209 protein-coding genes, 2 tRNA genes, 1 pseudogene and 1 riboswitch (2 of these 213 only partly in view) are annotated in these 230686 nt (G+C 61.3%); of the genes and pseudogenes, 90 read left to right on the top strand and 122 right to left on the bottom strand.

Features of this window, described 5'->3' with window-relative positions:
• A protein-coding gene (locus AB7951_RS26095) for an FAD-dependent oxidoreductase (RefSeq protein ID WP_120287898.1) crosses the window boundary here: on the bottom strand, window positions 1-663 show its 5' portion. It extends 951 nt beyond the left edge of the window; only the first 663 of its 1614 coding nucleotides appear in the window; it begins with the start codon at window positions 661-663; the stop codon falls past the left edge of the window.
• Between the two features lie 144 nt (window positions 664-807).
• Between AB7951_RS26095 and AB7951_RS26100 the strand changes: the two genes are divergently transcribed.
• Complete coding sequence (locus AB7951_RS26100) at window positions 808-1281, top strand: MarR family winged helix-turn-helix transcriptional regulator (RefSeq protein ID WP_089266730.1); 474 nt, start codon at window positions 808-810, stop codon at window positions 1279-1281.
• A gap of 4 nt (window positions 1282-1285) precedes the next feature.
• On the opposite strand, the gene AB7951_RS26105 is transcribed toward AB7951_RS26100, so the two are convergent.
• Window positions 1286-2098, bottom strand: coding sequence for an N-acyl homoserine lactonase family protein (locus tag AB7951_RS26105; RefSeq protein ID WP_089266728.1), 813 nt, complete (start codon window positions 2096-2098; stop codon window positions 1286-1288).
• A 267-nt stretch (window positions 2099-2365) separates the two neighbouring features.
• Between AB7951_RS26105 and AB7951_RS26110 the strand changes: the two genes are divergently transcribed.
• From AB7951_RS26110 to AB7951_RS26130, 5 genes are all read left to right on the top strand, one after another.
• Window positions 2366-3868, top strand: coding sequence for a caspase family protein (locus tag AB7951_RS26110; RefSeq protein ID WP_120287897.1), 1503 nt, complete (start codon window positions 2366-2368; stop codon window positions 3866-3868).
• Between the two features lie 239 nt (window positions 3869-4107).
• Window positions 4108-4764, top strand: a complete 657-nt coding sequence (locus tag AB7951_RS26115; protein WP_089266920.1) for an OmpA family protein — start codon at window positions 4108-4110, stop codon at window positions 4762-4764.
• Window positions 4765-4994: 230 nt separating this feature from the next.
• Window positions 4995-5858, top strand: a complete 864-nt coding sequence (locus tag AB7951_RS26120; RefSeq protein ID WP_120288117.1) for an efflux RND transporter periplasmic adaptor subunit — start codon at window positions 4995-4997, stop codon at window positions 5856-5858.
• Window positions 5858-8968 (top strand): efflux RND transporter permease subunit, encoded by a 3111-nt coding sequence (locus AB7951_RS26125; protein ID WP_068737659.1) that lies wholly within the window; start codon window positions 5858-5860, stop codon window positions 8966-8968. Before AB7951_RS26120 ends, AB7951_RS26125 begins: the two co-directional genes overlap by 1 nt.
• Before the next feature lie 9 nt (window positions 8969-8977).
• Window positions 8978-9883 carry an HlyD family efflux transporter periplasmic adaptor subunit gene (locus AB7951_RS26130; protein WP_120287896.1) on the top strand — a complete coding sequence of 302 codons (906 nt, stop codon included), beginning with the start codon at window positions 8978-8980 and terminating at the stop codon, window positions 9881-9883.
• Between the two features lie 15 nt (window positions 9884-9898).
• Here AB7951_RS26130 and AB7951_RS26135 read toward each other — a convergent pair whose 3' ends face one another.
• Window positions 9899-10765: a caspase family protein gene (locus AB7951_RS26135; RefSeq protein ID WP_120287895.1), complete on the bottom strand. Its 867-nt coding sequence runs from the start codon at window positions 10763-10765 to the stop codon at window positions 9899-9901.
• 351 nt (window positions 10766-11116) lie between these two features.
• On the opposite strand from AB7951_RS26135, the gene AB7951_RS26140 reads away from it, so the two are divergent.
• The 4 genes from AB7951_RS26140 (at window position 11117) to AB7951_RS26155 (ending at window position 15863) form a co-directional block, all read left to right on the top strand.
• The gene (locus tag AB7951_RS26140; RefSeq protein WP_120287894.1) at window positions 11117-12853 is read left to right on the top strand and encodes a hypothetical protein; all 1737 of its coding nucleotides are present in this window, start codon (window positions 11117-11119) and stop codon (window positions 12851-12853) included.
• A 114-nt stretch (window positions 12854-12967) separates the two neighbouring features.
• Window positions 12968-13693 (top strand): thermonuclease family protein, encoded by a 726-nt coding sequence (locus AB7951_RS26145; protein ID WP_120288116.1) that lies wholly within the window; start codon window positions 12968-12970, stop codon window positions 13691-13693.
• 53 nt (window positions 13694-13746) lie between these two features.
• Window positions 13747-14598: an LssY C-terminal domain-containing protein gene (locus tag AB7951_RS26150; protein WP_089266719.1), complete on the top strand. Its 852-nt coding sequence runs from the start codon at window positions 13747-13749 to the stop codon at window positions 14596-14598.
• Window positions 14599-14684: 86 nt separating this feature from the next.
• On the top strand, window positions 14685-15863 hold the full coding sequence (locus AB7951_RS26155) for a pyridoxal-phosphate-dependent aminotransferase family protein (protein ID WP_309940848.1): 1179 nt from the start codon (window positions 14685-14687) through the stop codon (window positions 15861-15863).
• On the opposite strand, the gene AB7951_RS26160 is transcribed toward AB7951_RS26155, so the two are convergent.
• From AB7951_RS26160 to AB7951_RS26175, 4 genes are all read right to left on the bottom strand, one after another.
• Window positions 15860-17125, bottom strand: a complete 1266-nt coding sequence (locus tag AB7951_RS26160; RefSeq protein ID WP_439062700.1) for an MFS transporter — start codon at window positions 17123-17125, stop codon at window positions 15860-15862. The genes AB7951_RS26155 and AB7951_RS26160 overlap by 4 nt on opposite strands.
• An 87-nt stretch (window positions 17126-17212) precedes the next feature.
• Window positions 17213-17794, bottom strand: coding sequence for a PRC-barrel domain-containing protein (locus tag AB7951_RS26165; RefSeq protein WP_120287892.1), 582 nt, complete (start codon window positions 17792-17794; stop codon window positions 17213-17215).
• 59 nt (window positions 17795-17853) lie between these two features.
• Window positions 17854-20055 carry an amylo-alpha-1,6-glucosidase gene (locus AB7951_RS26170; protein WP_120287891.1) on the bottom strand — a complete coding sequence of 734 codons (2202 nt, stop codon included), beginning with the start codon at window positions 20053-20055 and terminating at the stop codon, window positions 17854-17856.
• Window positions 20056-20130: 75 nt separating this feature from the next.
• Window positions 20131-21897 carry an ABC transporter ATP-binding protein gene (locus tag AB7951_RS26175; protein WP_120287890.1) on the bottom strand — a complete coding sequence of 589 codons (1767 nt, stop codon included), beginning with the start codon at window positions 21895-21897 and terminating at the stop codon, window positions 20131-20133.
• Window positions 21898-21914: 17 nt separating this feature from the next.
• Here AB7951_RS26175 and AB7951_RS26180 point away from each other — a divergent pair, with 17 nt between their 5' ends.
• The 5 genes from AB7951_RS26180 to AB7951_RS26200 all read left to right on the top strand — a co-directional run bounded on the left by AB7951_RS26180 (window position 21915) and on the right by AB7951_RS26200 (window position 26252).
• Window positions 21915-22199, top strand: coding sequence for a hypothetical protein (locus AB7951_RS26180; protein WP_147421592.1), 285 nt, complete (start codon window positions 21915-21917; stop codon window positions 22197-22199).
• A gap of 1 nt (window position 22200) precedes the next feature.
• Complete coding sequence (locus AB7951_RS26185; protein WP_120287888.1) at window positions 22201-23265, top strand: glycosyltransferase family 4 protein; 1065 nt, start codon at window positions 22201-22203, stop codon at window positions 23263-23265.
• A 188-nt stretch (window positions 23266-23453) separates the two neighbouring features.
• A complete protein-coding gene (locus AB7951_RS26190) occupies window positions 23454-25037 on the top strand; it encodes a Na+/H+ antiporter (protein WP_441256088.1) in 1584 nt (527 codons plus the stop codon).
• Between the two features lie 112 nt (window positions 25038-25149).
• Window positions 25150-25899 carry a glucose 1-dehydrogenase gene (locus tag AB7951_RS26195; protein WP_093758024.1) on the top strand — a complete coding sequence of 250 codons (750 nt, stop codon included), beginning with the start codon at window positions 25150-25152 and terminating at the stop codon, window positions 25897-25899.
• Window positions 25900-26072: 173 nt separating this feature from the next.
• Complete coding sequence (locus AB7951_RS26200) at window positions 26073-26252, top strand: hypothetical protein (RefSeq protein ID WP_089266704.1); 180 nt, start codon at window positions 26073-26075, stop codon at window positions 26250-26252.
• A 7-nt stretch (window positions 26253-26259) separates the two neighbouring features.
• Here the strand turns inward: AB7951_RS26200 and AB7951_RS26205 are convergent, their stop codons facing one another.
• The 11 genes from AB7951_RS26205 to AB7951_RS26255 form a co-directional block, all read right to left on the bottom strand.
• On the bottom strand, window positions 26260-27630 hold the full coding sequence (locus AB7951_RS26205) for an FAD-containing oxidoreductase (protein ID WP_120287886.1): 1371 nt from the start codon (window positions 27628-27630) through the stop codon (window positions 26260-26262).
• The gene (locus AB7951_RS26210) at window positions 27627-28085 is read right to left on the bottom strand and encodes a DUF4126 family protein (RefSeq protein WP_120287885.1); all 459 of its coding nucleotides are present in this window, start codon (window positions 28083-28085) and stop codon (window positions 27627-27629) included. The genes AB7951_RS26205 and AB7951_RS26210 overlap by 4 nt, the downstream gene beginning before the upstream one ends.
• A gap of 91 nt (window positions 28086-28176) precedes the next feature.
• Window positions 28177-29163 (bottom strand): branched-chain amino acid ABC transporter permease, encoded by a 987-nt coding sequence (locus tag AB7951_RS26215; RefSeq protein ID WP_120287884.1) that lies wholly within the window; start codon window positions 29161-29163, stop codon window positions 28177-28179.
• A complete protein-coding gene (locus AB7951_RS26220) occupies window positions 29160-30026 on the bottom strand; it encodes a branched-chain amino acid ABC transporter permease (RefSeq protein ID WP_068737690.1) in 867 nt (288 codons plus the stop codon). The genes AB7951_RS26215 and AB7951_RS26220 overlap by 4 nt, the downstream gene beginning before the upstream one ends.
• A 12-nt stretch (window positions 30027-30038) precedes the next feature.
• Window positions 30039-30743, bottom strand: coding sequence for an ABC transporter ATP-binding protein (locus AB7951_RS26225; protein ID WP_089266697.1), 705 nt, complete (start codon window positions 30741-30743; stop codon window positions 30039-30041).
• Entirely contained in the window at window positions 30736-31455 is a 720-nt protein-coding gene (locus AB7951_RS26230) for an ABC transporter ATP-binding protein (protein WP_120287883.1), read from the bottom strand. The genes AB7951_RS26225 and AB7951_RS26230 overlap by 8 nt, the downstream gene beginning before the upstream one ends.
• 45 nt (window positions 31456-31500) lie before the next feature.
• A complete protein-coding gene (locus tag AB7951_RS26235) occupies window positions 31501-32745 on the bottom strand; it encodes an ABC transporter substrate-binding protein (protein ID WP_089266694.1) in 1245 nt (414 codons plus the stop codon).
• A gap of 209 nt (window positions 32746-32954) precedes the next feature.
• On the bottom strand, window positions 32955-33902 hold the full coding sequence (locus AB7951_RS26240) for a glutathione S-transferase family protein (RefSeq protein ID WP_120287882.1): 948 nt from the start codon (window positions 33900-33902) through the stop codon (window positions 32955-32957).
• A 19-nt stretch (window positions 33903-33921) separates the two neighbouring features.
• Window positions 33922-34131 (bottom strand): hypothetical protein, encoded by a 210-nt coding sequence (locus AB7951_RS26245; protein WP_068737702.1) that lies wholly within the window; start codon window positions 34129-34131, stop codon window positions 33922-33924.
• Window positions 34132-34264: 133 nt separating this feature from the next.
• Window positions 34265-35545, bottom strand: a complete 1281-nt coding sequence (locus tag AB7951_RS26250; protein ID WP_120287881.1) for an MFS transporter — start codon at window positions 35543-35545, stop codon at window positions 34265-34267.
• An 84-nt stretch (window positions 35546-35629) separates the two neighbouring features.
• A complete protein-coding gene (locus AB7951_RS26255) occupies window positions 35630-37912 on the bottom strand; it encodes an FdhF/YdeP family oxidoreductase (protein WP_120288114.1) in 2283 nt (760 codons plus the stop codon).
• A 193-nt stretch (window positions 37913-38105) separates the two neighbouring features.
• Between AB7951_RS26255 and AB7951_RS26260 the strand changes: the two genes are divergently transcribed.
• From AB7951_RS26260 to AB7951_RS26270, 3 genes are all read left to right on the top strand, one after another.
• Window positions 38106-39218 carry an alkene reductase gene (locus AB7951_RS26260; RefSeq protein ID WP_120287880.1) on the top strand — a complete coding sequence of 371 codons (1113 nt, stop codon included), beginning with the start codon at window positions 38106-38108 and terminating at the stop codon, window positions 39216-39218.
• 80 nt (window positions 39219-39298) lie between these two features.
• Window positions 39299-39490, top strand: coding sequence for a hypothetical protein (locus AB7951_RS26265; protein ID WP_081422070.1), 192 nt, complete (start codon window positions 39299-39301; stop codon window positions 39488-39490).
• 96 nt (window positions 39491-39586) lie between these two features.
• Complete coding sequence (locus AB7951_RS26270; protein ID WP_120287879.1) at window positions 39587-41677, top strand: molybdopterin oxidoreductase family protein; 2091 nt, start codon at window positions 39587-39589, stop codon at window positions 41675-41677.
• 9 nt (window positions 41678-41686) lie between these two features.
• Here AB7951_RS26270 and AB7951_RS26275 read toward each other — a convergent pair whose 3' ends face one another.
• Entirely contained in the window at window positions 41687-43810 is a 2124-nt protein-coding gene (locus tag AB7951_RS26275; protein ID WP_120287878.1) for a molybdopterin-containing oxidoreductase family protein, read from the bottom strand.
• 184 nt (window positions 43811-43994) lie between these two features.
• Here AB7951_RS26275 and AB7951_RS26280 point away from each other — a divergent pair, with 184 nt between their 5' ends.
• A complete protein-coding gene (locus AB7951_RS26280) occupies window positions 43995-44912 on the top strand; it encodes a helix-turn-helix domain-containing protein (RefSeq protein WP_116659374.1) in 918 nt (305 codons plus the stop codon).
• 21 nt (window positions 44913-44933) lie between these two features.
• Here AB7951_RS26280 and AB7951_RS26285 read toward each other — a convergent pair whose 3' ends face one another.
• From AB7951_RS26285 to alr, 3 genes are all read right to left on the bottom strand, one after another.
• Window positions 44934-46571 carry a choline dehydrogenase gene (locus AB7951_RS26285; protein ID WP_120287877.1) on the bottom strand — a complete coding sequence of 546 codons (1638 nt, stop codon included), beginning with the start codon at window positions 46569-46571 and terminating at the stop codon, window positions 44934-44936.
• Between the two features lie 331 nt (window positions 46572-46902).
• Window positions 46903-48156, bottom strand: a complete 1254-nt coding sequence (locus tag AB7951_RS26290; RefSeq protein WP_120287876.1) for a D-amino acid dehydrogenase — start codon at window positions 48154-48156, stop codon at window positions 46903-46905.
• Window positions 48153-49316 carry an alanine racemase gene (alr, locus tag AB7951_RS26295; protein WP_120287875.1) on the bottom strand — a complete coding sequence of 388 codons (1164 nt, stop codon included), beginning with the start codon at window positions 49314-49316 and terminating at the stop codon, window positions 48153-48155. Before alr ends, AB7951_RS26290 begins: the two co-directional genes overlap by 4 nt.
• 153 nt (window positions 49317-49469) lie before the next feature.
• Between alr and AB7951_RS26300 the strand changes: the two genes are divergently transcribed.
• Window positions 49470-49946, top strand: a complete 477-nt coding sequence (locus AB7951_RS26300) for an Lrp/AsnC family transcriptional regulator (protein ID WP_068737711.1) — start codon at window positions 49470-49472, stop codon at window positions 49944-49946.
• Window positions 49947-50013: 67 nt separating this feature from the next.
• Here AB7951_RS26300 and AB7951_RS26305 read toward each other — a convergent pair whose 3' ends face one another.
• Both AB7951_RS26305 and AB7951_RS26310 read right to left on the bottom strand, forming a co-directional pair.
• Window positions 50014-51639 carry an ATP-binding cassette domain-containing protein gene (locus AB7951_RS26305; protein WP_441256089.1) on the bottom strand — a complete coding sequence of 542 codons (1626 nt, stop codon included), beginning with the start codon at window positions 51637-51639 and terminating at the stop codon, window positions 50014-50016.
• A gap of 88 nt (window positions 51640-51727) precedes the next feature.
• Complete coding sequence (locus AB7951_RS26310; protein ID WP_120287874.1) at window positions 51728-52636, bottom strand: LysR family transcriptional regulator; 909 nt, start codon at window positions 52634-52636, stop codon at window positions 51728-51730.
• A gap of 166 nt (window positions 52637-52802) precedes the next feature.
• Here AB7951_RS26310 and AB7951_RS26315 point away from each other — a divergent pair, with 166 nt between their 5' ends.
• The 8 genes from AB7951_RS26315 to AB7951_RS26350 all read left to right on the top strand — a co-directional run bounded on the left by AB7951_RS26315 (window position 52803) and on the right by AB7951_RS26350 (window position 61576).
• The gene (locus AB7951_RS26315; RefSeq protein ID WP_120287873.1) at window positions 52803-53855 is read left to right on the top strand and encodes an ABC transporter substrate-binding protein; all 1053 of its coding nucleotides are present in this window, start codon (window positions 52803-52805) and stop codon (window positions 53853-53855) included.
• Window positions 53855-55312, top strand: coding sequence for an amidohydrolase family protein (locus AB7951_RS26320; RefSeq protein ID WP_120287872.1), 1458 nt, complete (start codon window positions 53855-53857; stop codon window positions 55310-55312). Before AB7951_RS26315 ends, AB7951_RS26320 begins: the two co-directional genes overlap by 1 nt.
• A gap of 206 nt (window positions 55313-55518) precedes the next feature.
• On the top strand, window positions 55519-56568 hold the full coding sequence (locus tag AB7951_RS26325) for an ABC transporter substrate-binding protein (protein WP_120287871.1): 1050 nt from the start codon (window positions 55519-55521) through the stop codon (window positions 56566-56568).
• Window positions 56569-56757: 189 nt separating this feature from the next.
• Window positions 56758-57552, top strand: a complete 795-nt coding sequence (locus tag AB7951_RS26330; RefSeq protein ID WP_089266670.1) for an SDR family NAD(P)-dependent oxidoreductase — start codon at window positions 56758-56760, stop codon at window positions 57550-57552.
• Window positions 57553-57566: 14 nt separating this feature from the next.
• Window positions 57567-58994, top strand: a complete 1428-nt coding sequence (gene allB, locus AB7951_RS26335) for an allantoinase AllB (protein ID WP_120287870.1) — start codon at window positions 57567-57569, stop codon at window positions 58992-58994.
• Window positions 58995-58998: 4 nt separating this feature from the next.
• Window positions 58999-59841, top strand: a complete 843-nt coding sequence (locus tag AB7951_RS26340) for an ABC transporter ATP-binding protein (protein ID WP_120287869.1) — start codon at window positions 58999-59001, stop codon at window positions 59839-59841.
• Window positions 59838-60614, top strand: a complete 777-nt coding sequence (locus tag AB7951_RS26345) for an ABC transporter permease (RefSeq protein ID WP_068737726.1) — start codon at window positions 59838-59840, stop codon at window positions 60612-60614. The genes AB7951_RS26340 and AB7951_RS26345 overlap by 4 nt, the downstream gene beginning before the upstream one ends.
• A gap of 14 nt (window positions 60615-60628) precedes the next feature.
• Window positions 60629-61576 (top strand): acetamidase/formamidase family protein, encoded by a 948-nt coding sequence (locus tag AB7951_RS26350; RefSeq protein ID WP_120287868.1) that lies wholly within the window; start codon window positions 60629-60631, stop codon window positions 61574-61576.
• Here AB7951_RS26350 and AB7951_RS26355 read toward each other — a convergent pair.
• The 3 genes from AB7951_RS26355 to AB7951_RS26365 all read right to left on the bottom strand — a co-directional run bounded on the left by AB7951_RS26355 (window position 61573) and on the right by AB7951_RS26365 (window position 63781).
• Window positions 61573-62592 (bottom strand): carbon-nitrogen hydrolase family protein, encoded by a 1020-nt coding sequence (locus tag AB7951_RS26355; protein ID WP_120288113.1) that lies wholly within the window; start codon window positions 62590-62592, stop codon window positions 61573-61575. The two genes, AB7951_RS26350 and AB7951_RS26355, sit on opposite strands and share 4 nt — an antisense overlap.
• 184 nt (window positions 62593-62776) lie before the next feature.
• Window positions 62777-63091 carry a hypothetical protein gene (locus AB7951_RS26360; RefSeq protein ID WP_120287867.1) on the bottom strand — a complete coding sequence of 105 codons (315 nt, stop codon included), beginning with the start codon at window positions 63089-63091 and terminating at the stop codon, window positions 62777-62779.
• 132 nt (window positions 63092-63223) lie between these two features.
• On the bottom strand, window positions 63224-63781 hold the full coding sequence (locus AB7951_RS26365) for a helix-turn-helix domain-containing protein (protein ID WP_120287866.1): 558 nt from the start codon (window positions 63779-63781) through the stop codon (window positions 63224-63226).
• A gap of 266 nt (window positions 63782-64047) precedes the next feature.
• Here AB7951_RS26365 and AB7951_RS26370 point away from each other — a divergent pair, with 266 nt between their 5' ends.
• The 4 genes from AB7951_RS26370 to AB7951_RS26385 all read left to right on the top strand — a co-directional run bounded on the left by AB7951_RS26370 (window position 64048) and on the right by AB7951_RS26385 (window position 68093).
• Window positions 64048-65553, top strand: coding sequence for an ATP-binding protein (locus AB7951_RS26370; protein ID WP_441256090.1), 1506 nt, complete (start codon window positions 64048-64050; stop codon window positions 65551-65553).
• Window positions 65546-66187, top strand: coding sequence for a response regulator (locus AB7951_RS26375; RefSeq protein ID WP_120287864.1), 642 nt, complete (start codon window positions 65546-65548; stop codon window positions 66185-66187). The genes AB7951_RS26370 and AB7951_RS26375 overlap by 8 nt, the downstream gene beginning before the upstream one ends.
• A 99-nt stretch (window positions 66188-66286) precedes the next feature.
• Entirely contained in the window at window positions 66287-66652 is a 366-nt protein-coding gene (locus AB7951_RS26380; protein ID WP_158596738.1) for a response regulator, read from the top strand.
• A 136-nt stretch (window positions 66653-66788) separates the two neighbouring features.
• The gene (locus tag AB7951_RS26385) at window positions 66789-68093 is read left to right on the top strand and encodes a PQQ-dependent sugar dehydrogenase (protein ID WP_120287862.1); all 1305 of its coding nucleotides are present in this window, start codon (window positions 66789-66791) and stop codon (window positions 68091-68093) included.
• Between the two features lie 63 nt (window positions 68094-68156).
• Here AB7951_RS26385 and AB7951_RS26390 read toward each other — a convergent pair whose 3' ends face one another.
• Window positions 68157-69650, bottom strand: a complete 1494-nt coding sequence (locus AB7951_RS26390; protein ID WP_120287861.1) for a CoA-acylating methylmalonate-semialdehyde dehydrogenase — start codon at window positions 69648-69650, stop codon at window positions 68157-68159.
• A gap of 98 nt (window positions 69651-69748) precedes the next feature.
• Here AB7951_RS26390 and AB7951_RS26395 point away from each other — a divergent pair, with 98 nt between their 5' ends.
• Entirely contained in the window at window positions 69749-70636 is an 888-nt protein-coding gene (locus AB7951_RS26395; RefSeq protein ID WP_120287860.1) for a LysR family transcriptional regulator, read from the top strand.
• Between the two features lie 12 nt (window positions 70637-70648).
• Here AB7951_RS26395 and AB7951_RS26400 read toward each other — a convergent pair whose 3' ends face one another.
• The 9 genes from AB7951_RS26400 to AB7951_RS26440 are packed head-to-tail and all read right to left on the bottom strand — an operon-like array spanning window position 70649 to window position 79482.
• A complete protein-coding gene (locus AB7951_RS26400) occupies window positions 70649-71095 on the bottom strand; it encodes a CoxG family protein (RefSeq protein WP_089266649.1) in 447 nt (148 codons plus the stop codon).
• 27 nt (window positions 71096-71122) lie between these two features.
• A complete protein-coding gene (locus AB7951_RS26405; protein WP_092140474.1) occupies window positions 71123-71827 on the bottom strand; it encodes an ABC transporter ATP-binding protein in 705 nt (234 codons plus the stop codon).
• Complete coding sequence (locus tag AB7951_RS26410) at window positions 71820-72575, bottom strand: ABC transporter ATP-binding protein (RefSeq protein ID WP_120287859.1); 756 nt, start codon at window positions 72573-72575, stop codon at window positions 71820-71822. Before AB7951_RS26410 ends, AB7951_RS26405 begins: the two co-directional genes overlap by 8 nt.
• A complete protein-coding gene (locus AB7951_RS26415) occupies window positions 72572-73564 on the bottom strand; it encodes a branched-chain amino acid ABC transporter permease (protein ID WP_120287858.1) in 993 nt (330 codons plus the stop codon). Before AB7951_RS26415 ends, AB7951_RS26410 begins: the two co-directional genes overlap by 4 nt.
• A gap of 11 nt (window positions 73565-73575) precedes the next feature.
• Window positions 73576-74442 carry a branched-chain amino acid ABC transporter permease gene (locus tag AB7951_RS26420; protein WP_089266642.1) on the bottom strand — a complete coding sequence of 289 codons (867 nt, stop codon included), beginning with the start codon at window positions 74440-74442 and terminating at the stop codon, window positions 73576-73578.
• 18 nt (window positions 74443-74460) lie between these two features.
• Entirely contained in the window at window positions 74461-75711 is a 1251-nt protein-coding gene (locus AB7951_RS26425; RefSeq protein ID WP_120287857.1) for an ABC transporter substrate-binding protein, read from the bottom strand.
• A gap of 29 nt (window positions 75712-75740) precedes the next feature.
• Window positions 75741-78107: a xanthine dehydrogenase family protein molybdopterin-binding subunit gene (locus tag AB7951_RS26430; protein WP_120288112.1), complete on the bottom strand. Its 2367-nt coding sequence runs from the start codon at window positions 78105-78107 to the stop codon at window positions 75741-75743.
• Between the two features lie 2 nt (window positions 78108-78109).
• Window positions 78110-78622 (bottom strand): (2Fe-2S)-binding protein, encoded by a 513-nt coding sequence (locus AB7951_RS26435; RefSeq protein WP_120287856.1) that lies wholly within the window; start codon window positions 78620-78622, stop codon window positions 78110-78112.
• Entirely contained in the window at window positions 78619-79482 is an 864-nt protein-coding gene (locus tag AB7951_RS26440; protein ID WP_120287855.1) for an FAD binding domain-containing protein, read from the bottom strand. The genes AB7951_RS26435 and AB7951_RS26440 overlap by 4 nt, the downstream gene beginning before the upstream one ends.
• 150 nt (window positions 79483-79632) lie before the next feature.
• On the opposite strand from AB7951_RS26440, the gene AB7951_RS26445 reads away from it, so the two are divergent.
• Window positions 79633-80304, top strand: a complete 672-nt coding sequence (locus tag AB7951_RS26445) for a TetR/AcrR family transcriptional regulator (protein ID WP_320446305.1) — start codon at window positions 79633-79635, stop codon at window positions 80302-80304.
• Between the two features lie 115 nt (window positions 80305-80419).
• Here the strand turns inward: AB7951_RS26445 and AB7951_RS26450 are convergent, their stop codons facing one another.
• Window positions 80420-80716, bottom strand: a complete 297-nt coding sequence (locus tag AB7951_RS26450) for a hypothetical protein (protein ID WP_120287854.1) — start codon at window positions 80714-80716, stop codon at window positions 80420-80422.
• Between the two features lie 313 nt (window positions 80717-81029).
• Here AB7951_RS26450 and AB7951_RS26455 point away from each other — a divergent pair, with 313 nt between their 5' ends.
• From AB7951_RS26455 to AB7951_RS26465, 3 genes are all read left to right on the top strand, one after another.
• Window positions 81030-82646, top strand: coding sequence for a calcium-binding protein (locus AB7951_RS26455; protein ID WP_439062067.1), 1617 nt, complete (start codon window positions 81030-81032; stop codon window positions 82644-82646).
• A 241-nt stretch (window positions 82647-82887) separates the two neighbouring features.
• Window positions 82888-84687: a type I secretion system permease/ATPase gene (locus AB7951_RS26460; protein WP_439062066.1), complete on the top strand. Its 1800-nt coding sequence runs from the start codon at window positions 82888-82890 to the stop codon at window positions 84685-84687.
• Window positions 84687-86180 (top strand): HlyD family type I secretion periplasmic adaptor subunit, encoded by a 1494-nt coding sequence (locus AB7951_RS26465; RefSeq protein ID WP_246297934.1) that lies wholly within the window; start codon window positions 84687-84689, stop codon window positions 86178-86180. The genes AB7951_RS26460 and AB7951_RS26465 overlap by 1 nt, the downstream gene beginning before the upstream one ends.
• A 223-nt stretch (window positions 86181-86403) precedes the next feature.
• On the opposite strand, the gene AB7951_RS26470 is transcribed toward AB7951_RS26465, so the two are convergent.
• Genes AB7951_RS26470 through AB7951_RS26480 form a run of 3 tightly spaced genes read right to left on the bottom strand, consistent with a single transcriptional unit; the run spans window position 86404 to window position 89373 of the window.
• On the bottom strand, window positions 86404-87024 hold the full coding sequence (locus AB7951_RS26470; protein ID WP_120287852.1) for a type VI secretion system-associated protein TagO: 621 nt from the start codon (window positions 87022-87024) through the stop codon (window positions 86404-86406).
• Complete coding sequence (locus AB7951_RS26475) at window positions 87021-88043, bottom strand: TAXI family TRAP transporter solute-binding subunit (RefSeq protein ID WP_089266912.1); 1023 nt, start codon at window positions 88041-88043, stop codon at window positions 87021-87023. The genes AB7951_RS26470 and AB7951_RS26475 overlap by 4 nt, the downstream gene beginning before the upstream one ends.
• Before the next feature lie 55 nt (window positions 88044-88098).
• On the bottom strand, window positions 88099-89373 hold the full coding sequence (locus AB7951_RS26480; RefSeq protein WP_147421591.1) for a hypothetical protein: 1275 nt from the start codon (window positions 89371-89373) through the stop codon (window positions 88099-88101).
• A 626-nt stretch (window positions 89374-89999) separates the two neighbouring features.
• Here AB7951_RS26480 and AB7951_RS26485 point away from each other — a divergent pair.
• On the top strand, window positions 90000-90527 hold the full coding sequence (locus tag AB7951_RS26485) for a DsrE family protein (RefSeq protein ID WP_120287850.1): 528 nt from the start codon (window positions 90000-90002) through the stop codon (window positions 90525-90527).
• A gap of 63 nt (window positions 90528-90590) precedes the next feature.
• On the opposite strand, the gene AB7951_RS26490 is transcribed toward AB7951_RS26485, so the two are convergent.
• The 14 genes from AB7951_RS26490 to AB7951_RS26555 all read right to left on the bottom strand — a co-directional run bounded on the left by AB7951_RS26490 (window position 90591) and on the right by AB7951_RS26555 (window position 111063).
• The gene (locus tag AB7951_RS26490) at window positions 90591-93365 is read right to left on the bottom strand and encodes an AMP-binding protein (protein WP_441256091.1); all 2775 of its coding nucleotides are present in this window, start codon (window positions 93363-93365) and stop codon (window positions 90591-90593) included.
• A gap of 73 nt (window positions 93366-93438) precedes the next feature.
• The gene (locus AB7951_RS26495; RefSeq protein ID WP_120287849.1) at window positions 93439-95604 is read right to left on the bottom strand and encodes an oligosaccharide flippase family protein; all 2166 of its coding nucleotides are present in this window, start codon (window positions 95602-95604) and stop codon (window positions 93439-93441) included.
• A gap of 7 nt (window positions 95605-95611) precedes the next feature.
• Window positions 95612-97567: an AAA family ATPase gene (locus AB7951_RS26500; protein WP_441256092.1), complete on the bottom strand. Its 1956-nt coding sequence runs from the start codon at window positions 97565-97567 to the stop codon at window positions 95612-95614.
• A gap of 11 nt (window positions 97568-97578) precedes the next feature.
• A complete protein-coding gene (asnB, locus tag AB7951_RS26505) occupies window positions 97579-99564 on the bottom strand; it encodes an asparagine synthase (glutamine-hydrolyzing) (RefSeq protein WP_441256093.1) in 1986 nt (661 codons plus the stop codon).
• A gap of 3 nt (window positions 99565-99567) precedes the next feature.
• Window positions 99568-100821: an O-antigen ligase family protein gene (locus AB7951_RS26510; RefSeq protein ID WP_120287846.1), complete on the bottom strand. Its 1254-nt coding sequence runs from the start codon at window positions 100819-100821 to the stop codon at window positions 99568-99570.
• Window positions 100818-102038, bottom strand: coding sequence for a glycosyltransferase (locus AB7951_RS26515; protein WP_120287845.1), 1221 nt, complete (start codon window positions 102036-102038; stop codon window positions 100818-100820). Before AB7951_RS26515 ends, AB7951_RS26510 begins: the two co-directional genes overlap by 4 nt.
• Window positions 102039-102407: 369 nt before the next feature.
• The gene (locus AB7951_RS26520) at window positions 102408-103199 is read right to left on the bottom strand and encodes a helix-turn-helix transcriptional regulator (protein WP_147421590.1); all 792 of its coding nucleotides are present in this window, start codon (window positions 103197-103199) and stop codon (window positions 102408-102410) included.
• 191 nt (window positions 103200-103390) lie between these two features.
• Window positions 103391-104665, bottom strand: coding sequence for a polysaccharide biosynthesis/export family protein (locus tag AB7951_RS26525; protein ID WP_120287844.1), 1275 nt, complete (start codon window positions 104663-104665; stop codon window positions 103391-103393).
• On the bottom strand, window positions 104643-105812 hold the full coding sequence (locus AB7951_RS26530) for a hypothetical protein (protein WP_439062064.1): 1170 nt from the start codon (window positions 105810-105812) through the stop codon (window positions 104643-104645). Before AB7951_RS26530 ends, AB7951_RS26525 begins: the two co-directional genes overlap by 23 nt.
• Window positions 105813-105931: 119 nt before the next feature.
• The gene (locus AB7951_RS26535) at window positions 105932-106939 is read right to left on the bottom strand and encodes an SDR family NAD(P)-dependent oxidoreductase (RefSeq protein WP_120287843.1); all 1008 of its coding nucleotides are present in this window, start codon (window positions 106937-106939) and stop codon (window positions 105932-105934) included.
• A gap of 5 nt (window positions 106940-106944) precedes the next feature.
• A complete protein-coding gene (locus AB7951_RS26540) occupies window positions 106945-107601 on the bottom strand; it encodes a sugar transferase (RefSeq protein ID WP_439062699.1) in 657 nt (218 codons plus the stop codon).
• 50 nt (window positions 107602-107651) lie between these two features.
• Window positions 107652-108788: a DegT/DnrJ/EryC1/StrS aminotransferase family protein gene (locus AB7951_RS26545; RefSeq protein WP_120287841.1), complete on the bottom strand. Its 1137-nt coding sequence runs from the start codon at window positions 108786-108788 to the stop codon at window positions 107652-107654.
• A 76-nt stretch (window positions 108789-108864) separates the two neighbouring features.
• On the bottom strand, window positions 108865-109587 hold the full coding sequence (locus AB7951_RS26550; protein WP_089266608.1) for a sugar phosphate nucleotidyltransferase: 723 nt from the start codon (window positions 109585-109587) through the stop codon (window positions 108865-108867).
• A 558-nt stretch (window positions 109588-110145) separates the two neighbouring features.
• Window positions 110146-111063: a response regulator transcription factor gene (locus tag AB7951_RS26555; RefSeq protein WP_120288108.1), complete on the bottom strand. Its 918-nt coding sequence runs from the start codon at window positions 111061-111063 to the stop codon at window positions 110146-110148.
• Between the two features lie 527 nt (window positions 111064-111590).
• On the opposite strand from AB7951_RS26555, the gene AB7951_RS26560 reads away from it, so the two are divergent.
• The gene (locus tag AB7951_RS26560; RefSeq protein WP_120287840.1) at window positions 111591-112274 is read left to right on the top strand and encodes a LuxR C-terminal-related transcriptional regulator; all 684 of its coding nucleotides are present in this window, start codon (window positions 111591-111593) and stop codon (window positions 112272-112274) included.
• Window positions 112275-112436: 162 nt separating this feature from the next.
• On the opposite strand, the gene AB7951_RS26565 is transcribed toward AB7951_RS26560, so the two are convergent.
• The 12 genes from AB7951_RS26565 to AB7951_RS26620 form a co-directional block, all read right to left on the bottom strand.
• On the bottom strand, window positions 112437-112589 hold the full coding sequence (locus AB7951_RS26565; protein WP_120287839.1) for a helix-turn-helix domain-containing protein: 153 nt from the start codon (window positions 112587-112589) through the stop codon (window positions 112437-112439).
• Between the two features lie 78 nt (window positions 112590-112667).
• Entirely contained in the window at window positions 112668-113579 is a 912-nt protein-coding gene (locus AB7951_RS26570) for a flagellin (protein ID WP_120287838.1), read from the bottom strand.
• Window positions 113580-113593: 14 nt separating this feature from the next.
• A complete protein-coding gene (gene flgK / locus AB7951_RS26575; protein ID WP_439062063.1) occupies window positions 113594-115363 on the bottom strand; it encodes a flagellar hook-associated protein FlgK in 1770 nt (589 codons plus the stop codon).
• 27 nt (window positions 115364-115390) lie between these two features.
• Complete coding sequence (locus tag AB7951_RS26580; protein ID WP_120287836.1) at window positions 115391-115849, bottom strand: flagellar protein FlgN; 459 nt, start codon at window positions 115847-115849, stop codon at window positions 115391-115393.
• A gap of 4 nt (window positions 115850-115853) precedes the next feature.
• A complete protein-coding gene (locus AB7951_RS26585) occupies window positions 115854-116138 on the bottom strand; it encodes a hypothetical protein (RefSeq protein ID WP_089266599.1) in 285 nt (94 codons plus the stop codon).
• On the bottom strand, window positions 116135-117403 hold the full coding sequence (gene flgE, locus AB7951_RS26590; protein WP_120287835.1) for a flagellar hook protein FlgE: 1269 nt from the start codon (window positions 117401-117403) through the stop codon (window positions 116135-116137). The genes AB7951_RS26585 and flgE overlap by 4 nt, the downstream gene beginning before the upstream one ends.
• A gap of 21 nt (window positions 117404-117424) precedes the next feature.
• A complete protein-coding gene (locus tag AB7951_RS26595; RefSeq protein ID WP_093757242.1) occupies window positions 117425-118087 on the bottom strand; it encodes a flagellar hook assembly protein FlgD in 663 nt (220 codons plus the stop codon).
• Window positions 118088-118432: 345 nt separating this feature from the next.
• A complete protein-coding gene (locus AB7951_RS26600; protein WP_120287834.1) occupies window positions 118433-118699 on the bottom strand; it encodes a hypothetical protein in 267 nt (88 codons plus the stop codon).
• Between the two features lie 193 nt (window positions 118700-118892).
• On the bottom strand, window positions 118893-119288 hold the full coding sequence (locus tag AB7951_RS26605) for a flagellar export chaperone FliS (protein ID WP_120287833.1): 396 nt from the start codon (window positions 119286-119288) through the stop codon (window positions 118893-118895).
• A gap of 2 nt (window positions 119289-119290) precedes the next feature.
• The gene (gene fliD, locus AB7951_RS26610) at window positions 119291-120976 is read right to left on the bottom strand and encodes a flagellar filament capping protein FliD (RefSeq protein WP_120287832.1); all 1686 of its coding nucleotides are present in this window, start codon (window positions 120974-120976) and stop codon (window positions 119291-119293) included.
• A gap of 64 nt (window positions 120977-121040) precedes the next feature.
• Window positions 121041-121865 (bottom strand): flagellin, encoded by an 825-nt coding sequence (locus AB7951_RS26615; protein WP_089266590.1) that lies wholly within the window; start codon window positions 121863-121865, stop codon window positions 121041-121043.
• A gap of 136 nt (window positions 121866-122001) precedes the next feature.
• Window positions 122002-122664 (bottom strand): RNA polymerase sigma factor, encoded by a 663-nt coding sequence (locus AB7951_RS26620; RefSeq protein WP_120287831.1) that lies wholly within the window; start codon window positions 122662-122664, stop codon window positions 122002-122004.
• Between the two features lie 649 nt (window positions 122665-123313).
• Here AB7951_RS26620 and AB7951_RS26625 point away from each other — a divergent pair.
• The gene (locus tag AB7951_RS26625) at window positions 123314-124738 is read left to right on the top strand and encodes a hypothetical protein (RefSeq protein WP_120287830.1); all 1425 of its coding nucleotides are present in this window, start codon (window positions 123314-123316) and stop codon (window positions 124736-124738) included.
• 38 nt (window positions 124739-124776) lie between these two features.
• Here AB7951_RS26625 and AB7951_RS26630 read toward each other — a convergent pair whose 3' ends face one another.
• The 15 genes and pseudogenes from AB7951_RS26630 to AB7951_RS26700 all read right to left on the bottom strand — a co-directional run bounded on the left by AB7951_RS26630 (window position 124777) and on the right by AB7951_RS26700 (window position 140552).
• Window positions 124777-125304: a 4-vinyl reductase gene (locus AB7951_RS26630; protein ID WP_120287829.1), complete on the bottom strand. Its 528-nt coding sequence runs from the start codon at window positions 125302-125304 to the stop codon at window positions 124777-124779.
• A gap of 1 nt (window position 125305) precedes the next feature.
• The gene (locus AB7951_RS26635; protein WP_120287828.1) at window positions 125306-126283 is read right to left on the bottom strand and encodes a dipeptidase; all 978 of its coding nucleotides are present in this window, start codon (window positions 126281-126283) and stop codon (window positions 125306-125308) included.
• 78 nt (window positions 126284-126361) lie between these two features.
• Window positions 126362-127081, bottom strand: a complete 720-nt coding sequence (locus tag AB7951_RS26640; protein ID WP_089266582.1) for an ABC transporter ATP-binding protein — start codon at window positions 127079-127081, stop codon at window positions 126362-126364.
• Window positions 127078-127866: an ABC transporter ATP-binding protein gene (locus AB7951_RS26645; protein ID WP_120287827.1), complete on the bottom strand. Its 789-nt coding sequence runs from the start codon at window positions 127864-127866 to the stop codon at window positions 127078-127080. The genes AB7951_RS26640 and AB7951_RS26645 overlap by 4 nt, the downstream gene beginning before the upstream one ends.
• On the bottom strand, window positions 127863-129029 hold the full coding sequence (locus AB7951_RS26650) for a branched-chain amino acid ABC transporter permease (RefSeq protein ID WP_120287826.1): 1167 nt from the start codon (window positions 129027-129029) through the stop codon (window positions 127863-127865). Before AB7951_RS26650 ends, AB7951_RS26645 begins: the two co-directional genes overlap by 4 nt.
• A complete protein-coding gene (locus AB7951_RS26655; RefSeq protein WP_120287825.1) occupies window positions 129026-129937 on the bottom strand; it encodes a branched-chain amino acid ABC transporter permease in 912 nt (303 codons plus the stop codon). The genes AB7951_RS26650 and AB7951_RS26655 overlap by 4 nt, the downstream gene beginning before the upstream one ends.
• Before the next feature lie 22 nt (window positions 129938-129959).
• The gene (locus tag AB7951_RS26660) at window positions 129960-131144 is read right to left on the bottom strand and encodes a branched-chain amino acid ABC transporter substrate-binding protein (RefSeq protein WP_120287824.1); all 1185 of its coding nucleotides are present in this window, start codon (window positions 131142-131144) and stop codon (window positions 129960-129962) included.
• Window positions 131145-131409: 265 nt separating this feature from the next.
• The gene (gene purU, locus AB7951_RS26665) at window positions 131410-132261 is read right to left on the bottom strand and encodes a formyltetrahydrofolate deformylase (protein ID WP_439062062.1); all 852 of its coding nucleotides are present in this window, start codon (window positions 132259-132261) and stop codon (window positions 131410-131412) included.
• 129 nt (window positions 132262-132390) lie between these two features.
• A pseudogene (gene folB / locus AB7951_RS26670) lies at window positions 132391-132725 on the bottom strand (dihydroneopterin aldolase).
• A gap of 12 nt (window positions 132726-132737) precedes the next feature.
• Window positions 132738-134027, bottom strand: coding sequence for a serine hydroxymethyltransferase (glyA, locus tag AB7951_RS26675; protein WP_120287822.1), 1290 nt, complete (start codon window positions 134025-134027; stop codon window positions 132738-132740).
• A gap of 9 nt (window positions 134028-134036) precedes the next feature.
• On the bottom strand, window positions 134037-135410 hold the full coding sequence (locus tag AB7951_RS26680) for an L-serine ammonia-lyase (RefSeq protein ID WP_120287821.1): 1374 nt from the start codon (window positions 135408-135410) through the stop codon (window positions 134037-134039).
• 29 nt (window positions 135411-135439) lie between these two features.
• The gene (locus tag AB7951_RS26685) at window positions 135440-136009 is read right to left on the bottom strand and encodes a sarcosine oxidase subunit gamma family protein (RefSeq protein WP_120287820.1); all 570 of its coding nucleotides are present in this window, start codon (window positions 136007-136009) and stop codon (window positions 135440-135442) included.
• Window positions 136002-138992 (bottom strand): sarcosine oxidase subunit alpha, encoded by a 2991-nt coding sequence (locus AB7951_RS26690; protein ID WP_120287819.1) that lies wholly within the window; start codon window positions 138990-138992, stop codon window positions 136002-136004. Before AB7951_RS26690 ends, AB7951_RS26685 begins: the two co-directional genes overlap by 8 nt.
• Window positions 138989-139282 carry a sarcosine oxidase subunit delta gene (locus tag AB7951_RS26695; protein ID WP_068737808.1) on the bottom strand — a complete coding sequence of 98 codons (294 nt, stop codon included), beginning with the start codon at window positions 139280-139282 and terminating at the stop codon, window positions 138989-138991. The genes AB7951_RS26690 and AB7951_RS26695 overlap by 4 nt, the downstream gene beginning before the upstream one ends.
• Before the next feature lie 16 nt (window positions 139283-139298).
• On the bottom strand, window positions 139299-140552 hold the full coding sequence (locus AB7951_RS26700) for a sarcosine oxidase subunit beta family protein (protein ID WP_120287818.1): 1254 nt from the start codon (window positions 140550-140552) through the stop codon (window positions 139299-139301).
• A 276-nt stretch (window positions 140553-140828) separates the two neighbouring features.
• On the opposite strand from AB7951_RS26700, the gene AB7951_RS26705 reads away from it, so the two are divergent.
• The 3 genes from AB7951_RS26705 (at window position 140829) to AB7951_RS26715 (ending at window position 143142) form a co-directional block, all read left to right on the top strand.
• A complete protein-coding gene (locus tag AB7951_RS26705; RefSeq protein ID WP_093757963.1) occupies window positions 140829-141344 on the top strand; it encodes a prolyl-tRNA synthetase associated domain-containing protein in 516 nt (171 codons plus the stop codon).
• A 250-nt stretch (window positions 141345-141594) separates the two neighbouring features.
• On the top strand, window positions 141595-142617 hold the full coding sequence (locus tag AB7951_RS26710; RefSeq protein ID WP_439083820.1) for a GlxA family transcriptional regulator: 1023 nt from the start codon (window positions 141595-141597) through the stop codon (window positions 142615-142617).
• 33 nt (window positions 142618-142650) lie between these two features.
• Complete coding sequence (locus AB7951_RS26715) at window positions 142651-143142, top strand: GNAT family N-acetyltransferase (protein ID WP_120288106.1); 492 nt, start codon at window positions 142651-142653, stop codon at window positions 143140-143142.
• A gap of 60 nt (window positions 143143-143202) precedes the next feature.
• On the opposite strand, the gene AB7951_RS26720 is transcribed toward AB7951_RS26715, so the two are convergent.
• The 3 genes from AB7951_RS26720 to AB7951_RS26730 all read right to left on the bottom strand — a co-directional run bounded on the left by AB7951_RS26720 (window position 143203) and on the right by AB7951_RS26730 (window position 145074).
• Complete coding sequence (locus AB7951_RS26720; RefSeq protein WP_439066659.1) at window positions 143203-143487, bottom strand: DUF6538 domain-containing protein; 285 nt, start codon at window positions 143485-143487, stop codon at window positions 143203-143205.
• Between the two features lie 101 nt (window positions 143488-143588).
• Window positions 143589-143678 (bottom strand) — tRNA-Ser (locus tag AB7951_RS26725).
• Window positions 143679-143979: 301 nt separating this feature from the next.
• Window positions 143980-145074: an ROK family protein gene (locus AB7951_RS26730; RefSeq protein ID WP_120287815.1), complete on the bottom strand. Its 1095-nt coding sequence runs from the start codon at window positions 145072-145074 to the stop codon at window positions 143980-143982.
• Between the two features lie 245 nt (window positions 145075-145319).
• On the opposite strand from AB7951_RS26730, the gene AB7951_RS26735 reads away from it, so the two are divergent.
• A complete protein-coding gene (locus tag AB7951_RS26735) occupies window positions 145320-146645 on the top strand; it encodes a TadE/TadG family type IV pilus assembly protein (protein WP_120287814.1) in 1326 nt (441 codons plus the stop codon).
• A gap of 94 nt (window positions 146646-146739) precedes the next feature.
• On the opposite strand, the gene AB7951_RS26740 is transcribed toward AB7951_RS26735, so the two are convergent.
• Window positions 146740-147633 carry a LysR family transcriptional regulator gene (locus tag AB7951_RS26740; RefSeq protein WP_120287813.1) on the bottom strand — a complete coding sequence of 298 codons (894 nt, stop codon included), beginning with the start codon at window positions 147631-147633 and terminating at the stop codon, window positions 146740-146742.
• Window positions 147634-147763: 130 nt separating this feature from the next.
• Between AB7951_RS26740 and AB7951_RS26745 the strand changes: the two genes are divergently transcribed.
• From AB7951_RS26745 to AB7951_RS26760, 4 genes are all read left to right on the top strand, one after another.
• Complete coding sequence (locus AB7951_RS26745; RefSeq protein WP_120288105.1) at window positions 147764-148927, top strand: mandelate racemase/muconate lactonizing enzyme family protein; 1164 nt, start codon at window positions 147764-147766, stop codon at window positions 148925-148927.
• Between the two features lie 391 nt (window positions 148928-149318).
• Window positions 149319-149813: a 50S ribosomal protein L21 gene (gene rplU / locus AB7951_RS26750; protein ID WP_120287812.1), complete on the top strand. Its 495-nt coding sequence runs from the start codon at window positions 149319-149321 to the stop codon at window positions 149811-149813.
• Between the two features lie 80 nt (window positions 149814-149893).
• Entirely contained in the window at window positions 149894-150166 is a 273-nt protein-coding gene (gene rpmA, locus AB7951_RS26755; RefSeq protein ID WP_068737821.1) for a 50S ribosomal protein L27, read from the top strand.
• Window positions 150167-150299: 133 nt separating this feature from the next.
• Window positions 150300-150890 (top strand): GNAT family N-acetyltransferase, encoded by a 591-nt coding sequence (locus tag AB7951_RS26760; protein ID WP_089266554.1) that lies wholly within the window; start codon window positions 150300-150302, stop codon window positions 150888-150890.
• 173 nt (window positions 150891-151063) lie between these two features.
• Here the strand turns inward: AB7951_RS26760 and AB7951_RS26765 are convergent, their stop codons facing one another.
• Window positions 151064-151981: a DMT family transporter gene (locus AB7951_RS26765; RefSeq protein WP_093758225.1), complete on the bottom strand. Its 918-nt coding sequence runs from the start codon at window positions 151979-151981 to the stop codon at window positions 151064-151066.
• 164 nt (window positions 151982-152145) lie between these two features.
• On the opposite strand from AB7951_RS26765, the gene obgE reads away from it, so the two are divergent.
• From obgE to AB7951_RS26780, 3 genes are all read left to right on the top strand, one after another.
• Window positions 152146-153195: a GTPase ObgE gene (gene obgE / locus AB7951_RS26770; RefSeq protein WP_120287811.1), complete on the top strand. Its 1050-nt coding sequence runs from the start codon at window positions 152146-152148 to the stop codon at window positions 153193-153195.
• 51 nt (window positions 153196-153246) lie between these two features.
• A complete protein-coding gene (gene proB / locus AB7951_RS26775; protein WP_092140564.1) occupies window positions 153247-154377 on the top strand; it encodes a glutamate 5-kinase in 1131 nt (376 codons plus the stop codon).
• Window positions 154378-154514: 137 nt separating this feature from the next.
• A complete protein-coding gene (locus tag AB7951_RS26780) occupies window positions 154515-154736 on the top strand; it encodes a hypothetical protein (protein WP_120287810.1) in 222 nt (73 codons plus the stop codon).
• A gap of 68 nt (window positions 154737-154804) precedes the next feature.
• Here the strand turns inward: AB7951_RS26780 and AB7951_RS26785 are convergent, their stop codons facing one another.
• Window positions 154805-156490 carry an MFS transporter gene (locus tag AB7951_RS26785; RefSeq protein ID WP_089266903.1) on the bottom strand — a complete coding sequence of 562 codons (1686 nt, stop codon included), beginning with the start codon at window positions 156488-156490 and terminating at the stop codon, window positions 154805-154807.
• Between the two features lie 163 nt (window positions 156491-156653).
• Between AB7951_RS26785 and AB7951_RS26790 the strand changes: the two genes are divergently transcribed.
• Window positions 156654-158030, top strand: a complete 1377-nt coding sequence (locus AB7951_RS26790) for a hydrolase (protein ID WP_120287809.1) — start codon at window positions 156654-156656, stop codon at window positions 158028-158030.
• Window positions 158031-158265: 235 nt separating this feature from the next.
• Here the strand turns inward: AB7951_RS26790 and AB7951_RS26795 are convergent, their stop codons facing one another.
• Window positions 158266-159096, bottom strand: a complete 831-nt coding sequence (locus tag AB7951_RS26795) for a hypothetical protein (protein ID WP_120287808.1) — start codon at window positions 159094-159096, stop codon at window positions 158266-158268.
• Between the two features lie 210 nt (window positions 159097-159306).
• On the opposite strand from AB7951_RS26795, the gene AB7951_RS26800 reads away from it, so the two are divergent.
• From AB7951_RS26800 to AB7951_RS26815, 4 genes are all read left to right on the top strand, one after another.
• Window positions 159307-160692 carry a cytochrome P450 gene (locus AB7951_RS26800; RefSeq protein WP_120287807.1) on the top strand — a complete coding sequence of 462 codons (1386 nt, stop codon included), beginning with the start codon at window positions 159307-159309 and terminating at the stop codon, window positions 160690-160692.
• Window positions 160693-160829: 137 nt separating this feature from the next.
• Window positions 160830-162239, top strand: coding sequence for an adenylate/guanylate cyclase domain-containing protein (locus AB7951_RS26805; protein ID WP_120287806.1), 1410 nt, complete (start codon window positions 160830-160832; stop codon window positions 162237-162239).
• Window positions 162240-162396: 157 nt separating this feature from the next.
• A complete protein-coding gene (locus AB7951_RS26810; protein WP_093757953.1) occupies window positions 162397-162876 on the top strand; it encodes a TerB family tellurite resistance protein in 480 nt (159 codons plus the stop codon).
• Between the two features lie 212 nt (window positions 162877-163088).
• The gene (locus AB7951_RS26815) at window positions 163089-163868 is read left to right on the top strand and encodes an SDR family NAD(P)-dependent oxidoreductase (protein ID WP_089266539.1); all 780 of its coding nucleotides are present in this window, start codon (window positions 163089-163091) and stop codon (window positions 163866-163868) included.
• A 111-nt stretch (window positions 163869-163979) separates the two neighbouring features.
• Here AB7951_RS26815 and AB7951_RS26820 read toward each other — a convergent pair.
• A tRNA-Ala gene (locus AB7951_RS26820) sits at window positions 163980-164055 on the bottom strand.
• Between the two features lie 196 nt (window positions 164056-164251).
• Here AB7951_RS26820 and AB7951_RS26825 point away from each other — a divergent pair.
• Genes AB7951_RS26825 through folD form a run of 3 tightly spaced genes read left to right on the top strand, consistent with a single transcriptional unit; the run spans window position 164252 to window position 165786 of the window.
• Entirely contained in the window at window positions 164252-164542 is a 291-nt protein-coding gene (locus AB7951_RS26825) for a YggT family protein (RefSeq protein ID WP_068737841.1), read from the top strand.
• Window positions 164543-164557: 15 nt separating this feature from the next.
• Window positions 164558-164905, top strand: a complete 348-nt coding sequence (locus AB7951_RS26830; RefSeq protein WP_120287805.1) for a DUF167 domain-containing protein — start codon at window positions 164558-164560, stop codon at window positions 164903-164905.
• Window positions 164902-165786 carry a bifunctional methylenetetrahydrofolate dehydrogenase/methenyltetrahydrofolate cyclohydrolase FolD gene (folD, locus tag AB7951_RS26835; RefSeq protein ID WP_120287804.1) on the top strand — a complete coding sequence of 295 codons (885 nt, stop codon included), beginning with the start codon at window positions 164902-164904 and terminating at the stop codon, window positions 165784-165786. Before AB7951_RS26830 ends, folD begins: the two co-directional genes overlap by 4 nt.
• Before the next feature lie 122 nt (window positions 165787-165908).
• Here the strand turns inward: folD and AB7951_RS26840 are convergent, their stop codons facing one another.
• The 3 genes from AB7951_RS26840 to AB7951_RS26850 form a co-directional block, all read right to left on the bottom strand.
• Entirely contained in the window at window positions 165909-167453 is a 1545-nt protein-coding gene (locus AB7951_RS26840; protein WP_439066939.1) for a M20 family peptidase, read from the bottom strand.
• Entirely contained in the window at window positions 167422-167976 is a 555-nt protein-coding gene (gene ppa / locus AB7951_RS26845; RefSeq protein WP_089266533.1) for an inorganic diphosphatase, read from the bottom strand. The genes AB7951_RS26840 and ppa overlap by 32 nt, the downstream gene beginning before the upstream one ends.
• 103 nt (window positions 167977-168079) lie before the next feature.
• Window positions 168080-168589, bottom strand: a complete 510-nt coding sequence (locus AB7951_RS26850) for a GNAT family N-acetyltransferase (protein WP_068737851.1) — start codon at window positions 168587-168589, stop codon at window positions 168080-168082.
• A gap of 279 nt (window positions 168590-168868) precedes the next feature.
• Between AB7951_RS26850 and AB7951_RS26855 the strand changes: the two genes are divergently transcribed.
• Together AB7951_RS26855 and AB7951_RS26860 are read left to right on the top strand one after the other, a co-directional pair.
• A complete protein-coding gene (locus AB7951_RS26855) occupies window positions 168869-169753 on the top strand; it encodes an alpha/beta fold hydrolase (RefSeq protein ID WP_120287802.1) in 885 nt (294 codons plus the stop codon).
• 34 nt (window positions 169754-169787) lie between these two features.
• Window positions 169788-170198: a DCC1-like thiol-disulfide oxidoreductase family protein gene (locus AB7951_RS26860; RefSeq protein ID WP_120287801.1), complete on the top strand. Its 411-nt coding sequence runs from the start codon at window positions 169788-169790 to the stop codon at window positions 170196-170198.
• Between the two features lie 8 nt (window positions 170199-170206).
• On the opposite strand, the gene AB7951_RS26865 is transcribed toward AB7951_RS26860, so the two are convergent.
• Window positions 170207-171460: an NAD(P)/FAD-dependent oxidoreductase gene (locus AB7951_RS26865; RefSeq protein WP_120288104.1), complete on the bottom strand. Its 1254-nt coding sequence runs from the start codon at window positions 171458-171460 to the stop codon at window positions 170207-170209.
• A gap of 93 nt (window positions 171461-171553) precedes the next feature.
• On the opposite strand from AB7951_RS26865, the gene maiA reads away from it, so the two are divergent.
• The gene (gene maiA / locus AB7951_RS26870; RefSeq protein ID WP_120287800.1) at window positions 171554-172231 is read left to right on the top strand and encodes a maleylacetoacetate isomerase; all 678 of its coding nucleotides are present in this window, start codon (window positions 171554-171556) and stop codon (window positions 172229-172231) included.
• Between the two features lie 178 nt (window positions 172232-172409).
• Here the strand turns inward: maiA and typA are convergent, their stop codons facing one another.
• Complete coding sequence (typA, locus tag AB7951_RS26875; protein WP_089266528.1) at window positions 172410-174233, bottom strand: translational GTPase TypA; 1824 nt, start codon at window positions 174231-174233, stop codon at window positions 172410-172412.
• A gap of 232 nt (window positions 174234-174465) precedes the next feature.
• A complete protein-coding gene (locus AB7951_RS26880) occupies window positions 174466-176019 on the bottom strand; it encodes an alkaline phosphatase D family protein (protein ID WP_120287799.1) in 1554 nt (517 codons plus the stop codon).
• Between the two features lie 145 nt (window positions 176020-176164).
• Window positions 176165-176354, top strand: a riboswitch (cobalamin riboswitch).
• 101 nt (window positions 176355-176455) lie between these two features.
• On the opposite strand from AB7951_RS26880, the gene AB7951_RS26885 reads away from it, so the two are divergent.
• Window positions 176456-178744, top strand: a complete 2289-nt coding sequence (locus AB7951_RS26885) for a TonB-dependent receptor (protein ID WP_120287798.1) — start codon at window positions 176456-176458, stop codon at window positions 178742-178744.
• A gap of 2 nt (window positions 178745-178746) precedes the next feature.
• A complete protein-coding gene (locus AB7951_RS26890; RefSeq protein ID WP_120287797.1) occupies window positions 178747-180195 on the top strand; it encodes a PepSY-associated TM helix domain-containing protein in 1449 nt (482 codons plus the stop codon).
• Between the two features lie 60 nt (window positions 180196-180255).
• Here the strand turns inward: AB7951_RS26890 and AB7951_RS26895 are convergent, their stop codons facing one another.
• Complete coding sequence (locus tag AB7951_RS26895) at window positions 180256-181674, bottom strand: TAXI family TRAP transporter solute-binding subunit (protein ID WP_089266522.1); 1419 nt, start codon at window positions 181672-181674, stop codon at window positions 180256-180258.
• Between the two features lie 200 nt (window positions 181675-181874).
• Here AB7951_RS26895 and AB7951_RS26900 point away from each other — a divergent pair, with 200 nt between their 5' ends.
• Window positions 181875-182198: a 4a-hydroxytetrahydrobiopterin dehydratase gene (locus AB7951_RS26900; RefSeq protein ID WP_256461208.1), complete on the top strand. Its 324-nt coding sequence runs from the start codon at window positions 181875-181877 to the stop codon at window positions 182196-182198.
• Window positions 182199-182279: 81 nt separating this feature from the next.
• A complete protein-coding gene (locus AB7951_RS26905; RefSeq protein ID WP_120287796.1) occupies window positions 182280-182663 on the top strand; it encodes a YkvA family protein in 384 nt (127 codons plus the stop codon).
• A gap of 22 nt (window positions 182664-182685) precedes the next feature.
• On the opposite strand, the gene AB7951_RS26910 is transcribed toward AB7951_RS26905, so the two are convergent.
• Entirely contained in the window at window positions 182686-183660 is a 975-nt protein-coding gene (locus tag AB7951_RS26910) for an NADPH:quinone oxidoreductase family protein (RefSeq protein ID WP_089266519.1), read from the bottom strand.
• 119 nt (window positions 183661-183779) lie between these two features.
• On the opposite strand from AB7951_RS26910, the gene AB7951_RS26915 reads away from it, so the two are divergent.
• From AB7951_RS26915 to argG, 6 genes are all read left to right on the top strand, one after another.
• Window positions 183780-184619, top strand: a complete 840-nt coding sequence (locus AB7951_RS26915; protein WP_120287795.1) for an SDR family oxidoreductase — start codon at window positions 183780-183782, stop codon at window positions 184617-184619.
• A 202-nt stretch (window positions 184620-184821) separates the two neighbouring features.
• Window positions 184822-185442: an invasion associated locus B family protein gene (locus AB7951_RS26920; protein WP_120287794.1), complete on the top strand. Its 621-nt coding sequence runs from the start codon at window positions 184822-184824 to the stop codon at window positions 185440-185442.
• Between the two features lie 218 nt (window positions 185443-185660).
• A complete protein-coding gene (gene rlmN, locus AB7951_RS26925) occupies window positions 185661-186839 on the top strand; it encodes a 23S rRNA (adenine(2503)-C(2))-methyltransferase RlmN (RefSeq protein WP_120287793.1) in 1179 nt (392 codons plus the stop codon).
• Between the two features lie 2 nt (window positions 186840-186841).
• On the top strand, window positions 186842-187318 hold the full coding sequence (locus AB7951_RS26930) for a hypothetical protein (protein WP_120287792.1): 477 nt from the start codon (window positions 186842-186844) through the stop codon (window positions 187316-187318).
• A gap of 45 nt (window positions 187319-187363) precedes the next feature.
• Entirely contained in the window at window positions 187364-188167 is an 804-nt protein-coding gene (locus tag AB7951_RS26935) for a phosphatase PAP2 family protein (RefSeq protein ID WP_120287791.1), read from the top strand.
• Window positions 188164-189501, top strand: a complete 1338-nt coding sequence (argG, locus tag AB7951_RS26940; protein ID WP_120287790.1) for an argininosuccinate synthase — start codon at window positions 188164-188166, stop codon at window positions 189499-189501. Before AB7951_RS26935 ends, argG begins: the two co-directional genes overlap by 4 nt.
• A gap of 85 nt (window positions 189502-189586) precedes the next feature.
• On the opposite strand, the gene AB7951_RS26945 is transcribed toward argG, so the two are convergent.
• Window positions 189587-190249: an O-methyltransferase gene (locus AB7951_RS26945; RefSeq protein ID WP_120287789.1), complete on the bottom strand. Its 663-nt coding sequence runs from the start codon at window positions 190247-190249 to the stop codon at window positions 189587-189589.
• A gap of 90 nt (window positions 190250-190339) precedes the next feature.
• Between AB7951_RS26945 and AB7951_RS26950 the strand changes: the two genes are divergently transcribed.
• Together AB7951_RS26950 and AB7951_RS26955 are read left to right on the top strand one after the other, a co-directional pair.
• Window positions 190340-190978, top strand: coding sequence for a TetR family transcriptional regulator (locus AB7951_RS26950; RefSeq protein ID WP_120287788.1), 639 nt, complete (start codon window positions 190340-190342; stop codon window positions 190976-190978).
• Window positions 190979-191087: 109 nt separating this feature from the next.
• Window positions 191088-192842, top strand: coding sequence for an alkaline phosphatase (locus AB7951_RS26955; RefSeq protein ID WP_439062058.1), 1755 nt, complete (start codon window positions 191088-191090; stop codon window positions 192840-192842).
• Between the two features lie 262 nt (window positions 192843-193104).
• Here the strand turns inward: AB7951_RS26955 and AB7951_RS26960 are convergent, their stop codons facing one another.
• The 3 genes from AB7951_RS26960 to AB7951_RS26970 form a co-directional block, all read right to left on the bottom strand.
• Window positions 193105-195141, bottom strand: a complete 2037-nt coding sequence (locus tag AB7951_RS26960) for an OmpA family protein (protein WP_120287787.1) — start codon at window positions 195139-195141, stop codon at window positions 193105-193107.
• A 198-nt stretch (window positions 195142-195339) separates the two neighbouring features.
• Window positions 195340-195579 (bottom strand): hypothetical protein, encoded by a 240-nt coding sequence (locus tag AB7951_RS26965; RefSeq protein ID WP_089266509.1) that lies wholly within the window; start codon window positions 195577-195579, stop codon window positions 195340-195342.
• Window positions 195580-196065 carry a pyridoxamine 5'-phosphate oxidase family protein gene (locus tag AB7951_RS26970; RefSeq protein ID WP_439062057.1) on the bottom strand — a complete coding sequence of 162 codons (486 nt, stop codon included), beginning with the start codon at window positions 196063-196065 and terminating at the stop codon, window positions 195580-195582.
• Between the two features lie 148 nt (window positions 196066-196213).
• Here AB7951_RS26970 and AB7951_RS26975 point away from each other — a divergent pair, with 148 nt between their 5' ends.
• Complete coding sequence (locus AB7951_RS26975) at window positions 196214-196600, top strand: MAPEG family protein (RefSeq protein WP_089266507.1); 387 nt, start codon at window positions 196214-196216, stop codon at window positions 196598-196600.
• 37 nt (window positions 196601-196637) lie between these two features.
• Here the strand turns inward: AB7951_RS26975 and AB7951_RS26980 are convergent, their stop codons facing one another.
• The 7 genes from AB7951_RS26980 to AB7951_RS27010 form a co-directional block, all read right to left on the bottom strand.
• Complete coding sequence (locus AB7951_RS26980) at window positions 196638-198608, bottom strand: ABC transporter ATP-binding protein/permease (protein ID WP_120287786.1); 1971 nt, start codon at window positions 198606-198608, stop codon at window positions 196638-196640.
• A 50-nt stretch (window positions 198609-198658) separates the two neighbouring features.
• Window positions 198659-200788, bottom strand: coding sequence for a hybrid sensor histidine kinase/response regulator (locus AB7951_RS26985; RefSeq protein WP_120287785.1), 2130 nt, complete (start codon window positions 200786-200788; stop codon window positions 198659-198661).
• A 98-nt stretch (window positions 200789-200886) separates the two neighbouring features.
• Entirely contained in the window at window positions 200887-201660 is a 774-nt protein-coding gene (locus AB7951_RS26990; RefSeq protein WP_093757930.1) for an ABC transporter permease, read from the bottom strand.
• On the bottom strand, window positions 201657-202445 hold the full coding sequence (locus tag AB7951_RS26995; RefSeq protein WP_120287784.1) for an ABC transporter ATP-binding protein: 789 nt from the start codon (window positions 202443-202445) through the stop codon (window positions 201657-201659). The genes AB7951_RS26990 and AB7951_RS26995 overlap by 4 nt, the downstream gene beginning before the upstream one ends.
• Window positions 202446-202475: 30 nt before the next feature.
• On the bottom strand, window positions 202476-203492 hold the full coding sequence (locus tag AB7951_RS27000; RefSeq protein ID WP_244558484.1) for an ABC transporter substrate-binding protein: 1017 nt from the start codon (window positions 203490-203492) through the stop codon (window positions 202476-202478).
• Between the two features lie 628 nt (window positions 203493-204120).
• Window positions 204121-204348 (bottom strand): hypothetical protein, encoded by a 228-nt coding sequence (locus AB7951_RS27005; protein WP_439062054.1) that lies wholly within the window; start codon window positions 204346-204348, stop codon window positions 204121-204123.
• Window positions 204349-204741: 393 nt separating this feature from the next.
• Window positions 204742-205641 (bottom strand): AraC family transcriptional regulator, encoded by a 900-nt coding sequence (locus AB7951_RS27010; RefSeq protein WP_120288101.1) that lies wholly within the window; start codon window positions 205639-205641, stop codon window positions 204742-204744.
• 174 nt (window positions 205642-205815) lie between these two features.
• Between AB7951_RS27010 and AB7951_RS27015 the strand changes: the two genes are divergently transcribed.
• Genes AB7951_RS27015 through AB7951_RS27025 form a run of 3 tightly spaced genes read left to right on the top strand, consistent with a single transcriptional unit; the run spans window position 205816 to window position 207903 of the window.
• A complete protein-coding gene (locus AB7951_RS27015) occupies window positions 205816-206574 on the top strand; it encodes an SDR family oxidoreductase (RefSeq protein WP_120287781.1) in 759 nt (252 codons plus the stop codon).
• A gap of 29 nt (window positions 206575-206603) precedes the next feature.
• On the top strand, window positions 206604-207278 hold the full coding sequence (locus tag AB7951_RS27020; RefSeq protein WP_120287780.1) for a glutathione S-transferase family protein: 675 nt from the start codon (window positions 206604-206606) through the stop codon (window positions 207276-207278).
• A gap of 28 nt (window positions 207279-207306) precedes the next feature.
• A complete protein-coding gene (locus AB7951_RS27025) occupies window positions 207307-207903 on the top strand; it encodes a cysteine hydrolase family protein (protein WP_120287779.1) in 597 nt (198 codons plus the stop codon).
• Between the two features lie 447 nt (window positions 207904-208350).
• Here AB7951_RS27025 and AB7951_RS27030 read toward each other — a convergent pair whose 3' ends face one another.
• The 4 genes from AB7951_RS27030 to sdhC are packed head-to-tail and all read right to left on the bottom strand — an operon-like array spanning window position 208351 to window position 211796.
• Entirely contained in the window at window positions 208351-209133 is a 783-nt protein-coding gene (locus AB7951_RS27030; RefSeq protein WP_068737894.1) for a succinate dehydrogenase iron-sulfur subunit, read from the bottom strand.
• A 24-nt stretch (window positions 209134-209157) separates the two neighbouring features.
• Window positions 209158-210996: a succinate dehydrogenase flavoprotein subunit gene (sdhA, locus tag AB7951_RS27035; RefSeq protein WP_089266499.1), complete on the bottom strand. Its 1839-nt coding sequence runs from the start codon at window positions 210994-210996 to the stop codon at window positions 209158-209160.
• Between the two features lie 3 nt (window positions 210997-210999).
• Window positions 211000-211401 (bottom strand): succinate dehydrogenase, hydrophobic membrane anchor protein, encoded by a 402-nt coding sequence (gene sdhD, locus AB7951_RS27040; protein WP_068737898.1) that lies wholly within the window; start codon window positions 211399-211401, stop codon window positions 211000-211002.
• Window positions 211398-211796 (bottom strand): succinate dehydrogenase, cytochrome b556 subunit, encoded by a 399-nt coding sequence (sdhC, locus tag AB7951_RS27045; RefSeq protein WP_068737900.1) that lies wholly within the window; start codon window positions 211794-211796, stop codon window positions 211398-211400. The genes sdhD and sdhC overlap by 4 nt, the downstream gene beginning before the upstream one ends.
• 246 nt (window positions 211797-212042) lie before the next feature.
• Here sdhC and AB7951_RS27050 point away from each other — a divergent pair, with 246 nt between their 5' ends.
• Window positions 212043-212891, top strand: coding sequence for a sulfite exporter TauE/SafE family protein (locus tag AB7951_RS27050; protein ID WP_120287778.1), 849 nt, complete (start codon window positions 212043-212045; stop codon window positions 212889-212891).
• Between the two features lie 232 nt (window positions 212892-213123).
• Entirely contained in the window at window positions 213124-213984 is an 861-nt protein-coding gene (locus AB7951_RS27055) for a cation diffusion facilitator family transporter (RefSeq protein ID WP_439062052.1), read from the top strand.
• A gap of 132 nt (window positions 213985-214116) precedes the next feature.
• On the opposite strand, the gene AB7951_RS27060 is transcribed toward AB7951_RS27055, so the two are convergent.
• A complete protein-coding gene (locus tag AB7951_RS27060; RefSeq protein ID WP_120287776.1) occupies window positions 214117-215631 on the bottom strand; it encodes a malonate--CoA ligase in 1515 nt (504 codons plus the stop codon).
• Window positions 215632-216040: 409 nt separating this feature from the next.
• Between AB7951_RS27060 and AB7951_RS27065 the strand changes: the two genes are divergently transcribed.
• The 3 genes from AB7951_RS27065 to AB7951_RS27075 all read left to right on the top strand — a co-directional run bounded on the left by AB7951_RS27065 (window position 216041) and on the right by AB7951_RS27075 (window position 218313).
• Window positions 216041-216628: a fasciclin domain-containing protein gene (locus AB7951_RS27065; RefSeq protein ID WP_068737906.1), complete on the top strand. Its 588-nt coding sequence runs from the start codon at window positions 216041-216043 to the stop codon at window positions 216626-216628.
• A gap of 256 nt (window positions 216629-216884) precedes the next feature.
• Window positions 216885-217520 (top strand): cytochrome b/b6 domain-containing protein, encoded by a 636-nt coding sequence (locus AB7951_RS27070; protein WP_120287775.1) that lies wholly within the window; start codon window positions 216885-216887, stop codon window positions 217518-217520.
• Between the two features lie 10 nt (window positions 217521-217530).
• The gene (locus tag AB7951_RS27075) at window positions 217531-218313 is read left to right on the top strand and encodes a molybdopterin-dependent oxidoreductase (RefSeq protein WP_092140651.1); all 783 of its coding nucleotides are present in this window, start codon (window positions 217531-217533) and stop codon (window positions 218311-218313) included.
• A gap of 123 nt (window positions 218314-218436) precedes the next feature.
• Here AB7951_RS27075 and AB7951_RS27080 read toward each other — a convergent pair whose 3' ends face one another.
• Complete coding sequence (locus tag AB7951_RS27080) at window positions 218437-219621, bottom strand: YbfB/YjiJ family MFS transporter (protein WP_441256094.1); 1185 nt, start codon at window positions 219619-219621, stop codon at window positions 218437-218439.
• A 138-nt stretch (window positions 219622-219759) separates the two neighbouring features.
• Between AB7951_RS27080 and leuB the strand changes: the two genes are divergently transcribed.
• Window positions 219760-220872, top strand: coding sequence for a 3-isopropylmalate dehydrogenase (gene leuB / locus AB7951_RS27085; RefSeq protein ID WP_093757923.1), 1113 nt, complete (start codon window positions 219760-219762; stop codon window positions 220870-220872).
• 75 nt (window positions 220873-220947) lie between these two features.
• Here the strand turns inward: leuB and AB7951_RS27090 are convergent, their stop codons facing one another.
• Window positions 220948-221325 (bottom strand): hypothetical protein, encoded by a 378-nt coding sequence (locus AB7951_RS27090; protein WP_089266485.1) that lies wholly within the window; start codon window positions 221323-221325, stop codon window positions 220948-220950.
• Window positions 221326-221511: 186 nt separating this feature from the next.
• Window positions 221512-222315 carry a hypothetical protein gene (locus AB7951_RS27095; RefSeq protein ID WP_120287773.1) on the bottom strand — a complete coding sequence of 268 codons (804 nt, stop codon included), beginning with the start codon at window positions 222313-222315 and terminating at the stop codon, window positions 221512-221514.
• Between the two features lie 115 nt (window positions 222316-222430).
• Between AB7951_RS27095 and AB7951_RS27100 the strand changes: the two genes are divergently transcribed.
• Window positions 222431-223465 carry an aspartate-semialdehyde dehydrogenase gene (locus AB7951_RS27100; RefSeq protein WP_120287772.1) on the top strand — a complete coding sequence of 345 codons (1035 nt, stop codon included), beginning with the start codon at window positions 222431-222433 and terminating at the stop codon, window positions 223463-223465.
• A gap of 101 nt (window positions 223466-223566) precedes the next feature.
• Here the strand turns inward: AB7951_RS27100 and AB7951_RS27105 are convergent, their stop codons facing one another.
• Window positions 223567-224217 (bottom strand): carbonic anhydrase, encoded by a 651-nt coding sequence (locus tag AB7951_RS27105; RefSeq protein WP_093757921.1) that lies wholly within the window; start codon window positions 224215-224217, stop codon window positions 223567-223569.
• Between the two features lie 209 nt (window positions 224218-224426).
• On the opposite strand from AB7951_RS27105, the gene AB7951_RS27110 reads away from it, so the two are divergent.
• A complete protein-coding gene (locus tag AB7951_RS27110; RefSeq protein ID WP_120287771.1) occupies window positions 224427-225305 on the top strand; it encodes an HpcH/HpaI aldolase/citrate lyase family protein in 879 nt (292 codons plus the stop codon).
• 239 nt (window positions 225306-225544) lie between these two features.
• Here AB7951_RS27110 and AB7951_RS27115 read toward each other — a convergent pair whose 3' ends face one another.
• From AB7951_RS27115 to AB7951_RS27125, 3 genes are all read right to left on the bottom strand, one after another.
• Window positions 225545-226336 carry a hypothetical protein gene (locus AB7951_RS27115; RefSeq protein ID WP_120287770.1) on the bottom strand — a complete coding sequence of 264 codons (792 nt, stop codon included), beginning with the start codon at window positions 226334-226336 and terminating at the stop codon, window positions 225545-225547.
• Between the two features lie 21 nt (window positions 226337-226357).
• Entirely contained in the window at window positions 226358-226963 is a 606-nt protein-coding gene (leuD, locus tag AB7951_RS27120) for a 3-isopropylmalate dehydratase small subunit (RefSeq protein WP_089266479.1), read from the bottom strand.
• A gap of 71 nt (window positions 226964-227034) precedes the next feature.
• Window positions 227035-227436 (bottom strand): metallopeptidase family protein, encoded by a 402-nt coding sequence (locus AB7951_RS27125; protein WP_089266478.1) that lies wholly within the window; start codon window positions 227434-227436, stop codon window positions 227035-227037.
• Between the two features lie 205 nt (window positions 227437-227641).
• On the opposite strand from AB7951_RS27125, the gene AB7951_RS27130 reads away from it, so the two are divergent.
• The 4 genes from AB7951_RS27130 (at window position 227642) to AB7951_RS27145 (ending at window position 230045) form a co-directional block, all read left to right on the top strand.
• On the top strand, window positions 227642-227929 hold the full coding sequence (locus AB7951_RS27130) for a hypothetical protein (RefSeq protein ID WP_374725621.1): 288 nt from the start codon (window positions 227642-227644) through the stop codon (window positions 227927-227929).
• Between the two features lie 237 nt (window positions 227930-228166).
• Window positions 228167-228457: a hypothetical protein gene (locus AB7951_RS27135; protein ID WP_120287769.1), complete on the top strand. Its 291-nt coding sequence runs from the start codon at window positions 228167-228169 to the stop codon at window positions 228455-228457.
• A 163-nt stretch (window positions 228458-228620) separates the two neighbouring features.
• Complete coding sequence (locus AB7951_RS27140) at window positions 228621-229067, top strand: hypothetical protein (RefSeq protein ID WP_120287768.1); 447 nt, start codon at window positions 228621-228623, stop codon at window positions 229065-229067.
• Window positions 229068-229379: 312 nt separating this feature from the next.
• Window positions 229380-230045, top strand: a complete 666-nt coding sequence (locus AB7951_RS27145) for a hypothetical protein (protein WP_158596737.1) — start codon at window positions 229380-229382, stop codon at window positions 230043-230045.
• A gap of 85 nt (window positions 230046-230130) precedes the next feature.
• On the opposite strand, the gene AB7951_RS27150 is transcribed toward AB7951_RS27145, so the two are convergent.
• Window positions 230131-230686, bottom strand: partial view of a DNA glycosylase AlkZ-like family protein gene (locus AB7951_RS27150; RefSeq protein WP_441256095.1) — the end only. It continues 614 nt past the right edge of the window; 556 of the gene's 1170 nt are visible here — the last part of the coding sequence; the start codon falls outside the window, past its right edge; its stop codon occupies window positions 230131-230133.

Below are 230686 nucleotides of genomic sequence, written 5' to 3' on the forward strand. Positions count from 1 at the left end.
GCGTTCGGTCGGGAATTCCGCGGTCATCTTGACGTCGGCGATCAGGAACTGATCCTCGAACACCTCGCCGGAAAAATCCGCCCCGACCATGCCACGCAGGCCGGAGCGTGCGCCATCGCAGGCAACGACATAGTCGGCGCGCAGCGTGTATGGCCCATCGGGTGTCTCGATGGTGAGTTCGGCGTGATCGTTGTGCTGCGCCAGCGCGATGACCTTGTTGCGCCAGCGCAGATCGATCTCCGGCAATTGATGCACGCGATCGACCAGAAAGGATTCAGCGTAATATTGCTGCAGGTTGATGAAGGCCGGCATCTTGTGGCCGGTCTCGGGCAGCAGATCGAACTGGTAGAGCATGTCCGGTCCGAGAAAGATCTTGCCGACCTTCCACACCACGCCCTTGTCGATCATGCGATGGGCGACGCCCAGGCGATCCCAGTATTCGAGCGAGCGCTTGGAGAAACAGATGGCGCGCGAGCCGTCGCCGATGCGATCGGCGTCGTCGAGCAGCACCACGCGCTGTCCGCGCTGCGCCAGATCGATGGCCAGCGACAGGCCGACAGGGCCAGCACCAACGATCACCACGGGATGATGCGCCGCAGCGGCAGCTGACCGCGCCTGATCGGCATGGCGACAATAGGCAAACTGGCGGACATGCTGCGCCATGGCTCAACCCCTGCCCTGCAACCGGATGTATTTTTGGATCAACGCTGGTCTGGCCAACGGACCGCACTCCCTCTAAGATAGTCTCATTTGCAACCATCTAAACGCCGGACCCGTGGCGGCGTCAACAGCAGAATTGGTGGCTCCGTGGCGAAATTCGACCTGTTTCAGTTCGTTCCGTTCCGGCTCAACCGGCTGGCCGCGGAGGTCAGCGCCGCACTGTCCGACGAGTATCAGGTACGCTATGGGCTCGATATTCCGGAATGGCGCGTCATCGCCACGCTGGGCTTTCGCGACGATGCCTGCAGCGCGCAGTTCATTTCGCAATGCACACGCACCCACAAATCCACCATCAGCCGGGCGGTGACGGCCCTGCTGGACCGCGAACTCATCGAACGGGTCGAAAACGAAGACGACCGCCGCGCCTTCGAACTGCGTCTCTCCGCGAAAGGCACAGCGCTCTATGAAGAACTGATCCCGCGCCTGCTCAGCAAAGAGCGCGACATCCTGTCATGCCTGACGGCGCAGGAGCGCAAGGACTTCGCCGCTGCACTCGGCAAGATCGAGCGTAGCCTCGACCTCGTGCAGACCCGGCATGGGCAAAAGGCCGGCGCCTATTGAGAGATTAGTCTTTCACAAAGGAGCGCGATGGCATCTCGTGCAGCGCATAGGCATCGGCCTTGCTGCCCTCGACGCGCGGATAGAGCTCGCGCACCAGCGGATCATGGCCGGGAATGATGCGATCGGGGTGGCCGGCAAGGCGCTCGCAGGTGGTCCAGCCGTCGCACATGTCACCGATATTGTAGACAATCGGAAACGGGCTGCGGCGCTGCATATTGCCGTAATAATGCGAGGCATCCGATGCCAGCACAACGGGGCCCCGCGCGGTCTGCACGCGCACGATCTGCAAACCATCGGAATGGCCACCAACGCGGTGCAGCGTGACGCCCGGAGCAACCTCGCCATCGCCATTGTGGAACGTGACGCGCTCATTGAACACGTGTCGCACCATCAGCGTGACGTCTTCCGCCGAGAACGGATGCCGCAGCAGCCCGTTGCACATGCAGCGGCCCGTCGCGTAGCTCATCTCGCGGTCCTGCAGATGGAACCTGGCATTGGGGAGGCGATCGAGATTGCCGGCATGATCGTAATGCAGATGCGTGACAATGACGTCGCGGATGTCCGCCGCGCGAGCGCCGAAATCGGCCAGCGCGTCGATGGGATTGATCGTGAGCTTGCGGCTGCGCTCCTTCGAGGCGGCTTCGTTGAAGCCGGTATCGACAAGAATGTCGCGGCCACCGCCGCGGATCAGCCAGACGAAATAATCTAGATCGGCCGCTGCGGTCTCATGGGGATCGGGTGCGAGATAATTCATCTGCGGCGTCCGCGGCGTCATCGTGGCATAGCGGATCGCATAGATTTCGTAAGTCACGCTCATTCGTCCCGTCCCATTCCCGATCGTTGTTATGCGCAACAAGCCATTGCTGCCGGGAAAGGTCAAACCGTTCCAGCCACCGGAATGACCGGGAACCAGGACTGTACGACAACGCCAGACGCGTGGTGAATTGATGCGATAGCTGGCGCCCACACAGCACGTTGACAGCCGCGATCACGCCGGTTTGATAATGCGAATGGCGTGGATTAGTGTCGCTTGCGGCGCAAGCCGCAGCTTGGACAGCGCCCTCAAGTGTGGACCGGTTTCATTATGAAAATGCGCATTGCTCTGATCGCTCTCCTGACGTTTGCCGCCACGCCCATCTGGCAGACCTCCGCCGCGGAAGATCGGACCCACCGGATCGCACTGGTGATCGGCAATGCGAAATATCCGGACGCCGAAGCTCCGCTCAAGGAGCCTATCAACGACGCCCGCGACGTCGCTGCCGAATTGAAGCGCGACGGATTTGAGGTCGATACCGGGGAAAATCTCGGCGGCGACGGCATGCGCCGGGCGCTCGACAAATTCTACGGCAAGGTGAAGCCCGGCTCGGTCGCCCTGGTGTTCTTCAGCGGCTTCGGCATCCAGTCCGCGCGGCAGAGTTACATGATCCCGGTCGATGCCCAGATCTGGACCGAGCCCGACGTGCGCCGCGACGGCTTCAGCCTTGAGACCGTGCTGGGCGAGATCAACGGCCGCGGCGCCGGCGTCAAGATCGCGCTTTTGGACGCATCTCGTCGCAATCCGTTCGAACGCCGGTTCCGCAGCTTCTCCGCCGGACTCGCTCCGGTGATCGCACCGAGCGGCACGCTGGTGATGTATTCGGCGGCTCTGAGCTCGGTCGTCAGCGATGGCGGCGGCGATCATGGGTTGTTTGTCAGCGAATTGCTGAAGGAAATCCGGATTCCGGATCTCACCGCCGAGCAGACGCTGAACCGAACCCGCGTTAACGTCACCCGCGCGTCGCGCAGCGAGCAGGTGCCGTGGATTTCGTCGTCGCTGGCAGAAGACTTCTCTTTCATGGCGGGAACGCGCCCGGCATCGGCCGCTGTGGCAGAAGCCAAACCGGCTGATCCGGCGCCGGCTGCGACACCGCGCCCCTCTGCTGTGGCCAAGCCGGAAGTCGCCGCCGCACCTGTCGCCCCCGCGCCTGTTGCGCCCACGCCGGCCGCTCCGGCAGCAGCGCCTGCGCCGGCCGCGGCACCGACTCCTGCTCCTGCTCCCACCGTCGCCGCTGAAGCGCCCCGTGACGAAAACAAGATCCTGCTGGCGCTGGCGGAGGATCCGACCGTCAAATCGCTGAACGTCAAGCTGACCGACAATCCGGAAGACGCCGGCGCGCTGTATCGCCGTGGCCAAGTCTATGCCAGCAAGGGCGCCTATTCCGCGGCCATCAAGGATTTCGACGCCACGATCAAACTGAATCCCAAGGATGTCGAGGCCTACAACAATCGTTGCTGGGCGCGCACCGTGACCGGTGACCTCGCCGCCGCGCTCAAGGACTGCAACGAAGCCCTGCGCCTGCGCCCGAATTTCGTCGATGCGCTGGACAGCCGCGGCCTGGTCAACCTCAAGAACGGCCAGAGCAAGAACGCGATTGCGGATTTCGACGCTGCGCTGAAGATCAATCCGCAGCTGACCTCATCGCTCTATGGCCGCGGCCTCGCCAAACATCGCCTTGGCCAGACGGCTGAAGGCGATCTCGACATCACCAATGCCAAAGCCATGGACCCGGACATCGTCAAGGAATTTGCCAGCTACGGCGTTCGATAGAACGGCGTCCGATAGGACAGCGCGCGATAGCACGCCATCCGATGATCCCCAGAGGTCGCCAGGATTTCGCAGGAAGGTCGCAAGAAAATCGTAGGAAAGTCGCAAGCCCGGTTTGAACCTGCGGCGCGCGAGCGGACACTATTGATGGCAAGCCGGAAGCCATCCTGAAGCGATCCGGCACCAGAATTTGCTGGATTTGATTCAAGCGCGTTTCGCGCGACTAGATGAAGGATGCACCCATGTCGAACACATCCGCACGCCCTGGCTTCAAGGCACTTCGCACGATCGCCATGATCAGCGTCGCCCTGTCGCTGACCGCAGGCATCGCCGCAGCGGCTGAGGAAGTGACCTCCGACCAGATCCTGCGCGCGCTGGCGCCGAAGAAGCCGCTGACCCGCGGCCTGTCGATGACGCCGCCGGCCGAGCCGGCCGTCAATGCCGCCGAAGGCAAGTTCGTCGACTCCCTTCGCAATCGCAGCACGCGGTCGCTGTCGATCGGCGAGCGCGAGCAGATCGCCGCCGTCGCCCAGACCAAGCCGGCGATCGATCTGGAAATTACCTTCGACTACAATTCGGCGAATATCAGCAAGAAGTCGCTGTCCTCGGTGCAGGCCCTCGGCAAGGCGCTGAGCAGCGAAGACCTCAAGGGCGCGACCTTCGTGGTCGCCGGCCATACCGACGCGGTCGGCGGCGAAGAATATAACCAGGACCTGTCCGAGCGCCGCGCCGACGCCATCAAGCGCTATCTGACGGACAAATACGGCATCGCCGGCGCCGACCTCGTCACCGTCGGCTATGGCAAGGGCAAGCCGAAGGCCGGCGTTGCGCCGACCGATCCGTCGAACCGCCGCGTTCAGGTGGTGAATATGGCGAACAAGACCACCGCATCCCAATAGAGCTCGGTGGTACCTCTGAGCTTGCTGCGGATTGCCGCACCATAGCGTTCCGCGCCACGCGGGACGCTGTTTGCTGTGGTGATCGCGGATATCCTGTATAGATTGCCCCGACCTGCCGCCGCACCGATCGAATGCCCCTGGTGCTCCGTAATACCAAGTGGATCGATCTCGCAATGAAGGCTTTTGCCTGCTTCTCCCCCTCTCTCGCATGTCTGTCACTGGCGGCCACCATGGTCGCAACCACCTCTATCGGCTTCGCCGCTGAACCCGCACCCGCCGGCTCCGCCTCGCCGAATGGCGCCATGGTGATCGTCGCCAAAGCCACCAATGCCTGCTTCTCCGATCTCGTGCGGGTCACTGGATTCGTGGTTCCGCGCCGCGAGGCCGTTGTCGGCGTCGAGACCGAAGGTTCAAAGGTCTCCGAAGTGCTGGTCCGCGAAGGCGACAGCGTCACCGAGAACCAGGAACTGGCCCGGCTGATACCGCCGCCGACAGCAGGCAATGCACGCCCGAATCCTGTGACGCTGCGCGCCCCCGCGGCAGGTCTGATTACCTCCGTGAACACCATCGTCGGTGCACCGGCCTCGCCGCAGGCCGGGCCGATGTTCAGGATCGCCATCAACAACGAGCTCGAGCTCGATGCGGAAGTGCCGAGCATCCACATCCTCAAGCTCAACCCCGGCGTCACGGCGCGGATCAGCCGCGACGATCAGCCCGATATTTTCGGCAAGGTGCGGCTGGTGTCGCCACAGATCGACCGCGTGACACAGCTCGGCCATGTCCGGCTGTCACTGGCCAGCAATCCGTCGCTCAAGGTCGGTGTCTTCGCCCGCGCCAGCATCGACGCCAAGCGCAGCTGCGGCGTCGCGATCCCGCGCTCGGCGATCGAACACTTCATGGTGCAGCTCGTGAAAGGCAACACCATCGAGACCCGACGGGTAAAAGTCGGGCTGGTGTCCGATACGTCGACGGAAATTCTTGAAGGCGTCGAGGTGGGCGACATCGTCGTCGCCGATGCCGGCACATCACTCCATGACGGCGACAAGGTCCAGACCATGTTCGCCGATGACCTCGATCGATCGCGGGTGCGTTAATGGCAATGAATATCTCGGCATGGTCGATCCGCCATCCGCTTCCGTCCATCGTCTTCTCGATCATTCTTCTGGTACTCGGCTGGATCAGCTTCACCAAGCTGGCGATCACGCGGCTACCGAGCGCAGACATTCCGGTGATCTCGGTCGCCGTCTCGCAATTCGGCGCGGCGCCCGCGGAACTTGAAGCGCAGGTCACCAAGACCATCGAAGACGGCGTCTCCGGCGTCGAAGGCGTGCGCCACATCTCGTCGTCGATCACCGATGGCCTGTCGGTCACGACGGTGCAATTCGCGCTGGAAACCAACACCGACCGCGCGCTGAACGACGTCAAGGACGCCGTGACGCGCGTGCGCGCCAATCTCCCGCAGAATGTCAATGAACCGCTGATCCAGCGCGTCGACGTCATCGGCCTGCCAATCGTGACCTACGCCGCGATATCGCCGGGCAAGACGCCGGAGCAGCTGTCGTGGTTCGTCGACGACGTCGTCAAGCGCGCGTTGCAGGGCGTGCGCAACGTCGCGCAGGTCGAGCGCATCGGCGGCGTCGAGCGCGAAATCCTCGTCTCGCTCGATCCCGATCGCTTGCAGGCTGCAGGCCTTACCGCCGTTGACGTCTCCAGACGTCTGCGCGGCACCAATGTGGACCTCGCCGGCGGCCGCGCCGAAATCGGCAAGAACGATCAGGCCATTCGCACACTGGCCGGCGCCAAGACGCTGAATGAACTCGCCGGCACCATGATCAGCCTGCCCTCCGGCGGCGAAGTGCGGCTCGAAGATCTCGGGACGGTCACCGACACCATCGCCGACCGCCGCACCTTTGCGCGCTTCAACGGCGAACCGGTGGTGGCGCTGGGCATCAAGCGCTCCAAGGGCGCCAGCGATGTGGTGGTCGCCGCCGCCGTGCAGAAGCGCATCGATGCGCTGAAGGCATCCTATCCCGACGTCGATCTGAAACTGATCGATACGTCGGTCGACTTCACCAAGGGCAATTACGAAGCCGCGATCTCGACGCTGTTCGAGGGCGCGGCGCTTGCCGTCATCGTGGTGTTCTTCTTCCTGCGCGACCTGCGCGCCACGGTCATCGCCGCGATTTCGCTGCCGCTGTCGATCTTCCCGGCCTTCTGGGCGATGGACCTGCTCGGCTTCTCGCTCAACCTCGTGAGCTTCCTCGCCATCACGCTCTCGACGGGCATTCTCGTCGATGACGCCATCGTCGAGATCGAGAACATCGTGCGGCATATGCGGATGGGCAAGTCGCCCTATCGCGCCGCGCTGGAAGCAGCCGACGAAATCGGCCTCGCCGTGATCGCTATTAGCCTCACCATCATCGCGATCTTTGCCCCGGCCAGCTTCATGTCGGGCATCGCCGGACAATTCTTCAAGCAGTTCGGCATCACCGTTTCGGTGCAGGTGTTCTTTTCACTATTGGCAGCGCGCTTTGTCACGCCCGTGCTGGCCGCCTACTTCCTCAAGGATCACAAGCACGACGATCCACCGCCGGGGCGCCTGCTGCAAGCCTACAACAAGCTCGTGACCCTGTCGGTGAAGCGCTACTACGTGACGGTTCTGTTCGGTCTCGCCGTCTTCGCACTGTCGATCTGGAGCATCCAGCTGCTACCGCAGGGCTTCCTGCCGGCCCAGGACACGGCGCGTTCGCTGATGGCGATGGAATTGCCACCGGGATCGCAGCTCGCTTACACCGAGAAAGTTACAGAAGACATCGTCGCACGGCTTCGCAAGCGACCTGAAGTGAAGAGCGTATTCGTCGATGGCGGTCACGTTCCGCCCGGCACCTATGAAGTGCGGCGCGCAGCTCTGATCATCAACTACACCCCGAAGAGCGAACGCGACAGCGCACATACACAGCGCCTGCTCGAACTCGAGATCAGCAAGGAACTCGAAAGCGTTCCGGATATCCGTTACTGGTTCCTCGACGAAAACGGACTACGCGCGATCTCGCTGGTGGTGACCGGCACCGACAGCAACATCGTCGCCAATGTCGCCAGCGAACTGGCGACACAGATGAAGCGCATTCCGCTGATCTCCAACGTGATCTCGGAAACCTCGCTGGATCGTCCTGAGCTGCGGGTGCAGCCGCGCGCCGATCTCGCGGCACGGCTCGGCGTCTCCACCGAAAGCCTGTCGGAAACCATCCGCGTCGCCACCATCGGCGACGTCGGCCCGGCGCTGGCGAAATTCGATGCCGGCGACCGTCTGGTGCCGATCCGCGTGCAGCTCGAAGACACGGCACGCGCCGATTTCCAGATCCTCGAACAGTTGCGGGTGCCGCTTGGCGGCGGGCGCGGCGGCGTGCCGCTATCCGTGGTCGCCGACATCAAGCTCGACCAGGGACCGACCAGCATCAACCGCTACGACAGGGAACGTCAGGCCACCGTGGCCGCGGATCTCGTGGGCACCGCCGCACTCGGCGATGCCCTGAAGAAGATTTACGAACTGCCGGTCATGAAGAGCCTGCCGAAGAATGTGAGCGTCAAGCAGTCCGGCGACGCCGAAAGCCTGAACGAACTCGCTGATGGTTTCGCCACTGCGATCTCGGCGGGCCTGATGATGGTCTATGCCGTGCTGGTGCTACTGTTCGGCACTTTCCTGCAGCCGATCACCATCCTGTTCTCGCTGCCGCTCTCGATCGGCGGCGCAATCCTGGCGCTGCTCCTCACGGGCAAGCAACTGACGACGCCTGTCTGGATCGGCATCCTGATGCTGATGGGCATCGTCACCAAGAACGCCATCATGCTGGTGGAATTTGCGGTGGAAGCCATTCGCGAAGGCAAGCCGCGAGAGGTCGCGATCATCGATGCCGGCATGAAGCGTGCGCGGCCGATCGTGATGACCACCGTTGCCATGGTCGCTGGCATGATGCCGTCCGCGCTGGCCTTCGGCGCCGGAGGCGAGTTCCGCTCGCCGATGGCGCTTGCTATCATTGGTGGGCTGATCTTCTCGACGGCGCTGTCGCTGCTGTTCGTGCCGGCGATGTTCATGATGATGGACGATGTCGGACAATTGGCATGGCGCTTCGGGCGCAAGCTGCTGGTGTCGAGCGGCGAGGAAGACCCGCAAAACGGTCAACCACCCGCCGTCCCGCACAAATAGGCAAAAGCAATGACCCTGTCCGTCGCCTCTTCCAAGCGAACCACCACATGGGCCAGATTGCTGGTCGCGCTGTCGCTATGCGTGTTCGCGCAGCCGGCTCTGGCCGCCGACGATCCTGCTGATGCCCCGAAGGGTGCAGCAGTGACCGTACTGACCGCCGCGAAGTCCTGCTTCTCCGCCACGGTCGAAGTCTCCGGCATCCTAATCCCGCGCGAGGAAGTCTCGATCCGTCCCGACCGTCCGGGCCTCAAGGTCGCAGAGGTCATGGTCGATGCCGGCGAGAACGTCACCGCGGGCCAGATCCTCGCACGCCTGACGCCACCGGAAGGCGGATCGCTCCAGGTTCAAGCGACGGTCGCAGGATTGGTCAGCGCCTCGTCCGCCGTGGTCGGATCGCTTGCATCGGCCAAGGGCGAGGCTCTTTTCAGCATCATCGCGCGGAGCGAGTTCGAATTCATCGGTCAGGTACCGACGCGCGACCTGCCGAAGCTGAAAGTCGATCAGCCGGTCAAGGTCAAGGTGATCGGCGCTGGAGAGCTGGACGGTAAAGTGAAACGCGTCGCCTCTACCGTGGAGCCCAACAGCCAGCTCGGCCAGGTCGTGGTCTCGATCACCTCGGCCCGGCGGCTGATGAGCAATTCCTACGCGCGTGCCATCATCAAGACTGGCGAAAGCTGCGGCGTCGCAGTGCCATTGACCGCTGTTCTCTACAGTGCCGGCGGGACCGTCGTGCAAGTGGTCCGGCGGCAGCGTATCGAGACGCGGCGCGTCGAGATCGGGCTGATGTCAGGTGGACGCGTGGAGGTACGCGAAGGTTTGAGCGATGGCGATGTGATTGTCGCACGCGCGGGCGCCTTGCTGCGCGAAGGCGACCCGGTTCGGCCGGTGATGGCTAACGCAGACGCTGCAAAGTAATCGTAACAGGAAAGATCAGCTGCCGGCTTTAGCCGTTGCGCTGCCGCCGAGCAGGATGTCCTCAACCAGCGACGACGACACGGCAGGAACCTGCTCGCCGGCGGTCGCGCGGGTAACCGCAACGCGGGTGTTGGTGAAGACGGACTCGGCACTCGCCGGCTTGGCCTTCATGTTCTTCAGCAATTCGGTTGCGAGCAGACTGTTCTGACCATCCACATCGTCGGCAACCTTGCCCGGCGTCGCCGAGGTCAGGATCAGCGCATTCTCAGGAACATCGATCGGCGCGAGACCACGGGAGTAACCGCGGAAGCGACGCTCATAGGGATTGCGGCGGGACGCATCCAGCACGACCAGTTTGGCCTGGGCACCCTGCTCCTTCATGATATCGAGAACGGCCTCGACACTCATGCCATCGCGGCGGATGTCACGCTCTTTCCAGATCGCGGCATCGACCGGGATCATGTAGCTCTGGCGGCCAACCTGGACGCCATAGCCACCAAAATACAGCATCACGACGGTTTCAGGCTTGATCTTGGCCTTCAGGCGCTCGACAGCGCGTGTCATGTCATCGCGGGTCGCGTCTTCCACCACATCGACGTCGAAACCGTCGCGGCGGAGTGCGCTCGTCATGGCACGTGCATCGTTGATCGGCTGGCTCAGCGGCGCGCCGGCGTCGGGGTAATGACCGTTGCCGATCACCAGCGCGATGCGCGACGCCTTCGTCACGGGATTGATCGTCCCGGTCACCGTCTCCGCCTGTGCGGCTTCCAGCGAGCGCTTGTTCAGCGCGGCATTGGCGCCAAGCACCAGCGACACCAGGCCGACAAAAGCTGCGGCCACGGTGATCGAGCGACGGGATACGCGAAACTGCCGTACGTTCATAACGTCATTCCTGCTCATCGTTCAGGCGCAACCGTGGGTCGCGCGAACGTCGAAATAGGTTTGAAGGGATGCCAAACCAATGAGTATTAAATGCGCTCAATTTGCGGCATCGCAGCAAACTGGTTGTTAACCCGTCGAGCCCACCCGGGCAACCGGTAAAGGCGGGGATTTAAGACAGGGTTACTGACTGACCAGGCTAAGGTCTTGAACGGGCTTGCGCTTCACGCAATTGTAATTCAGACCGATTCGTGCAATTTTTCAAAGGCTTGCAGGTGTCGGGAAGCGATTGCGCCGCAGCAGCGGCGGGCGGTTTTCGAGGCGTGCGCAGGGGGCGGCACTGAAAGAAACCTCATGGGTGTGACTTATTTTGCCGGCGCCGCATACCGCGCGCTGACAGCGAGCAAGGTCGGCCCGTCGCTTTACGACCTCTGCGACCCCCTATTTCACAAGCACACCGGCGGCGACGCCCATATCGTCAAGTTCTACAAAACTGCGCTCGGCAATCCTGCGCTCCGTCCATTGCTCTGTCGCGCCGGCCTGCCCGAGTTGCGCGATCCCTCCCGGTTCAAAGCCATACAGCAGGCCCTGAGAGCGGCGCGCGACGACGCGAGCCCCGATTGGGAAGCCATCGGCCAGCCCATCGCCGAGCTGCTCGACACGGTCGCATTGAGCCATCCAGAGCCGAAGCCGGTGACGGCATCAGCGCAGGCACCGTCGCTGGGCGAGATCGACAATGTCATCAAGGCCTGCGGCGCGCATCTGCTGCGCTCGTTCGACCGCAACGGCTTCATTCCCACCTACGCGGCATTCAACCTGATCGGCGATCCCGACATGCATGGCCGCGATTTCCTGATGGCCCTGACGGGCCTCAATTCGCGCGGCTACAAGAACTCGACGCTGCTGTTTACCCTCGCACGTATCTTCATCGCCCGCTCGCCGGCCGGAAAACTCATCAATCCGCCCTGGACCGGAATTGCCGAACCCATGTGGGAGCCGGTGCAGATCCGGCATCGCTCTGCCTATTACGACGCGTTCTTCACCGAGGCGCTGCTCAGCTTCGGCGAAACCGGACTGCCGTCGCCGGACCAGACGACATCCTCGCGCCGCGCCATCGATGCGATGGTTGAATTCTGCCTGGTCACCAGCCGCGAGGAAGTCCGCTCGCATGACGGAACGAGTGTGAACGTCATCACGGCGCTGGCACCGCCGCCGCATCCGCGCTTCAGCCGGCTGTTCGCACAGATCAAGCAGGACCTCGGCTTCGGCATCTATGTGCCGGACTGTGACACCACCGCCTGCTCGTTCTCCGCCGCCACACAGGCCGGCTCGACCGATCCGATCCTCGATCAACCCCTGCTCGACTTCTATGCCGGTTATCAGGTCGGCAACGGCAGCAACGAACCGATGGTCACCGTGCCGCTCAACGACCATATCGACTATGACGGCGCCATCGTCACCTGGATCGACAATCTCGCGGGCGAGCGGCCCTACGGCAACGATCTCGATCCGACACTCAATCTCGACGTGCTCGAAGTCTCGTTCCGGAATCTCGTCCGCTGGAAGGTGATGGAAACACCGACACGTCTGGAAACGATGCAGCGGATCATCGGCTTCCAGCGCCGCCTTGTGGCATCCGGCGCCTTCGCCGATCCGAAATCGCACATCTACTATCTGCCGGAGCTCTACAGCGCCTATTTCGGCCGCTGCTATGCGGCCTTCCGTGAGCTGCCAGCCGCAACACAACAGGCCATAGACACCGACGGCACGTTCGACTTCATTCGCCTGCGTGTTCTCGCTTATGTGCAGGATGAGTTGATTGCGCGCGAGATGAATACTTTCGATGCGGCACTCGCACTGATCGCGCTCGGACATCTCGGCGGTGAGCTCGCGCATTTCGCACCTGCGCTGCGCTGCATCATCACGGCAACAGGCGAAGGTGGCCGCAAGGGTCCGTTCAAGGCCTATGAATGGAACAAGATGAAAACGCCGACACGGATTCTCGTCGGCGGTCCCGAAGTGACCTCAGCCTTCGTGCTGATGGGTCTCGCGCTGGCGCGGCGGAGAATGATGAATGGCCACGCGGCATAGGTCATCGCGCGAAGTTGAAGGTATGAAGGAGCGACCGCGCTGGCATGGGCGGCGAAATGCCCGCACTGTCTCCGGATTGTCGTCATGATTTTGCAATCAAACGGTTCGAAGCGCATGTTCCGCACCTTCTCACTTTTTATCGCGATGCTTTGCATTCCCGCACTGGCGCAGGCCGCCGACGTGACCGGGGTGCCGAAGATTCGCGATGGCGACCAGATGACCATTGGCGCGACCCGCATCCGGCTCGCCGGCATGGACTCGCCCGGCCTCGATCAGTTGTGCCTGAATGCCGCCGGCGAGCGCTGGACCTGCGGTGTCGCAGCGCATGAAGCGCTTGTTGAACATGTCGGCGACAAGAGCTGGACCTGCCACGTGCTACGGACCGATCGCTTCGGTCGCTCGGTCGCCAAATGCGAGGTGGACGGCGAGGACATCAGCCAATGGATGGTGAAGAGCGGCTGGGCGCTCTCCTATGTGCGCTTCTCGCATGCCTATGATGCCGACGAGAAAGCCGCACGTGACGCCAAGGCGGGACTGTGGGCGGGCGCGTTCTTTGCGCCCTGGGACTGGCGCGTACGCAACAAGAAAACCACCATTCTCGGCTCGATCAAGCCTCCGGAGGATGCCTTGCCTATCCTGCTGGCCTCGGCATCCGGCCACGTGGCGCCGTCTCCAACCTGCCGGATCAAGGGCAACGTCAACCGGGCCGGCGTCTGCATCTACCACACGCCTGAAAGCCGCTGGTATGCCAAGATCAGCATGCGGATTAGCAAGGGAACACGCTGGTTTTGCTCTAAAGAAGAGGCCGAAGCCGCCGGCTGCCGCGAGACCCGACGATGACATCGTGGCGCTGACGTGGCAGGTTCCCCGCTCAGATTCGATCGAGCGGAACCGTGGCTGACCTGCAGACGGATGTCATTGCGCAAAAACAACGCCGCAGCCGGACATTCCGGGCGGCGCGGCTGACGCTGCTCGCTTTGGTCATCTATGGCGGCATCGCCTATCTGTTGCTCCCCGAACTCTGGACCCATTACGAGCACCAGAAGAGCCTTGCTGGATTGCCGATGACGACGATGACCGCGCAGGGCATCCCGGGCGATCCCATCAATGTCGGCCTGATCGGCGACAAGAAGGACGTGCTGTGCGCGATGCATGCTGCCGGCTGGTATCCCGCGGATCCCGTAACCTTGCGCTCATCCCTCGAGATTGTCGGCAGCGTCTTGCTCGACCGACCCTATCGCGAAGCACCGGTGAGCCCGCTGGTTTATCTCGGCCGCCGCGAGGATCTCGCTTTCGAGAAGCCGGTCGGCAACAGCGCTGATCATCGCCACCACATCCGGCTCTGGAAGGTACTCGACAAGGGACAGGAAGATCGCCCGGTCTGGCTCGGCGACGCGACTTTCGATCGCAGCGTCGGGATCAGCAAATACACCGGCGCGATCACGCATCATATCGCTGCCGATATCGACGCGGAGCGCGCGGTGCTCGCGGGCGACCTCGAAAAGGCCGGCATGGTCGAGGCCAAATATCAGGTCACAGGAATCGGGCCAACCGTCGCCGGCCACAATGGCGGCGGTGACCTGTACTACACCGATGGCGAAGTCTGGATCCTGCGGCTGGTGGTGGCCTGCGCCAAACACGACGGCCCTCCCGAGACGATCCCGAGCCCGGCGGCGACCGAGATCAAGGACCAGATCTTCCAGGCCATCGCGAATGTGATCGGGCGTGATGCGCTGACTCACTAAGCGGTGAAATTCAAACCACCTCACACGCGCTTTGATTTCGCGCTGCGCCATGGCACCATGGCCAAAAATACCAACAAGGATTGAAAATGGTCGTTCGTGCAGGTCGTGAATTTCTCGCCATCCCCGGCCCCACCACGATGCCAGACGAAGTATTGCGGGCGATGCATCGTCCGCCGCTGGATATCTACTCCAAGGAAATGGTGCAGCTCACATTCGGGCTGCTGCGCGATATCGGCACGTTGTTCGCCACTAAAGGCAACACCTATATGTATATCGCCAACGGGCATGGTGCCTGGGAAGCGACGCTCACCAATGTGCTGTCGCGCGGCGACAAGATCCTGGTACTGGAAAGCGGGCGTTTCGCGGTCGGCTGGGGCCATGCGGCACGCGCCATGGGCGTCGACGTGCAGAGCCTGAAGGGCGACTGGAATCGCGCCATCCGCCCTGCCGAAGTTGAAGCGACGTTGCGACAAGACACCAAGCACGAGATCAAGGCTGTGCTTGCAGTGCAGATCGACACGGCATCGGGCGCGTTCAACGACATTGAAGCGATCGGCAAGGCGATCAAGGCCGCCGGTCATCCCGCGCTGTTCATGGTCGACACCGTCGCATCGCTCGGCTGCATGCCGTTCGAGATGGATGCATGGGGCATCGATGTCGCCATGTCAGGCTCACAGAAAGGCCTGATGACACCGCCCGGCCTCGGCTATGTCGCCGCGAATGACCGCGCGCGCGAAATCCACAAGACTGCCAATCTGCGCACACCCTATTGGGACTGGACCGAGCGCGACGGCGACGAGCACTACCGGAAACATTCGGGCACCGCGCCGGTGCACCTGATGTTCGCGCAGCGTCAGGCCATCGACATGCTGTTCGACGAAAAGCTCGTCAACGTGTTCCAGCGCCATCGATTGCTGGCGGAAGCCGTGCGCCGCGCCGTTGCCGTATGGGCCGATGGCGGCGTACTCAGCTTCAACATCGTCGAGCCGAAAGAACGCGGCAACACGGTCACGACGGTGCGGATGGACAACCCGACGCCGCTGCTCGATTACTGCCGCGATAAATGTGGCGTCATTCTCGGCGTCGGCATCGGCGACCTGCACGGAAAAGCATTCCGCATCGCCCATATGGGCCATGTCAACGCGCCCATGATTCTCGGAACGCTCGGCGTGATCGAGATGGGACTGCAGGCGCTCGGCATTCCGCACGGCAAGGGCGGTGTCACGGCGGCGGTCAACTTCCTGGGCGAGAGCGTCGCACCCTAAGGTCCGCTCTCAACCTCGCCGTGGTCGCGGCGGGTTTCCGGCATCACCAGCCAGATCAGCAACAGACCAAGCCCGGCCACGCAGGCCAGGCCGACAAAGGCAACCGGCGCACCGAGCTTGTCGGCGACGAAGCCGGCCGTCACCGTGCTGAGCGACGCGCCGATGCCGGTGGCTGTGCCGACAATGCCTTGCGCAAGGCTGAAGCGCCCGCTGCCAAAGGCGATGTCGGCGACGATCAGCGGGATCATCACGCTGAACACGGCAGCAGTGACGCCGTCGAAGACCTGCACGGCGACCAGTGCAAACGGATCGGTGACCACGGCGAATAGCAATCCGCGGATCACGAGCGCGGCGAAAGCGATCAGCAGCAGCGGCCGACGGCCCCATTGCTGCGCCTTTCGGCCGACCGTCGGTGAGGTCGCCGCGACGATGGCCTGCGGTACCACGATGCAGAAGGCGATCAGCGCCGGTGCCCAATCGGCCGAGCGCGTCGTGACCACGCCCGCCATCAAAGGCAGCATCGCGGCATTGGCGAGCTGCAGCAGCAGCACAGCGCAGGCGAAAATCAACAGTGGTTTCTGCCGCACCAGATCGCGAAAACGGATCGGCTTCTTGCTCTCGGCCTCTTTGGTGCTGGCACCATGGGCCTGAGCAGAGTTGATCTCCTGGGGGCGAATCCGCGACAGCGCATAAAGCACCGGCAGCGCCAGCAGGAAGGTGACGATGAACACCGACCGGCTGGACAGCAGATAGCCGCAAGTGCCCATGACGGCGGCGGCGACGCCGTTGCCGAGCGAGGCGAAGCGCGCATTGCGCCCCAGCCGTTCGCCGATCCGCATCGGCCCGACCAGCCCGAGGCTGATAGCGGCGATCGCAGGGCCGAGCACGCAGCTCGCCATCGCATGCAACGTCGCTGCCGCGACGATGACAGGAAACACTGGCAGCGCGGCATAGGCTAGCGCGCAGCCGCCGATCGTCGCGACCGCGGCACCGGCGACCAGCCGCGTCGAGCGCGCCGCATCGATGATCGCGCCACCCGGAATTTGGCCGAGCAGCGCGACGATGCCCCCGATCGACAGCACGAAGCCGATCTCGACCTGCGTCCATTTCTGCGTGGTGAGATAGACCGCAACGAACGGGCCGAATCCGGTTTGCACATCGGCGAGAAAGAAGATGAACCAGTCGAGCCCGCGCAGGCTCTGCTTCGACGGCTCAGGACTCCGCTGCGGCTCCTGCGGGCCTAGCTCGGACTCCGGCGCAATCCCCGGCGCGCAGGCGACCTCAGGCACCGCCGCGACATCATCGCGGCGGGAGAGATCAGCTGCACGTGTGGTCGCGTGAACCGCCAATTAGCGCTCCTGCATGGTGAGAGGCGGAAACCTCAGCGGCGTCAGCGTGCCGGACGCGCCAAGCACGACGATGGGCTGATCGTCCTTGTATTCCGGCGCGGCACGCACCTGTTCGCGCGTGAGATCCAGCGTGATGCTGGCGGTCTTGTCGGCCACGTTCCAGAAATGCAGCGCACCCCAATCGACCACGATCTTGCGCGAGCCGACCCCGAGGAATCCGCCGAAGTCGATGACCGCGCCGCGCACCTGCCCCGCGCGATCGACGATCACGTCGGCGATACGCCCCATGTTCTCGCTGGCCGGGCTTCGCACATCGCGGCCGAGAATGCCCTTGGCATCGAAAGCGTCGATCACCGTAACCGATGGCGGCTTGGCAACAGGCGCAGACGCGACCGGGGGTGGCGTTGCCGGCTGCACAGCAGCCGCATCAGGTGTGGGCGACAGCACGGATGGCTGCGCTTCAGGGGTGGATTTCGCTGACGACGCGGGCGGAGGCACAGGCACGTCCGCCGCCTGGCACACGGCCACGGCGTTCAACGCCAACGCTACAGCCAATCCGGCAACAATGCGAATTGCAGGCATGGAAACTCCCTCACTCACGCGTTTCGCTGATGGGCGCGACCCCAGTGCCAGGCGACGCGTCAATGCGTCAACACGATCGATACCTGGATCTGACCGCGGGTTCGCAGCACTTCCAGCGACACATCGTTCTCGTGTTTGCGCAGGCAGAGATCGACGCTGGATTCGCCGAGCCGGAGATCACGCAAAATGACGTATTGCAGGAAGGCGGGCAGCCGCGGATTGCGGAAACGAATCTCGCCGCGCGCGACATCGAATTCGATTCCTAGGGCTGCCTCGAGCAGACTATACGGCGTTGCGCTGGCCCAGGCCTGCGGCGCGCAGGCCACCGGATACAAGGTCGGGCCGCGGCGTTTTTCGCGCTGGAAGCCGCAGAACAATTCCGGCAATCGTCGCAGGTCCATATAGGCCGCGGTGTCGAACAGGCCCTTGAAGACGGCCTCGACCGAATTTTTCAGGCCATAGCGCGCCAGACCGAGTGTGATCAGCGCATTGTCGTGCGGCCAGATCGAGCCGTCATGATAGGACATGGGATTATAGCGCGCCTCGCCGCGCGCAATGGTGCGAATGCCCCAGCCGGTGAAGAAATGCGGACGCATCAGGTCGGCGGCGACCATGCGCGCACGGTCTTCACGGACGATGCCTGTGAACAGCAACTGGCCTGCATTGGAGGCACGAACCGCGCAAGGCATCTTCTTGCCGTCGAGCGCAAGCGCATAGGTGCCGAGTTCCTCGCACCAGAAAGCTTCCTCGAACCGCGCAGCAAGTTGCTCGGCTTCGGCCTCGAGCTGCCGGGCCTTGTCGGGCAGGCTCATGCGCAATGCGAGACGCGACGCCAGATGCTTGGCGGCGAAGACATAGCCTTGCACCTCCGCCAGCGCGATATTGCCCTCAGCGAGCTTTCCATCGGCATGGAAGATAGCGTCATACGAATCTTTCCAGCCCTGGTTCTGAAGCCCCTGTTCGGTAGCGCGCTGATATTCGACGAAGCCGTCCTTGTCGGGATCGCCCGGACCGTCGATCCATGCGAGGGCCGCCTCAACGGCCGGCCACAGCTCGCGCAAGGTTTCATCATCGCCGGTGCGCTCGACATACATCCCCGCGAGCATCACAAAGAGCGGCGTGGAGTCGACGCTGCCGTAATATTGCGCGAACGGGACTTCGCGGAGCGCAGCCATCTCGCCGCCGCGCATTTCGTGCAGGATTTTTCCGGGCTCGGCATCCGCCAGCGGATCGACCGATTTCGCCTGAAATGCCGCAAGCCGTTTGAGCACGCCCCGCGCCACGCGCGGATCGATCCACAACAGTTGCAGCGCCGTGATCAGCCCATCGCGACCGAATGTCGTGGAGTACCAGGGAATACCGGCATAGGGATATCGCCCCTGCGGCGTATTCGTCATCAGGATACTGAGATCGGCCATCGCCTGGCAGAGCACCTCGTTGAAAATATCATTCGAGGTCTCGACCGTCGCCGCACCCTTGCTGAAATTGCGCATCTCGCGGCGATGCGCGAGCAACCCACGAAAGAACGGCACAGGCTTGTGGCCGACCTCGGCGTTACAACTGGCGGCAACGAACAGCGACGTCGTTTGCTGCGGCTTCAGCTCGAAGTGATAAGTTGCGGTGTTGGCTGCCAGCCGCGTCGGGCGCGGATCGAAATGCACCATCGTGCTGAGCGGCCTGCCGTCGAGGCCGGTATATTCCAGCGCAACGTCACTGGGCCCGACCAGGCGACTGGTGGCGATGCCGCGATGCTTGCGTTTTTCGCCGCGCACCTCGAACAGATCGGCAAAGTCATTGTCGAATGTGAGCGTCAGATCGAAACTGGCGCGGTGTTCGCCGTGATTCTGCAGACCGATCCGCTGATAGGCCGCACCACGCCACAGGAAGAACGTGCGCACGATGTGCAGCATATCTTTCTGCAGCACGAGGCGGCCGTTGCGATAGATATCCGGATTGGTCAGATCGACGGTCAGCGACGAGTTGTCATCGCGCAGATTCGAGCCGAGCAGAAGCGGCTGAACATCGTTCAGCGCCAGCTCCAGTCGCGCGAGATAACGCGTATCGGCATTGAACAGGCCATCCGGGCCGCCCGCGGACGCGCCAATGTCACCATGACTGTCGAGCACCACAAACGTATCGTCGTGCTTGAGCGCACGTCGCGGGCGCGAAGCAGGCCCCGTCATCGGAATGTAGAACGGCGACTCGACCGCCTTTTGATCGGCGATAGCGTTCAACTTGGTCGCGGCGGCTTCGATGGGCATGGATGACCTCGGCCGGTTGTAAGGTGAAGACAGGCACGAAGATAAACGCAGCGCCTGGAGAGGATAACTGAGTCGTCAGGCTGCGTGCTGCGCGAGACGGCTCATTTCCTGTGTGACGAGTTCCCGATACGGCCCCTCGCCCTGCATCAGATGATCGGGTTTGCCGTCCTCAATGATCTTGCCGCTCTGCAGCATGACCACGCGATCGAAATTGCGCAGCGTCGCGAGGCGATGCGCGATCGCGATTACCGTGCGACCACGCATCAGACGCGCCAGCGCCTCACGGATCGCCTCCTCCGATTCACTATCGAGGGCCGCCGTTGCCTCATCCAGCAGCAGAATGGGCGCGTCCTTTAGGAAGGCGCGTGCAATAGCGATGCGTTGACGCTGCCCGCCAGACAGTTTGACGCCGCGGTCACCGACCATGGTGTGAAGACCTTCCGGCAGCGTCTCGACAAAGTCGCAACGCGCCGAAATGGCTGCACGCAATACCTCGTCATCCGTCGCCTCGGGACGTCCATACCGGATGTTCTCCATGATGGAGCGATGGAACAATGAGATGTCCTGCGGTACCACGGAGATTGCGTGACGCAGGCTGTGCTGGGTCACGCGTGAAATATCCTGGCCATCGATGGTGATGCTACCATCCTGCACGTCGTAGAAGCGCTGCAGCAATACAAACAGGCTCGACTTGCCGCCGCCGGACTGACCGACAAGGCCAACGCGCTGGCCGGCATTGAGCCGCAACGTGAACTTGTCGAACACCTGCAGACCGCCGGGATAACGGAACGAGATATTGTTGAAGGCGATCGCTGCACCTGACTTCACCAGCGGCTCGGCTTCGGGATGGTCGCTGAGCTCATGGGGCACCAGCAATGTGGACAGCGCCTCGGACAAGCGCGCAACATGTTGCGTGACATCCACGAGCGCCACCGCAAGATCTCGCGTCGCATGTAGAATCGAGAGACCGAGCGTACAGATCAGAACGACGTCGCCGGTGCTGGCGCCGCCTCGCTGCCAGAGCATGATCGCCCAGGCGAGCAGCCCGATCGTCAGCGCGACCGTGATGGCCGCATGCGTCAGGCGCAGACGCTCAAGATAGCGCAGGCTACGACCACGGGCGTTCAGCTCACGATCGACCGTTTCATCGAAGCGATCATGCTCGAAGCTCAATCCGCAGAATGCGCGGACCAGCGGCATATTGTTGATGACATCGACCATTTCGCCATCGACGGCTGCCGCCTTGCTGGCGAAGTCGTCATGCAGCTTCTTGCCGGCCGCGGCCATCTTGAACATCATCACGACGACCGCGCCCGCGACGACTGTCAGTCCCGCCGCCATCGGCAGGCTCACGGTTCCAATCAGCAGGATCGCCGCGAATGTCGCGACGCAGGGCGGCAACACGTTCCAGACAAACATGTTTTCGACCGTGAAGACCGCGTTGGATGTTGCCGTGATACGGCTGGTCAGCATGCCGGGCAGCCGATCCGAGAAGTAGCTCGGTGCGTGTCCGGTCAGATGGCGAAAGATATCGCGCCTGAGATCGCCGGTGACACCAACGAATGTATAGCTCGCGGTCCAGCTGGCCACGCGCCACAGGAACATGTCTGCCGTGATCAGCGAGATCAGAACGCCAAATGCGATCCAGACGGTATTACCGGCTCCCGAAGGTCCAGATGAGAGGCCATCGACTAAAAATTTAATTCCGTACTGCGTGCCCACCGAACAGGCGACGGCTGCAAGCACGGATATCAGGATGATCATATGCGATGCAGAACGCATCCTGATGTAGCGCATCACGAAAGCGAAAGGGCGATACGCATATCCGGAAAGACTGTCCATGTGATTGTCAAAACCCGTTGAATAAGAACAAGAATCTCGACGGACAGCGTCCCCGCCCGCTGATGGAGATGATGCCATCCCGAATTACCCACGCTCTCGCCATCTCGGCGCAACATTCGGGCAGCATTAACACTCCGGAAACCGTGGTTGAACGTGATGGCATCAGCAAGACCACAGTGTGGACGAACTACGCAGATCACATAGGAACCTCGCAGATGCGAGAACGTTCCAGCTTCAGGCATACCGGTACCGACACGTCGTCGCTGAAGTTGTTCATCACTTCCAACATGGGAGATATGTAAAATGCGCATCGCGCAAGTTGCTCCGCTGACAGAAGCCGTTCCGCCGAAGCTCTATGGAGGCACGGAACGCGTCGTCCACTGGTTAACCGAAGAGCTGGTGGCGCAGGGGCATGATGTTACGCTGTTCGCCAGCGGCGACTCTCAAACGTCAGGCAAGCTCGACGCCGGATGGCCGAAGGCGCTGCGGCTCGATGGCTCTGTCCGCGATCCCAACGCCCTCCATATGGAAATGCTCGAGCGCGTAAGACAGAAATGTGACGACGACGAATTCGACGTTCTGCATTTCCATCTCGATTACTATCCGTTCTCGCTATTCTCCCGCCAACCCACACCATTTCTCACGACGCTGCACGGCCGTCTGGATCTGCCGGAACATCAGCCGACCTTCACGACTTTCTCCAAGATTCCCGTTGTTTCGATTTCGAACGCGCAGCGGCGCCCGGTACCGCAGGCGAATTTCGTGCGCACGATCTATCACGGCCTTCCCGAGAAATTGCTGACGCCGCAACCGATCACGCCGAGCTACCTCGCCGTGCTCGGGCGTATTGCGCCCGAGAAGGGCGTCGACCGCGCGATCAAGATCGCCATCCGCGCCGGCATCCCGCTGAAAATCGCGGCCAAGATCGACCGCGCGGATGAGGACTATTACGAGCAGGTCGTTCGCCCACTGATGGATCATCCGCTGGTCGAATATATCGGCGAGATCAGCGACCGGGAGAAGCCGGAATTCCTCAGCGGCGCCTATGGTCTGTTGCTGCCGATCGACTGGCCCGAGCCGTTTGGCCTGGTGATGATCGAATCCATGGCCTGCGGCACGCCGGTCATTGCCTATAACCGCGGCTCGGTGCCGGAGATCATCGACGAGGCCCTTACCGGCTTCATCGTCGAGGACGAGACCAGTGCAGTTGCCGCGGTGGGTCGTCTCGCCGGCATGGACCGTACAGCGATCCGCAAGCAGTTCGAAAACCGCTTCACCGCCCGGCGCATGGCTCTCGATTATGTGGCCACCTATCGCAGCATGATGGAGCATAGGGTGTCGCTGCGACTGGTCAGCAGCGCAGAGTAGTCTGAAGCGCATAATTAAGGCATCGAAGGGCGGCCCGTCGGGTCGCCCTTTTTCGTGCTGGCCTGCTGCCAAATCACTGGCCCGCTGTACAGCCCGTGCGACATTTGCAAGATAGATGACAGACATCAGATCACGGCATTGGCCCGAATCGACGTCCGACCGTTTTTCTCGCATCTCGACAGGCCCTCATGACCGCCGTTTCCCGCTTCGAAATTTTCCTGCTGCTGATGGCTGTCATCGTTTTGCTCGACATGATCGCGCGGCGTTTTCAGCTCCCGCGCGCAGCTGCCCTGATCCTCGGCGGCATCGGCTTCGCACTGATCCCGGGCACCCCGGATGTCGAGATCGACCCCGAGCTGGTGCTCGTGTTGTTTCTGCCGCCGCTGCTGATGTCGAGCGCCTGGTTCACCTCCTGGCGGGATTTCCGCGCCGATCTTCGCATCATATTGCAGCTCGCCGTTGGCGCTGTCTTCTTCACCACCCTCGTGGTCGGCGTAGTCGCGCATCTGGTGATGCCGTCGCTGCCCTGGGCCGCCTGTTTTGCGCTCGGCGCCATTGTCTCGCCGCCGGATTCGGTGGCGGCAAAGGCCGTGCTCCAGAGCGTGCCGCTCCCGCCGCGCATTATCGTGCTGCTGGAGGGCGAGAGCCTCGTCAACGACGCATCGGGCCTGGTGCTGCTGCGCTTCGCCATCGCGGCAGCGCTGACCGGCTCGTTCAGCGCCACTGCGGCCACCGTGAGTTTCTTCTCGGTTGCGATCGGCGGCCTGCTTGTTGGCATCGCATTCGCCTTCGCCGCCATCCTGGTAATCAAGCGCATCAAGGACATCGACCTCGCCATTGCATGGACCTTCCTGGTCGCCTGGATCTCCTATATCGCAGCGGAAAAGCTGCACGTCTCCGGCGTGCTGTCCACAGTCGCCTGCGGCATGATCCTCGGCTGGAAGCAACACGAGTTCTTCGGCGCTGCGACGCGCACCCGCGCCACCGCAGCGTGGAGTGTCGTCGTGTTCGTGCTGGAATCCCTGGTGTTTATCCTGATCGGGCTGTCGCTGCGCGGCGTGCTGTATCGCCTCGGCGGCTATGACGCGCTGGTGGCGCTGTTGCCGGCAACAGGCGCAATCATCGCCGCGGTGATCCTGGCCCGCTTCGTCTGGATGTTTCCCGGCACCTATCTGCCGCGCATGCTGATGCCGAAGCTGCGCGCCCGCGACCCCGCTCCGCCATGGACGGTGCCGTTCATCATGAGCTGGGCCGGTTTGCGCGGCGTGGTGAGCCTCGCTGCCGCATTATCATTGCCGGAGGAATTTCCCGGCCGTGACGTCATCCTGGCAATCACCTTCGCAGTAATCCTGGTGACGGTCCTTGTCCAGGGTTCGACGCTGGCACCGATCGTGCGCCGTCTGATCAAAACCGACAATGTCCGCACACCGCATCACTCCAAACTCAGCGAGGCGCAGGCGCGCGCGCGGGTTGCAGCCGCGCAATTTTCTGCCATCGAAAAGGCGTCGCGCAATGATGACGGCACACATCGCCATCCGCGCCTGTTCGAGCAATACACCTATCGCAAAGGTGCAGCAGCGCGCTATGCCGAAGAGGCTGAGGCACTATCGCCCCACCGCATCGACCATTACACGACGGTGCTGGCCGCCATCGAAGCCGGCCGTGCAGAGCTTCTGAAGATGCACCGTGAGGGCGAAATCCACGACAGTGTGCTGCATGCGATCGAAGAAGGGCTCGATCTCGAAGAAGTCAACGCAAGACGCTTCCTGTAAAAGCCACGCTTCTCTAGCAGCCATTCGCCGTGGCGCCTTCACAGCCGCCACCATCGGCTCTAACCTTGATCGTCAAGCGCCGGTCAAGGCGCAAAATCCGGGAGAAAACAACATGAGACTTCAAGGCCTATCCACCATCGTCACCGGCGGCGCATCGGGTTTCGGCGCCGAGATCGCACGGTCTTACGCGCGCGAAGGCGCCAAGGTCGTCATCCTCGATCTGAATGCCGATGGCGCGAAGAAGGTTGCGGCCGAGATCGGCGACAGCGCAATCGCCCTCGGCGGCAGCGTCACCAGCAAGGCCGATGTTGATGCCTCGGTGAAGCTCGCGGTCGAAAAATTCGGCAAGCTCGACGTTGTCGTCAACAATGCCGGCTGGACCTTTCGCAACAAGCCCTTGCTCGAAGTGACCGAAGAAGAATTCGACAAGGCATTCGACATCAATGTGAAATCGATCTTTCTGATGACCAATGCCTGCGTGCCCGTGATGAAGAAGCAGAAGAGCGGACGCATCATCAATATCGGTTCGACAGCCGGCGTCCGGCCGCGCCCGGGCCTGACCTGGTACAACGCCACCAAAGGCGCGGTGAACCTGATGTCGAAATCGATGGCCGTGGAACTGGCGCCCGATGGCATCCGCGTCAATTGCATCGCGCCGGTGATCGGGGAAACCGCGCTACTGGAATCCTTCATGGGCGTGCCGGATACGCCAGAGAACCGCGCTAAATTCATCGGGACGATCCCGCTCGGCCGCATGTCGCGTCCCTCGGATATCGCCAATGCCTGCGTGTATCTGGCGGGTGAGGAATCCGAGTTCCTCACCGGCGTGATCTTGCCGGTCGATGGCGGGCGAACAATCTAGAACGAGGAAATTCATAAACCATCGAATCCGGTCAGATTCGATTCACCACGCGCGTTAAGCAGTTCACCGGCCATTCATGCGATGGTCGCGTCATGATCGAGGGACACACCTCGGCAGGGAAGGCGTCAGGGTCAGGCCGGTCAACGGTCTGACCCCTCTCTTTGGGGATCATCATGGCAGCAAAGAAGAAACCGGCTCCGCGCAAGAAAGCCAGTGCATCGGACGCTGTTCATCCGATTTCTGCAGTCGCGGCTGTTGCAGTCCGCAGCCTTATCAATATGGCGATTGTGTCCGCATCCTGCGCAACCACCTTGTTGACGCTGATGGCCGTGCTCAAGTTCCAGACCGCCTGAGCGGCGATCACTTCATCTCGTTGAGCAGCGTCGGGATCAGTTCCGACACCGTCGGATGGATCGGCACCGCCCATTGCAACTGGGTGTAATCGGCGCCGGCATTCATGATGTCGAGGATGCCATGGATCGCCTCGTCACCTCCGGTGCCGAGGATGGCGGCTCCCAAAATCTTCTTCGTTTCAGCATCGACCACAACCTGCATCATGCCCGCGGTCTCGCCCTTCTCGACGGCACGGCCCACATGGGTCATCGGCCGATTGCCGATCAGCAATTTCTTTCCTGTGGCCTTTGCCTGAGCCAGCGTCATGCCGACGCGGCCGAGCGGCGGGTCGATGAACAGCGCGTAGCCGGGAAGCCGATCGCTGACGCGGCGGCTGGCGCCATCGAGCAGGTTCGCGGCAATGATCTCGAAGTCGTTGTAAGCCGTGTGCGTGAAGGCCCCGCGGCCGTTGCAATCGCCCATCGCGAAAATGCCGGGTACATTGGTGGCGAGACCGTCATCGACCTTGATGTAGCCGCGGTCATCCACAGCGACGCCAGCCTTGTCGAGACCGAGATCGTCGGTATTCGGACGGCGTCCCACCGCGAGCAGAACATCACTGCCGATGATCTCCGGCGCGCCTTCGGTGCAGTCGACACCGACAGCCACGCCATCGGGATGTGGCTTGAAGGTGATGCATTCGGCATTGGTTCGGATATGGATGCCTTCGGCGAGCAGGATATCGCGGATCGCTTCAGAGATCTCAACATCCTCACGCGAGACCAGATGCGCGCCCTTCTCGACCACCGTCACTTCGGCGCCGAAGCGGCGATACATCTGCGCAAATTCGAGTCCGATATAGCTGCCACCGATCACCACCAGATGTTTCGGCACGCGATCCAGTTGCAGGATGCCCGTGTTGGTCAGATAGGTGACGTCGTTGATCCCAGGCATATCCGGCACGACAGCCCGCCCACCGACATTCAGGAAGATCGTTGGCGCCGTCAGCAACTCGTCGCCGACGCGGATCGTATCCGCGGATTCGAAGCGCGCATGGCCGTTGATGACCGTGCATTTGTCCATGCCGCGCAACCAGCTTTCAACGCCGTTGCGCGAGTCATGGATTACCTTGTCCGCCCGCGCCTTCACGCGCGCCATATCGATTCGCACGGGCGCGTCAATCATCACGCCATAGTCGCTGCCGCGGCGCGCAAGATGCGCGGCATAGGCGGAGGCGACCAGCGTCTTGGTCGGCTTGCAGCCGGTATTGACGCAGGTGCCACCAAACAGATGGCGCTCGATGATCGCAACCGACATGCCGGCGGACGTAAGCCGACCCGCGAGCGAAGGCCCCGCCTGGCCGGCACCGATGATGATCGCGTCAAACGACCGGGTCATTTCAGCGCCAGCACGAGCAGGGCCGCACCGATGATGGCGACGGCATCCTCAATCAGGGCAGCCGGCCGATCCCGGCCAAAACTGGCGGCAAGCTTGCCCCGCATGCTCGCGCCGCCGAGCGTGCCGATGACCGCACCGACGATGCCGACCAGCGCACCGAATATCCAGTTGGCTGGACCGGCGATAACGACGCCCGCGATGGCGCCGATCACGACGCGGGTACTGAACTGCACGGGAATCTTGCGGCTCGGCGTGGTCGGCAACTGATCGGTGATAAGCTCGCCAAGAGCGAGAACCGTGAAAATCGCGACGGCCCAGATCGAACCGAGAAACGACAGCCAGGTGCCGGATACTTTCAAAATGCCGAGATAGGCTGCCCAGCTCAGCGCTGCTGCTGGCGTCATCGCCCGCAAACCGGCCACGACACCCATCAACAATCCCAGTACGAAGATCATCGCGCTCGTCCCCCGTCAGGCGCGCCCGCGCCTTGCTGGTTCAAAGACTAGCTGCGGGAACCCGATCCGCCAACTGGATGATATCGAAATATCAGGGACCCGGCTGCGGCCGAGCACGCGCCCAGAGCCGCTCAAACAGCGGCAACAGCCCACGCGGCGTGACCAGGATCACCGAGATCACGACAATGCCGTAGATGAAATAATGCAGGCCGGGCAGCGTGCTGCCGAGCTTGCCGCGCAGGATTTCGCCGAGCGGCACCAGCAGCAATGCGCCGAGCGCGGGGCCATAGGCGCGACCCAGACCGCCGACCGTTGCGAACAGCACGATCTCGATGGTGATGACGGGCGAGATCAGCAGATAGGGATCGGCAAAAGTGAGATAGCGCACATAGGCGGTACCGACGACGGAGGCGAGCATCGCCGAGATCACCATGGCGGTGATCTTGTAGCGCAGGATGTTGACGCCAATCGCCTGCGCCGCCTTCTCATTGTCGCGGATGGTGCGCAGATAATAGCCAAGCGGCGAATTGAGGATCGCGACATTGACCAGCACGCAAATCGCGGCCAGCCCCAGCATCATCCAGAACGCGCCGTGGCCACCGCCAAACTGGAACGCCAGGAAATTACCTGTGTCCTTCGGCAGCAGCAGCCCGGATGCACCGCCGAGGAAATCCCAGCCCTCGACGACAATGCTGCCCATCTCCGCGAAAGCCAGCGTGATCAGCACGAAAGAAAGATGGCCGAGCTGAAAGCGGAAGTCGATCCAGGCGATGACGGCGCCGAGGATTCCGGAGATTACCGCCGAGATCACGAGACCCAGCCACATATTGATGCCGAGCTTGAGCAGGAGCGCGGCCGAGAACATCGATCCGATGCCGATAAACAGGCTGTGCGCCAGCGAGATCTGCCCGGCCATGCCGCCGACGATGTTCCACGACGAAGCCAGTGCCACATAGACCAGCGCCAGCGTGAGAATGTGGACGTAATAGCTCGACAGCACGAACGGCATGATGGCGGCGATGACCAGCGCGCCCCACCAGATCGGCGATGCGAGCGTCTTGTAGAATTCGTCTCTCATCGTGCCGAGCTCCAGGTCAGGCCCTTCGGGAGAAACAGCATGATCGCCACGAAGATGATGTATGGCAGCAGCAAGCCGATCGGGCCGTCGAGATAGATCGTGCCGAAGGCTTCGGCGATGCCAATAATCAGGCCGCCGAGCATGATGCCGACGAAATTGGTCATGCCGCCGAGCACCACGACCAGCAGCGTGATCACGGTGTAGCGCAGGCCCTGGGTCGGCTGGATCGGAGTGCCCGGCAGCAGCAGCGCGGCGGCCAGCGCGAGAATACCGATGCCGAGCGCGAAGGTCAGCACCTGGACGCGGCCGACATTGATGCCCATCAGCGCGGCGGCATGCGCATTCTGGTGCACGGCGCGGATCGAGCGGCCGAAGTCGGTCGAGCGCAGCATGATGTAGAGGCCGATGGCGAGCGCAAAGGAAACAACGAAGGCGACGATGTGCGGCACTCGCAGCACCACGTCACCGAGAATGATCAGCTTGGATTCGACGAAGGAGGGCGTCCGCGCCGGCTCGCCGCCGAACACCATCAGGATGCCGTTCTGCAGCACCAGGCTGAGACCCAGCGTAAGCTGCACCACCATCAGGAACTGATGCCCGACCATCGGCCGTATCAGGAAGATGTAGACCAGTGCGCCGATGGCGGTCATCAGCGGCACCGTGATGATGATCGACACATAGGGGTCCATAGCGAAGGCGGAGTACAGGGCGAGGCACATGAACATGCCGAGCGAGATGAAATCGCCATGCGAGAAGTTGACGACGCCCGAAACGCCGTAAACGAGCCCCATGCCCAACGCCAGCAAGCCATAAGTGGCGCCGATCAGAAGGCCTTGGGCGAGAGCTTGATAAAGTTCGGTCACATCACTCTCCGATCACAGACCAAGATAGGCGCTGCGGGTGCGCGGATCGTTTTTCACGGTCTCCGCATCGCCCTCGACCGCCACCTGCCCGCGCTCCAGCACGTAACAGCGCTTGGCGTGGCGCAACGTCAAATTCAGATTCTGCTCCACCAGCAGGATGGTCAGCCCATCGGCATGCAACTTGTCGATGATCTCAAAAATATACTGCACGAATAGCGGCGACAGACCGAGCGAGGGTTCATCGAGCATCAGCAGCTTGGCTTCCGCCATCAGCCCGCGACCGATGGCCAGCATCTGCTGCTCGCCGCCTGATAGTGAACCGGCACTCTGGGTCAGCCGCTCGCCAAGCCGCGGAAACAAACCGATGACTTTTTCCATCTGTTGCGGACGATGCTTGCGCGCATGCGCATTGATGCCGCCAAGCAGAAGATTTTCGCGGATGCTCATTTCCGGAAACACCAGACGGCCTTCCGGCACCTGCACGATGCCGAGCTCGACACGCGCCTGCGGCGTTAATTTGCTGATGTCTTCGCCGAGAAACAGAATGCGGCCGGATATCGGCTTGACCATTCCGGACAGCGCATTGATCAGCGTGGTCTTGCCGGCATTGTTGGCGCCGAGCAGGCCGACGATCTCGCCCGCAGCGATCTTGGCGTTGATGTCGCGCAGCACCGGCACGCCGCCATAGCCTGCGACCAGGTTGTCGATCTCAAGCATCGAGATGATCTCCGAAATAGGCATCGACGACGCGCTGATCCCGAAGGATCTCGTCGGGCGTGCCCTGCGCGATCTTCTCGCCGAAATTAATCACCACCATACGCTGCGCGAGCCGCATGATGACGGGCATCACATGCTCCACCATCACGATGGTAACGCCCTGCTTGTTGAGCTCCTCGATGATCGCGATCGGCGCGGCGGTCTCGGCCATGGTCAGGCCGGCCATCACTTCGTCGAGCAGGATGCAGCGCGGATCGGTAGCGATGCACTTCGCCAGCTCCAACAGCTTCTTGTCCTGCAACGACAGCGTCGCCGGCGTCTTGTGCTCCTTGCCGCCAAGGCCGACGCGCAGCAGTGCTTGCGCTGCGTAGTCGATCGCTTCGCGCATCGGCCGGCGCGTCAATGCTGCGGTCGTGACGACGTCGAGCGCCGTCATGTCGGCAAAGGACTGGACGATCTGGAAGGAGCGCATCAATCCGCGGCGCACCAGCCGATCCGGCGACACCCCGATAATGCTTTCACCGTCATAAACAACGTCGCCCGCACTCGGCGGAATGAAACCGGAGATCACACCAAACAGCGTAGTCTTGCCGGCGCCGTTCGGGCCGATGATGCCGAGAATCTCACCCTTCTCGACGTCGAAACTCACCGCGTTGAGCGCGATCAGACCGCCAAACCGCCTGGTGATGTTGGAGACTTCCAGAAATGCCACAGCCGTCCACTCTCTAGGTTGCGCTCAGTCTTACTACAGCGCCGATCAGGACTTCGGCCGTGGCGGCACCTGGGCAAATTCCTTCGGGAATACGACCTGCTGATCCTGCTCGGGAGTCCACTGGATGAACATTGCAGAACCGTCCTTGAGCAGACGGTCTTCCGCGAATTGCAGGCCCTTCGGCTTGGCAATGTAGAGGTTCGGATCGCCTGCCGGAATGTTGACGTTCTTCAACGCCTCGAGCAGTGCATCGCTCTGCAGCGACTTCGCGTTCTCGAGCACCTGTTGCAGCACGCGCGCCGCCTGGGCATATTGCACAGCGCCCTGGCCGATTTTGTCGAGCTTGGCGACATCGCGCAATTCCGTGACGATCTTCTGCATCGACTCGATCTTGGCGCCGGCGCTGAAACCGGTCATGCCGAACAGGTTCTTCGTCAGCACGGCCTTGCCGATCTCGGGGCCGAGATCCTTCCAGAGCGACAGATCCGAATAGCCGCCGGTACCGCCGCAGAAGATGCTGCCATGATAGTTCAGATTGTAACGCGCCTGATGCAGCAGGATGCCGTCGCGCGGCGTCACGAGGCCCACAACGACGTCCGGCTTGAGCGAGCGAATACGGACCATCGCCGCGGTCTGGTCCTGCGCACGAATATCGAGCGCGGCTTCGCCGATGATCTGGATGCCGCTCGCCTTCAGCTTCTCGACCAGGAATTTGTTCGACTGCTGGCCGGCCTCGTAATTCGAATAGGCCATGACGGCGGTCTTGATCGGAAACTTGAAATCGTCGCGCAATGAGATGACGAAATCATGCATGGTCTGCGCATAGCCGCGATCATACGGGTATCCCAGCGTGAACATATAGTTCGACTGCGACCCACCGGCCCAGACCGACAGCGTCGGAATCTTGGCTTCGTCGACCACCGGCGTCAGCGCCAGCATCTGTGCGCTGAGAATGGTGCCAGTCAGAAGCTGCACCTTTTCCTCGGTGATCAGGCGCCGCGCTTCGGCGGCGGTGCGCGCCGGCTGGCTGGTATCGTCCGCCAGCACCAGCTCGATCCTGGCGCCGCCCTTGCTCTTGATGCCGCCTTCGGCATTGATCTTCTTGATGATGTATTCGAACGCCGGCTGGCCTTCCTGGGCATAGGCCGCAAGACCGCCGCTCATCGAATTGACCATGCCGATGCGGATCGCCGGCTCGGCGGCGCCTGCGCTACGAATGAAAGGCGCGGCGATCGGCCCCGCCAGAACGGCAGAGGCACCAAGTCCAAACGTGCGGCGGGTCATGGTCATGTCATATCCTCCGATGCGCAACGTCGCTGAAGCGGCGCGCTTTCTTGTTCTGTTACTGGGCGCTGGAGTGTCGAACACCGCGTTGCAGATTGGGAGTCTGCATATCGCAGTCGGGCAGCGTTTTTCGGACTTAGCCGCGTTTGCGCAGCTGCGTCAAATTGCGGCGCATGGAAATCGCGAATGAGGGCCATGCATCCGTGACGGGGCTTTCACAGTCGAGCAATCGCAAAGCCTGCACGTGGGAAGTGTACAACCGTCGCGCCGACATCGGGATCCTCACGCCGCAAAGCGATGCTGTTATGACCCGCAGAAACAAACGCACCGATGACGGGATCGAAACCCCAATCGGTCGGCATGACCGATACCATCGTGCCTTCCTTAAACGGCAGACCTTGATCATCTGCAATATCGTTATGAGGAGAAGCAGATGTCGCCATAGGCTGACAGAGCCGCGCTATATCCAGCGCGTGTTCGGGCGACAGCTCCTCAACCATTCCGTGCCCCAGCGCAGCAACCCGGTCCATCCACGTGAGAACGCGCGGATGCTCGGCAAGACCTTCGCTCTCACCGAGATTGCGGCGCGCGTACCAGAGCGGATGGTAGACGGCGATGTCGGCAAGTGATGGCACGTTGCCGAGCAGGAATGCGTCGCCATGCGCAAGCCAATCGCTCAGCCAGGCAAGATGAATGCGAAACTGGTTGCGCAGCGCAGGAATCTGCTCACGCATCTTCACGCTGTCCCAGCCATCGAACTTGCCTGACGTGAAACTCGCGCGATCGGCATGCAGTTCTGGCGGAAAACGATCTCCGTTCAGGCCGAAGACCAGTCCAAGAGCATTGGCAAAGAGCGCGCGATCGGCCCAGGCCGCGATGATATCGGCCTGACCGCGCGTGCCCGTCGGATAAAGCGTCGTCTCGGGAAAACGCCGCTCAAGCTCCGCGAGAATGCGGCGCGTATCGCAATAAACGTCTGCGCCGATCTGCAGCACCGGAACGCGGCGATAGCCTCCGGTGAGCGCCACGAGCTCTGGCTTCGGCGCGATCCGCGGCTGGATCACCGACTGCCAATGCAGGCCCTTCAATCCGAAGGCGACGCGCACTTTCTCGGCAAACGGCGAACGCGGATAGTGATGCAGAACAAGATCGGTCGCCGTCACTGCATCCCTTGCCTGTCAGCTATGTCGCATGCACCGCCGTCGTCGCACCGGCGGAATACATCGCCTCGAATTCGGCAATCGGATGCGGAAGTCCATCCGGGCCGGTGATTTCAACATCCCAGCTGCCGTCATCGAGCAGCTCCCTGGCCTTCTTGACAGCTCCGGCCGCGTTGTCCCGGCGGAGTGAAACAGTCCCTGACGTATCGGTTCCCCTGACGAAAAACGGCAAGTCACGTCCTCCCTGTGTGAGGCGCCCCGCAATGCGAGACCGCGCGCGACGTCTTGATCGCGTCACTCTGCGCATCAGACCACAGGACTCACGGCAATTCCAGCAACTTGCCGTCGCAATCGTCATGGACCTGTTATGCAGCCCCGCGCTGCGCTGCGGGACGCGTCAACACGAAGAAGACGAGGGTGCATACGGTCAGGAATACCGCCATTGAGATTAAAACTGCGGGCAATCCCCAGGCGGCGGCAATCGGACTGGTAGCCGATTGCATCACGGCGGTGCCGAGGAAGAATGACAGGTTTGCCGCAGAGAGCGCTTTGCCAATATTCTCGGCAGCAACGACCTGGCGGATCATCGCATAGACGAGCGGCTGCATCGCGACGAGAAGGCCGATGACCACAAGCAGGCCGGTATCGACTGCCACGGGCATCACAGACAGGCCGAAAAGCGTGGCCAACGGATAGCCCGGTGCACCGAGCGCCATCACGAGCAGCAGCGCGGCGGCGCACAAATGGACCGCAAACAGCAGCATGCGGCGATGACCGAGCTTGCGATCGAGCAGGCCCGACAGCGCCGGCCCAATCACCAGCGCCACCGTAAACAACGCCAGCACATTGCCGGCCTCTATCCGCGACAGTCCCTTGATATTCATCAGCCAGGGACCTGCCCAAAGCCCACGCAACACAAGCTGAACCGCAAGTGACACGAAAGCGAGGATCACGATACCGCGCACTGCGCGGGAGACACCGAGTTGCAGAACCGAAACCATCTCACCCAGAAGCGCGCGCGGCTGGCCTTCGGGACGCGACGACGGAACGATAACCGCGATCAGCATGGCCACGACAATAGCCGCGGCCGCCGCAATCCAGAAACCGGCGCGCCAGCCCCAGTGCTCGACGACGTAAGCAAGCGGACTGGCCGACAATAGCAGCCCCGCATTGCCGAATGACAGAATGATGCCGGACCACAGACCGAACTGCGCTGGTGTCAGCCGCTTGGCCGCGAGCGTCATCGGGCACATCAGCATGCCCGACGTCGCCATGCCGATCGTTGCCTGCGACGCGAAGAACGAGAGCGGCCCGGTCGACAGCGCCGCAATCGCCGCGCCGCAGACCGTACCGGCGAACAGCACGAGCGACACCGTACGGATGCTGTAGCGATCCAGCGCAACGCCGACCGGAATCTGCAGGAGCGCGAAGAAAAAATGATAGGCGGAAGTCAGCGCGGCCAGCGTCTGCGGCGTGACGCCGAGATCGGTCGACATCACATCGATCGCGACCGCAGGCGTGGTGCGCAGCATGTTGGACAGTACATGCCCGCAGGTCAGAATGAGCATCGCGGCCACGAGGGCCACGCTCACGGGCGGATCGATGGCAACGGGCTTGAAGGCAGAAGAGTCGGCAGCACTGGTCATGGCGCTCGCCTACGCGGAAACACGGCGCGCATCAACCGCCACGAAAGCCGTGGCGGTCATGCTCTCTCAATGCTGCGGTGCAGCTTAGGCGACCGATGCCTCGATCCGGATCGGGATCGATTTGTAAGCCGGCGTTCCCGACTTCGCATCATGCTGGTCGAGTGACACGAGCACATTGGCCTCAGGATAATAGGCCGCCACCGATCCTTGTGGGATGTTGTAAGCCACCGCCGTCACCCGACGCAGCGCGCGCGGCGCGCTGTCCGGACGATCCAGCACGATGTCGATCAGATCACCGTGGCTCAGCCCGCGGCGGGCGAGGTCCTGCTCGTTCACGAACACCACATCGCGCCGCCCTGTGATGCCGCGATAGCGATCGTTCATGCCGTAAATCGTGGTGTTGTACTGATCGTGGCTGCGCAGCGTGGTCAGCGTCAACGCGGTCTCGGCGGGGCCGTCCTCATAGAGGCCGGAGAAAACCAGAAATTGCGCCTTCTTGCTCGGCGTCAGCCATTCCCGTTCCGAGGCGGCGTTGCGCAGCCGGAAGCCACCCGGCTTCTTGATCCGTGCATTGTAATCCTCGAAGGCCGGAAAGACCGACTCGATGGCGTCGCGGATCTTGCTGTAGTCGGCGACGTAGTCGAGCCACTTCACCTTTGTATTCGGCAAAGTCGCAATGGCCATATCGACAACGATCGCAGTCTCGGACTTCAGATGCTCAGACGCCGGCTTCAAGCCGCCGCGCGAGGCGTGCACCATCGACATCGAATCTTCCACCGTCACCAGTTGCGGACCCGTCGCCTGCACGTCGATCTCGGTGCGGCCAAGGCATGGCAGGATGATCGACTCTTTCGCGATCAGAAGATGCGAGCGATTGAGCTTGGTGGCGATATGCACCACGAGATCGAGGCTACGCATCGCCGGATAGGTCGCCTCAGGATCTGACATCGCGACAGCGAGATTGCCGCCAAGACAGATCAACGCCTTCGAACGGCCATCGCGGATCGCCTTCACCGACGCGACGGCATCGTGACCATGCGCGCTCGGCGGCTTGAAGTTGAACGTGCGTTCGATACCGGCGAGCAGTGCGGCGTTGGGTACTTCGGTGATCCCCACGGTGCGGTCGCCCTGCACGTTGGAGTGCCCGCGTAACGGCGAGATGCCGGCGCCGGGACGGCCGATGTTTCCGCGCAGCATCAGGAGATTGGCGATCTGCTGCACGTTACCGGTGCCGTGGCGATGCTGGGTAATACCCATGCCGTAATTGATGATCACGCTCTTGGCCCCGGCGTAGATGTTGCCGAGGTTTTCGATATCGGCGCGCGGCAGGCCCGACGATTTCTCGATCGCCTCCCATGAGGTCGCGTCGAGATCGGCGAGCAGTGCATCAATGCCGTTGGTTTGTTCGGCGATGAAGGCGCGGTCGAGCACGCCGGGACCGCCCTGGGCCAGGCTCGCGGCATCGAGCGCCACGACGGTCTTCATCATGCCCTTCAGCACGGCAATGTCGCCACCGACCTTGACCTGGTAATAGGTCGACGAAATCTGCGTAGAGCTCAACGTCAGCATTTCCGCTGGATGCTGCGGGGATGTGAATCGTTCCAGCCCGCGCTCGCGCAGCGGATTGATTGAAACGATGGCAGCACCGCGCTTGGAGCATTCGCGCAGGGTCGTCAGCATGCGCGGATGATTGGTGCCGGGATTGTGCCCGATGCAGAACACGGCATCCGCATGATCGAAATCCTCCAGCGTCACCGTGCCCTTGCCGACGCCGATGGATTCCGGAAGGCCGACGCTCGTGGCCTCGTGGCACATGTTGGAGCAATCGGGGAAATTGTTGGTGCCGAATTCGCGCACGAACAACTGGTACATGAAGGCTGCTTCGTTAGAGCAGCGGCCCGACGTGTAGAACTCGGCCATGTTCGGATCGGGCAAAGCGCGCAAGCCGGCACCGATCCGCGCCATCGCATCTTCCCACGAGATCGGAAGATACTTGTCGCTGGCCTGATCATAAGCCATCGGATGGGTGAGACGTCCCTCGTTTTCTAGGTCGTGATCATGCCAGTCCCAGAGTTCACTCACCGTATGGGCCGCAAAGAATTCCGGCGTCGTGCGCTTGGCCGTTGCTTCCCACGACACCGCCTTGGCGCCGTTCTCGCAGAACTCGAATGATGACGTATGCTTTGGATCGGGCCAGGCGCAGCCCGGGCAATCAAAGCCATGCGGCTGGTTCATCGTCAGAAGGCCATGGGTCTCATTGACGACCGCCATCTGTCCGCGCACCGCGTCGGCCACTGCTTTCAACGCGCCCCAACCTGCGGCGGCACCTTTATAGTCTTCGACGCCCTGAACCTGCTTCTTCGCCATCGCGATCCGTCCTTCGTCGTCAGGGCCCATATGGCCCAACCTAATTCCGCCTCGTAGCATTAAAGGCTGTAATGCAGCGAATAGATGCCATCAACTTTGATTGACCAGGACCTGCGCTGTATTGAACGATACGAATGCCGCGACACCTGTTCACCAAGGCTATCGCCCGATTGATATTTTGAATGGAGCGCCAATGACGTCCTCTTCCCTGTTCCAGCCGCTGCAAGTCGGCCCGTATCGATTGAGCCACCGCGTCGCGATGGCGCCGCTGACGCGCATGCGCGCCGAGAAGACATCTCTCGCTGCATGGACGCTCAATGCCGAATATTACGCGCAGCGCGCGACCGAAGGCGGACTGATCATCGCCGAGGCCTCGCAGGTGATGCAGGAAGGCCAGGGCAACCCGAACACACCGGGCATCTATACGAAGGAGCAGATCGCCGGCTGGCGTCAGGTCACTGACGCCGTGCATGCCAAAGGCGGCATCATCTTCCTGCAGCTCTGGCATGTGGGCCGTGCCTCACATTCCTCATTCCAGCCCGGCGGCGGGCTTCCGGTGGCACCGTCAGCCATTGCGATCAACGCTACCACGCGGACGGCTTCAGGCGAGACGGTATCTTACGAGACACCCCGCGCCCTGGAGACCAGCGAGCTTCCCGGCATCATCGACGCCTACCGGCAGGCCACGCGCAACGCCAGGGAAGCCGGCTTCGACGGCGTCGAGGTGCACGGCGCCAACGGCTATCTGCTCGAACAATTTCTGCAGACCCGCAGCAATCGGCGCACCGACCAATATGGTGGCTCAATCGAGAACCGCGCCCGCCTGCTGCTCGAAGTGACCAATGCCGTCATCGACGCCTGGAGCGCGGATCGTGTCGCCGTCCGCCTGTCGCCTTATGGTGTCTCGAATGACTCCGGCGAAGCCGATCCGATGCCGCTCTACAGCTATGTGGTCCGTGAGCTCGACAAGCTCGGCCTCGCCTACCTCCATTTCGTCGAGCCGCGCACCAGCGGCGTCGGCCGCGCGGAAGTGTTTCATAACAATGTGCCTAAAGCCTATGAGCTGTTCCGGCCGATGTGGAGCGGCGTGCTGGTCACGGCCGGCGGCTTCGACGGCACCTCCGCCGAGGAGGCCGTCGCTTCCGGCAATGTCGACATCATCGCGTTCGGCCGCCCATTCATCGCCAATCCGGACCTGCCGGAGCGTATCAAGCGCAAGGCGCCCTTTACGCCTTACAACCGGGCGACGTTTTACGGCGGCGATGTGGCTGGCTACACCGACTACCCCGTGTTTGGCGCAGGCTAATCTGCGGATTATTCAATAGAAAGCACTTCTGGCGCGCTATAGTCTGCGTACGGCCCGTAGCGGGTCAGGAGTATCGCCCCATGGATTCCACCCTCTCAGCCGCCGAGCTCGACGATCGCATCGCCATCCTTCGCGACAATATCCGGCAGTTGATCGAGCAGGCCACCGCGGCTTCCGGCGAGAGCAACGAGGAGCGCACCGCGGATCGGCTGGCTCAGCAGAATGAGGAGCTGGACCGGCTGATCGCCCAACGCGACGCCCTGGGCAAATAGCCGAGAGGACTACGGACTGGAGGCCTGCCCGGTTGTCGGGCGGGATGCGTAAAACCACGGCTTTTCCTCCAGTAAACTTTTGGCTAGCTTGGCTGCATGAACGTTCAAGCCAAGATCGACATCAAGCACTCCACCTGCCCACATGATTGCCCCTCTGCCTGCGCCCTCGATATCGAGGTGATTGGCGGGAACACCATCGGCCGGGTCCGCGGCTCCAAGGAGCAAAGCTATACCGCCGGCGTGGTCTGCGCGAAGGTCGCGCGCTATGCCGAGCGCATCCATCATCCCGAACGGCTGATGTATCCGATGCGCCGCACCGGCCCGAAGGGCTCCGGCCATTTCACCCGCATCACCTGGGACGAGGCGCTCGACGAGATCGCGGCGAAGTTCGACGAGGCCGAGCGCGATTTTGGCGCGGAGTCGGTGTTTCCCTATTACTATGCCGGCACCATGGGTCTGGTGATGCGCGATGGCATCAACCGCCTCGCCAATGTGAAGAAATATTCGCGCTTCTACTCGACGATCTGCGCAACCATTGCCTGGGCCGGCTTTGCCGCCGGCACCGGCAAGGTCGCCGGCGTCGATCCGCGCGAGATGGCGAAGTCGGACCTGATCGTGATCTGGGGTACCAACCCCGTCTCGACGCAGGTCAATGTGATGACCCACGTCTCGCGCGCGCGGAAAGAACGCGGCACCAAGCTGGCGGTTGTCGACATCTACGACAACGACACCATGAAGCAGGCCGATATCAAGATCCTGCTGCGGCCAGGTACAGACGGCGCCTTCGCCGCCGGCGTCATGCATGTGCTGTTCCGCGACGGCCTAGCTGATCGCGACTATCTCGCCAAATACACCGATGCCTCGCCGGAGTTCGAGGCGCATCTTGCTTCGCGAACGCCGGAATGGGCGTCGGACATTTGCGGCGTGCCCGCTGCGGAAATCGAAGCCTTTGCGCGCCTGGTCGGCGAGACCAAGCGCAGCTATTTCCGCCTCGGCTATGGCTTCACCCGCAGCCGCAACGGAGCCGCACAGATGCATGCAGCGCTGTGCGTGCCCACCGTTACCGGCGCCTGGCAATATGAAGGTGGCGGCGCTTTCTTCAACAATGCCGCAATCTGGAAATTCGACAAGACACTGATCGAGGGCCTCGACGTGCTCGACGAGAGCGTTCGGCGTCTTGATCAATCGAAGATCGGCCGCATCCTGACCGGCGATGCGGAGGCCTTGCACAACGGCCCGCCAGTGAAGGCGATGCTGATCCAGAACACCAATCCGATGACGGTGGCGCCCGAGCAGGCCTTGGTGCGGCAGGGCTTTGCCCGCGAAGACTTGTTCGTCGCGGTGCATGAGCAGTTCATGACCGAAACGGCCATGATGGCCGATATCGTGCTGCCGGCGACCATGTTCATGGAGCACGACGATCTCTATTACGCCGGCGGCAACCAGCACATCTCGGTCGGTGCCAAGCTGATCGACGCGCCGGAAGAGTGCCGCTCGAACCACGACGTTCTGCAAGGCATCGCCACCCGCCTCGGCGCGAAACACCGCGCGTTCGATATGCATCCGCGCGACATCATCGACGAGACGCTGCAAGTCAGCGGCCGCGGTGGCATCGAAGGGCTGGAGGCCGACAAATGGCGCGATATCCAGCCGGATTTCCGCACCTCGCATTATCTCGACGGTTTCGCCCATGCCGACGGCAAATTCCACTTCAAGGCCGACTGGTCGAAAGTGCCGATGCCCAATGCCGGCCTGATGGGGGCGTGGGACGAGATGCCGTCATTCCCCGACCACTGGGCGGCGATCGAACAGGTCGATGAGGCGCATCCGTTTCGTCTGGCCACCAGCCCGTCGCGCTCATTCCTCAACACCTCGTTCAACGAGACGCCATCATCGCAGGCCCGCGAGGGTGCACCCAGTGTGATGATGCACCCCGTCGACGCGGCGAGGCTCGGCATTGCCGATGGCGATGCCGTGACACTCGGCAACATGCGCGGCGAGACGACACTGACCGCGCGTATCTTCGAGGGCCTGCGGCGCGGTGTGTTGATTGCGGAATCGGTGCACCCCAACAAGGCGCATATCGGCGGCCATGGCATCAATATGCTGACCGGCGGCGAAGCCGTGGCGCCTTACGGTGGGGCTGCGTTTCACGATAACAAAGTGTGGGTGAAGAAGGCGGGGTAGCCCGCCTTCTTACGCCGTCGATACCTGCACCAGGATGTCGGAGAAGGTCGGCGCACGTCCGAGATCGGCCATCGCCGGCGAAGTCAGCGCATGCACCGTTGCACTCTTGCGGGTCGAGCGTTGCCAATAGCCGCTCGGTGCCACCACCACGCCGGGCTTCACATCCGCCGAGATGGTGACGAGCGCCTCGAACGAGCCGCGATCGTTATAGACACGGATCGGCGCGCCCGCTTCGATGCCACGTACTGCAGCATCGTCGGGATGCAGCAGTACGGCCTGCTCGCCGGCATGATGGAGCTGCTTCGGCATATTGCCGAAATTGGAATTCAAGAATGCGTGGCTCTTCGGCGAGATCAGGCTGAGCGGATATCTCTTCGCCAGCTCGGGATTGGTCTGCGGCGATTCTCGTGGTGGAATATAGGACGGCAACGGATCGACCGGCTCGCCGGACTGTTGGCCACCATAGCCCTGCCTGAACAGCGGCACGACGAAATTTCCGCCGGCGGCAATCGAGGACTTGAATTCGCATTTGCCTGACGGCGTGAAAAAATTGCCTTCGCGATGTGGCGCGTATGTATCGGATCCCTCGACTTTCAAGCGCGCATAGCCGGTTTGCTTCAGTTGCTCGATGGTGATGTTTTCCAGCACGGGACTGGTCCAGTCCATCGAATCCGCAATCATCTCGTCATCGCTGCGGAAGAACGACGGATCGTCGATGCCCATGGCGGCGGCGAGCCTGCGAAACAGCTCGGTGTTCGATACGGCTTCACCGAGGGGTTCGATCGCCTGGTTGTTGTAGGACAGATAAAGATGCCCCCAGGAGAACATCAGATCCTTCTGTTCGAGCTGCGTCGTCGCCGGCAACACGATATCGGCAAAGCGCGCGGTGTCGGTCATGAAGTGTTCGCTGACGACGGTAAACAGATCCTCACGCGCCAGGCCAGCCTCGATCTTGCCCTGCTCTGTGACCATGGCCATCGGATTGGCATTGTAGACGCACAGCGACTTGATCGGTGGATCGAAACCAAGCTCGCCGGTGAGCACCGGGCCGAGTTGCCACAGATTCACGATGCGCAGATCCTCTCCTTGTAGGTCCGGGCGCATCAGCACGTCCCATTTCACCGGAAACGCCCAGATCGGCAGCTGCAGCAGACCGCCGCCGACGTGACGCCAGGCACCGATCAGCGCGGGCAGACATGAGATCGCGCGCACGGTCTGGCCTCCGCCGGCATGTCGCTCGACGGCGACGCCGATGCGGATTACCGCGGGCGGCGTGGTGGCATATTCACGCGCCAGCGTGCGGATGTCGTCCGCCGCGATCCCGGTGATTCCAGACACGTAGTCGGGCGTGTAAATCGCGGCACGTTCGGCCAGCTCGTCATAGCCGATCGAATAGTTGTCGACGTAATCGCGATCGATCAGCCCCTCGGTGGTGATGACGTGGATGAGGCCCAGCGCCAGCGCCGCGTCTGTCCCCGGCCTTATAGCGATGTGCCAGTCCGCCTGCTGCGCGGTCCGCGTCCGCACGGGATCGATGACCACAAGCTTGGCGCCGTTCTTCATCGCCTGCTTGATATAAGGCCAGTGATGCGAGTTGGTGCTGAGCGTGTTGCAGGCCCAGAGGATGATGTATTTGGAATGGACGAAGCTCTCCGGATCGGTACCCGGCGTATGGCCTATCGTCATCAGATAGGCAGTACAGGCGCCGGAATCGCAGAACGTACGTTCGGCCACCGTGGCGCCGAGCTTGTTGAACAGGGGATCGCCGACATTGAGGCCGTTGATGATGCCCTGGGTGCCAAGATAGCTGCACGGCAGGATCGCCTTGGCGCCGTCCTCAGCGATGATCGTCTTCCATTTGCCGGCGATCTCGGACAGCGCGGCACCCCATGAGATGCGCGTAAACTGGCCACTGCCCTTCGGCCCCGAGCGCCGCATCGGATAGAGAATGCGCTGGTCGCTATAGACGCGCTCCTGATAATCGTTGACCTTCACGCAGAGCCGACCTTGCGTGAACGGGTGATCCGGATTGCCCCGCACGGACACGGCACGGCCATCTTCGACCGTCGTGATCATGGAGCAGGTGTCGGGGCAATCATGGGGGCATGCACCAATTACGGTTATCTGGGTCAAGCTGGCCTCCGCTGGCTACCGATCTGGGTCGATGCCGAGCATGCTGAGCTGACGGGCTGTTGGCTTTTCCGAGCCTGCTGTTCTGTTTGCAAATCCTGCTGACCACGCGGCGGGTTCCGCCCCGCGCCCATGGCACAGGAATTGAATGTTAAGCGACGATCATTTCAGCGAGTGGGGGTTGGCTATGACGATTGCAGGCCACGGCGCGGAAAAGTATGTCACCGGACATCTCATCGATGGGTCTCAGGACCGGAATTGGCCCCATCTGCTCGCGGAGCGCTGGAGCCATCGGGCCGGCGATCTACCCTCGGTGCTGCCACGAGATACCGAGATTGCCATGTTCCTGCGCGGCAACTCGGTCGTGGAGCGTCAGGGCGGCGGTATGCGGCAACGGACGTCGGGCCATCGCGGCACCATCTGGCTCTGCCCCGCCGGCATTCGCGAAGAATATATCAACGTCTCCGAACCGGTCGCGGACTGCCTGCATATCTATCTTCCCGGCCAGCCCTTTGAGGACACGCTTCTGCAGGATCTGGAAATCGATCCATCACGTATGACCTTGCGCTATGAGAGCGTCGATCATGATCCATTCATCGAACAGGTCGCCGAGCTGATCCTGCAGGAGCTGAATACGGAGACCTCCGCCGGCCGACTGCTGATTGAAACACTCAGCAGTGCATTGTCCGCACATCTCGTTCACAAATATGCGGCGAACGCGATTCCGCTGAAGCCGCCACCATCATCCGACAAGCCATTGGATCAACGGCGGCTGGCGCGGGTAATCGAATTCGTTGACGCCAACATCTCGCGCGAATTCGCGGTCGCCGATATGGCCCGCACGGCCTGTCTCAGCCCGGCGCATTTCGCGCGGGTGTTCAAGGTCCGAACCGGTCTCACACCGCATCAGTTCGTCAGCGAACGGCGGCTGACACTGGCGAAACAAATGCTGGCGGATCTGTATCGACCAATCGTCGATGTCGCCTATACCGCGGGCTTTTCATCTCAAGCCAATTTTACCCGCGCCTTCCGCCGGGCGACCAACATGACGCCCGGCCAGTTCCGCGGCCAGACAGCCGCCTATCGGATGTCCGACGAACTGTAGCGCTGGAGCTCGCAACTGGAGCTACCGCGCATCCTCTAGGATCATATCCGACGCCTTCTCGGCGATCATGATCACCGGCGCGTTGGTGTTACCCGACATCAGGTCCGGCATGATCGATGCATCGATCACGCGCAGACCTTCCAGCCCACGCACGCGCAGGCGCTGATCGACCACCGCTTTCGCATCATTGCCCATCCGGCACGTCGAAGTCGGATGATAGACCGTGCTGCCGCGCTGGCGGCAATAGGCGAGCCATTGCTCGTCGGTCACCGTGCCCGGACCAGGCTCGACCTCCTTGGTCACGAATGGCTTCATCGCCGGCGCGTTCAGCATCTTACGCAGGATTTTCAGGCCTTCGACATTCGCCGTACGATCCGTTTCGGTCGCCAGATAGTTGATGCGGATCGCCGGCGGCACCGAGGGATCAGCGCTCTTGATGCGCAGCGAGCCGCGGCTTTCCGGGCGCAGCTGACAGACCGACGCCGAGAAGCCGGAAAACGGATGCAGTTTCTCGCCCATCTTGTCGGTGGAGAACGGCAGGAAGTGGATCTGGATATCCGGAGACGCCATGCGCGGATCGGTCTTGAAGAAGGCCCCGGTGGTGCCGGCAGCATAGGTCAGCGGACCGGTGCGGAACGCGGCATACTGCAGACCCATCATCGCCCGGCGAACGGGATGATTGACGAAGTCATTGAGCGTGATCTTCTGCGGGCATTCCATCACCATGCGGACCTGCATGTGATCCTGCAGATCACTGCCGACGCCGGGGGCATCAAGAAGGACCTCGATGCCGTGTTCCTTGAGCAGATCGGCGGGACCGACGCCGGAGAGCTGCAGCAGTTGCGGTGAATTATAGGCGCCACTCGACACCAGCACTTCCTTGCGGGCGCGCGCCTTGCGCACCACGCCATGCTGCTTGAATTCGATGCCCACCGCGCGCTTGCCTTCGAACAGGATACGCTGGGCCAGCGCTTCGGTTTCGACGCGGACCTTGCCCTGCTTCTGTGCCGGGCGCAGATAGGCCCGCGCTGTCGAGGCGCGGCGGCCGCCCTTCGTCGTGGTCTGGAACCAGCCGGCGCCTTCCTGCCTCGCGCCGTTGAAGTCATTATTCACCGGAATGCCCGTCTCGGCAGCTGCAGCGATGAAAGCTTCCGACAGCGGATCGGGGCAGCGCGAGTCCGACACCGGCAGCGGGCCACCCACGCCGTGATAGTCGCTCGGCCCACGCGTCTGATTTTCCGCCTTCTTGAAATAGGGCAGCACGTCGTCATAGCCCCAGCCGGTATTGCCGAGCTGGCGCCAGCGATCGTAATCTTCATGCTGACCGCGCACATAGAGCAAGCCGTTGATGGAGCTGGAGCCGCCGAGCACTTTGCCGCGCGGTTGAAACACGGAACGCCCATCAAGGCCCGGTTCGGGCTCGGTCTGATACATCCAGTTGACGGACTTCTCCTTGAAGAGCTTGCCGTAACCGAGCGGCACATGAATCCAGATATTGCGGTCCTTCGGGCCGGCTTCCAGCAGCAGCACCGAATATTTGCCCGAGGCCGAGAGGCGATTGGCCAGCACGCAACCGGCCGAGCCGGCGCCGACGATGATGTAATCAGCCTCAATGGCGTCAGCCGACGCGCGATGCACCGACGCAGTTTGACCGCTCATGTTTCCCCCAATTGTTTTCAGCAACTGAAAACGGAAATGGCGGGGATGTAAATGGGCGTGGACGGAAGCATGGCACGCATGCGGCTAGAATCGTCGCAATGCGAAAGTGGGAGACTGCGCTAGGTAAGCTCCCTCTCCCCGCTCTGCGCGGGGAGAGGGTTGGGGTGAGGGGCGAGGCACATACGATGCAAAAGGAGTGGTCTCTCGGGTCGAAGACATGTGAACCGAGAGACCCGTGATGGAGGCTTCGTCCGAGACGGCCCCTCACCCGCCGCGAAGACGCGGCGACCTCTCCCCGCAATGCGGGGAGAGGTTAAGAAAGAGCGTTGCTTCAGCTATAGCGGCTGATCGCCAGATCCTTGACGTCCAGCTCCGGCGCCTTGCCGGAGATCTGGTCGGACAGCACGCGGGCGGTGCCGCAGGCCATGGTCCAGCCGAGCGTGCCGTGGCCGGTGTTGAGATGGAGATTGCCGAGATGCGTCGGGCCGACGATCGGCGGACCATCTGGTGTCATCGGGCGCAAGCCGCTCCAGAAGGTCGAGCGTGAGAGATCGCCGGCGGTCGGAAACAAATCGGTCACCGACTTGTCGAGCGGCATACGGCGCGGGGCGGTCGGCACCGGATGATAATTGCCGACTTCAGCGGTGCCGCCGACGCGGATGCGGTCACCAAGGCGCGTGATTGCCACTTTGTAGCTTTCGTCCATGATTGTCGACTGCGGCGCAACGCTCTCGTCGGTGATCGGCACCGTGAGCGAATAGCCCTTCACCGGATAGACCGGCGCATCGACGCCGAGCGGACGCAGCAGCAGCGGCGAGAAGCTGCCAAGCGCCATCACATAACTATCTGCGGTGAAGACACCCTTGTCGGTCGTCACCTGCGCGACGCGGCCATCCGTCACATCCACCGATCTGATGGTCGTCTCGTAGACGAATTTCACCCCAAGTCCGGCCGCGAGCTTTTCCAGCCGCTGGGTGAACAGATGACAGTCACCGGTCTCATCCTCGGGCAGACGCAAACCGCCGACGAACAGATCCTGCACGCCGGCGAGGCCGGGCTCATATTTCACGCAGCCGGCACGATCGAGCACCTGATACGGCACGCCATATTGCTTGAGCACGTCGATATCGCCGCCGGTGGCATCGAGCTGCGACTGCTTGCGAAACAGTTGCAGCGTGCCCTGGCTGCGATCGTCATAGGTGATGCCGGTCTCGGCGCGCAGTGCGCGCAACTGGTCGCGGCTGTATTCGGCAATGCCCACCATCCGCGACTTGTTCAGCGCGTAGCGTGCGCTCGTGCAGTTGCGCAGCATCTGCAGCATCCAGCGCCACTGATGCGGATCGGCCTGTGGCCGCACCACCAGGGGACCGTATTTGTCCATGATCCAGCCGAGCGCCTTCTTCGGCACGCCGGGGCCAGCCCAGGGCGAGGCGTAGCCGGGCGAGACTTCGCCGGCATTACCGAACGAGGTCTCCAGTGCGGCGCCGGGCTGACGGTCGATCACCGTCACCTCGTGGCCTGCCTTGGCCAGATAATAGGACGTGGTGACGCCGATCACGCCCGCGCCAAGAACCAGAACCTTCATAGCACCGTGCCTCCAGACCGGGCGGTCCACCGCACATCGATCTCATCCGAATAAATTCGTTCATAGCGCTGACCCAGCGAGGTCAGCATTTCGTAGCCAATGGTGCCCGCGGTTGCGGCCAACGCGTCGAGTGACTGATGCCCGCCGATGATCTCCACTTGCGAGCCCCGTGCCAACATACCGGGCGGCAGATCGCCAAGATCGACTGTCAGCGAGTCCATCGATACGCGGCCGGCAACGGCCAGCCGCCGCCCACGGAAATACACGGCACCGCCATTGCCGAAGGCGCGCTGCAAACCGTCGGCGTAACCGATCGCCAATGTCGCCAGCCGGGTCGGCCTGGTCGCGCGGAAATTCCAGCCATAGCCGACATGGGCATCGGCTTCGACCTCGCGCATCTGGAGCACCTGCGCGGTGAGCCGAACCACTGGCAGCATCGGATTGCTTTGCGCGGGATGGGGATTGAGCCCGTAGAGCGCGGCGCCGGGGCGGACGAGGTCATGATGATAGTTGCGCCCAAGGAAAATGCCGGACGAATTGGCCAGAGATTGTCGCGCAGCAGGGAAGCGTTTCGCGAGCGCCTGAAACGCGGCGAGCTGGTGCGCATTGGCCGGATGCTCCGGCGTGTCGGCACAAGCGAGATGGCTCATCACCATCTGGATATCGAGAACTGAGGTGTCCTTGCCCGAGAGTTCGGCGACCTCACGCGGCGACATGCCTAGCCGCGACATGCCGCTGTCGACCTGAATGACCGCCGGGAGAATCCGGCCGCGTTGCCGCGCCTGATCGGACCAGGCCTCAAGCTGTTCGCGCGAATTGAGCACCGGAATGATGCCGGCTTCCGCGCAGTCACGCTCGCTGCCCGAGGGCAGACCGTTGAGCACGTAGATCGTAACGTCGCGGGCCAGATGGGTCTGGAGATCCAGCCCTTCGTCGAGATGCGCCACGAAGAAGGTGCGGCAGCCGGCCCGATAGAGTGCCGGCGCGACACGATCAGCGCCGAGGCCATAGGCGTCGGCCTTCACTACGCCGGCGCAGGTGACGCCGGGGCCGACCCGCTCGGCCAATAGCCGGTAATTGCGTGAGATGGCTTCGAGATCGATGGTCAGCACCGCGCTCGCATGCCGCGTGCCCGTTCCGCCTGTCCAAGGTGCCAGCATCACATCCCCCGCTACGAATGATCGCAACGGCAGTATCTCACCTTCCGCATGGCGCTTTACGGCGATTCCGGCCGCTGCTACGGTCATAAATGGTGATTATCGGCGTAAATTTACGTCCCTGTAGAGAAATCCTGCAAAACTTTGGCGAGAACCATGGCAAGCGACCTCGATTCGACCGACCGGAAGATCCTTCGCGAGGTTGTCCGGGATGCCCGGATCAGCCAGATGGCACTGGCAGAGAAAGTCGGCCTGTCACCCACCGCCTGTACCCGGCGTCTCACGGCCCTGGAAAAGAAGGGCGTGATCAAAGGCTATGCCGCCGAGATCGACGCATCCGAGCTCGGCTACATGATGACGGTCCACGTCCACATCACGCTCGACAAGCAGAGCGAGGATGCGCTGTCCGCCTTCGAGCGCGAGATCGCCAAATGCCCGGATGTCGTGTCGTGCTACCTGATGTCGGGCAATGACGACTATCTCGTCCATGTGCAGGCGCGCGACATGGAAGACTATGAGCGCATCCACAAGCAGCACCTCTCGCGGATGCCCGGCGTGGCGCGGCTGCATTCAAGCTTCGCGATGCGCAGCGTGGTGAAGCGCGGCGTCTCAGTGTCCGCGCTGACGGGCTGAACTTGCTTAACCTCTCCCGCCTAGCAAAGCTTCGCTTCGCCGGGCGGGGCGAAGGAAACAGGCGCGCTTAATTCGGATGCAAACCCGGCGCTTCCTGGCCGGTACGTTCGACATATTCAGTATAGCCGCCGCCATATTGCTGGATGCCGTCCGGGGTCAGTTCGAGCACGCGGTTCGACAGCGCCGCGAGGAAGTGGCGGTCATGCGACACGAACAGCATGGTGCCTTCGTAATCGCCGAGCGCCTTGATCAGCATTTCCTTGGTGGCCATGTCCAGATGGTTGGTCGGCTCGTCGAGCACCAGGAAATTCGGCGGATCGAACAGCATCTTGGCCATCACCAGACGCGCCTTCTCGCCGCCCGACAACACGCGGCAGCGCTTCTCGACATCGTCACCGGAGAAGCCGAAGCAGCCGGCGAGCGCACGCAGCGTACCCTGCCCGGCCTGCGGGAATGAGTCCTCGAGATTCTGGAAGATCGTGCGCTCGCCATCCAGCAGATCCATCGCGTGCTGCGCGAAGTAACCGAGCTTGACGCTGCCGCCGATGGTGACGTCGCCGTTGTCCGGCTCGGCCGCGCCGGTCACGAGCTTCAACAGTGTCGACTTGCCGGCGCCGTTGATACCCATCACCGCCCAGCGTTCTTTACGACGCACCGAGAAGTCCAGCCCTTCATAGATGGTACGGCTGCCATAGGCCTTGTGGATGTTCTTCAGGCTGACGACGTCTTCGCCCGAACGCGGCGCCGGCAGGAAGTCGAATGACACGACCTCGCGGCGCTTCGGCGGCTCGACGCGCTCGATCTTGTCGAGCTTCTTGACGCGGCTCTGCACCTGCGCGGCATGCGAGGCGCGGGCCTTGAAGCGTTCGATGAACTTGATTTCCTTGGCCAGCATCGCCTGCTGGCGCTCGAATTGCGCCTGCTGCTGCTTCTCGTTCATGGCGCGCTGCGCTTCGTAGAATTCGTAATCGCCGGAATAGGACGTCAGCGAGCCCGCATCGATCTCCATGATCTTGGTGACGATGCGGTTCATGAATTCGCGGTCATGCGAGGTCATGAGTAGCGCGCCCTCGTAGCCCTTCAGGAACCCTTCGAGCCAGATCAGGCTTTCGAGATCCAGATGGTTCGAGGGTTCGTCGAGCAGCATCACATCGGGACGCATCAACAGAATGCGTGCCAGCGCGACGCGCATCTTCCAGCCGCCGGACAGCTTGCCGACATCGCCGTCCATCATTTCCTGCGTGAAGGACAGACCCGCCAGCACTTCGCGAGCTCGGCCTTCCAGCGCGTAACCGTCGAGTTCCTCGAAGCGGGCCTGCACCTCACCGTAGCGCTCGATGATCGTGTCCATATTGTCGGCCTGGTCCGGATCAGCCATGGCCGTTTCCAATTCCTTCAGCTCGGTCGCGACCACGCTGACGGGGCCGGCGCCCTCCATCACCTCGGCGACGGCGCTATGGCCCGACATTTCGCCGACATCCTGACTGAAATAGCCGATGGTGACGCCGCGCTCGACCACCACTTGCCCCTCGTCGGGCAGTTCGCGGCCGGTGACCATGCGGAACAGGGTCGTCTTGCCGGAACCGTTGGGCCCGACCAGACCGATCTTCTCACCCTTCAGCAGCGCGCCGGCGGCTTCGATGAAGACGATCTGATGACCGTTCTGCTTGCTGATATTGTCGAGGCGGATCATGGGAACTACGGGCTCACGAGACAGGGATGAGGCCTGCCAATAAGGCATCCGGCCCGCTCAAGGAAGGATATTTTGCACCGCAAAAGAGCTAAGTGCCTGCCTGCATCTCGCTCAGGCTCTTCATCAGGATTTCCGCGAAAGTCGCCGCGGCTACCGGTAGGGTGCGACCGCGCAGCTGGCACAGCACCAGATCGGCGGTGGGCACATCGCGGGTATCGATCGGGCGGCCGACCAGCCCCATTCCGAGGTTCCCGGTGGGGGCTCCGATCTCGATCTGGAAAGAGATCATGTTGCAGCGGAACACCAGCCCGCGCAGCATCTCGAAGGAGTTTGACTCCGCGAGCATGTTGAGGCGCAGATCGCGCCGGGTCGTGACCTCATCGAGAATCTGGCGGCCACTCAAAGTCCGATCCGGCAGGGCTGCGGGATAATCGACACAATCGGAGAGGCGCAGCATCTTCTTGGCTGCCAGCGGATGATCCGAGCGGGTGATCACCACAAGACGCTGGGGAAGGCTGGCGATGACGCGCAGTGACGGCCACATCGCCGGACGATGCACCAGAGCGAGATCGACGTCGTAAGCCGCCAGCGCGGCCAGCGCGCGCTCGTGATCCATCACCTTGAGGTCGAACACCACTTTCGGATGCTTCTTCTGGAACGCAGCGACGCGCAGCGCCAGAAAATCCAGCGCCAGCGCCTGGCTGCAGGCGATCTGGATCGGACCGCGCCGCAGACCTCTGAGATCCTCGACCTGCGATCTCATCCGGTCGGCATCGGCAATCTGGCTGCGCGCGTAGCGCACGAACATTTCGCCGGCAGTAGTCAGCTTCACGCCCCGTGGCCGGCGCTCGAACAAAGGCGTGCCGATTTCGGCTTCGAGGTCCTGAATGCGCCGGTTCATCGCGGAAGGCGTCAAGTTGAGCAGTTCCGCGGCGCGGCGGATCGAGCCGGTGCGGGCCACTTCGACCACATGGGTCAGCAACCGCAGATGCCTCATTGCCCCTCGCCTCTCAAGTGATGCCTTTTTCACACCGGTCACTGGAAAAGATAGCAGCAGATGTGACCACTCGAATAGGTCTATCCTGATTCACACAGGAAGATAGTCGCGAGAGCGACGTCGCCCACCGACCAATCATGTCACGTTTCGCAACAGGAAAGCATCGATGACCGAACGCCGGGCACTTCGTGGATTACTGACGCTCGTATTAGCCTTGGGCGTAGCCGCAGGAACACTCACTCTTGCCCAGGCTGCCGGGCCAACCAAGATCAAGTTTACCCTCGACTGGAAAATCCAAGGTCTGCATGCGTGGTACTACTGGGCGAAGGCCAAAGGGTACTTCAAAGATGAAAATCTCGACGTGACGATCGATCAGGGCGAAGGCTCGGCGGCGACCGTCACGCGGATCATGTCGGGCGCTTATGATGCCGGCTTCGGCGATATCAACGCCATCATTCAGAATGCTGCCACCAAGCCGGACGATGCACCGGTGATGGTCTACATGATCTATAACAAGACGCCGTTCGCGCTGCTCAGCAAGGCGGATGGACCGATCAAAACTCTCAAGAATCTCGAGGGATCCAAGCTTGCCTCGCCTTCCGGCAGTGCGTCGCTGAAACTACTGCCGCTGCTCGCCAAGCAGAACGGCATCGATTACAGCAAGATCAGCATTCTGCAGGTTTCGCCGGCCTTGCAGGAACAAATGCTGCTGCAGGGCCAAGTGGATTCAATCGCGGTGTTCGCGGCCACCAGCTATCTCAACCTGGTGTCGCTCAAGGTCGATCCCGACAAGGACTTCCGCTGGAATTTTTATTCTGACGCCGGCCTCGACCTCTATTCCAACGGCGTAATGGTGTCGCAGAAGCTGCTGAAGGAACATCCGGAGGCGGTGAAAGGTCTGCTGCGCGCCATTAACCGCTCGATCAAGGAAACCGTCCAGGCACCGGACGCCGCCATCGACCTGCTCGCCACCGAGGAACCGCTGATCAAGAAGGATATCGAGAAGCGGCGCCTGACCTACGTTTACAACAACTTCATCAACACGCCAGAGGTCGGGGATCTGGGCCTCGGCGAGCTCGATCAGAAGCGCCTGACTTCAGCGATCTCCACCATCGTCACCTCGTTCGAACTGCCGCGAACACCGAAGCCCGACGACGTGTTCAACGATACGTTCCTGCCGGCCAAGCCCGACCGGATGCCCCCGACCATCGCGCCGTAATGACAACGGCTCGCTCCACCGGCGCGCCGCGTCGCATCACCTGCGCTCATGTGCTTGGCCCGGACGGGCCGATGCCCGGCGCACAGGTGATCGCGCTGCACGACGGCAAGATCCAGTCGATCGCGCGGACAACTGAAGCAGCAGAGTCGATCATGGCGCTGCCCGCTTTGGTCAATGCCCACGACCACGGCCGCGCGGTCCGCACCAGCTCCATCGGCGCCGACGCCAAGCCGCTGGAGTCCTGGATCCACTATCTCGCATTGTTTCCTGCGGTCGATCCCTATGTAGCGGCCTGCGTCGCGTTCGCCAGCAGCGCGCTGGGCGGTGCCGGTATCGTCATGAACCATTACACCCGCGTGCAGGGCTTCACTGATCTGCCGACCGAACTGGCCGAGGTATCGCGCGCGGCACGCGATGTCGGCGTGCGCGCCGGCCTCGCCGTGGCAATGAGAGATCGCAATCCTTTGGTCTACGGTCCCTCGGAACCTGTGCTGGCAGCGCTGCCGCCGGACGTTCGGGCGGAGATCGCGCAGCGCTTCACGCGTCCGCCGCTGTCACCGCGCGATTACATGACGCTAGTGGACGAGATTGTCTCCGCCGCCGATGGCCCGACATTCGATGTGCAATATGGTCCCAATGGCGTGCAGTGGTGCAGCGACGCGCTGTTGCAGGCGACCGCCGACGCCTCGGCACGCACCGGCCGCCGTGTCCACATGCATCTGCTCGAGACCAAGTATCAACGCCAGTGGTGCGACGCCAATTATCCTGGCGGCGTAGTCCGCATGCTGGACGAGATCGGTCTGCTGTCCCCGCGGCTGACGCTGGCACATTGCGTCTGGGCCCGGCCCGATGAACTCGAACTCCTGGCCGAACGGGGCGTCGTCATTTCGGTCAATACCAGCTCCAACCTGCATCTGCATTCGGGGCTGGCCCCCATGACCCGGATGTGGACCGCCGGATGCCGGGTCGCCCTCGGCATCGACGGCAAAGCATTCGACGACGACAACGATGCACTGCGCGAGCTCCGACTGTCACATCTGCTTCATGCCGGCAGCGGTTTCGATCAAGTCGTGACCCGCCACCGGGCGCTGCATGAAAGCGTAAGCAACGGCCGCTTCGCCGTCACCAATATCGCCAACGACGGCGGCCTGCGCCACCGCGCCGATGCGGACATGCTGCTGCTGGACTGGAACGCGCTCAACGACGACGCGCTGCGTAGCGATCTCGACCCGATCAATCTCCTGTTCTCGCGGGCAACCGCGCGCCATATCCGGGAGGTGATCGTCGCCGGCCACACGATCGTGCGCGATGGGCATGTCGCCGGGATCGACTTCACGGCAGCGCGGCAGGAGATTCTGGCGCAAATGCGCGCCGGCATGCCCTCTGGCCAGAACCTGGCTGGGGCCCTCGCCGCGCTCGACGGCGTGATTGCGGCAAGCCTTTGCGGATGCTGCTGACGCGCCTGCGCCTCGCGGCTCTGCAAGCGCCGGCCCGAACAACGCGTTATCTGGACGATTCCGGTGAGGCCTTTTTTGCACCGCTTAAGCAAAAAGATAGCAGCAGATAAGCGCACTCGGATAGGCTTAACTTGTTCCTGAGGGCGGCCGCAGGCAGAGACACCCCACCGGCCGATCGTGTCACTCTTCTCAACAGGAACACACCGATGACCGGACGCCATGCATTTCGTGGATTGCAGACGCTTGCCCTGACACTGATCGTGACGGCCGGATCGTTTGTCGCCGCGCAGGCCGACACCAAGATCAAGATGGTCCTGAACTGGAAGTATGAAGGTCCGCAGGGCATGTTCTTCCTGGCGCAGGATCGCGGCTACTTCAAAGCTGAAGGCCTCGACGTCAGTTTCGACCAGGGTAACGGCTCTGGTGCGGCGGTGCCGCAGGTCGCCAACGGGGCCTATGACATGGGCTTCGGCGACATCAATGCGCTGATCGAACTTGCCGCCAGGAAGCCGGACGAAGCGCCGATCGGCGTCTACCAGATGTACAACCGCCCGCCTTTCACCGTGGCCGTGAAAGCCGATAGTCCAATCAAGACCCCCGCCGATTTCGTCGGACGCAAGCTCGGCGGTGCGGCCAACGACGGCGCGCTGAAGCTATTCCCGGCGCTCTGCGCGGCGACCAAGATCGACTGCAGCAAGGTCGAGGTGACCAACATGCAGCCGAATCTGCGCGAACAGATGCTGATGAAGGATCAGGTCGATGGCGTGTTCGGCTACATCACCACCATCCGCTTCAGCGCCAGGCTGATCGGCATCGATCCTGAAAAAGAGATTCGCTTCATCAAGTTCGGGGACTACGGCATGGATCTGTATTCCAACGCCATCATTGTCTCGCGCAAGTTTGCCAAGGAGAACCCCGACGCCGTGAAGGGCTTCCTCAAGGCGCTCAACCGTGGCGTCAAGGATGCCATGGCCGATCCCAAAGTCGCCATCGAGGCGGTGCAGAAGCGCGAACCGCTGATCAAGCCGGACATCGAACGCGCGCGCCTGGAAGCCACGCTGTCCGACGAAATGACTTCGCCGGAAATTTCAAAGATCGGCCATGGCGACATCAGCGACGAACGCATGAGCAAGGCGATCGACATCCTCGTCAGCGCCAAGGAGCTGCCACGCACGCCGAAGGTCGGCGACGTATTCGACCGCAGCTTCATGCCGCCGCTGGCCGATCGCCCAACGGCCATCAAGGCCGCGATGTAACGACGAACCGGCCCCTCAGCATCATCGCCTCTCAACCGTCATTGCGAGCCCTGGCGAATGGGCGAAGCCAATTCGTTGGGCGAAACAATCCAATCTTCCTGCGCTCATGGCTTCTGGATTGCCGCGTCGCCTTTGCTCCTTGCAATGACGTGGAGGGGCCAGAGCAAACGACCCAAGAAAGACAGCACCATGAAACTCTCCCTCGAAAATCGCGTCGTCATGATCACAGGCCCCGCCAAGGGTATGGGCGCCTCCATCACCCACGCCTTTGCCGAACAAGGCTGCAAGCTGGCGCTGCTGGGCCGCGATACCTCGGCGATCGAGCCGGTTGCCGCCGAGGTGAAAGCCAAGGGCGGCGAGGTGATCGTCATTCCCTGCGATCTCACGAAGTCCGAGCAATGCGAGGCCGCGGCGGAGAAGACCAAGGCGACGTTCGGCGGGCGCATCGACATTCTTGTCAATGTCGCCGGCGGCTCCGGCCCGATCGGCAAAACGGGGGTGCAAACCACGCCGGAGGAGTTCGACGAGATCGTCACACTCAATATGAACGGTTGCTTCCACTCCATGCGCGCGGCGTTGCCGACCATGATCGATCAGCGCTACGGCAAGATCGTCAATGTTGGCGGCACCTTCGGCATGCGCGGCCGCGCCGGCCGCATGGCCTACTCGGCCTCGAAATGGGGTCTGCGCGGCATCACCAAGAGCTTCGCGCTCGAGGTCGGCCCGCACAACATCAACGTCAATTGCGTGGCGCCTGGCATGGTCGATGGCCCGCGCTTTCGCGACAAGGTCTGCCGCGACATGGCGCTGAAGCTCGGCATCACCGAACAGGAAGCCGCCGAGCGTCACGCCATGGACTACGCGCTGCGCCGCGTCACCGTCGATGCCGACGTCGCCAATGCCTGTCTGTTTCTGGCCAGCGACGTCTCGCGCCAGATTACCGGCGTCGACCTGCCGGTCGATGGCGGTTGGGCCATGCTGTGAGCGAGGGGGCTAACATGAGCGACAAGGTCGATCTGGTCATCAATGGCGGCACCATCGTATCGCCCGATGCAAGTTACGGGGCTAGCATCGCCATCAAGGACGGCGTGATCCACGCCATCGGCGCGCCGGAGGCGATGCCGCCGGCGACGCAGATACTCGACGCCACGGGCCTTCATGTTCTGCCCGGCGCCATTGACGTGCACGTGCATTTCCGCGACCCCGGCTATCCGCAGAAGGAAGACTTTGCCAGCGGCACCGCCGCCGCGGCCTTTGGCGGCGTCACCACCGTGTTCGACATGCCCAACACGCTGCCGACCATCAACAATGCGGAAGCGCTGGCCGACAAGCACAAGATCGCTTCTGCCAAGGCCTATGTCGACTACGGGCTCTATGCGGTGCTGGGCGAAGACAGCATCGAACATGTCGACGCGCTGATCGATGGCGGCGTGATCGGCTTCAAGCTCTATATGGGCAACACTTTCGGCCGCATCCCCTCGCCGACCACCGGCGCGATGCTGGAAGCCTTCGAAGTGGTGGCCCCGACCGGCAAGCGCATCTCGCTGCATGCCGAGACCAATTCCATCATGGAGCGCCGCGAAGCACGGCTGCGTGCCAGCGGACGCATCGAATCGATCGCGCATCTGGCAGCACGGCCCGCCGTCGTCGCCGTCGAGGCCGTCGCTCGCGCGGCGATCCTCGCCGAATGGACCGGTGCGCGCATCCACGTGCTGCACATTTCCTCCGCTGCCGAATTGCAGCCGCTGGCCGAAGCCAAGGCGCGGGGCGTCGACATTACCGGCGAGACCTGCCCGCAATATCTGCTGCTGTCGGAGACCGATTACGACAAATTCGGCGGCGTCGTGCGCGTCAATCCGCCGGTGCGCGAAAAGCCCAACCAGCAGCCGCTGTGGAACGCGCTGATGGATGGCACGATCGATATGATCGCCACCGACCATGCGCCACATGCACCGGACGAGAAGACCCGGCCGGACATCTGGACCGTCGACTGCGGCTTTCCCGGCGTCGAGACCCAGATGCCGCTGATGCTGACCGAGATCAACAAGGGCCGCGCCACCATCAACGACTACGTGCGCTGGAGCGCCGAGAGCCCCGCCAAGATCTGGGGCCTGTATCCACGCAAGGGTACGCTGACGGTGGGATCCGATGCCGATATCGCCATCGTCGACCTCAAGCGCGAATGGACCGTCGACGACGCGATGATCCAGTCGCGCGCGAAGATTTCGCCGTGGCATGGCCGCAAGGCCTCGGCACTGCCGATCCATACCATCGTGCGCGGCCGCTTCGCGATGAAGGACCGGATCTTGCAAGAGGAAGCCCGCGGCACCGGGCAATCGGTGCATGCGATCCAGCAGATGCCGCCGGCGATGCCGGCCAACACCGACTCGACCATGGCCGCGATCACCTCCGTGCAGAAAGCCTGACCCGATGAACGCACCGCTCGCCCACCCAAAGCCCCGCGCTGCGGACAATGTGATCGAGCTCGAAAAGGTGCGCGTCACCTTCGGCACGGCGAAGAACGCCGTGACCGCGCTGGTCGAGACGTCGCTACGCATAGACAAGGGCGAATTCGTTGCCCTGGTCGGTCCGTCCGGCTGCGGCAAGTCGACGATTCTGAAACTGGTGGCCGGCACGCTGAATGCAACCCAGGGCAACGTGTTCGTTGCCGGCCGCGAAATCGGCGCGGGCGCGGCACGAATCGGCATGGCGTTCCAGAACCCCACGCTGCTGCCGTGGCTGAACATACGCGACAATGTGATGTTGCCGCTCAAGATCGTGCCGCCGTTCAAGGAAGCGTTCCGCGCCAAGCGCAAGACCGAATATCGCGACCGCGTCGAGGCCTCTCTGACGCAGGTCGGCCTCGGCGGCTTCGGCGACAAATTTCCCTGGCAGCTCTCCGGCGGCATGCAGCAGCGCGCCTCGTTGTGCCGGGCGCTGATTCATGATCCGACCTTGCTGCTGCTCGACGAGCCGTTCGGCGCGCTCGACCAGTTCACCCGCGAGGAGTTATGGGAGATCATGCAGAACCTGTGGATCGAGAAGCGCCCGACGGTGCTGCTGGTCACCCACGACCTCAAGGAAGCCGCCTATCTGGCGTCGCGCATCTGCGTGATGCAGGCGCGGCCCGGCCGCATCGTCGATGACAGCGCGGTGCCGTTCGCGCGGCCGCGCACCATCGACGTGTCGTTCGAGCCGGATTTCGTCACGCTGACCCAGCGCCTGCGCCAGCGCATCGTCGCGGCTCGCGCCGTTCAGGAGATCGTGTCATGAGCGAACGCGTCCGCCGCCAGGTCATGTCCACCGCCTGCATCATCGGCTTCTTCGTACTGTGGGAATTGTTGTGCCTGATGTTCCATGTCTCGGACATCGTGCTGCCGCGGCCGAGCCAGGTGCTTGCGACGCTCTGGACGCGCTTCCCCGCGATCTGGCCGCATGCGCTGCAGACGCTGTACACAACCATGGTTGGGTTCGGCTTCGGCATCGCGATCGGCATTCTCCTGGGCATGCTGATCGGCTCGTCGAAGCTGGCCTATGACGTCGCCTATCCGATGCTGGTGGGATTCTCGTCGATCCCGAAAGTCGCGGTGGTGCCGATCTTCGTACTGTGGTTCGGCGCGGGCACCGTGCCGGCGATCCTCACCGCGATGATCATGTGCATCTTTCCGATCGTCGTGAACGTCGCCACCGGCCTTGCGGCCACAGAGCCCGAATTGCAGGATGTCATGAAGACGCTGCGCGCGACCAAGCTGGAAATTCTGTGGAATGTGGGGCTGCCGCGCACCATGCCGTACTTCTTCGCCTCACTGAAGGTGGCTGCGACGCTGGCTTTCGTCGGCACGGTGATTTCAGAGACCGTGGCCTCCAATCGCGGCATCGGCAATCTGATGATGATCGCGTCGTCCAGCTTCGATGTGCCGCTGGTGTTCGCCGGCCTGTTCATTCTGGCTGCATTGGGCGTCGGTTTGTATATTGTGTTCTCGCTGATCGAGGCGCGCGTCACCGGCTGGGCCGTGCGCAGCGACAGTTTCGCCGCCGGCGGCTGAACACAGGACATTCCATGACGCAGACACTGCTTCCGAGCCCGACGACCGTTCATTGGGGTTATTTCGACGCCACGCTGAAGCCGATCGCCACCATCGATCCCGGCGAGACGGTCACGATCACAAGCGTCAGCGGCACGCGCGAGAACCTCCCGACAGAAGCGGGCATGACCATCCGCCCCGAACTTGTCGCCATCCTGGATGCCGTCACGCCAGAACTCGGGCCGCATATCCTCACCGGACCCGTCGCCGTGCGCGGCGCCCAACCGGGTGACGCATTGCGTGTCGAGATCCTTGATGTCCAGCTCGCGGATGACTGGGGCTATACGCTCTTCAAGCCCGGCATGGGCACGCTGCCCGACGACTTCGACTATTTCCGCCGCGTCCATATCGGACTTGATCGAGCTAATGGCGTGGTGAAGACGCCATGGGGCATCACGCTAAAGGCGCTGCCGTTCTTCGGTGTGATGGGTACCGCGCCGAAACCTGCGGTTGGCCGGGTCAGCACGACCATGCCCTCGCATTTTGGCGGCAATATCGACAACAAGGAGCTCGGTGCAGGCTGCGTTCTCTATCTTCCTGTCTGGACCGAGGGTGGCCTGTTCTCCTGCGGTGACGGTCACGCCGTGCAGGGCGACGGCGAAGTCTGTGTGACCGCCGTCGAGACCGGCCTCACCGGCACGTTCAAGATCGATCTCGTCAAGAATGCGCAGTTGGAGGCACCCTATGCCGAGACGAAGGATCACCTCATCTCGATGGCCTTCGATCCCGATCTCGACGAAGCCGCACGTATCGCGCTCCGCCGGATGGTCAGCATGATCGTCGCACGCACAACACTGACGCCCGACGATGCCTATATGCTCTGCAGTCTCGCCGCCGATGTCCGCGTCACCCAGCTGGTCAATCTCGACAAGGGCATCCATGTGATGATGCCGCATGCGGTGCTGAACCAGTCGAAGGGCTAAACCGCGCGCTCGGCCGGCTCAAACGCGACCTCTTCGTCGTCGATCTTGTCGACGAAGGTCGCCGGCACGAGACGCTTGCGATTGATGGTGAGATCGAACACGTCGAAACGATTGTAATAGCCGACCACGTCGTGGAACTGCTTCGGCTCGATGCAGCGGCGCAGGTCGAATTCGGCATAGGCGATGCCCTCCTCGTCCTGCAGCATGTCGCCGAGCACTTCGCCGGTCGGGTCGACGAAGAAGCTGGCCGCGCGCTGCGTGCGATCGATCACATCGACCACATCGGGATCCCGCGCGATCAGGAAGTCGCGCATTGCCTTGTCCATATAACCGGCGGTGACGATGCCGAAAGCCTTGGCCTCGAAGGAATGCGCGCTGGCACGAATGCGATTGGCGGCGACATTGTTGAAATTACCGCCGCTGCTCGGCTTACGCGTAGGCCACATCGGCGGCCAACTCGAAATGTGGATCTGCTCGGCCTGCGCCATCAGCGTATAGCGTGCCAGCGGATTGGTGTTCTCCCCGCAGATAAGATTGCCGACACGGCCCACGGGCGTATCGGCGACACGGAGGCCCGCGCCATCGCCGGCAGCCCAGATCAGCTTCTCGTAGAATGTCGGCACCAGCTTGCGATGATGGTTGAGAATGTTGCCGTCGGGCCCGATCAGGACATTGCTGTTCCAGATCAGGCCGACGCTGACCGGCGAGCTTTCGCTGATGCCCATCGAGACGGTCACGCCAAGCGCCCGCGCCTCGTTGCGCAAGGCGGCCATTTCCGGACCTGCAATCGAGACCGACTGTTCGGCCATCGTCACGAACAGATCGTGATTCTCGATCGGCGCCCATAGGGCTGCCCAGACCGGGAAGGCCGGGATATAGGTTTCAGGAAATGCGATCAGCTGCGCGCCTGCGGCAGCAGCCTCGCGAATGATCGAAATCGCCTTCGCCGTGGTGGCCGCGCGATCGAGAAATATCGGCGCAGCATGGACCGCAGCGACTTTAACCTGTGACGACATCGTCATTCTTCCTCTTGCATCGATGCAGCGATGTCTCAGGCTCGTCGAAGGCCCGGAAACGTCGCTGAACCATGTTCGAGGAGGAACCTACCCATTCGGAGCCGCGGGACCACGGGGCATTTCTGCAACCCGGGGTGCACGGACCACTATGCTTCGAGGGTCGGGCCTGGCTGGGCGCCTCGCTTCACCACGTCTGGTTTCGGGAGTTATCGCCGATGCCGTAGCCATAGCTTGTCGGCGCACTCGCATAGGAATCCATCAACCGCACCGGCGGAGCAACGGAAGGAACAGTCACGCGAGCGGGAGCATTGACACGTCGCTGCTGTACACGGCGGGCTGCGCTGATATCGGTCGATAGCCGGGGATCTCCGATCCAGCGATAGGCCTTGTCCGATGCCGCCGAGCTCTCCGCCATGGAGGTCAGCATCACGAAAGCTACGGATGCGGGCACCAAGAGCCACCGCCGGGCCGATTTCATCATCGTCTTGCGCGCAGACATTTGAGCGATCCTTTCATCATGGTTGAGGTAGCGAGATATCTTCGGGTGGAGCGTCGATGCGAACTATTCGTCAAAGGCGGGAACGATCATGCAAGCGTCCGTGGCCCGTTTCTGGATACTCCCCGAGCAGCATCACTGCTGTGTTGCGAGTGCGGACATCATCATGTTGTCGCGGCGCCAGACGTTGGGGCTGGCCCCGGTCGCGCGGCGAAACTGGCGGCACATGTGGGCCTGATCGGAGAAGCCACAATCGATGGCGATCTCGCAGAGTGACTTGCTGCTGGATGTCATCAGCTCCATCGCACGCGTCAGACGGCGGGAGACGATATAGGCATGGGGAGATTGGCCAAAGGTGGTCTTGAACGCATTTGAGAAGTAGCCGCAACTCAGGCGAGCGAGACTCGCGAGATCCGATACTTGGATCGCCTCATCCAGATTTGAATCAATGTGGCGCTTGATCCGCTCCGCCTGCCAGCGTGCGAGGCCGCCCCTCGCGGGGCTGACGGACGACGGTTGGGAGGGCGCCTCGAGCAGCGATGCAGCCCGCTTGATGCAGCGAAGAGCCGCACCGACATCCGATCCAATCGCTTGCCGTGCATCTAGCAGGAGCTGGGCGACCGTCGTAGAACTTGCGTCAGACAATACACCGGCAAACGAGTCAGAATTCTGGGACTGTGAATCGAGCAGCATATCGGTCTCCTTTGGGTGGTGAATGACATCGACATCGCGATGACTTCGACGATCCAAGGATGAGAGATTCCGGCCGCGCTAACCATTCTACGAGGATAGAGATTCAAGAAACGAAGGTAATCCCGCCCTATACCAAGGTTTATCCTGGGCGAGACGCCACCGACTTCAGACGACTTCACCATTCCCTGCAGGACGCACGCCCTGCTTCCTATTTTGCGGCTCAAATGACCAATTCTGATCGGGTGCACCGCCCCTCACAGCTGCCCATGGCCATTGCGACAGCTATCCTTGCTGCAGGTATTTTCGCGTTCGACGCCTTCAGCACATTCGAGATCGCTGTCGCGGCGCTTTATATCGTCGTGCTGCTGATGGCGCTCCGTTTCACCAATGTCATGGGCATCATCCTGATCGCCCTCGGTTGCATCGGCCTGACAATCCTCGGTTATCTGATCGGTCACGCGAACGACCCCAATGAGGGAGCAATGTTGCGCGGCGCCGTCAGCGCGCTCGCCATTGCCATCGCCGCCGTGCTCTGCGTCCAGATCAGGATGTCGGACGCAAGGCTTCGGCAGAGCGAAGAGCGCTATCGCAACATCTTTCAAGGCACGAGTGTTGCCATCTGGGAGCAGGACTTCACGGAAGCGGCCAATGCCTGCGCGCCGATTCTGCAACAAGGCATTCCCCGATTGCGCGACTATCTCATCGCCAATGAGGGCTTCCTCAAACATTGCCTGTTTCTGGTGCGAACCCTCGACGCGAATGACGCCGCGAAGCAATTGATCGGCGATCTCGACCAGAAGAACGTTCAGCAGTCCTGGGATGCAGCACTTGAGCCGGAGACCTTGGTCGCCTTTCGCGAAATCCTGCTCGCATTTCTTGCGGGAGAAAGCTCATTCACGATTGAAGCGGCCATCCGTGCCGTCAACGGCGAGTTGCGCACTACCATCGTCACGGCAGCCTTCCCCACCGATCGGTCTCGCTCCGTCCTGATCAATTCGCTCGATGTCACCGCCAAGATCGCAGCCGAGCAAGCACTCCAGCAGAGCATCGCAGAACTCACCCGCGTGTCGCGCATCGCGACCTTGGGTGCCTTGACGGCATCGATCGGCCACGAGGTCAATCAGCCACTTGCCGCCGTGGTGACCAATGCAGAGGCGGCCTTGCGCTGGCTATCGCGGGAACGGCCCGATCTCGGCGAAACCACGGCCTGTCTCAAGGAAGTCGTGCAAGAGGGGCGCAGGGCCGGCGACATTATTCACCGGCTGAGGTCGCTCGCCGTGAAGGGCGAGTTGGCGCGCGGTCCGGTCGACGTCAACGCCATCGTCACGCAGGTACTGGCGATGGTTCAGCGCGATCTGGCACAGCACCAGATTTCAGTAGCCCTCGACCTGACACCCGATCTACCCACCATCGCCGGCGACGAGGTGCAGCTTCAGCAGGTGCTGATGAATCTCGTCAACAACGCCGCCCACGCCATGAAGGCGAGTGCGACGAAGGAGCTGAGGGTGTGGTCGGCATTCGATGCGACGCGGGGAATTCTCGTCTCGGTACGCGATTCAGGATCGGGTATCCCGGACGACCATATGCAACGCCTGTTCGCGCCGTTCTTCACGACAAAGGCCGAGGGGATGGGCATCGGCCTCTCGATCTCCCGATCCATCATCGAGTCGCATCACGGACGCATCTGGGCGGAACGAAACGAGAGTGGTGGAACCACCTTTCATTTCGTGATACCGACGGCCACCGCAGAAGGATCCGGCAACCTTGCCTAACGACGCAGAAGCACCTTTGGTCGTCGTCGTGGACGACGAAGCCGCCATCCGCACCGCGGTTGGCAGTCTGCTGCGCTCGGTTGGATATGAAGTCAGTTTCGCCTCCTCTGCGGTCGAGCTTCTCGAGAGCGACATTCTCGCCAGGGCCAGCTGTCTTGTCCTCGATATCCGGCTGCCGATCGTCAGCGGCCTCGATTTTCAGAAGCGCCTTGCGGATCTCGGCGGCAATACGCCTATCGTCTTCATGACCGGGCATGCCGATGTGCCGATGACGGTCCGCGCCATGAAGGCCGGCGCCGTCGATTTTCTCGCCAAGCCGTTTCGCGATCAGGAAATGCTCGATGCCGTCGCGGGCGCTGTGGAGCGCGACCGCAAGGCGCGGCAGGAGCGCGACGGACTGGCCGATATCAAGGAGCGTTTCGGCACTTTGAGTGCGCGGGAACGCGAGGTGATGGAATTTGCCACCGCGGGGTTGCTGAACAAGCAGATCGCCGCAAAGCTGAACCTCAGCGAAATTACGGTTAAGATCCATCGCGGCAAGATGATGAAGAAGATGGACGCAAAATCCTTCGCCTCCCTGGTGCGCATGGCCGAGGCAATCGGCATGAAACCAGCTCCCGGTACCTCCCGATAAACCTCAGTATGATTTCGCTGCACGGCGTTATTTGACAATATTCTGGGCGAAACGGCTCAACACTGGGGTCGCTGTCAAAGCCGCCGTGTGGAGATTGCGTTGAACTCTGAACATGCCATTGCCATCATCGACGATTCCTCGTCGGTTCGCCGCGCGCTTGAAAGCCTGCTGCGATCGCTGGGCTTTATCGTCCTCAGCTTCGAATCCGCCGAAGCGTTTCTGACATCGCCGTCGGTGCTCGCTACGTCATGCGTAGTGACCGACGTCGAAATGCCGGGCCTCACCGGCATCGACCTCTATGAGCGCATGCGCTCGGACAAGAACCAGACGCCGGTCATTTTCATCACGGCCAATTCCGAAGAGAAAGTGCGCGCGCGACTGGGCAGCACGCCCTGCGTCCTCAACAAGCCGTTCGAAGTCGACGAACTAGCCGCCTGCATCAACCAGGCCATCGCGGCGCCATAGCCGCCCGCACCGCCCCGGTCGTCATGGCGCCGATCCCCCATGAATGACGGGCTCGCATGCCCTGCACGCCGTCACGCGGCGGTTTTAACCCGCGTAGGTGTCGGATAGTGTGCGCGCACTTACATGGGGGAATGACATGAGTTTGTCTGGAGTTTTTGCGCGCGTCGTTGCGGTCATCGGCGGCGCGGCGCTGCAGTGGCGCCGCCTGCAGGGCAATACACACGCGCCCGCCTGGGGCAGCGCGCCCGTTGTGCCAGAGGCCAAGCCGCAAGGCGCCATCCCCACATTGAAGATGCCCACCGCTCAGGGCTGGGCCGCGGGGCAGAAGCCAGTTGTCGCGCCCGGGCTCAAGGTCAACGCCTTTGCGACCGGCCTGAAACATCCGCGCTGGATCAACGTGCTGCCCAATGGCGACGTCCTCATCGCCGAGGCGACGCAGGTTGCCGGTCCCGTCCGCAACATGTTCGGCTATGCGATGCAGGCGACGATGCGGCGGGCCGCCGCGCTTGGCATCAGCGCCAACCGCATCACGCTGCTGCGCGACCGGGATGGCGATGGCGTCGCCGAGACCAGCCAAACCTTCATGGAGGGACTGAACCAACCCTTCGGTATGGCGCTGCTGAACGACACGTTCTATGTCGGCAATGTCGATGGCGTGGTGGCTTTCCCCTATGTGGCGGGCGCGGACAGCATCACCGCCCCGGGCAAGAAACTCACCAATTTCAAATCCGGCGGCCACTGGACGCGGAGCATCCTGCCGAGCCCGGATGGCAGCAAGCTCTATATCGGCGTCGGTTCGCTGAGCAACATCGCCGAAGGCGGCATGGAGGTCGAAGAAGGCCGCGCCGCCGTCTATGAGCTCGATATTGCGACGGGCAAGAGCCGCATCTTCGGCGCCGGCTTGCGCAACCCCGTCGGCCTCGCTTGGGAGCCGACGACCGGCGCGCTATGGACCGTGGTCAATGAGCGCGACGGCCTCGGCGACGAGACGCCGCCGGATTACCTGACCTCGGTGCGCGACGGCGGCTTTTATGGCTGGCCCTATTGCTACTGGGGCAAGACGGTGGATGACCGCGTGCCGCAGGATCCGGCACTGGTGGCCACTGCGATCACCCCCGACTATGCGCTGGGCGGCCACACCGCCTCGCTCGGACTGTGCTGGCTGCCGGCCGGCACGCTACCGGGATTTCCGGACGGCATGGTCATCGGCCAGCACGGCTCATGGAATCGCAGCACGCTCAGCGGCTACAAGGTCGTCTTCATCCCGTTCGTGAACGGCAAGCCGTCCGGGCCGCCGCGGGATATTCTGTCGGGCTTCCTCGCACCCGACGAGAAGGTGTCTTATGGACGCCCTGTCGGCGTCACCCTCACCCCGGACGGCGCGTTGCTGGTGGCCGACGATGTGGGCGACGTGATCTGGCGTGTGACGGCCGCGGCCTAAGGGCGCGGAATAGACCGGCAGGCTCGTGGAGCACGCGTTAGTCGCGCGCTCCACGCTCCGACCTTACTTCATTGTCGGCATCACGAATTCCGGACCTTGCGCAATGCTCGTTGGCCAGCGGCTGGTGACGGTCTTCAGGCGGGTATAGAAGCGAACGCCTTCCGGTCCGTGCATCGAGTGATCGCCGAACAGCGAGGCCTTCCATCCACCGAAGGAATGGAACGCCACGGGCACCGGGATCGGCACGTTGATGCCGACCATGCCGACGCGGATGCGATGAGCAAATTCACGCGCGACGTCACCGTTCTGCGTGAAGATGGCCGTGCCGTTGCCGTATTCGTTGTCGTTGATCATGCGCGCTGCTGTCGCATAATCCGGCGTACGCACCACGGCGAGCACCGGCCCGAAGATCTCTTCCTTGTAGATCTTCATGTCCGGCGTCACGTGATCGAACAGCGAACCGCCGATGAAGTAGCCGCCTTCATTGGACCGGAAGTCCCGGCCATCGACGACCAGCTTGGCGCCCTGTTCGACGCCGGAATCCACATAGCCGCGCACCTTGTCGAGATGCTGCTGGGTGACCAGCGGGCCCATTTCGGACTCGGCGTTGAAGCCTGAACCGACTTTCAACGCACGGATCTTTGGCTCAAGCTTGGAGATCAAGGCATCCGCCGTCTTCTCGCCGACGGGCACAGCCACCGAAATCGCCATGCAGCGCTCGCCAGCCGAGCCATAGGCGGCGCCCATCAGCGCATCCACGGCCTGGTCGATGTCGGCGTCGGGCATCACCACCATGTGGTTCTTGGCGCCGCCTAGAGCCTGGCAACGCTTGCCGGTGCTGGTCGCGGTCGAATAGATGTAGCGGGCAATCGGCGTCGATCCGACGAAGCTGATCGCTGCAACATCGGGATGATGCAGCAATGCATCGACGGCTTCCTTGTCGCCATGCACAACGTTGAACACGCCGGCTGGCAGACCGGCTTCGGCCAGCCATTCAGCAATCAGAAGCGATGCCGACGGATCACGCTCCGAGGGCTTCAGCACGAAGGTGTTGCCGCAGGCCAGCGCCACCGGGAACATCCACATCGGCACCATGACCGGGAAGTTGAACGGCGTGATGCCCGCGACCACACCAAGCGCCTGACGTACGCCGTAGCTGTCGACACGCGTGCCAACATTCTCGCTGACTTCGCCCTTCAGCAACTGCGGCGCACCGACGGCGAATTCGACGACTTCGAGGCCACGCTGGATTTCGCCCTTGGCGTCCGACAGGGTCTTGCCGTGCTCCGAGGTGATCACCGCCGCGAGATCGTCGATGCGGTCTTCACAGATGCGCAGGAATTTATTGAGAATACGGGCACGACGCAGCGATGGCGTATCGGCCCAGCTTTCGGCGGCCGCGCTTGCGGCAGCAACCGCGGCGCCCACTTCGGACGTGCTGGCCAGACCCACCTGAGCCGTCTGCTCGCCGGTGGCCGGGTTGAAAACCGGCGACGTCCGGCCGCTGCGACCTGCCACCTGCTGTCCGCCGATATAGTGCTTGATTTCCGAAGCCATCGAACTCTCCTTTGATGCTCCGGCGGTCTTGCGCCGCTTCCCCGGCCCGGACAACGCGAAGTATTGCGGCTTCGATGTGCAGCAAATAGAGTCCTACGATGGATTGGGACAAAGTTCGGATTTTCCTGGAAGTCGCCCGTACCGGCCAGATTCTCGGTGCCGCCAAGCGGCTGAAGCTCAACCACGCAACAGTCGCGCGCCAGCTCACTGCGCTGGAAAAAGACCTCAAGACAAAGCTCCTGAACCGGCAGACGACGGGCTCGTCACTGACGCCATCGGGGGTTGCGCTGCTCGCAGCGGCCGAGCGCGCCGAATCCGAACTGCTCAAGGTGGGATCGCAGCTGACATCGGCCGCCGATAAGGTGGCAGGCACGGTGCGGATCGGCGCGCCGGACGGACTCGGCAATTATTTTCTGGCCGACAAGCTCGGCAGCTTTGCCGCAGCCAATCCGGATCTTATCGTTCAGCTCGTAGCGCTGCCGCGCACCTTCTCGCTCGCCAAGCGTGAGGCCGATATCGTGGTGACACTGGAGCGCCCGGATGAGGGCAAGCTGATCTGCACCAAGCTCACCGACTATACGCTGAGCGTCTACGCGTCTGAGGACTATCTGGCTCGGTCGACGCCGATCCGCGAGCCCGGCGATCTCGCCTACCACCTGCTGATCACTTACATCTACGATATCATCTACAGCCGCGCGCTGGACTATGCATCGACCTTCAGCGAACTGATCACCCGCCGCTTCGAATGCGGCAGCGTGGTCGGCCAGCTTGAAGCGGTTCGTGCCGGCCACGGCGTCGGCATCCTGCACGACTACGCGGCGCAGCTTTATCCCGAGTTGAAGCGCATTCTGCCGGCCAGTCGCTTTACGCGAAGCTATTGGCTGGTCTCGCATCCAGACACGCATGACACGAGCCGGGTCCGCGAGGTACGGCGCTATATCGTCGCCAAGGTGCGCGAGGCGCGCAGCCAGTTCGTCGTGCAATAGCGGGCGTTACGCTCAGCTCGCGGAAACGACTGCGCCGAATTTGGTGAAGAACTCGCCGGCCAGTTTCTTGGCGGTGGAGTCGATCAGTCGCCCACCGAGCTGCGCCAGCTTGCCGCCGATCTGGGAATCGACCTCATAGTGCAGGATCGTTTCGTCGTCGCCCGCGGCCTCAAGCCTGATCGCCGCACCGCCTTTGGCGAAGCCCGCAACGCCGCCGGAGCCCTCACCGGTGATCCTGTAGCCGTTCGGCGGATCGAGATCGCTCAGCGTCACCTTGCCGCCGAATGTCGCCTTCACCGGCCCGACCTTGATCACGACTGTCGCCGTCATCTCGGTCGGTGACGTCATGTCCAGCACCTGGCAGCCGGGAATGCATTGCTTCAACACGTCCGGATCGTTGAGCGCGGCCCAGACCTTGTCGCGCGAGGCCGGAACGGTCTGGCTGTCTTTCATCTGCATGAGATCACCTGTCTGCGGGCATACGCGTCAAACCGCGCAATAACGTTCCTGAATTTCCTTATCGGCCAGCAATGCCGCGGAGCTGCTCTCATAGACGACCTCGCCCTGATCCATGATGATCGCGCGATCGGCGAGACGCAGCGCCCATTCCACATTTTGCTCGACCAGCAGCAGCGTGACGCCCTGATCGCGCAGCTTGCGGAACAACACACCCATCTCCTCGACCAACACCGGCATGATGCCTTCGGAAGGCTCGTCGAGCAGGATCATCTTGGGTTTGGCGATGGTGGCGCGGGCGATGGCCAGCATCTGCTGCTCGCCGCCGGACATGGTAACGCCTTCCTGATCGAGGCGCTCCTTGAGGCGTGGAAAGCTCTCCGCGATTTCCTCGATCGCGTCTTTCTCGTTGATCTGACCGCGGCTGGCGACGAGACCGAGTTGTAGGTTCTCGCGCACCGTCAGGCCCGGAATGATCCGGCGCTCCTCAGGCACATAAGCAAGCCCCAGCCTGAAACGATCATGGGCGGGCATCGACGTCAGGTCGTTGCCGTCGAAGGTCATGCCGCCCGTGGTTTTCGACATCAACCCCATGACCGAACGGATCGTCGTGGTCTTGCCGGCGCCATTGCGCCCGACCAGTGCGACGACTTCGCCCTGCGCCACCGAGATCGAGACCCCGTGCAGCGTATGGCTGGCGCCGTACCAGGCGTTCAGGTCTTTGGTTTCAAGCATAGCCATCGTTCTGTCCCAGATAGACGCGACGAACCTCGGGGTCCGTCTGAATGTCGTTCGGCGTGCCATCAGCGATCAGCCGGCCATGGTGCAGCACCAGAATCCGGTCGCTGAGGCCGAGGATCATCTTCATCTTGTGTTCAACCAAGAGGATGGTCCGCTCCGCCGCCAGCTTCTCGAGCAGCGCCACCATTTCCTTGGTCTCTTCCGGACCCATGCCGGCGGTCGGCTCGTCCAGCAACAGCACTTCCGGATTGGAGATCAGCGCGATGGCAATCTCCAACGCACGCTGCTGGCCGTGAGCCAGAAACTTCGCGGTCTCGTCGCGCTTGGCGACCAGTCCAACGGCTTCAAGCGCGGTATCAGCTCTTGAATCTAGCTCTGTGAACCTGTTGCGGTTGGTCCAGATATTGTAGCGCGAGCGACTGGCCTGCGCAGCGACACGAACGTTCTCGTGGACGCTCAGATCGGGAAAGATGTTGGTGATCTGATAGGAGCGCGCAATGCCGCGATGCACGAATTCATGCTGTTTCGTGCCCTTGAGATCGTCCCCCTTGAAGCGGATCGAGCCGCTGGAGGGCGTCAGCACGCCGGACAGCACATTGAAGAACGTGCTCTTGCCGGCGCCATTGGGGCCAATGATGGAGGTGACGCGGCCCGGCCGGAACTCCGTCGTCACGCCTTGCAGCGCGACGAAGCCGCCGAACCTCACTCCTATATCGTTGACGGCGAGAAGCGGCGCGTTCATCGCATGACCTTTGTGAGAAATGTGCCCCAGATGCCCTTAGGCAGAAACAGCACGAACAGCACGAAGATGGATCCGACGATGATCTGCCAGTGCGACGTCCACAGCGAGAACACGTCTTCCATCACCAGGAACACCAATGCACCGATGAACGGGCCGAAGAAGCTGCTGGCGCCGCCCAGCAGAGTCATCATCACGATCATGCCGGAGGACAGGTAGTGCAGCGAATCCAGCGGCACGAAGGCCAGATGCAGCGCCGACATAGTGCCGCCAAGCGCGCAGATCGTGCCTGACAGGGTAAATGACAACAGCTTGGTGCGCTCGACATTGTAACCGCAGGTCCGTGCGCGACGCTCGTTCTCGCGGATCGCCTCGATGGCGGCGCCGAAAGGTGAATTGAGAATGCGCGAGACCAGCCACAGTGCTGCGGCGGCGAACGCCATCAGCACATAGTATTTGTTGACCGGATCGAGGAAGTTAATGTCGAATCCGAACAGGTTGATCTTGTTGACAGTGAAGCCGCGCAATCCGTTCTCGCCACCTGTCCAGGACGGCGTCTGGAGCGCCACGTAATAGACCAGCTGCGCGAGCGCGAGCGTGACCATCGAAAAGTAGATGCCGCGCGTTCGCGTCGATAGCGCGCCCATGACGAAGGCCAGCAGCGCACCGCCAATAACGCCCATCAGCACCGCGAGATACCAGGGCACACCGAACTGGCCGATGGCGATGCCGGTGATGTAGGCCCCGGTGCCGACAAAGGCCGCATGGCCGAATGACAGCAGGCCGGTATAGCCGAATAGCAGATTATAGCCGACGGCGACCGTGCCGTAGATCAGGACGTTCACCGCCAACGCCTTGGACGGCAGCAGCCACGGCAGCAGGCATAGCGCGAGGATCGACAACGGAACGCGATACTTGGTCACGAGCGATTTGAAGCGCGCAGGCTTTCGCGCACTGGCAGAAGGAGAAACGGCGAGCGCCGGGGATGTCATGGTCCGCTCCGTTACGCGAGTTTGCCGAACAGGCCCTGCGGCCGGATCAGAAGAACGATGGCCATCAATGCGAACATCACGATGGTCGCCATTTCCGGTGCGAATAGCGCGGTCATGCTGATCACGACGCCGACCAGAAGACCCGCGATGATCGAGCCGACCAGCGAGCCGAGGCCGCCGATGACAGTCACGACGAAGGCTTCGGCCAGCACCAAGGCGCCCATCTCGGGATTAACTGACCGCATCGGGCCGGAGAGCACGCCGCCGAGCGAGGCGAGACCAACACCGAGCCCGAACACCAGCAGCCAGACCTTGCTGATATCGACGCCGAGCACCTTCATCATGGTTGGATCGCGCGCGCCGGCGCGCACGATCAGGCCGAATTTGGTCTTCTCCAGCCCCATCCACAGCAGCACCACGACCAGGAAGACGACGCCGACGACGAAGATGCGGTAGATCGGAAAGAAACCGACGCCGAGATCGACCACCCCGGTCAGTGATGACGGCGTCGGGAATGGAATGCCGTCACTGCCGAATACGATCCGCACGCCTTCCACCAGCACGTAGCTGAGACCGAAGGTGAGCAGAAGCGGATCGTCGATAGAACGGCCGTAAAGCGGACGTATCAGGACATATTCGATTGCCATCCCGAACACGCCGATCATGATGGGGGCAACGAGCAGCCCCCACCAGAAACTACCGGTCAATGAGGCGACCCACAGCCCGGCATAGGCGCCGACCATGAACAGCGCGCCATGCGCGAAGTTCACCACACCGAGCATGCCGAAAATGATCGACAGGCCGAGCGCGGTGATCACGAGGATCGCACCGAGGGCAACTCCGGAGAAGAGTTGCATCAGAATGAGTTCCGTATCCATGGACGACGAATGCTTTCGTTAGGCCGGGAAGCCGAGTTCAGTGCAGCTGCGCAGCACGTTTTCCGAAGCCGGCTCATTGGCCACGATGCTGAATAGATCGCTGTCGCCCTTCATATCGGCCTTCTTCTTGGACTCGAGCACGAGGACCGACTGGACCGACTGGTGATCGCATTTGCGATAATATTGCGGACCCTTGGCGACATCGTATTTCAGGCCTTCCAGCGCCGCGATCACCTTGTCGGTGTCGGTACCGCCAGCCACCTGCATCGCCTGCAGCAGCGACGAGACGCCGGTATAGCCATAGGCGCCGTAGTCGGTCGGGATCGCGCCGCCATTGGCCGCGCGATAGGCGTCGTTGAACGCCTTTGCGCTCGGCAACTGGCTCTCAAGGCCCCAATAGTAGTTAGAGCCGCCAACGACCCCTTCGAACACTTCCGGGCTCACCGCCAGCCGCTGGTTATGTAGCAGCACGGGCACGACGATCTTGGCCTGCTGCTTGAGGCCGAAATCCACCGCCTGCTTGATCGAATTGGCCTGGTCGCGGCCGAAATTGCTGATGCACAGGATATCCGGACGCATCGAGCGCAGACGCGGCATGAAAGTCGAGTAATCCGCAGCACCGAACGGGTGCATGATCTCACCAACGGTCTCGGCGCCGATCACGGCCTGCGCACGCTTGAATCCGCGCAGCATTTCATGGCCATAGGCATAGTCGGCCACGAGATGCGCAACCTTGGTGCCCTTCTTGAAGGCGTGCCGCGCCACCGCGCCTGCGGTCATTGTCGGATTGAGCGCTTCGTGGAACGTATATTTGCTGAAGTCCTTGACCTCGTTGATGGTGTCGGACTGACTGATTGAGACATAGAGCACGCCGCGAGCGCGAGTGACTTCATTGACCGCGAGCTGCACAGCGCTGGACAGCGATCCAACGATCGCATGCACCTTGTCTTTTTCGATGAGCTCGAGCGTGCGGGTCGCCGCCTCACCGCCATTGAGCTTGTCATCGCGCACCAGCAGCTCGATCTTGCGACCGTTGACGCCGCCCTTGTCGTTGAACTGCTTGACGGCGAGCTCTGCGCTCTTAACCTGATCCTTGGCTTCCGCCGCGAACGGGCCGGTCAGCGGTGTCGGAAAGCCGATGCGGATCGTGTCATCGGCCGCGCGTGCGATCCACGGCATGGCGACGACGCTCGCGCCCGTGCCGAGCGCGGCCAGCACATGGCGGCGCGAGATATGATTGCATTTGGTGTCTCGAATGTCCTTCGTCATGATGTCCTCCGTTTGATTTCTTTTATGGGTCAGATGTGTCCAAGCGCCTTGAGTATTCGCGCCGGTGTCATTGGCACCTGCGCGACCGTGCCTCCGAATGGCTTCATCGCATCATTCATCGCATTAAGCGCTGCTGCTGATGCCGCAGCCGTACCGGCTTCGCCGACACCCTTGGCGCCGAGCTGGGTATCCATCGTCGGCGTCTCGACATGTCCGATTTCGATGTCCGGCATCTCCACCGCCATCGGCACGAGATAGTCGGCGAGCGAGCCATTGGTGAGCTGGCCGTTGTCTCCGTAGACGCATTCCTCGAAGAACGCCGCGCCAAGGCCCTGCACGACGCCGCCGCGGATCTGCTCGTCGACCAGCAGCGGATTGATGACACGGCCGCAATCCTCGACCACCCATAGCTTGAGTATCTTGACCAGACCTGTCTCGACATCGAGCTCGAGATGGCAGGCCTGAACACCATTGGTGAATGCGAAGGGATAGCCCTGCGGCGCATAGTGATGCGCGACGGACAGCTGTGCCTGGGTGTCGGGCGGCAGTGTATCGGAACGAAAGTAAGCGATGCGCGCGATCTCGGAGAGCTCGATACGCTGCTGGGCGGTCGCGGCATCCACGATCCAGCCGTTATGGATGTCGAGCTTCTCCGGTTCGTCCTGCAGGATGGCCGCGGCCACCGCCAGCACGTTGGCTTTTAGCTTTTTCGTCGCTTGCAGCGCTGTCTCGCCACCGATGCCTGCGCCGCGGCAGGCATAGGTCGCGCCGCCATGCGGTGTGGTGTCCGTGTCGCCTGTCATCACCTTGATGCGATCGCGATCGACACCGAGATGTTCGGCCACGATCTGTCCGATGATGGTCTCGGTGCCCTGCCCGAGTTCGGTCACCGAGATCGAGCAATGAACATCCCCCGACGGTGTGATCTTGATGATGGCGCCATCCTGCGATGAGATCCGCGCACCGCCGACGCCATAGAAGGCCGGGCCGGGATTGGTAATTTCCACGAAGGTGGCGATACCGATGCCGCGATGAACGCCCTTGGTGCGCAGTTCGGCCTGTTCGGCGCGAAGCCCGTCATAATCCATCATCTCCTTCAGCTTGGCGAGACAGGCATGATGCGACAGCGCTTCGAACTGGTAGCCGGTCGGCGACGTGCAGGGATAGGCGTCGTCGGGGATCAAGTTGCGGCTGCGGATGTCGAACACGTCGTGCGCGGCCTTCTCGGCGATCATGTCCACCAGCCGCTCGGTGACCGTGCAGGCAACCGGATGCCCGACGGCCCGGTACTGGCTCATCTGCACCTTGTTCTGGAACACCACCTGCAGATCGGCGCGATAGTTCCGGAACGTGTAAGGTGCGCCCATCAGGCGATAGACCTGATTGCCTTCGACGACGCTGGTGCGCGGATAGGCCGAGAATGCGCCGATGCCAGTGACATCTTCCACATCCATCGCCAGGATATTGCCCTCTGCATCGGACGCCATGCGCGCACGGACGCGGTGATCCCTGGCGTGGATATCGGACACGAAAGATTCGATGCGATCGGCGACATATTTCACCGGGCGCCCCAGCATGATGCTGAGCCCGACCACCGCCATGTCCTCGTGATACATGTGCAGCTTCATGCCGAACGAACCGCCGATATCCGGTGCGATCACGCGGACGCGGGATTCAGGGAGGCCGTAGTGGAGGGCATAGATGTCCTGGAACTGATACGGCGTCTGCGTCGCATGATGCACCGTCAGTTGCCCTTCGCTGGCATCGTAGTCAGCGATGATCGCGCGCGGCTCCATGGTGACCGCCGTGTGGCGGCCGAAGTGAAACTCCTCCTCCACCACATGCGCGGCGCCGGCGAAGACATCCTCGACACCACCGGTATCGATCTTACCGTGGAAACAGAGATTGCTGCCGAGTTCCGGTGAAATCACCGGCGCATCCGGTGCGCGCGCAACGTCGATATCGACGACGGCGGGCAGTTCATCGAACTCGATATACACCGCCTCGGCTGCGTCTTCAGCCAGCGCGCGCGTATCGGCAACGACGGCGACCACCGCCTGCCCGGACCATACGACCTTGTCGATCGGCAGCGGCAGCTGTGGCGGCGACTTCATACCCTTGAAGTGATCCATGGTACCAACCCATGGCGTGCAGAGCCTGGCGAGGTCCTCGCCGGTGGCCACCAGCCGCACGCCAGGCATCTCGCGCGCCGTCGTCGCATCAATCGAGACGATGCGGGCATGCGCATAAGGACCGCGCACATAGGCGACATGGAGCATGCGCGGCAGCGTGATATCTGTGACGTATCGGCCGCGACCGGCCAGCAACCGCTTGGCATTCGGGCGCGGCACCGAGCGGCCGATATAGGAATTCGGACGGTCAAGTGGGGTCAGCATGCTCATACGCCGACCTCCTCGGACGCCTGAGCAATCACACCAGCATCGCGGTCGCGCGCGACCTTCTCGATGGCATCGACGATGGCTTCATAACCGGTGCAGCGGCAGTAATTTCCAGATAGCGCGTCCCGAATTTCCTCACGCGTGGGCACGCCCGGCTGTGACAGCAGGCTATGCGCGGTCATCAGCATGCCCGGCGTACAGAAGCCGCATTGCAGGGCGTTGCGCTGATGAAATGCCTCCTGAAGATCGGCAATCGCAGTGCGCTCGCTGAGACCTTCGACGGTCTCGATGGCCGCCCCGCTCGCCTGCACCGCGAAGGTCAGACAAGAATGTACGACGCGGCCATCCAGAATAACCAGACAGGCGCCGCAAACGCCCATCTCGCAGCCGGTGTGGGTGCCGGTCAGTTCCAGCGTCTGGCGCAGGAAATCCGCTAGCGTGATGCGCGGCGCGATGCTGTGCGACACTTCTGTGCCGTTCACCGTCATGGTGACATTGACGAGATCGCTCATGCGCCCTGCCTCGCGATCTCGCCCAGCAGTCGGCCGAGAAGAACGCGCGCAAGATGGCGCTTCATGGCAGGCGGCGTGTGCTCGTCTTCAGGCGGATCGAGATCGTCGCCGACGACGGCCTGGGCCGCAGCGATCGCGGCCTGATCCAGCCGCTTGCCGATCAGGCTGTCTTCGGCCTGCCGCGCACGAATCGGCGTGCTGCCAACGGAGAAGAACGCGATACGCACCTGTTTGACGACGTCATCGACGAATTCGGCGAGAATGCCGCAGCCGACCAGCGCAAAGTCGCCACGCCGACGCGCAAGCTCATGAAAGGCCCAGCGATGACTGGGCTGAACCACCGGCACATGAATCGCGACAAGAAGCTCGCCCGGTTCGATCGCTGTCTGAAACAGATCGAGGAAGAAATCGTCGGCCGGCACGCGGCGTACGCCGCCGCGGCTAGCAATTTCGAGCTCCGCGCCCAGCGCCAACGTCATCGCCGGGAATTCCGACGCAGGATCGGCATGAGAGATACTGCCGCCGAGGGTGCCTTTGTTTCGTATAGCCGGATGCGCCACATGCGGCGCGGCTTCGCTGTAGAGCGGCGCGTGCCGGCGGATCAACGGATCGGTCAGCACTTCGTGATGGCGGGTGAGCGCGCCGATGCGCAACCAGTCACCCTGCAGGTCGACACCACGAAGCGTCGAGATATGCGCGATGTCGATCAGCAATTGCGGCGCCTGCAAACGCAAGGCAAGCGCCGGCACGAGGCTCTGGCCACCTGCGATGTAACTCGCATCGTCGCCGGCTTCCTCGAACGCTTTCAAAGCCTCCACCACGGTGGAGGCCCTCACATAGTTGAACGCCCTCGCCTTCAACGTCTTCTCCCTAAACGTCTCGCGGACGTCCAGTTGTGACCATTTGGTCGGAAATCTAGAACACGTCGATTTCCCCGGGTCAACTTAAAATGACCATTTGGTCTCTTTTTCGAATTGAGCTATTCAGAACTCCCGCAACGCGAAGCAAAAATGGCAAAAAAGCCCATCAAATCAGTCGAAAAGCCACCGCGTCGCAACATGCGCGCGGCGGAGCGCGAGCGTTTCATCGTCGATGAAGCCGTGAAATTTTTTGCCGAACACGGCTTCGGCGGGCAGACGCGCGAACTGGCGAAACGCATGGGCATCACCCATTCAGCGATCTACCGCCACTTCCCGAGCAAAGAGGCGCTGATCGAACGCGTCTATGAAGAGATCTATCTCAGCCGCTGGTCACCGTCCTGGGCCGGCCTGATCCAGGATCGCACGCTATCGCTGCAGGCACGGCTGTCGCGCTTCTATCTGGAATATGTCGAGCAGGTCTTCGAATACAACTGGGTGAGAATCTTCGTCTTCTCCGGAATGAAATCGTTCGACATCACCAAGCGCTATCTTCAGATCGTCCGCGAACAAATCATCGAACCCGCCTGCCGCGAGCTTCGTCACGAGTTGAAGCTGCCTTCAAGCGATCAGGTACCGCTGTCGGAGCGCGAAGTCGAAATGTTCTGGGGCTTGCACGGCCGCATCTTCTATATGGCCATCCGGCGTTTCGTCTACGACACGCCCACACCGGAGCGACTGGACGACATCGTCAACGACGCAGTGAGGGTGTTTCTCGATGGCTCAAAACAGCTGATGCCTGAGCTTGTACAATCGGCATCATGACGTTTGTTGCGTGGTGCGGCCGCCCTCTTTGCGATTAGCGGGCGCTTGCCTCTCGATCTCATCCGAAAGCTCGCGATCCTGACAGGCATGCTTCGGAAGCAGGGATTCGCCGAAGCTATTGTCGATCGGCCTGCACGACATCGGCCAGCACAGCCGCGCCGGCAGCTTGATCTAGTTGCTCGAGCACATGAAGTGCATTGACGGAGTCTGATTCTGCCGCGGCATTGATGTGGCCCGGCACTGGCGCACGCATTTTCCGCTGAAGGAGCGAGATCGCGGCACGCCGGTATTGCGGGCTTTCCGAAACGCGACGCTCGAAGCGGGCACTGCCGATGCAGGAGAGAAGCTTGCTGTCGTTGTCGCGGGTGCAACTGCAGCAGGGGAAGCCGAAACGCGCGTCACCGAGTATCATTTCTCTCAGCGATACTTATGCGCGCTTGTGTAGTTCCTTCACCGCATCGGGACTATCGAAAAGTACCGCTGCGAACAGATTGAAACGTTACGCACCGTGCTAACACTTCTCTGATACCCGCCTCCAAGTTTTAGCACAATAAACTCACTGTTTTGTCCGGTGCTGCGACAAACTCCCGCCTCAAACGTAAACAAACGTTAATCCATGGGCGCTTCGATCAAAGCTAACGCAGAACTGTAGTTACATACCTGCATTTACTTTTACGAAGATTCTTGGGGGCCTCGTCAACGTACTACAATACAGGGGAACGGTATTGGCAACATTACACTACGCATCAGGCGACAACATCGACGCACAAGGTAACTTCACCCCAGCTCAAGCAGGCTTCAATCTTGCCGACGTTTCGTCGGTGGAGCAAGTGAACGCTTTGCCGGCAGGCGTGAAGGGCCTCGTCTGGCTCGATCAGGGTGACGGCGTCACCCAGAGCTTCATCGACGCTGTGAAACCTTACATCGGTAATCCCAACGTCTACGGTTTCTTCCTTAAGGACGAGCCAGATCCCACGGGGCAGTGGAATACCCTCGTGACCGCTGCAAACCTGAAGGCTGAGTCCGATTGGATTCACGCCAACGTTCCGGGTGCGAAGACGTTCATCACCATGATGAACATGGGATCTTCGGATAATCCCAGCTTCGCGAATACGTACACCCCGGAGAACACCCATATCGACCTCTTCGGAATCGATCCGTATCCGGTGCGGTCGGATAGCTCGACAGTCGACTACAGCATGATTGACAAGGCTGTCGCTGCCGCCAAAGCCGCTGGAATTCCGGAGGCCAGCATCGTCCCGGTATTTCAGACATTCGGCGGCGGTAACTGGGTCACCGATCAGGGTGGTCACTATGTGATGCCGACCGCCGCGCAGGAACAGCAAATGCTCGACCATTGGGCATCTGTCGTTCCCAATCCGGCTTTCGACTACGCCTACGCCTGGGGATCGCAGAACGGAGACGTGGCGCTGGAAAACTCGCAAGCGCTCCAGAACGTATTCCTGCAGCACAATACGAGCACGACGACGGATTCGACGTCGACTGGAAGCACGACTCCGGTTGACACGTCGAGCAGCAACCCGACGACGCCGGTCGATACGTCGCATAGCGGCACCTCGACGGATACGACGTCTTCGAGCGATTCTTCGACGACGCCCACGGCCTCTCAGCCAACGACGACGGCGCCGACCACCGATACCAGCGGCTCCGGGCACAACCACCATCACAAGGCTGACTCCTCCCAGTCGACAGATGGAAGCACATCGTCCGGTTCCGGAGGTGGACACCATCACCACGGATCCGCGGCAAACGCGTCCGTGAGCACTGCAACGGATACCGCTTCCAGCAGCGTTACCGACACAGCGTCGGTCGACACCTCGACTGCGCCCACGACCACCGAGCCAACGACGACGGCGCCGACCACCAACGCCGGCCACTCCGGGCATAACCACCATCACAAGCTGGACTTCTCCCAGCTGACCGATGGAAGCACATCATCCGGAGGTGGACACCATCACCACGGATCCGCGGCAACCGCGTCCGTGAGCGTTGCAGCGGATACCGCTTCCAGCAGCGTTGTCGACACCTCGACTGCGCCTACGACCACCGAGCCGACGACGACGGCTCCGGCCACCGACGTCGGCAACTCCGGGCACAACCACCATCACAGGCTGGACTTCTCTCATCTCACGGATGGGAACAAATCTTCCTGGGGTGGTCATCATCAGTACGCATCCGCTTCGCCCGCTGCAACCGCAGCAGCGACGGCTGCAACGGATACGGCTTCGAGCGACGTCACCGACGCAACTCTGGCGCCGCATCTGGATCTCGCCAGCCTCCACAACAACCATCACGTGGATCACCATTCGTGGCACTGGTAAACCCGCAGAACTGAGTCTGCGACAAAGAACGACATATGCGCGGTGATCCGCGCATATGAAAGCGACTTGGGGGGCCTTCATGGCCCCCCATTTGGGGATCATCGCGGCCAGTATGGTCGCGAGAGGAATGCCGTCTCGCGCAGTGCGGGATGTGTTGCGTACGAGCCAATTCGCGCTCGCTTCTTCGCATATGGCTTCTCTAACGTTAGCGCCGTCCGATCCGGGCGGCCTGGATGCACACATGTATACTTCAGCAAGACCGCCCGCGCTTGCGGACGCTTTCCGCCAGATACGTCCAGGCCTGCTTGCCGCTGGCGGGCTGTCTATCTTCATAAATCTCCTGGTGTTCGTTTCGCCGCTTTATACGATGCAGATCTACGATCGCGTGCTGACGAGCCGAAACGCGATGACGCTGTTGCTGCTTTCGCTGATCGCGCTCGCGCTTTTCATCAGTTACGCAGCACTCGAGCACTTTCGCAGCCGTGTTCTCGTGCAAACCGGAATTCGCTTCGACCATTTGCTGTCAGGAGAAGCTTTCGAAACGGCTCTCGCGCAGGCAGTGCGCACAGGAAGCTCGCATCATGTTCAGCTGTTGCGCGACGTCGACACATTGCGCGACGTTCTATCCGGCGGCGTGATCACGTCTCTGATGGACGCACCCTGGACTCCGATTTTTCTCGGCATGTGTTTTCTGCTTCATCCATCGATCGGCATGGTTGCTCTGACAGGCGCGCTGGTCATCCTTGCGCTCGCCTTTCTCAATGAGCGCGCCACCAAAGCGCCGCTGATGGCGGCTTCGTTCAAGAATCTCCACGCTCTGGACCGATTGACGTCCTCGCTTCGTAACGCGGAAGCGATCCGTGGTCTCGGAATGGGGCCTGCCATACGCGCCGCCTGGGGCGCCACGCATGGACAGGCGCTCGTTGAAAGCGCCAAGGCCGGAGAACGCGGCGGAACGCTGCTCGCAATCTCGAAATTTCTGCGGATGGCGATTCAGGTGGCGATTATGGGCGTCGGGGCTTACCTGGCAATTCATCAGGAGATCTCGGGAGGCGTTCTCTTCGCTGCCTCCTTGATCATGGGGCGCGCGCTCGCACCGGTAGAGGCGGCTGTCGCGCAATGGAGAGCGTTCGTGTCGGCGCGGACGTCTTTTTCCCGCCTCGACGAGGCTCTGCGGACGCGGGCGACGGAAAGACAACCGACGCGATTGCCGCCCCCGGTCGGCAACATCTCCGTCGAGGCTTTGACCGTTATGGTACCGGGATCGCAGTTGGCGGCGATTTCCGATGTCAGTTTCCGGCTGTCACCTGGCGAAGTTGTTGCGATCGTCGGTGCGTCCGGTTCCGGCAAATCTTCCCTAGCGCGCGCGCTGGTTGGAGCCTGGCCAGCCGCACAGGGTTGCGTACGCGTCGATGGAAATGACATCCGGCATTTCGAGGCCAGTTTCCTTGGACAAAGTTTCGGTTACTTGCCGCAGGATGTTGAATTATTCGCCGGGACCGTCCGCGACAACATCGCTCGCTTTCGTGACGGCGCGTTGGATGAACAGGTTGTCGAGGCGGCGCAGCTCGCTTCGGCGCACGCCATGATCCAGCGGCTGCCGCAGGGCTACGACACTGTCATCGGGGAAAACGGGGCGGGTCTTTCCGGCGGCCAGCGACAACGCATCGGGTTGGCCCGCGCACTTTTTGGCAGGCCCGTCTTTGTCGTGCTCGATGAACCGAACGCCAATCTGGATGGTGACGGCGATCGTGCTCTGGCTGACGCCATCCAAATGCTCCGTCAACAGCGTGTGACGATCGTGATCATCAATCACAGACCAAATCTCCTTTCATTGGTCGACAAGATTGTTTTCATGCATGACGGGCACATTGGGCGCGCGGGTACGCGCGAAGAGCTCCTTCCCCTGCTTCTTGGTGAGACCGTTGCGCCCATGCGCCGCGAGCCGCGGATCACAACAGAAAGCCACCGAGTTGACGGGGCCTCACGCCACGCGCCGTTTCCAAGTTCAGTGCGGCCTGTCCATGTCACGAGGCAATGATGAAGATTCCCAAGCTGCGAGCAGAGATTGCTGCTCAGGACGAACTGGCGCGACTCCTCAGACGTTTGAGCGATGGTGGCCACGCGTTTCGCAGGCCTGATGTCTTGCAACGATTTGTGGAGATCAAGGCGCGGTTGCTGATCTGGCTATCAAAGGTATGGCTGTCGATATTCCCGAATCGCGACGCCGGGAACGCAAATGGCGACCCATCGGGCGATTGGCGCACTCCGGCGAGACGCGGCTTTGGCATCGTGTTCCTGACCTTCGTAGTGTTTGGTGGTTGGGCTGGCCTGGCCTCCATCGATGGTGCCGTCGTGGCTGCAGGCTCGATCGTCGTCGAGAGCGACCGTAAGTCCGTTCAGCACCTGGAAGGTGGCATCGTCCAAAGCCTGATGGTGAGGGGCGACGCGCATGTCGAACAGGGACAGGTGCTGTTGCGACTCGATCCAACACAGGACCGGGCGCGGGAGGAAATGGCGCGTTCGGCCGTGTATTCGGCAATCGCGGAAGAGGCGCGCCTGCTTGCGGAAGCCGATGGGGCCGATACGATCACGTTTCCATCCGAACTGACGCAGAAGGCCTCCGATCCCTCTGCGCAGCGTGCCATGGGCGACCAGAAGCGGCGGTTCGAGGAACGCCGCGTCGCGCGAAAGATCGAGGTTTCGATCCTTGAAGAAAAGATCGGACAGGCGCAGCGCCAGATCCAGGGAAACGCTGCGCAAAGCAAGGCTGCACGCGCACAGTTCGACAGCATGGCGCAGGAATATACCAAGCTCAAGCCGCTCGCCGACCAGGGGATCGTTCCGTTCGCGCGGATTGCGACTCTGGAGCGTTCCAAATCCGACCTTGAGGGCCGAATTGGTTCATACGACGCCGACATCGCGCGCTTCGGACGGATCATCGACGAAGCACGGTTACAGATCAATCAGGTCGGGCAGAAAGTTCTGGAGGAAGCCACCGGTAAGCTTGCCGACACCCGCGCTCAGCTCGCTGACGCGCGCGAGAAGCTGCGCATGGCCGCAGACGTTCTCGGTCGGATGGACGTTCGCGCATCTCGCTCCGGACGTATCGTCAATCTGAAAGTCCACACGGTCGGCGCGGTGATCAAGCCGGGCGACGTCTTGATGGAGATCGTGCCGGACAACGACGTCCTCGTGGTTGCCGCGAAAATATCCTCTCTCGACGTCAATCACGTACAAATCGGCATGCCCACAGAAGTGCGGCTTCCCTCGTTCAAGGCTCGCTCGACGCCGATCGCCATCGGCGAAGTTCTTTCGGTGGCAGCCGATGCGCTTCGCGACGAAGCCACGCACCAGCCTTACTACGAAGTCAAAGTTTCAGTGCAAGTGACGAAATTTCCCGACAAAATTCGCGAGAAGCTCAAACCCGGCATGATGGCCGACGTCCTGATCGCGACTGGTGAACGCACCGTTCTTGCCTATCTCATGCAACCGATGACCGATGCGATACGGCGTGGCATGCGGGAGGACTAAGGCGGCCAACCGGCGTCGCGACTTGCCGAGGCATCGCCGGCGGCTTGGTTCAGCACAACCATCGTTGCCGCAACGCCTAGACATTGCAGATGTTGGAGCGTTGGATGAACGAGCGGGTGAAGGCAGCTGCGCATGCGGCGAGGCGACAGATATGTCGGGCTGGTATTTTCGCAACGGAGGTGAGGGAACTGGTCGCGTTGTCCTGCACTCGTACGCGCGTCGGTCAGGGCGCGGGCCAGTTGCATGCCGTCGCCATCTTGCGTCGGACGGCATTCAAGCCGACCAATTGAAACGTACTTTCATATGGTGGGCCTTTCCCAACGTGGACTTTAACGAGAAGCTGGCCACCATCCGGCATTGAGCGGAGCAAGCGAACAACGTCGCCTGGAAAGGCAAGACCTTTCCCCGTTTCTAACGCCCGCCAGCGCTGTTCAACAACTGGCTCTTCGTTGATCCGGTGCGCGACCTTCACCTCGCCATCCGGGACCGGCTTCCAGGATCCCGTTGTGGAAATTATCAACTCCGTGCGATGGGCGCGACAATGGATGGCGAACGCGGAGGCAGCATTTTGCGATGCTGTGCGCGCTGTCATCAGCGCCTCAATCTGCGGCTGATAATCCACCGGAGAGGTGGTCTCGCTGATGATCCAGTTCGGACTTGGAGACGGCGTGGTAGCGTGAGTTTCGGTCATCTCCCCCAACAGCTCATCGACGCACTTCAAGCGCTCCATGCCTTCAAACTGTGAGCAGGTCTTCAGGCGATCTATGGCGCCACCGGTTTGAGCACACACAGTCTGGCTCATAATCAAGAGCACAGCCAGACCGAGAGTACCCGTGTCCTTCATGGGGACCGTCCTGCTGTTACGGCTTGCGGAAGATCAAGCCATTCCTGCGCCGGCTTAAACCGGCCGAGGCTCGGCACGCTGGCCCGCAGATTGACCTCTTTCCATTTCGGATCGAAACCAGGGGACTGCAACCGGTCGAAGCGACCAAACAGGTGATCGACAAGGCGCGCCACGCGCCGGTATCGGTCAGACTGTTGTGGCCAGTTATAGGCCGCAAGAATGGTGGGGACTGCAATCGTCGCTATCCGCTCACCTTTCGGCACCAGACTCGGATAGTCCGCCGCATCGATAGACGATGGAAGATAGTAGTCCTCAAATTTGGCGCCGTATTCGACGGGGAGGAACTTAAATCCGGGATCCCAGCGTCCCTTCAGAAAAGCGTCGACGGGCTTTGACGTCACAAACACAACGGCCGCGATTTCTCCGCGCTTCATTTGCTCCAATGCGACCTGGTGCGGAATGAACATCTTTTCCACGTTTAGTCCCAGCCGACTGAAGATCAGCGGACCGGAATAGGCGGCTGCCGTACCTTGCGTATTGAAATTGACCTTTTTTCCCTTAAGCTCTTCGAGCGACCGGATCTCCGGGCGGACGAATATGTGCAGTTCGGACGGAAAGAGGTTCAGAACGTAAACGATGCGCCGTTCGATAGACGGAACTTGAGCTTTATATTCCTCAAGAGCATCCGTGTTGATGATCGCCGCATCAACGCCTCTAAGATACAGCAGCGAATTGACGTTTTCCGTTGCTCCGCGCGTCACGATCGGGAGGACGTGAAGCTTATCCTCCTCGTTTACGACGCGAGCGATCTCTGCCGCGAGACGAAGCGGAGCCCCTTCAATGAGCCCGCCGGCGAGGCCGACGGTCCATGCATTGATGCGCTCTTTCGCGGCCGTTTCGGTCCTTTTCACCGCCGCCATAGCCTGCGTCTCGCGCGTCGGGAGAGATTGGGCATTGGCAGCCAGTTGCAGCCCGAACGCCGCTAATGCCATAGCAAATGAGAACTTGATGAGCGACATGCGAGTCTCCATTCTCGGATTGACCATCTAGGGCTGACGCGTCAGGAGCAGGCTGCTATTTCAGCGACTCAATCCTCGCCTTCGCATCCTCAATGCCGCCCGCCTGTGCCTTTTCATACAGTTCGAGTGCCTTTCTGGAATCACCGAGGACCCCACGTGCGCTCCACGATTTCAGCACGCGGGCGTCGTAGGTCTCCGCGAGCATAAAGGCGGCTCGCGCGCTGCCATGTCCAAGAGCATGTTCAAGCAATGGGCGCGCCCCGCTGATGTCAGCTTGCCGGAGCAATGCGTTCGCCCGAACAAGCAGTCTCTGTTCGTCCGCCACAGAATAGGGAGCGACACTCGCCAGCACGGTTACCTCTGATGCCACGAGGACTTTCGACTCCACACTTGGCACGGCTTCGCGAGCGGTCGACCGTGCTTGCGGTGGCGTTTCCAACACGGACGATCTTTCCGCATATGAAGCGACGGCCTGAGTGGAAGCCCACTGCGGCAAGGCGCTCTTTCCCTCGGTCGTCTTCGCACGGGGCTCCGCCGCGCCTTCGTTCCGGCCAGTAGGGGCGGGTTGGCGCGAAGCGAGAGTCTGAGAAGCACTCACGGCAGCAAGCTGCTGGTTTCGAGCCTCCAGTTGGTTCTTAACAAGAGCAAGCTCCTGTACAAGTGCGTCAGCACGCTCGCGCTCGCTGGCAAGAGCTCGCTTCTGCTCTGCTGCCGTGGTGTTGCTGGCCTCCGTCACCCGAAGCACCTCAGCGTGTGCCGCCGCGAGACGGCTGGCATGCTCCTCGATCTGCTGACGCGCCGAGGAGAGCTCGCGGGCGACTGCCTCGGTCCGGCTGCGCTCCTTTGCAGATGCGCGCTCTTGTTCGACCTTCGCAGCCTCGACGATCCGCGCAGCCTGCGGCGTCGCGGCACGCGCCGCGTCTAGTTCGGTCCGGAGAGAGATCAATTCACGCTTGAGGGCTTCCGTCCCGTCTTGCTGCTGTTTGAGCTGCTGTTCGAGCGCCTGCTTTTGCTCGATCTCTGCCGCGGTGGCTTTTGCGGCGTCCGAAGCTGCGATCCGCACCGTATCGAGTTCCGCCCGAAGGGAAGCAAGGTCATGCGCGGGCGCGTCTGCCTTCCACCGCTCCTGCTGTTCGAGCGCCTGCTCTTGCTCGATCTCTGCCTCGGTGGCTTGCACAGCTTTCGAAATCACGATCCGCGCCGCGTCGAGTTCGGTCCGAAGGAAGGCAAGCTCACGCATAAGGTCGATTGTTTTGTCTCGCTCCTGTTCGAGCGCTTGCGTTTGCCTGATCCCTACCTCGATGGCCTGGGCAGATTCCTTGCCTGCCACCCGCGCCGTCTCGAGTTCCGCCCGGAGGGTCGCAAGTTCACCCGCAAGGGCGTCTGCCCTAGCTCGCTCTTGATCAAGCGCCTGTCTTAGCGTGGTGCTGGTCGCTTCAGCCGTCGACTGGGCCGCATTGAGTTCTGCTCGGGGGGGCGCGACAAGCACAGGTGCAAGGGCTTCAGCCCTGTTCCGCTCCCGTGTTTGAGAAGATTCGGAGGCCTGCGCGCGGAATTGGCTTTCACCGCATAGCCCATCCTCCGCAGCCCCAATGAGGACCCACAGAATGCAAGCTCCTACTGCAGACGAGGCACGCGCAGCGGTTCTGCTTGTTGCGCGGGAGCCCTCAACAGCTTTGGATCGCGGTAGCCAATGCGATGCTACCTCAACTGCCTGTGACCACATCGTGACAACTCAGGTGAGCTTTTATGTGTGTCCATTTTGATGACACAGCCTTCATCGGCCGTTTGTCGATGTAGCAATGGAAGTAGTCACAACGAGGTAGGCGCACCAATCGCGGCAATTAAGTAGATCACGCCTGCATTGTCTGAACCATTCTTGACCCGCCTGTTCGCGCGCGATTACGCTATCGCGCACACTTGAGCCCGCACTCCCAGCACACTCAAGGAAACAACATGAACAGATCACTCGTCGTCTTCGCCAGCATGGCCGCCGTTGGGATTATCTTGATGCTGAGCACCCAAACCAGCGGCGCTGTAGAAATCAATACGTCTGCCAAGACTTCTGCCAAAATGAACGCCAACGCCAAGGTGACCACCGCCGCCATCCGAACGCAGCCACATCGGCTCGTTGTACAGGTTAACGTCAATGACCCCGCAACAATGAATCTCGCTCTCAATAATGTCAGCAATGCAGCTCAGCACTACAGCGAGATCGGTCAAAAGGTTGGGATCGAAGTGGTCGTTTTTGGACCCGGACTGCATATGCTGCGAGATGACACCTCTCCCGTCAAAGCGCGCATCAAATCCATGAGCGAAACCATGCCACAGCTGACCTTTTCAGCATGCGGGAACACCCGCGAGAATATGGCAAAAGCTGAGGCGAAGGATATTCCTCTTATCCCGCAGGCCAAGGTCACCAAATCCGGAGTGGTACGGCTCATGGAGCTGCAAGAGCGAGGCTGGAGCTACTTGCGACCTTGATCCAGAGGGGCCTCTGCGATCTGCATCGCCTAGTTCCAATCTGTTGGATCTGTTGGTCGAAGATCAGGAATAGGACGACGTGATCGCTCGTTCGATGACCGGTCGGTTGACGGTCAAATGCGGGTCGATCACGAGATCGAGATGGCCGCCAGCAATCGGAATAACCTCCAGTTTTGCAAACAGAGAGTCCCATCCGAGGTGTGCTGGTGACCCTCGCCGGTTGCAAAGGAATACCGTTCCGGTAATTGGCAAGCGAGGTTTGGCACTCGCCACCCAGCGGCCGAATTCCTGCATCCGGAGAATCTCCTCAAGCTCCAACTTGAGCATGAAGCGGGTGCCGGCCAAGCGCGTCCAGATCCTCGCATCGAGAATTCGACAGAACTTTACCTCCCAGTGGAGTCGAGCAACGCATTTTGCGATAGCGCGACACAGCATTCGGTACATCGTGACCCGGTGTGATCTAACTCTCTGCAGAGTACGCGACAGGGTCTCCCGATAGTCACTCCTGCGGGGGCCGATATTCGTGTCCAATATGCCCAGAAATTTCACCGATCGGCCTTCCGCAATCAGCCGGGCAGCCACTTCAAATGCGACGCCGCCACCCAGCGAATAGCCGATTAGACGTATGTCGCCGCGAGGATGAACGGCGTTGATCTGTTCCAGCGCCAATGTCGCCATGTGGTCGACCGAGCCGCATCCGGTCAGGGCAGACGTCAGATCCGGGTAGCGGATCGGGATCACATGAGCCGTCTTGCTCAACTGTGCCCCGAACGCCGCCAGACTCGGACCGTAACCTATCGAGCCTGGCAACATCACCAGATGAGGCAGGAGTTCCCCGGCGGCTTGTTGCCGCTGCGATCGGCCACCTGCAGCGACGATATGAATCATATCGGCTGCGCTCATGTCCACCGTGAAAGCTTCCATGTTGAGCTCTTGGCCGACCAGCTCTTCCAGCTCCATCACGCATCGCAGAAGCTTGAGGGAATCGCCACCTGCCTCGTCCCAGCGGCCGGCAACGTCGGTCGTACCTAGGATCCGCGCCCATACCTGCGCCACTATTTTTTCGGCTTGCTTCACTTCACCCGCCCCTGGAGGCTGAGGCTGAGGCGGGGGCGGACCTCTTCGGCTCTCGCTATCCAGCGCCTTGAGTTTTGCGACGTCTATCTTTCCGCCGGCGAGGCGCGGAAGTTCCGCGATTTCATGCAGTCTGGTGGGATGCAATGCGGTCGGAAGCGTCTGCCTGATAACGTCCCGAACGTCAGCCGTGAATGTTGCCTTGGCCTCGACACCTGGCGACGCAAAAATCACCAGCTCGCTTGAATCGGTGACGATGGCGACGGCGTCGCTCACATAGTGGATCCTGCGTACGACAACCTCGAGCTCAGCCGGTTCGACACGCCGTCCATTGATTTTGAGCTGACGCCCCTTTCGTCCCAACATCTGCATCAATCCGCGCGCATCGACAGTAACAAGGTCGCCTGTCGGGAAGATGCGGCAACGGTCGTCATCCGGGTCGGGTAATGCAGGGAGCACCTGACCGTTCTCCCAGTAACCAAGCAGCACGTGCATGCTCTTGATGATCAGCTCCCCAACCTCGCCGGTGGGCACAGGCACGCCATTGTCGTCGACGACGGCAAACGACATTCCTGGAAGCAAATAGCCAACCGGGGGCATGCCGAAGTCGCTTTCCTTGCAGTCGTCGGGAAGAAACCACTGCGTGCCGGTGGTTTCGGTCGACGAATAGCTGATCTGAATGAAGCAGGAGGGCTTCACGACCTTTCGGACGAGTGCAACATCCGTCCACAGCACCTTCTCGCCGCCGATGCGGACAACCCGGAGCGATTCGAAATCGCCGGTATCGCTTGCGGCAATCACTGCCCGCAGGAGAGCGGGAACGATATAGGTGATCGTTATCTGCTGCGATCGGATCTGACGCAACACGCCGCGAAGGCCAAAGGCCTCGACATCCGCCATATGCAATCTTGCGCCGGTCAACAAGGCCGTGAGCATCTCTCTGGTGCCCGCAATGGTCGTAGGGCCGCTCAGAGGCATGAAGACGTCAGTAGCGTCGATGTGACATGCATCCGCATATTGGTGGACGCGCTGGAGCAAGCTGCGTTGGCTATTCACAACGCCCTTTGGCTGTCCGGTACTGCCCGACGTGTAGAGCACAAGCGCAGGTGCATCCACCGAGACTGGCTCAAGCGATGGGGCGCCACCGAAAAATTCGTTCGCGTGCGTAATATCGATCCAACGCAGGCCGTCTTCGTCGATCCATTTGGTTGAGCTACTGTCGCCCTGGCCGATCAGTACAGAAATCTGTGCATTTGCAACGATGTGGGCAAGTCGCTGGTCCGGATCGCGCGGATTGAGCGGCACCAGGGGGCGCCCTGCGGCCATACATGCAAGCATGGCGATCGGATGCCAGATCGAGTGGCGCAACAACAGGCCGACGGCCCGCCCCTCGGGAGCCACCGCTGCAATCGCCTGGGCCAGCGTCAAAACTCTGATCAGAAAATCCGAATATGTGATTTGGCGGGTGTCATCGCTGATGGCTACGTTGTTCGGAAATCTCTTTGCCACCGCATCCAGATGCGTGATCGCGGGCACGCCAGCAAATTCGGCCCCCATACGATCGAACGGGCGATCGACAGGCCCGCCCAGGTCGAGAGGCAATTCGGGAGGTTCCATCCAGAGTGCTTGTGCAGGCTCGCTTGAATCTCCGGAAAGTGCGCGCCCGCCAGCGAACGTTTTCGCGCGTTTCGCCAAGGATCCATCGGGAAATCTCTGAAGTTGCATGACGGTACTCACCGTTGCGGGATGGAGATCGTAGGCCACACGTCGGCTATTGACGTCCTTCGAGTGAATGATAGGGCTGCACCAATTTTCCGGCCTCTATCCAATTACCGCGCTATTCAGCGGCGGCGGGCCGACGAAACTCTACAAAGGCAAAGAGCAGGCCGGCCGTCATGTTCACGCGTTTGTAGATGTAGATCGCCATTGCCATGTTCCAGGCTACATTCGTCACGGCCGTCGCAACGGCGGCACCCATCACGCCAAAGAAAGCAATGCCGATCGCACAAGCGACGACGTTCATGACGGCTCCGATCGCCGTGATTGCGGCTGCTGCCCGCTCGTGCCCTGTCATGGTCAGAAGATTTTGCTGGGGACCAGTGGCAGCGGCAAAGATCTGTCCAACGACGAGAATTTGGGCGACCGGAGCTGTCGCAACGAATTCCTCGCCAAAGAAGCGGAGTAACGGTACCGTCAGCAACAAAAGTGGAAGTGCCAGCACGACTGTCCCCGCCAGCGACAGAACAGTCGCTCGGGCAAACAGACTCTGAAGCGCTGCCTCATTCCGATGCGCGTGAAGCTTCGAGACGTTTGGTGAAAAGAAAGTCCCTACTGCCATCCGGGGGAGAACAAGAAAAAGAGCTAAATTCAACCCCAGTGCAAAGATGCCGGCCTCGTGGGCATCGCCGGTCCAGCCGAGGATAATCACGCCGGCGCGGCTCATGAGAACCTCAACTCCAATCAGGATCATGACAGGACAGGCAAGATGCCACCAGTCGCGAGACGCATAAGCCGGCACCGCCGAGCGTAGTTGTGGCGGCCAAAGCTTCCGCATGCTCAGTCCGACGATGGCCGCTGTAACGGCAGAGCTTGCCATCAAAGCGATCAGGACCGTTGTCGCATCGATTGGCGTGACGTTGAGTGCCACGGCAAGCAGAAGCAGCACGACCATAAGGCCGTCCCGAACGAAGCGTTCGGGCGCAATTGCCGAAATGACGCCACCCAGCGCGCGTACCGTGGCAGAACCGAGAACGTAAAGCGCGACCAATGGGACGGTCGCCATGCCAACCGCCAGACTGACAGTCAGCTCCCGATGAAGCGTCTCCGACAGGAATAGTGCGGTGGCGACTCCGCAGATCGCAATCAACATCCCAACCAACAATGATCGTCCGAATGCAAATTGAATGACTCCGCGCGCCAATGGCCACTTTCCGGTCGCGCTATAGGCCGGCACATATCGCAGCAGAACCGTGTTGAACCCGAGTCCCGCGATGTAAGAGAGAAGGGTCGTCCAGGCCAAGACGTATGAATAGATACCGTAACTCGTCGCTCCTATCGTACGGGCAATGACAAGTTGAGCCACGCACGTCAGCCCGGCGCCGCCAACATAGATAACGAACGCCCACAGACTTGCGCTGGCCATGCGCCGAGCGAGCTCGGGTTGAGCCGGAGCTGTGAAAGCTCCGATTGTCTCGGGCGTCGGCAGGGGTGGCGTGAACTTCTCGGCATAAGGTTCAAAACTTTCCTCCCCTGGGCCGGGTGACGAGCTGACCGCTCCGTTGGGCCTGAACTTACTCGAGACCTCTTCTTCGATACGGTCGAGAGCCCTGGACATCAGGCCGGGATCAAGCGAGTTGATGCAGATCACCCGTTGATGCTCGGCCGCGAGTAATGAGCCAACGTAGTCAGTAATCGGCTTTGCCTTGAGAAAGGTCGCTACGTCAGGCTCGAACCATTTCTCCATGTAGGTTTTTTGGTGTACTCGCTCATGGAGGCGCTTTTCCAACAGCTCCTTCGGAGCATCAAACCGGATCAGCAGATCGGATTGTGTCCTCATGCCGATTGCACGAGCGATCGTCTTCTCGTCTGCTCGGCTAAACAGGGCCAAGGTGCAAACGATCTGCACAAAGCCCTGGTCGAACAAGACGATGCGATCTGACTTGTGCGAATCTCTCCACACGCAGGAGAATCGGACGACGTATTGGCTAAGCCTGATCCTCCAAACGGGATTATTGGGTGGCATTAGTCGGAGCAGGTCTTTCGCTAGACGCAACCCTCGGGCATTTGCGATAGGACGGCACAAGATTGCGATGGTGGCGAAGATCGCGAGAGTGACGCGCTGCAGCGCTGGAAGAAATCCACCAAAGTTCAGAAGATGATTGGATAGATGCGGCAACGTAAGTACGAGGTCGACCTCATACCCGCGGTCACGCAGGCGTTGAGCGAGTGCCCGACTAAAGGTTGTTTTGCCAGCGCCTGGTGGACCGAAGGTCTCGATAATCATGCTGCCCTCAATCGCTTCTCAACCAATTGCGGGGGTTCAGTTTGGGTGATCCGGAGCGTTTCAGCTCGATTGCGTCTCCGCGCCACGTTCGCCACGTGATTGCTCTCTTCGACCGCCGGCAGAGTGCGCCCCAAGTCCTCTTGACCAGCTGCTGTGCGCGCTCACCGAACTGGTCCTGCTGTAGCGGCTCGACGCGAGTTAAGACCGACGAGAATCTCGTGTTCTGGGCAGGGTTGAGATGTTCTGTCCGAACAAGTTGATGCAGCGCGGTCTGCGCCGCCTCACGATCGGTGCTTCCAGAGTGAATGGCGAGCAAAACGTGGTCAGCCCAACTCGCCAGAAGTCTTGCTTCCGGGGCTTCCAGCAGCGAAGGTCCGTCGATGATCACGAAATCATAGGTGTCGCTCAGCTGTCGGAGCAACGAAGGAATCTTGGGGTCGGCGAGAATCCGAAGCCGATGTCCCCCAAACGATGTGGCGGGCAGGTAGTCAATTCCGGACTCATGGATATGTTCGATCGCGTCTGCAAGTGGACGGCCATACGCCAGTACACTGAGTAAGTTGGCGCTCTCGCCACTCGGTCGACGAGTGAATTGGCCAAAGTCAAGGAGTAGAGTGCGCCACCCGAGCCGGGCAGCGTAAAGACCAAGGCTCCATGCAAGTGTGGTCTTGCCTTCCCCACCGATGCTGGAGCTGACGAGGACAACACGCTGCGATCGTGGGGTTGCCGGGTCGGAGGCCAGTATGGATACCAGAATGGAGCGGATTGCTCTGGCATAGTGGCTCGCAGGCTCCTCCAAAACATAATGCGGCTGCTTGCCTGGCTCCAGTGGAATCGAAGGTATCAGTCCGGCGCATGGAATACGCAGAGCTTCAGCGGCGTCGGCTTCCGTGTGCAGGGTCCGATCGAAGTGATTCAATACGACTGCGAGAACACAAGCCAGCAGAGCGAAGATAATTGCCGCAGGAGGAATCATAAGTAGCGGGTGTAATGAGGTCGGTCGTTCTGGCGGTGTGGCCGTGGCGAGAATACTGACGTCTGATTGCGCGGTCAGACCTTTTGCGGTGAGCTCCTGCCGCCGCCGCAGAAGCGTTTCAAACTGTTGCGCCAGCGTGGTGACCTGCCACTCCAGCGCGGCGTCCCGTGAGGGAGAGGGCTGGCCAAGACGGGAGGCTTTTAGTTCCTCCTCCGCCTTTGCAAGGTCACGCTGAACTTTGGATGATTGTGTCGCAAGGGAGCTCAAAGCATACTCCACATCGCTTTGCTTCTGACGCGCGACCTCGTCGACATACGATTGTGCCACCGTATTGGCGATTTCCGCCGCTCGTTGCGGATTGGCGGCCATAGAAGTAACGGCGATGATTCTGGAGCGCCGCTCCTGACCAACCTTCAAGCTGCGCTTTAGAGCAGCGAGAGCCGACCCGTCATCGGGCTCGTGGCTCTTGCCAAGTAGCAGCTCCTTGGTTGCTGACCATGTACGACCAAAGAGCGTGCGCAAGCTTTGCATCCACGTTCGTGACCCCGTTTCAGCACCGTGCCTCGCATCTTCGAGAGCGCGGAGCGTTGGAAGGAGTCTCCGCAGATAGGCGTCGGAAAGCAGCACCGTGACATGTGTGTCGATGGTGGATTCCTCGGCGGCCGGTGTAGGTGCTGCGGATGCGCCACCGGCATTCAAGGCATCGACTGCGCCGGACTGTCGGACGTCAACAGCAAGTTGTGCCGTCGCCAGATAAGAAGGAGACATAAGAAGGCCGGCTACTCCAGCTAGCAAGGCGCCGACGACAATCATCCTGACGACAAGCCGCCTGTACTTCCGCACGCTATCCAGCACGCGATTCAAAGACTGGAGACCGTCATTTGAAGCCAGGGATTGTTCCGTCAGGCGCCGCCCAAGTTCGTCCTCTGCCATATCCGGCGAAAGAGCCTGCAGGGATCGAATACGTCTTCCTACTAACGCTTCCATAGCTCGCTCCTCTACTGTGCGGGCTCGAGGGTATCTGTCGATCGGGACGTACTCTGTTCAACCATCATTCCCAGCCATGATTGCAACATCAGGACGGCCCATAGCATTCGCGAGTGATCGCGATTGCCACTCAGATGATCCCGCCAGCAGCTCTGGACTCGTTGTACGTCCAGCAAATTCTGGCGGTTAAGGCGTGATTCGGAGAGCAGGTCTGCAGCCCATGAGCGCAGGGGGCCTTTCAACCAGGCGCCGACAGGCACGTCGAAGCCCTGCTTGGGTCGATCTATCAAGTGGCGCGGCAAGTAACGGCTGAGAACCTGCCGCAAGATCCACTTGCCCTGTCCGTCGCGTACCTTGGCCGTGTTCGGCAGCCGCCAGGAGAATTCCACGATGCGATGGTCGAGAATTGGACAGCGCGCTTCCAGGCCTGTCGCCATGCTGGCGCGATCGAGCTTCACCAGAATGTCGCCGGGAAGATAACCGATCATGTCCCGCACAATGAAGTCGGATAGAAGATCGTTCAGCGGCGGCACCTTAGCCGAATCGGTGACTTGCTCCGGGGTCAATTGCAGCTCGGAAAGCCGCATAACTTTCCGGTACATGTCGTCGGCATCATTGCCTGCAAACAGTTGCGCAAGGCGGTTAACCCGGTCGCTTCCGATCATCCGTCGTAGGCGGCCAGGAAGAGGCAACGCGTCAGCGATGTCTTCTCGCAAACCGCGGGCGAGCAATGACACACCCATTGCCGCCGTACGCCGAAGTGCTCGATTGGAGTTAAGGAGGGGAGCCAGACGGGCGGTCAAAAGATGCCTGGAATATCCAGCAAAACATTCGTCTCCGCCGTCACCGGAGAGGACAACGGTTACATCCCGGCGGGCGAGGCGAGATAGCAGCAGCGTCGGAATCTGCGATTCGTCGGCGAACGGCTCGTCCCAAATACGGGGCAGTTCGGGAATGACATCCATGGCCTCCGAGGGAGTGAGACGTAGCTCCGTGTGGTCCGTGCCGAGGTGACGAGCCACAGCCGCGGCACTGGCCGCTTCGTCGAAGGCGGGCTCGCCGAAACCGATAGTGAACGTGCGGACGGGCCGGGCGGATTGGGATTGCATCAGGGCGACGACAGTTGAACTGTCGATGCCACCGGACAGGAACAGCCCGATTGGCACGTCGGCAACCATGCGCTCACCGACAGCCTCGCGAAGCAGGCCATCAAGATGCGACACGAGCTCGCCATCGTCCGCGGAAACGGGGTTTCTTCGGCCGTGCTTTGCGATGTCGGTCAGCGACCACCAAGTGCGCGCCTTTGCCCGAAGCGCTGCAGCATCCCGAGATGCCAGAAGTTCATCGGCGCCGAAAGATAGAATGTTGCCGGGCGGAAGTTTGAAGACGTCTTTCCATATACAATGTTCATCCGGTAGCCAGCCGCGAGCGAGAAATTCAGCGACCCCGCGCGGATTGACCTCCGCAACGAAATCGGGGAACGCGTCGATCGCCTTCAACTCTGAAGCAAAGACAACGGCATTTCTCGTTCTGGCGACGTATAGGGGCTTCTTTCCCATTCGATCGCGGGCCAGATGGAGCGTACGGGTCTGCCGATCCCAAAGGCCGATTGCGAACATGCCGTTGCAGCGCGCCAGGGCAGCCTCGAATCCCCATCTCTCGATCATCGCGAGCAAGACCTCGGTATCGCTGCTGCCGATGAAGTTCTGGCCGAGGCGTTGAAGCTCCTGTCGCAACGACGGATGATTGTAGATCTCACCATTGAATGTGATGACGAATCGGCCGCTCTCGGAAGACATCGGTTGTCGCCCCGCATCGGTGAGGTCAACGATGGAGAGCCGGCGATGCCCGAATGCAATCCCGGCGTCACGATCGCACCACGAGCCGTGGGCATCGGGTCCGCGATGGTGCAAACGATTCGTCATTCGGCCGATCGCATCCAGATCGGCGGATCGGGAAGCTTGTGGCATCTGAAGAATTCCGGCGATTCCACACATGATCTAGCTTCCGATACGCGTGTGCGGCGACGGCGGGCGCGCCGATCCGAGGATCAGGCTGAGAGCAAACGCGAACCACACGATGGGATGACGCAAGATGAAATGGCTGATGCTGAAAATGGCCAGCGCAGCGAACAATGCTGCCAGGGCATCGAGCTTCGCGCGGAACATAAGCATGAACGTGCCTGCGAAGAGGCCGCAAACGGCAATCACAGCGAGCAGGCCACCTTGCGTAAATATATCCAGCAGTGTGCTATGGGCTTCGAAAGGAGTTGGAAGCGCCTTGTTATTGGCGACGTTCGGCTTCTCGAGATGCGGGCCTGGCCCCAGCCCGAGCGATCCGGTTTCCAGCCCTCGATGGAGTGCATCTTCCCAGAGTTGCAGTCGCAGGGACGCGGTGCGCTTCGTTGCCTCGCCGCCACGGTCCTTGGCCAGACTGATTGCCAGACCTTCAAACTCATCGGCGGTCGCAACGGCATACGGTGCTAATGCGAGCGCCAGCGGGACGGCGGCGGCGATGACCAGAACCGCGACCACCGACCGGAAATTTAGTCTGTGCTGTGGCGAGGTCAGCCAACTGCGCAAACGCAGCAAAGAAAAGATCGCGGTGGCAATCACCATCGCAACAAGAAATGTATCGCTTTTGGTCAGGCGCCCGACGGCGAAGGTTAGCAGGCAACTGAATGATCCCGCTATGCGGCCAAACCCTTTGGCCGACAGGGCAAGGCTGAGAGACAGCGGCGTCAAAACGGCGCAATAGAGAGCGATCTGATTGGGATTCTCCGCCCAGCCTCGAAATCGATCCCAATACCATGGATCGACCGACGGCAGGCTGATGATGGACCAGCCCGCAGCGATCTGAAGGACCAGTGCGATGTTCCAGAAAGCGAGCAGGAACCATTGGGTTTGACGTAGGGCAGCGTTGGCTTCCATCGTTGCGACGATGAGGCAGGTCAAAGCTGCCACCAACAGATACGCGAAGGTGTCGTGCAACATCGTAGGAAGGTCCAGCTCCTCGCTCAGATAGGCCACGCATGTCCCTATGCTCAGGGCGAGTGCAAGACAGGCCCAAAACGCACCGATTCGGAGCAAAGCTGTCGCGTTGTAAATCTGGCCGGTAACGATGACTCGCAATGAGACGAAGGCTAGCCACAGGACAAGACAGACCTCGCCAACACCCAGCGGAATTCCGGGAAGGCGCAGCTGTGAAGCTGTCGTAAGCACGATGCCAAAAGAAAGAAGCGCATTGGCGATCATGATGATTTCCCGCTGTGCTGGCTAACCCTTCGATCTTCATGGGCGTCGCGAGACAAAGCAGCCGGATCTTCGCTTCGCCTCCCGGTGAAAATCAGCTTCCTGTAAAGATCGGCGTAGCGGTCAGCCACGACGTTCAGGTCGAACTCACGGCGCACGAGCGCGATCGAGCGCTGTCCCATGCTCTTTGCGCGGGCAGGATCCTGGAGAAGATCGAGAATGGCTGCGGCGAGCGCACGCGGGTCCCGGGGCGGCACCAAATGGCCATTGCAGTTCTCCACCACAACATCGCCGCAGCCTGGCATACGCGTGGCGACAATAGGCACACCCGCCAATCCTGCTTCCAGCAGAACACGGGGGATTCCTTCCCGATACTCCGTCGGGAAGGCAAAGACATTCGCGATTCCGAGAAGCGCAGGAACGTCGGATCGCGCACCGAGAGCGATTACGTGTGGTGCGTATCGATCAATCAAAGCCTGATCCACGGCAAAAGGACCTTCGCTCTCCCTTGGACCGACAAGCAAGAAACGAACGCGGGGCCGCGCTTCGCGGACAATCGCCGCCGCATCCAGAAGCGTGGGTATGCCCTTTTGTACGGTCAGTCGGCTCACAGTCATGACGACTTCGTCGTCACCGAGTCCGAGTTCTGTACGAAGTTGTGCGGTGGACGGCGCCTGAGCCCGCGCTGTGTCGAAAGCATCGACATCGATTCCCGAACTTCCGATCAGTACAGCGGGGCTGCTGCCAAGCAGACAATAGCGGCGGAAAAAGTCGCCATCCTCCTTGTTTTGAAATACCGTTGCCGAGGTCCAGCAGGCGGCCAACCGCTGCAGCGCTAGGTAAGCTGGCCTGAATGCAAGAGCTTTCAGCTGTGCCGAGGAGAATACCCAACCCATTCCGTTGATGGTGCGCACAATGGGGATTGTGCCTCTCACCGCAAGAGGAGCAAGCAGATTTGGTTTGGTATCGAACGTTTGAACAACGTCCGGTCGAATGCCACGCACAAGCTGTGAGAGCTGGCCGACAGCTAGGCGGTCAGCAACCCGTGCACCGAATCTATTGAAGTCATAGCGATGATACTCGATGCCGCTATTTGAGAACGGGAGTGCGGCGCCAGTACCGGCAGCGCTCACCCGAAAGCCACGACTGCGCAAAGCTGCCAGAAATGGGATCCGTAGGGCATGATCCTCGCCTCCCACACAAAGCACATGCAACGTCATGCTAATCCTTTCGGTCGCAATCGGAATGCAGCCCAGTCGATCCGGAGAATCGGCTACAGATGAATTTCGATGTCCTCGCGTATGAGCGGACTATGTGAGCTTACGAGGCGATCACAAAGTGTCTTCATTCGTTCGAATGACGGCCGCGTCGGAAGTATTCGGCGATCCTGAAGAATTGAGACATCGACACCAAGAGGATTACTCCGAAGCGCGTTTGGCATCATGCACGCAAGCTGAAGCGTCGTGTCGTCAGATCCAGAATCAGTTCAAACGTCGGAGCAAAGCAGGCCTGTCGGCGACCCGTTTCACTTGCCGCTGTGTTTGTGCCCGGATGAACAAGGAGGCTCGCCTGGGTGCCTATCGTCAGACTCAATTACCGGGAGAAGGCAGGACGGCGACACGCCCGAGTAATGCAACCAGCTCCGCCTGCCGCCGTGTCTGTGTCTTGACGAACAGGGAGGCCAGATGTGAGCGGATCGTCGTCCGGCTCAGCCGTCGGGCGCGAGCAATATCAAGCAAATTATGGCCGCGCGCCAATTCGACTGCAAGCTGGGTTTCCGCGGCTGTGAAGCCGAACAAACACCGGAGCGCTTGGGGCGTCGGCTCCGGATGAGCGTCGAGATCGAGCAGAATGATGGTGCTGGTTTCATCCGTCCAAACATTGACCATCTGGCTTACAAGGCTGGTGACGCCCTCCTTGAAGGAAGTCGCGAGCCATGATGTCGAGCCAACGGGAATTTGGGCTCCCGCGCGGTTCACCAGCTGCTTGACGGCGCTGTAGAGCGTTTCAGGGCTGGTGGTGAGGTTGCATTCGCGTTCCAATATCGCACGTCCGATTGCACTCACGTCAAGCACACAGCCACGCTTGAGCAGAACTTGCCCGCAGCCAATACGCGCCAAAACCGCGTGTAGGACGTCACGTTGCTCGCCAAGGTCGGGCTTCTTGCCTGGGTCAGCGTCTGGCCGGATAGCGGGAGCACGATTCGAAATGTTGAAGATGGATTCCCTGCAGGGATGAAGCGATGCAATTGCGCCGGGCAATGTGGCACTCTGGTTCAAATTCAACATGTCGTCATTCCCTTCGCCTACTACTTCAATCGAATGACAAGGATTGATCGGAGGGAAAGCATTCCAATTTCGATGAGCCATGTAAATGTTCAAGTTGGGGTAATCCGACTGCACATTTGGCTGAGGCAGTCTACTATTCGTGGGGCCTCTAGCGGTCTAAATGACATGGAGGAAATGTCGGCTGGAAAAGCGATGCGCGCCTCAGCGCGCAGTTTTGTGCAGGCGTCCGGCCAGAGGTCGTAAGCGCGGTATCCTTTGTGGGTACCCCCGCTTGTGCCAATGGCTCAGTTAGATGCGCTGGCTACTCCCGAAGGGCGCAGCGCAACTTCGACCACATCTCCCGGCTCTACATCGAAATCAACTGATGCGACGATCCTGTTCCACTGCTGGCCGACCTTTCGTGCGATCGTTACCTCTGCTCGGAGATCGCTGGTTCCGACAGGTAGTGCTCCCGCACCGCCGACAGGCTGCAATTTTTGACTCAACGCCTGCAATTTAACCCGCAAGTCCGCCATGCGAACGGTTGAATCCTTCAACTCGCGCAACAGATTGATGGTTCGCAGATTGGCGACCCGCTCGATCTGGCGCACGAAGTCGTCGCGCTGACGTTGCAGCCGCATGACTTCGACCATCGTCTGAAGACGCCTTGTCGACGACAACAGAAGAGCGCGTCGGCTTTCCGTAACACGGGGGCTTGGCAATGATCCTGCGCCAAACAACTTGGCTACCCGATCCAGCTCATCCTCATCGGCCTGAACACCCTTTTCCTCACCGTCCTGCTGCTTCCTGAGGGTTACGAGCTGAGCCTCCGATTGTTTGACTGCATCCTCCAGAAAGCTTCGTTCCTTACGATAGTCGATTTGCGCGGTCTTTAGCGACGCCGACTCGGATTGCATGAGCGACTCGATGACGGAGACCGGCAAAGATACTTCGCTGGGTATCTTCTGATCGAAGCTGTCATTGCCCTGGAGTTCCGCATTGGTGCGGATCACGTGGATATACTCTTTGATGTACTCGGTCGACAAAGATTGGTAATCGCGCAACAGATCCGCCGGATCGATAGCACCGACCTGACCGCGAGAACGCAACAGGCTAAAGCCACCGGCGACTGCAACGGCTTGGCGTACAGTCATGGACGCGCGATACACCAGCTGGCCGGGCGTGAGAACGTCGCCTGTGACGTAGATCGGTCGATATTCCACGACGCTCGTGATCACGTCCCCAGGCTTGATGACGAGCGCCTGCTCACGCCCATCCGGTGAGCGCTGACGCAGAATCCTGGACTGCAGCAGCGTCTCCATGCGAGTCTGAAGTTCCGACGGGGTCAGACCTGCAACCGGCACCGTACCGACCCCGGGAAGAGCAATGGTGCCGTCAATCTGGATCTGAGCTCTATTGCGCTGTTCAGGCGCTCCACCGACCGATACCTCGACAGTATCGCCAGGCGCGAGGCTGTATTGAGCTCCAAGGCAACCGTCGCTGCCTGCCAAGACAACGATCCCTGCCCAGACGCTGATGGGGACATAGCTAAAAGTCTTACTGCGCCTGCTGCCCTTCATGACGATCTCCTTGCGCTAAGTCGTTTCCGCTGTCTCGATCAGCCCAGTCGATGCGGGAAACAAAATCAAATACCGGCCCGCCTCGTTGCCCCCAGTTGCTCGACCAGATGACTTGCGATCCATCAGGAGAAGGTGAGCCATGCGTTTCGCTCCAATAGTCATACGGAGCATTGCGCGTATGCGCGATACGTCGAAACTCGCCACTGCCATCGATTTTAAGTGCGATAACTTCCTGAGCGAACGGTGCCACTTTCTTACCGCCGGCGGGAGCGAGCGCGGCCCCGGCATAACTCATGAAGACCCAGCCCGGACGGCGTATCGCTCGCATCGATGCATGCTGAGCTTCTCCATAGGGAGCGATCGCCGTGACCTGTCCGTCTTGGAGTCTCCGTTTGATGACCTGATACTTGTCGGGCGCCGACTTGCTGATGCCGACATAAACTTCATCACCGCCGGCATCGACGGTCATGTCGCCGTGGCCGGGCCGGTGATGCTCTGTCCAGCTCTGCAGGAGATCACCCTCAATGCTGAAGACAAATGCTTGATCTGTGAAGTCAATGAGAGACTGCTGGCAGAATATGTACTTGCCCAGCGGCGAGATTCCGCAATAGCTGTTTTTGCCGGGAATTCGCGCCAGCTCAATATCAGGAAATTTCCGGCGATCCGAAAGATCCATCGCAAATGCGACAAGCGTGCCCTGCTGGCCAATGGCGCGCACCACGATACGGTTGCCGTCCCATGAGGGATTGCCCTTGTAGGGACCGAATTGAAGCTCGCGATATGCTTCACTCTCAAGAATTACATCTTCGGCGTTGCTTCGCGGCGCCCATCGCGAAATGCGACGCCCGGCGACACAAATCATGAGCTCTGGATCTTGCGGATGCCATTCGCATTCACCCCCGCGCTGTCGCCGGAACAGTGGAGCATAGGTGTGCCCATCAAGAAAGCACAGGCCATTGCACCCGTTGACAATCAAAAGCAGGCTCTGGTCGGCGTTCCACGCCTGCGCACTCGAATAGCGATGGGTGCAATAGGAACGCTTGCAAACCATGCCGTTTCCCATCGGACTTTCAGGCGTGGTCACACGAACCAAGGTCGTACCGAGGGACGCATCGACGACTGGCGCGAGATAGCCAGGCAAATCCATGGCGGGCGCCGGGAGGAATTGGGCGTTTGCGAGCGATTCGGTTGAGGCGGGTCTTGAGGAAGCGAGCAAGACAAGGGCGCCACAGCACAGGAGAGCTCGGGCATAACTTAGCCGGGCCATCATGTGATGAAATCCTTTTGCCGCCGGACTTGCTTTCCCGAAAGGCGATGACGCCACCAGTCAACTGTCCGCTCCAACCCTTCCCGCAGCGTGACCTGCGGTGACCATCCCGTTGCATGGACGAAGCGGGTGCAATCAGCGAGCAACGCTCGCACTTCCGAATTTGTCGGTCGCAGACGCTTCTCATCCTGAAGCACAGGCTTTTCGCTGGAAGTAAGATCGACGATGACATCAATCAGGTCGCGGATCATGATCGCCCGCTGACTACCTGCGTTATATGGCTGGCCGTATTCGATGCCCTCGGCCAGTCCGGCAGCCATGAACGCGGCCGCGGTATCTGCAACGAATGTAAGGTCACGTACGGTTGTTGCATCTCCGATCATGATCGCGGGGCAGGAAGGATCTAGCGCTTGCCGTATGATGGCAGCGATGATCGCCCTTTCGCTCTGTCGTGGCCCAAACGTATTGAATGGCCTGAGGATGACGACTGGTACGCCGAACGATTTCGCAAAAGCCCCTGCCATCATGTCCGCGGCTATTTTGGAAGCGGAATACGGCGATTGTCCCTGCAGCGGATGAGTTTCATCGATCGGCATTGTTATGGCTGTGCCGTAGACCTCGCTGGTCGACGTGTGAATGACCCGCTCGGTGCCGCACTGCCGCGCGGCCTCGAGCACATTCAAGGTGCCGAGCACGTTTGTTTCGACATAGGATTGCGCAGCGACGTAGGAATAGGGGATCGCGATCAGTGCCGCGAGATGAAAGACGATTTCGTGGCCGGGTACGAGACGACCGACGAAAGCCGCATCGCGGATGTCGCCGCGAACCAGGTTGACTTTCTTTCGGGTCGAATCCGGAAGGTCGTCCAGCCAACCATGGCTATCGAAGGAATTGTACTGGGCAAGAGCGGTAACGTTGGCCCCTGCCGAAGCAAGCGCTTCGGTCAGGTGCGAGCCAATGAAACCGTCGGCTCCCGTGACGAGAATTCTGGCACCAAGGTAATTCATGGCCGTCAATGTCCGGTTTGTTGTTTAGATTCTTTCGATTGATTCTTCCGCGTGTATTCGGTCCACGATCCCACCGCGATTGCCCAGGCCGCACGAACAATCCAGCCGAGATCAGAAGCCAGTGTTCGGCGCGGGAAATAAGCGAGATCGATTTTCGCCTTGGTCGGGAACAGAACTTGTCGATAGAAATCCACAGCCGCGACTTCAGCGGGATAGAGCTTGCTTTCATGTCGAAACATGACCTGGCACGGACCAACAAGACCGGGCTTGTGGTCGAGAAGCTTCTCGAAGCCACCGTGAAAGCAGTCGAGGAATGCGAGCGATTCAGGCCGCGGTCCCACGAGCGCCATGTCGCCGCGCAAAACGTTCCAGAGTTGCGGTAACTCGTCCAGCTTGCTCGCGGCAAGGATGCGGCCAATTCTAGTCAGGCGGCCGTCTCCCTCCATTGTGAGCGGACATCCATGCCGGTCGCAATCCGGCCTGAACTTGCGAAATTTGTACATGCGGAATGGTCGTCCATTTTGCCCGAGACGAAGTTGCGAGAACAGAATCGGCCTTCCGCCTTCGATCCAGATAGCAAGTGCTACGATTAGGAAGAGAGGAGCGAGAGTGACCGTCGCAGCACCGGCAAACAGAATATCAAGGGCGCGCCGCAAGCCCACCTGCGTAACGGGAGTTGACGCCAGGAGCTGGTTCGCCGCCCCGCGCATGGCTACGCGATTGCCCCTAATGGAAACTCCGTGCCAAGTGCGGCCGCAAGGGAATTCACTACCTGTTCCACATCGGCCGGGTTCATCCGGGGGTGCAGCGGCAGCGTGAGCTCCCGTTGGGCAAACTCCTCGGTGCGCGGCAAGAATGTATCGGGATAGAGTTCTCTGTAGAATGTCAGGTGGTGGACGGCGGGATAGTGAATCGTAGTCTGTATGCCGCGCTTGCGGAGCCGATCGATCACAGACTGCCGATCGATTGCCGTCGGCAGGACGACCGGCATCAGATGGTGCGCCGATGGCCAAGGATTCGCGAAGGGTATCATCACCGCTGGGCAATGCTCCGCCATCAACTGACGATAGCACAGTGACAGGCGTCGCCTGGTGTCATTCCATTCCGGAAGTTTCTTGAGTTGGGCAAGGCCAACGGCAGCGCGCAAATCGTCCATACGATAGTTGAATCCGAGGATCGTGACATCGTAATCGGGGCGACGACTGGTGAGGCGCTGTCGCGTGCTGCTTGTCATGCCATGAGACCGTGCTCGCTTGATGGTTTCCCTCAAAGCGCGGCTGCGGGCGATAATGGCGCCGCCCTCGGCGGTCGTCATGTTCTTGTTGCCGTAAAAGCTGAATGCTGCCGCCTCGCCATAGGTCCCCACTGCGGGCAGCCCGGGCGCATGAGCTGCATCCTCGATCAGGAGCAGGCCCTTGCGACGAGCGAAAGACTGCCAAGTGTCGCGATGCGCGAGGTAACCGGCGAAATGGACGAGAATAATCGCTTTTGTTCTCGATGTGCATTTGGCTTCAGCATCATCCAGCGACATCAACGGAATCTCGGCCGAATCGATATCGACGAAGACGGGGCGCGCTCCCACATAGAGAACGCTATTGGCCGTGGCGACGAAGGTCAGCGATGGAACGAGAACTTCGTCGCCAGGCCCAATGCCGAGCGCGTGCAGGATGAGGTGGAGGGCTGCCGTGCACGAGCCGACGGCAATCGAATCCTCGGCCTCATGAAGATGAGCAAACGCTTGTTCGAATTCCCGGACCCGGTCTCCCATCGTAACCCAGCCGCTCTCGATGACAGAGGCTAGGGCTGTTTGCTCGTCCGGACCCAGGACTGGCTCTGATACCAATAGCATGTGTTCATCTCCAATCCCGGATTCGGCGATACGTTTGAGATTGCACGAGCAGCAGCCGTGACATGCAGCGTCTTCGTCAGGCCGCGACGGTTGCCACGAATGCCGGGGGCGACTGCTCGTCCCATGCAATATCCTGAGCCTTGAGGAAGTCGTCCACCCGCCCGATGTCGAGCCACATGCCGTTGTGCTTGAATACGTTTACGGGTATTTCCTCTTCCAGCATCTGGGCCATCAGGTCGTCGAAGCCGAATGGAACACCTGACGGAATGCGGTCCAGCACCGAGGGATCCATGCAGTAGATGCCCATACTCACGAGATGCGACAGTTCGGGCTTCTCGCGGAATCCGGTGACGCAACCGCCCGTCTCGTCGATCACGCCAAAGTCCATCTTGGTAGGACGTGTGGCGGTGGCGATGGTGAGGGGACCTTGGTGTCGGCGGTGACAGCTCACGAACTGACTGAGGTTCAGGTCCGTGAGCACATCGCCGTTGAGGACCAGAAACGGCGTGTCGAGTTGTTCTCGCAAAAGTGACAGCGGGCCCATCGTTCCCAGCGGTTCCACTTCCTGCGTGTAAACGATCTGCATGTTCCACTGATTGCCGTCGCCGCAAACACTGCGAATAAGGTGGCCCAGATATCCGGTCGTGATGAAGACTTCTCTGATGCCATTTCGCCTGAGCCATTTGAGCAGGAGCTCGAGTACGGGCCGCGATCCGATCGGCATAAGCGGTTTCGGCAAGATGGATGTATGCGGACGCAAGCGCATTCCCTTTCCGCCGCATTGAATGACAGCCTTCATATTATCCTCCTGTGTTACTGAAGCGCGCAATCGTTCATCATATCAACGCGACAGCCCGACCTGGTGCTGATGGCCAAACCGGAATGCCATTGACGAGAAAACTAGACGCTGACTATCCACGCGTCTTCGTGCGTTTGCATGAGATGTCGGAATGATAGTTGGATTGCACGCGAACACTGTATTGCAGCGGCAAAGCTGCAGCTCGCAGTGGTGCATGATGGGACGAGACAGACCGAACCGGCCTTCGGCTGCATCGCTGGCGTGCGATATCGCGAGGCCCGATTGACATCACTGCGCTTGGAATGACGACGACAGCGCAACGAGCCGGCTTTTCAGAAAGCCTGTTAGAAACCGACGCCCGGCATCCCTCACGCGCGCGAGCGACATCGCACTAACCGTTGCCCAAGATCGGTGGAGTGATTTATTGAAGCGCGTCGCAAGAACACGCGCGATCGTCAGCGCCTCACGTATCCATGTTCGATCGTTCACCGGCGCGAGCGCCACGCTCCGACGACCACCGGTCGGCGCGACTTGCTCGCCTACGCCAACAATCGCTGACTATTTGCCGACTCGTGCCGCGCCACAGATCTTTCCGTTGATGCCCTTACGGATCAGACCGTCGATGCGCGAGACCTCAATATGATTTGGCTCGTGGTTGATCACACCCAGTGGCACTGGCGTCTCGTTTTTCTTGATCTCGGAGATCATCGCAACGGGATTTGAAAGCCGACTATTCGAATCGCCAGCTAAAGGCGGAGAGTTGCTGTTTGCCGGTTCTGCCAGTGATCCGTTGTTCATCCCCCAAATCGCTGCCTGTGTCCGATTCTGGACACGGAGCTTGCGAAGGATCGCCTTGACGTGGACTTTTACAGTTGCTTCGGCGATATGGATCGTCCGCGCGATGCTTTTGTTGGAGGCGCCTTCAATCAGGCAGTGCAAAATTGATTTTTCCCGCGGAGAAAGCTGCGGCGTGGTCATATCTTCTGTAGCGATAAGAATCGCCTGCGTCTTGTTTTGGTCGCGCGACCCCGTCTCGCCTGGGTGACTGCCTTCGGGAGCAAGAACAGATGATAGAAATGCTGGAGGAAAGATCGTTTCACCCATCATTATCAGTTCGATGGACTTTATGAATACATCGCAGGTCATAACGTTGACAAAGTAGCCGTTGGCACCTGCCCGAAACGCAGAAGCCAGTTCGTCCATTCGATAATGATCGGCCACGATCGCAATGCGCCCGCCCGGATGGTAGTCCCTGAAAAGTTCGATTTGTTCAATCGCGGCGTCAAAATCATCGCCGGTGTGAGCAATAAGAAGCAGAGGCTGGTGTGCTTGCGGTTGACCCGGGAGCAAATCATCCACGCTTGATACTGAGGCTAGGATACGAAAATTTGCTGAGCGTAAAATCCTGGCAAGACCTTCTCTGAGTAAAGTATTTTTCCCAACGAGAATTGTAAAAAAAGATTGTTGCCTCCGCATCGCGACCCTCCCAACCATACGCAACTGATTTAAAAAAAAACTGAGCGATTGAAATTCAGCTCATTCTTGGTGATCTGTCGGCGGTTAAGCCCCGCTTCTTCGGCAGAAATTTTGGCATTGGAATATTTTCAGTCGGCAAGAAACTCTGTCTTTTTAGAAGCATTTCGTCGTCGAATTGAAGACGCCTCCCTTCTCGTTTGCGACGATTTTATGAATGTTAGATGCGAATTCTCGATCTCCCTATATACCTTTAGTTATAGGCGATGGGCCGGTACTGAGGGATGTCGTTCATAATAGTAAACGGGGGATTCACCGCAAACTTCGCAGAGGGAGTGCGTGCTTCGTCATACGGGACGTCTATCCTTGAGTGACAATTTCAGATACGTCCACCCAAAGTTGTTACGTGTTTTCTTTGTTGCGTTGCGATGTAGCGTAACGAATTTGAGCCTCCAGAAAATTAGGCTAAGAAGGGAATATCCGGGGTCGCGTGGAGTTTAAGTTTTGGGGGGCTAGGCTGAGGACCGCCCATGCGTTGCACCAGTGTCGTGATCGCAGACCGCCATCCTGTGGTTCTGCAAGGTTTGACGAGCGTGCTTGAAGCGCAAAACGGCTTCAAGATTGTCGCGTGCTGCAGCACTGGCCCGAGCTGTATCGAAGCGATTCGAAATTTAACGCCGGACATCGCCATTATAGACATCGAAATGCCGGGCCTGACCGGGCTGGAAATCGTTGCCATCGCCAACTCCGAGGGGCTTTCAACGCGGGTCGTCTTTTTCACCGCTGTCGTTGAAGATCGCCAACTGGCTTTATCGGCCGCTGCTGGCGCCTACGGTGTCATCCTGAAGGACATGCCGCTCGAACCCTTGGTGCAGTCCTTGCGGGAGATCGCGGCTGGCCAAAGGCTATTGCCGCTTCCCGCGGTCAATCACGTTATACCTTCCGAGCAAAAGAGTATCGCGATCACGGAGAGTGTTCTGGCGGTGCTGACAGAGCGCGAGCGTCAGATTATGCGCCTGGTCTCTGAAGGGTTGTCAAACAAGGAAATTGGGCGGCGGCTGAATATTGCTGACGGCACCATCAAGCAACATCTCCATCACATCTATCAGAAGCTTGAAATCAACAACCGGACAGTGCTTGCGGCGCTTGCCATATCGCACAACGAACGTGGGGGCTTTCTTGAGGATCGGGCTCTGTCGATTCATTGTGACTGAGCGTCTGCAGTCGCACGCTGGCCCATATGCCATTTCGACGCTGATACGGGCGCTGATTGGCGCACAAGCCTAGTCGGCGATATCCACCTTACCGCCAGCGCGGAGGCTGAAAGGACCCTGATGCGCGGCTTCACCACCCTGCGCGACATCGGTGGGCGTTCTTCAGAAAATCGCTGGGGAACCTGCATTGCCAGTCGCGCGGCGCCATGCCCCCGGCGGCAGTCCGGTCGCGGCGGAAAAGACGCGGGTGAAGTGGCTTTGATCGGCAAAGCCGCAAGCCAGTGCGACATCGGCCAACGGCGTATCGGTCTTCATCAGAAGATTCGAGCCAACTCGACGCGCTGGGATAGGATAACTTAGAAAAACGCATTTAGGATCGCGCTCGCGTCCAAATCAGCGCAGATAGCTCGCCAGGTTCAGGCTCTGAACCTTGGCAATCGCGGCGTAGGATGCCGTAAGCTGTGCCTGATAGGTCGATAGTTTCGCGGTGACCGCTGCAACGTCGACACTGGTGAGATCGCTACCGAGCGTCTGGGCATAGGATTGATACTCGGTCTGATAGGCACTGGCCCGCTCGATCGAGGCCGATGCATTGGATATTCGCGTCTGCACCACGCCAAGCTTGTCGATCGAATCGACCGCCAGGTCGAGCGCCTCATTGAGCGTGTCGGTCGAAAGCGGCGAATTGCTCGCTACCAGATTCATGGCCCGCATGATCTGCTCGAAAGCGGTATTGTCCGCCGTGACGCCGTAAGAGACCGTCTGATTGTCCGAGACGCGTACAGCGCCGAGCTGGCTGTCGCCCTGATAGTAGTTGGTGTCTGCGGTGGACGGCGACGATGCTGCGGCATAGGTCGCGCTCGATATATCCACCGGCGCGGTTTTGGTGGCAGAACCGCCGAACAGATAGCCGCCGTTGTATTGCGTGTTGAGCAGCGACGCCATCTGCTCCAGCATGTTCTTCGCGGTCTCTGTCACGCTGGCTGCGTCCGTGCTCGAAGCGCTCGATGCGCTGGTCAGCAAGGTCCGGAACTGTGTCACCAGATCGGACACCGAATTGACGACCGAATACATCACCTGGATCTTGCTGTTGGTGAGCGTGGCGGCATCGATATAGGACTGCGCCCGCGTGACCGAAACCTGCAGATTAAGCACCTGCTGCGCCGATGACCCCAACCCGCCAAAATCCGACGAGATCAGCCCCGAAGCCTCCTGGATCTGCTGATTGGCCATGGTGCTTTGCGTGCGCAAAGCGGATGCGATCATCTGGTCGTTAATCGCAAAGGTGGCAACGCGCATCTGCATCAAGTCGGTTCCCGTCAGCTCGCGCTCTGCACGGCGGTCAGCAGCGATGAGAACATCTCGTTGATGACCTGCATGAGCTGGGACGCGGCCGTATACTGATTCTGCAATGTGCTGATCTTCGCGGTTTCTTCGTCGAGATTGACGCCCGACTGCGACGCCAGCGCATTGGTAAATGACGATTGTGCCGTCGACTTGGATGTATAGGTCGTGGCCGCGAGCGTCGCCTTCGACGCGACATTGGCGATGACCGTGGCCGCGTAATCCGCAAACGAACCAGTCGATGACCCGAGCCCACCAGACGCGCCAAAGGTACGGGAATCCGTGAGTGCCGCGTAGATCGCATCGACCACGTCGGTCGCGCCGGCGGTGAGCACCTTGGTGCCCGTCATCAGCGTTGCCGATGCATCGAGGGTCGAGGCGGCGAACAAACCTGAATTGGCCAGGACGTCGCTGCGCACGGCGATGTTGGATGCCCCGGTTCCGGTCACGAGGTCATTGAGGCCGAGATAGTCGGACAGGCCGATTCCACTGCTGCCGACGGCGCTCGTCATCTCATTGATGGCGACCCCGTTGCTGCTGCTGGAGCTGGCAATCACTACCTTCCCGCTCGCATTGATCGATGCGCTGAGGCCGGAAATGCCATTGATGGCCGAGACCAGGTCGCCCACCGTCGCATAGCTCGACAGATCGAGATCGGCATAGGACACCAGACTTCCCGACTGGTCGGCAACGGCAATGCGGACCGTGCCGGTCGCATCCAGCGCAGTCGCCGCCGTGACCGTCGTGGTGCCGGTCAGCGTCGTTGGCGGCGGCAACGACGTGCCCTGATTGCTTGCGGCATTCAGGGTGTCTGCCAGCGTATTGGCAAGCTGGTCGAGCTGCGACTGCGCTGCGGGCAAGACGCTATCGCGCAGGCTGAGCAAAGAGCCGATTTCGCCAGATGTGATCTGCGTAGTGACATCGACGCCGTTGACGGAAATGCCGCTGAGCCCGCTGGACGAACCGGCCGAGTAGCTGGCATTGGCCGTAACGGATGATGCCGCCGTGAAGCTAAGCAGATGCGCGCTGTTGTCCACGAGCGTCTGGCCTGACGCCGTATAAACCTGCATATCCCCCGTCGATGAAATGAAATAGCTGACATTCATCTTCGACGCGACGGTCTGCAGCGCGACATTGCGCTGATCCTCGAGATCGCCCGTCGATTGGCCAGCGGCCGCCGCCTGTTTGATCTGGGCGTTCAAACTGGCGATGGCCTGCAGGCTGGCATTGACCTGATCGACATCGGAGGAAATCGCAGCGTCTGCGGTCCCGCGCAGCTGTTGAATTCCAGACGACGTCTCGCGCAGTTGCGATGCGAGGTTATCAAGCGCACTCACCACATTGGCTTGCAGCGAGGCACTGCTGGTTGTGCCGGCGAGCGACGATATGGCGGATTCCAGCGATGCCAGCGTGTTCGCGATCGAAGTGCCAGTGTCCTCCGCCCCGGTCGTGCTGCCATAGAGCGCCTGGAGCCGGTTGAGATAGTCGTTGTTGGTGTTGGCCGCGCCGAGTTCCGAGGTTGCAGAGATCAGGGACTTGAACAGCAATTTGTCGACGCTACTGGTGATCCCGGTGATCGACACGCCGGTCCCGGCGCCGCCACTGGTGGTCGCGACCTGATTGGCGGTCTTGACCGTGTAGCCGGTGGTGTCAGCATTCGAAATATTCGACGAGGCGACGCTGATCTGGACCTGACTGGCCATCAGGCTACTGACGGCGATGCTGCGGGCTATCTCCAGCGACACGGTGGCGACCTCATATTACAGCTTGGTTCAGATTCGCACGTTGCGTGCGTAGGATGCCGACTGCGAACTGATGCGACCATTGGCGCCGTAGGGCGCGCTGTCGGATATCTGCTCCCGAATCGCGGCCATCACGGCGTCGATGCGGCGCTGGCTGGCCTCGATCGCGGCGCGCAGGCGGGTAACATTCTCGTCCATCGCGACGCTGAGCTGTTCGAGCCGAGTGAGTACCCGCCCCTGCAACTGGCGATCGGAAGTGCCAAGCAACATGTTCTTGCGCCCGACTTCCTTGACCCAGGCCTCGAACAGCTCCGAAAGCTCCAGCTTGATCGCCGTGTGCTGCGACTGCGAGGCCGGCAGCCCCATCGCCAGAGCGATATTCTCCTCGGCGACGACGTCGATCAGGCGTTCGATCAGTTCGACCAGATCCTCGAGGCGGGATCCGTCATCGGCGCTCGCGGGCTGCAGCGGCGGGCTTCGGGTCATCATGTGGCTACTCCGTGATCGATGGATGGGGCGCGGCTGCCGTGGCGTGCCGCCCGAGCGAGGCTATCCGTGAATATGCCGTCGCCGCCTTGCTGCGTGCGCCGGCGATGTTGAGTTTCTGCGCGAGCGCGTCGCGGCGCTGCTGCAAAGTGGTACGCAACGTACTGAGATCGCCCTGCAGCGCCAGGATCATGCGCCGATCGCCACGATCGATCCGCTGCGCGGCGGCCAGCAACCGGTCAAGTCGCCGCATTAGCGCGTCATCGTCTGCCTCGGCCACCATCGCGGTCATCTCATGCTCGAGATCAGGGTATCGAACATCTTGTTGACGGCGGTGATCACCTGCGACGCGGCCGAATAGGCCTGCTGCGCGGAGATCATGCTGCTGAACTGCTCGTTGGTATCGGTGGTGCTGGATTCCAGCTCACTGCCAAAAATGGTGCCGGCGCCGTTGGTGCCGGATTCCTGCAACGCAGCCGTTCCCGATTCTGCCGTCGCCGAATAGAGCCCGTTGCTCTGGGCCTCCAACTGATCGGCAGCGGCAAAGGTCGCCACCGGGATCTTGTAGATCGCGATGGTCTGGCCGTTCGAATATGTGGCGTTGACGATGCCGCTGTCGCCAACCGAGATGTTGCTCAGCTTTCCGAACGCCAGACCATCGGACTCGATGCGGGTAATATTGACCGCAGGCGTGGATAGGCCGGAGGCATATTGCGTCAGCCCATCGGTGCCGCCTACGGTGCCGAGGTTGAGCGTAATGTTGCTGTCCGCCGCCCCTGTGGTCCAACCAGTGATCGCCAGCGTTGCCGGACTGGGATTGGTGCTCGCCAGCGAACCGTCGGTATTGAACGAGACGGACACGGTGCTGGTCGGGGTTGCCGCGGTTGTCGTCGTCGAATCCGACGACAACGTCGGCTGGCCGAAGCTGGCGCTCCAAGTATTATCCGCAGTCTTAGCCCAGGTCACCTGGATCGAGCTCGATGTTCCCAGCGAATCGTAGACCGACATCGACGTAGTGAACGTATCGCCGACCGCGGCATCCGCCGGCAGATTGGCCGAGAAGGTGGTGGTCGCTGTCGCGCTACCGCTGGTCTGCGCCACACTCGTGTCGATTGCCGTGAGATTTCCGCTGCTGGCGCTGCCAATAACATTGCCGGCCGCATCGGTGCGCCAACCCAGAAGATAGGCGCCGTTATTGACGAGATAGCCGTCAGAATCCGTAGTGAACCCGCCGTTGCGCGTGTAGAGCGTCGAGTCGCCGGTCAGCGACGTCGTCACCGGAAAGAAGCCGTTACCCTGGATCGCGATGTTGGTGGAGGTCGACGTTGTCGTCAGCAGGCCCTGCGTCGTGATATTGGACTTCGAGAGCGTCGTCACGCCGCCGGACGAATAGGCCGATGCGCTGGACGAACCCGTCACCAGCGACTCGAACGATGCCGAGTTTGTCTTGTAGCCGACCGTCGATGAGTTTGCGATATTGTCGGAAATCATCGCCAGAGCCGAGCTCTGGGCGTTAAGAGCGGAGATGGCTGAAGACAGCGCGCCGGATAGACTCATAATCAGTACTCCAAAGTAAACTCAGGAAGTGACGCCGATGACGTTGCTGGTGCTCACAGACGTGCTCCCGATATTGAGCATCGGGGTGCCGGACGAGTTGTCGATCGAGGTCACCTTTCCGGTGACGGTCGTGTAGCCGTAGACAGACTGACCAGTGCTATCGGTGGCCGAGACGTTGAGCGTGTACTGGCCGCCGTCGGTCAGCTGGGTGCCGTCCGTCGCCGTGCCGTCCCAGGTGAAGCTGTTGGTGCCCGAGGTCGTGGTTCCACTGCCGGTCCACACCGTGTTGCCGGATGAATCCTTGACGCTCAGCGTGACATCGGAGGCGGCGGACTCGAGCGAATAGCCAAACGAGATCTGGCCATCCTTCAGCGTGCCGGTGTCGGTTTTGGCGGTAACAGTCTGGCCGATATAGTTCGACGAGTTCAGCGTGAGCAGGCTGTTGAGCGACGACACCAGCGTGCCCATATTGCTGTTCAACGTCTGCTGCTGATCGAAGTTGGCGTAGGATGTGAGCTGATTGATGAAGTCGGTCGAATTGGTCGGGTCGAGCGGATTCTGGTTCTGCAACTCGGTCACCAGCAGGTTCAGAAATTGCTGCGACGTAATGGCCGAGGTCACCGACGAGGACGACGCCGTCGAGGCAGTCGTGGTCGTGGTTGACGTCGTTGCAGCTACAGTCATGGCGTGCTCCGGCGGTATCCGCGCGCGTAGCGCTGCGGAATTGCGTCAGTGAGAAGAGTGCTCGTGAAGTCCGTTCCTTATTGAAACGGGTCGTCCCGGCCATTCAGGCAAAGATTCTTTGCAGGCCGCTCCCACCGGTGAGCCATCGCGCCCCATTGCAAGAAAGCGCTGTGCCGCAGGTGTTTTTCAAAACTCTAGACGTGATTCACCGACGCCAATGCACGGCAAAAGTTGCCCGCTAGAGCAACCGCCAGAATTTTACGGAGGCTGAAACGGGGGGGCAGTCGCACACGGGATTGCCCGCGGGCACTGGCGGGATTAGAGCGACCGCAGCGGAAGCGTCAGCTACTTGCTGTCAGACTTGGTTGCCGGCTTCGCGGGAACCACATCGGATTGCCGAGCTTTCTGCATAATCCGGTCTACCAAGCCATCCGGCGCGTGCACGACGCCCGATGGCAGGGCACGGCGCAGCAATTGCGCCTCGGCCATCGCCGCACGCGCCTGCTCCGACGTCCGCAGCAATGCGAGCGCGGCGTCCCGTCGGTTATCTGGCCAGGTTGACACGTCTTCACCGTGCCGACCCAACAGGTCTTCAAACTCGGGAATGTCCATTCTGGAAACTCGCCCGGCACGCACCTGATCGTACGTTGCATGTCAGCCCTCGCTCGGACTGGCACGCCAGCGTCCTAAGGCAGACCGGGCCGCGAGGCAATGCTGCCCCGACTTTTCAACCACAAAAAGACATCGAACGATCCTAAACTCTGCAGGTGCAATGAATTCACCGTGCCCGCCGGTGTCGATCTGATCAGGCGGGCTTCGCGGCACTCCGGGCGACGACAATCCAGGCGTCACGAAGCTCGGTCAGGCTCGCAATGATCCGGCCATAGCACTGCGCCGCGTTCGGCTGCCCGAACGACCGCAGGCAGGCCATGATCAGCGTATGATAAGTGGTGTGCAGGCCCTCCGCGACCTCGCCTCCGCGATCGAAATTCAGGTTATGGCTCAGCCCGCGCAGGATGGCAGTCGCCCGGATCATCAGATCGTGGCTCTCCTCGAATTTCTTCTCCTCGGACGCCGTCACCGATTTCTGCAATGCCGTAATCGCCCCATCGATCATCATGACCACCGCCCGCAACGGCGGCACCGCGACCGCCGCCTGTCGATAGGCCTGGGCGGCCTGAAAATTCGCTTGATGCTGCATGACTAATCACTCGACGCGTTGAGAAGGGCGGACAGATAATCCAGGGTGGAATTGGCCGACGAGATCGCCGACTGATATTTGGCGTATTGGGTGGTCAGCATTGTACGATAGATCGCGGCGCGCTCGTTGATGTCATCGATCTGCTGCTGCATCCGGTCATCCTGGGATTGTAAATTGGTGATCAGATCCTGCAGTGAACCGCTGGTCTTGTTCGATGCGGCACTCGAGATCGCGTTGATCTGCGCCGCAATCCCGATGGTCGACGTGATGGTCACCGATGCCGATGACGTACTGCTGTAGCTGAAGGCCATGCCGGAATAGATCGTGCCGGCCTTTCCGATGATCGTTCGGCCGGACACGGTAAACAGCGAACTGTCTCCCCCCACCGAGACCGACAATGCACCGGAGCTATCGACCGCAATATCCATCACGAAGGACGATGGCGGCGATGAACTTGTATTGACAACCGCGAGCGCCGCCGACGAACTCGTGGTCTTGGTGGCGAGGAGCGCGATGACACCGTCAATATTGTCGGCCAGGGTTGTGGCGAGCGTGCTCGTATCGAGCACAAGATCGTTCGTGTCCGAGAACGACAGGCCGAGATCGCTCATCGACAGATCGCCCACGATGGAGTTCAGGACCTGCTCCATCTGCGTCGTGACGCTACGCATGGTGCCGTCGCCGAACAGCACCGCACTCGTGTCTGCGGTTCCACTCGACGACAGCGTCTGCTGCGTGGTTACGTAGTCGCGCACAGCGTTGTAGGACGTGACGAATTGCTGCAATGCAGTCTGGATCGAACTTGTATCGACATCGATGCTGATCTTGACTGTCGATCCCGATGGCGTGCTTTGCAGCAGACTAAAGGAGACGCCGCTCAGTACGTCTGTGATGTTATTGGTGTCGCGCGTCAGCGTAATGCCGTCGACGCTGAAAATTGCGGGCTGCGATTCCTGCAGCACGTCGGTGAACGCGCCGGAACTATCTGTCACGCCCAAGGTCGTGAGCACATCGTCGCCCGACACGACACTGGTGGTGATATCCGCATTATCCTTGGTTGCAGACAGGATCATCTCGTACTGATTGCTCGAGATCTGGATGATCGAGGCCTGGACGTTCGTCGTGGACGTCTGTGCATTGATCGTATCGACGAGATCCTCCAGCGTCATCCCGCTGGTGACCGAGATATCGGCACTGGTGCCGCCTTCCAGGCCGATCGAGAAAGTGCCGGTCAGACCGAGATCCGCGCTCTTGTCGGCGACGGCGGTGCCGATCACCTTGTGGGCTGTGGCGATCTGGGTCACCGTGAGCGTGTGATCGCCGGTCGCCGCGCCGTTGCTGATGGCCATCGAGACGGCAGAACTGGCGCTGACGTCGCCAGTGGATGTAATGGTCGCCGATCGCGCTCCATAAGCACTCGACGACAGTGAATTGACGATCGACTTGGAGAGCGAGGTCGTGTCGGTCGTCAGCGTCGTAAGCAGCGTCTGCAACTGCTGATAGGCCGAGATCTTGGCCTCATTCGCGGTGATACTGGTCTGGATCGTGGTCGCGGCTGCCGTCTTGGTGGCAACCTGCGCCTCGATCAAGGCGTCCCAATCGACGCTGGTCGTCGTCTTCGTGCCGGAGGTGGTCGTCGCCAAGGCCGCGGTTGCTGCCGCGGAAGTCGAACTCGTCACCGTCGCCATGCCACCTTACTTTCCTGCACGAGAGTGCGAGCCGGCGTTGCCGCCGGCTCGCGATTGCTGCGGCTTAGCCGAGCAGCTTCAGCAGATATTGCGGCATCTGGTTCGCCGACGATTCTGCGGCGACCGCAGCCTGCACCTTGACCTGCGAAGACGACAGCTTGGCCTGCTCGGCTGCGATGTCGACGTCGGTGATCGCGGAATTAGCGGCCTGCAGGTTCTGGGACTGCGTCGAGATCGAGCTGGCGCTGAAATTGAAGCGCGATTCCTGCGCACCGATCGTCGCGCGGGCGGCGGAGACCGTATCGATGGCAGTGTCGAGCGCGTCGATGGCTGCAGTGGCGCCGGCCTGCGTGCTGACATCGAGCGTATCGACACCCAACGTGGCAGAGGTGAGATCGTCGAGTTTCACGGTGATCGTATCGGCCGACGTCGAGCCAACCAGAACGGAAGCGCCCGCGGCGAATGCGCTGGTACCATCCAGCAGGCTCTGCCCGCTATAGCGCGTGCCGGTCGCGATACTGTCAATCTGATCGCTCAATGCGGTAAATTCCGAATTGAGATAGGCGCGACTACTGTCGGTCACCGTCGCCGAGGAGGACTGCGATGCCAGCGACTTCATACGCGAGAGAATGTCGCTGATGTTCGAGGCGCCGCCATCCGCTGTCTGCAGGATCGAGGTCGCCTGTGAGGCGTTGGTTGCGGCCTGCTGCAGCGTGGTGACGTCGGATGAAATGCGCGTCGAAATCGCGAGACCGGCGGCGTCGTCGGATGCCTGGGTGATCTTCGAGCCGCTCGACAGCTTTGAGAGTGAGCTCGACATCTGCGACGAGTTGATATTCAGGTAACGGACTGCAGAATTGGCCGCGGTGTTGGTTGAAATAACGGGCATTAAATTGCTCCTTGAATGTGGCCGCGGATGCGGACCGATCGGGGACCTCTGGACGCAGGCCAGCCCCCGTCCATTCGCTAAACGGAATGGCCCTCACAATTCAGGCGCGGTTTATTTCGGGGCTGGTAATTTATAGTTAGCAATCGCTTAACGAGTGCAGGATGTCTGGCTCATGGCGGCGCAGAATTTCGCGCAGCTGCTGCCGCCCGCGCTTGAGCAGCGACTCGACCGCGGACACAGTCGTGTTCATGACTTCGGCGATGTCGCCGTTGCTCATGTTTTCATGGTAGGACAGGATCACCGCGACACGTTGCTGCTCAGGCAGACGTTGCATCGCCGTCTCCAGCAATTTCGCCACTTCATCACGCTGCATCGTGCTGAACGCATCGGGCTTGACGTCGGCTGGCTCCGGCACGGCATCGACATTGTCGGTGCGCGGCCGACGATGCAGGTCGATGCAGCGATTGGTGACAACCCGGTAGAGCCACGTCGAGAATTTTGCGCGGCCCTGCTCCCATTGCCCGCGATGCGTCCAGACCTTCAGCATCGTGTCCTGCACCACATCCTCGGCATCGGCGCGACTGCCCAGAAGCCGAAGCGCAACGCCAAACGCACGATCGATATGACGCTCGACAAGACATCTGAATGCCATCTCGTCATTTGCGGCTAATCTGTCCAGCAGCTCTTCGTCACTATCGCCCGCTGGCTCGCACGCGTCGAGCATCAGAGAATCCTCCGCAGCTTCAAGCTGCACCGGCATTGTTTCGACAGCGTCTGCAATCTGGAGCGCGTACGTCATGCCCTTCTCCCATTTCTCCGCCGACAAACGGCCGTTCTGGTCGACCTCTCACTCTTGAACGGGTGACGCGCGACGATCAGGCGATGAATTTTGCTTATTTTACAAACACTTGATGGGAAAAAGCTGCCTAGAACTAGGCAGAAATTTCTACACTGGCTGTTGCGGCCACGTCGGGCCTGATGGGAACGACTCATCAAAGCATCTCGAGAAATCGCATCGACTGCGGCGAGTGATGCAAAGAATTCTTACGCACACAACGACAACACCTGCAGCGATACGACATCACTCAGCAATCGAAGACCGATGCCGGCAACTTTGCAGCGATGGATCCGGCAGTGGGCAACGTCACACCTTCACTGGGAAATTCTTGCCGAATCGCAATTTGAAAATAGCGGACTGCGTCGTCGGAAAAAGAAAAAACGCTTGCATGCGGCGCTCATCTGCGGCGCATCGCGATCTTTTTTGTTTCAGAACATTGACCGCGTGCATTCAATGCGCACGCGCAATGAAGATACACACAGTAGAAACAAATCGCACCGACCTGAAACATATAGAAGCATATTGCGCTGACGCATCGCAGAGATATCCGCCTGACGACGTCGACTCGTTCGTATCAGTCAAAGCATTCAAACGAACGAGACAGGCGGCGATGAACGACAGCTTGGACGATATCCTCCGGCAGCATGCGCGCCCGCCGCGACTGGGCGCGCTTCAACTTGCACGCTTGCGTCAGGTAACGAGCCGGTGCCATGGCATTGTCGACTGGGATGGCGTTAGTGCCGTATCTCAGCCTGGCGCTGCGGTCATTGTGTTCGAAGCGACGCACGCTGTGCGCGTTCAGGCGCTGATCGAATCCCTGCACGAGAATGCAATCGTCATTTTGCTCGTTGGCGAGAGCCCAGCCTTCGACGGCCTGAAGTCGAAATTACACGCACACGGGTCACTCGGCGCCGAGGGCGCGGACGCGCCGCATCAGGTGTGGTGGGGCGGCGTCAAGCCGCTCACGGTGCCGACCGGATTATATCGAAAGCAGGATACGCTTTTCATCTCGTCATTCGAGAGTTCAGACATTCAGGGCGAGGATGCCGGCCTTACTGCAGATCTGAAGCGGTTGGGCCTCGATCACATCGTAACGCAGATATCACCGAACTGCAGCAAGGCCTGGCAAGGCACGTCGAAAGTCGATTTCATCATCGAGCAGTGGAGCCAGGCATGCCGCCCGGTGTTCTGGATCGACGCTCAGGCGCGGCTCGCCAATCTTCCACTGCTCCCGCAGGCGCTGGGCTGTGACTTCGCAGTCAACCGTCGCCCGAATGGGGTAATGAATACTGGCGCGCTGTTCTTCCATCAGACCGAGCGCGCCGAAGCGCTGCTCGACATCTGGCGGCGCCTCACCTGCAGCCACCCCAATCTGCCGGAGTCCTTCCTGCTGGATCAGGCATGGGCGCTCACAAATGCGCAGCGGGAAATCGAAACCGCCTGGCTGCCGGACACCTACTGGCGAAAAGATGATGTGAAGCCGCGCATCGACAGCACGATCCTCGCTCATGCCTGTAACAATGATGATCATCCATTGGAAAAATTCGCTGAACAAATGCAGTTGGGGCGCAGGTTCGGACGCCATCAGGCTCCGGAAGCTCACCTCGTCATGAAAGGCGCCGCCGGCGGCCGCGGGCTAATCACAATCGTGATCAGGGACATCCTTGCAGGCAGCACGACGGATATCGCCGAGTCAGTGGAAGCAGCAGCAGCAGCGTTTGCCGCCGACAACGGCGGATTTTCGCAGATGGAAATTGTGCTCTGCGGCTGGGACGACGAAGTCAGGTCCGTTCTCCAGATCGAGGACTATGCGTGGACACTGATGACCGACGTATCGGAACGTCTGCGGCCGAACTGCTTCAGCTCGCTCAAGCGCCGACGCGCCAGGCACGATTTGCATGCGCTGGAACACACGTCAGAGGATGAGACAGAAGGCAAGATTGCTTCCGCCATTCAGTTGGTCGATCCGTCACTCGGCGCCAAGCTGAAGCGAAGTGGCACGGCTGACCACATCTTTATTCGGAAACCTGCCTAGGCGCGTCCTAATATCGTTACAGAGGTCCCCAGCGTAAATTAAGCCGGCTCGACCTTGAACAGACAATGATCGTGAGCGCCTTCAGCCTCGCAATAGACCTCCTGCGCCCGCAGCCTGACCTCACGACCGGCACTTGCGGCAACATATTCGAGCGAGCCCTCAAGCCAAGACGCAAACATGTAACACACCTTGCGACCACTGTTGCGGCGTTCGCCATCAACCATTGCTGAATTTCGCAAACGCACTGTCGCCGTCCCTATTTCCGGCGACACGTCGAGCACGTCGAACTGGCCCCATCCGCGCTGCGTGATGCGGCGCATATAGTGACGGAACACATCGACGCCGGACATGCCGTGGAATTCGGCTTCCTTCTCGCACCAGTAATAGGCCGAGCGATGGCCGGCCGGCCGCAGAATGCGCTCCAGCTCCGCAGCTCCCACCGCCGCCTCGATGGCAAAGTGGTTGTTCATGTAAAAATGCTGCGGCACCAGAATCATATTGGTCGCGTCGACCGACCAACGCCCGGTCTGGTCATCGACATTGATGTCAACCTGCGGCTTCCCCATCTCAGGCCCCCCAGACAGTCTTCAGGAGATTGACCCAATTCTTGCCAATGACGGCCTCGATGCGTGAGGCTTTCCAGCCGCGCTTCTCCATGGCGGCGGTAAGGTTCGGCCATTCGCCGATGGTCTTGATGCCTTCGGGATTGATGACGTCGCCGAAATTGGTGAGGCGGCGGCCATATCCCTTGTCATGGGTGATCCAGTCGAAGAATTCCTGGCCATAGCCCTGCGTGAAGTCGGTGCCGATGCCGACGCTGTTCTCGCCGCAGATATCGATGACGTATTCTATTGCCTCGACATAATCGTCCACAGTCGATGCCGGACCGCGCTTCAGGAAAGGCGGGAACATGGTGACGCCCACAAAGCCGCCGTGATCGACGATGAAGCGCAGTTGCTCGTCGGACTTGTTGCGCGGATGCTCCTTCAAGCCGGCTGGCAGGCAGTGCGAGTAGGCAACCGGCTGTTTGGAGGCGAGGATGACGTCTTCACTGGTCTTCGATCCGACATGTGACAGGTCGCAGAGGATGCCGAGGCGGTTCATCTCGGCAACGACTTCGCGGCCGAAGTCGGACAGGCCACCATCCTTCGACTCGTAGCAGCCGGTGCCGACCAGGTTCTGCGTGTTATAGGCCATCTGGATAATGCCGACGCCGAGCTCCTTGAACAGACCGAGATAGCCGATCTGGTCTTCAATGCCAGTGACATTTTGCCAGCCCAGGATAATGCCGGTCTTGCCTTCTTCCTTGGCCTTTAGGATGTCAGCGGCGGTGTAGACCTGCTTGAGGATATCGCTGTTTTCGGCAAACCAGCGCTTCCACTTGACTACGTTGCGCATGGTGGCTTCGAAGCCTTCCCAGACGCAGCAGGTGCAGTTGGCGGCTGTCAATCCGCCCTTGCGCATGTCCTCGAAGACCGGGCGCCCGAAATCCGAGATGATCAATCCATCGACGACGATGGCGCTTTCATGGATGGTTGAGGACATGACGTTTCCTTTCAGATGATAGTCTGACTTTTCGTTATGATGCGGCAGCCATATCAGCTAGCGCGACGTTCTTTCTGATCAGTGCGCCCCACCGAAGTAGGCGCTTTGAACTTCCTCGTTCTTTGCCAGCATCTCGGAGTCGCCCTGGACGATGATCTTGCCTTGCGACAGCACATAGCCGTAATGGGCGATGGCGAGGGTCTGGTTGACGTTCTGCTCGACCAGGAGGACGGTCACACCGGTTTCGTTGAGCCGGCGGACGATGTTGAAGTTCTCCTGCACGAACAGTGGAGACAGGCCCAGCGATGGCTCGTCAATGATCAGAAGCTTGGGATCCGTCATCATTCCGCGGCCGATCGACACCATCGCCTGTTCGCCGCCGGACATGGTGCCGGCAAGCTGCTTGGCGCGCTCTTTCAGGCGCGGGAACACCTCATACACCTTGCCAAGGCGCGCTTTGACCGTCTTCTCCGCATTGACGAGATAGGCGCCAACCCGAAGATTCTCTTCGACCGTCATCTTCGCGAAGATCCGGCGCCCTTCGGGAATGCAGGCAATCCCGAGACCGACGATCTCGTGGGTCGCCATCTGATCGAGCGTCTTGCCTTCGAAAGCGATCGAGCCGGCGCGCGGCGGCGTCAGTCGCAGGATTGAGCGGATCAGCGTCGACTTGCCGGCACCATTGGAACCGAGGATACAGGTGATCTTGCCCGGCTGCACGTCGATGGAAATGCCGGACAGCACGTCGGCCCGATCATAGGCGGTGAAGATGTTCTCGACTGTGAGATGACCGCTCATGCTTGCCCCAGATAGGCTTCGCGGACCACAGGATCAGCCGCGACATCACGGAATTTGCCTTCGCAGATCTTCTTGCCGTAGTTCAGCACGACACAGCGATCGGTGACGCGTTCGATCAAGCCCATCTCGTGCTCAACAATGATGATCGTGAGCCCGCCAAGCGATTTGCGGATGCCGAGAATTTCATCCACCACCTGATCCGTCTCGTCATGGGTCATGCCGGCAGACGGTTCATCGAGCAGCACAAGCTTTGGCTTGCCGATCAATGCGCGGCAGATCTCAACCCTGCGCCGATCGATCATGCCGAGCGAGATCGCCGGATCGAACAGCTTGTCCGGCAGCGCGGGATTGAAGACATGCAGCAGCTCGCGGGCTTCATCCGCGATTTTCTGCGCTTCCGCGGCGAATGATTTCCGCTGCACGATATTGTGCCAAAGGCCATTGTTCAGCGTTCGCTGCGCACCCAGCGCAATATTGTCGAACACCGACAGCGACAGGCATAGGCGCGATCGCTGGAACGTGCGCGACAGGCCACAAGACGAGATGTTGTGAGCCTTCTCGCGGGTGATGTCGATGTCACCCAGCAAGATCTTGCCTGCACTTGCGGAATAGACGCCGCTGATCACATTGAGGAACGTGGTCTTACCTGAGCCGTTCGGCCCGATCAGCCCGAGCACTTCGCCATTGCGGACGTCGATGTTCAGCTCATTAAGTGCGAACAGGCCGCCGAAACGGACCGTCAAGCCGCGGCTCTCGAGCAGCACGTCGCTGGACAAGCTCGTCATGCGCTTGTCTCCGTGTGCAGTTTCCGGACCCGGCGCGCCACGAGACCGTCCGGGCGCATGGTCAGGATCGCGATGACCAGAACGGCATAGAAGATAAGCCGGTATTCCTGGATAAACTGAAGCTTTTCGGGCAGCAGGACGACGATCAGTGCCGCCGGCAGCACGCCCCAGCGATTGCCTATGCCGCCCAGGATCACGATGGACACCATCACCAGCGAGTCGCCGAATGTGAAATTCGCGGGCGCGATGAACCCAGTCATTTTCGCATAGACCGCCCCCATCAGGCCGGCCAGGAAGTTGCCGATCGTGAATGCCAGCACTTTCCAGTAAGCTATCTTTAGTCCGAAAACGGATGCTGCGGTCTCATCGAGGCGCACCACATCGAACCAGACACCGACCCACGAGCGGTCCAGCAGTCCGACAAAGATCATCGCCAGCGCCGTCAGAATACCGGTCAGGATCACGTAGTTCACATAGGACGACAGCACGAGGCCGAAGATATGGATGTCATTGGTGAAGTCCCAGCCAAACAAATTGATGCCGGGAAGCTTCAGGCCTTGCGGACCGCCAAAGAAGTCATTCGCATCGAGAAAGACATTAAACATCACGCCGAACGCCATGGTCGTCAGCGCGCCGTAGTGTCCGCGGGTGCGCAGCACCGGGAGGATGAGCAGCGAGCCGATGAAGACCGCGACCAAGCCGCCGCAGACCAAAACCAGCGCATCGGGCAGACCGCCCTGCCGTCCTAGCATCGCTGCGGTATATCCGCCGGTGCCGGCGAAAGCTGCGGCTGCAAAGTTGGTCAGGCCAGCATAGCCCATCTGCACAGTGAGGCCGAGGCAGATCGTCGCGTAGATCAGCACCGTTGCCAGCATCAGCAGGCCGAAATTGTCGTCGCGCAGCACGAAGATGACAGCGAGCGAGGCCACCGTTATCAGGCCACGCAGCAGCCAGGGATTTTCCGAAGCGGCGACTTCCGTCGCGGCGACGCCTCCGAACCGAGCGGCGCAGAAGCAGACCGCAGCCGTGATCGCCAATGCGGCGCCCAGCAATTTCTGGTTTTCGATCAGGACCAGCGCCGTGAGCGCCACTGCAGCGAAGGCCACAGCAACAAACAGCGGCCACACCGGCACCCGTACAAGCGTCCGAGAGGTCGGCGTCATACCCGCTCGCTCCCGCGTTCGGCGAGAAGCCCGGTCGGTCGCCAGGTGATGAGGACGATGATCAGCACGAAAGCGAACACGTTCTTGTAGTCGCTCATCGACGGCATCGCGGCAACGACGAAAGTCTGCAGCCCTGCGAACAGATAGCCTCCGATGATCGCGCCCCAGATATTGCCGAGACCGCCCACGATCGCAGCCGTGAAGCCGATTACGGCCAACAGCAGGCCCATGCTGTAATTGATCTCGCTGTAATACAGCGCATAGATCATGCCGGCGAAGCCTGCGGTGATGGAGCCCAATGCAAAGGTCAGCGGGATGATGCGACCGAAATTGATCCCCATCACACGTGCCGTTTCGGTATCTTCGGCCACCGCCCGCATCGCGAGGCCGAATTTGGAGTGGTTGATAATCCAGTAAACGGCGCCGATCGAGGCGGCGCCGGCAACGATCAGAATAATCGCGTCGGTGCGAAAGAACGACGGACCGATATTGAAACCACCGGCCGGCAGCAATTCCGGAAAGCGCTGCGGATTGGTGCCGTTCGGAAAGAACAGCCGGATGGCTTCACGGATGGCCGTACCGACCATCATCGTCATCAGCAGCATATTAAGCGGCGGCGCATTGCGCAGCGGCATGATGAGAAAATGCGAGATGCCGGCGCCGACCACCGCGGTCAGTGCCATTGCCACGCAAAGCGCGACAATGAACTGCAGCGGCACCGACAGTCCCAGCGCATTCGCCGCCCAGACGGCGACGAGGCCTCCGAAGGCGCCGAGCGTGAGCACGTCCCCGTGCGAGAACTTGATCACATTCATGACGCCGAAGAAGATGGTGAACCCCATGGCGACGAGGCCATAGATCGTTCCTTGCATCAAGCCGTTCAGCAGGTGTTGACCGATCATACCCATGGGATGTCCCGACGATCCGCGCTTACGGCAGGTTCTTGAGCTTGCGCTTGCCGGACACGTATTCGCTTTCTTCCCAGACCACCCACTTGCCGTCCTGGACGACATAACTCGTGGTTAGCGGCGTGATGTTCTGGCCATGGTCGTCGAAGGTGACCGGACCGACGATGGACGGACGGTCCTTCACATCGCCAAGGTCGGTGGTGACCTTGGCGCGATCCGGCCCGACCTTCTCGATGGTCTCCATGACCAGACGGGTGGCGACATAGGCGAACGGTCCATAAGCTTCCGGCGGTTCGGAATAGCCGGCAGCCTTGTAGGCATCCGAGAACATCTTGCCGCCCGGCATCTTGGACAGCGGCGGGCTATCGAAGAAGGTCAGCGTGCCTTCGGCGAGCTCCGGACCAGCGGCGTTGACGAAGGCATCGCCCATGATGCCGGAATTGCCCTCCAACTGCGCGTTGATGCCGAACTTGGCCATCTGCGTGCGGAGGCGCGCACCGAGCGGCGTCAGGCCACCAAAATAGATGACCTCCGGATTGAGCTCCTTGATCTTGGTCAGCTCGGCCGACAGATCCTGCTGATCCGGCGGGACCGAGAAGCTGCCCAGGATTTCATTACCGTTCTCGAGCGTGAACTGGGTGAAATACTTGTTCATCGACTTGCCGTAGTCGGTGGAGTCGGCGAAGGACACGAATTTCTTGTAGCCGCGTGCCTTCATGAACTGCGCGCCGATGCGGTTCTGGCCGATCAGGATGCCGCTGACGCGGTGCACTTCCGGATACTTCTTGGCATAGGTAATTTCGGGCAGCACCGCCGCCCACACGACCATCGGCATCTTGAAGCGATTGAAGATATCGACGGTGGCAATCGCAGTCGCGGAACAGTAATGCGGGATCGCGGCAATGATCGAACGATCGGACGCGATCTTGGTGACGACCTGCACGCCCACGTTGGGCTTGCATTCGTCGTCAAGCACGACGAGCTCATACTCATATTTGGTGTTGGGCTCGGCATTCATCAGCTTCACGGCCAGTTCGGCCGAGTTGCGTCCGCCAATACCGTGAGGCGAAATAGCGCCGGTCAGCGGGCCCACGAAAGCAATCTTCACCTTGTCCTTGGCGAAGGCCGCGCTGAAGCTGCCAAAGGCCAGTGGCAACACGCTCGCAACGGCCAATGCGGCCAAACCACGCTTGCTAATCGTCCCCATCGCTGATCCTTCCAGGTTGATCCAGCCTGCAACGCTAGTGGTCCGCGAATGCGGCAGATAGGATGCACGCGCGCTGTTGCTTGTAGAATTGCGTCATAACTACCGAATATCGACTGCCTGTTCTTGGTTCGCGCGCCGACTGCTCGTCGGACTATTTTGCGTAGCAAACACAATGATTTCCGCTGCGCTGCAAAATTCATCGCGAAGATCAAATCTTGGCCTGCCGATGCTTTTCAAACGAGCATTCGTCGTCGCATTCCGGGCGCTAGAACACCACCGTTCTGCGTCCATTCAAAAGGACACGACGCTCGAGATGAAGCCGCACAGCGCGCGCCAGCACTCGCGACTCGATGTCGCGCCCAACGGCGACGAGATCGTCCGAGGACGACGCGTGCGTCACCCGTTCGGTCTCCTGTTCGATGATCGGGCCCTCATCGAGATCCGGCGTCGCGTAATGCGCGGTAGCGCCGATGATCTTGACGCCCCTGTCGTGGGCCTGGTGATAGGGCCGCGCGCCCTTGAAGCTCGGCAGGAAGGAGTGGTGGATGTTGATGACATGACCATAGAGCTTGCTCGACAGGTCGTCCGACAGGATCTGCATGTAACGTGCAAGGATGATCAGATCGGCGCCTTCCTTCAAATACAGCTCGTAGAGTTGCCGCTCTTGCTCCGGCTTGGTCTCGTTGCTGACGGGCCAGTGATAGTACGGGATCCCCGCCTTCTCGGCGATCGCTTCGCAGTCGCGGTGGTTTGACACGATCGCGACGACCTCGGCTTTCAGCCAGCCGACTTTAACCTGATACAAAAGATGCTCGAGACAATGGTCCGACTTGGAGACCATGATGATCACCCGGGGACGCCACGCGGCATCGACCAGAACCGCGTTCATCTCAAACCGCGACAACACTGGATTGAGCACCGATTCCAGAGTCTTCCGGCTGATCGAATCCGGCGTCTCGAAAGCAATGCGCATGAACAGGCGGTTGGTCGTCCGGTCCCAGAACTGCGCGCTTTCCAGGATGTTGCTGTCGACATCAGAAATCGCCGTCGCGACGGCCGACACGATGCGCGGGCGATCCTGGCAATAGAAGGTCAGGATCCAGTTCTTCTTTGTCATCTTGCTTGTCTCAGTGGTGGGATCAATCACGTGGCTGCGATCGCTATGGGGTGAAACATGTTGGTGTGGCTGCCGCACGCGGACGCCCGCATCACACGGTCCGACGATGCCTGTCGGCGCGGCATCGCGTCAGCCTATGCCGACGTCTTCGAAGATTGCCGTGATTGGCGCCTGCGGCTTGTGGACGGCGACGCGCACGGCGCTGGCGATGGCTGCCGCGGCCCGCTCCAACAGCACGTGGCGCCCAGAAATGCCTCCGTCGCGGTGGCGACGACCGACGCATAGTCGATCGTCTGTCCGATGTCGTCCGAACTGGCCGCGTCACAGAGGTCGATCTGCAGATCGATATCGATCACGAAGCGCTGCCCCAGTTGCGCCTCGTGATCCAGCAAGCCGTGGCGCGCGTGAACATTCAGCCCGTGGATGAATATCCCGTCCGCCGGCCCCTCTCCCACACGCTCCATCAAGCCGCCTGATCAGGACCGATAGATCGGGAACGACGCAACCAGCTTGGCGACGCGGCCACGTGCTTTTGCCTCGACCTCCGGCGCTCCCTGGTCTGGCGCGCCGGAATTCGCATCCAGGACGGTGGCAATGAGCTTGCCGACTTCTTCGAATTCACCGACGCCAAAACCGCGCGCCGTCGCGGCCGGCGAGCCGAGCCGGATGCCCGACGTGATGGTCGGCTTCTCCGGATCGAACGGGATACCGTTCTTGTTGCAGGTGATGTTCGCCCGCCCGAGCGCCGCCTCGGCGAGCTTGCCGTTCAGGTTCTTTGGCCGGACATCGACCAGCATCAGGTGATTGTCGGTGCCACCGGTGACGATCGGATAGCCGGCCTTTGAGAGCGTGTCCGCCAACGCGCGCGCATTGGCGACGACGTCAGCCGCATATTGACGGAACGAGGGTTGCAGCGCTTCGCCGAACGACACGGCCTTGGCGGCGATGACATGCATCAGCGGCCCGCCCTGCAGTCCCGGAAAAATCGCCGAATTGATCTTCTTGGCGATGTCCTCGTCATTGGTCAGGATCAATCCGCCGCGCGGTCCGCGTAGCGTCTTGTGGGTGGTCGAGGTCACCACATGCGCATGCGGGAACGGCGACGGATGAGCGCCGCCGGCGACGAGACCAGCGAAATGCGCCATATCGACGAACAGATAGGCTCCGACCGCATCCGCGATGCGGCGGAACGCAGCAAAATCCCAGAACCGCGAATAGGCCGAGCCGCCGGCGACGATCACCTTCGGCTTGTGCTCCACTGCCAGTTTCTCGAGCTGCTCCATGTCGATGGTGCAGTCGTCGCGACGAACGCCATAGCTGACGACGTTGAACCACTTGCCCGACATGTTCGGCTTGGCGCCATGCGTGAGGTGACCGCCTGCGGCGAGATCCAGACCCATGAAGGTGTCGCCAGGTTTCATCAGCGCCATGAAGACGGCCTGATTGGCCTGGCTGCCGGAATTCGGCTGCACATTGGCATAGCTGCAGCCGAACAGCGTCTTGGCGCGCTCGATCGCAACCTCCTCGACTTCGTCGGCGAAGCGACAGCCGCCATAGTAGCGCCGGCCGGGATAGCCTTCGGCATATTTGTTGGTCAGCACCGAGCCCTGCGCCTGCAGCACTGCACGCGATACGATGTTCTCGGACGCGATCAGTTCGATCTCGTCACGCTGCCTGCCGAGTTCTCCGGCAAGCGACGACGAGATGGTTGGGTCTGCTTGGGCGAGATCGGTCGTGAAGAATGCCTCGCGTTCGGCTTGGGTCATGGTCTTCCCTCAACATTCTGCCAGATTGACAGCGAGACCTCCCAGTGAGGTCTCCTTGTATTTCGATTGCATGTCGCGCCCGGTCTCGCGCATCGTCGCGATCACCTTGTCGAGTGGCACCACATGGGTGCCGTCGCCCTGCAACGCGAGCGACGCCGCATTGATCGCCTTCACCGCGCCGAACGCGTTACGCTCGATGCATGGCACCTGCACCAGCCCGCCGATCGGATCGCAGGTCATGCCGAGGTGATGCTCCATGCCGATCTCGGCGGCATTCTCGATCTGCTCATTGGTACCGCCGAGCACGGCCGCGAGCCCCGCCGCCGCCATCGAACAGGCCGAGCCGACCTCGCCCTGGCAGCCGACCTCCGCGCCGGAAATCGACGCATTCATTTTGAACAGCGCGCCGATGGCGGCAGCAGTCAGCAGGAACACGCGCATGTTTTCAGGTGACGCCTCGCGGCAATGGTCGCGGAAATAGCGAAGCGTGGCCGGGATGATGCCCGCCGCGCCGTTGGTCGGTGCCGTCACCACCTTGCTGCCGGCCGCATTCTCCTCATTGACCGCAATCGCATACAGACTGACCCAATCCATCACCTCATGCTGGGCGCGGCTGTTCGAGCTTGCAGCGGCGACAAGGCGCCGATGCAGTGAGGGCGCGCGGCGCTTGACGTTCAGTCCGCCCGGCAGCTGCCCCTCTTTGGTCATGCCGCGATCGATGCAGTCCATCATCACCTGGATGATGCGATCGAGCCGCTGCTCGATCTCGTCCGCCGGGAGCGACGACATCTCGTTGGCCATGACAATCTGCGCAATCGACAGACCGGTTTTCGCACCGATCTCGAGCAGCTGCTTGCCCGACCTGAAAGGATGCGGGACGGGAACGTCCTCGACAATCCCGACGACGCCGACCTGCGCTTCCGGAACGACAAAGCCGCCGCCGACGGAGCACCAGCGTTCGCCGTGAAGGACATGACCGGCCGCATCGAAGGCGGAGAGCGCCAGCGTATTCGGATGGTTTGGCGGCTCGGTCACACCGTCGAAGATGATGTCATTGGCGAAGTCGAACGGAATGTTGCGCCGCTCGGCAACCCGCAGCGTGCCCGCCGCGCGGGCGCCATCGACCAGCGTCTCCGCTTCTTCCGGATCGATCGTTTCCGGAAACTTGCCGGCAAGACCGAGAACGACCGCCTTGTCGGTGCCATGACCGCGGCCGGTCCAGGCCAGCGAGCCGAACAGCTCGACCTTCACGCGCGCGAGATCCTTCAGCAGACCACGCTCCGCAAGCTGGCTGGCAAACAGCGCCGCGGCCTTCATCGGTCCCATCGTATGCGACGACGACGGCCCGATGCCTATCTTGAAGAGATCGAACGTTCCAATCATCGCGCGGTCTCCAGGGCGCAGCCGGGCTGCTAGGACAGGCTTCGCGCTTCGTCGAGGAATTGCCAGACATAGGGCGCAAACGAACGCCATACATCCACATGGAACACGTGCTCTTCAGAACGTGACAGCAGAAGTGATGCCTTGCCCAGCACCGTGCGCGTGCACATCCCGACCGGGAACGCCTTGAGGGACAGATCCAGCGGGCAGCCATGGTTGAGCACCAGCGCCGCCGTTGGACCTGCAACCGCGATGCCATCCGAACGATGGCTGACATCCACCAGCGAGCAGGCCTGCCCCTGCAGCGCTGCCGACATCCCGCCAAATACCTCGATCGGATTCTCGTTCACCGCCTGTAACAGCCATTCGTCCGGCCCCAGCCAATAGACCGACCGGCCGCCGACAGCCGCGAAGCGGCAGGCCTCAAGGCTCGGCTTGACGCCAAAATGCGCCCCGGCAGCCTCGATCGCCTCGGTCTTGCCGCGAAACACCAGCTTCGCCGCATCGGGAAGAATCGAGAGCGTCGTGGCGAACGCAGCAGTGGTGCCGGATGACTGCATTGGGGACAACGCGTTCGAACGCATGATCGCAGGACTAAGCATTCAAACGTTCCCCCTTCGGATCGAACAATATCGAGTCGACGACTTTCGCCTTGATCACGCCATCCGGCATCGGGATCGAGAGCTCCTCACCCATCCGCGAGCGACCGCCGCGAACGAGTGCCAGCGCGATCGAACGGTTCAGCGTCGCGCTCCAGTAGGAGGAGGTGACATGTCCAATCATCGGCACCGGGATCGGATGGGTCGGATCGAGCACGATCTGGGCGCCCTCTTCGAGAACCACCTTGGGGTCCGTCGTCAGCAACCCGACCAGTTGCTTGCGATCTTCCCTGACCAGCGCCGGCCGCGACAGCGAGCGCTTGCCGACGAAATCCCGCTTCGCCTTGCCGACAGCCCAGCCGAGGCCGGCGTCATCGGGCGTCACCGTGCCGTCGGTTTCCTGACCCACAATGATGTAGCCCTTCTCTGCGCGCAGCACATGCATGGTCTCGGTACCGTAGGGCGTGATCCTGTAGGGCTTGCCCGCCGCGAAAATCGCTTCCCAGACCGCCCGGCCATAGCCGGCGGGAACGTTGACCTCGAAGCCCAGTTCGCCGGTGAACGACACGCGGAACAGCCGGGTCGGCACGCCGCAGATACGTCCTTCGCGGACGCTCATATGCGGCATGGCATCGGCCGACAGATCGACGCCCTCGACCAACGGCTCGAGCACCTTGCGCGCATTCGGTCCCTGCAAGGCAATGACCGACCACTGCTCGGTGGTCGAGGTGAGCCACACTTCGAGGTCCGGCCATTCGGTTTGGAGGTAGTCCTCCATCATGGACAGCACGCGGGCCGCGCCGCCGGTCGTCGTGGTGACGTGGAAACGATCCGTCGCCATGCGGCCGACGACGCCGTCATCCATGATGAAGCCGTCTTCGCGCAGCATCACGCCATAGCGCAGCCGACCGGGCTCCAGCTTGGTCCAGGCATTGGTGTACATGCGATTCATGAATTCGGCAGCGTCCTTGCCGACGATCTCGATCTTGCCGAGCGTTGAGGCATCGAAGATGCCGACCGACTCGCGCGTCGCCTTGCATTCGCGCGCGACGGCGGCATGCATGTCCTCGCCCACCTGCGGGAAATACCAGGCGCGCTTCCAGACGCCGACATCCTCGAACCGTGCGCCCTGGGCTTCGGCCCATGCATGGATGCTGGTCTTGCGCACGGGATCGAACAGATCACCACGCGATTGGCCGGCAAAGGATCCGAAGGTCGTCGGCGTATAGGGCGGCCGGAACGTGGTCAGGCCGACCTTCGGCACCGCGACATCGATCTGCTTCGACACGACACCAAGGGCGTTCATGTTGGACAGCTTGCCCTGGTCGGTGGCCATGCCGGTGGTCGTATAGCGCTTGACGTGCTCGATCGACCGGAACCCTTCGCGGGTCGCGAGCCGGACATCCTTGGCCGTCACGTCGTTCTGGAAATCGACCCAGGCCCGCTTTTCCGCCTGATGATCGGTCATCACGGAGCCGATGAACGCACCGGCACCCACCGACTGCGCGGAGACCGTATAGCTGCGCTCGCCGCGCGGGGAGAAGCCGGCCTTGGCCGCAGCGTCCCGACCACCCTTGGCGCCGCTTTCGATGACGCTTTCGAGCGCGAACAGTCCCTTGCACGCCCCGACCGACCGCTCGCGCTCGACAGACTCGCCAGGCACATAGGCCCGCAGCTCTTCGCTGTAGCTAAGCTTGCCGCGGCTCTGCGAGAACAGATGCACCGACGGCGTGAACCCGCCGGACATCAGGATAAGATCGCAAGCCACCGTCTCGGCATCGCCGCCCTGCGCGTTGGAGATCTGCGCCGACTTTACCCGCAGCCAGCCCGACGTGCCGCGAACGATGCTGTCGGAGCGAACCTTGATGCCTTCGGCGCGTGCCTTGTCGACCCAATGGCCCGACGCGCTCTTGCGCAGATCCACGATCACCTGGATCCTGGCGCCGGCTGCCTTGAGGTCCAGCGCCGCGCGATAGGCGCTGTCGCAGGCGGTGAACACGACCACCTGCTTGCCCGGCACCACGCCGTACCGATTCACATAGGTCCGGGCAGCATCGGCCAGCATGATGCCCGGCCGGTCATTGTCGGTGAAGACGAGCGGCCGCTCGATTGCGCCAGCCGCCAGCACGACTTCCTTTGCCCTGACCTGCCAGAGCCGCTCACGCGGCTGGTTCGTCGCGGGATTGCTGAGATGGTCGGTGACGCGCTCGTTGAGACCGACAAAATTGTGCGGGTACCAGCCAAACGCCGTCGTACGCGACATCAGCTTCACATTGGGGCGCTTGCGCAATTCATCGAGCGCCGCGCGCGCCCAGTCGGCGGCCTGCATGCCGTCGATCGATGCCGAACGATCGGACAGCAGCGAGCCGCCCATCTCTGCCTGCTCGTCGCACAGGATCACCGTGGCATCGCTGTTGCTGGCTTCGAGCGCTGCGGCAAGACCCGCAGGTCCGGCGCCGACGATCAGCACGTCGCAATGCGCAAACACCTGCGTATAGCGATCGGCATCCGGCTCGGCTGGCGCTTTGCCGAGACCCGCCATCCGCCGGATTACCGGCTCATAGAGCTTCTTCCAGGCCGTGCGGGGCCACATGAAGGTCTTGTAGTAGAAGCCCGCCGGCAGGAAGGCCGAGAAATATTCGTTGAGGAAGCCGGCATCAGTCTCGAGCGACGGCCAGCGATTCTGGCTTTCGGCCACCAGCCCATCATAGATCTCGACCTGGGTCGCGAGCAGGTTCGGCGTATAGCGCGACTGGGTCGCGCCGACACCGACCAGCGCATTCGGCTCTTCCGAGCCGGCGGAGACGAAGCCGCGCGGCCGATGATACTTGAACGAACGCCCGACCAGATGCACGCCATTGGCGATCAACGCGGAGGCGAGCGTGTCGCCGGCCAGACCCTGATACGACTTTCCGTCGAACGTGAAATGAACTGCGTTGCGGCTTTCAGCGACGTCGCCGCGCCGCACGCGATACGTACCCGTCATGGCTTGGCACCCTGATGTTCGGCTTCGGGGCGCTCGCCCATGCGATAGGTGCGCTTGATGACGTCCGTGGTCGTGTCGCGGCTGGCATTGAAGAAACGGCCGCAGCCATTGGCGTGCCGCCAACGCTCGTGATGCAGCCCCTTGGTATTGTCGCGCATATAGAGATAGGCGGCCCACTCGTCGTCAGTGAGGCTCATCGGGTCGGCCGGGCGGGCGATATGCGCCTGCCCACCATTGGCGAATTCGGCCTCCGGGCGCGGCCCGCAATAGGGGCAATTGATCAAGAGCATCTCGTTTTCCCCGCTATCAATGCGCCACGGCGGCCGCAGCCGCTTCGTCGATCACGGCGCCATCGCGGAATCGCTCGATGGTGAACGGCGCATTGATCTTGTTCGGCTCATCCTTGGCGATCGTGCTGGCGAACACCTCGCCAGATCCCGGCGTCGCCTTGAAGCCGCCGGTGCCCCAGCCGCAATTGACGTACAGCCCGGATACCGGCGTCTTCGCCACGATCGGCGAGCGATCCGGCGTGACGTCGACGATGCCGCCCCAGTTGCGCAGCATGCGCAGGCGCCGGAACGCCGGCACCAGTTCGCAGATCGCATCCAGCGTATGATTGACGATGTGCAGGCCACCGCGCTGCGTATAGGACGTGTAGACGTCCGTTCCCGCACCGATCACCATCTCGCCTTTGTCCGACTGCGAGATATAGGCGTGGATCGTGTTCGACATCACCACGCAGGGGAAGATCGGCTTGACCGGCTCGCTGACCAGCGCCTGCAGCGGGAAGCTTTCCAGCGGCAGACGTACGCCGGCCATGTTCATCACCGTGCTGGTATTACCGGCCGCGACGACGCCGATGCGCTTTGCATTGATGCTGCCGCGCGTCGTATCGACGCCGACCACCTCGCCGGTCGGCGCGCGGCGGATGCCGGTGACTTCGCAATTCTCGATAATATCCACTCCGAGCGCGTCAGCAGCGCGGGCATAGCCCCAGGCCACAGCGTCGTGGCGCGCCGTGCCACCGCGGCGCTGTAGCGCGCCGCCGAGGATCGGATAGCGCATAGACCCACCGACATTCAGTGGCGGACAGAATTCTTTGCATTCCTCCGGCGACAGCCATTCATTGTCGATGCCATTGAGACGGTTGGCATGCACGTGTCGCTTGAAGCTCTGCACATCGTGAATGTTGTGCGCCAACATCAAGACGCCGCGTGGTGAGTACATGACATTGTAGTTCAGTTCCTGCGACAGCCCTTCCCACAGTTTGAGGGCGTGCTCGTAGATCCCGGCGCTTTCGTCGAACAGATAGTTCGAACGAATGATCGTGGTGTTCCGGCCAGTATTGCCACCGCCGATCCAGCCCTTTTCGAGAACGGCAACGTTTTTGACGCCGTAGCGGCTAGCCAGGTAGTAAGCCGTTGCAAGCCCGTGGCCACCACCACCGACGATGATGACGTCATAGCCCGACTTCGGTTCAGGCGAACGCCACTGTCGCTGCCAGCCGGCATGACCGGTCAGCCCTGCCCGTAGTAATGAAAGCGCTGAAAATTTCTGCATGGCTGTCCACGTTGTGATTGGACGGAGCCTACAACTCGCTGCCGCTTCGCGGCCAGCATCAGCCCGCCAATCATGTTGGATCAGAGCGACATCGGAACGCCGCAGGTTTGCAAAGCCCCGACACGAAACACGTAGATTTGCGACAAGCCGCCCGGCTTCGCTCGCCAGGGTCTCGAATTCGCGACGTATCCATGCGACACGGATCGCTGCCATGTAGACAGGACGGCATGCCCCGGGCGCACGCAGTCCCGCCCTCGACGATCAAGGACACGCAGGATGAGCATCGAACGCAGCGACGAGATTCTTCAGTATCTCAAAGACAAGTCGATCGTGGTGGAGACGTTCGAACACCCGCCCGTGCATACGGTGGAAGAGTCGCGTGCGCTACGCGGCGACATTCCCGGCATTCACACCAAGAACCTGTTCCTCCGCGACGGCAAGAAACGGTTCTTCCTGTTCGTCACCGACGAAGCCGCGACCGTTCACCTGAAGTCGCTGGCAAAGACGATCGGCGCCAAGGGCGGGCTGTCATTTGGAAGCGCGGAAGCCCTGAAGGAATTGCTTGGGATCGAACCGGGATCGGTCTCGATTCTGGCGCTCTACAACGATGCCAATCAGGCGGTCACTCCCGTCATCGATGCGCGCTTACGATCGGCGGAGCGCATCAATTGCCACCCCATCATCAACAGCCGCACGACATCGCTGTCGGTCGGCGCACTCGACGCATTTCTTGCTGCGATCGGCCGCGAAGCGCAGTTCGCGACGCCAGAAGAGCCGCCGTCCGCCGGCTGACCCTCCTGCGCCGAACCGGCCGACCTGGGCTTCCGGTTCCCAGCCGACGCCCCAACGTCGCGCGCCAAGCGAGACGCTTCGCCGCCCTTGCGCGCGCGGCAATGTATTTTTAGGATCAGTCCGTCGCAAATGCCTGCCCCGGCACGCTGGAGGTATGTAATGATGCGACATGGGTCCGTTTTGGAGCATCGTCTCGCGGCGATCACCCGGATTGCCATTCGACCATATGGTGAATGCGAAGGCAGGGGTGATGCAACCAAAGGTCCGTCCGCTGCGCGTTGGCTTCATTCTGACCAAGAATTTCACGCTGACTGCATTGGCCAGCTTCGTGGACGTGCTGCGTCTCGCCGCCGACGAAGGCGACAACAGTCGGCCGATCCGCTGCCAGTGGCACATCATGGCCGACACCGACGAGCCGATCCGTTCGAGTTGCGGTCTGCTGATGTATCCGAATTCCCGGTTCCTCGATCCGCGCGAGCTCGATTATGTCGTCGTCGTGGGTGGCCTGCTGCATCAGGGCCCGCAGATCGATGACAAGATCAAGCGCTATCTGCTGGAGGCTGCGAACACCAAGGTCGATCTGATCGGCGTTTGCACCGGCAGTTTCGTGCTGTGGCGTCTAGGCCTTCTCAACCAGAAAAAGTGCTGCATCAGCTGGTATCACTATCGCGATTTCCTGGAGGAATTCGGCGAGACACTCCCGGTGGCCGACCAGCTCTTCGTCATCGACGGCAACCGCATCACATGTTCGGGCGGCATGGGCGTTGCCTACCTCGCCGCCCATATCGTGGAACAACGCATGGGCCTGTCGAGCGCGCAGAAAGCGCTCCACATCATGCTGATCGATCGCATGAAACCCGGATCCTCGGCTCAATCGGCGCCGCCGACCGAATTTGCCGAGACCGACGGACGGATCTCGCGCGCGCTGCTAATGATGGAGCAGAACCTATCAGCGCCGCTGTCTGTCGCGCGACTGGCCGGCAAGGTCAGTCTGAGCACGCGGCAACTGGAGCGTCTTTTCAAAGAGGAAACCGGCCAGTCTCCGCAGGCGACATATCTGCGGCTACGCCTGAAACATGCACGGTGGATGTTGAAGACCAATCTATCGCTGGCCGCAATCGCCGCCGAAACCGGCTTCGTCGACGGTTCGCATCTCAGCAAGGCGTTCAAGGCCGCCTTCAATACCAACCCGTCCGAGGAACGCCGCAGAATAATCGGTCAATCCCACGGGCAAGATGCCGGCGAAGGTCGGCGTATATTTGGTCTGGTTTAGGCGGCACTTTTTATGGTCATGCACTCCGACGACCTGATCATTCGCCCGGCTGAGCCGGCAGACCGGACAGACATCTGGTCGGTCATCGAGCCAACCATCCGTGCAGGCACGACCTATGCCCTGGACCCCCTGATGACGAGGGACGATGCTTTGTCCTACTGGCACGGTCCGGATAAACGAACCTTCGTTGCCGTGCGCCAAGGTCAGATCGTGGGATCCTATTATGTGCGCGCCAACCATGACGGCGGCGGCAGCCATGTGGCCAATTGCGGCTACATGACGCTGGCGAGCGCGCAAGGCGGCGGTGTGGCCCGCAATATGTGCCTACACTCGCTCGACTATGCCAGAAGCTCCGGATTTCGCGCGATGCAATTCAACTGTGTCGTGAGCAGCAATATACGTGCGGTGAAACTCTGGACCACGCTCGGCTTCGCGATTGTCGGGCGGCTGCCTGAGGCTTTTCGGCTTCCGACTGGCGAATATGTTGATGCGCTCGTGATGTTTCGTAAGCTTGACGCTCAATGACGGTATCGCGAGGCGCGGTGTGCGCCGCTCCATAATTTTTGCTGATCTGATCCGGTATCGTCACGGCTGAGCACTCGGTATCACCATGGCCGAACACCATGACTGCATCATCGGCGGCGGCGGGCCCGCGGGCCTGATGGAGGCGAGCGGGCGCTGGCTTTGCCGGAGGTTCGACCAACGCTCTTCAATCTCGACAAGCTTCAAGGCGTGGAGACGCTTTACCTCGACTGTATCTCGGGTACCGAGGCTAAGCCGCTCTTCGCGTTGACCGACAAATTCGCGGAGATCGTCCGGCACGCCTCGCCGGAAACAATAGTCGCCGCTGTCGGGTGCTTCCAAGAACAAGACATGGGTAGAGCCATGTGTACCACCCGCGTGTACAAAACGGGCGGAAAAAGGCTATTATTTTCAAAGGCCTATTGATTTCATTGCGATTTTCATCTGGCTGGCGGAGAGGGGGGGATTCGAACCCCCGATGGGCTTGCACCCATGCCGCATTTCGAGTGCGGTACAATCAACCACTCTGCCACCTCTCCAAGGCGCCAAGACCCACGGTCGCCCGTGGGTGGTTGCGCGGAGTTCTAGGCGAGGATGGCGGGCCAGACAAGACGGGCAGAGCGGAAAATCCGCACCCAATTGCCCGCAGAGCCGCAAAAGCTGGCTCTGGCTGGCGCGTAGACTGGGAAGCCAGCCTTTTCGTTGCAGATTCGCAGCGGCAACGCACGCTATGGTTGGACGCGCGGCATGACGAGCCATGGCGGCGCCAGGATGATTCGCCGACGGATGCATGCACTCGGCCATTGGCCGAGGCGGCACCGGGACGCTCAACGGTCCTGCTCAATCCTTGTCTTTCTTCGCTTTCTTGTCGTCCTTCTCTTTCTTGCGGTTGGTGAAGCGAGCATTGCCCAGCCCCGTTCCGATCGTCAGCACGCCCCAGCGTTCGAAGTCCTGCATGAAAGGAACTTCACTGAGGCCTTGGACAACGCCGTCATTGTGCATGAGCACCGCAGTATCGTGATCCCCGATTGTGGGAATGCCTTCGGCGAGCAAGGCCGGCAGGTTGAACTTACTGCTTTCCCAATTACCCGGAAGATTCTGCGCTCCCTTCGCGATGGTGCCGTCTTCGTTGATCACCCCCGGGCACGAGATGCCGATGAACGGCGCCAGCTTGAGGCCTTCATTGTCGGCGGCGGAGATCAGATCCTTCAGCATCTTCACCAGCCGCTTGACGGCGCCTTCACGCGTCGGCTCATCATCGGCATGTTTCCAGAGATCGGACTTCCACACCGCGGCCTTGGAGAGATCCTTCGATTTCTTCCATGCGGTTTCGACCACGCCACAACGGATGTTGGAGCCGCCGATGTCGACCGCAAGAATGCTGTCGTAACCTTCGAAAATCCATGACGGCGCCAGATGCAGGCAACCGATCAGGCCGGCTTCATCTGGATGAAACCGGATCGGCACCAACGTAACTTTGAGATCCTCGGCCTTGAGAATGATGTCCGTACGCGCAATGACGAGTTCCCCGACACGGCTCTGGCGGAAACCGCCGCCGACCACGATGCATTCCGTATCTGCCCAGGCCTTCGTCTTGAAGAAGCGCTGCGTGACATAAGCCAGCTCCCGCGCGAATTCTTCGATCGCACCATGGACGAGCGCAGCCGCGGCCACATCGTCGCCAAGCAGGATTTCGTCGAGGCTGGATTTACTGATCTCGTTGGCAGCCTTTTTGCCGAGCGGATCGTCGCCGTTTTTCTTCAATGGCTTTCTGAGATCATCCAGTATGCGCTGAAAAGCGCCCTTGCTGGCGCGGTCACCGAGAAAGCCGTTGTCGTCCTTCAGCTCGATGTTGAACGTATCCACATCGACGGACGGCAGCCGCTTGGCACCGTGATTGCCGATGCCGACGGTCGTCATTGTGTCTTCAGCCATATTGCCCCTGCCAGACTAGAACCGCATGACAATGCTCCGGGAGCCGGTTTGTTTCATCGCCCCGCCGGGATGATCGTACCGCTCACCTTTTGCGTCGGTCGCGCGAGCCGGTTTCAATGATACCGGTAGAACATCCTTAACTAACCAACAGGGCAGCAACCCAAGCCACTACCTTTCTGCGATCGACCTAACAGTAAATTTATCAGCTCAGGTAATTATCTCTGCATTCATACGGGTGCGTATTCATGCTGAAGTCATTCCTTGGGCTAACCGATCGTTTTCGCCGCGACCGGCGCGGCAATGTCGCGATCATATTCGCGATCACATGCATCCCCCTTATTTCCATGGTTGGCGCCGCGGTCGACTATACGCGTGCACTACAGATCAGATCTCAACTGCAAGCCGCCCTTGATACTGCGAGCGTCGGCTCCATCGTGCAGAAGTCTGCTGCATTCATTACCGCAGGTTCGATGGCGGCGGACGGCGCCGTCCCCGGGGGCGACGTCGACGCAATCAATATTTTCAAGGGCAACACGTCCGGCAGGACCGGCTTCACGCTGACCAGCACGACAGCGACCGTCAATCGCGCCAACGGCGTCGTGACGGCCACTATGCAATTCTCGGCGGATGTGCCGACCAGTCTCACATCCGTCATGGGCTTTTCCAAAATGACCGTTACCGGCAGTTCTGTCGCGACGGCGACGATGCCGAATTACATCGATTTCTATCTGCTGCTCGACAATTCGCCATCCATGGGCGTCGGCGCAACACCGGCCGACGTGGCTCTGATGGTCAAGAATACGTCGGACAGCTGCGCCTTTGCCTGCCACGACCTCAACAACAGCAACAACTACTACAAACTCGCCAAGACACTTGGCGTGATCACGCGCATCGACGTGCTGCGTACAGCCACCCAGAAGTTGATGGATACCGCGGCCAGTACGCAGACCTATTCCAACCAGTTCCGCATGGCGATCTACGACTTCGGCGCGGCCGCCTCGACGTCCGGTTTGAGAGCCCTGTTCACATTGTCGTCCAGCCTCTCAAGTGCGAAGACGGCGGCCGGAAACATCGACTTGATGACGGTGAACGGCCAGAACGACAACAACGATCAGGACACCGGCTACAGCGCTATATTCCCGGCGATCAACACCGCCATCAGCGCCCCCGGAGCCGGTACAGCCGGTGCACCGCTCAAATATCTCTTCTTCGTATCCGATGGCGTGGCTGACGAATACAATCCCGGCAACTGCCTGAAACCGACGACTGGTGGACGATGCCAGTCGCCGATCAATCCAGCGCTTTGCACCACGTTGAAGAATCGCGGCATCAAGATTGCCGTGCTTTACACGACCTACCTCGCACTTCCGACCAATGCCTGGTACAATAGCTGGATCGCACCATTCAACGCTGGTCCTTACGGACCTTCACCCAACAGCCAGATCGCCAGCAATATGCAGAGCTGCGCTTCGCCAGGCTTCTATTTTGAGGTCAGCCCGACCCAGGGCATCTCGGACGCGATGACAGCGTTGTTTCAGCGTGCCGTTGCCGATGCCCGCGTGAGCCGCTAGCCGGCGCAACGACCGAGCAAGTCGGCTAGCTCCGCGAGATCGACTGCGTGATTCATCTTCAAGATCACGCACGACACTGCACTGTGGCGAATGCTCATTCGCTCGCGCTTTCCTTCAGGCTTTCCAGCAGCAATTGCGCCGGCCGACTCAGGCCCTTGTCGCGCACGGCGACGACGAATTGCCGCTTCGCCCAGTCATTGCTGAGCGGGATGACCTTCAGCCCCAGCGTCTGCTGGATCGTGGACGCTTCTTCCTGCGGAATGATCGCGACGGCCAGTTGCGCCGCGACAATGCGATAGGCGGCATCCACGGTGGAAACTTGAATGCGGTAGCGCATCTGCTTGCCGGCCGCAGCCGCGACGCTTCGCTGCATGGTTTGCATGATGCTCCGCGCGACGATATCGACATGCTCGAAGTCGATCGTATCCTCGAACGACACTGACGTGCGTTTCGCAAGCGGATGATCGGGGTGCACCACCACCGCGAGATGATCGCGGTGATAGGGAAACGTCTTGAGGCCGCGCAGGTCAACCGCATCCCAGCAGACGCCGATATCGGCGCGCCCTTCCTCGACTCCGCGGACGACCTCCCAGATCTCGCGCTCTTCCAGACTGACGCGCACGTCGCGATAGCGCTTGGCGAACAGGCTGATGTCTTCCGGCAGCACCTGCGCCACCGCCGACTTACTGGCAAACACGCGCACATGGCCCTGCACGCCATCGGCGAAGGCGCCGAGTTCGGCCTGCATCCGGTCGAGCAATTGCAACGACTCCCGTGCATAGCGACACAGCGCTTCACCGGCCGCCGTCACTGTGACGCCGCGGCGGCCCCGTTCGAGCAATTGCACGCCGGCCTCCTGCTCCATCTGACTGATACGCTTGCTCACCGCTGAGGGCACGATGGCCTCGCGCTTTGCGGCATTGGCGATATTGCGCTCCTCGCAGACAGCGATGAACAGGCGGAGTGAAATTGGATCGAAGCTTTGCATGGGACGTCCGCAATGGTACCAGCCATCTTATCTTGGAACTTCTTACATGAAAAATGACCATTTCAGAGATGGCTAAGAGAGGCGTATGCCTCTCCGCAAGCCCATCTCACCCCAGCCGCAGGAGCGCCTCATGCGCATCGTCGACATCCGGGAGCGTACCGCCCCGATTGCCTCCCCTATCGCTAACGCCTTCATCGACTTCAGCAAAATGACGCTGAGCCTGGTTGCCGTGGTCACCGACGTGATCCGCGACGGCAAGCCGGTGATCGGTTACGGCTTCAATTCCAACGGCCGCTACGGCCAGGGCGGCCTGATCCGCGAACGCTTCGCGCCGCGCATCCTGGAAGCCAAACCCGACAGCCTGATCGACGCGTCAGGCGACAATATCGACCCGCACAAGGTGTGGGCCACCATGTTCACCAACGAGAAGCCGGGCGGCCACGGCGAGCGCTCGGTCGCGATCGGCACCATCGACATGGCGGTGTGGGATGCGGTCGCCAAGATCGCGGGCAAGCCACTGTTCCGTTTGCTCGCCGAACGCTATGGCACCACCGCTGACCCGAAGGTCTTCGTCTATGCCGCGGGCGGCTACTACTATCCCGGCAAGGGTCTTGAAGGCCTCGCCTCGGAAATGAAGGGCTATCTCGATCGCGGCTACAATGTCGTGAAGATGAAGATCGGCGGCGCGCTGCTGGCCGACGACTGCAAGCGCATCGAGCATGTGCTGAAACTGCTTCCGGCAGGGGCTAAACTCGCTGTCGACGCCAATGGCCGCTTCGATCTCGACACGGCCGTCGCCTATGCCAAGGCACTGCGCGAATACGACCTGTTCTGGTACGAGGAAGCCGGCGACCCGCTCGATTACGAGCTGCAGGCAAAGCTCGCCGAGCATTATCCCGGTCCGATGGCGACCGGCGAAAACCTGTTCTCGATGCAGGATGCACGCAACCTGATCCGCTATGGTGGCATGCGCTCGGACCGCGACTGGCTGCAATTCGACTGCGCACTCAGCTACGGCCTCGTCGAGTATCTCCGCACGCTCGACATGCTGAAGTCTTACGGCTGGTCCTGGCGCCGCTGCATCCCCCATGGCGGCCATCAGATGTCGCTGAACATCGCGGCCGGTCTCGGCCTCGGCGGCAATGAGTCCTATCCGGACCTGTTCCAGCCCTATGGCGGGTTCCCGGACGGCGTGAAGGTGGTGGATGGTCACATCACCATGCCGGAACTCCCGGGCATCGGATTCGAGGGCAAGTCCGACCTGATCAAGGAAATGCGCAACCTGGCGTCGTGAGGCTTGGCCCCGCTAAGGTACTGGCGGGAAATATAAAACGCTGTCATGGCCGGGCCTGACCCGGCCATCCATCTTCCGCAAAACGCACTGCAAAGATGGATCCCCGGGTCAAGCCCGGGGATGACAACTGAGAGGACGAAGCTCCCGCCAAGACTCTGTTTTTGGCTCGCTTTTCGCCCGTCTTTCCTTGACTCTCCGCCTTCACCCTCTATAAAGCACGCTTCGGCGCAAGCTTTGCTTGGCGCCGATTGTTTTTGCGTGGGGTCGCAACGTCGACCAAAAACGCAAAGATGCGCGACTTCCTGGAAGTCGCGGTGAACCCTTATCGACTGAACAAGAAGCCGTCCCGGATCTGATCCGAGGATGGGATCGAACACGAAGGAATATAACGATGTTCGCAGTCATCAAAACCGGCGGCCGGCAATACCGCGTCGTTCCGGATGATGTGCTCGAGATTGGCAAGATCGCCGGCGATGTCGGAACGATCGTGCAGCTTGGTGAAGTTCTCGTGCTGGGCGGTGATACGCCTGTGCTCGGCCTGCCTTTGGTGGCCGGCGCGTCGGTTGCGGCCGAAGTGCTCGACCACAAGCGCGGCCCCAAGGTCATCTCTTTCAAGAAGCGCCGCCGCAAGAATTCGAAGCGCAAGCGTGGCTACCGTGACGAGCTCACGATGATCCGCATCACCGAGATCCTGGCCGACGGCAAGGCGCCGACCATCGGACCTCGCCCGAAGCGTGAGAAGCCGGTCGTGGCCGCTCCGATTGATGGCGACGAAGCTCCTGCCAAGAAGGCGCCGGCGAAGAAGGCCGCTGCTCCGAAGGCAGCCGCCGCCAAGCCTGCTGCAGCCAAGAAGCCGGCTGCGAAGAAAAAGCCCGCCGCGGAATAAGCCGCTGCGAAAAGTTGAGAATCTGTGAGACAATTCCTTCAAGGAATTGATCTAGAACTTATCGAGATCGGAGACGGGCTATGGCTCATAAAAAAGCAGGCGGTTCATCGCGCAACGGCCGCGATTCGGCTGGCAAGCGCCTCGGCGTGAAGGCGTTCGGCGGCGAACGCGTGATTCCCGGCAACATCATTGCGCGTCAGCGCGGCACCACCTGGCACCCCGGCCTTAATGTCGGCATGGGCACAGACCATACCCTGTTCGCCAAAGTCGAAGGCCACGTGGAGTTTCGCGCCAAATCGAACGGCCGCACTTTCGTATCGGTACTCCCGATTACTGAAGCCGCGGCCGAATAAACGGTGGACACATTGGAGTCCGCCGGGTCCTGTTGAACCGGCGGAGCGCCAAAATTGGGCTCCAGGGGAGGCGGGAAACCGGCCTCCCCTTTTCGTTTGGTGCGTCGCTTCGGGGCGCACACAGGAGCCCGAGATGTTGCAGGATATTCCGACCCCGACGTTGAGAGAAACCAGAGGCTGCGTCCTCGAGACCGAACGGCTGGCCTTGCGCAAGCCGACACTCGCGGACGTAAAAGCCATCGCGCTTCTCGCCAATGATCGCCGCATCGCCGAGATGACGCGTCGCCTGCCCTTCCCGTATCAGCAGGATCACGCAGTCGATTTCGTCAATTCGCTGAGCGGCACGGCAAGCGACAGCGTGTTCCTGATCGAACTCGATCGTCGCCCCATCGGCATGGTCGGAATCGACTGGCGCGAAGCCGAATCGCCGGAGCTCGGCTACTGGCTCGGCGTCGATCACTGGGGCCAGGGTTTTGCGACCGAGGCCGCACGTGCCGCGATCGATTACGCATTCGACGAATTCGATATCGATCACCTGATCTCGGGCGCGCGCGTCGCCAATCCGTCGTCGCGCAACATCCTGGAGAAGTGCGGCTTCCAGTGGAGTGGTGTTCAACTGCACCGCTTCGAAGCGATCGGCTCGTCAACACCGGTCGACTGCTTCAAGCTGACAAGGGGCGTGTGGAGTTCGCTGAAGAACTGGGGAACGTCGACGCGACGGTGAACGACTCTTACTTCCCCTCTCCCCCGCGCGAAGCGAAGCTTCGCGAGGCGGGAGAGGGGACAGGCTCTCGTTCCATGGCTCTCCCTCTCCCGTCTCGAACCCGCTTCGCGTGTTCGATCCACCCTCTCCCACGGCGCGCAGCTTCGCTGCGCTGGGGGAGAGGGAAAAGAAGTTCACACCGCTGGCGGTACTTCGTCGGCGATCTTTCCGAGCTGCTGCTCGCGCAGGAAGATATAGAGCCCTGCTGCGATGATGACTGCCGCACCGATCAGCGTGGCCCACGACGGCAATTCGCCGAACACGAGATAGCCGAAGATCACCGCCCAGATGATCATCGAATACTGATACGGCACCACAGTGCTCGCCGGCGCCAGCTTCAGCGAGCGATTGACGCAGAGCAGCGCGCAGACCGAGACAACGCCCGCCAGAAAGAACAGGCCGAGATCGCGCAGATCGGGCGTCACCCATCCGAACGCCGTGAATACGGCGCCGAAAGTAAACGTGCCGATAAACTGGGTCGTCGCGAGCACGACGTCCGGCGCGGAACGCAACGAGCGGGTGATGAGCATCAGCGCGGCGAAGGACAGGCTGCCGCCGAGCGCGATCAGCGCCGGCCATGTCACCGTCTGCGCCGACGGCTGCAGCGCGATCAGTACACCGCAGAAGCCGACGAAGATCGCGCTCCAACGCCGCCAGCCGACAGATTCGCGGAGAAAGATCGCGGAGCCCGCGGTGACGAAGATCGGACAGGCCAAATAATAGGTGATGACATCCGCCAGCGGCAGATAGGCCGCCGCCCAGAAGAACGCCGCGACTTCCAGTGTCGACAGCACCACGCGAATGAGCTGCAGACCCGGCCGATCGAGCTGCAGGAAGTCCGCACGATGCCGCCAGATCGACGGCGCCAGCAGCGCCAGCGCCGCGCAGGCCCGCAGCAGCATCAATTGCCCGACCGAATAGGTGCCGACGAGGAATTTGCCGATCGCATCGCCGCAGGAGAACATGCTGATGCCCAGGAGCATCAGGCCGATACCGGCCAGCCGGGCGGCACGATTGTCGGCTGCGGTCGAAATGGTCGCAAACATGCCTATATGAGCCTGTAGGAAAGTCGCGGAATGCGCACGCTTGGTTAACGGCAAGATGAGTCGTTTAGGACGTCACCTGATGCGCAGCAAGGCCCCCAAATAAGGGCTTTTCACGATGCTCCGGCGACGAAGTGGTTGCCGCGACCACCCCCCTGCGATACGGATACGCTATGAAATTCCTCGATGAAGCCAAGGTTTACATTCGCTCCGGCGACGGCGGAAACGGCTGCGTGGCCTTTCGCCGCGAGAAGTATATCGAGTTCGGCGGTCCCTCCGGCGGCAATGGCGGCCGCGGTGGCGATGTCATCATTGAAGTGGTCGACGGCCTCAACACGCTGATCGACTATCGCTACCAGCAGCACTTCAAGGCGCCGCGCGGCACCAATGGCATGGGCAAGGATCGCCATGGCGCCAATGGCAAGCCGATCACGCTCAAAGTTCCGGTCGGCACGCAGATCATCGATGAGGATCGCGAGACGCTGATCCACGACTTCACCAAGCTCGGCGAGACCTATGTGCTGGCCGAAGGCGGCAATGGCGGCTTCGGCAACGCTCACTTCAAGTCATCGACCAACCGCGCACCGCGCAATGCCAATCCCGGCCAGCCCGGCGAAGAGCGCTGGATCTGGCTGCGGCTGAAACTGATTGCGGACGCAGGCCTCGTCGGACTGCCCAATGCCGGCAAGTCCACGTTCCTCTCCAAGGTCAGCGCTGCGCGGCCGAAGATCGCGGACTATCCGTTCACGACGCTGCATCCGCAGCTCGGCGTCGTCGATGTCGATGCGCGCGAATTCGTGCTGGCCGACATTCCCGGCCTGATTGAGGGCGCGCATGAAGGCGCCGGCCTCGGCGATCGCTTCCTCGGCCATGTCGAGCGTTGCCGCGTGCTGCTGCATCTGATCGATGCGACCTGCGAACATGCGGGCAAGGCCTACAAGACCGTCCGCGCCGAACTCGATGCCTATGAGGGCGACCTTGCCAACAAGGTCGAGATCGTCGCGCTCAACAAGATCGATGCGGTCGAGCCGGACGAGTTGAAGAAGCAGAAGGACCGGTTGAAGCGCGCTGCGAAGCAGACGCCGCTGCTGATCTCGGGCGCAACGGGCGAAGGCGTGCCGGACGCATTGCGTGCGCTCGTTGCAGTGATCGGCGAGGCGCCGGTGTCGGACAAGGCCAAGAGCGCAGCGCAGTCTGCGCCATGGGCGCCGGCGACGAGCTAACCTGCCTCTCACGTCCGTCCAAGCATTACACGTCCTGCCAAAGCCCACATCATGTCGCGCCCCGAGCTGAAGAACTTTCGCCGTATCGTCGTCAAGGTTGGCTCGTCGCTGCTGATCGATTCCGCGGCCGGCGAAGTCAGGGCCAAATGGCTTGCGGCGTTGGCCGCCGATATCGCCAAGCTGCATGCGGACGGTCGCGACGTCCTCGTGGTCTCGTCAGGCTCGATCGCGCTCGGCCGCAGCCGCCTCAAGCTTCCGCGCGGTCCGCTGAAGCTCGAAGAGAGCCAGGCCGCCGCTGCCGTCGGGCAGATCGCGCTGGCGCGCATCTGGTCGGAAGTACTGGGCCATCACGGCATCGGCGCCGGACAGATTCTCGTGACGCTGCAGGACACCGAGGAACGTCGTCGTTACCTCAATGCGCGCTCGACCATCGGCAAACTGCTGGAATGGCGCGCGGTGCCGGTCATCAACGAGAACGACACTGTGGCGACCAACGAGATCCGCTATGGCGACAATGATCGCCTCGCGGCGCGCGTCGCGACCATGGCATCCGCCGATCTGCTGGTGCTACTGTCGGATATCGACGGGCTCTACACTGCACCACCCGGCGCCAATCCCGATGCGAAGCTGATTCCCATCGTCGACAGCGTCACTGCCGAGATCGAAGGCATGGCGGGCGCTGCCGAGAGCGAATTGTCGCGCGGCGGCATGTACACCAAGATCGAAGCTGCCAAGATCGCGACCACCGCGGGCACGCATATGATCATCGCGTCCGGCAAGGTCGAGCATCCACTGCAGAAGATCGCCGATGGCGGCCTGTGTACCTGGTTCCTGACTCCTGCAAATCCCGTCACTGCGCGCAAACGCTGGATTGCGGGATCGCTGGAACCGAAAGGCACGCTGACTATTGATGCAGGTGCTGTCGCCGCACTCCGTGCCGGCAAGAGTCTGCTGCCTGCCGGCGTCATCAAGGTGGAAGGTGACTTCGCACGCGGCGACGCCGTTATCGTGCGTGGACCGGACACGCACGAAATTGGCCGCGGCCTCGTGGCTTATGACGCAGACAATGCTGAGAAGATCAAAGGCCGCTCATCTCCGGACGTGATGATTATTCTTGGGATCAGCGGCCGCGCCGAAATGATCCATCGCGACGATCTCGTGATTTCGGGATCACGAAGTTAAGCAGCGATGCTTCGCCTGAATGACGTAACGCGCAATCCGTAAACTTGGCGCCGAACGCTCGCCATCATTGCGCCATTCCCGCGTACTTCGTTGCGCGCCATAGAGTCAGATAGCCAATTTTTAGGGAGGCCCATTTCATGACCCGACTTTTGATCATCCCGTTCCTGCTGATCGCAACGTCCGCTTTCGCGCAGGGCAGCAACACATCGGCCAATCAGTCGGCCTGTTCACGCGACGTCTCGCGCTTCTGCCGCGCCAAGATGAACGATGGTGACATGGTCGTGCTCAGCTGCCTCAAGGAAAACCGTTCGAAGCTCAGCAAGGCCTGCGCGAAAGTTCTCGCCGAGAATAATCAATAGCGCGACTAGCGTTTTCGAGCGAAGTGAGCACCGGTTCGCGTCAGGAAAACGCGTCAAGATAAGAAGCTCTAACCGCTGCTGCCGGCCGGCGTCGCGACAGGAAGCACCTCGGTCGCTGCGCGATCGGGCGTATCGTCCTTCCAGCGCACCGAACCGAACGGCCGCTCCAGCATGCGGCGCACGCGAACCGGATCCGGCCCCAGATGATAGTCCGCCGCGCGCTGATACAAAGCGCGCTCGGACTGCGTCGAACGATTACGCTGGCGCAGGAAATCGAGCCAGGTCGGGCAGTGGTAGCGTTCGGTCCACAATTCGGGATCAGCGATATCGCGCGCGATAGACCACCCATAGGCGCCGTTGCGCTGGCGCGAGAGCTGCACGTCCTGCATCACGCCGTGGAATGCGCGCGCATTCTCTTGATCCACGCGATATTCGATCTCCACCACCAGCGGACCACTGCGCGCGGTCAATTGCAGCTGCACTTCCGGATCTTCAAGACGCTCCGCATCCTCGTCGCGCGCGCCGGTCGGCGGCATCCTTAGGAACAGGCCAAACAGCGGCGAGAGAAACATCGCTCCGCCCGACACCAGCAATGCCGCTTCGACGCCGACCATGTCTGTGAGATGCCCCCAGCCCCAACTGCCAATCGCGATGCCGCCGGCAATCGCAGCCTGAAAGGCGGCGAGCGAACGTCCGGCAACCCAGCGCGGCGCCGAGAGCTGTACGCCGATATTGAACAGCGCGACCGCCAGCATCCAGACCGAGCCGGCCACCACCAGCGCCGCCGCAGTGATGACCGGCTCGCTGCTGACCGCGACGACGGCAATCGCGACGCCCATGATCAGCGCGCAGGCCCGGATCGAACTTTCGCCGCTCAGATGCTTGCGGACATGCCCAATATTCATTGCGCCGATCACCGCACCCATGCCGAAAGCTCCGAGCATGATTCCGTAGGTCTGCGCGCCGCCATGCAGCAGGTCGCGCGCAACCAGCGGCATCAGCGCCGAGACCGAACCACCGCAGATGCCGGTGATCAGCGTGCGCGTCAGCACGATCTTGATCGACGGCGAATTAGCAATGTAACGCACGCCGGACACGATGGCCCGGCTCAGCCGCTCACGCGGCAGCCGCGACACATCGACCTTGCGACGCCACAGGAACAGCACCACCAGCAACGGGATGTAGAGCACCGCATTGGCCGCGAAGGCTGCGACGGCACCGGCGGTGGCGACCACGATGCCGCCGATCGCCGGGCCGAAACTGCGCGCGATATTGTAACTGATGCCGTTCAGTGCCACGGCGGATGGCAGTACCTCCGGCGGCACCTGCTCGCCGACCGAGGATTGCCAGGCCGGTCCGAACAGCGCCATGCCGCTGCCGATGATGAAGCAGAAGGCGAGCAGGATGTTCGGCGTGATGTGACCGGTCCAGTCCAGCATGGTCAGTACGCAGGCGCCGACCAGCGACAGCACCAGCGAAGCCAGCGACACGACACGGCGGTCATACATGTCGGCCACGGCGCCCGCCGGCATCGAGATCAGCATGATCGGCAGCATCAAGGCGGTCTGCACCAGCGCCACCTTGTCGGCCGACGCGGTCATCTGCGTCATGGCCCAGGCAGCGCCCACGCTCTGGATCATCAGGCCCAGATTGGACAGCAGGCTGGCGAGCCAGATCCGCCGGAACACCGCAAACCGCAGCGGGGCGGCAATGCCGTCGGAGGGAAGAACCACTGGTTTCGCTGCTTCGGCCATCATCGTCCCGTCGTCTGCTGCAGATAGCGACTGCAGGGCCATGCGGGTCTGATTCCCCGCGGGCACATCAAGTTGATGCCTGCGAAACGCGTTGTCTGTCCAGTGCCTGCTCCGCTATCACAGTGGCAGGCGTCGGATGTGCGCAGATAGAGGGAGACCAGCCATGGCGCTGTCGCGACGGACAATACTCACGGGCGCAGCGATGCTGCCGCTAGCCGCCCATGCGCTCCGTTTCGAGGCCGCAGCACAGACCGGCCCCGGCACGACTGCGGGTTCCGACATTCCCCCGATCCTGTTCGTCCACGGCAATGGCGACCACGCGGCGCTCTGGATGACGCAGATCTGGCGCATGGAAACCAATGGCGTCCCGCGCAACCGGCTGATGGCACTCAATTTCACCGATCCGCTGGCGCGTTCCGACGATGCTGTGGCGCAGCAGGGCCGCTCCTCCACCGAAGACCAGCGCCGCGAACTCGGCGAAGCCATCGCGGAACTGAAAAAGCGCACTGGTGCTGCGAAAGTGGCGCTGGTCGCCAATTCGCGCGGCGGCAATGCGGTGCGCAATTACATCAAGAATGGCGGCAGCGCCGATGTCAGCCACGCCGTCCTGTGCGGCACCCCCAATCACGGCGTGTTCGACGGGACCGATAGTCCCGGCAGCGAATTCAATGGCCGCAGCCCGTTCCTCAAGAGCCTCAATCCCGGCGAAGGCCCTGAGGTGACCGAAGACACCGCTTTCCTCACCCTCCGCAGCGATGGCATCGACAAATATGCGCAGGCCGACGGTCGCCTGCTCGGCAAGCCGGGCGTGGCCACCGGCGTCACCTCCGATGGTCCGGCGCTGCGCGGCGCCACCAATCTGGTCCTCGGTGCCATCGATCATCGCGAAACCGGCTTTCACCCCCGTGCCTTCCGCGAGATCTACAAATTTATCGTCGGCCGCGAGCCCGTGCGGATCGATATCGCGCCGGAAGCTGAGGTGAAAATCAGCGGTCTCGTCACCGGCACGCCTGGCGGCGTGCCCACCAACCGGCCGGTCGCGGATGCCCTGGTCGAGGTGTACCGCGTGGCGCCGGACACGGGCGAGCGGATCGGGGCAGCGCTCAATTCGGCCCGCACATCCGCCGATGGCCGCTGGGGTCCCGTTCAGGTCGATCCGACCTGGCCTGTCGAGATCGTCCTGACATCGGCCGGAGCGCCGATCACGCATTCCTATCGCTCGCCATTCCCCCGCTCGTCCGACGTCGTGCATCTGCGCGCCGGCCAGCCGCTGGGACCCACCGATGCCAATGCCGGTGCAGTGGTGTCGATGTCGCGCGTCCGTGGATATTTTGGATTACCGCGCGATGTCGTGCTGCTCGACGGCAAGGAGCCGACCGACGTGAAAGCCGGCGTGCCCACGGATTCGCTCTCGACTATCCGCCTTCCGGCCACGGACATCGGACGTCCGGTGGCAGCGCTGTTCAATCAGGAGCGGATCGTGGCGCGCGCCTGGCCGGCGTCGGAAAACCGGATCACGGTGGCGGAATTCACCGAGTAGATCACGCCAACTCGCGCGCCTCAGCGGTCTGGCTTTCTATATAACCGCTTTGCTGACTTCCCTGCGCGTCTCCGGTCAGATCGCATGAGGCATTGTTCGAAATCGCAAAGAGCCCCGCCATGTGCGGGGCTCCTTCGTTATTCTGTTATCGCAGCAACAGTACCAGGATGATGAGGGGAAGCGGGATTCCGAGTAGCCACAGAAGAATGGGCATGGTTGTCTCCTTTGATTGGGGTTAACGACGCTTCTTCCAGGTCCCGTCACGAAGCCCGCCACCTTCCGTCGCGGCAAGGCTGGCGGAGAAGGCGCCGATCAGCAGCGACGCCGTGAGCCAGAATGCGAGCTGCATCGCGGCCTTGCGTGCGGCATCCACCGCGGTCTTCGCATCGTTGCTGACTTCAGTGACGCGCTTGTCGGCATCTGCCTCGCTCAGACCGGTGCGGCTGGCGACAACCTTGTTGACGTAGCTGCGGTCGGCAGGCTTGAGCTCTCCACCACGGAAACTGGCAGCCATCACACGTGACAGTTCACCACGCGCTTCCGCGCTGGTGCCATCGGCCGACGGCGTTGTCGGACGCAGCAGCGAATCCAGGTAGCCATCGCTCGGACCTGACTGGGCTGCAGCAGCGGTTGCACCGGCAGCAACACCCGACGCGGCTCCGCTCAGCAAAGTGGTTGCTGGAGATGCCAACAGGATCGCTCCCAAAACCGTCGCGAACGACCAGGCTAGGAATCCATGCGCGGTGTCACGAAAGTAGACTTCGTCCGAATGCACGCCGATCCAGCGCGACCGCAGACGGCCGGCAATATAACCACCGAGCGATGACGAGATCATCGCGATGACGATAAGGTAGATACCGGTCGTGATCTTGAACGTGGTCGCGGAGGCGCCGGAACTTGCCCACGGAGACACGACAGACAGACCGAGACCTGTGCCAAAGGCAATCAGGACGAGCGTCAGTGCGAGCGAAACCACGGCACCGGCTGCAACCGCAGCCCACGATACGCCGGAGGTTTGCGGTTCGTCGACGCTTGCTGCGGGTTGGACGACAACGGTATCGATCATTTTAAATCCTCAGGCCGGTCCGATATGGAGCCACTGCCTCCCTAATGTGCATGCGTGAGTATCGTTCCGAGGGATGCGCCCGCTGGACCGCAATATTGGTCGATGCGTACGTTGCGGCCACGCTTTCCATCGACGCCTCCATGGCGCGCGGATGGACGCCTGCTATAATGACGAGACGCTCCGGTCCCTGGATCAATTGCGAGGCCCATCGTGAGCATTGCCGAGGTCTACGATTTCTCCGCTGCGCGAGCGCCCCTGGTGCCGCCGAGCCCGCCACGTGCGCCCGAGAACATGGGTGCGCTGGGGCGAATGTCCGCGATGCGCCGCAGCGCCATCGAAACCTGGGGCCAGCGCGCCTATGAAGATGACATCATCAAGGGCCGTTTCTTCGGCCATGCCAGCTTCATCCTCAACGACCCCGATGCGATCCGCCATGTTCTGGTGGACAATTATGAGAACTATACCCGCACGCCCGCTGCATTCCGCGTGCTGCGGCCGATGCTCGGCGAGGGCCTGCTGCTCGCCGAAGGCCGCACCTGGAAACACCAGCGCCGCACCCTGGCGCCGGCTTTCACGCCGCGCGCGGTGACGACTTTGGTGCCGCACATGATCTCGGCCGTCGACGATACGCTCACCGATTTACAGTGCGCCGAGGGCAAGCCGGTGGATCTTCGCGCGATCATGCAGCGGATGACGCTGGAGATCGCAGGCCGCACCATGTTCTCCTTCGGCATGGCCGAGCATGGCGCGAAGCTGCGCGACTTCGTGATGGAATACGGCATGAACCTGGCACGGCCGCATTTCCTCGATCTGCTGCTGCCGCTGGGCTGGCCGACGCCGCAGGATATCTCGCGCGCCTTCTTCCGCAGACGCTGGACGAGATTCGTCGGCGAGCTGATGACCGCACGTCGCGCCGCCGGCAAGAACGACGACGCGCCGCGCGATCTGTTCGACCTGATGGTGGCCGCGCGCGATCCGGAAACCGGCGCATCCTTCACCGATGGGCAGCTCGGCGATCAGGTGGCGACGATGATCCTCGCCGGCCATGAGACGACGGCAACGGCGCTATTCTGGGCGCTGTATATGCTGACGCTCGATCCGGCGACCCAGGAGCAGGTCGCGGCCGAAGCCCGTGCCGCCAGCGCGAGCGGCACATTCGACATGGAGCATCTGAAGTTCACCCGCGCGGTGATCGATGAGACCATGCGGCTCTATCCGCCCGCCTTCCTGATCGCACGCGCCGCCGCGGGCCCTGATCGTCTGGCTGGCCAGTCCGTCGCCAGCAAGGACGTGATCCTGATCGCGCCCTGGCTACTGCATCGGCACGAGAAATTGTGGCACGAGCCCAACGCCTTCATGCCGTCCCGTTTCATGCCCGGCGCGACACCGCCGGACCGCTTCGCCTATCTGCCTTTCGGCGTCGGTGCCCGGGTCTGCATCGGCGCGCATTTCGCGCTTGTCGAGGCCACATTAGCGCTAGCGAAAATCATCGGCGCGATCCGCGTCGAGCTACCGGATAAAGCACCCGTCATGCCTATCGGCGTGGTGACGACACAACCGGATCGCTCGCCAATGTTCCGCATTGAGCGGCGCTGACGTTATTTCAGCACGCCCTCTCCTCACGCCTTCCCCGTTACCCCGCGCGCTCATGGCACGCGGGCGGAACGACAAGTTGAAGCGCTGCGGCAAAGCCCTGTCTTGGACGTAGCGACTATTTGGCCTAAACTGATGCCATGAGTGATGTTCAGGCACTATTCGCGACATTGAACCAGGCGACCGATTCGGCCGTAGCCGATGCCATTGCACAGCTGATCCGCGACGGCGCGGACCACGAACTCAATCGTATCAACGTGCTGGATTTTGCGGCACGCCGTGGCCTGAACGAAGAGCGCGTCATTTCCGGCTTCCTGCATGCCTCCCGCCTCGGCCTATTCGACCTGACCTGGAATGTGTTGTGCCCGGGCTGCAGCGGCGTCCTCGACGCCCACAGCACGCTGAAATCGCTGCGCCATGACGACTACCATTGCGGGCTCTGCGCCTGCGGCTATGAAGCGTCGGTTGACGAGCAGGTCGAGGTGGCGTTCACGGTCGCACCGCGCGTCAGGCACATCGCTGCACACGACCCCAATACGCTGCCGCTCTGGGAATACTTCAAGCAGGTGTTCTGGAGCTCAGGCGTCGATCTCAATCAGGAATCGTTTGCGTCACTCACCGATGAAGTGACACTGGACGCAATGGAATTGCCGGCACATGAAAAAGCGGTGATGTCGCTGCACTTGCCGTCGGAATTCGTCATCGTATTTGAGCCGGTAACCCATGCCGCGCAGTTCATTGACGTGCAGGGCGAGCCGACCAAGGAACGACAGCATTTGTCGCTGATCTACAACCGGCAGCATACACCGACCGGCACCATCACGCTGCAACCCGGACCGTTGCGATTGTCCCTCGAGAACCAGACCGAGGTGCGCGTGCTGCCATCGGTATTTGTCGCGGCCGAGGGCCTCCATCACCTGATCGGCAAGCGCAAGCCGTTCCTCACGGCCAAGCGGATACTCACCAACCAGACCTTTCGCGATGTCTACAAGGCCGACAATCTTAATATCGATCAGCGACTGAAGATTACCTCGCTGACTTTCCTGTTCACCGACCTCAAGGGCTCGACGGCCTTGTACGAGCGCGTCGGCGATCTCGCAGCCTTCGATCTGGTGCGCGCGCATTTCCACGCACTGCTGGAGATCATTGCGTCGGAAGCCGGTGCCGTCGTGAAGACCATCGGGGATGCCGTCATGGCGACCTTTACGCGGCCCGAACAGGCGCTGGCCGCGGGTCTGCGCATGCGCGCCGCGATGGAGCGACTGAACGAGGAGCGCGGCACCAAAGACCTCGTGGTCAAAATCGGTATCCATGAGGGACCCTGCCTCGCTGTGATGCTGAACGAGCGGCAGGATTACTTTGGCCAGACCGTCAATATCGCTGCCAGGGTGCAGGGCCTGTCAACCTCGCAGGCGATCCACGTCACCAGCCCGGTGATATCGGCGCTGGCCGTGGAAGCTATTCTGCGGAAGGCCGAAATCACGCCGATCCAGAAGCACGCCGCCTTGCGCGGCATCGCCGACAAGATCGTGGTCTATGAGATTCCGTGACACGAGATCCCATAAACTACCGATCGTCTCAATTGTTACTTAACTGTCATCAGTGCTTCGGGAACCCGGCCGCATTGCATGCGTTCCATTTTCGCGCCACAAAGCACGAGCGCTTTCGCCGCATGGCGGGCCTCGCGATCATCTGGTTCAAAGAATAATGCTGGAAAAACTGCGCCAATTCATTGCCGACGTGGTGTCTCCCGATGCGCACGAAAATCAGGCATTCGACGATACCGGCTTCCGTCTTGCCGCCACGGCGCTGATGCTTCACGTCATCTCGCTGGACGGTGAGCCCTCAGCTATCGAGAGAGCCAAGTTGCACAGCCTGATCGAGTCGCGTTTCGAGCTCGATCCCGGCACGGCTGACAGGCTCATCTCGGCTGCCACCCTCGTCGAAGGCGAGGCCGTCGATCTCTATCACTTTACGAGCGTCATTATGCGCGTGGTCGACGAGCCCGGTCGTGTCCGTCTCGTCGAGATGATGTGGCAGCTGGTCTATGCTGACGGCCGCGTCAGTGAGTTCGAGGAAAATGTGGTCTGGCGCGCAGCCGACTTGCTTGCAGTTTCATCACGTGACCGGATGGAGCTCAAACGACGCGTGGCGGGCGGTACGGCCACAACGGATACGACTGTCTGAGCAGGCGCAGCCCCGACCGGCAAATGACGGCACCACGACGCATAACCAAAGTTTAATGCGCGGTCCCCGATAATTCATGCCACTGCTACACGCTCGGGAACTGGAGGTCCTACGGTACTCCGGTGGTCATTCCGACTTGCACATCACGAATATCCCTATTACGCCTGTAGATGCATGCAAATCGTCCTCACGTATTTTAAGAGTACCTTATTGTGACTGAGCGCGTGACGTTAATAACCGGAGCCTCGGCCGGAATTGGCGCCGAGTTCGCGCGCATCTTCGCCGCGAACAAGCATCGCGTCGCTCTGGTTGCACGCCGTGCCGAGCGTCTGAATGCACTGGCAGCTGAAATCACTGCTGCCGGTGGTGCTGCGCCCATCATCATTCCCTGCGATCTCGAACAGCGCGACGCCTGCGCCCAGATCGCGGCTGCCCTCGCTGCTGCCGATGTCGAGGTGGAGTACGTCGTGAACAATGCCGGCTTCGGCATGTTCGGTCGCGCGATCGACATGGACCGCGATCGGCAACTCGGCATGCTTGAGGTCAATGTGCGCGCACTGACGGATCTGTCGCTGCGCTTTTCCGAGAGCCTGATCCGCAACAAGGGCGGCATTCTCAATCTCAGCTCGATCGCGGGTTTTTTGCCGGGTCCCGGAATGGCCGTGTACTACGCCAGCAAGGCCTATGTGCTGTCCTTCACCGAAGCACTGCGCCAGGAGCTCGGCTCCAAGGGTGTGCGCGTGACTGCATTGTGCCCCGGGCCGGTGCCGTCGGAATTCCAGGCGCGCGCCGGATTCACGCCGGGCCTCGACTCGGCGATCCTCAATGTCTCGGCGGCTGACGTCGCCCTGCTGGGCTATCAGGGCCTGATGGCCAATAAGCGCACAGTTTTCCCCGGCCTCGGCATCAAGATCGTGCCACTGCTGCTACGGCTTTTTCCGCGCGGCTTCATCGCGGGGGCGGTGGCAAGGTTGCAGTTGAGACGGGTGTGAATCCGGTCCGCCTACGCCCTGCGGGCTTCGGCGAGACATCCTTCGTTTGCTTCGCTTTTTATGGTCGGGAGGGTGGCTTGCCGAGCCGGAGCTTGCGAAGCAAGCGAAGGATGGTGGAGCCAGGCGGGATCGAACCGCCGACCTCGTCATTGCGAACGACGCGCTCTCCCAGCTGAGCTATGGCCCCGATACGAACCGGGTCGCCCATGCGATCCGGTCAGCAATCGGGGTCATTTACAATCCCCGTTAACGGCAAGTCAAGAACGTCGCAAAAGCGCGGTTTTCCGGCACTTTTCGCCCGGAACTTCCCTTGTTTGAGGGGGGCTGAACCGATATTTAGCGGACAGTCGAATCCGCGACCTAACCCGCGAGCCATCCCCGCCATGCGCGCCGTTCTCGATATCGTGCTGATCATTCTCGATCTCTATGTCTGGCTGCTGATCGCCTCGGCGATCCTGTCCTGGCTGATCGCCTTCAACGTCGTCAACACCCGCAACCAGTTCGTCTCCGCGATCGCCGAATTCCTGTTCCGGATCACCGAGCCCGTGCTGGCGCCGATCCGCAGGATGCTGCCGAGCCTCGGCGGTCTCGATATCTCGCCGATCATCCTGATCCTGATCATCATGTTCCTGCAGCGGGTGATCACCTACTACATCTATCCCAGCGTCTTCTGATCGGCCGCTGGGTTCGTGGCAGATCCCTGGCGCTACGCGACTGACGGTGTCAGCATCGCCGTGCGTGTGACGCCACGCGGCGGACGCGACGACATTGACGGAATCGAGACCATGGCCAATGGCCGTTCGGTAGTGAAGGTGCGCGTTCGTGCCGTCGCCGAGGGCGGCGAAGCGAACCGCGCCGTGACCGAACTGCTCTCCAAGCGGCTCGGCGTGCCCAAGCGCGATGTGCGCGTGCTGTCCGGCACCACGTCGCGCGTGAAACAGATCGCGGTCGACGGCGACCCGACGCAACTGGGTGCGATGCTACGCAGTATCACTGCAGCAATGCCCGACGACACTGACGACAGGACCGACACATGACCGCCAGCATCATCGATGGAAAGATCATTGCCGCCGAATTGCGCGGCCGCGTCGCCGCCGAAGTCGCGCGCGTCAAAGCCGAACATGGCGTGACGCCCGGCCTCGCCGTCGTGCTGGTCGGCAGCGATCCTGCCAGCGAGGTCTATGTGCGCAGCAAGCACAAGCAGACCCAGGAAGCCGGCATGGCCTCCTTCGAGCACAAGCTGCCGGCCGATGTGGCCCAGGCTGATCTGATCGCGTTGGTACAGAAGCTGAATGCCGATCCCACCGTGCACGGCATTCTCGTGCAGCTGCCGCTGCCGAAGGGGTTCGATACCGACGCTGTGGTCAACGCCATCGATCCCGCCAAGGATGTCGATGGCCTCCACCCGACCAATGCCGGACGCCTTGCCAGCGGCATGCCCGCACTGTCGCCTTGCACGCCGCTCGGCTGCATCATCCTGACCAAGAGCGTCCACAAATCTCTGGAAGGCATGAATGCCATCGTGATCGGCCGCTCCAATCTGGTCGGCCGTCCCTTGGTGCAGCTGCTGCTCAATGAAAACGCCACGGTGACGATCGCGCATTCGAAGTCGCGCGATCTCGCCAAGCTCTGCGCGCAGGCCGATCTGGTCTATGCTGCAGTGGGCCGCCCTGAAATGGTGCACGGTGACTGGATCAAGCCCGGCGCGACCGTGATCGATGTCGGCATCAATCGGCTGCCCGGTGCCGAAGGCAAGACGCGCCTCGTCGGCGACGTGGCCTATCAGGAAGCGCTGAAGACCGCCGGCGCGATCACGCCGGTGCCCGGCGGTGTCGGCCAGATGACCGTGGCATGTCTGCTGGTGAATACGTTGCGTGCGGCATGCGCGATCCACAAGCTGCCGGCGCCGGCGGTTTAAAGCGCTCGCTCCGGCCCATCCACGTCATTGCGAGGAGCCTTGCGACGAAGCAATCCAGTTCTTGGCTTTCTGGATTGCTTCGCTGCGCTCGCAATGACGGCTGAGGGGTCGACGCAGAACTCTTACTTCGCCGTATTCTCGATCAACCGTCGGTAGAATCGGATCATGTCGGCGTAATTCGCCACGCTCAGCCGTTCATTGGTGCCGTGGAAGCGCTTGAGGTCTTCCGACGTCGCGCGCACCGGCGAGAAGCGGAAGATGTTGTCGGTGACGTCCGTGTAGTGCCGGGAGTCCGTCGCCGCCACCATCAGACCAGGCGCCACCAGCGCATCGGGGAAGATCTCGCGAATGGTCTGATTGAGCGCGCGATAGGACGCGCTGGCCGTGCCGGTCACCGGAGGCGGATCGGTATTGCCGGGGAATGGCGCAATCGAAATCTTGTCGTTGCTGACTGCGCTGCGCACATGTTCGGTAACGCTGGCCTGTGTATCGCCAGGCAACAGCCGGAAATTCACCGTCGCCTCGGCATTGCCCGGCAGCACATTGTCCTGCTCGCCGGCCTTGAAGATCGTCAGCGCCGTGGTCGTGCGCACCGTTGCCTCGGTCGGACCGCTTTTCTCGAATTCGCGCAACAGCAGCGGTTTGAACAGCCATAGATTTGACAGCACCACGCGGTTGAAGCCGCTCATTTCCGGCGCGATCGTATCGAACATCTCGCCGACGGTGCCGCGTATTTGCATCGGCAGACGCTTGTTTTCGAGCTGCGTCAGCGCCGCGCTCATCATGCCGATGGCGGTTTCGCGCGGCGGCATCGACGAATGACCGGGCGTGCCATGCGCTGTCAGCACTAGCGTCGCATAGCCCTTCTCGGCGACGCCGATCAGCGCCATCGGTTTGTCGAGACCCTTCAGGATGCCTTCAGTAATAAGCAGGCCTTCATCGAGCACGAAGTCGAGCTTGACGCCACGCGACGTCAGCAGCGCCGCGATCGCCCTTGCGCCGCGGGTGCCGGAGACTTCCTCGTCATGGCCGAAGGCGAAATAGATGGTGCGCTTGGGGCGGAAACCCTGCTTCGCCATCACCTCGGCGGCCTCGAGGATTGAATACAGATTACCCTTGTCGTCCCAGGAGCCACGGCCCCAGATGAAGCCATCGGCGACGACGCCCTTGAAGGGCGGTTGCTGCCAGTCTTTCTCGGTGCCCGGTGCGACGGGCACGACATCCTGATGCGCCAGCAGCGCAATCGGCTTCAAGGCGGGATCGTTGCCTTCCCATGTGTAGAGCAAACTGTAGTTGCCGACGACTTCGCGCTTCGCCACGGCGTGGAAGGCCGGGAAGCTCGCCACCAGATGCGCCTGCATCGCGCGCAGCGGTTCGGCAGCCTGATCGGGATTGAGAAAATTGGAAATGGTCGGAAAGCGGATCGCCTCTGCAAGGCGCTCTGCGGCCGCCTGCTCATCGACGGGCGCTTTCGCGGCCGCACTCACCTGCAGCTGCCGCGATCCCCCACTGAACGTCTTGACGAGAACGATGCCCGCAAGCAGCAGAACGGCCGCGATGACAATCAGCGCGGCCGTTCGAAGTCGTTTGATCCATCGGCGCATCGGAAGTCCCCTTCTGCTACGCCGGTCTCTGTTACTTGGTCTTGGCGGCCGATTCTTTTGCAGATTTGGCGCGCTCGATCCCTTCGAGGATCAGGCGCTGCGCATCGGCGGCGTCGCCCCAGCGCACCACCTTCACCCACTTGCCGGGCTCGAGATCCTTGTAGTGCTCGAAGAAGTGCTGGATCTGCTGCAACGTGATCTCAGGCAGATCGCTGTAGTTCTTCACCTTGTCGTAGCGCTGGGTCAGCTTCGAGGTCGGCACCGCGATGATCTTCTCATCGAGGCCGCCTTCGTCTTCCATCAACAGCACGCCGACGGGACGCACGCTCATCACGGCGCCCGGCACGATGGCGCGGGTGTTGGCGATCAGCACGTCACAGGGGTCGCCATCGCCGGACAAAGTGTGCGGGATGAAACCGTAATTCCCCGGGTAGCGCATCGGGGTGTAGAGGAAGCGATCGACGAACAGTGCGCCGGATTCCTTGTCCATCTCATATTTGATGGGCTCGCCGCCCACCTGGACCTCGATGACGACGTTCACTTCATGCGGCGCCTTGGCGCCGAGCGGGATTGCGTCAAGACGCATCAAACACTCCAGATTTCATAGGACAGGTTGCGACAGGCGTAGCCGAGCGAGAGCCCGGATTCAACGCCTGCGAGACCAGAAAATCATGAACCGGCTTAATGGCTTAATTCGTCCAGGCGAATGCCACTTTATCGAGCGATTTTGCGCCGAAACGCTCCGAGGAACGGGCCACCATGCGGCCACCCAGAGCGCGGTAGAACTCCGTGGCGCCCTCATTGTCCGACAGCGCCCAGATCACCATGCTCTTCAGCCCGCTCTGCACGAGATCGCGCTTGGCGGAGGCGAACAGCCGGCGGCCGAAGCCGAGGCCCTGAAATTCCGGACGCAGGTAAAGTTCGTAGATCTCGCCTTCGAACTGCAGGCTGCGGGCGCGGTTGCGACCGTAATTGGCGTAGCCGGCGACCTTGTCACCGAAGCACAAAACGCTGACGCGGCTGCCCTTGCGGATCGCGGAATCCCACCAGCCGGGACCGCGGCGGTTGATCAGCTTTTCCAATTCGGGGCCCGGGATGAGACCTTGATAGGCCGCGCGCCAGGCTTCGTCATGGGTGGACGCCACCGCGGCTGCATCCGCAGCTTTGGCCGGCCGAACCTCGATCAGGGTTGTGCTCATGAGGGGATCAAAGCAAGTCGGCGGGCGCTCTTCAAGGTCCATCGTTAATTATCGGTTAACGTGTGGATTTTCAGCATCAGTTTACCGAAAGAGTTGTATCGAAAAAGGACAGAGCTGCATCCAATGCGCGCCGAACGCCATGTTTTCCACTGCTGGCACGTATCGCGCGAGTCGTGTCGCAGTTGCACACGCGTATCGATGTGCACAACTGCATCGATGTGATTCGCGGCGTGTAGAGTTCGACAGGCATTGCGTCCGCACGAAAGTCCCTGAGCGCTCATGAAACACGTCCAAGCGCTTTGCCTGCTGGCTGCATTGCTCGGAAGCGCCGCTACTGCCGCAGCCCAGACATCAGGCGGGCAGGCCCCGGAAGAAGCGCCGCATCGCCGGCAGGTCTGGTCGGTAGCGTCGCCCGATCCAAATACCAGTTCCCGCGCGGTGCTTTTCCGCCCACCCGGCAATGGCCCGTTCCCGCTCGCTGTCATTGCGCATGCCACCACGCAGAATGCGCTGCGCCGCGCGCAGATGCCGCAACCGGAATATCGCGCACTGGCCTCCTGGTTCGTTGGGCGTGGCTACGCCGTGCTGGTGCCCGAGCGCCCCGGCCATGGCTTAACCGGCGGGCGTTATCTCGAAGACCAGGGCGGCTGCGACAATGCCGACTATCTCGGCGCCGGCCGCGCCACGGCGGATAGTATCGCCGCAGCGATGACTGACATTCGCAAACAACCCTTCATTCGCAGCGACGGCACGATCGTCGTCGGCCATTCCGCGGGCGGCTGGGGCGCGCTCGCCATGGCCGGCGCCAATCCGCAAGGCGTCAGAGCGATCATTGCCTTTGCCCCCGGACGCGGCGGCCATGCCAATGACCGGCCGAATGACGTCTGCGCGCCGCAGCGCCTGATCGCCGCTGCCGCAACCTTCGGACAGACGGCGCACACACCAGTGATCTGGCTCGTTGCGCGCAATGACAGCTATTTTTCGCCGGCCCTGTCACGTCAGCTCGCCGATGCGTTTCGCAAAGGCGGCGACAGAGTCGATTTTCATGAACTGCCGGCCTTCCACAACGAAGGCCACTGGCTTGCGGAAAGCGACGGCGGTGACGACATCTATGGTGCTGCGCTGGACAAGGCTTTGAAGGCCATCACGGCGAGGAAGCGATGACGCGCAAACCTGCGCAACCGGAGTAGACAGTGCAGTGACCGAGCCCTGGCCCGACGACGACGTCATCCTCTATGACGGCGTCTGTATCTTCTGCTCGCGCTGGATCCAGTTCGTCGCCAAACGCGACACTGATCATCGCTTCCGCTTCACCCCGATCCAGTCCGACTATGGCAGCCGCCTCGCCCGCCATTTCGGCATCGATCCCGCCGATCCCGACACCAATGCGGTGATCCATGGCGGCGTGGCTTATGTCAGATCCGATGCGGCGCTGACGGTGCTGTCGACGCTGCCCGGCTGGCAATGGGTGCGCGTGCTGTTCGCGGTGCCAAAGGCGCTGCGCAATCCGGTCTACAGCCTGATCGCAACGAACCGCTATCGCATCTTCGGAAAGACCGAGGCGTGTATCGTGCCGGATGCGGGGATGAGGGCAAGGGTGATGGAGTAAGCGAGCGTCTACGCTTTGCTCTGGTTGCCTGTGGCCAGCACTTCCTTCGCCGCCCGCTCTCCACTCTCCCGCGCCCCATGCGCCGTCGAGAAGAAATTCGGCGATGTCGCTTCGCCGGCAAAGAACAGCCTGCCATCCACTGGCGCCGCGAGAACCGCGCGGGCATCGGCATGGCCGGGCTTCGCCGCCGAATAGGCACCTTGCGCGAAGCGGTCGTGACCCCAGCGGGATTCCGCGAGCGGCGTGAGCTTGCTGCGGATGTCTGAGCCGAGCAGTGCCACGATCTCGTCGATGCTTTGCGCGGCGAGTGCACCCTCGCCCGCGTCTTCCAGGTCGCGTGCGAAACTGCCCCCGAAAAAGCCGGCGATGCAGGGGCGGCCGGACGGGCGCAGATGAAAGCTGCCGACACCGGTGCGCAGGGCGGCGCCGCGCAACCCGATATCGGAGGGCCACTTCTCCGCATCGGAGAGCGCCAGCATTACCTTGTTGTCGGCGCCGAGCGGCAGGCCCGCGGCGGCCTCGACCTTGCTGGGCAACGGCGGCGTGAAGCGGATATTTTCATTGGCGATGAGATTGGTCGGCACGCAGACGATCACTTTCGCCGCGCTGAGCGTGCCGCGCGACGTCTCGATGCGGATGCGCGCGCCGGAATGATCGATGACTCTCACTTCGGTCTTCAGCGCCACCGGACACGGCGCGCCATAGGCTGCAATCAGCGCGCCATAGCCATCGGGCAGGCGCCAGTTGATGTCCGTGTCCTCATAGGCATCCATGTCGTGCAGCGACACATCCTTGAGCTCGAAACCGTTGATATAGGTCGAGACCGCATCGATCATCGGATTCCATGGATTGCCGGGCTCAAGGCATGTCGCCGCCGGCGCATCGATCTCGTTTTCTGCGGCCTCCTCGGCGCGCTCATAGAACGCGTCGATCGCGGCGAAGAACTCATCGCGCTTCGCCTTCGAGAAGGCGGCGTCATAGGCCTGATCGCGCCACGGCGGGCGCGACTTGTCGACGGCGAAGCCGAGCTCTTTCGCGATGCCGACGAAGTCATTCTTGTCGGCGGAGTGCAGCCATTCACAGCCCAGATCGAACGGAATGCCGGGTGCCGCCATGATCGTATGGGCACGGCCGCCGATCCGGTCGCGCGCTTCCAGCACGATCACGGAGAGCCCGGAACCTTCCAGCATACGCGCGGCGCCGAGGCCGGCAGCGCCGGCTCCGATGATGGCGACATCTACTTCGGAAGGCAGTTTAGTCATCGCGTCGGTATTCACAGCGGATGGGAAACGGGTGACAACGGGATAAAGGCTTGCTTGAATTATTCAAGCCACCGCTGCCCTCGGAGAAGATGCATGACAGCCCCACGCGATTTCGAACTCTACGGCTTCTGGCGGACGTCCGCGACCTATCGCGTCCGCGTGGCGCTCAACCTGAAGGGATTGGAAGCGCACGAGCGCGTGATCGACCTCGACAAGGGCGAGCAGCGCGGCGACGCGTTCCTCAAGATCAATCCGCTCGGCGCGATTCCGGCCCTGATCGAGCCCGGCCACCTGCCGCTGACGCAGTCGCTGGCGATCCTGGAATTCCTCGACGAGATCCATCCGACCCCGCCGCTGCTGCCGAGCGATCCACACGGCCGCGCCCGGGTGCGTTCGATCGCCGCGATGCTGGCTGCCGACACCCACCCGCTCATTACGCCGCGTGTGCGCAAATATCTCGCCATCACCGCCGGCTTTGACGATGCCGCAGTTCGCGCATGGCTGGTACACTGGTTCACCACGGGCCTCGCCGCCGTGGAAGAGCGCCTCGCCAGCGAACCCGCCACCGGCCGCTTCTGTCATGGCGACGAAGTGACCATCGCCGACATCTGTCTGCTCAGCATCACCGCAACCATGAAGGTGCTGAAGATCGAAATTGCAGGCATCCCGACCATCGACCGCATCGTCGCCACCTGCGAGGCGATGGAGGCGTTTGCGAAGGCCGATCCGTTGAAGCAACAGGGGGCGCCGGCGACGCCGCCCTCATCCTGAGGAGCCGCGCAGCGGCGTCTCGAAGGATGGCCACAAGCGTCGGCGCGACACCAACTCATGGTTCGAGACGGCGCTGCGCGCCTCCTCACCATGAGGGACGGAGTGAAGGCATCGCACCAAACAAAAATGCCCGGCTCTCGCCGGGCATTTTCATAACAGTCAGTCAAAAGCCGATCGCTTACGCGATCACTTCCTTGGTCTTTTCGGCGCGCTTGCGGTCGTTGGCATCGAGATGCTTCTTGCGCAGGCGGATTGACTTCGGGGTGATCTCGACCAGCTCGTCGCTCTCGATATAGGCCAGCGCCTTTTCGAGGGTCATGCGGATCGGCGGCGTCAAACGCACCGCTTCGTCCTTCGACGTGGTGCGGATGTTGGAGAGCTGCTTGCCCTTGAGAACGTTGAGTTCGAGATCGTTCTCGCGGGTGTGCTCGCCGATGATCATGCCCTTGTAGACCTTCCAGCCCGGCTCGATCATCATCGGGCCGCGATCTTCCAGCTTGAACATGGCATAGGCCACCGCTTCACCCTGGTCGTTGGAGATCAGCACGCCATTACGGCGGCCGGCGATCTCGCCCTTATAGGGCAGGTAGTCGTGGAACAGGCGGTTCATGATCGCGGTACCCTTGGTATCGGTCATGAGTTCGCCCTGATAGCCGATCAGGCCGCGGGTCGGCGCGTAGAACACCAGACGCAGGCGGTTGCCGCCCGACGGACGCATCTCGATCATCTCGGCCTTGCGTTCGCTCATCTTCTGAACGACCACGCCGGAGAATTCCTCATCGACGTCGATGACGACTTCCTCGACCGGCTCCAGCGTGTTGCCGTTTTCGTCCTTGGTAAGAACCACGCGCGGACGCGACACCGACAGTTCGAAGCCTTCGCGGCGCATGTTCTCGATCAGGATCGCGAGCTGCAATTCGCCGCGGCCCGACACTTCCATCGCGTCACGATCGGCGGATTCGACGACCTTGAGCGCGACATTGCCTTCGGCTTCGCGCAACAGGCGATCGCGGATCAGGCGGCTGGTGACCTTGTCGCCTTCGGTGCCGGCGAGCGGCGAGTTGTTGACGATGAAGGACATCGACACGGTCGGCGGATCGATCGGCTGCGCCTGGATCGGAATTTCAACCGACGGATCGCAGAAGGTATCGGCGACCGTGCCCTTCGGCAGGCCGGCGATGGCAACGATGTCGCCGGCTTCGGCGAGTTCCACCGGCTGGCGCTCGAGGCCGCGGAAGGCCAGGATCTTGGTGATACGGCCGGTTTCGACGACCTTACCGTCACGCGACAGCACTTTGACGGCCTGGTTCGGCTTCACCGAGCCCGCCGAGATACGGCCGGTGATGATACGGCCGAGATAGGGGTTGGCTTCGAGGATGGTGCCGAGCATGCGGAACGCACCTTCTTCGACCACCGGCGGCGCGACATGCTTGATGACGAGATCGAACAGCGGCTTCATGCCGACATCATGCGACGCGTCCGGGCTGTCGGCCATCCAGCCGTTGCGGCCCGATCCGTACAGAATCGGGAAATCGAGCTGGTCGTCGGTGGCGTCGAGCGCTGCGAACAGGTCGAACACTTCGTTGACGACTTCGGTGATGCGGGCGTCCTGACGGTCGACCTTGTTGATCGCGACGATCGGCTTGAGGCCGAGCTTCAGCGCCTTGCCGACCACGAACTTGGTCTGCGGCATCGGGCCTTCAGCGGCGTCGACGAGCACGATCACGCCATCGACCATCGACAGGATGCGTTCGACTTCGCCGCCGAAGTCAGCGTGGCCCGGGGTGTCGACGATGTTGATCTGGACTTCATCCCACAGCACCGAGGTGCACTTGGCGAGAATGGTGATGCCGCGCTCTTTTTCGATGTCGTTCGAATCCATCGCGCGTTCCTGGACGCGCTGATTGTCGCGATACGTGCCCGACTGCTGCAGCAGCTTGTCCACGAGAGTGGTTTTGCCGTGGTCAACGTGGGCGATGATAGCAATGTTGCGAAGGTTCATAGGTCTTCTTCTGGTTACGGTCTGGGTGCCCTTGAGCGGGTTCAACAAGACATGCTCGACAACAAAAGGCTTATGCCTTGCGCTCGAGCGCGTTCGATAACTGCCTCGTCTGAAAACGCGCTGGGGCAATCCCTCCAAAAGCAAACCCGGCCAGAAGGGGCCGGGTACTCGGACGCGTTGCGGCGCAATATAGGGGGAAATCGCCGAAAAACAATGCGAATCTGCCAAATGGTTAGCCCAATTTCGGGTCCAGAACCGTGGCCCAAAGGGCCATATCGGCCCGATCCCGCAAGGTAACGGTCATTTGGCCGCTTTGGCCGTCGATTTTGACGTGACCGAAGAACTGCATGCCGGCCGACGGGGGCAAATTCTGCTTATCGGGCCCCGGCGCCTTCACGAAACGGACCTCGGGACCGAAGGTATTGTCGAGCGCCGCCGGGCCGAAGGTTCCGGCGTGAAACGGGCCCGAAACGAACTCCCAGAACGGCTCGAAATCCTGAAACTGCGCCTTTTCCGGATTGTAGTAATGCGCCGCCGTGTAATGCACGTCGGCGGTCAGCCAGACCGTGTTGCGGATACCGGCCGATTTGATGAAGCGCAGGATATCGGCGATTTCCAGCTCGCGGCCCCGCACTGGTCCGTCGCCCTGCGCGATGGCCTCAGACCCGGTTTTGTCGGCGGCGTTGTCATAGACGACGAGGCCGATCGGCATATCCGAGGCGATGACCTTCCAGGTCGCCTTCGAGGCCATCAATGCGCGCTTCAGCCAGGCCATCTGCTCCGGACCGATGAAATACGCATCGGGACCATAGCTCTCCTGCAGGTTCGGGCCGTTGGGCCCGCGATAGCTGCGCTCGTCCAGCATGAAGACATCGAGATGCGGGCCGTAATTGAGCGTGCGATAGACGCGGCCGGGTTCGGCCGGATTGACCGAGATCGGATACATCTCGTGAAAGGCACGGGCGCCGCGCGCAGCCAGCAGCGTGATGTCGCGCTCCTTGTAAGACGACGGCAACTGCTTCGAGAGCGACCAGTTGTTGGTGACTTCATGATCGTCCCACTGGCCGAAGATCGGCACCTGCGCATTGAAGGCGCGAACATTGTCGTCGAGCAGATTGTATTTGTGCGCGGCGCGGAATTCATCGAGCGTTTCGGCGACCTTCGCCTTCTCCGGCACCGTGATGGTGTTCTTCCAGATCGTGCCGTCAGGCAGTTTCGTTTCAGGCAGGATCGGACCATCGGCGTAGATCGTATCGCCGGAATGGATCAGGAAATCCGGGTTGTGGTTGCGCATGGTGGCATAGGTGACCATGCCGCCATCCTCGGCATTGATTCCCCAGCCCTGTCCGGCGACATCGCCGCCCCAAACAAAGGACACATCGCGGCGATCCGCTGGCGCGGTGCGGAAGCGACCGATCACCGGCTCGCCGACGATCTCGGTATGCGAGAGATCGCGGAATTTGACGCGGTAGAAGATATCCTGCCCGGCCGGCAGATTATCGAGCAGCAGCTTCGCCGTGAAATCGCTCTCGGGCAGCGCCGTGATAGCCGGCAACATGCGCGCATTGCTGAAGGATTCGGTAGTGGCGACTTCCACCATCATCTGCGCCGGCCGATCCGCGCGCGACCAGATCATGCCGCTGCTCGTCCCGACATCGCCGGACTGCACGCCATGCGACACGACCGGGCGATCCGCCGCGCGGCTGAGGTAAGGCATAGCCAGGAAGCTTGCGCCTACTGCGGCTGAGTGCGCGAGAAAACGACGGCGGGAGATACGTAGCGCCATGGCGAACTCCTGATCCTGGCTCTGGCACCCGTGGTGCTAGGCAGAACACTTGACGCTGCGATGACAGGTGATGCGCAATATCAACACCCGCCAAAGCAAGTTGCGAATGGCTGGCAGCTTGATTGACACATTTGGAAATTTCACCTTAACGTGAACGCGACGGTTCCCTTCGGGGATCAAAAGGGAATGCGGTGAGGGGGATCCCCCGATTCCGCGGCTGCCCCCGCAACTGTAAGCGGCGAGCCTGCGCCAAGAGCCACTGGGTGTTCACCTGGGAAGGCGGCGACAGGCATTGACCCGCGAGCCAGGAGACCTGCCGCCAGTCGTGGTCACACGCGAGCACATTGGGCGGGGTGTCCTGGTGGAAGTCACACTGCCTGTTTGGGCGGGGCGACTTGGTTTGCGGTGACGTGCCACGTAACCGCGAGTCCTGTTCATGACCTCCGTTTCTCCCGTCGCATTGAAGCGACATACTCCCTTTCTTTATTCTGTTGCTCTCTCCTACTTGTTGTGTCCGAGCGAAAGCTGGTCGCAAACCACACAGTCGAGCCAGACGCTCGATCCTGTTGTCGTTCAGCCGTCAGCGACACCTCAACGCGCGCGCCGCACCACGAACGGCAATGCATCGCGCGCTGCACGCTCACGCCAGCAGCGCAATGTCGCCGCCAATACCGGCGCGCCGGTTGCCACGCCGACAGGCCCCGTCTTCGCAGCGCCGACGCTCAACCTCACCGGCACGACATCGACGGGGAGCCGCCTTGGCCTGACGCGCCTGCAGACGCCGGCCAGCGTAGAGGTGATATCGGCAGAAACCATGGCCGAACGCGGCCAGCAGAACGTGGTCGACGCCGTCACGCAGAACGCCACCGGCTTCACGGCCATCGGCGAACCCGGCAATGGCGGCATCGCTTTCAGCACCCGCGGCTTCGCCGGCAGTGGGTCCGTTACTTCGCTTTATGACGGCACGCGCCTCTATGTCGGCTCCGGAACGGTGAACTTCCCCTTCGACACCTGGACCGCCGAGAAGATCGAAGTCCTGCGCGGCCCGGCCTCCGTCATGTACGGCGAAGGCGCCATCGGCGGCGCTATCAACGTGATTTCAAAACTGCCGCTCTGGGTGCCGCGCAACCAGGCTGAAATCTCGCTCGACAGCAACATGACGCGCCGTATCGCCCTCGATAGCGGCGGCCCGGTCAGCAAGGACGTCGCCTATCGCATCGCCGTCACCGGCAACGCGTCCGATGGCTGGGTCGATCGCGACAACACCTCGAACATCGCGCTGCACGCTGCCGTGCAGATCAAGCAGACCGAGGACATCACCTGGACGCTCTCCACCGACTATGGCGACCGCCATCCGTCAAAATATTTCGGCACGCCGCTGATCAATGGCCAGCTCAATGAGGCGATCCGCTTCAAGAACTACAATGTCAGCGACAGCAACATTCGCTATCAGGACAGCTGGAGCCAGGTAAAGACCGAGTGGCAGATCAGTGACGGCATCACCCTGCGCAACACGCTCTATTATATGTATGCGAAGCGCCACTGGAAGGAGGTCGAGATCTACGGCTTCAACTCCGGCACCGGCCTGATCGATCGCGGCGATTATCTCGAGATCTTCCACCAGCAGCAGCAGATAGGCGACCGCATGGACGCCACCTTCGAGGGCCATCTGTTCGGAATGGTCAATACGTTCGTGGCAGGCTTCGACGTCAACCGCATCGACTTCAAGCATACCAACAATTCACCGTTTAGCGGGTCCTCGTCGGTCAATCCGTATAATTTCGATCCCGGCCTGTTCAGCAGCCCGGACCCGACCACTCCCGGCTTCAAGAGCGTCGCCAATCAATACGCGTTCTTCGCCGAGAACCGATTGGCTATCACTGAACAGTTGTCGCTGATCGCAGGCGTCCGCCAGGATCAGCCGACGGTCGAACGAACCGACTATCGCACCCCCGCCAACAGCTACACCCGGGACTATTCGGCGACCTCGTGGCGCGTCGGCGCGGTCTATACGCCCATCCAGAATCTCGCTTTCTATGGCCAGTATTCGACGGCTGTGGATACGGTCGGCGGACTGATCTCGGCGAGCAACGCCAATGCGAAGTTCGACCTCGCGACCGGCAAGCAGGCCGAGATCGGCGTCAAGCAATCGTTCTGGGGCGGCCGCGGCGAGTGGACGCTCGCTGCCTATGAGATCGTGAAGAACAATCTGCTGGCGCGCGACCCGAACGTTAGCGGACAGGTGTTGCAGGTCGGCCAGCAGTCGTCGCGCGGAATCGAGGCCTCGATCGGCTTCGTGCTCGACCATGGTTGGCGCATCGATGCCAACACCGCGTTCCTGCGCGCGAAGTATGATAACTTCTTGCAAAATATCGGCACCACCGCAGATCCGATCTACGTCAACTATGCCGGCAACGTGCCAGTAAGCGTGCCGCAGAACGTCTCCAACATCTGGGCGACGTGGGCCTTCGCGCCGAAGTGGTCGGCCAATGCCGGCGTGCAGATTGTCGGCAAAACATTCGCCGACAGTGCCAACACGCTGGAGATGCCGAGCTACACACTGGTCAATGCGGGCCTGCAGTGGAAGCCGGACGTCAACACCACAGTGTCACTGCGCATCTACAACCTGTTCGACAAGATCTATGCGACGTCGAGCTATAGCGACAATCAGTGGATGCTCGGTATGCCGCGCACGGCTCAGCTCGCCGTCAATGTGAAGTTCTGAGCTTGTCGCGCAAGCTGACACGCACACTCCGGCGGTGGCTGTATATCGGCCACCGCTGGGTCGGCATCGTCACCTGTCTCTTCTTCGCGATGTGGTTCATCTCGGGCGTGGTGATGATGTATGTCGCGTTTCCCGGCCTCTCCGATAAAGAGCGGCTGGCGGCATTGCCCGATATCGTCTGGGAGAAAGTGGCGCTCTCTCCCGACGAGGCGATGAAGGCTGCCGGTGCCACGCGCTATCCGCGCGAACTGCGATTGAACATGGTTGCCGACGAGCCGGTGTATCGGTTGACTGGCTGGGACGGCAAACGACAAACCATCTCCGCCGTCGATGGCCGTACCATCACCGAGATCAACGAACTGCAGGCACTTGCAGTCGCACGGCATCATCCCGCCAGCAAGTTGCCTCAGCTCGAAGAGACCGTCGATCGCGATCAATGGAGTGTCACCGCACGTTACGATCCACTGCGACCGTTGTATCTGATCACACTCGGCGACGATGCCGGCACCAAGCTTTACGTCTCCTCGCGCTCCGGCGAGATCGCACTCGATACCAACCGCACGGAGCGCGTCTGGAACTGGTCCGGCTCGATCCCGCACTGGATCTATCCGACCGTGTTGCGCAAGGACGGCCCGCTGTGGCGGCTCGTGGTGCTTTGGGTCTCCGGCATCTGTTTGATCGTCGGCGTTACCGGAATCTGGATCGGCATTTTGCGTGTGCGCCTTAAGCGGCGTTATGCGAGCGGCAGCATCTCGCCCTATCGTGGCTGGATGGCGTGGCATCACGTCACCGGACTGATCGCCGGCCTCTTCGTGCTGACCTGGATGTTCTCGGGCTGGCTGTCGCTCGATCCCGGCCGTGTTTTTGCCGACCGCAATACGCCACGCGAGGTATTGCAACGCTATGCCGGCCACGATGCGCCAACCATCGCTGTGGCCCTTCGCGCACCGGCGGACAAGGCCGCGGTCGAAGCACGGTTCGTATGGATCGACGGCATGCCGCTGATGATCGTCGCGAAGCGCGACGGCACGAAGATGGCGATCAATCCGACAAGCGGCGAAATCGCAAGACTGCCGCAAGACCGCCTCTGGAACGCCGCAACAAAACTGCTTCCGGATTCGCGCCTCGAAAACCAGATAACCCTCTGGAAATACGACGCTTATTGGTACGCACACCACAATGACCGCGAATTGCCAGTGTTACGCGCAACATTCGATGATGACGCGCAAACCTGGTTTCACATCAGCCCGGTCACCGGCGACATCCTCGGCCGTATAGACTCAAGCCGGCGCACCTATCGCTGGCTGTTCAACGCGCTGCATAGTTTCGATTTTCAGTTGCTGCTGATGTATCGCCCGGCCTGGGACATCGTAGTGTGGCTGCTGTCGATTCTCGGCACCATCGTCTCGGTGAGCGGCGTCGTGATCGGCTGGCGCTATCTCAAGCGCTAAAGCGTTTTCGAGCGAAGTGGTCCCGGTTCGCGTGAAGAAAACGCGTCAAAACGAAAGACTCTAGACCGCGAGCGGCCGCGGCGGCTGGCGCAATTGCTCCGGCGGATTCATCGGCTCCGGCGGGATCATGCCGATCAGCGCCTTGCGGTCGGCGACGGCGTTGTGGAATTGCTCAAGCGCAATGTTGAAGGCTGTCAGCGTGCCTTCCTCGATGGCGCCGTGCTCGTAGCAATTCAGCGTATGACGCAGAATATCGTCGGCCTCCGCCTGCATCGTATCGAGCTCTTCGAGGGACTCGCTCTTGCGCGCGGCGGCAATCATGTCGAGCAGGCGATCGCGCTCCGACACATTCACGTTGCGCTCATCTTTCTTCAGATAGCTTGCGAACCAGGCGCCGATCGAGCCCATCGCCGAGAGCCCCATCAGGCTCCACCAGATGTAGTCGCTGTAGCGATCGAGGAAGGTCTTTTCTTCGCCATCCACATAGGCGGCCGCGCCGGGATGCACGGGGATCACCGCATCCTTGTCGGTATCGGGCGTCTCGATCTTCGCCGCCAGCGGGAAATCGTTGATGATCTGCTGACGGATCGCAAACAGCTGCCGCGTAAAGGCGGCGATGGTCACATCAGACAAGCTCTGCCGCGCCACGATGTGATGCGAGAAGCTGATGGTCTTGACGTCATCGTCCGGCCGCGCCGGCGCGCCGCCGAATGCGCCTGCAGGAATTTCCGATGATTCATACATCGGGAAATTCTGCGCGATGGCTTCAGCCGAATCGATCGCGAGGAAAGTCGGCGTGCCATCGCGGCTCGAGGCCTGGATCGCATCATTGGTGATCTTGCTGTTCACCGGACCGGCCGCAATGAACGCATCGACCTTCTGGTCCTTCACCGCCTCGGCCACCTCGGTGGTCGAGAATTGCACGATGGTGACCTTGGCAGGATCGACGCCGTATTGCCGCAGGATAATGTTGAGCAAGTTGACGTTGGCCTGCGTCTTGCCGATCACACCGACGCGGCGGCCGGCGAGCTGCGAGAATTTGGTGATCTTCGGGCCGGACTTCTTGCCCTTGGCGGCCGGCGGCACCCAGATCACGGCGACGTTCTTGCGCAGCGTGGCGACCGCGCGCGCATTCTTTGGTACTTCCAGATCGCCGCGGATGATCGCGAGATCGGCTTTACCGTCAGCAAGCGCCTTGGCGCTGGCAGTGGCACCTTCGGTGAGGATCGGTCGCAGCCGGACTGTATAGTGATCGCGCGAGAACGACTGCACCAGCGCCTGCACAACCTTCACGTCGTCGCTGTTCGGCGGACCGACGGCGATCCGCAGCGGCACCGGCTTCATGGCGAAGTAGTAAGCGCCGGCCACAGCCGCGACGATCGCCAGCGTCCCCGCCAGCGTGATCAGCGTCATCTTGCGCCGGATCGACCGCGGCGACGGCGGCCCTATCGGCCCGATAACATCGGGACCGTCTGCCATGGATCTGGAAAACAATCGCTTCAAATTCATCTGCGCCAAATGGGTTCGAGCGACAATGTAGCAAAGTTTCGGGTCGACGCGCCGTTCCACCGGCAGCATGGTTACCGACGGGCTTGGTTACTTTCCTGCATGCGCGGCATTTGCTGCCTTATTGTGGCATGGATCCCAACTGTGTCACCGGGCGTTAGAGTAAAGTTCAAGTGAAGCAGGAGGTTGGCATGGTGGAACGACTCTCGGCCGAGGCCCGCAAGGCGGCGCTCAAGGAGCTCTCGGGCTGGAGCGAGGTTTCCGGGCGCGATGCCATTGCCCGGACCTTTACGTTCAAGGATTTCAACGAGGCCTTCGGCTTCATGGCGCGGGTCGCCCTGGTCGCCGAGAAGAGCGACCACCACCCAGAATGGCGCAATGTTTACAAGACAGTGGAGGTAGTACTGTCCACCCACGACGCCGATGGCGTCACCAAGCGCGATGTCGATCTGGCCAGGGCCATGAATACCATCGCCGGGCAACTCGGCCACTCCTGAGCGTTGCTGAATGTTGCGACGCCGGAGCCGGATCACCATTTACCGGAAAGGCTGCAAACTGCAGCCGTGAGGACATTGCCGATGGCAACCGACCACAGCGTGGGCTTCGAGCCAGCCGATGAACTGGCCAAAGACCGCGAAAGCGTGCGCAAGCAGTTCTGGCACAAGCTCAAGCGACTGGCGGTCAAACTGCCTTTCGCCGAAGACTTGCTGGCGGCTTACTACTGCGCCTTCGACCGGCAGACACCGCGCCATGTCCAGGCGGCGCTGCTCGGCGCCATCGCGTATTTCGTGCTGCCATTCGATTTCGTGCCGGACATGCTGCCCGTTCTGGGATTCACTGATGATGCCGCGGTGCTGGCCACCGCCTTGCGCATGGTGGCGAGCCACATCAACGAGGACCATCGCGCGGCTGCCAGAGCGGCCATTGCGCGTGGATTGGCGAAGGGTGAAACGGACGCGTAATCCGCGTCCGCCTCATTCAGTTTTATGGATGAAGGATCACTTTGCCCATGGCCTGACGGCCCGCCAGTACCTTCAACGCATCGGCTGTCTTGGCTAACGGGAAAGTCCTGTCGACATGGGATGAGATCTTCCCTTCGGCGGCCCACTTCACCAGCTTTTCCAGATTGGCGCGGTTCTTCTCGGGATTCTGCCGTACCCAGGCGCCCCAGAATACGCCGCGAATGTCGCAGCCCTTCAGCAGCGCTAGATTAAGCGGCATCTTCGGAATGTCGCCGGCGGCGAAGCCGATCACCAGGAAGCGGCCTTCCCAAGCGATAGCGCGCAGCGAGGCTTCGGCATATTTGCCGCCCACCGGATCGAAGATGATGTCGACACCCTTGCCGTCCGTCAGCTTCTTCAGACCTTCCTTCAGATCTTCGGTCGCGTAGTTCAGCCCAATATCCGCGCCGTGCTTCTTGGCGAATTCCAGCTTCTCGTCCGACGATGCGCAGGCGATGACCTTGAGACCCAAGAGCTTGCCGAGTTCGCAGGCCGCGAGCCCAGTGCCGCCCGCGGCGCCGAGCACGGCCAGCGTCTCTCCGGGCTTCGGGCTGGCGCGGTCTTCCAGCGCATGCAGCGCCGTGCCGTAAGTGATGATCACGCCGGCGGCGCGATCGAAATCGAGATTGTCGGGAATCTTCACGGCGGATGCCGCAGGCACCGCGATCTTTTCACGGGCGCCATTGTGGCCCACAGATGCGACCACACGGTCACCAACCTTGAAGCCGGTCACGCCGCTGCCGATGCTCTCGATCACACCAGCGACTTCCGCAGCCGGCGAGAACGGGAACGGCGGCTTGATCTGGTATTTGCCCTGGATCATCAGGATGTCGAAGAAATTCAGCGCCGCCGCCTTGATGGCGATAACGACCTGACCGTCACCGGCAACGGGATCATCGATATCGGCGAGAACGAGATCATCGGGTTCGCAGAATTGCGAGCAGAGAATGGCTTTCATCTGATCATCTGACCTTCGGCTTGAGACAGTTGAAGGGAGTCATGCCGGATTTGACGGCGCGCTACAATCTGATTCGAGAAAAGGTAATTCCGCCACGCGGCCAACCGAGGAACCGTCCCATGTTCGAGACAACGCTGCTCGCCAACAAGCGCATTCTGGTCACCGGCGGCGGTTCCGGCCTCGGTGCGTCCATGAGTCGCCGCTTTGCGGAGCTGGGTGCCGAGCTCATCATCTGCGGTCGCCGACTTGAACAGCTCGAACAAACTGCAGCACAACTGCGTACCGATCTCAGCGCCAAGGTCAGCACCTTCACCTGCGACATTCGTGACGCAGCGGCGGTCGAGGCGATGATGGAGACAATCTGGCGCGACGGGCCACTCAACGTCCTCGTCAACAATGCCGCGGCCACCTTCATCGCACAGAGCGAGCACCTCTCTGCCCGCGCCGCCGATGCGATCCTCGCACCGACGCTGCACGGCGCCATGTATTGCACCCTTGAAGCCGGACGGCGCTGGATCGCAGGACACCACAAGGGTGTCGTGCTGAGCATCCTCTCGACATCCACGATCACCGGGCGCGCCTTCACGGTGCCATCGGCGATGGCCAAATCTGGAATCCTTGCAATGACGAAGTCGCTCGCGGTGGAGTGGGGACCCAGAGGCATCCGCACCGTCGCGATCGCGCCCGGCCCGTTCCCCACCACCGGCGCGACCGGGCAGCTGCGGCCCGAGGGACGCGACAGCGGCCCTGCGGCGCAGAACCCGCTCGGCCGCGTCGGCGAACACAGCGAGCTCGCAAATCTCGCAAGCTTCCTGATTTCCGAGCAGGCCGGCTATATCAATGGCGAGATGGTGGTGCAGGATGGGGGCGCACACCTGCGCGCATCTGGCGCAGAGGATCTGCTGCAGTGGAGCGATGCGCAGTGGGCAGCGCAGCGTGCGGCGCGTGCAAAAAACTGAGCAGAAAACTGAGGATGACTCCTGCGCCGTCAGCGCGCAGCAAGGCAAGGACTGCTATCCTTGCGGGAGTCGCGTCTGCCTTTTCAAGAAAGCGATTTGCGGATATGGCAGACATCGTGACGTCAGCGATTCCAGATCGTCTTGGTAAAGCCGTCTTGTTGCGAGCCATCTTCCAGTCACAATGATAGAGGATCGAGACTTGATGTCCGTGCGGCGATTCCTGACAGTTGTGTCGATGAGTGTAGCGATGGTCGGTATCTCCGATCTTGCGCAGGCGCAGAGCGCTGCATCGAAGGGCAAGGCCGCCGCACCGAAGGCAGCGCCCACACCGGCAAAGCCCGCAGCGGCGGCGCCGCCTGCTGCAGCGGGTGGCGCAGAGCCCACGCTGGTCGGACAGTTCGGCTCGTGGGGCGCCTACACCGCGACACCGAACGGCAAGAAAGTCTGCTTCGCGCTGGCCAAGCCGGCGTCGTCAAAGACCAATCCGGCGAACCGCCCGCGCGATCCCGCTTACGCCTTCGTCTCGACCCGCCCGGCCGAGAAGGTGACCAACGAAGTCTCGATCATGATCGGCTATCAGTTGAAGCCGGGCTCCGAGTCCACGCTGGAAGTCGGCGGCGCGCGCTATGCGATGTATACGCAGGGCGACGGGCTCTGGATCAAGAATGCCGCCGAAGAAGAGCGCATGGTGGAAGCCCTGCGCAAGGCGGCCGACGTGACTGTGAAGGGCGTCTCCGCCAAGGGCACCGAGACCACCGACACGTTTTCGCTGAAGGGCCTAGCCCAGGCGCTGGACCGGCTGGCGCAGGATTGCCGGCGGTAATTGCCGCCAAACACCGGCTAAATCCTTGTCGCCGTTAATATTGCCGCATTTCGCGCCTTTTCATTCGGGCGCGAAAAGCTTATTTGAGGTCGGCCTGTTTAAGGCCTGATTTCCCGCGACATCATAGATCGAACGTCATGACCCCCGTTTCAGCCGAGGCAAGTGCTTCCGTATCAAGCTCCGCCATCGACGCTTCCCGCGCATTGCCCGCGGGCGAGATGCCGCTGGAGAAGATCGCCACCGAGACCTATGTGCCGCTGGCCAAGCCGTCCCTGATCGGCCTGTCGCGCACGGAAATCGCGGAAAAGCTCGGTTCCATCGGCGTGGCGCCGGCCCAGCGCAAGATGCGTACGCAGCAAATCTGGCACTGGATGTATGTCCGCGGGGTCCAGACCTTTTCTGAAATGTCCAGCATTTCCAAAGGTATGCGCGAAGACCTCGAAAAGCATTTCACGGTCGCGCGGCCGGAGGTGATCGTCGAGCAGATCTCCAATGACGGCACCCGGAAATGGCTGCTGCGGCTGCCTTCGGGGACCGCCGGCGAGAAGGCCCATGAGGTCGAGTGCGTCTATATCCCCGAAACCGACCGCGGCACGCTCTGCGTCTCTTCCCAGGTCGGCTGCACCCTGAACTGCTCGTTCTGCCACACCGGTACCCAGCGGCTGGTCCGCAACCTCACGGCCGGCGAGATCGTCGGCCAGATCATGGTTGCCCGCGACCGCCTGGGTGACTGGGCCGACCGCGAGACCCCGGACGGCAACCGCCGCGTCACCAATATCGTGATGATGGGCATGGGCGAGCCGCTCTATAATTTCGATGCGGTGCGCGACGCGCTGCTGATCGTGTCGGACAATGAAGGCATCGGCATTTCGCGACGGCGTATCACTTTGTCGACCTCCGGCGTGGTGCCGAACATCAAACGCACCGGCGACGAGATCGGCGTGATGCTGGCGATCTCGCTGCATGCGGTGCGCGATGAACTCCGCAACGAGCTGGTGCCGCTGAACAAGAAATATCCGCTCGAAGAACTGATGCAGGCCTGCCGCGACTATCCGGGCGCGTCCAATGCACGGCGCATCACTTTCGAATATGTGATGCTGAAAGGCGTCAACGACTCGCTCGAGGACGCCAAGCTGCTTGTGAAAATGCTCAAGGGTATCCACGCCAAGATCAATCTGATCCCGTTCAATCCGTGGCCCGGCACGCGCTACGAATGTTCGGACTGGGACCAGATCGAGAAGTTCTCCGAATATATCTTCAATGCCGGCTATTCTTCACCGGTGCGCACGCCGCGCGGTCGCGACATTCTCGCCGCTTGCGGCCAGTTGAAGTCGGAGACCGAGAAACTTTCGGCGCGTGAGCGTCAGGCTTTGCGCGCGATGGCGATGACGGACTGACAATGGCGCTGATCGGCCGCCTGTTCGTCATCTTTCTCGGCTTCTGCGCCGCCTGTCTCGTCGGCGGCGCGATCGTGGTGTTCTCGATCCTGTTTCCGGAACTCAGCGCGCTCGATACCGGCGTCATCGATCCCAACACGATCAATATCCTGCTTGGCTTCGGCTTCATCTTCATCAGCGGCTTCGCACTGATCCCGGCGATGCTCGTCGTCCTCATGACCGAGGCTTTCTACATTCGCAGCGTCATCGTCTATGCGCTCGGCGGCGCGGCGGTCGGGCTCGCGTGCTATCTCGGCCTGATCCCCTATGACCCTGCTACGATGAGTTTCGACGGCATTGTACGTCGGCATCTCGAAGTCATGACCGGCGCGGGTATTGTTGCCGGACTGATCTACTGGGTAATCGCCGGCCGCAATGCCGGCGCTTGGCGGCAGCCGCGGCGCGCGCCTCCGCAGCCCGATGTCGCGGCCGGCCCGTAGTGCACTGCCTTTCCTTCAACTCCTGCCTCGGCTAAACCGCCCGCCATGAACCGGACCGGACTCCTCATCGCGCTTGGGCTGTTTGCCGTCATTGCCATTGTCTTCGGAGTCTGGCCCGACCTCGACCTCAAGCTCGCGGCACTGTTCTACGATCCCGAGACCAGACGCTTCCCCACGACGTCGCTGCCCTATGCGCAATTCGCCCGCGATGCGGCGATGTGGATCGCATGGGCCTTTGTCGCGCCCTCGATCCTCGCGCTGATCGTGAAGCTGATCTGGCCAAACCGGCCGCTGCTGGTGAAGGGCCGCACCATGGCCTTCCTGATCCTCACCATGCTGATGTCGGCCGGGGTCCTGACCAATCTGACCTTCAAGACCTTCTGGGGCCGCCCGCGGCCGGTGATGGTCTCCGAATTCAACGGCCCCTGGCAATACAAGGCCTGGTGGAATCCGACTGGCCAATGCGGCCGCAACTGCTCGTTCTTCTCCGGCGAAGGCGCCACGGCGTTCTGGACCTACGCCCCCGCTGCGCTCGCGCCGCCGGCGGTGCGCCCTTACGCCTATGCGGCAGCTACGGTGTTCGGAATCGCCACCTCGGGCTGGCGGATGGCTTTCGGCGGCCATTTCTTTACCGACGTGACCATCGCCGGCCTCGTGTCGTTCCTGGTTATCTGGTTGATTCACGGATGGATTTACCGCTGGCCCTCGACCCGGAAGACGGATGAGGAGATTGACGCTGCGTTGACGCGCTTTGCCTGGCCGGGCTATCGCTGGCGGCAGAAATTGCGCGGTCGCGAGGTCGGTCCCGCACCCAATTCAACCGAAATTGCCCGATTGGACGTTCGATGACTACGATCCTGAAGAGCCTGCCCAAGGGCAAAAATGTTGGCATCGCCTTCTCCGGCGGCCTCGACACGTCAGCGGCACTGCTGTGGATGAAGCAGAAGGGCGCCAAGGTCTTCGCCTATACCGCCAATCTCGGCCAGCCTGACGAAGCCGACTACGACGAGATTCCGCGCAAGGCGATGGAGTTCGGCGCCGAGAAGGCGCGCCTCGTCGATTGCCGCGCCCAGCTGGTCCATGAAGGCATCGCCGCGATTCAAGCGGGTGCCTTCCATGTCTCGACCGGCGGCATCGCCTATTTCAACACCACGCCGCTCGGGCGCGCCGTCACCGGCACGATGCTGGTCTCGGCCATGAAGGAAGACGGCGTCAATATCTGGGGCGATGGCTCGACCTATAAGGGCAACGATATCGAGCGGTTCTACCGCTACGGATTGCTGACCAATCCGGAGCTGAAGATCTACAAGCCCTGGCTCGACGATCAATTCATCGACGAACTGGGCGGCCGCGCCGAAATGTCCACCTTCATGACCGCCCACGGCTTCGCCTACAAGATGAGCGCCGAGAAGGCGTATTCGACGGACAGCAATCTGCTCGGCGCCACGCATGAGGCCAAGGATCTCGAACAGCTCGACAGCGGTATCAAGATCGTCAACCCGATCATGGGCGTGCCGTTCTGGCGCGACGACTGCGCCGTCAAGGCCGAGAAGGTCGTGGTGCGGTTTGTCGATGGCCAGCCGGTTGCGCTGAACGGCCAGACCTTCACCGATCCTGTCGCTCTGTTCCTTGAGGCCAATGTGATCGGTGGCCGCCATGGCCTCGGCATGAGTGACCAGATCGAGAATCGGATCATCGAGGCCAAGAGCCGCGGCATCTATGAGGCGCCGGGCATGGCGCTGCTGCACATCGCCTATGAGCGTCTCGTGACCGGCATCCACAACGAAGACACCATCGAGCAGTATCGCATGAGCGGCATGAAGCTCGGCCGGCTGCTCTATCAGGGCCGCTGGTTCGACTCGCAGGCCTTGATGCTGCGCGAGACGGCGCAGCGCTGGGTCGCGCGTGCGATCACCGGAGAAGTCACGCTCGAACTGCGCCGTGGCAATGACTACTCGATCCTCAACACCGAGAGCCCGAACCTGACTTACGCGCCGGAGCGGCTCAGTATGGAGAAGGTCGAGGATGCGCCGTTTACGCCGGCAGACCGGATCGGCCAGCTCACCATGCGCAACCTCGACATCACCGATACCCGCGCCAAGCTGGATCTGTATTCGAAGACGGGTCTGTTGAGCGCCGGCGAAGGCTCGAACATTCCGAAGCTGGACAACGACAAGAACTGACGACCGTGGCGTTGTGACGCGTAGGATGGGTTGAGCGTAAGCAAAACCCATCCTACTCTCGCGTCTAGGTCTGGCACCTTCATCGCTACATCCGCATCGACAGCTCGACGTCATCACCGAACGGGACCGACAGGTAACCATTCGCGGGATTGCGGACATAAGCGAGATAGTCGGGGCTGTAATCCGCATTGTCAGCGATGACGAAAGCTCCGCGCTTGAGACGGCTTTCGACGATCGCAAGCACTTCCGGATAGAGCGCCTTGGCGCCATCGAGCAGCAGCAGATCAATCTTATCGGGCAGATCGGCACGCAATGTCTGCAACGCATCGCCTTCACGGAATTCAACGAGATCGATCAGGCCGCCTTCGGCGAGATTCTGCCGCGCGATGACGATCTTCGAGGGTTCGAATTCGCTCGTGATCAGGCGACCTCCGCCGTTGTCGTTAAGTGCCGCCGCCATATGCAGCGTCGAGATCCCGAATGACGTGCCAAATTCGACGATTGATCGAGCACTGGTCGATCGCGCCAGCATGTAAAGCAGCGCACCGGTCGCGGGCGACACGGCAAGCGGGACGTCCCTGAACCGGCTGTACAGATCGACATAGTCGGTCTTGCTCCGCATCATCCGCTGCCGATCGTCCTCAGACAGGTCGGCGACGGCCTGGCTGGTGCGGGACCGTGCGGCATCCGCTTCTTCAAACAGACGCTTGAGAAGGGGGCCGACGGGATCCGTCGTGAGTGTGGTCATGATATTTCCTGCAAAAGAGACGCTTGATTGCGTCCTCCTGCAAATACGAATATTTATTCGCATTCGCTAATCGCATTGCGGAGGCCGTAGATGGCTCGGCGTACAAGTCCTTCGATTCATTCGAGAAAGCAGCCGCAACAGGCTCGCTCCGAAGAGCTGGTCAGCGCCATTCTCGAAGCTGCTATTCAGGTTTTGGCGAAAGAAGGATTTCACCGCTTCACCACCGCACGCGTGGCGGAGAAGGCCGGTGTCAGCGTCGGATCGCTGTATCAATACTTCCCGAACAAGGCGTCGATCCTGTTTCGTTTGCAGAGCGACGAATGGCGAGACACCAACGACATGCTCCGCCAGATTCTGGAGGATGAAAGTGCATCGCCATCTGCGCGTCTTCGCAAACTGGTCCATGCCTTCATCAAATCGGAATGCGACGAAGCCGACATTCGCCATGCGCTCGATGGCGCGGCGCCGCTCTATCGGGATGCTCCGGAATCCCGCAAGGCCAAAGCGGCAGGACGACGCACATTCGCGTCCTTCATCGCGCATGCACTGCCAGCGGCGACCGAGGAGAGGAGATCGCTCGTCGTCGATGTCATCACCTCGACCTTGAGCGGGGTAGGAAAGGACTTTTCCATCCGCCCGCGATCAGCGGCCGAGATCGAATTTTTTGCGGAAGGCCTGGCAGATATGCTTTGCAGCTATCTGGAGAGCTCCGGGAGCTGTGAGACCTAGCATTTTGACCTCCGTTCCGTTGGCACGACCGCGCGTCACTTGCCAGTCATCCAACTGTCGTAATGCAGGCCCGCGCCCTAAGCCGGGCGCCTCAGGGGGAATATCCATCATGACGAGAACCTTTATTGCGGCCGCTGCGACGCTGCTACTGACGAGCACATCGCTGCCAGCGCAGACGATCTATCCGCTCGACCGCGCTGATATCCTTGCGGGCGCGAAATTCGACTTCAAGGTCGAGTTTCCCGAACTCGTTCAGGCCGCCGACATCAAGGTGACGATCAACGGCGCCGATCAGACCGCAGCGTTCGGCAAATCCCCGGACTACATCGCGAAGGAAGACGGCAAGGATCAGTCCGCGCTGCTGCTGCGCGACATAACGCTCGACAAAGCCGGGACTTACAAGATCGAAGTCAGCGACGGCGTGCGCAGCCGCGCGGTGACGTGGAACGTCTACGATACCGGCCCGCGCAAGGCGAAGAATGTGATCCTGTTTATCGGCGACGGTATGTCGCTGGCGCACCGCGTCGGCGCCAGAATTCTTTCGAAGGGCATCACCGAAGGCAAGAGCCGCGGCAAGCTCGCGATGGACGACATGCCACATATGGCGATGGTGGCAACGGCGGGCTCCGATTCCATCATCACCGATTCCGCTAATTCGGCCAGCGCCTATGCCACCGGCCACAAGACCGCAACCAATGCGATGGGCGTCTATGCGGATCGCACCGCGAATGTGTTCGACGATCCGCAGGTCGAAACCATCACCAGCCTCGCGAAGCGCAAGCTCGATCTGGCGATCGGCATTGTCACCAATACCGAGGTCGAGGACGCGACACCCGCTGCGATGATCGCGCATACCCGCCGCCGCGCGGCCTATGACGAGATCGTCGCGCAGTTCCTTGCGGCCAGGCCGGACGTGCTGATGGGCGGCGGCGCTGCGAATTTCCTGCCGCAGGCGGCCGCGGCTTCGAAGCGTAAGGATGACGTCGACTATGTCGCGCGCTTCCGCGATGCCGGTTATTCGGTGGCGACCACGGCGCCCGAACTGAACGGCCTCGCCAAGAAGCCGGAGACGCGCAAGCTGCTTGGACTTTTTACGCCTGGCAATATGGACGGCGTGCTGGACCGCAAGTTTCTCGGCGGCGGCGGCGTGAAGAAATTTCCGCAGCAGCCTGATTTGACCGAGCAGGTGCATGGCGCGCTCAAGGTGCTGTCGCGCAACGACAACGGCTTCTTCCTGATGGTCGAGTCCGGCCTGATCGACAAATACGCCCATCTGCTCGACATGGACCGCGCCGTCTATGACGTCATCATGCTCGACAATGCCGTGAAGCTCGCCCGCGACTGGGCAGCCAAGCGCGGCGACGACACGCTCATCCTCGTCGTCTCCGACCACAGCCATCCCAACAGCCTGGTCGGCACCGTCAATGACGACATGAGCAAGGAGTCGAACCCGCCGCTGCGCGAACGGCTTGGCGTCTATGAGAAGGCCGGCTTCCCGAACTATCCCGCGCCGGACGCCGAAGGCTATCCATCGCGCGTCGATGTCAGCCGGCGGCTTGCGATCATGTCGGCGAGCCTTCCCGATCACTACGAGACGCTGCGGCCGAAGCTCGACAACCCGAACGATCCGACCGAGAAGGGCGAAGAGCCTGGCACTTTCAAGGCCAACGAGAAATACAAGAATGCGCCGGGCAGCATGCTGCGGCTCGGCAATCTGCCGGCCATGATGGGCGCCAGCGTGCATTCCGGCGAGGACGTGATCCTCACCGCCACCGGCCCCGGCAGCGACCGTGTGAAGGGTTCGATGGACAATACGGAAGTGTTTCGCGTGATGGTGGATGCGTTGGGGCTGGCGGCGAAGTAGCAGCGTCTTTTCCCTCCCTCAAGCGGCGCAGCCGCGCAGTGCGGAGGGTGGCGCGATGCGAGCGTCCAGCGAGTATCGTGACGGGTGGGTGGTGCAGCACACGGCGCTCTCAATTGCGGAGACACCCCACCCCGGCCTATCGGCCGACCCTCCCCACTGCGCGGCTATGCCGCTTGAGGGAGGGAAGCCATTGGCAGCAGCGTACTATCAAAACAAAAATGGCCGGGATCGCTCCCGGCCATTTTCTTTCATATCAAACCGCTCAGCGACGCGGCGGCACGGTACCTGGAGGCGGTGGCGGCAGCGAAGCCTGACCGCCGTTCAACAGCGGCGTGATGTTGCGAATCGTGACGCGGCGGTTCTGGCGCTCCGGACCGTCGGTCTGGATCTTCAGATACTGCTCGCCATAACCCTGCGACGTCAGGTTTTCCGCCGGCACCTGGAATTGCTGGGTGAGCAATTCAGCTGCCGACTGCGCACGGCGATCCGACAGCGACAGATTGTCGACGTCGGAGCCAACCGCATCGGTGTGACCCTCGATCAGGAACACCGCACGCGGGTTGCGTGAGATCGCCCGGTTGAGACCATCTGCGATCACCTGCAGCTTCGAGGCTTGGTCCGGCGGAATATCCCACGAGCCTAGCTCGAAGTTGATCGAGTCCAGATCGATCGACGGCATGCGCTGGCGCACCATCGGGCTGTAGCGGATTTCATCGAGCGTATAGCGGCGCTCGATGCGATCCACCGGAGGCGCGATCAGTGTATCGTAGACGAGATCGGGCGAGGCCTGATCGTAGTCGACGATGTAACGGTTCTGCGGAATCCGGATCATCGGCGGCGGCAGATCGACATAGAAGCCGAGACCACCCGGACCGCCGGGGCCACGTGGACCACGGAACGAGTTATCGATGATGATGATCTCGCGTCCCTCGCGGTCCCTGCGGATACGTCGCAGCAGCTGACCGTCGCGGCCAACCACCGTGATGATCTGCGAGCCGTCGGGACGGATCACGATGGTCCGATCCTCACCGCCGACCCGGTCCGTACGGATGTCACGCGCGCCGTAGCGGAAGCGATCGACCTCGTTGTGGCGGATGAACGACTGACCGCTCGGATCCTGCACGATGATGCGTCCAGGCTCGGTGATGATCGTGCGACCACCTTCCTGGCGCTCGCTGCGCTGGCCGCGGAAATCGCCCATGTTGCGCGGCCCCTGGGGGGCAGCGCCCGGTGCGATCGGCGTCAGCGCTACTGCCGGCGGCGGCGCCTGAGGGATCGGTGCCGTCACGGTCGGTGCGGGCGGCTGCACGACCTTGATATTGCCGCCACCGGGGGCGACCACGAGAGGTGCAGCAGTACTCGTGGGCGGCGCAGCGGCGGGCGCCGTAGCGTTCGGCGCGACACCGGGCGCAGCAGCGTTGGGCGGCGTGCCGGGTGCACCGGGCGCGCCTGCGCCGGGACCACCAGGAGGACCACGGCGACCATCCGAACCTCGTCCGTCAGGACCACGCCCATCAGGGCCGCCGGGGCGACCTGACGGAGGCGCACCCGCAGCAGGCGGTGTGCCCGGCGCAGCCGGAGCTGCCGACGGCGCTGCTGCAGGAGGCGTTGCCGCAGGGGGAGTCGCAGCCGCTGGCGGCGTCGCCGGTGTTGGAGCCGGTGTCGGCGCAGCAGCAGGTGCCTGCCGCGCGGCAGGCGGAGTTGCTGCAGGCGGTGTCGCCGGCGCAGCGGCTGGTGGCGTTGCAGGCGCGGGACGCGCGCCGGCCGGCGGCGTTGCACCGGGTTCACGGCGCTCAGGACGTCCTTCGCCGGGCTCGCGACGTTCGGGACGCGCAGCCGGCGGCGTTGGCGCGGACGGAGCTACAGGCGCAACGGTGGGCGCTGGAGGTGCCGCGCGCGGGGCCGGAGGCGCGACGGGAGCTGGCGGCGGGGCTGGGCGCGGCGGCGGAGCGGCCGCAGGTGGTGGGGGTGGCGGCGGTGCCGCGCGCGGAGGTGCAGCCGCAGGCGGCGGCGCAGCAGGGGGTGCCGGAGGCGCGGGACGCGCAGCAGGGGGAGCCGGTGGCGGCGGCGGTGGCGCCGCAGGGCGTGCGGCCGGCGGCGCAGCGGCGGGAGGCGCAGCAGCTGGCGGAGCCTTGGGTGGTGCCTTCGGGGGAGCCTTGGGCTCACCTTCAGGCGCAGCAGGTGCGGCCTGCGCGAGCACGATCGGCGCATCGACACTCGACGCATAAGCAGCGGTCGCTGCGATATGCGCAACGCCGAGCGTCGTCGTGGCCAGCAATACGAGACGAAGTTTTGTCATGATAGACCTTGGGCCCCCGGATAAGGATCTTCAACAAACTGATTTTTGTCGGCCGAACAAATCGGCACATTGATCAACTGATATGCATTGGGCCGGAATGTGGCGACAGGCAAATGCAAATTCGTTTTTATTTTCGACACGACAATGGCCCAAACGCGCTTTGTTCATTGCGCGTTCAGGCCATCGATCTGTAGTTCGCTACATCACTGCAGGCGGTTGCTGACCCGGATTGATATCAGGATTTGGCACCGGCATCTCATCTGGCACATCTCCAGGTAGCTCTTCGGGTCGTGACGGCTCACCGGGATCGCGCACCGGCGGCGGTACCTCGGGCCGCGGATTGCCCGGCGGGCTCTCCTGCGGCGGTTCGGAGGGTTGACCGGGCTTGATCGGCGGATCCTCGACGGGATCGATGCCGGGTGAATCGTCTTTAGGCATCTAGATTGCGACCTTACGGTTGGTGCCGATGTCCGGACGCGTACCAGTCACAGCCGCAGCGGCCATCTTCACATAGCTGATCACAGTGCCCGGCGAGTCCCAGAACTCGGCACCGTCAGGCGTGAACTTCAGCACACGAATATTCGGATCTTCCGCGCTGTCCCACCACGCCTTTGCGGAGGTGGTGAACAGCTCCTTGATCTTGGCGCGATCGTTCGAGACGGCAGCAGTGCCGCTCACCGAGACATATTTCTGATCGCTCGCATCTGCGAAAGAGAGATTCACGTTCGGATTGCGCTTGATCTCATCATCCTTGTGTCTGCGCGCATCGCTGAGGAAGTAGACCGCATCGGCTTCGCGATCCACATAGGCAGCCATCGGGCGCGCTCGCAGCTTGTCGCCATCATGCGTCACCAGCATGGCGAAGCCGATCTTCTTCATCAATTCCCAGGCGCGTTCGATATCACGGGTATTGTCATTAGCCATCATCTGTCTCCCTTGGGGCTGAACTAACAACGGCGCGATCGATGCGATGTTCCGCGACAACGGGCCGGATGAAGGCGGGTTTGACAGCGGAACAGGAACCGCCCATCAAGACGCAGTTTGGCCATACTATTTGACCTGGGGGATTTCGATGCCGTTCGCCTATTGGAGCATTCTGATTGCTGCACTGCTGCCGCTGATCATTATTGGTTATGCCAAAGCGGGATCGCGCGATAACAGCGCACCACGCGACAGCGCCGAGAACCTTTCAGGCGCCAAGCGCCGCGCTTATGCCGCGCATCAGAATGCCTTCGAGAGCTTCCCGTTCTACGCAGTCTCGGTCGTCGCAGCGTTGAACTTTGGCGCATCGGCGACGACCGTGAGCGTGCTGGCCGCTCTCTATCTCGCGTTTCGGATTGCGCACGCGCTGCTGTACATCGCGGATAAATCGTCGCTGCGCTCAGCCGCCTATGCCGGCGGCCTCTTCGCCAATATCGCGATCTTCCTGTCGCCGGCGCTGAAGATCAACTTCTTCTAAGTTGAAACACGCAGCAAGCGCCTCATAGCGCCTGGTGTCAGGCCGCGCTCCTGGCCGGCTTGCGCTGGCGCAGGAAGCGGCCGAGCAGACGGCGCTTACCCTTGCGCGGGATGAGATCGATGTCGCTGACCAGCTTGGCGCCGCCCTTGCGGCGCTCCAGCACGATCTTGCGGCTATGGAAGGCCTCAAGCTCAACGCGATGGGCGACAGATACCACCGTGGCGTTGGGCAGCTCCTTGGTGAGCAGCTCCATCATCTTGTCCTGGCTCTTCGCGTCCAGCGCCGAGGTCGCTTCGTCCAGCACAATGATATCAGGGCGGTGCAAAAACAGCCGCGCGAAAGCGAGACGCTGCTTCTCGCCGCCGGACAGCGTCTGGTCCCACGGCGCATCCTCCTCGATCTTTTCCTTGAGATGACCGAGCCCGACCTTGTCGAGAGCCTCGCCGATCTGCTCGAGGGTCCAGTCCTCCGACGCCGCGGGATAGGCGGCTGCGCGGCGCAAGGTGCCTGACGGCACATAGGGCTTCTGCGGCAGCATGAAGAGCCGCCGGTCCGGATGGAAATTGACGCTGCCGCCGCCCCATGGCCACAGGCCCGCAATGGCGCGCACCAGCGTGCTTTTGCCGGTACCGGACTCGCCCGCGACGAGCAGACGTTCGCCAGGCTCGATCTTCACTTCGGCATCGCCGACGACGGCAGTGCCGTCGTCGAGCGTCACGGAGAGATCATGCAGGCTCAGCATGGTCTCATCTGTCGTTTCGCCACGCTTGATACGGCCAATACCGTCACCGAGCTCGGCGCGTTCGAGGCCGTCCAGCGACATCATCAGCGAGGCGATGCGGCGCGCGCAGGCGTTCCAGTCGGCAAGGCGCGGATAGTTGTCGACCAGCCAGCCGAATGCGCTTTGCACGATGGTGAAGGCAGACGCCGCCTGCATCACCTGACCGAGTGACATGCTGCCGTCGAGAAATTTCGGTGCGCACAGCAGTAGCGGCACGACAGGCGCGATCAGGCTCGAGCCCTGCGACACCAGCGTGGTGCGCATATGCTGTCCGGCAAGACGCGCCCATTGTTTGAGGACATTGCCGAAGGTCTTGTCGATCCCGTCGCGCTCTTCTTCCTCGCCGCCGAGCAGCGCGATGCTCTCGCCGTTCTCGCGCACGCGAGTGAGCGCATAACGATACTCGGCCTCGGCCTGGTTTTTGTCCTCGGAAATCTGCACGAAACGGCGGCCGATTACCATGATCGAGCCGGATGCAATGGCGGCATAGATGATCGCGGCAATGACGAGGAAGCCGGGAATAGTGATGAGACTGCCGCCTACAGTCAGCGTCAGCGCACCACCGATCGTCCACAGCACGACGATGAAAGTGGTGGCGGAGAGAAATGCCGCGATGACGCCGGAGACGAAGTCGACAGGCGAGTCGGTCGCGATGCGCAGATCCTCGGCGATCCGATATTCGGGATTCTGGTGATCGCCGCCGACGAGATTGAGCTGATAATAGCGGCCGCTGGTGAGCCAGCGCGACACCACAGAATTGGTCAGCCATGCGCGCCAGCGACGCTGGATGCCCATGCGGCCATAGACCTGCGCGACGCCAAGGAGCACGCTGCCGATGGCGAGCGGAAAGAACACGCCGGTGAGATGAAACACGCTGGCCGCATCGCGTTTCTCGATGGCGTCGAAGATCGCGCGGTTCCAGACATTGATGCCGTATTGAAACGCCACATTGGCGACGATCATCAACAAGAGTCCGATCGAGAACACCCAGGCCAGTCTATCACCCGACTTGCCCCAGAAGCCGCGCGCGCTGATCCAGAATCGCGTCAGCAGATAGTCCTTGCGCGCCTGCTCGGCCTCTTCCGGCGTCAGGTCCGGATCGGGTTCGACCACTTCAGGCGGCGGCGGCTCGATATGCTTACCGGCCTCATCGACGACCCCGACAATCGGCCCCTTCGCGTCGGATGCGGGTGCGGGTTTGACTTCGTTAACGGAATGTTTGCTCATGGCGCGATAACGCCAAGGAAATCAAAAGGTTCCCGAGGGTTCCCGGCGACTCAGACGGCTTCGCGCTGAGCCTTGCGCCAGGTGCCGGCCTTTGTGAGCACCCGCGACAATTGCTCGATCGAATAGGGCTTATGCAGCAGCTCGAACCCGAAGGTGCCGTTCTGCGCAAGCACGTGACTGTAGCCGGAGGTCAGCACCACCGGCAGATCCGGATAGAGTTTTCGAATCTCCTGCGCCAGTTCGATGCCGGTCATTCCAGGCATCACGACATCGGAGAACACGACGTCATAGTGCGTGGCATGACGGGCGAGTTCGACGAGCGCTTCCTGAGCGTTCGGCCGCAACACCGTGGTGTAGCCAAGCTCGCTCAGCGCATCGGTCGCAAAAGTCCCGACGTCGCGATTGTCCTCCACCACCAGCACCGACATGCCGTGGCCATCGACGACGGGCGCTTCGCTCGCCGACAGCGCCGGCGCGATGCTGTCGCCGGAGACGCGCGGCAGATAAAGCGTGAAAGTGCTGCCCTTGCCGACTTCGCTGGCGACCACGACCTCACCGCCGGATTGTTTGGCAAAGCCGAACACCTGCGAAAGTCCGAGGCCTGTGCCCTGCCCGACTTCCTTGGTCGTATAGAATGGCTCGAAGATGTGCTCGAACTGATCGGCAGGAATACCGCTGCCAGTGTCGGATACTGAGATCGCCACATAGCCGTCAGACCTCAGGGCAAGCGCAACAGGGACTTGCTCTGCCGCGCTGACGGCGATCGTCAGCCGCCCCTCGCCCGCCATGGCATCGCGCGCGTTAACCGCGATGTTGATCAACGCGGTTTCGAACTGGCCGATATCGGCATCCACAAACAACGCCTCATCGGGCACATGGGTCATAATTTCGATGGGCGCCCCCGTCAGCGTGCCGATAATCTCGCTCACCGAATGCACGCATTGGCCGACGTCGAATACTTCAGGCTTCAGCGTCTGGCGCCGCGCAAAGGCCAGCAATTGCGCTGTCAGCTTGGCGGCGCGATTCACTGTTTCGGAGATCGCTGCAATGTAGCGGGCACGACGATCCGGCGAGAGATCGGGCCGTTGCAGCAAGTCGACTGACGAGCGGATCACGGTCAGCAAATTGTTGAAGTCATGCGCGACGCCGCCAGTCAACTGGCCGAGTGCTTCGAGCCGCTGGCCATGTTTCAGCGCTTCTTCGGCCTCACGCCGTTTCATCGCTTCGAAATTGAGCCGGCGGGTGCGACGGATCGCGAATGCCAGCAACAGGAACAGCAATGCCGTCGCAGGAACGCCGAAGATCAGATGATAGCTGATGGTGCGCAGCCAGCGCGCACGGATCGCTGACGTTTCAAGACCTGCCGCGACATAGACCGGATAGCCAGCGAGCTGCTGATAGCCGATACGGCGCTCGACATTGTCGCCGGGCGAGACAAGCGTGACCAGTCCTCCAGCAGGATGGGCCGACAGGGTGCGGCCCACGGGCCCCTTGGGATCGAGACGCACCTCACGATCGAGCTGCGGATAACGTGCCAGGATCGAACCATCGGTGAGACCAAGCGCAAAGAAGCTCCCGGCATCGTGGCCGATGCGCGCATAGAAACGATCGAAATATTCCGGAAAGACAGAGGCCTGCACCACGCCGGCGAAGCTGCCGTCGGCCGAGACCCGCCTGCGGCTCACACCAAAGAACGGCGCCCCCTGATAGGGCGGGCGCGGCAACAATGATTGACCGATGAACGTGCCGGCATCACCTGCGATATGGACCCTGTAATAATCGCGATCAGAGAAATCGAGATCCGGCAGCGTCAGATCCAGACTGTTGACCAGCGCCCGGCCTTTATTGTCGAACACCCAGACCGACTTCAGTTGCGGCAGCGCATCGGTGAGCTGCTTCAACCGGCCCGCCATCTGGTCCGATTGCGCACGCAGCTCGTCGTCGGATTTACCGCGTACGATCTCGTTCATTTCGGACAGGCTGCGGTCGATCGTCTCGAACACCTTTAAAGCGTGTTCGTGCGCCACATCGAGCGCGCGCTCGATCTCGCGGTCGGTGATCTCGCGCGTCGACACCCACGACGTCGCCGCCGCGAACAGAAACAGTGCAAGCGGAAGGGCCAGCGATGCAGCCATCATCCATTGCAGCGTTCTCAACGAATTTTGGTGTTCGGTCTTCACAGCACCTGCCCGACTCCCTGCAGTCTAGCGCAAGGGCGGTGTCTCACCAACCGCTCCGCGGGCGGGAACCCGCCGTGGGCGGAGGAGGTCCTGTGGCGTTAGCCGGCCGCGCTCATTTGCGACCGGAAGGCCCATTTGGTGAAATGCTGCTCGATCCCCGCGAAGACCGCGTACATGAGCACGCCTTCAAAGGCGAGCAGCAGCAAGGCGGCGTAGACATTCGCCATACGGAAGCTCGCACCCTCCAGCGCGATCAGATAGCCGAGCCCGGCATTGGCGCCGAGCGTCTCCGACACGACGGTACCGACGAAAGCCAGCGTGATAGCGATCTTCAGCGAGCCGAAGAAATATGGCAGCGCACGCGGAATGCCGACCTTGAGCATGATGTCGAGCTTGCCGGCGCCGAGCGCCCGCAACACGTCCTCGAGTTCCGGTTCGGTTGTCGCCAGACCCGTGGCGATATTGACCACGATAGGGAAGAACGAAATCAGGAAGGCGGTGACGATTGCCGGCACTTCGCCGATGCCGAACCACAGGATCAACAGCGGGACGATGGCGACCTTCGGGATCGTATTGAAGCCGATCATCACCGGATAGAGCCCGCGATAGATCGCCCGCGACCAGCCGACGACGAGCCCGAGAATGATGCCGAAGCCGACGGCCAGGGCAAATCCCACCATGGTCACCCAGAGCGTGACCCAGGAATGATAGAGAAACACACGCCAAAGTTTGAACATCGCCGCAAAGGCGGCCGATGGCGGCTGCAGCACCGACGTGTTGACCTTGAAGACGATGCAGGCCAGCTCCCAGACCAGGAAGATGGCAATGGTGAAGAGCCAGGGCGAGAGCTTTTCGAGAGTCCGCGGGTTCATGACTGGCGCACCTGTGCGATCTTCATGCGCAGCTCCATCACAATATCGCCGAACTCCTTCTCATACGTGACCTGCAGATCGCGCGGACGGGCGAACGGGACCGGCTTGATCTGGACGATGTGACCGGGGCGCGCGCTCATGACGTAGATATTATCGGCGAGGAACGCCGCCTCGCGCAGATCGTGCGTCACCAGAATCACCGTGAAGCCCAGTCGCTGCCAGAGATCGCGCAGTACGCACCACAGCTCCTCGCGCGTGAACGCGTCGAGCGCGGCGAAGGGTTCGTCGAGCATCAGCAGCGCCGGCTCGTGGATCAGCGAGCGGCACAGCGACACGCGCTGCTGCATGCCGCCGGACAATTCCCAGGGATAGCGGTCGCTGAAGCCGGCGAGACCGACGGTAGCCAGAAGCTGCTCGGCCTTGGCGCGGAACTCCACTTTCTTGGAACGAAACTGCGAGCGATGTGGTTCTACGATTTCCAGCGGCAGCAGGACGTTGTCGATCACCTTGCGCCACGGCAGCATGTTGGCGTTCTGGAACGCCATGCCGGCCATTTTGACCGGGCCTGTCACCTGTTTGCCGTCGATGGCGATAGTGCCGGCCGTCGGCTTGTGCAGGCCCGTGACAAGCCGCATCAAGGTGGACTTGCCGCAGCCGGAGGGGCCGACCACCGCGGCGAATTCGCCGCGCTGGACTTTGAGCGTCGCATCCTGAAGCGCGACAATGTCACCCGAGGCGCCACGGTATTTCAGCGTGACGCCGTCGATATCTACGAACGCTTCCATGCGCGACGACCTGGCCTTCTGTCGTGACGCTTAGAACTTGCGTGCGTCGGCCGGGGGCAGATACTCCGACGTGAACAGATCCCCCGCCTTCGGCTTCGGATTCTTGAACTCGTAGGTCACAGCGATCTGCTCGATGGCATCCGTCATGCGCTTCTCATCGATGCCACCGACGCCATTGGCCTTCACCCACGGGGTCACGAAGTTGTCCTTCAGCGACATCTTGAGACGAGCGAGTTCGATCTTCTCGTCGGCGGTCTCGTTACGCTTCATCACCGACTTGATGGCGGTGTCGGGGTCCTTGATGGTGTCGATGATGCCTTTGACAGTTGCGCGCACGAAGCCAGCGACGAGTTTCGGATTGGCCTTTGCGAATTCGGGGTTCACCATGATGGCGTTGCCATAAAGCACGATGCCGTAGTCCGACATCAGCATCACCTTGATGTCCTTTTCGGCGATGCCCTTGGACATCAGGTTGAAGTAGGACGAGAACGAGAAGCCGGTGATCGCATCGACCTTGCCGTCGGCGAGCATAGGCTCACGCACCGGGAAGCCAACATTCTCGATCTTCACCTTGCTGTCGTCGATCTTGTTCTCTTTGACGAAGGCCTTCCACTGCGCGAAGGCGCCGTCCGGCGCCGGTGCGCCGAGGATCTTGCCTTCGAGGTCCTTCGGCGAATTGATGCCGGACTTCGCGATGCTGACAATCGAGAAGGGCGGCTTGTCATAGACCATGAGGACGCCCTTGACGTCCTTGTCAGGATTCTGGTCGCGAAAGCGCGCCAGCGAATTGATGTCGAAGAAGCCGATCGGATAGGTGCCCGCCGCGACCCGCGCGATGCCGGCGACCGAGCCTGGACCGGAGTCGATGGTCACATTGAGGCCTTCGGCCTTGTAGTAGCCTTTGTCGAGCGCAACGAAATAGGGCGCGGACGGACCTTCGAATTTCCAGTCGAGCGCGAATTTGACATCGGTATCGGCGCTCGCGGATAGCGCAGACGCCAGCAGCGCTGCACCCGCCATGACGCTCAAACCCAGCTGACGAAACATGAAAAACTCCCCCTGATCAATTATCAGGCACAGGCTAGCACAGCCCGTGCCAACCTTGGCGAGTCCCCTTTTCAACGAGAAATAGCGCCGCGGCTCCGAGGGATCGGGTTCGAGGAGGCAATATGCTTAAATCGTGAGCAAAAAAGAACACCGGCCTGCTTGCGCAGACCGATGTCCTGATCGGTGTCTGAGGACAGCCCACTCAAAGTCCGTGAGTTCATATCTCATGATTCGAGGCCCCGGTTCGGGAGCTTGAATCATGCAACGCCGACTTGAAGGTCCGAAATGAGTCGGATAGCGGACATTCCGCAGACATGCCAAAAGCGACGCAAATAACCAACAGCGGTCGATGCCGGGTCTGCCGCGAGCTATTGTCAGCCTAGCTGATCGACCAGTGCCGACCATAGGGCCCATGGCTCGGCTCGATGTACCGGGTCCTCAATTGCAGTGTGCACCATGACAATCTTAGAGGGCGGATCAACGCAAATATACTGGCCCTTGTATCCTAACAACGCGAACTGTCGCCTCTCGCCGGGAAACAGCCACAAGAGATAACCGTAGCCAAATCCTTTCGTCGCCGCGCCCGGCAGCAAATAGCGATCCGAGGCTCGGACTGTTGTTGCATCAATCATCCATTGCGCCGGAGCGATTTGCTTGCCATCCCATGCGCCAGCAAGCGCCCAAGCCGGGCGTAATCGCGCAGAACGGCATTGAAGCTAAAGTGCCCTAGTTCAAATCCTTCTGCGTCTATCAACCAATTAGCATCGGCTTCCGCGCCGATAGGCTCCCACACTTTCTCGCGCAGATAATCGGAGGCTGACTTGTTGACAGCACCTTGAAGCACCATGCCGAGCACGTCGGCTTCGATGCTGGCGTAGTAAAATCTCGTTCCCGATGGGGCGATACGATGATTGAATGCACGATGCTCTTAACAGTGCCCAACTTCCATTCCGGGAACGCGATCCCCATGCCGTTCCACAGGCGATGTCAGGTTTGAGTCTGCAATCCGCCGGATAGCGAAATGGGTTGAGCTTGCTCACGATCCTCGATTTATGAGTACACGCCCTAGTAGGCGGCCGTCTTCGTCCGTCCCGATCATTGGGTCCTGTGCCATCGGCATGACGTTGCGCCTCACGCTTTCCGGAGAGGATGGTGACCTGGGAAGTCCAGCGCGACGGCTCGCATTGGGCGATGCCCCCCCGGATCCCTTGAACAGCCTGGAGTCAACAGCATCGAAGTTGACAGCCGTCTAATTGATCATTTGATTGTCGATTGACTGCCTGAGCTTGTGCACGTCGCGGACGGGCGGAGCCCCGAACTGCCGAAGATACTCGCGGCTGAACTGAGAGGCGCTTTCATAGCCGACCGCATAGGCGACGTCGGAGGCACTATGGTCGCCGGCGAGCAGCAACTGGCGTGCTTCCTGAAGGCGTATCTGCTTCTGATACTGGATCGGGCTCAATCCAGTCAGCGCGACGAAGTGGCGATGCAGGCTCGCGCGGCTCATGCCCGCGGCTTCGCACAGCGCCTCGATACGCAGCCGCGTGTTGCCGTGGTCCCGAATCCATTCGACCGCGCGCCGGATGCCGCCGATCGCGCCTTCTGGGCGGGCGATGTGGCGCAACAGTCGCCCCTGCGAGCCCTGCAAAAGACGATAGAGCAATTCGCGTTCAGCCAACGGTGCGAGCGCCGGGATGTCCGCCGGCGTGTCGAGCAACGCCAGCAGTCGCAGCAGCGTCTCGCGCAACTGCGGTGTCATCGGGTTGATCGCGATGCCGCTGCCTGGCGCGTCCGTGTCGCGCATCGCTGGCATCGTTGATGCGACCTCGGAGAGAAGCGCCGGATCGAGGACCAGCGAAACCGCCACAAAAGGACTGCCGTCGTCAGCGTCATGGATCTGTCCGCTCAAGGGAAGATCGAGTGCGCTCACCAGGTATTGAGACGCGTCGTAGCGCAGCAGGTTGTCGTGGATGGCCACCTCTTTCGATCCCTGCAGAATGAAGCAGATCATCGAGCGGTAGAGACATGGTGACGTCCCCGAGGTCGCCTGTCCAACGCCGATTTCCAGGCGCGGGATTGGCGTCAAATTCATTCCGATCCGCCCGTGGCGGAGGGCGAGATCGCGATGCGGCTGTAGGTTGTCGGTCATGCCAACAAGCATGACACCAATCCTCACGCCTGAAAAGAGCCTGAGACAATTAGGCAAGCAATTGAGAGCATTAGGCGGGGCGTCGGACACAGCAATCGCCTACCTGACTGGCAGCGAGATGCGACGCCTCAGCGGCGTGCCGTCTGGAAAAATCAATTCACAAGGAACCTAGCCATGTCTCAGAAGATCGCTCTCATTACCGGCGCCAGCCGCGGCCTTGGTCGCAACATGGCGCTGCATCTCGCCAGGCGCGGCGTGGGCGTCATCGGCACCTATCGCCAGGGCGCGGCGGAAGCCGATGCGCTGGTAAGCGAGATCGAGGCGCTGGGCGGCACGGCGGCGATGCTCGCGCTCGACGTCACCAAGGTGGCGAGCTTTCCGGCCTTCGCCGCATCCTTCGCCGAGACGCTCCGGAGCCGCTTCGGCAGCGACCGGTTCGACTATCTGGTCAACAACGCCGGTGCCGTCGTCCACGTGCAGGTCGCTGACGCGAGCGAGGAACAGTTCGATGCGATGATCGACATGCACCTGCGCGGACCGCTGTTCCTGACGCAGGCATTGCTACCGGTTCTCGCCGATGGCGGACGCATCCTCAACGTCTCGTCGGGCTTCACGCGCACGTCGATGGCCAGCTTCGGCCTTTATGCGGCGGCCAAGGCGGGGCTCGAGACGCTGACCCGGTTCATGGCGCTGGAACTCGGCGCGCGGCAGATCCGCGTCAACGCCATCGCGCCCGGTGCCATCGCCACCGATTTCGGCGGTGGTAGGGTCCGCGATAACGAACAGGCTCATGCCTTCGTCGCGAGCAAGATCGCGCTAGGCCGCGTCGGTCAGCCCGACGACATCGGCGGCGCGGTCGCAGCCATCCTGTCCGACGATTTCGGCTGGGCCAACGGCACGACGTTCGACGTGTCGGGCGGCCAGTCGCTCTGATCTCTGTTCCAGCACATCGAGACACCATCATGACCGAGCAAAACCTCACTCTCGTCAGCCACCCGCTGTGCCCATTCGTCCAGCGTGCCGCGATCGTCCTGCTCGAAAAAGGGGTGGCGTTCGACCGGGTCAACGTCGATCTATCGGCCAAGCCCGACTGGTTTCTGGCCCTGTCGCCGACCGGCAAAGTGCCGGTGCTGAAGGTGCGCCAGCCGAACGGTGAGGATGCGATCCTCTTCGAAAGCGTGGTCATCTGCGAATATCTGAACGAGACGCAGGGTGGCGCGGCGATGTATCCCGACGATGCATTGCTGCGTGCCCGGCATCGCGCCTGGATAGAATTCGCCACCCAGACCTTTACGGAGGGCTGGCAGTTCCTCCACGCCAAGGACATGGCGACCGCCGACGCGAAGCGGGCCGCCTTCCGTGATCGGCTGAGCAAGATCGAGGCCGAGCTGGGCGACGGCCCGTATTTCGCCGGGCCGGACTTTGGTCTGGTCGATGCGGTCTACGCACCGCTGTTCCGCTATTTCGGGATCATCGATCCGGAAGTGGCTGACCCGATCTTCGCGGGCCTGCCACGCGTTACGGCGTGGCGCGCGGCGCTCGCTGAGCGACCTAGCGTCAAGAACGCCGTCATCGACACCTATCCCGACCTGTTTCGCGACCACCTGCGCCAGCAAGGCGCGATGATCGCCGCCTGATCCTAACCAACATCCCAGGAGTTATACCATGACCGACGCATCCAAGAGCGCGCTGATCCTAATCGAATATGTCAACGACTGGCTCTCGCCGACCGGTGGCATCTATCCGGCGTTCCAGGACCGGGAGCAGGTCGACACCGCTATCGCCAATTCGAAGATCATCCTCGAAGAGGCCCGCCGTCGCGGCCTGCACGTGATCCACGCAGCGCTGAAGTTCGAGCCGACCTTCAAGGTGCTGGGCGAGGCCAAGTACGGCCTGCGTAAGATGACGCGCGACCATGGCGCGTTCCTGGGCGAGCAGGCCGATTTCTTCCCCGGCTTCGAGCCGGCGGAAGGCGAGCATGTCGTTCGCGAGCGCGCCGGCGGCAGCAGCGTCTTCGTCGGAACCACGCTCGACGGCTACTTGCGCAACAACCGCATCTTCGACATCTACCTCGCCGGCTTCTCGCTGCGACAGTGCGTCGAGTCTTCGATGCGCAACGCGCACGACCTCGGCTACCACACCAACGTCATCTACGACGCGTCAGCCGGCTATACTCGCAAACAGCAGGACGACTTCGTCGCCGAGATCGCCCCATTTTACGCCAACGCCGTCACCACGCAGGAGTTCGTGGCTAAGGCATAATCCGCCGCTGGACCCGGCCCGGTTATAGGGCCGGGTTTCCGTCGGCCGTAGATGCGAGGCGATACGATGATTGGGATCAGGGTCGAACTCACCATCGCGCCGGGTAACACCTACGCATTCGAACACGCCTTAGCGATCCAAGCCGCCGCAGTGCGTGCCAACGAGCCGGGTACCGGCCGTCAAACCTGACGGATCATGAGAAGGTCAAACAATTTTATACGGTTTCGGAAAAGCTACCCGACCCGCAGGCAGCCCTTACGGTTCCTAATACCGGCCCTTGATGGGCGGCTGACGAAGAGCAGAAACGACTATTTGTGCGCCGACAATTGGCTCTATCCCTGAACGAGCTACGGCGCCGCGACTTTCGTCATGGCGCCGTAAGGACTATTTTGTTTAGTAAGAACTTTATTGTCCAAAGACAATCGGCAAACCCGGATCCTTAAAACGTCAGACCTGACGCTCGACCATCTTCATCTTCAGCTCGGCGATAGCTTCAGAGGGGTTGAGGCCCTTCGGGCACGCCTTGGCGCAGTTCATGATGGTGTGGCAGCGATAGAGCCGGAACGGATCCTCGAGATTGTCGAGACGTTCGCCGGTGGCTTCGTCGCGGGAATCCTTGACCCAGCGGGTGGCCTGAAGGAGGGCAGCCGGACCGAGGAAGCGGTCGCTGTTCCACCAATAGCTCGGGCACGAGGTCGAGCAGCAGGCGCACAGGATGCACTCGTAGAGGCCGTCGAGCTTCTCGCGGTCCGAATGGCTCTGCTTCCATTCCTTCTGCGGGGTCGGCGTAGTGGTCTTCAGCCACGGCTCGATCGACGCATACTGCGCGTAGAAGTTGGTGAGATCCGGCACCAGGTCCTTCACGACGGGCTGATGCGGCAGCGGATTGACCTTGATGGCGCCGTCGTCGACTTCGTCCATCGCACGGGTGCAGGCCAAGGTGTTCTGGCCATCGATGTTCATGGCGCAGGAGCCGCAGACGCCTTCGCGGCAAGAGCGGCGGAAGGTCAGCGTCGGATCGATGTTATTCTTGATCCAGATCAGACCATCGAGAACCATCGGACCGCAGTCGTTGGTGTCGATGTGATAGGTGTCGACCGACGGGTTCTTGCCGTCATCCGGATTCCAGCGATAGACGCGGAATTCGCGCGTCTGCGTGGCGCCGGCCGGCTTCGGCCATTCCTTGCCGCCGGTGATCTTGGAATTCTTCGGAAGTGCGAACTCAGCCATTCTCTCAAGCCTTCGCTGTCATCATTAGTACACGCGCGCTTTGGGCACGATGTACTGAACGTCGTTGGTCATCGTGTAGTCGTGCACCGGGCGATAATCGATGGTGGTCTTGCCGCCCCCATCGATCCACGCCAGCGTGTGCTTCATCCAGTTCTTGTCGTCGCGATCCGAGAAGTCCTCGCGCGCATGCGCGCCGCGGCTCTCGGTGCGGTTCGCAGCCGAGTCCATGGTGACGATGGCCTGAGTGATCAGGTTGTCGAATTCGAGGGTCTCGATGAGATCCGAATTCCACACCAGCGACCGGTCAGACACGGCGATATCGCCGATACCGCCATACACCTTGTGGATCAACTCCTTGCCTTCGTTCAGCACTTCACCAGTGCGGAACACGGCGCAGTTGGTCTGCATCACATGCTGCATGTTCTCGCGGATCTTCGCGGTCGAAGTGCCACCCTTCGCATAGCGGTAGTGATCGAGACGACCAAGCGCGCGGTCGGCCGAGTCCTTCGGCAGGTCGGGCTGCTTGGCATTCGGCGTCAGCTTCTCAGCGCAGCGCAGCGCGGCCGCACGGCCGAACACCACGAGATCGATCAGCGAGTTGGAGCCGAGACGGTTGGCGCCGTGCACCGACACGCAGGCAGCTTCGCCCACGGCCATCAGGCCCTGCACCACCGCATTGTCGTCGCCGTCTTTCTTGGTGACGACTTCGCCGTGATAGTTGGTCGGGATGCCGCCCATATTGTAGTGCACCGTCGGGACGATCGGGATCGGCTCCTTGGTTACATCGACGCCGGCGAAAATGCGCGCCGAGTCGGAGATGCCCGGCAGACGTTCGGCCAGCACCTTCGGATCGAGATGGTCGAGATGAAGGAAGATGTGATCCTTCTTCTTGCCGACGCCGCGGCCTTCGCGGATTTCGATGGTCATGGCGCGCGAAACCACGTCGCGCGAGGCGAGATCCTTGGCCGACGGTGCGTAACGCTCCATGAAGCGCTCGCCTTCGGCATTGACGAGATAACCGCCTTCGCCGCGCGCGCCTTCGGTGACGAGACAGCCCGAACCGTAAATGCCGGTCGGATGGAACTGAACGAATTCCATGTCCTGCAGCGGCAAACCAGCCCGCAGCGCCATACCGCCGCCGTCACCGGTGCAGGTATGCGCCGAAGTGCAGGAGGCGTAAGCGCGGCCATAGCCGCCGGTGGCGAGAATGACGGTCTGCGCTTTGAAGCGATGCAGCGTGCCATCGTCGAGCTTGAGCGCAATGACGCCGCGGCAGACGTTCTGATCGTCCATGATCAGATCGATGGCGAAGTATTCGATGAAGAACTCGGCCGAGTGGCGCAGCGCCTGGCCGTACATCGTGTGCAGCATGGCGTGACCGGTCCGGTCGGCGGCCGCGCAGGTGCGCTGGGCCTGGCCCTTGCCGTAATCCATGGTCATGCCGCCGAACGGGCGCTGATAGATCTTGCCGTCTTCGGTGCGCGAGAACGGCACGCCCCAGTGTTCGAGCTCGTAAACGGCGTCGGGCGCGTTGCGCACCATATATTCGATCGAGTCCTGATCGCCGAGCCAGTCCGACCCCTTCACGGTGTCGTACATGTGCCAGCGCCAGTTGTCCTCGTGCATGTTGCCGAGCGAGGCGGAGATGCCGCCCTGGGCGGCAACCGTATGCGAGCGAGTCGGAAATACCTTGGTGATGCAGGCGGTGCGCAGGCCAGCTTCGCCGCAGCCGACGGTCGCGCGCAGGCCGGCGCCGCCGGCGCCAACGACAACGACGTCATAGGTGTGATCTTCGATGGGATAGGCGTGGCCGTTGGTGGCGGGGCCGCCAACGCCGTTCGCGCCAGTGCCGTTGACGGCCATGCGCTACACTCCGGATGAAAGTTTAAGGATGGCGTAGATCGATGCCAGCGCCACGGCGGCAGAGAAGAAATTGTTGCCGATGATCGAGATCAGCTTGATCTTCTCGTCATGGACATAGTCTTCGATCACGACCTGCATGCCGATCTTCATGTGCCAGATGCTGGCAACGATGAAGAGCAACATGACGATGGCGACAATAGGCGAACCAAGGACCTGCGCGACGCCGGCCTGGTTGCTTCTGAAAACCGACATCACGATGAAGATCACAGGGATCATCAGCAGCAGCATGGCCACTGCAGTCAGGCGCTGACGCCAGAAGTCTGATGTGCCCGAATGCGAGGAGCCGAGACCGCGAACGCGACCGAGCGGCGTGCGCACCGACTTCGGAGAGTTGGAACCGCTCATCGTCCGCCTCCGATTGCGTAGGCAATGATCCAGAGCAGGATGGTGATGCCGATGCCGCCGATCAATGCGGCCCAGGTGAGCCATTCACGCTCGGAAGGCTTGAATCCGTAGCCGAGATCCCAGACCAGATGGCGGATGCCGCTCATGGCATGATGGATCAGCGCCCACGTGTAGCCGAATGCGATCAGGCGACCGATGATGCTGCCGGTGAAGGCCTGCACATGGGCATAGGCGGCTGGGCCGGACGCAGCGGCGATCAGCCACCAGACAAGAAGCAAAGTGCCGAAATACAAGGCGACGCCGGTAGCGCGATGCACGATGGACAGCGCCATCGTCAGGGTCCAGCGGTACACTTGCAGATGCGGCGAAAGGGGTCGTTCGATCCGAGCGGTCATTTAACAACTTTGACAGGTTAATGGGCAGACGGTGCCCGATTGGGGATCGCGTAGAGCAATTCTATTTACGAACTCAAAACAACCAGTGCAATCGCGAAATGACATACTCCGAACAATCGTTCAGAGCTTCAAATGAGCCTTGCATTTGCGGGTATTGACAGTTGCCGGGCTTGTTGCTGACAGCCTTGGTGAAGCGCGATTCATGAGAACTTCATGATGCGATAGCAAATGGCAATCGGGGCGGGAATGGCTGGGCTCAATGTAACCGAGATTGTCGAACTGGCGGCGCTTCTTATTGCCGTCGGCGCACTGGCCGGTTTCCTGGCAGGTGTCTTCGGGATAGGCGGGGGCGCCATCCTGGTCCCCGTATTTTACGAGTGTTTCCGCATCGCCGGAGTGCCTCTGGAAGTACGGATGCCGCTCTGTATCGGCACCTCGCTGGCCATTATCATCCCGACCTCGATCCGGTCCTTCCGTGCCCATATGGCCCGCGGCGCCGTAGATATGGAGATCCTGCGGAAGTGGTGGTGGCCGATCCTGATCGGCGTCGTCATCGGCAGCGTCACCGCCCGCTATGCGCCGGAGCGGCTGTTCAAGATCGTTTTCGTTGCCATTGCCTGGTCCGCGGCGGCACGGCTGCTGCTCGCGCGCGACGGCTGGAAGCTCGGCGACGACTTGCCCGACGGCCCACTGATGAAGATTTACGGCTTCTTCGTCGGTCTTCTCTCCACGCTGATGGGCATTGGCGGCGGATTGTTCTCGAACCTGCTGATGACCTTTTATGGCCGGCCTATCCATCAGGCGGTGGCGACATCCTCAGCACTCGCCGTGCTGATCTCGATCCCCGGCGCCATCGGCTACATCTATGCCGGCTGGCCGGCCGCCGCGCGCTTTCCCGATGTCGCAGCGCTGCAGCTGCCGTTCGCCATCGGTTATGTCTCGCTGATCGGCGCGCTGCTGGTGATGCCGACCAGCCTGCTGGTGGCGCCGCTCGGCGTGAAGGCGGCGCATGCGATGTCGAAGCGCGCGCTGGAAATGGCGTTTGGAATTTATCTATTCATCGTCGGCAGCCGGTTTGTCATCGCTCTAATATGACCCCGTAAATCGGGGCGGCCGACGCGCAGCAACAACCGTAATAGTATCCGGATCACAACTTGCTATGGATGCCGTCAGACCACACGACGGAACACCGATGGCGCACTCACATCACGATCATGACGACCACGGTCACACACACGACCATGCCGGCCACGACCACGCGCAAGGCGATCACGCCGGTCATTCCCACGGTCCCGGCGGACATGTGCATGCGCCCGCTAATTTCGGCATGGCTTTTGCCATCGGCATCAGCCTCAATACCGTCTTCGTCGTCATCGAGGCGATTTACGGCTATGCCAGCGGCTCGATGGCGCTCGTGGCCGATGCCGGGCACAATCTCTCGGATGTGCTCGGGCTGATCGCGGCATGGACCGCAGCTGTGCTGTCAAAGCGCGCGCCGACGCCGCGCTTCACCTATGGCTTGCGCGGTTCTTCAATTCTGGCGGCGCTCTTCAACGCGGTGTTCCTGCTGGTTGCCGTCGGTGCCATCGCCTGGGAAGCCGTGCTAAGACTGTTCAATCCCGAACCGGTAGCCGAGGTCACCGTGATGATCGTCGCCACCATCGGCATCGTCATCAACGGCGTGACTGCGTGGCTGTTTGCCTCGGGCCGCAACAGCGACCTCAACATTCGTGGCGCCTATCTGCATATGGTCGCCGACGCTGCCGTCTCGGTTGGCGTGGTCATTGCCGCGATCGCCATCATGTTTACCGGCTGGCTGTGGATCGACGCCCTGACCAGCCTCGTCATCTGTGTGCTGATCGTCTGGGGCACCTGGAGCCTCTTGCGCGACTCTACTGCGATGTCGCTCGCCGCCGTTCCGCGCGGCATCGACCCCGCTGCCGTGCGCGACTACCTCGAACAATGCCCCGGCGTCGCACAGGTGCACGACCTGCATATCTGGCCCATGAGCACAACCGAAGTGGCGCTGACCTGTCACATGGTGATCCCGTCAGGCGCGCCCGGCGACGCCTATCTGATGGAAGTCGCCGCGCGCCTGAAGCGTGACTTCGGCATTGAGCACGCGACGATCCAGATCGAGATGGATCCGAATTCGGCCTGCGCACTCGCGCCGGAGCATGTGATCTAGGGTACGGCCGCACGCCCCGTCCTCATCCTGAGGGGCGCGCTGTTACGCGCGTCTCGAGGGATGGCCACACACAGCATCTCATGGTTCGAGACGGCGCTGCGCGCCTCCTCACCATGAGGGACCGTGGGGGGCTTACTTCGCGTAGATATCCTTGTAGCTATCGCGCAGTACGTTCTTCTGCACCTTGCCCATGGTGTTGCGCGGCAGATCGTCGACGAAGATCACGCGCTTCGGCATCTTGAACTTGGCGATCTGGCCATCCAGCGCCTTGAGCACGGAGGCCTCGTCGATCGCGGTCTTCTTGTCGCTCACGACCACGGCGGTGACGCCCTCGCCGAAGTCTGCATGCGGCACACCGATCACAGCGCTTTCGATCACGCCGGGCATGGCGTCAATCTCGCTCTCGATTTCTTTCGGATAGACGTTGAAACCGCCGGAGATCACCAGATCCTTGCCACGGCCGAGAATGTGCACATAGCCCTTGGCGTCGATCTTGCCGAGGTCGCCGGTGATGAAGAACCCGTCGTCGCGGAACTCCGCCTTGGTCTTCTCCGGCATCCGCCAATAGCCCTGGAACACATTCGGCCCTTTCACCTCGATCATGCCGATGGTGTCGCGCGCGAGTTCTTTGGCCGTCTCCGGATCGGTGACGCGTACGGAGACGCCGGGCAGCGGGAAGCCGACAGCGCCGGGCACGCGCTCGCCGTCATAGGGGTTCGACGTGTTCATATTGGTTTCGGTCATACCGTAACGCTCAAGCACGGCGTGGCCGGTGCGTGCAAACCATTCGCGATGCGTATCGGCCAGCAGCGGTGCGGAGCCCGAGATGAACAGCCGCATGTGGCTGCAGGACTCCTTCGTCAGGTTCGGCGACTGCAGGATACGCGTGTAGAAGGTCGGCACGCCCATCAGCACGGTGGCGCGGGCCATCAGCTTGATGATGAGTTCCGGATCGAGCTTGGGCAGGAAGATCATCGACGCGCGCGCAAACAGCGTCACATTGCTCGCCACGAACAGACCATGCGTGTGATAGATCGGCAGGGCGTGGATCAGCACATCGTCCTTGGTGAAACGCCAATATTCAACAAGGCTCAGCGAGTTCGACGCCAGATTGTCGTGGCTCAGCATCGCGCCCTTGGAGCGGCCGGTGGTGCCCGACGTATAGAGGATCGCGGCGAGATCTTCGTTCTTGCGCTCGACCGTGCTGAAGTCCGGCTTCTCTTTCGCTGCGGCATCGGTCAGCGAACCCTTGCCATCTGCCCCCAGTGTTTCGACCTTGGCGCCGACCTTGGCCGCAATAGCGGAAAAGCCCTCGGCCTTGGAGGGATCGCACACCACCAGCGACGGCTCTGCGTCGGTAATGAAGTAATCGAGTTCGTTGAGCGTATAGGCGGTGTTGAGCGGCAGGTAGACCGCGCCGGCGCGCACGGTCGCCAGATACAGCACCAGACCGGGTACCGACTTCTCGGTCTGCGCCGCGACACGGTCACCCGGCTTGACGCCGCGAGCCACCAGCACGTTGGTCATCTGGCCCGCCAGCGCGATCAGATCGCCATAGCTGATGCGCTTGCCCTCGGGCGTCTCGATGGCGAGACGCGAGGCATCGTCGAGTTTGTCGAACAGGCGAGAAAACAGGTTGGCGTTCATGGCAAGGTCACGCGGTGCAGGAGTGCGGGAGCGACCGGTGCAGCTAGCCTGACGATCGCGTCATTTGTCCCGTTCCTTAGCAAGAATGGCCATATCTAGGCAACGCATCCTGCAGGCGGCTGGACCGCCATATCTGGTGGATCAGCCCGTCGGGTCGCATCATCTCGTCGCGACTTCCGCTCATGATTGTATCAAACGCGATGCATCGAACGCGTTAATGCCTCGCGCGAACGAAATGCACCCGCAAAAGTTTCAGCGGTGACAAAAAATATAGCCTGAAACTGGTCCCGAGACCTCGCGTAACTCGGGCATCGACGGCGCAATCTGGCCTCCAGGGGATTGCCGCGGTTGATGCCATTCATCGCACCAGCAAGATCGCTGGTCACTTACATCACTCGGGAGACGATCCATGTCCAAGCGCATTGCACTTCTGTCGGCCGTCGCATTCAGCACTCTCGCCATCACTGGCGCCGTGCTTGCCCCCGCACAGGCCGAAGACAAGAAGATGATGAAGAGCGAAATGTCGGGCGAAAAGACCGTGATGGTCGGCGGCGCGCCGATGTATCCGTCGAAGAACATCGTCGAGAACGCCGTCAACTCGAAGGATCACACCACGCTGGTCGCCGCCGTGAAGGCCGCCGGCCTGGTCGATACCCTCTCCAGTAAGGGCCCGTTCACGGTGTTCGCACCGACGAACGCCGCCTTCGGCAAACTGCCGGCCGGTACCGTCGATACGCTGGTGAAGCCTGAGAGCAAGGCGACCCTCACCAAGATCCTGACCTACCACGTGGTGCCCGGCAAACTGAACGCCGCCGACCTCAAGGACGGCCAGAAGCTGAAGACCGTGGAAGGCGAAGAGCTGACCGTGAAGGCTTCGGGCGGCAAGGTGATGATCGTCGATGCCAAGGGCGGTTCCTCGACTGTAACCATCGCCGACGTCAACCAGTCGAACGGCGTGATTCACGTCATCGATACTGTCCTGATGCCGAAAGCCTGATCTCCGGCTTCTGCGCAACAAGTTCGCGCATCCTGACTAGTCCCCACTGGATGCGCGCGCGTCCCCGAAGGATACCGAGGGGCGCAAAAGGAGCGAGCCGGGGCAGCCCGGCTCGCTTTTTTGTGATCGATATGAGCCGGCCGGACCGGGGTTGTTACAGGAGCCGCCGTAACGAACGACCGGTTATGCCGTATAGCTGGTAATAACTCGCGTCACCGAGCACCAATCGAACCACTGCTCAGCCCAGGATATGCCTATGTCGAGCATCACAGCCGCCAGCGACCGCGCCGCAACCAAGGTTACGAACACCAAAGTCATCCAGCCCGCCTGGGTGCGCGTCGTGCACTGGATCAACGCTGTCGCGATCGTGCTGATGATCATGTCGGGCTGGCAGATCTACAACGCCTCGCCGCTGTTCAATTTCACATTCTCATCATCCATTACGCTGGGTGGTTGGCTCGGCGGCGGCATCATGTGGCACCTCGCCGCCATGTGGCTGCTGGTGATCAACGGCCTCGTCTATCTCACTCTTGGCATGGTCACCGGACGCTTCCGCAAGAAGCTGCTGCCGATCTCGGCGAAAGGTGTGCTCGACGACACCAAGGCTGCGCTGACTGGCAAGCTCTCGCACGCTGATCTCTCGACCTACAATCAGGTGCAGAGGCTGCTCTATACCGGGATTATCGTGGTCGGCATTCTGATCGTCCTGTCGGGCCTCGCGATCTGGAAGCCCGTCCAGCTGCAATATCTTACGGCGCTGTTCGGCGGCTACGACACCGCCCGCTATGTGCATTTCTTCATGATGGCCGCTATTGTCGGCTTCCTCGTGATCCACGTGGCTTTGGCCTTGATCGTGCCCAAGAGCCTGCGCGCGATGATCATCGGACGCTGAGGACACGACTATGATCAGAAAAATTCGCTCCCTCATCATTCCCGGCGTCGACAAGGACCTCCTCGTCAAGGATGCCACCAAACTGATGCCCGATCTGTCGCGCCGCCGTTTCATCGCGTCGGGTGCAAGCTTCGGCGCATTGACTTTGCTCACCGGCTGCGACGTGAGTGACAGTCTCTCGGCTGAAAACCTGCTGACGCATATGTCCAAGTTCAACGACATGGTTCAGGCCCGAATCTTCAATCCGAACACGCTGGCGCCGACTTATTCCGAGAAAGACATCAAGCGTCCGTTCCCGTTCAACGCCTTCTACGCCGAGGACGACGCACCGAATGTGGACGGCAAGGAGTGGAAGCTCGAAGTCTCCGGTCTGGTGCAGGACAAGAAGTCCTGGACGCTGGACGAACTGCATAAACTGCCCGAGGTGTCACAGATCACCCGCCATATCTGCGTGGAGGGCTGGAGCGCCATCGGCTCCTGGCAGGGTACGCCGCTGCGTGACTTCCTGAAACTGGTCGGCGCGGACACCAATGCAAAGTGGGTCCATTTCCGCTGCGCCGAGGACTATACGAGCTCACTCGATATGCCCACGGCCATGCATGCGCAGACGCAGATGACCTTCAAATTCGACAACCAGCTTCTGCCGCGGGCCTATGGTTTCCCGATGAAGATCCGTGTACCGACCAAACTCGGATTCAAAAATCCGAAATACGTCGTCGCGATGGAAGTCACCAACGACTACAAAGGCGGCTATTGGGAAGACCAGGGCTATAACGATTTCAGCGGGAGCTGATACGCATCCTCATGGTGAGGAGGCGCGTTTGCGCCGTCTCGAACCATGAGGTGCCCGAAACTCATCCTTCGAGACGCGCGAAGATGCGCTCCTCAGGATGAGGCCGGAGTTTGGATTGGACCTTCAGCTGATCGGCTTTTGGAACATCGACATCCCGGCGCCAATCGCGAGCGTTGCCGCCGAGACCACCAGCGCCGAGGTGAGGCTACCCGTTGCATCCGTGATAGCACCCACCGCGATCGGGCCCAGGGTCTGGCCGATGCCGAATACGATCGTCACCGCTGCAATGGCCTTCGACCATGCCGCGCGAGGATAGTTGAAGCGCACGAAGGCCGTGGTCGCCGCAACCACCGCGAAGAATGCAACGCCGAACACCGCGGCGGAGATGCCGAGCACCACAGGCGAATGCCCGAGCAGGGGCATCGCTGCACCTACCGCATTGGTGCCAAGAATGATTGCCATGGCGCGGCCGCTCTGGCCACGCGCCAGCACATTACGCCACAGCCAGGGCGACGCGAACGAGCTGACGCCGATCAGGCACCAGAACGCGCTTTGTGCCAAAGCGCTGCCACCGCCATCGCGCACATAGGCAATCATGAAGGTCATGTAGGCAATATAGCCGGCGCCAAACATGAAATAGGCAATGAGGTAAATCCACATCGGGCGGATCGCGAGCGGCGCCTTGTCGTCCGTTGACGTGTCATCAGCCGCATCGACGCGCGGGCGCAACAGCGGCAGGCCGATCACGACCGATACGAGACCGAGGACCAACCACACGATCCACCAGGAGCCCGGACCAAAGCCCTGCAGCACGAACGGCGCGATCAGACCGGACAGGAGGATACCCATACCTGGCCCGGCATAAAACAGACTGAGCAGATAGGACGACCGTTCGGGATAAGCGAGGCCGATGGTGGCGGCGAGCGCGCCGCCGGCCACGAACGAAACCGCCGCGCCAAAACCGGTGACCAGCCGCGCGATGCTGAGCAGCGTAAAATCCACGGTGACGCCGCAAACGATGAGCGACAGGATGCAAGCAAGCGTACCGCCCTGAATCACCGCGATCAGACCGAAGCGCCTGCCGAGCCCGGCCGCAACCAGTGCGCCGGCGAGATAGCCCGCGGCGTTGACGGTATTCATGAAGCCGGCCGCCGAATAAGACCATTGCAGGCTGTCGCGCATATCGGGCAACACCAGCGAATAGGCAAAGCGGCCGATGCCGAGCCCGATGGCCGGCGCGAGCGACAGGACGAGTATCAGCCACGCCGGGTTAGGGCGCGCCGGGGAAGGCACAGATGATGACGTCACGGGGATCTCCGCTGCGTCAGCAATGTCGCAGGTTTCACGGCACCCGCAATCATCCCTTCGGCAACACTGTCTTGCCATTCCCGCAATGACGTCTTAGCACTCGCGGCAATCAGTAACGGATTGCAAGGGCACTTGAATATGGCAACGCACAAATTGCTGCTTCTCCCCGGCGACGGCATCGGCCCTGAAGTGATGGCCGAGGTGAAGCGCCTGATCGACTGGATCGATGCCCAGGGCATCGCCAAATTCACGATCGAGAACGGCCTGGTTGGCGGCGCCGCCTATGATGCCGACAAGCTCCCTATCACCGATGCCACAATGGCCAAGGCGGATGCAGCCGACGCCATCATCTTCGGCGCCGTCGGCGGTCCGAAGTGGGACAACGTGCCTTATGAGCATCGACCCGAGGCCGGCCTGCTGCGCCTGCGCAAGGATCTCGGCCTGTTCGCCAATCTGCGCCCGGCCGTGTGCTATCCCGCGCTGGCTGAATCATCGAGCCTGAAGCGCGAGGTGGTCGAGGGCCTCGACATCATGATCGTGCGCGAGCTCACTGGTGGCGTCTATTTCGGCGAACCGAAGACCATCACCGATCTCGGCAACGGCCAGAAGCGTGCCGTCGATACGCAGGTTTACGACACCTATGAAATCGAGCGCATCGCCCGCGTCGCTTTTGATCTCGCCCGCAAGCGCCAGAACAAAGTGACGTCGATGGAGAAGCGTAACGTCATGAAGTCGGGCGTGCTCTGGAACGAGGTCGTCACGCAGGTTCACGGCCGCGAATACAAGGACGTCACGCTCGAGCATCAGCTCGCCGATTCCGGCGGCATGAATCTCGTGAAGTGGCCAAAGCAGTTCGACGTCATCGTCACCGACAACCTGTTCGGTGACATGCTCTCGGATATCGCGGCGATGCTGACCGGTTCGCTCGGCATGCTGCCCTCGGCCTCGCTCGGCGAAGTCGATGCCAAGACCAAAAAGCGCAAGGCAATGTATGAGCCGGTGCATGGTTCGGCGCCGGACATTGCCGGCAAGGGCATGGCCAATCCGCTGGCGATGATCGCCTCGTTCGGCATGGCGCTGCGTTATTCGCTGGAGATGGGCGAGTTGGCCGACAAGGTCGACCAGGCCATCGCCGCGGTTCTGGCAAAGGGTCTGCGCACGGCGGACATCAAGTCGGAAGGCGCAACAGTGGTGAGCACATCCGGGATGGGCGAAGCACTGCTGAAGGAATTGCAGACGCTGCACGCTTAAGCGCGCTCGAACCTCTCCCACAAACAAAAAATGCCCGGCTGAGCCGGGCATTTTCGTATTTGGATGTCGCCGCGCTCAGTAGAGCGGGAAGCGCTCGGGATAACCGCCGAGATCCCACTGCGAGTTGAGCGGCTGGCGGTCCAGCGGACGGTTGTTGTTGTCGCGGGCGAAGGAGTAACCGGGCGGATAGGCATAATCAGTGAACTTGCGGTCACCCGGGAGCACTTCGACGCCAGCATCGAGCCAAGAGCGACGCGTCACGTAAACGCGGGTGCGGCCCTGCTGATAGGACACGTTCGGGCCGCGCGCGCCATAAACAGCGTCACGGTCAGAAACACGAACCTTCTTCTTGGTGGCGGCATCAGCCGGCGAGACGGCAACGGCGGTCGCGATGACGGCAACCGTCGCGAACAACATGGCGAGAGTTTTCGCGGCGGGGAATTTCAAGGTCATCAGGTCCTCATTGCAGTCAGAAGATCGGCATTCAAAAGCCGAGTCGGCAAATCCGATTTGCGGTCAATTTAGCTGGCCGAGGTATCCGGCCACAAGGTCTATCCGGCCACAGTCGCCGATATAATGCGCGGCGTGGCCGAATGTTGCATGTAATCCAAGGCCTTGGTCCTGCCCATCACGAAGAGGTCACAGACTGCCCCGCAGCAGCGGATTCTGGGCGCCGGTGACCCAATCGGCTGAAATGGCCGACAGTGCCGCACCGCTGATGCAGCCGGCCCGCTTCAAATCTGCCTGGGCAAAGGCCTCCTGCAGCCGGGGTTCATTGCCGGCGGTGAGCAGCACCAGCCGGTTTAGCGTGCAGGCAATGGCCGCCCGCCGCGCCGGCAGGCCGTCGCCCTGGCACGACCAGCCGGAAATCCTGAGATTGGCCACCTCCAGCGTCTTCATGAAGCCGAGGCAGCGCTTGCTGTCCTTCAGCCGGTCGGAAAAGCCCATCAGGGCGACCGGCCCGAATTTGCTGTCGATAATGCCCTCGCCCACCACGTCGCGGACGCCGCCGGGGTCCATGCGGCCCGCGATGTCCGCTGCCGGCGGGCTTGCCCGCTCAGCCTCGGCGCCAGGGCGATACAATTCCAGCTCGGCCACCGGGGGCTCCCCGAGCGACGCCCAGCGCAGGACATCCTTGCGGCCGCCTTCGGGGTGTCTAAAAATCTCGTAAGAGGCTGTTTTACCTAATGAATCAAACTGGCTGACGGCAAAAGCGGGATAGGAGCGGCTGGCGACACTCCAGCCAGCCTTGGCGGCTGGTTCGCTGCTGAGGTCGAATTCCAGTCCGTCGAAAACCGTAACCGCGGCCATGACAACCAGTGCCAGCGCCCCCATATAGGCGAGCAGACGCAGGGCGATGGCACCGCACTCGTCGGCAAAGCTCTGCAGGGCCGGATGGACACCTGCCGACTTTGGGTGGTGCGAAACCAAAATTGAACGCATCAAACCACGCAAACACGCTTAGGACGTTGTCTTTGCGACGTTTCTCGCATAGAAGCGCGGCTCTTCCCTTTCCACGGTATGTGGGGGTGAAGCATTTTTCTTCGGAGAGTGAACGATGGGTTACAAAGTCGCGCTGGTCGGAGCGACCGGCAATGTCGGGCGTGAAATGCTCAGCATTCTGGATGAACGTAAATTCCCCGCTGACGAGGTCGTGGCGCTCGCGTCGCGCCGCAGCATGGGCGTTGAGGTTTCCTTCGGCGACAGAACCCTGAAATGCAAAGACCTTGCGACCTATGACTTCAGCGATGTCGACATCTGCCTGATGTCGGCCGGCGGAGCCGTGTCCAAGGAATGGTCGCCGAAGATCGGCGCAGCCGGCGCGGTCGTGATCGACAACTCGTCGACCTGGCGCATGGACCCGGACGTGCCTTTGATCGTGCCGGAAGTAAACGCTGCTGCCGTTGATGGCTTCACCAAGAAGAACATCATCGCAAACCCGAACTGCTCGACTGCGCAGCTCGTGGTGGCGCTGAAGCCGCTGCATGACAAGGCGACGATCAAGCGCGTCGTCGTCTCGACCTATCAGTCGGTGTCGGGTGCAGGCAAGGATGCGATGGACGAGTTGTTCTCGCAGACCAAGGCCGTCTACACCAACTCTGAGCTGGTCAATAACAAATTCCCGAAGCGTATCGCCTTCAACGTCATCCCGCAGATCGACGTGTTCATGGAGGACGGCTACACCAAGGAAGAGTGGAAGATGATGATGGAGACCAAGAAGATTCTTGATCCCAAAATCAAAATGTCCGCGACCTGCGTGCGCGTGCCGGTGTTCGTCGGCCACTCGGAAGCGGTCAACATCGAATTCGAGAATCCGATCTCGGAAGATGAAGCACGCGATATCCTGCGCAATGCGCCGGGCTGCCTTGTGATCGACAAACGCGAGCCCGGTGGCTACGTGACGCCCTATGAAGCCGCAGGCGAAGACGCCACCTATATCAGCCGTATCCGCACGGACGCGACGGTCGATAACGGTCTGGTTCTTTGGTGCGTGTCGGATAACCTGCGCAAGGGCGCGGCGCTCAACGCCGTGCAGATCGCGGAATGCCTGATCAACCGCAAGCTGATCACGGCGAAGAAGAAGGCCGCGTAACTTCACGCAGCCTCGCAGAAACAACGAAGCCCGGTCGCACAAGCGTCCGGGCTTTTTCTTTTCACAGCACGTGGAAGCCGCCTCATGGTGAGGTCAGAGTGTCAGGAGGCCTTTGCCTGGCTGACCGGCCGGAATTCTTTCGCGACCTGATCCAGCACTGAGAGCGAGCCCACAGCAACGCCGAAATAAGCGCCGTGCAATTCGAGTTCGCCCTTCGCGACCTTGCTGCTCACGAAGGGGAACGTCATCAGGTTTTCAAGGCTGCGGAAAACGGCGGCCTTTTCGATACGGGTGACGAAATCCTGGAACGCCTCGTGCTCGCGGATCTCGACCTTCTCGTCGGGCTTGATGAACATCGACATCCAACGGCCGATGAAGTCACCCGGCGACAGCGGCGCCGCATTGTCGACGAAAGCGCGGATGCCGCCGCATTGCGCGTGACCGAGGATGACGATGTGCTTCACCTTCAACACCTGCACCGCATATTCCAGCGCTGCCGAAACGCCATGGGCGCCGCCATCGGGCTGATAGACCGGCACCAGGTTGGCGATGTTGCGCACCACGAACAGTTCGCCGGGCGAAGCATCGAAGATGACCTCCGGCGACACGCGCGAGTCGCAGCAGCCGATCACCATGACTTCCGGCGATTGGCCCTTTTCCGATAATTCGCGGAAGCGCGACTGCTCGGTCGGCAATCGCTCCGACGTAAAGGTCTGGTAGCCGGCGATCAGTTGCTTCGGAAATGATGTCATAGTCTGCCTCGTTCGGAGCATGATCCCGAAAAGTGGATACCGGTTTTCGCCGACAAACGGGGGCGTTTGTCGAGAGATCATGCTCAAACACACGGTCCCCACGGATAACCATAGGACGCCAGCGCGAACAAGCCTTCCGGGCGGCGTGCTGAAATGTTATCGCGAATGCCTGAATAACGAACAGGCCATAATTACAGGGAAATGACGCCATGATCCGTCCGCGCCGCAGCCATTTGTTCATGCCCGGCTCGAATCCGCGTGCGCTGGAGAAGGCCCGTACCGTGGCCGCTGACGGCATCATCCTCGACCTCGAAGACGCCGTGGCGCCGGACGCCAAGGGAACCGCGCGCGATGCCATCGCGCAGACGCTCAATGCCGGCGGCTTCGGCAAGCGCGAGGTCATCATCCGCATCAATGCACTGGATTCGCCGTGGTGGATCGACGACGTCACCATGGCCGGCAAGGCCAAGCCCGACGGCATCCTGGTGCCGAAGATTTCCAGCGTCGAGGACCTCGCGGCAGTGGCCGATCGCCTCAGCGACATCGGTGCCGACATGTCGATCAAGGTCTGGGCCATGATCGAGACCTCGCGCGCGATCCTCCATGCAGAGGAACTCGCGGCCGCCTCCAGGGACTCGGAAAATCGCCTCGCCGGTTTCGTGTTCGGCCCCAACGACATCGCGCGCGAGACCCGCATCCGCATGATGCCCGGCCGCGCCGCGATGCTGCCGATGATCACCCATTGCGTACTAGCGACCCGGCTGTACGGCCTCGAGATCCTCGATGGCCCCTACAGCAATTTTAGTGACACAGAGGGCTTCATTGCCGAAGCCGAACAGGGCCGCGACATCGGCTTCGACGGCAAGACGCTGATCCATCCAAGCCAGATCGAAGCCTGCAACAAGGTGTTCACGCCACCGGACGACGAAGTCGCCCAAGCCCGCCGCATCATCGCCGCCTTCGAGCAGCCCGAGAATGCCAAGCGCGGCGCGATCCAGCTCGACGGCAAGATGGTCGAGCGCCTGCATGCGGACATGGCGAAGCGCACGATCGCGATTTCGGACGCGATTGCAGCGATGGGGAACTAGTACCAGTCAGCAACGACGCGCTTTCTTCACCCTCCCCCTTGCGGGGAGGATGGCGCGTTGCGAGCGCAGCGAGCAGCGCGACGGGTGGGGGTGCCACAGGCGATGCTCTCACGTGTGGCACCCCCACCCCGGCCTCCACCTGAACGATGCTTCGCATCGTCAGGTTCGGCCGACCCTCCCCGCAAGGGGGAGGGATACCGCGGGCCGTTGCGCGAAATTTGTAGATTCAAAGGCTGATACTAACGAGCGCCAACCCACTCCGTCGCCCATGCATAAAAACTCCCCGGCATCGGCGCGTCTTTGCCGCGCCCCTTGGGCGAGATGTGGAAGCCTAGAATCCCGGGATCATCGAGTAGCACTTTGAAATTCGACGGCTCGAAGAACAGCTTCGGCTCGGCATGAACCGCATAATACGACTTCCGCGGCAGCGCGTGATGCTGCGCGCCATGGCGCTTCGCCAGCGCCGTCAGCGATGCCGGGCCGAAGATCGCGACGCGGACGTCGCTCGCGCGCTTCGACCTGTCGCGCCATTTGCGCCATGCGAAAGCGAGGCGATGGCGCAATGACATCCAGTCTGGCGTCAACTCGTCCTGCCTGATCAGCGCCTCGAACGCCGCGACGATCGGATCGTCAGGCGGCAGATACAGCACCGAATTGCCGAGCTGACGTCGCTTCTCCCAGGCGAAATAGGGTTTTGCGGAATCGATCTCGATGGGCTTCAGCAACAGCACATCCGCGTCGAGCCAGAGGCCAAGACCTTCGGCCATCAGCCGGATGCGAAAGAAATCGCTGAACTGCAGTGGGGTCCAGCCAACCCACGCGCCATTGGGAGCTGACGGGCGCAGCCGTTCGGCGAAAGCCCGCGGCAACACGGCTTCCGCATCGGCATTGCTCACACCATCCGGCAGATCGGTGATCGGTGCAAAACTGTAGAGCGTGACGCGGTGGCCGGCCTCGACCTGCGATCTCAGGCACAGCCTGCGCAGCGCATCGAGCGGGCCCTCCCAAAAGGTGACGACGTCAGGAATCACGCGTCACCTTCCGAAGTGAGATCAGGCCCAGGCGCGTGCGGTCTTGAGCTTCTCTTCGTAGCTGTCGATGGAGGCCTTCTTCTCCATCGTCAGGCCGATATCGTCGAGACCGTTGAGCAGGCAGTGCTTGCGGAACGGATCGATCTCGAATTTCACCGTGCCGCCATCAGGGCCACGGATTTCCTGGTTCGGCAGGTCGATGGTGATCGTCGCATTGGCGCCGCGCTCGGCATCGTCGAACAACGCGTCGAGATCCTTCTGCGAGACGCGGATCGGCAGCACGCCGTTCTTGAAGCAATTGTTGTAGAAGATGTCGCCGAACGAGGTCGAAATCACGCAGCGGATGCCGAAATCCAGCAGCGCCCAGGGCGCGTGTTCGCGCGACGAGCCGCAGCCGAAATTATCGCCGGCCACCATGATCTTGGCGTTGCGATAGGCCGGCTTGTTGAGCACGAAATCCGGGTTCTCGCTGCCGTCATCGAGGTAGCGCGCTTCCGAGAACAGGCCCTTGCCGAGACCGGTACGTTTGATGGTCTTCAGATACTGCTTCGGGATGATCATGTCGGTATCGACATTGATGATCTTCAGCGGTGCCGCGACGCCTTCCAGCGTGGTGAACTTGTCCATGAACGTATCCTCGGATTGAGCGGCCGTTCTAGCCCGATCGGGCGGCCCGTCCAAGGGTGATTTATGCAGGACTAATCGGCGACGCCAGCCTCGATGGCCTCCATATCGGCGTCCGAGAGCCCGAAATGGTGGCCGATCTCGTGGATCAGCACGTGGCGGACGATATGGCCGAGGGTTTCGTCATGTTCGGCCCAGTAATCCAGGATCGGCCGGCGATATAGCCAGATCATGTTGGGCAACTGCCCGGTATTGTCCTGGCTCTGGAACGGCAGGCCGACACCCTGGAACAGGCCGAGCAGATCGAATTCGGTCTCGGCCTGCATCTCCTCCAGCACCTCATCCGTCGGGAAATCGTCGACCCGGATGATCACGCCCGCGCAGAGCTTGCGGAAATCCTCCGGCAGGAGGGCGAGCATGGCATGGGCCATGTCTTCCATTTCCGCGAGATCGGGAGCTTTTGCCTGGTGCCACATGTTTCCCTGTCTAGCCAATTCCCATGACATGGCAATGCGCCGGCACAGGGCCGTCCCGGCGGTTGACGGGCGGGCGTCAATCGGAGACTTTGCGGCATTCTTTTGAAGCATGATCTCTCGACAAACGAACCCGTTTGTCGGTGAAAACCGGCATCCACTTTTCGGGATCATGCTTATGGCAGTTTGGGGCGTGACAATGCGGATCATGATGGCGGCACTGGGATTGGCGGTTGCGCTCGGCGGCTTGCCGATGGCGAACACCGCACAGGCGCAGACGGCCACACAGGTCGCCCAATCCGACGACAGCGTTCAGCCCCGCCGTGCGCGCCCGCGCGTTCGTATCTATCGCACCCCGGACGAACGCGGTGTCTATCCCAGCTACAATCCCGGCCCGAATGCCGTCCGCGATTGCACCGCCAATCTGGTGCAGGAATATCGCCCGAGCGGCACCGTGATCGTACCGCGGATGAACTGCTACTGGCGCCGCGGCTGAGCCGACACTTCATACTTTAATTTTTAATGACGTCGGGCCGAAACTTTGCAACTGCGGAGATGGCGGTCGCATGCGCTGACTTTCGTTCCAGCGATGCGTCACAAAACCCTGCGACATATCGCACCGAGCATATTCACATCGCGTTCACCTCCTGCGCCCTAGCGTCATGCACATGGGCGATGATCCATTCGTGAAGCTGCATCTCGACATGAACGCAGCAGACTCAGGAGAGAACACGTGAACGTGAAGAAATTTTTCGGCCTCGCCGCCATCGCAGGATTGCTGTTCGTCGCAGCGCCGACGCAGCAGGCAAATGCAGTCTCGCTGAACAGCCCGGGCATCGCATCGTCCGTGCAAGGCGGTGAGAAGCTGACGACTGAGGTGCAGTATCGTCATCACCACAATCGCGGCTATCGCGGGCATCACGGCATGCGGCGTCACCACGGTTGGCATCGTCCGCATCACATCCGCCGCCATCACGGCTGGCACCGGCCGCATCACGTGCGTCGTCACGGCTGGCGCTACTGAGACTCTCTCTAAAGTCCAAACAGGCGTGCGCAAGCGCGCCTGTTTTTTTTGACGAGATGTTGACCGCGTCGGTCTGTCGCGGGAAATCATTGCAGCTATATGCGTTATGGGGTGAAGGCGACGAAAGACGATCGATGGAAAGCGATCGAGGCAAGGAAAAATCATGAAGAACTGGGTAGGCGCAGCCATGCTGGCTGCAACACTTTCACTTGGTGGCGCATTGACCAGCGCCCCCGCAATGGCTGACGCACAGACGCCTCAAAATGCTGCGGCAGACAACAAGGCAAAGGCCACGGACTTCAGCGCGCAGCGGCGCCATCGTCACTTTCACCACCGCCATCATCACTTCGGCCACCGGCACTACGGGTATCGCAGCTATTACGGCCCGCGTTATGGCTACGGATACGGCTATCGCCCGTACCGCTCATATTACGGCCCGGCCTATTACGGACGCCCCTACGCTTATCGGCCCGCTTACTACGGCGGATACGGCTACCGGCCCTACGGCTATTACGGCGACTATCGTCCCTACGGCGCCTATGGTTACGGCCCGGGCGTCGGCTTCGGCGGAGGCCCTCTCAGCGTCGGCTTCAGCTTCGGCCGCTGGTAATTTCCGACATTATTAAACGACGTCGACAGGCGCCCTTTGCGGCGCCTGTCTTTTTGTGCGCGCCGCGCGGCTTCCGCCTGCGTCATTCATGACGCGTTCAGATCGACATCCTTAATTTTCGGTCAAGGCGCGACAATTCACATGACACGACCATGCGCAAACGCACCGTTGGCGCAAGCGAAGATGTGCGTCATCAGGTTTGCGCGATCGAGTATCCCATGCGCTGATCGAGGGAGGATGTTTCCAATGAGACATGTTCAAGATCGACAACCTGTCCTGAATGCCGATCGAGGTTTTGCGATCAGACAATTCATGACGCGCTCGCTCGGCGTGGCTGCCGCCGCAGCGATGATGATGTCACTGACGCCATCGGCACGGGCGGTCTCGCTGATCAATCCCGGCGCGGCACCCGCAGCCAAGCAGGCGAGCGACGCGCTGCTCCAGGTCCAGCATCGCGGTGGACGCGGCGGCGGTGGCGGAGGAGGTTTCCGCGGCGGTGGCGGCGGCGGCGGCGGTCACGCCTTTCATGGCGGAGGCGGCGGCGGATTTCGTGGCGGCGGCATGCCGGCGTTTCGTGGTGGCGGTGGCGGCGGAGGCTTCCGAGCCGCAGCGCCTGCGTTCCGTGGCGGTGGCGGCTTCCGCCCGGGCCCGGCCTTTGTCGGCGGCGGCTTCCGGCGCGGCCCTGCATTCCATGGCGGCGGCTATCGCTACGCGGCGCCATTGATCGCCCGTCGCCCCTATTATGCGCCGGCGCGTTACTACGGCGCGCGCCATTACGGCTATCGCCGCCATTTCCGCCCGCGCTATTACGCCTATGCGCCGAGCTATTATTACGGCCCGCGCTACTACCAGCCGCGACGCTTCTGCCGGATCGTCTGGACCTATTACGGCCCACGCAAGATCTGCCGCTATCGCCCCTGGCATCACCGCCACTGGCACTACCGGCGGCATCACCATCGCTTCAACATTTATTGGTGAGATGGGTCGGGTTGACTGAAGCGACTCTCCACACACTCCGTCATGGCCGGGCTTTCCCCGGTCATGACAACTGAGTGTTAGTCGCTCACTCCCCCAACTGAAACGCCTCGAACCGCCCGAGCTCTTGCTCGATGCGGCGCTTCCATTCCTTGCGCGGTGTTTTCGGCTTGGTGCCCTCACCGACCCAGCTCCATTGCTGCATCAGCAATTTGCGCTTCTGCCGATCGGTCTTGAGATCGACCGCTGCAACGATCTGATCATCCACCAGCACTGGCAGTGCGAAGTAGCCGAGCTGGCGTTTTTCTTTCGGCACATAGGCCTCGAAGCGATGGTCATGCCCGAAGAACAAATTGGTCCGCTTGCGCTGGATCACCAGGGGATCGAATGGCGACAGCACATGCACGAGCCCCGCCTCGCCCGGGCTGGTGTCCTCGATCGCCGCGGGCGTCGTCCAGTGCTCCTGCTTGCCGGCGCCATCAAGCGTAACGGCCGCTAATTCGCCTTTGCGCATACGTGCCTCGATCAGCTTGCGTATGCCGGCCTTGCTCGGTGCATCCAGATGGCAGATCGAGTCCAGACTGACGATGCCCTGCGACCGCAGCGCGCGGTTCAGCAGATAGGCGAATTTCTCCGTAGCGCTC

The sequence above is a fragment of the Tardiphaga sp. 285_C5_N1_2 genome (assembly GCF_052076065.1).
Taxonomy (GTDB): Bacteria; Pseudomonadota; Alphaproteobacteria; order Rhizobiales; family Xanthobacteraceae; genus Tardiphaga; species Tardiphaga robiniae.

Bases quoted from the DNA above. Each gene is read 5' to 3' on its own strand.
- AB7951_RS26235 (WP_089266694.1), bottom strand. From the start codon at position 32,745: ATGACCATGACCCGCCGCACGTTTGGACTTGGTGCCTCTGCCGTTCTG.
- AB7951_RS26495 (WP_120287849.1), bottom strand. From the start codon at position 95,604: ATGATTATCGAGACCTTCGGTCCACCAGGCGCTGGCAAAACAACCTTT.
- AB7951_RS26355 (WP_120288113.1), bottom strand. From the start codon at position 62,592: ATGTCGTCACAGGTTAAAGTCGCTGCGGTCCATGCTGCGCCGATATTT.
- AB7951_RS27030 (WP_068737894.1), bottom strand. From the start codon at position 209,133: ATGGCTGAGTTCGCACTTCCGAAGAATTCCAAGATCACCGGCGGCAAG.
- AB7951_RS26395 (WP_120287860.1), top strand. From the start codon at position 69,749: ATGGATTGGGACAAAGTTCGGATTTTCCTGGAAGTCGCCCGTACCGGC.
- AB7951_RS27145 (WP_158596737.1), top strand. From the start codon at position 229,380: ATGACGCGCTCGCTCGGCGTGGCTGCCGCCGCAGCGATGATGATGTCA.
- AB7951_RS26700 (WP_120287818.1), bottom strand. From the start codon at position 140,552: ATGCAGAAATTTTCAGCGCTTTCATTACTACGGGCAGGGCTGACCGGT.
- AB7951_RS26430 (WP_120288112.1), bottom strand. From the start codon at position 78,107: ATGCTGACCCCACTTGACCGTCCGAATTCCTATATCGGCCGCTCGGTG.
- AB7951_RS26145 (WP_120288116.1), top strand. From the start codon at position 12,968: ATGTTCCGCACCTTCTCACTTTTTATCGCGATGCTTTGCATTCCCGCA.
- AB7951_RS26640 (WP_089266582.1), bottom strand. From the start codon at position 127,081: ATGAGCGGTCATCTCACAGTCGAGAACATCTTCACCGCCTATGATCGG.
- AB7951_RS26400 (WP_089266649.1), bottom strand. From the start codon at position 71,095: ATGCAGATGAAAGACAGCCAGACCGTTCCGGCCTCGCGCGACAAGGTC.
- AB7951_RS26260 (WP_120287880.1), top strand. From the start codon at position 38,106: ATGACGTCCTCTTCCCTGTTCCAGCCGCTGCAAGTCGGCCCGTATCGA.
- AB7951_RS26930 (WP_120287792.1), top strand. From the start codon at position 186,842: ATGGCGCTGATCGGCCGCCTGTTCGTCATCTTTCTCGGCTTCTGCGCC.
- AB7951_RS26435 (WP_120287856.1), bottom strand. From the start codon at position 78,622: ATGAGCGATCTCGTCAATGTCACCATGACGGTGAACGGCACAGAAGTG.
- AB7951_RS26655 (WP_120287825.1), bottom strand. From the start codon at position 129,937: ATGGGTATGATCGGTCAACACCTGCTGAACGGCTTGATGCAAGGAACG.
- AB7951_RS27070 (WP_120287775.1), top strand. From the start codon at position 216,885: ATGTCGAGCATCACAGCCGCCAGCGACCGCGCCGCAACCAAGGTTACG.
- leuD (WP_089266479.1), bottom strand. From the start codon at position 226,963: ATGGACAAGTTCACCACGCTGGAAGGCGTCGCGGCACCGCTGAAGATC.
- AB7951_RS26625 (WP_120287830.1), top strand. From the start codon at position 123,314: ATGAACGACAGCTTGGACGATATCCTCCGGCAGCATGCGCGCCCGCCG.
- asnB (WP_441256093.1), bottom strand. From the start codon at position 99,564: ATGTGTGGAATCGCCGGAATTCTTCAGATGCCACAAGCTTCCCGATCC.
- AB7951_RS26645 (WP_120287827.1), bottom strand. From the start codon at position 127,866: ATGACGAGCTTGTCCAGCGACGTGCTGCTCGAGAGCCGCGGCTTGACG.
- AB7951_RS26525 (WP_120287844.1), bottom strand. From the start codon at position 104,665: ATGAAGGGCAGCAGGCGCAGTAAGACTTTTAGCTATGTCCCCATCAGC.
- AB7951_RS27055 (WP_439062052.1), top strand. From the start codon at position 213,124: ATGGCTTTTGCCATCGGCATCAGCCTCAATACCGTCTTCGTCGTCATC.
- AB7951_RS26740 (WP_120287813.1), bottom strand. From the start codon at position 147,633: ATGCAAAGCTTCGATCCAATTTCACTCCGCCTGTTCATCGCTGTCTGC.
- AB7951_RS26310 (WP_120287874.1), bottom strand. From the start codon at position 52,636: ATGAGGCATCTGCGGTTGCTGACCCATGTGGTCGAAGTGGCCCGCACC.
- AB7951_RS26515 (WP_120287845.1), bottom strand. From the start codon at position 102,038: ATGACGTTGCATGTGCTTTGTGTGGGAGGCGAGGATCATGCCCTACGG.
- AB7951_RS26630 (WP_120287829.1), bottom strand. From the start codon at position 125,304: ATGGGGAAGCCGCAGGTTGACATCAATGTCGATGACCAGACCGGGCGT.
- AB7951_RS26170 (WP_120287891.1), bottom strand. From the start codon at position 20,055: ATGCCCATCGAAGCCGCCGCGACCAAGTTGAACGCTATCGCCGATCAA.
- AB7951_RS27100 (WP_120287772.1), top strand. From the start codon at position 222,431: ATGGGTTACAAAGTCGCGCTGGTCGGAGCGACCGGCAATGTCGGGCGT.
- ppa (WP_089266533.1), bottom strand. From the start codon at position 167,976: ATGCGTCTTGACGCAATCCCGCTCGGCGCCAAGGCGCCGCATGAAGTG.
- AB7951_RS26570 (WP_120287838.1), bottom strand. From the start codon at position 113,579: ATGCAGATGCGCGTTGCCACCTTTGCGATTAACGACCAGATGATCGCA.
- AB7951_RS26140 (WP_120287894.1), top strand. From the start codon at position 11,117: ATGGGTGTGACTTATTTTGCCGGCGCCGCATACCGCGCGCTGACAGCG.
- AB7951_RS26945 (WP_120287789.1), bottom strand. From the start codon at position 190,249: ATGACCACACTCACGACGGATCCCGTCGGCCCCCTTCTCAAGCGTCTG.
- AB7951_RS26710 (WP_439083820.1), top strand. From the start codon at position 141,595: ATGCAACCAAAGGTCCGTCCGCTGCGCGTTGGCTTCATTCTGACCAAG.
- AB7951_RS27105 (WP_093757921.1), bottom strand. From the start codon at position 224,217: ATGACATCATTTCCGAAGCAACTGATCGCCGGCTACCAGACCTTTACG.
- AB7951_RS26215 (WP_120287884.1), bottom strand. From the start codon at position 29,163: ATGAGAGACGAATTCTACAAGACGCTCGCATCGCCGATCTGGTGGGGC.
- AB7951_RS26125 (WP_068737659.1), top strand. From the start codon at position 5,858: ATGGCAATGAATATCTCGGCATGGTCGATCCGCCATCCGCTTCCGTCC.
- AB7951_RS26415 (WP_120287858.1), bottom strand. From the start codon at position 73,564: ATGACATCCCCGGCGCTCGCCGTTTCTCCTTCTGCCAGTGCGCGAAAG.
- AB7951_RS27110 (WP_120287771.1), top strand. From the start codon at position 224,427: ATGATCCGTCCGCGCCGCAGCCATTTGTTCATGCCCGGCTCGAATCCG.
- AB7951_RS26200 (WP_089266704.1), top strand. From the start codon at position 26,073: ATGGCAGCAAAGAAGAAACCGGCTCCGCGCAAGAAAGCCAGTGCATCG.
- purU (WP_439062062.1), bottom strand. From the start codon at position 132,261: ATGACAAAGAAGAACTGGATCCTGACCTTCTATTGCCAGGATCGCCCG.
- AB7951_RS26550 (WP_089266608.1), bottom strand. From the start codon at position 109,587: ATGAAGGCTGTCATTCAATGCGGCGGAAAGGGAATGCGCTTGCGTCCG.
- argG (WP_120287790.1), top strand. From the start codon at position 188,164: ATGACTACGATCCTGAAGAGCCTGCCCAAGGGCAAAAATGTTGGCATC.
- AB7951_RS26270 (WP_120287879.1), top strand. From the start codon at position 39,587: ATGAACGTTCAAGCCAAGATCGACATCAAGCACTCCACCTGCCCACAT.
- AB7951_RS26465 (WP_246297934.1), top strand. From the start codon at position 84,687: ATGAAGATTCCCAAGCTGCGAGCAGAGATTGCTGCTCAGGACGAACTG.
- AB7951_RS26680 (WP_120287821.1), bottom strand. From the start codon at position 135,410: ATGATTGGAACGTTCGATCTCTTCAAGATAGGCATCGGGCCGTCGTCG.
- AB7951_RS26290 (WP_120287876.1), bottom strand. From the start codon at position 48,156: ATGAAGGTTCTGGTTCTTGGCGCGGGCGTGATCGGCGTCACCACGTCC.
- AB7951_RS26980 (WP_120287786.1), bottom strand. From the start codon at position 198,608: ATGAGCAAACATTCCGTTAACGAAGTCAAACCCGCACCCGCATCCGAC.
- AB7951_RS26960 (WP_120287787.1), bottom strand. From the start codon at position 195,141: ATGACAAAACTTCGTCTCGTATTGCTGGCCACGACGACGCTCGGCGTT.
- AB7951_RS26500 (WP_441256092.1), bottom strand. From the start codon at position 97,567: ATGGAAGCGTTAGTAGGAAGACGTATTCGATCCCTGCAGGCTCTTTCG.
- AB7951_RS26155 (WP_309940848.1), top strand. From the start codon at position 14,685: ATGGTCGTTCGTGCAGGTCGTGAATTTCTCGCCATCCCCGGCCCCACC.
- AB7951_RS26915 (WP_120287795.1), top strand. From the start codon at position 183,780: ATGTTCGAGACAACGCTGCTCGCCAACAAGCGCATTCTGGTCACCGGC.
- AB7951_RS26485 (WP_120287850.1), top strand. From the start codon at position 90,000: ATGAACAGATCACTCGTCGTCTTCGCCAGCATGGCCGCCGTTGGGATT.
- AB7951_RS26110 (WP_120287897.1), top strand. From the start codon at position 2,366: ATGAAAATGCGCATTGCTCTGATCGCTCTCCTGACGTTTGCCGCCACG.
- AB7951_RS26320 (WP_120287872.1), top strand. From the start codon at position 53,855: ATGACAACGGCTCGCTCCACCGGCGCGCCGCGTCGCATCACCTGCGCT.
- AB7951_RS26695 (WP_068737808.1), bottom strand. From the start codon at position 139,282: ATGCTCTTGATCAATTGCCCCTATTGCGGGCCGCGCCCGGAGGCCGAA.
- AB7951_RS26390 (WP_120287861.1), bottom strand. From the start codon at position 69,650: ATGGCTTCGGAAATCAAGCACTATATCGGCGGACAGCAGGTGGCAGGT.
- AB7951_RS26730 (WP_120287815.1), bottom strand. From the start codon at position 145,074: ATGGCTGAAGACACAATGACGACCGTCGGCATCGGCAATCACGGTGCC.
- AB7951_RS26425 (WP_120287857.1), bottom strand. From the start codon at position 75,711: ATGACGAAGGACATTCGAGACACCAAATGCAATCATATCTCGCGCCGC.
- AB7951_RS27125 (WP_089266478.1), bottom strand. From the start codon at position 227,436: ATGTGGCACCAGGCAAAAGCTCCCGATCTCGCGGAAATGGAAGACATG.
- AB7951_RS26935 (WP_120287791.1), top strand. From the start codon at position 187,364: ATGAACCGGACCGGACTCCTCATCGCGCTTGGGCTGTTTGCCGTCATT.
- AB7951_RS26450 (WP_120287854.1), bottom strand. From the start codon at position 80,716: ATGATACTCGGTGACGCGCGTTTCGGCTTCCCCTGCTGCAGTTGCACC.
- AB7951_RS26880 (WP_120287799.1), bottom strand. From the start codon at position 176,019: ATGGCGCTACGTATCTCCCGCCGTCGTTTTCTCGCGCACTCAGCCGCA.
- AB7951_RS26360 (WP_120287867.1), bottom strand. From the start codon at position 63,091: ATGTCTGCGCGCAAGACGATGATGAAATCGGCCCGGCGGTGGCTCTTG.
- AB7951_RS26660 (WP_120287824.1), bottom strand. From the start codon at position 131,144: ATGGGGACGATTAGCAAGCGTGGTTTGGCCGCATTGGCCGTTGCGAGC.
- AB7951_RS26780 (WP_120287810.1), top strand. From the start codon at position 154,515: ATGACCCGACTTTTGATCATCCCGTTCCTGCTGATCGCAACGTCCGCT.
- AB7951_RS26365 (WP_120287866.1), bottom strand. From the start codon at position 63,781: ATGCTGCTCGATTCACAGTCCCAGAATTCTGACTCGTTTGCCGGTGTA.
- AB7951_RS27010 (WP_120288101.1), bottom strand. From the start codon at position 205,641: ATGACCGACAACCTACAGCCGCATCGCGATCTCGCCCTCCGCCACGGG.
- AB7951_RS27065 (WP_068737906.1), top strand. From the start codon at position 216,041: ATGTCCAAGCGCATTGCACTTCTGTCGGCCGTCGCATTCAGCACTCTC.
- AB7951_RS26600 (WP_120287834.1), bottom strand. From the start codon at position 118,699: ATGGACATTCCCGAGTTTGAAGACCTGTTGGGTCGGCACGGTGAAGAC.
- AB7951_RS26975 (WP_089266507.1), top strand. From the start codon at position 196,214: ATGCCGTTCGCCTATTGGAGCATTCTGATTGCTGCACTGCTGCCGCTG.
- AB7951_RS26460 (WP_439062066.1), top strand. From the start codon at position 82,888: ATGTATACTTCAGCAAGACCGCCCGCGCTTGCGGACGCTTTCCGCCAG.
- AB7951_RS26175 (WP_120287890.1), bottom strand. From the start codon at position 21,897: ATGGACAGTCTTTCCGGATATGCGTATCGCCCTTTCGCTTTCGTGATG.
- AB7951_RS26810 (WP_093757953.1), top strand. From the start codon at position 162,397: ATGCTGGAAAAACTGCGCCAATTCATTGCCGACGTGGTGTCTCCCGAT.
- AB7951_RS26920 (WP_120287794.1), top strand. From the start codon at position 184,822: ATGTCCGTGCGGCGATTCCTGACAGTTGTGTCGATGAGTGTAGCGATG.
- AB7951_RS26910 (WP_089266519.1), bottom strand. From the start codon at position 183,660: ATGAAAGCCATTCTCTGCTCGCAATTCTGCGAACCCGATGATCTCGTT.
- AB7951_RS26405 (WP_092140474.1), bottom strand. From the start codon at position 71,827: ATGCTTGAAACCAAAGACCTGAACGCCTGGTACGGCGCCAGCCATACG.
- AB7951_RS26305 (WP_441256089.1), bottom strand. From the start codon at position 51,639: ATGATCCGCCTCGACAATATCAGCAAGCAGAACGGTCATCAGATCGTC.
- AB7951_RS26850 (WP_068737851.1), bottom strand. From the start codon at position 168,589: ATGAGCACAACCCTGATCGAGGTTCGGCCGGCCAAAGCTGCGGATGCA.
- maiA (WP_120287800.1), top strand. From the start codon at position 171,554: ATGACAGCCCCACGCGATTTCGAACTCTACGGCTTCTGGCGGACGTCC.
- AB7951_RS26280 (WP_116659374.1), top strand. From the start codon at position 43,995: ATGACGATTGCAGGCCACGGCGCGGAAAAGTATGTCACCGGACATCTC.
- AB7951_RS26795 (WP_120287808.1), bottom strand. From the start codon at position 159,096: ATGATCGATACCGTTGTCGTCCAACCCGCAGCAAGCGTCGACGAACCG.
- AB7951_RS27060 (WP_120287776.1), bottom strand. From the start codon at position 215,631: ATGAACGCCAACCTGTTTTCTCGCCTGTTCGACAAACTCGACGATGCC.
- AB7951_RS26865 (WP_120288104.1), bottom strand. From the start codon at position 171,460: ATGACTAAACTGCCTTCCGAAGTAGATGTCGCCATCATCGGAGCCGGC.
- AB7951_RS26895 (WP_089266522.1), bottom strand. From the start codon at position 181,674: ATGGCAGACGGTCCCGATGTTATCGGGCCGATAGGGCCGCCGTCGCCG.
- AB7951_RS26595 (WP_093757242.1), bottom strand. From the start codon at position 118,087: ATGACTGTAGCTGCAACGACGTCAACCACGACCACGACTGCCTCGACG.
- AB7951_RS26410 (WP_120287859.1), bottom strand. From the start codon at position 72,575: ATGAACGCGCCGCTTCTCGCCGTCAACGATATAGGAGTGAGGTTCGGC.
- AB7951_RS26735 (WP_120287814.1), top strand. From the start codon at position 145,320: ATGCTGAAGTCATTCCTTGGGCTAACCGATCGTTTTCGCCGCGACCGG.
- AB7951_RS26300 (WP_068737711.1), top strand. From the start codon at position 49,470: ATGGCAAGCGACCTCGATTCGACCGACCGGAAGATCCTTCGCGAGGTT.
- AB7951_RS26535 (WP_120287843.1), bottom strand. From the start codon at position 106,939: ATGAATTACCTTGGTGCCAGAATTCTCGTCACGGGAGCCGACGGTTTC.
- AB7951_RS26650 (WP_120287826.1), bottom strand. From the start codon at position 129,029: ATGACGCCGACCTCTCGGACGCTTGTACGGGTGCCGGTGTGGCCGCTG.
- AB7951_RS26340 (WP_120287869.1), top strand. From the start codon at position 58,999: ATGAACGCACCGCTCGCCCACCCAAAGCCCCGCGCTGCGGACAATGTG.
- AB7951_RS26545 (WP_120287841.1), bottom strand. From the start codon at position 108,788: ATGCTATTGGTATCAGAGCCAGTCCTGGGTCCGGACGAGCAAACAGCC.
- rplU (WP_120287812.1), top strand. From the start codon at position 149,319: ATGTTCGCAGTCATCAAAACCGGCGGCCGGCAATACCGCGTCGTTCCG.
- AB7951_RS26190 (WP_441256088.1), top strand. From the start codon at position 23,454: ATGACCGCCGTTTCCCGCTTCGAAATTTTCCTGCTGCTGATGGCTGTC.
- AB7951_RS26105 (WP_089266728.1), bottom strand. From the start codon at position 2,098: ATGAGCGTGACTTACGAAATCTATGCGATCCGCTATGCCACGATGACG.
- AB7951_RS26790 (WP_120287809.1), top strand. From the start codon at position 156,654: ATGGCGCTGTCGCGACGGACAATACTCACGGGCGCAGCGATGCTGCCG.
- AB7951_RS26445 (WP_320446305.1), top strand. From the start codon at position 79,633: ATGGCAAAAAAGCCCATCAAATCAGTCGAAAAGCCACCGCGTCGCAAC.
- AB7951_RS26785 (WP_089266903.1), bottom strand. From the start codon at position 156,490: ATGGCCGAAGCAGCGAAACCAGTGGTTCTTCCCTCCGACGGCATTGCC.
- AB7951_RS26475 (WP_089266912.1), bottom strand. From the start codon at position 88,043: ATGTCGCTCATCAAGTTCTCATTTGCTATGGCATTAGCGGCGTTCGGG.
- rlmN (WP_120287793.1), top strand. From the start codon at position 185,661: ATGCCGCTGGAGAAGATCGCCACCGAGACCTATGTGCCGCTGGCCAAG.
- AB7951_RS26330 (WP_089266670.1), top strand. From the start codon at position 56,758: ATGAAACTCTCCCTCGAAAATCGCGTCGTCATGATCACAGGCCCCGCC.
- sdhD (WP_068737898.1), bottom strand. From the start codon at position 211,401: ATGAGCGGTTCCAACTCTCCGAAGTCGGTGCGCACGCCGCTCGGTCGC.
- AB7951_RS26760 (WP_089266554.1), top strand. From the start codon at position 150,300: ATGTTGCAGGATATTCCGACCCCGACGTTGAGAGAAACCAGAGGCTGC.
- folD (WP_120287804.1), top strand. From the start codon at position 164,902: ATGACCGCCAGCATCATCGATGGAAAGATCATTGCCGCCGAATTGCGC.
- AB7951_RS26510 (WP_120287846.1), bottom strand. From the start codon at position 100,821: ATGATCGCCAATGCGCTTCTTTCTTTTGGCATCGTGCTTACGACAGCT.
- flgE (WP_120287835.1), bottom strand. From the start codon at position 117,403: ATGAGTCTATCCGGCGCGCTGTCTTCAGCCATCTCCGCTCTTAACGCC.
- AB7951_RS26195 (WP_093758024.1), top strand. From the start codon at position 25,150: ATGAGACTTCAAGGCCTATCCACCATCGTCACCGGCGGCGCATCGGGT.
- AB7951_RS27130 (WP_374725621.1), top strand. From the start codon at position 227,642: ATGATGGCGGCACTGGGATTGGCGGTTGCGCTCGGCGGCTTGCCGATG.
- AB7951_RS26135 (WP_120287895.1), bottom strand. From the start codon at position 10,765: ATGAACGTACGGCAGTTTCGCGTATCCCGTCGCTCGATCACCGTGGCC.
- AB7951_RS26990 (WP_093757930.1), bottom strand. From the start codon at position 201,660: ATGAACCCGCGGACTCTCGAAAAGCTCTCGCCCTGGCTCTTCACCATT.
- AB7951_RS26470 (WP_120287852.1), bottom strand. From the start codon at position 87,024: ATGAAGGACACGGGTACTCTCGGTCTGGCTGTGCTCTTGATTATGAGC.
- AB7951_RS26265 (WP_081422070.1), top strand. From the start codon at position 39,299: ATGGATTCCACCCTCTCAGCCGCCGAGCTCGACGATCGCATCGCCATC.
- AB7951_RS26210 (WP_120287885.1), bottom strand. From the start codon at position 28,085: ATGATCTTCGTACTGGGATTGTTGATGGGTGTCGTGGCCGGTTTGCGG.
- AB7951_RS26950 (WP_120287788.1), top strand. From the start codon at position 190,340: ATGGCTCGGCGTACAAGTCCTTCGATTCATTCGAGAAAGCAGCCGCAA.
- AB7951_RS26635 (WP_120287828.1), bottom strand. From the start codon at position 126,283: ATGTCCTCAACCATCCATGAAAGCGCCATCGTCGTCGATGGATTGATC.
- AB7951_RS27095 (WP_120287773.1), bottom strand. From the start codon at position 222,315: ATGCGTTCAATTTTGGTTTCGCACCACCCAAAGTCGGCAGGTGTCCAT.
- AB7951_RS26685 (WP_120287820.1), bottom strand. From the start codon at position 136,009: ATGCTTAGTCCTGCGATCATGCGTTCGAACGCGTTGTCCCCAATGCAG.
- AB7951_RS26885 (WP_120287798.1), top strand. From the start codon at position 176,456: ATGACCTCCGTTTCTCCCGTCGCATTGAAGCGACATACTCCCTTTCTT.
- AB7951_RS26965 (WP_089266509.1), bottom strand. From the start codon at position 195,579: ATGCCTAAAGACGATTCACCCGGCATCGATCCCGTCGAGGATCCGCCG.
- AB7951_RS27000 (WP_244558484.1), bottom strand. From the start codon at position 203,492: ATGTTTCGTCAGCTGGGTTTGAGCGTCATGGCGGGTGCAGCGCTGCTG.
- AB7951_RS26205 (WP_120287886.1), bottom strand. From the start codon at position 27,630: ATGACCCGGTCGTTTGACGCGATCATCATCGGTGCCGGCCAGGCGGGG.
- AB7951_RS27090 (WP_089266485.1), bottom strand. From the start codon at position 221,325: ATGACCTTGAAATTCCCCGCCGCGAAAACTCTCGCCATGTTGTTCGCG.
- AB7951_RS26620 (WP_120287831.1), bottom strand. From the start codon at position 122,664: ATGACGTACGCGCTCCAGATTGCAGACGCTGTCGAAACAATGCCGGTG.
- AB7951_RS27025 (WP_120287779.1), top strand. From the start codon at position 207,307: ATGACCGACGCATCCAAGAGCGCGCTGATCCTAATCGAATATGTCAAC.
- leuB (WP_093757923.1), top strand. From the start codon at position 219,760: ATGGCAACGCACAAATTGCTGCTTCTCCCCGGCGACGGCATCGGCCCT.
- AB7951_RS26225 (WP_089266697.1), bottom strand. From the start codon at position 30,743: ATGCTTGAGATCGACAACCTGGTCGCAGGCTATGGCGGCGTGCCGGTG.
- proB (WP_092140564.1), top strand. From the start codon at position 153,247: ATGTCGCGCCCCGAGCTGAAGAACTTTCGCCGTATCGTCGTCAAGGTT.
- AB7951_RS26705 (WP_093757963.1), top strand. From the start codon at position 140,829: ATGAGCATCGAACGCAGCGACGAGATTCTTCAGTATCTCAAAGACAAG.
- AB7951_RS26565 (WP_120287839.1), bottom strand. From the start codon at position 112,589: ATGAAGACCGATACGCCGTTGGCCGATGTCGCACTGGCTTGCGGCTTT.
- AB7951_RS26585 (WP_089266599.1), bottom strand. From the start codon at position 116,138: ATGACCGCGATGGTGGCCGAGGCAGACGATGACGCGCTAATGCGGCGA.
- AB7951_RS26745 (WP_120288105.1), top strand. From the start codon at position 147,764: ATGCGCATCGTCGACATCCGGGAGCGTACCGCCCCGATTGCCTCCCCT.
- AB7951_RS26995 (WP_120287784.1), bottom strand. From the start codon at position 202,445: ATGGAAGCGTTCGTAGATATCGACGGCGTCACGCTGAAATACCGTGGC.
- AB7951_RS26580 (WP_120287836.1), bottom strand. From the start codon at position 115,849: ATGATGACCCGAAGCCCGCCGCTGCAGCCCGCGAGCGCCGATGACGGA.
- AB7951_RS26185 (WP_120287888.1), top strand. From the start codon at position 22,201: ATGCGCATCGCGCAAGTTGCTCCGCTGACAGAAGCCGTTCCGCCGAAG.
- AB7951_RS26130 (WP_120287896.1), top strand. From the start codon at position 8,978: ATGACCCTGTCCGTCGCCTCTTCCAAGCGAACCACCACATGGGCCAGA.
- sdhC (WP_068737900.1), bottom strand. From the start codon at position 211,796: ATGACCGCTCGGATCGAACGACCCCTTTCGCCGCATCTGCAAGTGTAC.
- AB7951_RS26315 (WP_120287873.1), top strand. From the start codon at position 52,803: ATGACCGAACGCCGGGCACTTCGTGGATTACTGACGCTCGTATTAGCC.
- AB7951_RS26615 (WP_089266590.1), bottom strand. From the start codon at position 121,865: ATGCCCGTTATTTCAACCAACACCGCGGCCAATTCTGCAGTCCGTTAC.
- typA (WP_089266528.1), bottom strand. From the start codon at position 174,233: ATGAACCTTCGCAACATTGCTATCATCGCCCACGTTGACCACGGCAAA.
- AB7951_RS26255 (WP_120288114.1), bottom strand. From the start codon at position 37,912: ATGGCGAAGAAGCAGGTTCAGGGCGTCGAAGACTATAAAGGTGCCGCC.
- AB7951_RS26690 (WP_120287819.1), bottom strand. From the start codon at position 138,992: ATGACGGGTACGTATCGCGTGCGGCGCGGCGACGTCGCTGAAAGCCGC.
- rpmA (WP_068737821.1), top strand. From the start codon at position 149,894: ATGGCTCATAAAAAAGCAGGCGGTTCATCGCGCAACGGCCGCGATTCG.
- AB7951_RS27015 (WP_120287781.1), top strand. From the start codon at position 205,816: ATGTCTCAGAAGATCGCTCTCATTACCGGCGCCAGCCGCGGCCTTGGT.
- glyA (WP_120287822.1), bottom strand. From the start codon at position 134,027: ATGACCCAAGCCGAACGCGAGGCATTCTTCACGACCGATCTCGCCCAA.
- AB7951_RS26120 (WP_120288117.1), top strand. From the start codon at position 4,995: ATGGTCGCAACCACCTCTATCGGCTTCGCCGCTGAACCCGCACCCGCC.
- AB7951_RS27075 (WP_092140651.1), top strand. From the start codon at position 217,531: ATGATCAGAAAAATTCGCTCCCTCATCATTCCCGGCGTCGACAAGGAC.
- AB7951_RS26250 (WP_120287881.1), bottom strand. From the start codon at position 35,545: ATGACCAGTGCTGCCGACTCTTCTGCCTTCAAGCCCGTTGCCATCGAT.
- sdhA (WP_089266499.1), bottom strand. From the start codon at position 210,996: ATGGCCGTCAACGGCACTGGCGCGAACGGCGTTGGCGGCCCCGCCACC.
- AB7951_RS26955 (WP_439062058.1), top strand. From the start codon at position 191,088: ATGACGAGAACCTTTATTGCGGCCGCTGCGACGCTGCTACTGACGAGC.
- AB7951_RS26325 (WP_120287871.1), top strand. From the start codon at position 55,519: ATGACCGGACGCCATGCATTTCGTGGATTGCAGACGCTTGCCCTGACA.
- AB7951_RS26605 (WP_120287833.1), bottom strand. From the start codon at position 119,288: ATGCAGCATCAAGCGAATTTTCAGGCCGCCCAGGCCTATCGACAGGCG.
- fliD (WP_120287832.1), bottom strand. From the start codon at position 120,976: ATGGCGACGGTGACGAGTTCGACTTCCGCGGCAGCAACCGCGGCCTTG.
- AB7951_RS26350 (WP_120287868.1), top strand. From the start codon at position 60,629: ATGACGCAGACACTGCTTCCGAGCCCGACGACCGTTCATTGGGGTTAT.
- obgE (WP_120287811.1), top strand. From the start codon at position 152,146: ATGAAATTCCTCGATGAAGCCAAGGTTTACATTCGCTCCGGCGACGGC.
- AB7951_RS26530 (WP_439062064.1), bottom strand. From the start codon at position 105,812: ATGGATTTGCCTGGCTATCTCGCGCCAGTCGTCGATGCGTCCCTCGGT.
- AB7951_RS26345 (WP_068737726.1), top strand. From the start codon at position 59,838: ATGAGCGAACGCGTCCGCCGCCAGGTCATGTCCACCGCCTGCATCATC.
- AB7951_RS26805 (WP_120287806.1), top strand. From the start codon at position 160,830: ATGAGTGATGTTCAGGCACTATTCGCGACATTGAACCAGGCGACCGAT.
- AB7951_RS26370 (WP_441256090.1), top strand. From the start codon at position 64,048: ATGGCCATTGCGACAGCTATCCTTGCTGCAGGTATTTTCGCGTTCGAC.
- AB7951_RS26420 (WP_089266642.1), bottom strand. From the start codon at position 74,442: ATGGATACGGAACTCATTCTGATGCAACTCTTCTCCGGAGTTGCCCTC.
- AB7951_RS27020 (WP_120287780.1), top strand. From the start codon at position 206,604: ATGACCGAGCAAAACCTCACTCTCGTCAGCCACCCGCTGTGCCCATTC.
- AB7951_RS26905 (WP_120287796.1), top strand. From the start codon at position 182,280: ATGGCAACCGACCACAGCGTGGGCTTCGAGCCAGCCGATGAACTGGCC.
- alr (WP_120287875.1), bottom strand. From the start codon at position 49,316: ATGCTGGCACCTTGGACAGGCGGAACGGGCACGCGGCATGCGAGCGCG.
- AB7951_RS26555 (WP_120288108.1), bottom strand. From the start codon at position 111,063: ATGCGGAGGCAACAATCTTTTTTTACAATTCTCGTTGGGAAAAATACT.
- AB7951_RS26285 (WP_120287877.1), bottom strand. From the start codon at position 46,571: ATGAGCGGTCAAACTGCGTCGGTGCATCGCGCGTCGGCTGACGCCATT.
- AB7951_RS26385 (WP_120287862.1), top strand. From the start codon at position 66,789: ATGAGTTTGTCTGGAGTTTTTGCGCGCGTCGTTGCGGTCATCGGCGGC.
- AB7951_RS26970 (WP_439062057.1), bottom strand. From the start codon at position 196,065: ATGGCTAATGACAATACCCGTGATATCGAACGCGCCTGGGAATTGATG.
- AB7951_RS26560 (WP_120287840.1), top strand. From the start codon at position 111,591: ATGCGTTGCACCAGTGTCGTGATCGCAGACCGCCATCCTGTGGTTCTG.
- allB (WP_120287870.1), top strand. From the start codon at position 57,567: ATGAGCGACAAGGTCGATCTGGTCATCAATGGCGGCACCATCGTATCG.
- AB7951_RS26825 (WP_068737841.1), top strand. From the start codon at position 164,252: ATGCGCGCCGTTCTCGATATCGTGCTGATCATTCTCGATCTCTATGTC.
- AB7951_RS26855 (WP_120287802.1), top strand. From the start codon at position 168,869: ATGAAACACGTCCAAGCGCTTTGCCTGCTGGCTGCATTGCTCGGAAGC.
- AB7951_RS27050 (WP_120287778.1), top strand. From the start codon at position 212,043: ATGGCTGGGCTCAATGTAACCGAGATTGTCGAACTGGCGGCGCTTCTT.
- AB7951_RS26165 (WP_120287892.1), bottom strand. From the start codon at position 17,794: ATGCCTGCAATTCGCATTGTTGCCGGATTGGCTGTAGCGTTGGCGTTG.
- AB7951_RS27140 (WP_120287768.1), top strand. From the start codon at position 228,621: ATGAAGAACTGGGTAGGCGCAGCCATGCTGGCTGCAACACTTTCACTT.
- AB7951_RS26115 (WP_089266920.1), top strand. From the start codon at position 4,108: ATGTCGAACACATCCGCACGCCCTGGCTTCAAGGCACTTCGCACGATC.